Source organism: Streptomyces sp. NPDC033165 (genome assembly GCF_055577965.1).
In genome coordinates this window covers 652770-882969 of sequence record NZ_JBVIPK010000001.1, presented here as the reverse complement: position 1 = coordinate 882969, position 230200 = coordinate 652770, and the positions used below count along the sequence as shown (strand labels likewise).

Here is a 230200-nt window from a genome sequence, read left to right as displayed (position 1 = left end):
CTGGTGCCCCAAGTGCAAGGCGCAGGCCGCCGAGACCGCGAAGGTCGCCGCCGACTACGCGGGCAGGGCCAACGTCGTGGGCGTGGCGGGCCTGGACAAGAACGCGGCCATGAAGGGCTTCGTCGCCGACACCGGCACCTCGGCCTTCCCCCACCTCTCCGACGAGAAGGGCGAGGTCTGGAAGCGGTTCGAGGTCACCGAGCAGAGCCGCTACGTCATCCTCGACAAGGACGGCAAGACGGTTTATGAGGGCGTCCTGCCCGGAGGCGAGGGACTTGGGGAGAAGGTTGCCGGACTCACCGGCTGAACCCCATGTCCGACCTGCCCCTCGCCCTCGCCCTCACCGCTGGCATGCTCGCGGCCGTCAACCCGTGCGGCTTCGCCCTGCTCCCGGCCTACCTCTCCCTCCTCGTCCTCGGCGACGACACTCCCACCCGGACCGTCGCCATCGGCAGGGCCCTGACCGCCACCGCCGCCATGACCGTCGGCTTCGCCGCCCTCTTCGGCATATTCGGCCTCGCGATCCAGCCCGTCGCCGGACAGGTCCAGGAGCACCTGCCCTGGTTCACCATCGCCTTCGGACTGCTCATGGCCGCCGCCGGCGCCTGGATGCTGGCCGGACGCCAACTGCCTGCCCTGATGCCGAAAGTTCGCCGGGCCCCGGCCGTCACCCGCTCGGTCCCGTCGATGGCACTGTTCGGGATGGCCTACGCCACGGCCTCCCTGGGCTGCACCATCGCCCCGTTCCTCGCCATCGTCGTCTCCGCCTTCCGCAGCGGGTCCACGGCCGAAGGCACCCTCCTCTTCGCCGCGTACGCCGGCGGCATGGGCCTGATCGTCGGCGCCGCCTCACTGACCGTCGCCCTCACTCGCACCACCGCCGTCACACACCTTCGCCGGGCCGGTGCCATCGCCCCCCGCCTCGGCGGGGGACTCCTCCTCCTCGTCGGTGCGTATGTCGCGTACTACGGCTGGTACGAAATCCGCGTGCAGCGCGACCCCGCCACCGTGGACCCCGTCATCGAGGCGGCGGCCACTGTCCAGCGAGCGATCGCCGACAGCGTGGACGGCATCGGTCCGGCAGCGCTGGCCGCCCTGTTCGCGGCCCTGCTGATCGCGGCGCTGGCGTTCCGGCGACGCAGGGCCACACGCAAGCCCGCCGCTACGGACCTCGATTCATCTCGCGCCCCCGAAGACCCGGCCTGACCCGGCCGTGGGTGGCACAACCGGTCTCGGCGACGGTCTGCGGGCCGTCATGCGGAGCAGGCTCTGATCGTCACGTGGCGTTCTTGCGCAGGAAGGTCTCAAGCCGTTCGGTGAAGCCCGGTGCCGCGGCGACGAAGTGACCGGCGCCCGGAAGCACGCCGCGCTCCCCGCCGAGCGCAGCCGCGAGGGCATCGCAGATCCGCTCAAGCGCGGCCGCGTGGTCTCCGGACGCGACGAGCACCGGGACGCCGGCATCACGGATCACGTCGAGCCGCGGGCGCGCCTCGCTGGGCGGTCGGCCACCATGCGCCCGTCGAACACCGGCGACCACGCCTTCGGGGAGCGGGCCGTCGACCATGGGAGCACCCGTGAGCTGGAGGAACTCCCGCAGCTGGGCCGGGGCCGTATCCATGCCGCGGGCGAGGACCGTATCGCCGAGGTGTTCGAGCCGTGCCACCTCGGGGTCATCAGGGACGAGGTAGTTGAGCGGTGGCTCGATCAGGGTGAGCGAGCGCACGCTGCCCGGCGCGGCAGCGGCCGCGGCCAACGCCCCGAGGGCGCCGTAGGAGTGGGCCACCACGTGGGGCCGACCGACGAGCAGCGGGGCCAGGTCCAGGGCGTCCACCGCGAAGTCCTGACGTCTCCGCGGTGGTGGGCTCGGCGGATAGCCGCGGCGATGAACGTACGCCAGTGTCCACCGGTCGGCCAGTGGAGCGACAGGGCCCCACGTCGTCCGCGGGCTCGCACCGCCATGCACCAGCAGGATCTCCGGCCCGGAGCCATCCCGTACCACCACGATCTCGCTCATGGGGCGAGCGTAGCGGCGTGCCGTGAACACCCCTGTCCCCGGGCGGTGTTGTGTGTGGTGTCCGGTGGGCGGGGTCTGGCTACGGGGTGGGCGGGGGGCGGGTGCCGGTGTTCCGCCTGGGTGGGTAATCGATCGGTTCGGCTTCCCAGTGCCAGTCTTCCCCTCGGTGGACGGCCCGGCCGGGAACGGGGTTGGGTCCGCCGTCGCGGCCGGCGTGCCAGTGGATGAGGGCGATCACCGCGCTGAGGAAGAGGACCATGCCGAGGGCGGCCCACGCGGCCGGGTCGCCTTCGGCGAGCCGTGGCCCGCCTGTGGTCCAGAGGTGGCGTCCGAGCCGCCAGGCCGCCATCACCAGCACGTACCCGAGCCCGAGGGCGAAGGGCAGGAGGACCAGCCCGACGCCCAGACAGCCTTTGTCCACGCTCCCGCGTCTCATCGCAGCCCCCTTGTCGCCCCGCCCGCCGCTGGGCGTGGCCAGGGCGGGGCATACCCGGTCCGGGCGGGCCCGACACCGGGCACCGGCACGGCTTGCACCGACGCTGACCCGGGGCGTGCATGACTGCCCCGGGGCTCGGTCGATCCGCAGGAGCTGCGAACGCCCGTCGGGGCCCGTGCGGTCGGTGGGAGGATGCGGGGAGGGCCGGAGAGGGGCGGGAGAGCGTGGGGCGTGGCGAGCGGGACACAGTCGCCAGGGGAGCGCGACTGTACGAGGCGGCGCAGGCGGTGGCCGGTGACCACGGACGGGCAGTGGAGGCGGTACGCGCGGCACTGAAGCCGATCCACGACGCGGCGGTGAAGCGGGAACTCGACGCCATTCCCGTCGCCCGGCTTCAGGACGTCACCGAAGGGCGGCTGCGGCTGGGGAGCGTCGAGAAGAGCGGACTGCGCACCCTGGGCAGTGTCCTCGAAGCGGGCCCCTACCGGCTGCGGCAGATTCCCGGTGTCGGGCAGCGCACCGTCGACCAGCTGCTCGCCGCCGCCCGACGGCTTTCCGAGGCTGTGCACGAGACCGTGGCCGTCCACATCGACGTGGACCGGCCGGAACCGCGTACCACCGCGCTCGTCGTGGCCCTGCACGTCCTGGTGGAGGCGGGTCCGGACGCCCGGCGTGCGGTCGACAAGGCCACCGACCTGGCGGAACGGCTCGGTCCGTTGCTGGCCGGCGCGAGGCCCGCCGCCAGCAGGGTCCGGATGCTTCTGGCCGGCCGGGAGAAGAAGGCCCGGGCGTCGGCGGCGGTCGCCGAGACCCGGTCGCTCGTGGACGAGGCGGAGCGGGCCGGTCTGCCCGAGCTGCTCGCCCAGGCGTCGGTGGATCTGCTTCGGGGGCTCTCGTCCGACGTCGCGGCCTGGGTGGACTTCGAACTCCGCTCCGCCGAGTACTACAGCCTGCTCGCCGAGATCTCCGGGCGGCGGCCGGACGCGGCTGCCGCAGAGGGCTTCCTGCCGGACGAGATCGCGGAGCGGGTACGGACCCAGCACCTCGACGACACCCACCGGCGGGTCTCCCTGCGCGGTTACCAGGCGTTCGGCGCACGGTTCGCTCTTGCGCAGCGCAAGGTGATACTCGGCGACGAGATGGGCCTCGGGAAGACCATCCAGGCGATCGCCGTCCTCGCCCACCTGGCCGGCGAGGGAAAGAGTCACTTCATGGTCGTCTGCCCGGCGAGCGTCCTCGTGAACTGGACGCGGGAGATCGAGGCCCGCAGCGCCCTGCGCGTCATGGTGCTCCACGGCCCCGACCGGCACTACGCGTTCGCCGACTGGAAGGGGCGGGGCGGCGTCGGGGTGACCACGTTCGACGCGCTGCGCGGCTTTCCCGCACCGGGCGGCGGGGAGGTCGGCCTGCTGGTGGTCGACGAGGCGCACTCCGTGAAGAACCCGAAGACCAAGCGGTCCCAAGCGGTCGGCCTGTGGGCGGAGCGCTGCGAGCGCACCCTTTTCATGACCGGGACCCCGATGGAGAACAGGGTCGTGGAGTTCCGCAACTTGGTCCGGATGCTCGACGGCGACGTCGCGGACTCCCTCGGCGAACGGGACGCGCTGGCCGGATCGGTGGCCTTCCGCAAGGCCGTGGCCCCGGTCTACCTGCGGCGCAACCAGGAGGACGTGCTGACGGAACTCCCGAGCCTCCAGCAGACCGATGAGTGGGAGGAACTGAGCCCATCGGACGAGGAGGCGTACCGCGAAGCCGTGCGCGCGGGCAACTTCATGGCCATGCGCAGGGCCGCGTACATGCGCCCCGAGAAGTCGGCCAAACTGGACCGGCTCCGGGAGATCGTTCGGGAAGCCGCCGAGAACGGGCAGAAGACGGTGGTCTTCTCCAATTTCAAGGACGTACTCGGCGTTGTGCAGGAGGCCCTCGCGGCCGCAACCACCGGGGCCACTCCCGTGCTCGGTCCGCTGACGGGAAGCGTCCCGGCCGGGCGTCGCCAGGAGATCGTCGACGAGTTCGCCGGGGTCCGGGGCCCCGCGGTGCTCCTGGGGCAGATCCAGGCAGCGGGCGTCGGCCTCAACATGCAGGCCGCCTCCGTGGTCGTCATCTGCGAACCCCAGATCAAGCCGACCGTCGAGCATCAGGCGGTGGCCCGGGCCCACCGTATGGGCCAGGTCAGGCCCGTTCGCGTGCACCGTCTCCTCGCCACGGGGGGCGTGGACGAACGCATGGTGGAGATGCTGGAGGCCAAGACGCGCCTGTTCGACGCCTACGCCCGCCGCAGCGCCGTGGCCGAAGCCACCCCGGACGCGGTCGACGTGTCGGACACCGAGCTGGCGCGCCGGATCGTCGAGGAGGAACAGGCTCGTCTCGGTATGACGGACGAGAGGCTCATGCCGACCGAGTGAACCGGGCGCAGTCGGGCAGTGGGGACGCCCACCCGCCGGAACCGGGAGCAGAGGATCACCCGGGGCACCGCCGGTTTCGCACGGATGTACGCATGAGCGGTTCCGGCCGGTGTCCGGAGGGTAGATTGGTGTATAGGTCCCCTTGGGGAGGCTGATTCGATGCCGTGGCTTGCTTGGCTGCTCGCCGCCGCGGCGCTCGGCGCCGCGGAGTTCTTCACCCTGACGCTGGTCTTCGGGTTGCTGGCCGGAGCCGCGCTGGTCGCGGCTGTCGTGGCCGGTGTGGGCATCGGCCTTCTCGGCCAGCTGGTGGCGCTCGGGCTGGCAGCGGCAGCAGGCCTCCTCGTCGTCCGTCCCATCGCCCTGCGGGCCATGGCGCAGTCACCCCTCACCCACGAGGGCAGCGACGCGCTGATCGGCAAGCGGGCCGAGGTCGTGCAGGAGGTCACCGCGACCCACGGGCTGATCAAGGTCTCCGGTGAGGAATGGTCCGCCCGTGCTCTCGACGAAACCCATGTGATCCCGGTGGGAGCACTGGTGGACGTCATGGAGATCGAGGGCGCCACCGCCATCGTGTACCCCCGCGAGCTCCTTCCGTGAACGGCGGGACACGAGCGAAGGAGGAAGCATGGATCCGGTTGTCATCCCGATTCTCGTGGCCGTGATCGTCGTCGTCTTTCTTGTCGCCGCCACCGTGCGGATCGTTCCGCAGGCGCGCCGCTACAACATCGAGCGGTTCGGCCGGTACCGCCGGACGCTCCAGCCCGGTCTGAACTTCGTCATGCCGGTCGCGGACCGGGTCAACACCAAGCTCGACGTGCGTGAGCAGGTGTACTCGTCCGACCCCAAGCCGGTGATCACCGAGGACAACCTCGTGGTGAACATCGACACCGTGCTCTACTACCAGATCACTGATCCGCGGGCGGCTGCCTATGAGGTCGCCGACTATTTGCAGGCGATCGACCAGCTCACGGTGACCACCCTGCGTAACGTCATCGGCAGCATGGACCTGGAGGCGACCCTCACCTCCCGCGAGGAGATCAACGCCCGGCTCCGTGCCGTCCTCGACGACGCGACCGGCAAGTGGGGCATCCGGGTCAACCGCGTCGAGATCAAGGCCATCGATCCGCCGAACACCATCAAAGAGGCGATGGAGAAGCAGATGCGTGCCGAGCGTGACAAGCGCGCGGCCATCCTCCACGCCGAAGGGGAGCGGCAGGCCAAGATCCTCACCGCGGAGGGTACGAAGCAGAAGGACATCCTGGAGGCACAGGGCACGCAGCAGGCCATGATCCTGCGGGCGGACGGTGAGGCGAAGGCGGTGGAGCTCGTCTTCAAGTCCGTCCACCGCAACAACGCCGACGCGAAGGTTCTCGCCTACAAGTACCTGGAGACGCTCCCGCACCTCGCGAAGAGCGAGAACAACACGTTCTGGGTGATCCCCGGCGAGCTGACCGAGGCGGTCCGCGCCGTGACCAGCGCCTTCGGCGACCAGTCGAACACGGGTCTTCCTCCGTCCGCCGAGGATGACGAGGCGGCCGCCTCGGGCGAGGGCGCCGCGCCGGAGCTGGAGGCCGCCTCGTCCCTGTCGCTGGACGCCGCCGAGGCCGCCAACGAGGTCGCCATGCAGGCCGCCGCCGCCGTGAGCGACGCGAAGGCCGAGGCCGAGGCCGTGGGGGAGGCCCGCCTGCCCCAGAAGAAGAATTCCAAGGGGCGGACCTCCGGCGACGGCGACGGTGAGTGAGGGAGGGGCCACTCGGGCCTCTTACCGGTACGGGTTCGGGCACGGCTGAGCGTCCCTCCCGCCGGGCGGTGCGCCCAGACCCGCTGCCGGGTGAGCGCACCGCCTCCCTCTGTCACGGAGATCACGGAGGTCACGGAGCGATCAAGTGCCCCAGGTCCTTCGCGTACTTCTCGATGAATGCCGGGGAGAGCTGCGGGATAGCGCCCGTCGGGCCCAGACCCGCCTCCTTCACCGCGGCCTGGAAGCGGGCGGACGGAATGGCCGATCCGCTGATGACGGGCTCCGGAGTCCGGTGTGCGTCGAGCAGCGGAAGGATCGAGTGCTTCCGCTGCGACTCCGGAGCCGCGCGCAGCGCCGTTTCGAACCTCGCGAGCCAGTCGTCGTAGTCCTCGACCCGGTCGATGCGGTGACCGGCCTCGTTCAGCCAGTCGACGAAGGTGTCCAGCGAGATGCCGTCGTCGTGCGGGTTCACCAGGCTGTAGGTCCGGTACCCCGCCCGTGCCTCGCCTCCCAGCGTCACCACGGCCTCGGCGGTGAAGTCGACCGGGAGGCCGTCGTAGTGGGCGCGTGGGCGGCGGTCCGTGCCGTCGGTCTCGTAGAAGGAGCGCGGGGCGATGCCCGTGACGACGAGGCTCAGCAGCAGCCGCGTGAACATGTCGGTGACGTTCAGCTGCCCCGCGTAACCGGTGTGCGCCAGGATCATGTTCGAGCGGAACGTCGTGACCGGGAGGCCGTACAGGTCGTGCGCCTCCCGCAGCAGCACCTCACCGGCCCACTTGCTGGTCGCGTAGCCACTGGCGTAGCCGTCGTCGACCGGCTGGTCGGGGAGGGCGACGCGGACGTCGGAGTCCTCGTCCAGGGCCCCGCCGGGCAGCGATGCCGCGACCGCCACGCTCGATATGTACGTGAACGGCTTCAGCCGGCCCGTGAGTCCCAGGCGGATCAGCTCGGCGGTCCCGACCACATTGGCGTCGAAGAGGTGGTTGTAGGGCAGCACGTGGTTCACCAGAGCGCCGGCGTGGACGATCCGGTCCACCTCGCCGGACAGCCGCTGCCACACCTGCTCGTCCAGGCCGAGCCGGGGCTCCGCCATGTCGCCCGCCAGCACCTCCAGGTGGTCGCGGGCCAGGTCCTGGAACGTCCGGGCGGGCTCGCCGTCCCCGGCCCCGTCCTGGTCGCCGAAGGCCTCCACCAGCCGCGCCAGGGCCGCGGCGTCGTCCGTCCCGCGCACCACGCAGATCAGCTTGCCGCCCACCGGGGCCAGCCGCCGCAGCCACTCCAGGCAGAGGAACCGGCCCAGATAGCCGCTCGCCCCCGTGAGCAGCACGGTGCGCGGTTGCCCCACGGTCCGCAGCAGGGCCGGGGCGGCGGCCCGCGTCTCCTCGTCGATGAACTTGTCGAGGGTCAGGTCCACAGCCCGGACCCGTGTGCTGCCCTCCGTGTGGACCGACGCGAAACTCACCCGCCCGGGACCTGCCGCGAGCTTCTCCTCCACATAGCCCGCGATCCGCCGCAGGTCGGTGCCGCGACTGATGATCACGTCCACGGGGACGCGGACGCCGAAGATGTCGTAGAGGAGATCGGAGAAGGTCACCGCGGACATGGAGTCCCCGCCGATCTCCCGGAAGCGCGTACCGGGGCCGATCCCGGACGTCGCGGTGGACAGCAGCGCCTGGGCCGCCCGCTGCACCGTCTCCAGCACCGGCCGGTCCTTGCCGCCGCGGCGTACGTCGCGCAGCTCGTCCTTCTCCCTGGAAGCGATGGCGGAGTAGGTCTCCTCCAGAGCCGGGCGGTACTTCTCCAGGAGCTGGGGGCGCAGGAGCTTGCGGTGGTCGGAGAGCAGGCCGTTGCCCTGGCTGAACGGCTCGGTCTCGATCAGGAAGTCGCGCGGTATCTCGTAGGAGTTCAGCCCGACCTCCTTCGCGATCTCCTGGAACGACTCCCCGAGGAGCTTCTTGAGCGTCGTCTCGTCGTCGCCGGACTGCTCCAGGGCGTCCGCGGTCGGGACGACCACCGAGAGCAGGTAGGACCGCTCGCTGTTCCCGTACACGAATATCTGCCGGACCAGCGGGCTGACCGCGAAGACCGCCTCCAGGCGGGAGGTGGCGACGAACTCGCCCTGGGACAGCTTGAGCACGTTCTTGCGCCGGTCCAGGACGACATGACGTCCCGGCTCGATCTCCGCGACGATGTCGCCCGTACGGTAATAGCCCTCCTCATCGAATATCTCGGCGTTGAGCTCCGGCCGCTTGTAATAGCCGGGCACCATCGCCTCGGTCTTGAGGAGGAGTTCACCCCGGGGGTGCGGTGAATCGGTCCGGTAGTAGCCGAGTTCCGGTACGTCGACGAGTTTGTGGTCGATGACCGGGGGCTTCAGGAGCTTTCCGTCGACCGAGACGGCGGCGGCCTCGGTGGAACCGTAGATGATGTGCACCTCGATCCCCAGCAGGGATTCGGTGAATTCCTTCAGCTCGGCGGAGAGCGGGGCCGATCCGCAACTGGCCCATCCCACACGGCCGCCCAGGACATTCTCGCGAATGTCCTTCCTGACCTCGGCCTCGATCCGCTCCAGGTCTCCGTCGCCGCCCTTGGCCGACCGGCGGTCGAGCTCGCTCTGGTACTTCTGGAAGAGCATTTCGCACACGCGCGGAACCAGCGACATTTCCGTGGGCCTCGCCAGCGCCATGTCCTCCAGGAAGGAGGACAGATCGCTGTTCGCCGTGAAGTACGTGGTGCCGCCGCGGGCCAGGGTGTTCTTCAGCGAGGAATGGCCGGCGACATGACTCATCGGCATGTAGTGGAGGTTCGCCGCGTGCTCGTCCGAGAACAGCTGCGACCAGGCCCCGCCCCACATGGCCCGGGCCAGCCGCTCGGTGTACATGGCGCCCTTGGGGGTTCCCGTGCTGCCCGAGGTGTAGATGAGCATGGCGAGCGGGTCCTCGTCGCCCTCGATGTCGAACAGCGGCGCCTCGGGGAGCTCGGCCCCTCGTGCGCGTACGTCCCCCAGGAGGTCGATGACCGGCCCGCGCCCGTGCTCCGCCAGGCGATCCCGGGCCGCGGTGAACCGGTCGGACTGATCGTCTACCTCCGGTACGTAGTCGAACAGCACCAGGCGCCGCACCGACGGGTTCGCCAGGGCCAGTTCGACCGCCGTTTCCAGGCGCTCGATGCTCGTCGCGACGACGACCGGCTCGGTCTCCTCGACGATGGCGTTCAGCTGTGACACCGCGGAGCTGGTCTGGAGAGGAACGCTGACCGCGCCGAGATGGGCGCAGGCGAGATCGACCGTCGTGTAATCGATGCTGGCGAAACCGAGAATCGCCACCCGGTCCCCGGCCCGCACCGCGTAGGGGCTGCCGTCGTGGTGCCAGGCGCTCGCCACCGAACGGACCCGCTGCCAGAGTTCACCGTAGGTGGTCGTCTCGTACCGGGGCAGCAGGCCGATACGGGTACGGCCCGTACCGGCTTCCTCGACGAGTTCCTTCGCGCGTTCCCCGAGGGCGGGGCGTTCGGCGAACTGCTCCATTATGTCGGCCATCACTCGCGCAAGTCGCATGATGAATCTCCGTATCGCATCACTGGATTACGCCGACTCTTGACGTCGGACGCTTGAGGCCGGACGAACAGGGAATCGCCCCGCGGGGCGCGGCCGGCGAAATCCCCTCCCCATCGCCCAGGGCGCGCCGTGATGCTAGGCGGGGCCGAACCGAACATTCGAGCCCATGAGTTGGAGTCCGTCAGGTCCGCCCTGGGCGATCCGCCGAACGGCAGGAGCCGGGGCGGGGGGCGCCGTCCACCTGACGGACTATGTTCCGCCGGGTTGTCCGTCGGCCGCCGTGGCTCAAGAGTGATACCCGTCCGAGAGATGGTCCCGGTCGGCCGGCGGTGCGAGAAGCGCCGGATTTCCACGTCTGAGCTGAGCAATGGATACGCGGCTCAACATCCCGGGATCTCCATGGGCTTTCATGCCGGAAAAGAACTCTCCGGCCGAAAGCCGCCGAAGGGCGCGCGACATCGCCATCCGCATCTGCATCCGCATGTGCTTCCGCGTCCGATTCTGCGCCTGCTTTTCCGTGCTCCTTGGCGCACCACCAGGTCTGTCGACAGCCGGACCGCCCGTGTCCGGCCCACGCGAGGGAACCCAATGATCGACATAGTCTCTTATCTCCGTTCCATGCCCGCACTCCAGCAGCCCGACTGGGAAGGCCACCCCGAGCTCGAAGCGGTCCGCACGGACCTGAGCCGGATGCCCGCCCTCGTGGACGCCGAGGCGGCGCAGCGGCTGCGCACCCTGCTCATGGAGGCAGCGGCGGGCCGCCTCCAGATCGTCCAGGCAGGTGACTGTGCGGAGGACCCCGCGGAGGCGACTCCGACGGACGTCCGGCGCAAGGGCGCGCTGCTTGACGTCCTCGCCGGGACGATGCGCCTGGCCTCAGGGCTGCCGGTGCTGCGGGTCGGCCGGATCGCCGGGCAGTACGCCAAGCCCCGCTCGGCGGCCGTCGAGAAGGTGGACGGGCAGGAACTCCCCGTCTACCGCGGCCACATGGTCAACCGCCCGGAGCCCGACGCCGAGCTGCGCCGCCCCGACCCCCGGAACCTGCTGTCCGGGTACCGCTCCGCCAGCGACATCATCCACTTCCTGGGCTGGCGTGGCACCGAGAGCAGGACGGACCTCGACGTACCCGTCTGGACGAGCCACGAGACGCTGCTGCTCGACTACGAACTCCCGCTGCTGCGCCGCGAGTCGGACGGCTCGCTGCTCCTCACCTCCACCCACTGGCCCTGGGTGGGGGAGCGCACCCGGCAGCTCGACGGCCCGCACATCGCGCTGCTCGCCGCCGTCTCCAACCCCGTCGCGGTCAAGGTGGGGCCCACGATGACGCCGGACGAGCTGCTGGCCCTGTGCGACCGGCTCGACGCCCAGCGCCAGCCCGGTCGGCTCACGCTCATCTCGCGGATGGGCGCGGACCACGCGGCCCGCACCCTTCCCGCGCTGGTCAAGGCGGTTCACGACGCGGGGCACCCCGTGCTGTGGCTGTCGGACCCCATGCACGGCAACACGGTCAGCGGCCCGGACGGGACCAAGACCCGCCTCGTGAAGACCGTGGTCCAGGAGGTCGTGAACTTCCAGGAGGCCGTCACGCAGAACGGCGGGGTGGCCGCCGGGCTGCACTTGGAGACCACTCCGGAGGCCGTGGTCGAGTGCGTGCGCGACGAGGCCGAGCTCGGGCGGCTGGGTGAGAAGTACCTGAGCTTCTGCGACCCGCGGCTCAACCCCCAGCAGGCGGTCGAGGTCGTCTCCGCCTGGCGCGGATAGCCCTCCCCGTACCCCCCTCACACATCCCGTCACCACTCGCCACTCACCACTCACCACGGAAAGGACGCGACTTCCCGTGCCTCAGATACCGCCCGTCGAGCCCTACCCCATGCCGGCGGAAGGGGACCTCCCCGACAACACCGTGAGCTGGGTGCCCGACCCGGACCGGGCCGTGCTGCTCCTCCACGACATGCAGGAGTTCTTCCTCAGGCCCTTTCCCCGCACCGGCGAACCCGGCGGCGCCCTCGTCTCCAACGCCGCCCTCCTCAGGGACCGCTGCGCCGAGCTGGGCATCCCCGTCGCCTACACCGCCCAGCCCGGCGGCATGACCACGCAGCAGCGCGGTCTGCTCCGCGACTTCTGGGGGCCGGGGATGAACCCCACCCCGGAGGACCGCAGGATCGTCCCCGGGCTCGAATCCCGGCCGGGCGACTGGGAGTTCACCAAGTGGCGGTACAGCGCCTTCCACCGGTCCGACCTGCTGGAGCGCATGCGCTTCCACCGGCGCGACCAGCTGATCGTCTGCGGTGTCTACGCGCACATCGGCGTCCTGATGACCGCGGTGGACGCGTACACCCACGACATCCAGCCCTTCCTGGTGGCCGACGCCGTGGCCGACTTCTCGGCCGACGACCACCGCCTCGCCCTGGACTACGTCGCGCGGCGGGCCGGCCGGGTGCTCACGACCAAGACCGCGCTCGGTGAGCTCGGCGAACCCGGCGAGTCAGGAGCCGGCCGGTGAACGCGCAGTCCGTACCACCTCACCCCACGGGGAAGACCATGGCTTCAGTACACGAAACCCCCGACCTCCTGGCGCGGATTCTCGACGGCGGCGCCGACGACTTCGCCCTGCTCCACAGGCCGGAGCAGGCCGGGGCCGACACCCTGGAGATCCTCCTCGGCGAGGTGACCGAGGTCGCCGCGCTCAGGGACCTGCCGCTCGCCGAGGACCCGCCGCCCGGTGCGGGACACGACCTGCTGGTCATGATCCCGTACGGGCAGATCACCGAGCGGGGGTACCAGGCCCGCGCCGACGGCGAGTCCCTGCTCTCCATGGCCGTACGGGAGCAGGCCGCGGTGCCGCTCGGCGCGACGCTGTCCCGGCTCCCGGGCGGGCCGGTCAAGTTCGTCGACGGACGGTTCGACGTGCCCGACGAGGAGTACGCGGACATCGTGCGCCGCGTGATCGACACCGAGATCGGTACCGGAGAGGGGGCCAACTTCGTCATCAAGCGCTCCTTCGTCGCCCAACTGCCCGGCTTCTCGCGGCAGGTGGCCCTGGCCGTCTTCCGGCGGCTCCTGGAGCGCGAGTCCGGTGCGTACTGGACGTTCCTCGTGCACACGGGCGGGCGTACGTTCGTCGGCGCCACGCCCGAGCGGCACATCAGCGTGCACGGCGGAGTGGCGGTCATGAACCCCATCAGCGGCACCTACCGCTATCCCGCCGACGGCCCCTCCCTGGACGGCGTCCTGGAGTTCCTCGACGACCGGAAGGAGACCGACGAGCTCTACATGGTCGTCGACGAGGAGCTGAAGATGATGGGGCGCGTCTGCCCCTCGGGCGCCCGGCTGGTCGGCCCCTACCTCAAGGAGATGGCACGCCTGGCCCACACCGAGTACTTCATCGAGGGCACGACCGACCGGGACGTCCGCGACATCCTCCGCGAGACGCTGTTCGCCCCGACGGTGACCGGCTCCCCGCTGGAGAGCGCGGCCAAGGTGATCCGCCGCTACGAGCCCGTCGGGCGCGGCTACTACAGCGGGGTCGCCGCCCTCATCGGGCGCGACGCCGCGGGGGGCCGCACGCTCGACTCCTCGATCCTCATCCGTACCGCCGACATCGACGCCTCGGGGCGGATGAGCATCGGGACGGGCGCGACCCTGGTGCGCCACTCGGACGCCCAGTCCGAGGTGCGCGAGACCCGGGCCAAGGCGGCGGGGCTGCTCGCGGCGCTCGGTGAACCCGAGCCCCTCCGCTTCGGCGCCCACCCCGCCGTCCGCACGGCGCTCGACCGGCGGAACGAGGGGATCGCCGACTTCTGGCTGCGCGATCCGGGCGGCCACTCCGGGCAGGAACAGCCCCTGGCGGGGCTGCGGGTCCTGGTGGTGGACGCGGAGGACACCTTCACCGAGATGATCGCCCACCAGGTGCGCTCCCTCGGGTGCGAGGTCACGGTGCGCCGCTTCGACGAGCCCTACGACGTGACCGCGCACGACCTGGTGATCCTGGGGCCCGGGCCGGGCGATCCGCGCGAGACGGACCACCCCAAGATCGCCCATCTGCGGGACGCCGTCACCGGGCTGCTGGCGGAGCGCCGGCCCTTCCTGGCCGTCTGTCTGAGCCACCAGGTGCTCAGCACGGTCCTGGGCCTGTCCCTGCACCGCAGGCCGGTCCCCAACCAGGGCGTCCAGCACGAGATCGACTGGTTCGGCGGGCGTGCGCGGGTGGGCTTCTACAACACCTTCGCCGCGCACGCCGAGGAGGACGGGTTCGACCACCCCGAGCACGGGCCGGTGCGGATCAGCCGCGATCCGGAGACCGGTGAGGTCCACGGTCTGCACGCCCGCGGCTTCGCTTCCATGCAGTTCCACGCCGAGTCCGTGCTGACCCAGAACGGCCCCGGGGTCATCGCCGCACTCCTGGAGAGCCTGGCCGCCGCACGCGTCGGCTGACCGGCCGCTCCCGGGCCCGGCGCAACGGCCGGGCCCGGGAGCCGCCGCAGTTCACGCGGCCTGCCCAGCGGGCCGCCGCACTCCGCACGGATACACGGACAGACGGATACTTGGAGCCCACGCATGTCCTTTCACGACCAGACTCTCGCCTCGGCGACCTCCGACGCGGCACCGGCCGCGGTGGTGGCCGAGCTCATATCGCTGCTCGCCGACGTGCTGAAGGTGCGGCCCGAGCAGCTCGATCCGGGGCTGACGTTCCGCTCGATGGGCATCGGGTCCGTAGCGACCCTCCAGTTCGTCTCCGTGGTCAACGCCCATTACGGAACCGGCCTCAAGCCCACGGCCCTGTTCGCCCACCCCACGCTGCTGGCGTTCGCCGGGCAGGTGGCACGTGAGGCCGGTGTCGTGGAGGAAGGTGAGCAGGCGCCCCCGGAGTCCGCCACTTCCGGCACGCCCGACGCCACGCAGGACATCCTCGGCTTCCTGCGCGAGCGTCTGGCGGGGATCCTGGGCTGCGAGCCGGCGGCCCTGGACCCCTCGGCCCCCTTCAACCTGCTGGGTGTCGACTCCATCCGCGGCGCGAAGTTCGTCGCCGCCATCAACGACGCCTACGGCATGAACGAGCCCGCCGTCACCCTGCTCGACCGCCCCGGGCTCGCCGCGATGGCCGCTCATATCGCGCGCGTCGCCAAGGCGGAGGGGCCGCCCGCCGCCGACGGCCCGGCGGCCGACGAAGAACTGGGCGCGCTCCTCGACGCGGTGCGCGCGGACCGGCTTTCGGTGGACGAGGCGCTCACGCGGCTGCCTCACCAGGCGTGAACGGGCGGCAACGATGGACGAACGCGAAATACTCACCCGGTTCAAGGCCGGACTCCTGGAGCGCGAGCAGGCCGTGTGGCTCCTCGCGGAACGGCGAAGGGCACCCGGACGCGGAACGGACGGCGGCTTCCCGGCCCCGGCGCCCGCCTCCCCGGCCCCGGTATCTGCCTCCCCGGCCCCGGCGTCCGGTGCGGCGGCGGCCCCGGTGTCCGGTGCGGCGGCCCCGGTGTTCCTGCCGCTGCCCGGCGGGGCCCATGAGCCCATCAAGCTCTGGTACTGCTCCAACGACGAGCTCGACTCCGCACTCGCCGTCACCCTGGCCCGGCACTGGCTCGACGAGGAGGAGCAGGAGACCGCGAGCCGCTTTCTGTTCGAACACGACCGGCGGCAGTATCTGGTCGCCCACGCCCTCGTTCGGCGCGTACTCGCGCTGGAGAGCGGCCTGCCCGAGGCGGAAGCCGTGATCTGGCGGTCCGCACGGGGGCGGCCGTTCCTGGAGCGGCCCCCCGTCGGACTGCCGCGCGGCGGACAGGAGCTGGACTTCAACCTGTCCCATGCCGAGGGCCACAACCTGCTCGGCGTGGTGCGCAGCCACCGGATCGGGGTGGACGTGGAGCGCGTCGACCGCGGTGAGCAGGGGCTCGACGCGATCATCGAGACCTTCGCGCAGGACGAACGGGACTGGGTGGCGCGGGCTGCGCCGGGCCGTACCCGGGACTGCCGGACCCTGCGGCTGTGGACGCTGAAGGAGGCGTACTCCAAGGCGCGCGGGCTGGGCCTCGGGCTCCCCTTCGACAGCTTCTCCTTCACCCTGCACGAGGAGCGCGGGGTCCTGGCGTTCAGGCCGCCCGAGTCCGAAGCCGCCCTGCCGTGGCGGTTCCTGGAGCTCGAACCCGAGCCCGGTGTGCTGGCGGCCGTGGCACTCCTCGCCGACGCCGCCGTACCCTCCGTCCTCCAGCTGCACCGCGGCTTCCCCTGGAGCCGGAAGGCGCCGGAGCTGCTGGGGCTGCCGGAGCCGGTCGCCGGCCGCTGACGCGGCACGGGCGGTGGCGGGCCGCACGGGGAACGGCCGTGCGGCTCAGGACTTGTCGCCGCGCCGCGGGCTGAGATCGATACGGGGCAGGGTCCCGGGCGTGGCGATCCCCGGGAGCAGCAGCCGCCACATCTCGACCGTGCGCTCCGGCAGGTCCTTCCGGCCGTTCACCAGCTGTGCGTACAGCTGGACGCCGGTGCACGCGCTGACGACGAACTCGGCCACCCACCTCGGGTCGACCCCCGGCAGCAGCTCCCCGCTGTCCCGGGCATCGCACAGGCACTGCTCCATGACGTCCCGCCACTGGAGGTAGGGGGAGATGTCGTGGACGCCGAAGCTGCCCTGCTCCACCGAGAGCCGTACACCGGCGCGCAGCAGCGGGTCCTTCAGGAGCTGGTGCGACCACACCCGGGTGATGTCCACGATGCGCTGCAGGCCCTGGGTGTCGAGGTGCGGCTCGATGCTCTCGGGCTGCGCCATCATGACCGCCCTCGCGATGCCTTCCTTCGACTCGAAGTGGAAGTACAGCGCCCCCACCGTCAGCCCTGCCCGCTTCGCGATCTTGTTGAGCCCCGTCCCCGCGTAGCCGGCCGCGTCGAACTCCTCCGCCGCCGCGCGCAACAGCAACTCACGTGTGCGCAGCGCACGGTCCTGCATCTGACGTTCCATGTTCGGGCTCCGTTCGCCGGTAAAGTCTGGACAAAAAAAAGAATCATCCTTATTTTATCTCTCGGGGTCCCGGTCGTCCAGGCAGGTGCGCCCCGTACCATCCGTGCGCTTTGTGCCCATACCTCTCATGCCTCTCTACCCGGGGGAGTATCCGTATGCCAAGCACCGCCACCGCCACCGTCACCCTTGCCCCGCCCGTCGAGTTCGTCGCGGGGGAGCTCGTTCACAAGGCCCGCCCCGGATCGGTGCTGCTCACCGGTCTGCGGCCCGACGGAAGTGACGGGTACGTGGTCTCGGCCCACTGGCCCGAGGTGCACGAGTACTACGCGACCGGGGGGACCGCGCTCGACCTGCTCCTTCTCACCGAGACGGTGCGTCAGTCCTTCCCTCTGCTGTGCCACAGCGCCTACGGCGTCCCCCTCGGGCATCACCTGCTCTGGGACACCTTCGGTTACGAGCTGACCCCGGCAGCCCTGGCCCCGGGCGAGGGGAGCGGGCCCGTCGAACTCCACGTCACCTGCCTGGAGTCGACCCGTCGCGGCAGCCGGGCGGCGGCGCTGACCCTGCTCATATCCGTGGTCCGGGGCGGGCGGCTGCTCGCCGAGTGCACCACGCGCCTGACCGTGCAGTCCCCGGCCGTCTACCGGCGACTGCGGGCGGGCCGCGGCACCCCCGAAGCCGTCACCGCCCTGCCCGCCGCCCCCATCGCGCCGATCGCGCCGTCCGTCCTGGGGCGCATCCGGCTGCGCGATGTCGTCCTCAGCCCCGCGGTGGGCCAAGGCCGGTGGCGGCTGCGGGTGGACACCACGCACCCCCTCTTCTTCGACCACCCCCTCGACCACGCCCCGGGTCTGCTCCTCCTGGAGGCCGCCCGCCAGGCCGCCCTGATGCTCCCTTCCGACCACCCCCAGTCCGTGACGGGCATGGAGACCTCCTTCACCCGCTACGTCGAGCTCGACGCTCCGTGCCGGATCGAGGCGCGCCCGCTGGACCCGGACCCGGAGGGCCACCGCCGTACGGTCGTCTCGCTGTGGCAGGACGAGGTCGAGTGCTTCACCGCCACGGTGCGGCTCGCCCGGAAGGCGGGCCCCGGGCCCGGGGCCCTCGTGCGGGCGGGCGGGGCCGTCATTCCGTTCCCCCGGTAGGGGGCCGTTCCTCCCGGTGGGGGTTCGCGGGAACGTCCACCGGGGGGGGCACCCTCATCCCGTCCTTTTGATACGGCAGCGGGGGGGGGGGGGGGGGGGGGGGGGGGGGGGGGGGGGGGGGGGGGGGGGGGGGGGGGGGGGGGGGGGGGGGGGGGGGGGGGGGGGGGGGGGACGTCTACTCCCCCCCCCCCCCCCCCCCCCCCCCCCCCCCCCCCCCCCCTCCCCCCCCCCCCCCCCCCCCCCCCCCCCCCCCCCCCCCCCCCCCCGCTGCCGTGGTGTGAACCGCCGGGCGTCAGGCGGCGGTCCAGCCTCCGTCCACCGGCATCGCGACGCCCGTGACGAACGAGGCCTGATCGCTGCAGAGCCAGGCGGCGTTGCGCGCGATCTCCTCCGGTTCGGCCATCCGTTTCTGGATGGAGCGCCCGACGAAGTCCTCCTCCAGCGAGGGTGTGTCCTTCAGTACCTGGTCCATCATCTCGGTGCGCGTGCTGCCCACCACCAGGGCGTTCACGCGGACCCCGCGCCGGCCGTACTCGGCCGCCGCCGCCCGGGTCAGCCCCAGGACCGCGTGTTTGGCCGCCACATAGGCGGAGGACGCGCCCGTGGCCTGCACGCCCGCCACGCTGGAGGTGTTGACGATCGACGCCGGGCGGCCGGAGCCGAGCATGGCGGGGATCTGGTGGCGCATGCAGTTCCACACGCCCCTGACGTTCACGGCCATGATCTGTTCGAAGACCGAGCCGTCCGTCTCGTGCAGCAAGCTGCCGGACGTCGCGTATCCGGCGTTGTTGAAGGCGCCGTCCAGCCGGCCGAAGCGTGCCACCGCCTCGGTGACGACCCGTTCCACCTCGCCCTCCCGGGTCACGTCCCCCACGGCGACCATCGCGCGCCCCCCGCCCGCGGCTATCCGGTCGGCGAGCTCGCGCAGCCGGTCCTCGCGCCGCGCCATGAGCACCACGGTCGCGCCCTCGTCGGCGAACACGCGCCCCGCCGCCGCCCCGATCCCGCTGGATGCCCCCGTGATCATCATGACTCTGTCCCGCAGCAAGCCTGTGTCCCTAGTCATGCCGAGATCCCCACTCCCCATGGACTGCTTCTGACCCCCCAAGGGCAGCCCTCACGGGCGGCCCCCTGGACAGGAAAAGAATAATGGTTCTTATGTATTTTTACTAGCGGGGTCCGGCTCGGGCGGGCGGATGGCTGAGATGCCGTACAGGAGCAGGTCGCAGAACTGGGTGAAGCGCACCCTGGCGGCCTCGGCCTCCTCGGGTCCCGCGCCGTCGCCCCGGGCGTGCACCTCTGTCCCGGCGGCCAGCCGCAGGGCCATCTCCGCCACCGTCTCCGGGGTGACGCCGGCCCTCAACTGGCCTTCCTCGCCCGCGCTGCGGAACATCTCCCGTACCGGCCGGAGCCAGGAGTCCGACCAGTCGCCGGCCCCCGGGATCTCGCTGGAGAGCCGTACGGCTGCCCGTGCCACGACATCGCGGTGGAGCAGTTCGAGCAGGGCCAGGAGCAGTAGGTGGGCCCTGCGCAGGGGGGTCACCGGGAGCTCGGTCACCTCGCTCACCCGCTCCTCGATGCGGGCGAGGCCGAGCTCCCCGAGCTCGGCGAGGAGCTGCCCTTTCGTGGGGAAGTGGAAGGTCAGCGCACCCGTCGTGACGCCGGCCTCGCGGGCGATGCGGTGCATGACCATGCTGCCGTAGCCGTGCCGGTCGATCTCCCGTGCGGTGGCGTCCAGCAGAGCGCCGCGCGTCAGCAGGGACCTCTCCTGCTGTTTCGCCGGCCTCCTTCCCGTTCCGTCCGGTGCCACCGTGACCTCCCACTCCTGGTTCGCTGATCAACTCCCTACGCTCCCCGCGTCATCCGCCGTTCACAACGCCGAGTTGACGAACTTGCACCCGGAAGGCATCCTCGCTCTTCAAAAGAATAAGAATGATGGTTATGTTTTGGATGTCGCCGGCAGCCACCGCCGGCCAGGAGCCTTCAAGGAGCCAGTCATGTCTGCACAGGCCGCGGCGGTCCTCGACGCGCCGGAGAGCGCGCGGCGCGCAGGGCCGGAGGGCCTGACCGCCTATGCGGAGCGGGTCTTCGGGTATCTGCCCCGCAGCGACCAGCGCCGCTGGGCGGACGCCTATCTCAGAGGACTGCTGACCACGCCCGGGCGCAAGACCGTGCGGCGCATGGCCCGGACGCTGGACCTGCCCGAGAGCGCGCCGCAGGCGCTGCAGCAGTTCATCAGTGCCAGCCCCTGGGAGTGGGCGCCCGCGCGGGTGGAGCTGGCCCGGATCGCGGCCGGACTGCTGCCCGACGCCGTCTGGGCGGCCAGGCCCGTGCTGCTGCGCAAGCGGGGGAGCCATTCGGTGGGGCTGCGCGCGGGCATCCTCCCGGGTTCCGGCCGACGGGTGAACTGCCAGGTCGGCATCGGCCTGTTCCTCTCCGGTGGCGGCCGCAGCGTCCCGGTCGGCTGGCGCCTCCTCCTCGACGACACCTGGTGCGAGGACCCCGAGCGGCGCCGCCGCGCGCGGATTCCGGACGCGGTGACGCCCCGGCCCGCCTGGGCCCTTGTGCTGGAGATGGTGGAGCAGTTCGCCGCCGCGGGGGTGGCCGAGTCCGCGCCCGTGGTGCTCGGCCGCGACTTCGCCCCCGGCGTCCACCAGGTGGCCTCCCAACTCGCCTGGCAGAACCGGGACTTCGTCCTGGAGGTGCCGCCCGGGCAGCCACTCTCACCGGTGTCCCCCCGAGGGGCGGCCCCGTCCCCGGTCACCGCTTCCCCGGGCGACGCGGCGGCTCTCGTGGCGGCGCACTGCCGGCGGACCGCCTCCGCGCTGCCCGGGCGGGCGCAGCTGTTCTCCACCGCCGTACGTCTCCTCCCGTCACGCCCCCCGGCAACCGCCGTGCACCAGTCGCACCGGCTCGTCGCGGAGGTCGCCACCGCGCCGAAACGGCCCTCCCGGTTCTGGATCACCTCGCTCCACGACGCACCGCCGACCACCGTGCGCGGGCTCGCGCACCGCACCGTCCTGACCGATGTGGCGGTCCGGGACGTGCAGACCGAGCTCGGGCTCCTGGACTTCGAGGGCCGTTCCTTCCCGGGCTGGCATCACCACATGACGCTGGCCTCCGCCGCCTACCTCTACCGCCAACTGCGTGGCGCGAGCACGCCGCAGGGGTGGCCCGTCGGTCCCTGACCGCACCCGGGGCCTGCCGTGGGGCCTGCCGTGGCCGAGGTGTCGCTCAGCCGGACACCGCGCCGTCCTGCCGTCGATCCCTCCGGGGGCTCCGCCCTCGGGCAACAGTGAGGAAGCCCATGATTGACCACTGCCCGCCCGCTGTCCGTACCGGTCACGCCCTGCCGGTTCCGCCTCCCTCCCCTTCCCGCGACCTGGTCCTCGCCGAGCTGGCCTCCAGGGTCTTCGCCTCGCTGCCCCGCAGCGACCAGCGCCGCAAGGGCCTCCAGTATCTGGACGGACTACTGACCGTCCAGGGGCGCAAGTCGATCCGCAACATCGCCAAGCTGCTCGGAACCCAGGCCTCCGAGCAGAACCTGCACCACTTCATCAGCGACTCCACCTGGGACTGGGTGCCCATCCGCCGGGCGCTGGCCGAAGCCGTGGACGCGGCCCTGCCGACCCGGGCCTGGGTAGTAAGACCCATGACCATCCCCAAGGCCGGACAGAACTCCGTGGGGGTGGGCCGGCACTTCTCCCCGGCGCTCGGGCAGACCCTGAACGCGCAGCGCGCCATCGGCGTCTGGGCGACGTCGGAATCCGCGGGCGTACCGGTCAACTGGCGGCTACAGCTGCCTTCCTCGTGGCACACCGACGACGCCCGCCGCAGTCAGGCGGCGGTCCCTGAGGGTACGAGCGCGGAGAGCCTGCACGGCTGCGCGGTCGAGGCGTCCCGGGAGACCCAGCTCGGCTGGGGGCTGCCGGTGCGGCCCGTCGTCTTCGACCTGGACGAGGCGTCCGAGCCGCTCCTGAAGACGCTGGCCACCACGCACGTTCCGCTCATGGCGAGGGTGGGCGGGGACACCCTGCTCACCGTGACCGACCGGGTCATGTCGGGGCGGGAGCAGAGCACGCTCCCCGCACACCGGATCATGGCCATGGCCGGGAACATGCGGCGACCGGTGCCGGGCAGGCGCCCCCTGTCGGGAGTGGTGAAGGGCATGCCCCTCGCCGCCGCCGTACGCGTCGAACTCCCCTCGTATCCCCGAGGTTCCGAACACCGGCAGCTGGTGCTCCTGGGCGTGGGCGACTACGGCAGCCGCTGGCCGGCCGAGCTGTGGCTGTCCAACCTCACCACGGTCCCCATGGAGTACCTGGCCAGGCTGCGGCAGCTCACGGACCGGGCGGCCCATGACGCCGAGGTGGTGGCCGACCGCGTGGGCATCCGGGACTTCACCGGGCGCTCCTTCAACGGCTGGCACCGGCACGTCACGCTCGCCTCGGCCGCCCACGCCGTCACCATCCTGGGGGACCGCACCTCGCATCTGCCGTACATCGCGGGCTAGTTATCGAAGTCCGGCTTGGGCCCCCACCCACGGGCCCATAAGTTGGAGCGGCAGCCGAGGAACGGCCCGGCCCCCCACCGGCACCCCGCCGCCGGGCCCGTCCGGCGCACACGGTCCGCCGCGGCGTTCTCCGCAGCGGGGACCGGCCCGAGGCAGGGGAAGAACCCCCGCACCCGCACCCCCCACTTCCTCCCTTGCTCCCCTTGCTCACTCACGCACGTCTCGACCTCGCTGCCGCGAGCAGCGCTTCATGACCAGCCCCCGCGGTTCTCCCGGACCGCCGAACTCCGTAGGGACGACCCCATGCAGTCACCACCGCAGACCGCACAGGATCAGCCGACGCAGCACCCCGAGGACTGGAGCGCACAGGACCGGAGCGCACAGGACTGGAGCGCGCTCGACCAGCGGGCCGTCGACACCGCCCGCGCCCTGGCCATGGACGCCGTGCAGCACGCCGGGCACGGACACCCGGGAACGGCGATGAGCCTCGCCCCGGCCGCGTACGTCCTCTTCCAGAAGGTCATGTCCCACGACCCCGCCGACCCCGGCTGGGAGGGGCGGGACCGGTTCGTCCTCTCCGCCGGTCACGCCAGCCTGCTGCTGTACGTCCAGCTGATGCTGGCGGGCTACCCGCTGACCCTGGACGACCTCAAGGCCTTCCGCCGCCACGGCAGCCTCACCCCCGGACACCCCGAGCACGGGCACACCCCCGGGGTGGAGACCACCACCGGGCCGCTGGGGCAGGGCATCGCCAACGCGGTGGGCATGGCCATGGCCGCCCGCTACGAGCGGGGGCTCTACGACCCCGAGGCCGCCACCGGCACCTCCCCCTTCGACCACACGGTCTGGGTCATCGCGGGCGACGGCGACCTCCAGGAAGGCGTGTGCGCCGAGGCCTCGTCGCTCGCCGGACACCAGAAGCTGGGCAACCTCGTCGTGCTCTACGACGACAACCACATCTCGATCGAGGGGGACACCAGCACCGCGTTCTCCGAGGACGTCCTCCAGCGGTACGCCTCCTACGGCTGGCACGTGCAGCGGGTGGAGCCGAAGCCCGACGGCGACCTGGACCCCCGTGCCCTGCGCGAGGCGTTCCTCGCCGCCAAGGAGGTACGCGACCGGCCCACCCTGATCGCCGCGCGCTCGGTCATCGCCTGGCCCGCCCCCCGGGCCAAGGGCACCGCCGCCGCGCACGGGGCCGCCCTCGGCGCGGAGGAGGTCGCGGCCACCAAGGAGGTCCTCGGCCTCGACCCGGCCCGCTCCTTCCACGTACCGGACGAGGTCCTCGCGCACACCCGGACCGCCCTGGTCCGCGGCCGTGCCGCACACACCGCCTGGGCCGGGAAGCTGGCGCAGTGGCGCGACGCCCACCCCCGCCGGGCCGCGGAGTACGACCGGATCACCCAGGGGCAGCCGCCGGCCGGGTGGGAGAACAAGCTCCCCGTCTTCGAGCCCGGCACCTCCGTCGCCACCCGCAAGGCGTCGGGCACCGTGCTCGCCGCGCTGGGGCCGCTGCTGCCCGAGCTGTGGGGCGGCTCCGCCGACCTGGCCGGGTCCAACAACACCACGATCGACAGCAGTTCGTCCTTCCTCCCGCTGGGCAACGACCTGCCGCAGGCCGACCCGTACGGCCGCACCGTGCACTTCGGCATCAGGGAACACGCCATGGCGTCCGTGATGAACGGGGTGGCGCTGCACGGCGCGACCCGCATCTACGGGGGCACCTTCCTGGTCTTCTCCGACTACATGCGCCCCGCCGTGCGGCTCGCCGCGCTGATGCGGCTCCCGGTCACCTATGTGTGGACCCACGACTCGATCGGGCTCGGCGAGGACGGCCCCACCCACCAGCCGGTCGAGCAGCTCGCCACCCTGCGGGCCATCCCCGGGCTGAACGTCGTCCGCCCCGCCGACGCCAACGAGACGGCGGCCGCCTGGGCGGAGATCCTGCGCCGGCACAGCGTCGCCCCGGCCCCGCACGGGATCGTGCTGTCCCGGCAGAACCTGCCCGTCTACCCGCCCAACGAGCTTGTCGCGCGCGGCGGTTACATCTTCCGTGAGGCCGACGGCGGGGTTCCGCAGGCGCTGCTCGTGGCCACCGGTTCCGAGGTGTCCCTCGCGGTCGCCGCCCAGGAGCTGCTGGCGAAGCGCGGTATCGCGGCCCGGGTGGTGTCGATGCCCTGCCTGGAATGGTTCATGGAGCAGGACCGCTCCTACCGGGACCAGGTGCTGCCCCCCGACGTACGCGTACGGGTGACGGTCGAGGCCGGAGTGGGTCTCGGCTGGGACCGCATCGCGGGCGAGGCGGGGCACGTGATGTCCCTGGAGCGGTTCGGCGCCTCGGCCGACGGCGCGCTGCTCTTCCGCGAGTTCGGCTTCACCCCCGAGGCGGTCGCCGCCGAGGTGGAGACCGCCCTGGAGAAGGCGGCCCGCCGATGACACCGCAGATTTCCCGGCTGCGCCCGCTGTCGGCGCGCATCCCCGGCTCCAAGAGCATCACCACCAGGGCCCTGCTCCTGGCGGCGGCGGCGAAGGGCACCAGCACGCTGTGGGCCCCTCTGGTCAGCCACGACACCCTCGCCTTCAGGGCGGCCCTCGGCAGCCTCGGTGTGGCGGTCGAGACCAGCCCCAGCGACCAGTTCTGGGATGTGACCGGCAACGGCCGCGGCCCCGTCGGCACGGGCGAGGTGTGGTGCGCCGACGCCGGTACGGCGGCCCGCTTCCTGCCCCCGTTCAGTGCGGCGGGCGAGGGGACCTTCACCTTCGACGGCTCCGAACAGCTCCGGGCCCGGCCGCTGAGCCCGCTGATGAAGGCCATGACCGCGCTCGGCGCCGAGCTGGAGACCCCGGTCCCGGGGCGCTTCCCGCTGACCGTGCGGGCCGGCGGTCTGGAGGGCGGCGAGCTGCGGGTGGACTCCTCCATGAGCAGCCAGTTCCTCAGCGGCCTGCTGATGACCGCCCCCCTGATGCGGCGTCCGGTCCGGGCCGACCTGAGCGGCTCCGTCAGCCGCCCCTACCTGGACATGACGCTGGCCCTGATGCGGCGCTTCGGCGCGGACGTGCGGGAGTCCGGGGACGGGGTGGTCGAGGTGCGGCCGGGCGGCTACCGGCCCGCCGCCGTCGTCATCGAACCCGACGCCTCCACCGCCTCGTACGTCTTCGCGGCCGCCGCCGCGACCGGCCACCGGGTGACCGTGCCCGGCCTCTGCGGCCGCAGCCTCCAGGGCGACCTGCGGTTCGTGGACACCCTGCGGCAGCTGGGCGCCCAGGTGGAGGTGTCCGACCGGGACGTCACCGTGACCGGCACCGGACGGCTGCGCGGCGGTCTCACCCTCGACATGGGCGACATCTCCGACACCTTCATGACCCTGGCGGCGATCGCTCCGCTCGCCGACGCGCCCCTGACCGTCGGCGGGGTGCGCCACGCCCGGTTCAAGGAGTCGGACCGCATAGCGGCGGTGGCGCAGAACCTGCGCGCCTGCGGCATCCGGGTGGACGAGACGGAGGACTCGGTCACCGTCCACCCCGGCCCGCTGCGGCCCGCCCGCATCGCCTGCCACCGCGACCACCGGATCGCCATGGCGTTCTCGGTCCTGGGGCTGGCCGCGCAGGTTCCGCTGACGCTCGACGACCCGTCCTGCGTCACGAAGACCTTCCCCGGCTTCCACCAGGAGATGGCGCGGCTCTTCCCGTACTACGAAGTGCCGGAGTACCGCTGATGACCACGTACGCGCGCCGGAGGAAGGCGCAGCCCGAAGCCCACAGGAAAGCAGGGAAAGGATGAGCAGGTTGCGCTGGCTGACCGCGGGGGAGTCGCACGGCCCCGCACTCGTCGCGACGTTGGAGGGGCTTCCCGCCGGGGTCCCGGTCACCACGGAGCTGGTGGCGCGGGCCCTGGCCCGGCGGCGGCTCGGCTACGGCCGGGGCGCGCGGATGAAGTTCGAGCAGGACGAGGTGACCTTCCTCGGTGGCGTACGCCACGGCCTCACCCTGGGCTCCCCGGTCGCCGTCATGGTCGGCAACACCGAGTGGCCCAAGTGGGAGCAGGTCATGTCGGCCGACCCGGTCGACCCCGCCGAACTCGCGGGCCTCGCCCGCAACGCCCCCCTGACCCGCCCGCGTCCGGGCCACGCCGATCTGGCGGGGATGCAGAAGTACGGCTTCGAGGAGGCGCGCCCCGTGCTGGAGCGCGCCAGCGCCCGGGAGACCGCGGCGCGGGTGGCACTCGGGGCGGTGGCCCGCTCGTATCTGAAGGAGACGGCCGGGATCGAGATCGTCAGCCATGTCGTGGAGCTGGGCGCCGCGCAGGCCCCGTACGGGGACGTGCCCGGACCCGGCGACGTGGAGCGGCTCGACGCGGACCCGGTGCGCTGCCTGGACGCCGACGCGTCCAAGGCGATGGTCGCCGAGATCGACCAGGCCCACCGGGACGGCGACACTCTGGGCGGCGTCGTCGAGGTCGTCGCCCACGGGGTGCCCGTCGGGCTCGGCTCGCACGTGCACTGGGACCGGCGGCTGGACGCCCGGCTCGCCGCCGCGCTCATGGGCATCCAGGCGATCAAGGGGGTCGAGGTCGGCGACGGCTTCGGTCTGGCGCGCGTGCCCGGCTCGCGGGCCCACGACGAGATCGTGCCCACCGCCGACGGCGTCCGGCGCTCCTCCGGCCGCTCCGGCGGCACCGAGGGCGGCCTGACCACCGGTGAACTCCTGCGCGTACGGGCCGCGATGAAGCCCATCGCGACGGTTCCGCACGCCCTGGCCACCGTGGACGTCAGCACCGGCGAAGCGGCCGTCGCGCACCACCAGCGCTCGGACGTCTGCGCGGTGCCCGCCGCCGGGATCGTGGCGGAGGCGATGGTGGCCCTGGTCCTCGCGGACGCGGTGGCGGAGAAGTTCGGCGGCGACAGCGTGGCCGAGACCCGTCGTAACGTCTCCGGTTTCCTCGCCCACCTGGAGATCTCATGACCTCCCCCCTGGCCGTGCTCGTCGGCCCGCCCGGCGTGGGCAAGTCCTCCGTCGCACGCATCCTCGCGGCACGTACGGGCACGGCGGTACGCGACACCGACCAGGACATCGAGCGGCTGACCGGCCGGACCGTCAGCCAGATCTTCGCCGAACGGGGCGAGCGGCACTTCCGCGCCATCGAGCACGAGGCGGTCCGCGCCGCGCTGCACGAGCACTCCGGGGTGCTCGCCCTGGGCGGCGGGGCCGTCGTGCGGGCGGGGACGCGCGAGGCGCTGCGCGGGCTGCCGGTCGTCTTCCTGGACGCCACTCTCGCCGATGTCCGGGAACGCCTGGGGGACGACGACTCCCGGCCGCTGCTGCGGGACGACTTCGCGAACCGGTGGCTCGGCCTGATGGCCACGCGGCGCCCGCTGTACCTGTCGGTGGCCCGGGCCGTGGTGTCCACGCACGGGCGCACCCCGGGGCAGGTCGCCTCGGCGGTGCAGTCCGAGCTGATCGGCGCGTCCGTGGGGGCCCTGCCATGACCGTCGTCCGCATCCCCGTCGCGGGGAGCGCCGGGAGCGACCCGTACGACGTCCTCGTCGGGCGTCGGCTCATGGGCGCCGTCGGTGAGCTGGCCGGGCAGGCCCACCGCGTCGCGGTGATCCATCCGGCGGCGCTGGCCCCGCTGGGCGAGACCGTGCGCGCGGACCTCGCCGCCCAGGGCTTCGAGGCGATCGCCGTCGAGGTGCCGGACGCGGAGGAGGCCAAGACCGCCGAGGCCGCCGCCCGCTGCTGGTCGGCCCTCGGGCGGGCCGGGTTCACCCGCAGCGATGTGATCGTCGGCGTCGGCGGCGGTGCCACCACCGACCTGGCCGGTTTCGTCGCGGCCAGCTGGCTGCGCGGGGTGCGGTGGGTCGCGGTGCCCACCACCGTCCTCGGCATGGTCGACGCGGCCGTCGGCGGCAAGACCGGGATCAACACCGCGGAGGGCAAGAACCTCGTCGGCGCCTTCCACCCCCCGGCCGGCGTGCTCTGCGACCTCGCCGCGCTCGACTCACTGCCGGTCCACGACTACGTCTCCGGCCTCGCCGAGATCATCAAGGCGGGCTTCATCGCCGACCCGGTCATCCTCGGCCTGATCGAGGCCGACCCGGAGGCCGCCCGCAGCCCCGAGGGGAAGCACACCGCCGAGCTGATCGAGCGGGCGATCCGGGTCAAGGCGGACGTCGTGTCGGAGGACCTCAAGGAGTCCGGCCGGCGCGAGATCCTCAACTACGGGCACACCCTGGCCCACGCCATCGAACGGAACGAGGGCTACCGCCTCCGGCACGGCGAGGCCGTCTCCGTCGGCCTGGTCTTCGCCGCGGAACTCGGCCGCGCGACAGGCCGCCTGGACGATGCCACCGCCGACCGGCACCGCACGGTCCTGCGCTCGGTGGGCCTTCCGGTGGCCTACCGGGGTGACCAGTGGACCCGGCTCCTGGCCACCATGCGGCTCGACAAGAAGGCGCGCGGCGATCTGCTGCGGTTCATCGTCCTGGACGGCCTGGCCAGGCCCGCCGTACTGGAGGGCCCCGACCCGGCGCTCCTGCGCACCGTCTACGCCGGGGGCTGCGCCTCGACGGGGGCCGTCCCGGCCTCGCGCACCGGCTCCTTTCCGGCCTCCTCCACCGGCTCCGCCGCGCGGAAGGCCGAGCGGTGACGGCGCGCCCACGCCCGGAACGTACCGGGCTCCCGGCCGGTCGCCTCCCGGACCCCGTGGTCCACGGCGCTCTTGGCTCCCCGGGCCTGCCGGTCCGCGCTTTCGAGGAGTGCCGCCGCGAGGGCGTCGGGGTAGCGGGAGCGCCACATGGCCAGGGCCTCCGCCCCGGTCAGCTCCTCGTGGCGCACCGGACGGCCGAGGACCTCGCCGAGCTGCGCGGCCTGCTGCCGGGCCGACAGGGCGGCCGGACCCGTCAGCGCGTACGCGCGTCCCGCGCACTCCGGGGAGGTCAGGGCACGGGCGGCGGCCTCCGCCACGTCCCGGGGGTCGACGCAGGAGTTCGCGGAAGCGCCGTGCAGCGTGCGCACGACGCCCTCGTCGCGCACGGACCGTGTCCAGTCCAGGCAGTTGGACATGAAGGCGCGGGGGCGCAGCAGCGTCCAGGACATCCCGGACGCCCGTACGCGCTCCTCGCACGCCCGCTGCCAGCGGGTGATCGCGTCCTGCGCCTGCGGGTCGGTCACCGCGAGGGCCGAGACCTTCACGACGTGCCGGACCCCGGCCCGGCGCGCGGCGGTGAGGAGGTGCTCGTCGTGGGTGTCCCGCAGGGGGTCGAACGTGACCGCGAGGAGCGCGTCCGCCCCGGCCAGCGCCCGCGTCAGCGAGGAGGTGTCGTCCAGGTCCGCCTCGACGGCCGCGCCGGGCACCGGTAGGCGGGCCGCCGCCCGCTCCGGGGAGCGGGTCAGGCAGCGCAGGTCGTACTGCGGGGCGAGGAGGCGGGCCACCCGGCTCCCCACCGTCCCCGTCGCGCCCGTCAGTGCAATACGCAAGGCCTCTCTCCTCTCTCCGGCTCCATGACTATCACCACGGCTGGCCCGGGGGCGATCACTATGCAAAGATAATAATGAGCACTATGTTTTTTGTCGGGCGGCCGTTCCCCCCGCCGCTCCGCGGCCCGGCCGCACTCACCCTGGAGGAAGTACGTTGACCACGAACAGCACAACACCCCGCCGGGCCTGGCTCGGCTTCACCCTGGTCCTCAGCCTGGTCGGGCTGGTGGCGATGGACAACTCCGTGCTCTACCTCGCGATGCCGAGCATCAACGAGGCGATCTCCCCCAGCGCGGGCCAGTCCCTGTGGATCGTCGACATCTACGGCTTCGTGGTGGCCTCGCTGCTCATCGCGTTCGGCAACTTCGGCGACCGGCACGGCCGGCTGAAGTTCCTGCTCGGCGGCGCGATGCTCTTCGGCATCGGATCGGCGGGCGCCACCTTCGCCACCAGCCCGGAACTCCTCATCACCTCACGCGGGCTGATGGGTCTCGGTGGCGCGACGCTGCTGCCCTCGGGCCTGGCGATCGTCAGCAACCTCTTCCCCGACGCGAAGCAGCGGGCCCGGGCGATCGGGATCTTCGCGGCCACCTTCGCGGCGGGCTTCGCGGTCGGCCCGGTCGCGGGCGGTCTGCTCCTCGACCGCTTCTGGTGGGGCTCGGTGTTCCTGATCAACCTCCCCGTCGTGGTGGTCTTCCTGGCCTTCGCCCCGAAGCTCCTCAAGGAGGTCCGGGAGGCCCGGCCCGGCCGGGTGGACGCGCTGAGCGTGGCGCAGTCGGCGGTCGGCATCCTGCTCGCCGTCTACTCCGTCAAGGCCGCCGCGGCCGAGGGGTTCTCGCTGGAGCAGCTCGCCATCGGCGTGCTGGGTGTGGCCATCCTGGTCTGGTTCGTGCGCCGGCAGTTCACGCTGGAGGAGCCGCTGCTCGACCTCGGCCTCTTCCGTGACCGGGTCTTCACGGTCGCCGTACTGACCGGGCTCCTCTCCCTGGTGGCCTGGGCCGCGGCCGGGTACCTCAGCGGTGTCTACCTCCAGTCGGTGCTCGGCTTCACCGTGCTCACCGCGGCGTTCCTCGCCCTGCCCGGCGCGGCCGTGCTCACCGTGGCCTGCATCGGCACGGCCGGTGTGGTCGACCGGATCGGCAAGCGGGCCTCGCTGATCGCCTCGCACTTCTTCATCGGCACCGGGCTCCTGCTGCTGGTGTTCACCGGCACCTCCGCCGGTGCGGCGCTGTACGTCGCCTCCACCGTCATCGCGGGCGTCGGCTACGGGCTCTCCTTCAGCCTGGTCGCGGAGACCGCCGTCGCGGCGGTGCCCGCCGAGCGGGCCGGTTCGGCCGGGGCGATCGCGGAGATGAGCAACGAGTTGGGCGGCGCGCTCGGCATCTCCCTGCTCGGCTCGCTCGCCGCGTTCTTCTTCCGCCTCCTCGGCCCCGGTACGGCGGGCACGCTCGACACGACGCTGTCCACGCCGGGGCTGTCCGACGAGACGGCCGCCCAGGCCAAGGACGCCTTCGTCACCGGACTGCACGCGGCGATCGGCGTCGCGGCCGCGCTCACGCTCGCGCTCGGCGTCCTCGCGGTGCGCTGGCTGCCGCGCGAGGACCGGGACGCGACGGCCGAGGCCCCGGACCGGCAGGAGCAGACCGTGTCCTGAGGACGTGGGACCCGCGACAGGACGTGGGACCCGCGACCCGCCCCCGGCGTACGTGTTCCGAGTACGCCAGGGGGCGGGCGCGGGCCGTTCAGCGCCGCTCGGCCCGTACGGTCACCGACTCGGGCTCGTCGCCCCCGCTCTGCTGGTTCAGCACGCGCAACGCGTCCGCGGAGGTCGCGTCGTTGGGGGTGTAGATCTCGACGCGGTGGTCGGGGCTGTCGGGCTGGAGCCACACCTGGTAGTCCACGCTCACCGCGCCGACGGTGGGATGCTGCAGATGCATGGCCCCCGTCGTGCAGTCGGAGACGTCACCCGTCGCCCACATCGCGCCGAAGTCCGGGCTGTTCATGGTGAGTTCCCCGATGAGTCCGGCGAGCCGGGAGTCCGTGGGATAGCGGCCGGCGGTGAGACGCAGATAGGCGACGTGGACCTTGGCGAGATCCGGCCAGTTGCGGTACATGTCGCGGGTGTGCGGGTCGAGGAAGAACATCCGCGGGATCGAGGGACGCTCCGCCGGATTCCGCGGCGCCTCGTAGGGGATGTGCTCGGCGACCAGCGCGTGCCCGGTGCGGTTCCACGCGAGGACGTCGCCCCGCCTGCCGAGCACCACCGCGGGCGTGGCCTCGCCCAGGGACTCCAGGAGGGTCAGAACCCGCGCGTGGGGCTCCTCGCGGGGCGGCTCGCCCAGACCGGGCTTCACCGACTGCCGGGCGAGGTTGTGCAGATGGACGGTCTCCACCTGATCGAGCCGGAGCACCCGGGCGAGCGCGTCGAGCACCTGCTCGGAAGCGGTCTCCGCCTGCCCCTGCTCCAGCCGCGTGTAGTACCCCGCACTCACCCCCGCGAGCTGAGCCAGCTCCTCCCGTCTGAGACCGGGGACCCGGCGGGAGGTGCCGTAGGTCAGCAGACCGATCTCAGCCGGAGTGACCCGGTCACGGCGGCTCTTCAGGAACGTTCCGAGGCTCTCCATGCATCCGAGCGTAGAGCGCCCGCCCGCCCCGTGGGTGTACCTGTCGGGTGTACCCACACCACAGGGATGGCTGTCGGCCGCGCCGTGGCCGAGCCTCGGCACCATGACTCAACAGCATGCGCACAACGCACCCGGACTGCGGGCCTGGCTCGGGCTCGCGGTGGTCCTCGGCCCGGTCCTCCTCGTCTCCATGGACGGATCGATCCTGTTCCTGGCGATGCCCCGGATCAGCCAGGCCCTCTCGCCCACCGCCGACCAGGCGCTGTGGATCCTGGACATCTACGGCTTCGCCGTCGGCTCGCTGCTGGTCGCCTTCGGCAGCATCGGCGACCGCTACGGGCGGCTGAAGCTCCTGATGATCGGCGCGACCGTGTTCGGGCTCGGCTCCGCCGGGGCCGCGTTCGCGCCGACCCCCGAACTCCTCATCGCCTGCCGGGCGCTGATGGGCGTGGCCGGCGCGACCCTGCTGCCCTCGGCGCTGGCCGTGCTGAGCGAACTCTTCCCGGACCCCCGGCGCCGGGCTCAGGCCATCGGCATCTTCGCCGCAGCCTTCGCGGCCGGTTTCGCCATCGGCCCGGTCGTCGGCGGCGCCCTCCTCGGGTCGTTCTGGTGGGGCTCGGTCTTCCTCGTCAACCTCCCCGTCATCGTGGTGTTCCTGGTGTTCGCGCCGGTCCTCCTCGGCGAGGTCAGGGCGGGCGGAACCGGCCGCGTCGACCCGCTCAGCGTGGTGACCTCCGCCGGAGGCCTGCTGCTCACGATCTACGGCATCAAGCACCTGGCCGCCGACGGCATCTCGGCCCTGCCGATCACCACGATGATCCTCGGCATCGCCGTACTGACCTTCTTCGGCCTGCGCCAACGGCACCTCGAAACCCCGCTGATCGACTTCTCCCTCTTCCGCGACCGCGTCTTCAGCATCGCCATCATCACGGGCCTGCTGCCCCTGGCCGCGTGGTCGGCGGCGGCCTATCTGTCCGGCATCTACCTCCAGTCCGTACTGGGCCTGAGCGTCCTGAACGCGGCGCTCCTGGCGCTCCCGGGCGCGGTGGCCCTCACCCTCTCGTGCATCATCACGCCCGCCGTCGTCGAACGCATCGGCAAGCGGGCCGCGCTCCTCGTCTGCCACTTCTCGATCGCGGGCGGCCTGTTGCTGCTGCTCCCCACCACGGTCACCGCCGGGATCGGCTGGTACATCGCCTCGACCGTGATCGCCGGACTGGGATACGGCATCTCCTTCGCCGTCGTCGCGGACACCGCGGTCGGCGCGGTCCCCGCGGAGCGGGCGGGCTCGGCCGGCGCGATCGCCGAGACCAGCAACGAGATCGGCAACGCCCTCGGTATCGCGATCCTCGGCTCGCTCGCCGCGCTGCTCTTCCGTCTCCAGGGCCCGGACCTCGCCCCCACGCTCGACGAGACCCTCCAGCTGCCCTCCCTGCTCCCGTCCGCGATCCAGGACGCGAAGAGCGCGTTCGTCACGGGCCTGCACGTGGTCGTGGTGGTGGCAGGCCTGCTGCATGCCGCACTCGGAACGGCAGCGCTGCGCTGGCTCCCCAAGCAGGGGGCGGACGGTCCGGACTCCGGCAGCCACGAGAAGGCGGCGGAGGAACCGGTGGTGACCAGGTCATAGTGCCGGTCGCGAGCACGTCATAGCTGCTCCGGTCGCGGCCAGGCGGTATCTCGCACGGCCGCGACCAGGCCGTATGCCACCTGGCCGGCGACCAGGCGGTATCTCACACGGCCAGCGGCACCGCGTGGATCTCGTCCGCCGTGTGGCCCGCGCGTTCGTGGATGCGCTGGACGGCTTCCGCGGAGGGGGCGGTGGACAGGCAGTAGACCGTGCCCGACTCCGGGTCCGCCCAGGCCCGTTCGAAGTGAACGCCCTCTTCCTTCTCGATCGCGGTGTCCGCCGCGTGGGCCTCCTTCAACTGCTCGGATGTGATGCCCTTCATACCGCGGTGGACATCCATATACGTTCCCATGGCCTGCGCACCTCCGATGGTGGGGTGGTGGCCCCCCTTCCATGCTGCACCTGATGCCGTGCGGCGGCGCGGGCAGAGACGGGGACGCGGCGGTAGAGCCTGTCGGCCCCGGACCCCGGGGCTACCAGGCGCCCCGGTCGAGGATGCCGAGGACGAGGACGGCCACCGCGGTGATCAGGAACGAGATGCCGCCCACGATGTCGCGGGAGCCGACCCGCAGGTGGGCGATGATGGCGCCGATGAAGTAGAGGATGAGCCCGATGGCGGCGAGCGTCCCCAGCAGCGGCACGGCGAGCCCGGCCAGCAGCCCCAGGGCGCCCGCTGCCAGCAACAGGCCCAGAACCGGGACGTACTTCCGGGGAATCCCCTTCATGTCCGCCTGGGTCTTGGGGTATTCGTGGCCGATCAGATACGTGACGGCGGCAGCACCGTTGAAGAGCACGCCGAGGACCGTGACCGTGATGAAGGCGATGTGCACGTTCTCTCCAGCCTGGGGCCCGTGGTGCGATGTGACGGTGCTGTCGGGGCAGGGTGTGCTCTTGGTGCGCTGATGATCGTACATGGCGTCAGCTGCGCGTAACTGACCTTCTGTGAAAGATAGTTCGGCTGAAATTGCGCGAAGCCCCTGACCGGAAACCGACGTGCGGGTTCTGGCCAGGGGGCTTTGATCCCCGCGCTGTTCGCTCTCCCCTACCGCCCCGTCTCCACCCGCAGCTCCGCCATCCCCGCGGGCTTCTCCGGGGCCTCGGACCGCACCGTCACCCGCACCTTGCGGGCCGTGGCGCCGGGCAGGTACGGGCGCCAGAAGCGGCCGTCGAGCGAGGTCTCCAGAGTGTGGGAGGCGGGCGGTACGTCGCTCCAGCGCGGGGTCACCGACGCGATCCGGAGCGGGCGGGCGCCCAGGTCCACCGTCAGGCTCCCCGTCGCACCGCCCGGAGACCAGGACGTCGCCGGACTGCCGTCCACCGCCGCCTCCGCGTACAGGCCCGGGGCCTCCGAGTCCGCTGTCACCGGGCGGCAGCGCGCCACGTCGGCCGTCGGGGCCAGGTCGGGGCGGCGCGTGGGCAGGGTGAGGGCCGAGGAGAGCAGGCGCGGGCCCTCGGCCGTACGCACGGTGAACGGGGTGCCCGAGGTCAGGCGGACCGTGGTGGTGCGGGCGCCGATCTCGACCTCGTACGTCGCGTCCCGGTGGCGCAGGCCCTTCAGCGTGACGCCCTCGCCCAGCTGCGGCGGCAGCATCGGGTCCAGGCGCACCCCGTCCTCGCGGAGGCGCAGGCCCGTCAGGCCGTGGGTGAACACCTGGAGGAAGCCGCCCTTCCCGGTCAGGAAGTCGTCGGCCGGGAAACCGGACAGCGGGTCCTCGGCACCGGACTTCTCCCCCCGCGCCTCGGAGAACAGGTCGTACGGGCCCCGCAGATACGGCCGTACCGCGCGCTGGAGATACGTGTACGTCGAGCAGCCCGGCTCCCCGGCCCCGGCCGCGGCGATCGCGTGCACCGAGTCCGTCATGGCCGGGCCGTCCGGGTCGGTGCGGGCCGCGTAGTAGTCGAGGGTGGCGGCTGCGGCGCCGGGCTCCATCGGCCACTCCAGCGGGTACATGAGCAGCACGGTGTCCGCCTGCTTGATCGTGGAGCCGTTGTACCCCGCGTACTGGAGGAAGACCTTCCGCTCCGCGTCGTACGGGATGCGCAGCCCGTCCGCGACCCTGTTCCAGCCAGCGGGCGGGCGGTGGCCGAGGAGTCCGGCGGCGCGGGTCGCGTTGCGCAGGGCGGTGGCGGCGACGGCGTTGGTGAAGACGCCGTCGTCGACGCCGTTGCTGTACTCGTCGGGCCCCGCCACGTTCAGGATCGAGTAGCTGCCGTCCGTGTTCGCCGTGGCGCGGGACCGCCAGAAGTCGGCGATGCCCTTCAGCAGCGGCCAGCCCCGTGCCGCCAGCCAGTCGCGGTCGCCGGTGGCCAGGTAGTACTGCCAGACGGCGAGGGAGACATCGCCCTGGAGGTGGTTCTGGGTCAGGCAGTGCGGCGGGTCCCAGCTGTGGCACTCGGAGTCGAGCCGGCCCCGGCTCGCGCTGGTCCAGGGGTAGAACAGGCCCTCGTAGCCCAGCTTCTCGGCGTTCGCGCGGGCCGCGCCCCGGGTGCGGTAGCGGTACTCGACGACCGAGCGGGCCAGCTCCGGCCGGGTGGCGAGCAGCCCGGGGAACATCCATGTCTCGGCGTCCCAGAACACCAGGCCCGCGTAGTTGTCGCTGGTCAGACCGGCCGGGGCGAGGCCGTCGGCGGAGCCGCGCCGGGTGCTGGCGAGCAGCCCGTACTGGGCGGAGCGCAGCCAGCCCTGGAGCTCGCGGCTGCCGGGCACCAGGACGTCGGCGGACCAGGCCTCGCGCCAGGCGGCCTCGTTCGCCGCGAAGACCCGGACCCAGCCGCGCCGGGCCGCGCGGTGGGCGGCCTCACGGGCGTCAGCGGCCGGGGCGGCGGAGGTGAGGGCGGTGTCGACGCCGACGTACTTCTCGAAGGTGTACGTCCGGCCCGCGCGCACCGGGGTTCGCTTCGGGGACGTACGGGCGTCCGGCCGCAGCGTCTCGACCACCCCCGAGCCTCGCCGCATCGTCTGGACGACGGCCCCCTCGATCCCGGTGCCGTGTGTCCTGAACGTGCCGTCCTCGCGGAGCGTGATCCGGCGCGCGCCCCGGTCGTCGAGCCGCCCGACGACCGTCACCTCGCCGCTCCAGTGCGGGGTGATCCGCAGCCGTACGGCCCCGGTGTGCACGTCCGCGCGGTTGGCCAGCACCTCGTGGACGACGTCGGTGGCCCGGCCGTCGGCGGTCGTCCAGCGCAGGGAGGTGCGGACGAGCCCGCAGCCGAGGAAGAGCGTCTGCCGGTAGTGCGATACCCGCCCCGCGGTGGTGCCGTCCCCGAGGGTCTCCCGGCCGACGCGGACGTCGATGTTCGTCCAGCTCGGCAGCGCGGCGACCACCTCGCGTCCCTCGGTGACGGCCCTGTCCGCGGCGTACAGCCCGGAGACGAACGCCCCGTCGTAGCGAGGGGTGTAGAGCGGCCAGCCGGTCTTCCCGCCGGTGGCCGCGTATCCGGCCCCGGTGGCGGGCACCCGGTGGCCGAGATAGCCGTTCCCGATGTACGGGGCGTATCCGTCGGCCTCACCGAAGCGGGTGGACGTCCGCGTCCAGGCGCCTCCGTTCGCGCCCTGGCCGCAGGCGGGGACGGACGCGGGCGGCGGGGCCGGGGCGGGACCGGGGGAGGGGGACCCGTGGGCGAGGGGCGGCAGCGGGGCGATCAGGGCGGCCGCGAGCAGGGGCGCGAGGACGACGGAGGTACGCGAGAGGCTCACGGTACGAAGGTAGGGAGGCGCTCGCACGCTCGGCGATCACGGCACGCACGGCCCCGGCCATGGCGTGAACACGCCCACCGGATGGAGCAGATCCGCGCCGCCGTACGTGCCGGGGCACGGCGAGGGCCCTGCCCGGCGAAGGCGCGTCGAGGCCCCGAGGCTCCGAGGCCCCGAGGCTCCGAGGCCTCCACCCCCTCTCACCCGCCCCCCGCACCCGTCCCCATCCCCGTCTTCAGCCCCGCCCCGCACAGCGGCACGACCACACCACCGCGTACGAGGTCGGCGCCCCCCTGCCGTACCGCCGCCCAGCAGGCCACCCCCGTCGTCTCGACGTAGAACCCGCGTGCCGCCAGGTCGCGCTGGGCCTCGCGGATGTGGTCCTCCGGAACCGTCAGGAACGTGCCGCCCGAGGCGCGCACCGCGGCCAGGATCTGGCGGGCGCGCGGTGGGCGGGGGATCGCGATGCCCTCCGCGAGGGTGGGCGCGGCCTCGGCCGGGGTGCCGGGCGGCAGGTCCTCCGCGCCCGCGTGGAAGGCGGCGGCCAGCGGGGCGACCGCCTCGGCCTGGACGGCGATCAGCCGGGGGCGGGCCGTGATCAGGCCCAGCGCGTGCAGCTCCGCGGTGGCGAGGGCCGCGCCCAGCAGCAGGGTGCCGTTGCCGACGGGTACGGCCAACGCGTCCGGCAGCCGGCCGCCGAGGTCCTCCCAGATTTCGTATACATACGTCTTCGTGCCGTGCAGGAAATACGGGTTGAAGACGTGCGACGCGTAGAACGTGCCCGGCTCGTCCGCCGCCGCGCGGGCCGCCAGGGCCGTCGCCTCCCGCCCGCCGGGGACGGTCACCAGGCGTGCGCCGTGTGCCCGGATCTGCTCGGTCTTCTTGGGCGAGGTGCCCTCGGGGACGTACACCGTGCAGGGGAGTCCGGCCCGCGCGCAGTACGCGGCGACGGAGGTGCCCGCGTTGCCGGTGCTGTCCGCCACGACCCGGTCCGGGCCCAGCCGCCGGGCCAGTTCCGCGAGCATCACCGCGCCCCGGTCCTTGAAGGAGAGCGTCGGCATCAGATAGTCGAGCTTCGCCGAGACGGTGTCCGTGAGAGGGACGAGCGGGGTCCGGCCCTCACCGAGGGAGGCCGCGGGGGCGGCGAGCGGCAGCATCTCCTCGTAGCGCCACAATGAATTCACCCGCGTGGAAAGCGCGTTCGAGCCGAAGCCCGGCGCGGGGGTGAAGTCGAGGTCCCAGGGGCCCCGGCAGACCGGACAGCACCAGGTCAGGGCGGTGGTACTGGACCGGGTCCCGTCCACGGGGCAGTGGTAGGTCGTCATGTCCGCCAGCATGTCAGGCGTATGGCAGATGAATGGCGGGCGTATGGCAAACCCTCACGCACCCTTGTGGGTTTGCCATGGATCGGTCAATCTTTCGCTGGCAGCAGGGCATGCCGGTCACGGACGGCGCAGAAAACGGGGCGCCGGACGGCTGATTTGTCATGCCCCTGTCGGGAGCTGAGTCCTGGCTCCGGTACCACCCCCCACCAAAGCACCGCCTATGAGGAGGACCCCTCACATGTCAGTGATGCGTCACACCCCCCATGCACGGCGAAGACTCGCCACGGCGACTGTCATAGCCACCGCTGCCGCCGTCGCCCTCGGTGCCGCCGCCGCACTCCCGGCGACCGCGGCCGAGCGGGCACCCGAGGGCGTGATCCAGAACGCGGACGCTCCCGGCACCATCAGTGACAGCTACATCGTCACCCTGAAGGACTCCGCCGCGAGGGCCGACTCCGCGAAGGGCAAGGCCCTCGCGAAGAAGTACGGCGCGAGCGTCGAGCGGACCTACCGCTCGGCCCTCAACGGGTACGCGGTCGAGGCCACCGCCGAGGAGGCGAAGAGGTTCGCCGCCGACCCGGCCGTGGCGTCCGTCTCGCAGAACCGCACCTTCACGGTCTCCGGCACCCAGAACAACCCGCCCTCGTGGGGTCTGGACCGGATCGACCAGAGGAACCTCCCGCTGGACCAGAGCTACACCTACCCGGACAAGGCGGGCGAGGGCGTCACCGCCTACGTCATCGACACCGGGGTGCGGATCAGCCACAACGACTTCGGCGGCCGGGCCTTCAACGGCTACGACGCCGTCGACGACGACAACGTCTCGCAGGACGGCCACGGCCACGGCACCCACGTGGCGGGCACCGTCGCGGGCTCCGCCTACGGCGTCGCCAAGAAGGCGAAGATCGTCGGCGTCCGTGTGCTGAACAACCAGGGTTCGGGTACGACCGCGCAGGTCGTCGCGGGCATCGACTGGGTGACGGCCAACGCGGTCAAGCCCGCTGTCGCCAACATGAGCCTCGGCGGTGGCGCGGACTCGGTGCTCGACGCCGCCGTGAGCCGGTCCATCGCCTCCGGCATCACCTACGCCGTCGCGGCGGGCAACGAGTCGACCAACGCCAGCACGAAGTCCCCGGCGCGCGTCGCGGAGGCCATCACGGTCGGCTCGACGACCAGCTCCGATTCCCGTTCCAGCTTCTCCAACTACGGTTCGGTCGTCGACCTGTTCGCGCCCGGTTCCTCGATCACCTCGGCGTGGAACTCCAGCGACAGCTCCACCAACACCATCTCCGGTACGTCGATGGCCAGCCCGCACGTGGCCGGCGCGGCCGCCATCTACCTCGCCGACAACCCGGGCTCGACCCCCGCGCAGGTCTCCGCGGGCCTCGTCGACGCCGCCACCACCGGCGTCGTCGGCAACCCGGGCAGCGGCTCGCCCAACCGGCTGCTGTACGTCGGTACGGGCAGCACCAACCCGCCGGACCCGGACCCCAAGAAGTTCGAGAACACCACCGGGTACCCGATCAACGACAACTCGACCGTCGAGTCCCCGATCGCCGTCACCGGGATCGACGGCAACGCGCCGGCCACGCTCAAGGTTCCGGTCAACATCTCCCACACGTACATCGGTGACCTGAAGATCGACCTGGTCGCACCGAACGGCACGGTCTTCAACCTGAAGGCCTTCGGCTCCGGCGGCAGCAGCGACGACGTGGTCACCACGTACACGGTCAACGCCTCCTCCGTCGTCGCCAACGGCACCTGGAAGCTCCGCGTCACCGACAACTGGACGTGGGACACCGGGCGGATCAACAGCTGGGGTCTGCACTTCTGATCCCTCGGTCGCTGCTTGAACGCTGACTGAAGCACGGGAACAGGGTGGGGGCGGTCGCTTCGCGCGACCGCCCCCACGCGCGTGCCCTGGGTATGCCTGGGTATATCGGGGTATGCGTCGCCGACCATGACTTCATTACATTGAGTGAAACCATGGCCTACGCTTGCGGCGTACAACCCACGGTTGTCAGGCTGTCGCAGACTGTCAACCTGTTGGGAGTGGCCTGTGGCTTTCGGTGAGCAGCCCGCCTATCTGCGCGTGGCGAGCGATCTGCGGGAGAAGATCGTCAACGGCGCGCTGCCGCCCCATACGCGCCTGCCGTCGCAGGCTCGCATCCGGGAGGAGTACGGGGTCTCGGACACCGTCGCCCTGGAGGCGCGGAAGGTCCTGATGGCGGAGGGGCTGGTCGAAGGGCGTTCCGGCTCCGGTACGTATGTGCGCGAGCGCCCCGTCCCCCGCATGATCGCCCGCTCCGGCTACCGGCCGGACAAGGGGGCCAGCCCCTTCCGGCAGGAGCAGGCGGCCGAGGGGGCGCGCGGGACCTGGGAGTCCCGCAGCGAGCAGGAGGGGGCGAGTCCCGAGATCGCCGAGCGGCTGGGCATCGAGCCGGGCGACCGGGTCATGCGCACGCACTACGTCTTCCGGGAAGCGGGTGAGCCGATCATGCTGTCCACCTCCTGGGAGCCGCTCGCCGTCACCGGGCGGACCCCGGTGATGCTCCCGGAGGAGGGCCCGCTGGGCGGCTGCGGGGTGGTCGACCGGATGGCCGCGATCGACGTCGTCGTGGACAACGTCGCCGAGGAGGTGGGCGCGCGCCCGGGTCTCGCGGAGGAGCTCCTGGCGCTCGGCGGGGTGCCCGGCCATGTGGTCATCGTCATCGGGCGTACGTACTACGCCTCCGGCCGCGCCGTGGAGACGGCCGACGTCGTGGTGCCGGCGGACCGCTATCGCGTCGCGTACCACCTGCCGGTGCGGTGAGTTGACGCCCCGTCGGGCTTCGGGAGGGCCCGACGGGCGGGGCCGCTGAGGCGGGAGGGGCGTGAGGGGAGCATGACGAGGGGCGCATTCCATGGATGCGCCCCTTCGTGCTGGCCGGATGCGTATCTCTTTGTGCAAAGACGCCTGCGCTGAGTGAAGGTCAGGCGTACGCTCAGGCATATGCGTATTGCGGTTTCCTGGGGATCCTTAGAGACGTGCACGCCGGCGGGGAGAGGGGCGACATGCGGGGGAGCGACACGATGAGCGACAGCGGTGCCGTTCTCCCCTGGCAGGTGATACGGCAGGACGACACCGGCAATCGCTACCGCGTCGGCAGGTATGCCACCCAGGCCGAGGCCCAGGAGGTCGCCGACGGCCTCGACGACCGCCACCACCAGGTCTACCGGGTGGAGCGCGTGGGTCAGGGCCCCCGCCCGTAAGGCGGCGCCCCCGGCCGGAGGGAGGGTAAGGTCCCGCCCGGCCGGGGGTGCGGAGCCGCCGGGGCGCGAAACGAGGGCGGAGTCATGGCGGTGCTGATCGACACGGTGGCGTGGGTGCGGATCGAAGGGGGCAGAATCCTCTGCGCGCGGCCCCGGGGCAAGGATGTCTTCTACATCCCGGGCGGCAAGCGCGAGGGGGCGGAGAGCGACCTCCAGACCCTCCTGCGGGAGATCGAGGAGGAACTGACGGTCGGCCTGATTCGCGAGACCGTCGTCCACGCCGGGACGTACGAGGCCCCCGTCGATGCGGGGTCCGGCGCTGCCGTGGTGCGGATGAGCTGCTACTACGGCGACTACCGCGGCACGCTCGCCGCGAGCAGCGAGATCGAGGAGGTCGCGTGGTTCTCCTTCGCCGACCGGGCCCTCGTGCCGCCCGTGGACCAGCTGCTCTTCGACGACCTCAAGGCGGCCGGTGAGCTGATCTGACCCGCGCCCGCGGGCCGCGTGCGGCCGTTTGCACCAAACGCCGGATTGCACGGTAGTAAGCAATCAATGGTGGGTATGGGCTGTTTAGTCCCCTTTTGTCTGTGGGGTGCGCCCGTGGTCGTCCCTGGGAAGTGATCGGCGTGATCGATACCGAAGGCGACTGCGCCGAGTGGACTTTTCCGGCCGAACCAGGTTCCGTGCGCAGCGCCCGGCACGCCGTCCGGGACGCCTTGGGCTGCTGGGGGCTGGATGCGGCGGTCGGCGACACGACCGTACTGCTCGTCAGTGAGCTGGTGACCAATTCCCTGCGGTACGCCTCCGGCCCCATCGGCGTACGCCTCCTCCGGGTCCAGCCGGACGCCTCGGGCAACGGGTCCGGGGAGCTGACCGGGGACTTCTCCACCGATCTCCGGCTCGACAGCCGCCCGGTCCGCCCGGCCGCCGCCCCGCCGCTCTCCCCGGGGCTGCTGGTCGAAGTCTCCGACCCGCTCCCGGATCCACCCACCGAACGCAGTGCGGGACCCGACGACGAAGGAGGCCGGGGACTGCAGCTCGTGGCCTGTTCCGCACGCCGCTGGGGGACCCGTCGGGGAAAGAGCGGCAAGACGGTGTGGTTCGAGCTGCCTCTCCCTGGTTAGGAGTGGGGAGGGACGCACAGCGATCACCAGAGGTCGGGCAGAACCTGGCTGAAAGGGACTGAGACCTTGCTGTGATCGTGAACGCCGTGCCGGTCGGGGCCGTAGTGCTGAATACTGCGGGCAGGACCGGTCCGGTGTTTGAGCTGGAGGGGACGGTCGCGTGAGCGAAATACCTGGGACGACGGGCGATGCCGTCGGGACGACGGGCGACGTCGTGTGGCAGAACAGCCCGCCCGGCTCGATCTACGACTACATCAGGGTCGCCTCCTTCTCGATCGGCCCCGACGGGCTGATCGAGCAGTGGAGCAGCCGGGCCGCCGGTCTGTTCGGCATGGCCTCGAACGAGGCGATCGGCCGTGACCCGGTGGAGGCCTTCATGCCCGCCGAGCTGCGCTCGGAGGGCCACCGGCGGGTCGGCGAGATCCTCGACGGCAAGGAGTGGACGGGCCTCGTCCCGTTCCGGATGCCGGGCGAGGGCGGGGCGCACGGCCTCGCCGAGGTCTATGTGATGCCGAGTCTGACGGGCGACGGGGAACGGGCCGCGCTCTGTATCGTCGTGGATGTCAGAGCCCTGCGCCGCATCGAAACCGACCTCGCAGCCTCGCAAGCCATATTCGGCCAATCTCCGTTCGGCTTTGTGCTGTTCGGCACCGACTTCACCGTCGTACGGGCCAACCAGCGCTTCGCGACCGTCTTCGGCGGCGCGGCCGAGGACCACCGCGGCCGCACGGTGGAGGACTATCTGCCCCGGGGCGAGGCCGACCGGCTGTCCGCCACCCTCAAACGCGTCCTGGAGACCGGCGAGTCCGTCACCGACCTCCAGCTCGTCGGCACCGCCCCCGGCACCACCGACCGCCGCCACTGGTCCATGAACCTCTACCGGGTGCACAGCGGGGCCGGCCGCCCCGTCGGCATCGCGGGCCTGGCCACCGACGTCACCCGCCGCCACATCGCCGCCCGCGAGGCGGCCAGCGCCCGCCGCAACCTCGCCCTCCTCAACGAGGCCAGCGCCCGCATCGGCAACTCCCTCGACCTGGAGACCACCGCCCGCGAGCTCCTGGACGTCGCCGTCCCCGGCTTCTGCGACCTGGCCGCCGTCGACCTCTACCAGGGCCTGCTCACCGGCGAGGAGGCCGCGCCCGGCAGTTGGGCCCCCGCGCACCGCGAGTCCGCCGGAGGCTCCGCCGAGCTGCGCCGGGTCGCCCACGCCAGCGCCGTGGCCGACGCGCTGCCCACCGCCGTGGCGGGCGGCGGCGCCCCCGGCCCGGACGACGTGCCGCCCGCGCTCGGCTCCGTCCACCGCTTCCCGTTCGGCTCGCCCCGCGCCGTCGCCCTGCGCTCGGGCCAGGTCGAGGACGTCCCCGGCGACGAGATGGGCTTCGTGCAGTCGACGCTCGCCGTGCCGATGGTCGCCCACGACACCGTCGTCGGGCTCGTCCAGTTCTCCCGTACGAAGGGCAGCGAGCCGTTCGGGGAGCGGGACCGGGCCCTGGCCACCGAACTGGCGGCCCGCGCCGCCGTCTGCATCGACAACGCCCGCCTCTACCGCCGCGAGCACGAACGCGCCCTGATCCTCCAGCGCAGCCTGCTGCCCCCCGGCGACCCCGAGGCCGCCGGGCTCGACATCGCCTGCCGCTACCTCCCCGGCAACACCGCCACCGAGGTCGGCGGCGACTGGTTCGACGTCATCGAGCTGCCCGGCCACCGCACCGCCCTCGTCGTCGGCGACGTCATGGGCCGCGGCCTGCGCGCCGCCGTCGCCATGGGCGAACTGCGCACCGCCGTCAGGACCCTGGCCCTGCTCGACCTGGAGCCGGCCGAAGTGCTCTCCGCCCTCGACGAGGTGGCCCGCGGCCTCGGCTCCCCGGGCTGCGGCGAGCGCAGCGAGGGGCTCGGCGGCAGCGGGGGAGCCCAGTGGCCCTCCCGCGCCGCGCAGAAGTCCCGCGAGGCGGACCTCTCCGAGGTGTATCTCGCCACCTGCGTGTACGCGGTCTACGACCCGGTCACCCGGCGCTGTACGTTCGCCAACGCCGGGCACCTCCCCCCGGCGGTCGTCGAGCCCGGCCGGCCCGCCCGGCTCATCGACGTACCCCCGGGCATGCCGCTCGGCGTCGGCGGCGAGCCGTTCGAGGAGGTCGAGGTCGAGCTCGCCGAGAACGCCCTGCTCACCCTCTACACCGACGGCCTGGTCGAGTCCCGGGACCAGCCGCTGGACGAGGGCCTGGCGGCCCTGCGCACCGTGCTCACCGGCCCGCAGATGCCCCTGGAGGACGCCTGCGACCACGTCCTGACCACCCTTGACACCCGGCACGGCGAGGACGACATCGCCCTGCTGATGGCGCGCATCCAGGGCCTGCCGGGGGAGGCGGTCGGGGACTGGACGCTGCCGCGCGAACCGCGCTCGGTGGGCCGCGCCCGCGAGCTGGCCCGCGCCCAGCTGCGCTCCTGGGATCTCGACGACCTGGTCGACACCACCGAACTCCTCGTCAGCGAGCTGGTCACCAACGCCCTGCGCTACGGCGAGGGCGAGATCCGGCTCCGGCTGCTGCGCGACCGCACCCTCGTCTGCGAGGTGTGGGACGCCGGACTCGTCCAGCCGCGCCGCCGCCGCGCCCGCGACACCGACGAGGGCGGGCGCGGACTCCAGCTGGTGGGCCTGCTCAGCGCCGCCTGGGGATCGCGCCGTACCCCGCGCGGCAAGACCGTCTGGTTCGAACTGGCCCTGCCGGACGGGGCCCCGGCGGCCGAGCTCTCGGTGGAGCAGCTGCTGAGCATGTACTGAGCCCGTTACGCCGACCCGGCCTTCAGAGCTGCCAGCCGCGCCTCCACCTCCGCGCCGGCGCCCAGGCTGTCCAGCTGCTCGAACTGGGCGTCCAGCGAGGAGGCGGCCAGCTCCTGCTTGCCCAGCGCCTTCGCCTCCTCGCGCCGCACCTTGTCCTCGAAGCGGCTCAGCTCGCTCGTCGGGTCGAGGATGTCGATGCTCTTCACCGCGTCCATCATCCGGTTCTGCGCCTGAGCGGACTCGGCACGCGCCACCAGCTCATCGCGCTTGGCCTTCAGCTCGGACAGCTTGGCCTTCATCCGGTCCAGCCCCGTCTTGAGCCTGTCCACCACCTCGGACTGCGAGGCGATCGTCGGCTCCGCCGTCCTCGCCTCCTGCTCCGACTGGAGCTGGCGGCCCAGCGCGACCTTGGCCAGGTTGTCGAACTTGTCCGCTTCCGCCGCCGACCCCGCCCCGCGCAGCTCGTCGGCCTTCCGGCTCGCGGCCAGAGCCTTGCCGCCCCACTCGGCGGCCGCCTCGACGTCCTCCTGGTGGTCCTGCTCCATCAGCCGGAGGTTGCCGATGGTCGACGCGACCGCCTGCTCGGCCTCCGCGATGTTGTTCGTGTAGTCCCGGATCAGCTGGTCCAGCATCTTCTGCGGGTCCTCGGCCTGGTCGAGGAGGGCGTTGATGTTGGCCTTCGCCAGCTGGGTGACGCGGCCGAGGACGGTCTGCTTGGTCATGGGAACGGCTCCTTGCGTGTGTCGAGATCTCTGGTGCGGGTGACAGGACGAGGCCCGGCCGGGCCGGCAGCGGCCGCCGCCGCACAGGCCCCCGGGCGGGTCAGAAGCGGCCGCCGCCGCCCCGGCGGCCGCGCGTCCCGCCCCCGCCGAAACTGCCCGGCCCGCCGCCGAAGCCGCCGCCCCCGCCGAAACCGCCCCCGAAGCCACCCCCGTAGCCCCCGCCCATACCGCCGCCCCGGCCGCCCCCGCCGAACAGCCCGCCGAGGATGATGCCGCCCAGTACCGCCCCGCCCATACCGCCGCCCCCGCCCTGCACGGCTCCCGGCCCCAGCCGCCCGCCGAAGCCGCGGACGTCCTGCTCGGCCAGGCTCAGCGCCTGCCCGGCCAGCGCGTCCGCCTGCTGCGCCTCGGTCAGTGCCGACCTGACGTCCGTGCCCGCCAGCTCCCGGGCCCGCGCCCACCGCCGCTGCGCCTCGGCGAGCCGGGTACGGGCCTGGCTGCCGACCGCGCCCCGGTTGGTGGTGACGTAGTCGGCCGCCGCCCCGATCGCGGACCGGGCGGTGAGCATCGCCTGATCGAGGAGGGTGCGGGCCTTCGCCTCGCCCCGCTCCTGCTCCCGCGCGCCGGCCAGCGCCTCGTCCAGGGCCGCGTCCGCCTCCTCCACCCGGCGCAGCGCGTCGACCGGGTCGTACGGGCCCGCCGCCATCGCGCCCCGGACGTCGGCGAGCACCGCCTCGGCGCGGGCGATCCGGCCGCGCAGACCGGCGGTCGACGCGCCCTCGGCGGTGCCTTCCAGCAACCCGCCCGCGTCCGCGAGGTCGGTGTCCGTCTCGGTGAGCGCGGCGGGCAGCCTCCCGGCCGCCTCGCCCAGCTCCGCCGCCCGCCGGTCCACCGAGTCCAGCAGCGTGCCCGCCTGCCCCACCGCACCCTCGGCGGCCCGGATGTAGACCGCGGCCCGGGAGTTCGCGCCCGCGTCGACCGCCGTACGGGCCTGGTCCACGGCCGAGGTGGCGAAGACGAGCCGGTCCTCGGCTTGTTCGACGTCGCCCGCGGCGGCTGCGGCGGCGCCTTCCCCGTACCGCTCGCGCAGTCCGCCGACGCCCGCCTCCGCCGCCGACACCCGCCCGGCGAGCTCGCGGTAGGTGGCGTCCACGGCGGCCAGGGCCTGCGGAGCGGTACGTTCCAGGGCGCGCAGCCGGTCGAAGTCCGCGGACACGGTGTCGAGCCCCTCGTTCGCGGCCGCGCACCGGGTGAGGATCTCCTCCAGCATCCGGCGGCGGGTCGCGTCGTCCTCGGGGAAGGCGTCGTCGAGCTGCTGGCGCAACCGGAACGACTGCGTCAGCTCGTCCTTCGCCCGCGCGACGGCCTCGGTGAAGGGCTTCGCCGCCTCCTCGCCGAACTGGGCGGTCGCGAAGCCCAGTTCCTCCTCGCTGGTGCGCACCGCGTCGTCGGTGTCCACCAGCACCTCCTTGGCCCGGTCGTCCAGCTCCGGCAGCGGCGTCGGCGGCTCCGGAGCGCCGCCCGCCTCCCCGCCCCGCCCCCAGCCGGTCGCGGCCGGGGTGGTGCGGGTCGTCGTACGCCGTTTGCGCCGGGTGTACGCGTACAGGGCGACCGCGCCCGCGCCTCCGACGACCGCCACCGGCAGGATGAAGTCGCTCGCGCTCGTGCCGGAGCCGCCGGTTCCGGGGTCGGCGGGGCCCGGGGTGACCGTGGGCGCTGTCACGGGACGTCCGCCCAGTACGGCCGCGTAACCGTCCGCCGCCCCGATCGCGGCACCCGCCCAGTCGTTCTCCCGCAGCGCGGGCTCGACGGCGGTGCCCGCCACCTCCCGCAGCTGACCGTCGGTGAGCCGGGAGTCCGCGTCGACGGAGTAGGCGTACTGCCGGTCGTGGGTGGCGACGGACAGCAGCACGTCGTCCTGGCCCAGGCCGTTGCGGTCGGCCGTCTCGTTGCTCCAGGCCTGCGCGGACCGGCCGGAGAAATCGCGTACGTACACCACGAAGAGCTGGACGCGCTGTTCCGCGTAGAGCTGGTCGAGGGCGGCCTCCACCTGTGCCGTCCGGTCGCGCAGGGCCCCGACCCGGTCGGTGATCTGCCCGTCCCGGGACAGCTCGACGGGGTCGTCGGCGCGGGCGTCCGAGGCGGGCAGCGCGAGCCAGCAGACGGCGGCCAGCGTGGCGAGGAGGCCGGTGAGCAGGGCCCTGCCGGGTGCGGCGGGCCGGGGCCGCGACCGTACGGAAGACATCACGTTTGCGAGGCTATGTTCCGTTGTGCACCCTCGCGACCCGGCATCAGGCACCTCCCGCCTCCCCGCCCGCCCACCGACCGCGTCGGCTGTTCGCATGAACGGGCGCGGTAAAGGAGCGGCCCGTGCGCGTGTGAGAGGCGGCGGGCACCACCCGTCGTCGTCAGATGGGGCGGACGCGGCGCAGGGACCGGAGTCCGGAGGTGACGGTGGCAGGCCTTCAGCTGTCGGTCGTCGTGCCCTGCTTCAACGAGGCCGAGGTCATCGAGTCCTTCCACGCCGCGCTGCTCACCGTCCTGGACCCGCTCGGCAGCACCTTCGAGGTCTGCTACGTGGACGACGGCAGCAGCGACCGGACCCGTCCGCTGCTGAGCGCCATCGCCGCCCGGGACCCCCGTGTCCACTACACCGCCTTCAGCCGCAACTTCGGCAAGGAGGCCGCCATGCTCGCCGGTCTCCGTATGTCGCAGGGGGCGGCCGTGGTGATCATGGATGCCGACCTCCAGCACCCGCCCGAGCTGATCCCCCGCATGCTGGAGCTGCACCGGCACGGCTACGACCAGGTCATCCCGCGCCGCGACCGCACGGGCGACGGCATGCTCCGCAGCACGCTCAGCCACACCTACTACGCACTCGTCCGGCGCTGCATGGACGTCGAACTCATCGACGGGACGGGGGACTTCCGGCTGCTGTCCCGGCGGGCGGTGGAGAGCGTCCTGTCCCTGCCCGAGAGCAACCGCTTCTCCAAGGGGATCTTCTCCTGGATCGGCTTCGACACGGTCAGCTTCCGCTACCGCAACAGCACGCGTGCCGCCGGAGAGTCGAAATGGGGCGGCAAACGCCTGCTGAACTACGGCATCGACGGACTCCTCTCCTTCAACAACCGGCCGCTGCGGCTCGCGATCTACGCCGGCTTCTGGGTCTTCGTCTCGGCCCTGGCCTACGCACTGTGGACGGTCGTGCGGGTCGTTGTGCACGGCGTGGACACCCCCGGCTACGCCACCCTGCTCACCGCCGTCGTCGCGCTCAGCGGCATCCAGCTGGTGACGCTCGGCGTCATCGGGGAGTACGTGGGCCGCATCTACCACGAGGCGAAACACCGCCCGCCGTATGTGGTGCGGGAGACGGACGCGACGTGCCGGGCCCTCCCGGCGAGCCCGGGGCCGCTCCGGCTGACGGTCGGGCAGCTCGGTATCCCCACGCGGGCCGAACCGGTCGGCCCGCCCTACCCGGGTGGCGGAACGCCGGGCCGGGCCCGAACGACTCGTCAGTTCGCCTGCTTCGTCCTCATTGGCTGCGTCAACACCGCCCTCTACCTCGGCGTCTACGTCGCGCTGAACCGCTGGATCCCCTATCTGACCGCCCACGCCATCGGCTACGCGGTCAGCATCGTGTGCTCGTTCCTGCTCAACTCCTACGTCACCTGCCGGACGCAGCCCACCTGGCAGGCCTTCCTGCGCTTTCCGCTCTCCAGCCTGGTCAACCTGGTGGCGTCCGGGGCACTGCTCTACGGCGCGGTCAGCGGCCTCGGGATGGACAAGAACCTCGCCGCGCTGGCGGCCGGGGTCATCGTCACACCGATCTCGTTCCTGCTGGCCCGCTGGGCGATCACCTCGGGCCAGGCCAAGGCCGCCGCCTCCGTACCGGACCACGCGGACCACGCGGTGCGCCCGGTCCGTACATCGCTGCCCACCCGCCCGACCGAGGACCGGTGACCTCCGATGCCCGAGCACGTTCCCGGAACGGCCGCCCCCGAGCGGCCTGAGGGCCAGGACGAGCGGCAGCGGAGGGGGAAGGGCAGGGGAAGGGGAAGGGGAAAGGGAAAGGGCGAGACCAGGGGCGACGGGAGTGGCAACGAGGGTGTGCAGGGCCGCCCGTGGACCGTTCTCTGGGTGACCGCCCTGGCACTCCCGCCGCTGGCCCTGCTCGCCGCGGCGTCCTGGTTCGGCCGGTGGGTGAGGCCCAGCGCCGACGACTGGTGCTTCCTGCCCGTCGTACGGGACGACGGCATCGCGGGAATCGTCGGGAAGTTCTACTTCGACGACAACGGCCGCGTCGCCAACGCCCTCATGGTCGGCGCGTACGCGAAGTTCCAGGTGGTGGGCCACCAGTGGTTCCCCCTGGTCAGCGGGGCCCTGGTGCTCGCGGTCCTGTGGGCCGTGGCCGTCGTGGCACTGCGCCGGGCCCGGCTGAGCACCCCGCGCGGCCTGCCGCTCCTGCTCGCGGCCATGGTCACGGCGCTGTTCCTGTTCGTCACCCCGAACACGTACAAGACGTTCTACTGGCCCGCCGCCTCGGTCTCGCACACCCTGCCACCGGTCCTGGCCTGCGCGGCCCTGATCCCGCTGCTGCTGGCCCGCACCCGGCGGGGCAGGGCGGCCGCGGTGGCCGTGGCGCTCCTCATGTCCGCCTTCCTCGCCACGCTGTCCGAGGAGACGGCGATCGTGGTGGTCATGGTGCTGGTGGCCGCCCTGCTCGTGAGCGGCCGCGTCGTTCCCGCCCCTGAGCGGGCCTTCGTCCGCCTGTGGTGCGCGGTGGGCATCGCCGGAACCGTGGTCGGGGCCCTCGTCCTCATCACCTCCCCCGGCTCGACCAACCGCCGGAACCGGTTCGGGGCGGAGACCACGTCCCTGCTGGCCCCCGAGGCGCTCGCCGCCTCGCTGCGCGGCTTCGCCGAGATCGCCGTCACCGTCGCCACGACCTGGCAGTACGTGGGCGCGGTCGCGGCAGGCGTACTGCTCGGCCTGCTGTGCGCCCGCTCGGACGGCGGAACACCCCGCCCGCCGGCGCACTGGCCCCTGCTGACGGCCGCCGGACTCCCCACGCTCCTGGCCTCCGGCTACCTCTGCACGGTCATCGCCTACCCGGTCTTCCAGGACCGGGTGAGCGCCCCGAGCGCCAACCGGCTGTGGAACGACTACCTCTTGCTGTACGTGATCCTGCTCGTCGGCGTCGGCACCCTCCTGGGCCTCGCGGTCCGCCGCCGCGCATGGCGCACCGCCCCGGTGAAGGCAGGAGCCGCCGCGCTGTGCGTGCTGGTCTGCTTCGGTCCGGCGGTCGCGCTGCTCAACCTGGACACGAACATGCGCGCGCGGGCCGAGAAGTGGGACGCCCAGGACCGCCGCCTGCGGGCGGGAGCGGCGGCGGGCGAACGAGTCCTCCCCTACGAGCGCCTGGTCATCAGCGGCACCCTGGAGCCCTTCAGCAAGGGGGGCCGCAGCTACTGGCCGGGCGGATGCGTCGCCGACTTCTACGGGCTGGACCGCGTCACGGACGGGGCCAGGAACCCCTGAGGCCGGCAAGACGCGGCGACCGGCCCCGTGGTGCAGGGGGAACCGGGCGACCGGCTGCCGGTTGGCCACGGCGTCGAGAACGCGCAGCCGTCCGGCCGGCAGGTGCCCGGCAGCGCCATTACGTACCCCGAGGTGCACGAGGCTGCCGACCTGGAGTTCGTCGCGGGGAGCGGATCGCTCACGGACACGGTGATCCTGCGGAGCCGGGAAGCGCCGACGCAATCCCCGATCGGAATCTTGGTGTGCCAGGAGCTACCGGCGCAGCTCGCCGTCCTGGTGCTGTGGCCGGGATGGTTCACCGTGGCCGGGAGACGGCTCACGGGACGAGCACGGTCCGCGAGGCGACTGGTATTACTGGTGCATGCAGGAAGAGCAGGAAGAGACCGCGCGGTCCGCGATCGACACGTTCATCTCCGCGTTCAACGCCTCGGACGACAGCTATGTGACTGCGCTGCTCTCCCAGGCCCTCACCTCGGACGTGGTCTTCTGGGGGCCGTTGGGCCGCAGTGAGGGGATCGAGGCGGTCGAGCGGTTCGTGCTGGACATCCGGCGCCACCCTGCGGGGACCGGCACGATGGTGCGCTGTTCGGCGGTGGACATGCCGGACGAGTGGGCCCGGTACCAGTGGGTCTTCACGACGCCTGACGGAGGCCCCCGCCTGGCGGGAACAGACGTCGTCCATCTGCGGCGGAGCCTCATCGACCAGGTCATCGTCTTCGCGGGGGAAATCGAGCCGTCCGCCTCCTGAGTCGTTCCCCTCTGGCGCCGTCCTTCTCCTGAAGCGGCCCCGTTCGGGGCTCCGGGGCTGCTCAGCCGAGTTCACCTTCACAACGCTTCGGTCGTCCGCGCTCGGCGACGAGCGGACCGATGACGCGCTGTGGATGGGTTGGTTCGCCGTTGGTCAGGCTGTGGTGTCGAGGGGGCGTCCGCCCCAACGGATGCCCTTCTCGCTTCGGACGTGGGCGCGTTGCTTGCGTTCGGCGGCCAGGATGCCGCGGTGGCGGGCGTTGGCGTCGCGTCGGCGTAGATAGGCGTGCGGGGTTCGTGTCTGCACGGTGGGGTGGGGCCTCGATGGGTTGGCCCAAGAGGTGTAGGTCGGGGTGAAGCACAGCTCGACCTTGTGCTTTGCAGCCCAGCCGCGACAGGACTCGTTGCCCTCGATGTCCCGCATCACGATGCAGGACCCGTTCTGCTCGTCGGCCTGCATGACCCGCCCACACACCGCTACGAGCGCGACGAGCGGGTCGCGCTCGGCCTTGAGCGTGGCGAGGTGCTCGTCCCCTCCGAGCCCGGTGCTCGCCCGCACGCGGAGGCGCCCCGGTTCTTGGCGGCCTTGCCCTCGGGAACGCGCTGGAGTACGTCTCCCAACACGTCGGCGAACGTGCAAACCGCCGCATCGCCGGCACCTCCGATCGTGAAGCGCACGTGCTCCTCGCCCTGGCCGACGGTCTTACGGTCCAGGTCCTGGCGGGCCACCACTCACCGGCCACCGCGCTGGCCATCCTGCAACGGAACATCGACTACCTGCTGGAAGTCGCGTCCAGCCGCAGCTGACTCCTTCACTCCGGATGACGGGCATGCACCAGTTCCAGTGGCAGCCTGCTCAGGGTGGACTCGGAGTTACGGCATATCGCCTTAAGGGGCCGTACGACCAGAGGCGTACGCCCAAATGTCCCATAGTCTGATGTTTTCAGATCATTCACGGCTGAAAGTGGAGGTGAGCAAAAGGGATTTGTTCGCAGTCGAACAGGAGAGAACATGCGTGGCGTTCTGATAGGCGTCGTGGGCGCCGTGGTGGTGCTCGGAGTCGCGGCCGCGGTGGCCGTACCCGAGGCCAAGGAGTGGTACGAAGGGCGTCACGAGCAGACCTCGGCCTACGCCACGGGCAAGGAGGCGAAGGAGGAGCGCGAGTCCGTTCCCCGCTGGCTGCCGGACGACGCGGCCTCTGTCGAGTACGCCATGAGGACCACGGGCGGCGAGCGCATCCTGAAGGCCACGCTCAGCGACGGCGGCCTCCCCGCGCAGTGCGAACCGCTCGACGGCAGGAGCGGCCCGGCCCCGGCTCCCGAGATCAGCGCGTCCTGGTTCCCCTCGGGGGTCGCGAGCAGCGCGAAGGGCCGCTGCGGCTCCTACTACGTCTCGCTGGAGAACCACACGCTGTACGCCTGGCAGACGAACGACGACTGGGTCGAGGAGAACCGCCGCTCGGCACAGTAGGCCGCCGACCCGCGGATCCGCGGGCCTGGGGACCTGCGGACTCACCGCCCCGCTGCCCCGCTGCCCCGCTGCCCCCGCCCCGACGGTGCCGCGCACCACGCGGCTGACCGACCCGACGCACCCGAGGTCCCAGTGATCGCCTTCGTACCGACAGCCGTCTTTCTCCTCTGGTTCTGCTGGGGCGTACGGCAGGACCGTCGACAGTTCCGTAACGCGGTCCTGCTCGGCCTGACCGTGCTGAGCCTGTCGTTCGCCCTGCTGACGCAGGTGGACCGGCTGCCGGGGAACCTGGCCGTCCTGGTGTACTCGCTGGTCTTCCTGGTCCCCGTCCTCGCGGTCATGGTCCTCGGCGGCTTCCTCCTCGTCAACGGCCTCACCATGGTCCGCAAGGAAGGCCGCAGACCGGCCAACCTCCTGTCCGGGGTGGCCGGGGTGGGTATCTTCGTCGTCCTGACGCTCGTGGCCACGGCCGACTACTTCGGCGGCTCACCCGCGTACCGGTCGTTCATCCTGGCCGTAGTGCTGATCACCGGCTATATCGCCTTCCTGTTCCTCTGCTTCCTCGCCTACGCCTTTCTGTACGGGCGCATCCGCGTGCGCGGCGACGTGGACTTCGTGGTGATGCTGGGCTCGGGACTCATCGCCGGTGAACGCGTGCCTCCGCTGCTCGCCTCGCGCTTGCGGGCCGGACTCCGCATCCAGGAGCAGCAGGTGGCACGGGGCGCGGCGGCCCCCGTACTGCTGGTCTCCGGCGGCCAGGGCGCGGACGAGAAACTGCCGGAGGCCGAGGCGATGGGCCGCTGGCTGGCAGCCGAGGGTGCCGACCCGGAACTCGTCCTGGAGGAGTCCCGCTCCCGTACGACGACGGAGAACCTGCGCTTCAGCCGACGGCTGATGGAGGCGGCCGACGAGCGTTACGTATGCGTCGTGGTGACCAACAACTTCCACGCGTTCCGCGCGGCGATGACCGCCCGCAGGGAGGGCGTGCGCGGCCAGGTGATCGGCTCTCCCACAGCCGCGTACTTCTGGCCGAGCGCCACGATCCGGGAGTTCGTCGCGGTCTTCTGGGAACACCGGATCGTCAACGCTGCTCTGTGCGTGCTGCTGGCGGCGCTGGCTGTGGTGGTCGGCATGGGCTGGTGAGAGGTAGGGCGGCCCCCGAGAACTCGTGACACGATCATGAAGTGACCTTTGCCAGGCGCCGTGGAGTTCACGCCGACGTTCGTTTCCAGCAGCGCCCACGAGTCGTCGTCCACGATCCGCTGCCGAGCCGTCACACGTCACGAACGGCCCGATCATCGCACCCTTCACGCGCTCGACGCGTGGCGCCGCGAGGTGCCATCCCTGGTCATGCGCCCGCGGCAGCCCAGAGCCCTGTGGGTGCCTACGACTCGGGCGTGCGCGACCCGAAAGAGGGACCGAACACCACGAGCAACGCCAAGTCCTCGGTCACGTCAGTGAACCGGTGCTCCTCACCGGCCGGTACAAAGATCACCGCCCCGGGGCCCACCTCGGCCGTCCGGTCAGGTGTCATGATCTTGGCACGCCCGGCCGTGACGACGTAGATCTCATCCTCGGTGTGAGGGCTCTGGGTGTCACGTCCTCCGACGGGGATGCAGTACGTCCCCAGCGACAGATCTGGCGTCCGAAGCTGCTCAACCCAGTCGTTGCCCGCTTCGCCGGGATGCGCCCACACCCCGGCACCCTTGATGATCTCCATGGCATGAGCCTAGTGATACACGCGACCCCCCGCACCCAAGACCCTTACGAGCGCCTAGGATCGATGTCCGCCGCACCCGATCCTGACCACGTCGGGCCGCGCGGCTCAAGAAAGACCAATGGGCGAAACGGGTACGGGGGAATCGAAGTGCACGCAGACGAAGGTGTGGGAGTCCCGTCGAAGAACGACGAGGTGAGAAACCTTCCCTACTGGCTGACGATCGCCGTTTCGGTCGGCGTGGTGTTCGTTGGCGGGCAGTTCTTCGGCTTTCCGTGGTGGCTGCGCCTGATAACGGTCGTGGCCGTCACCCTCCTCCTGGAAGGCGCCAACCAAGCAGTGGGCCGCGCCCGGGCGAAGAAGGGGCGCCGCTAGGAGCCCGGGGAGCGGCTCGGGGTGGTGTGGCCCGTGCCGCTGCCCCGTGGTGGGTGGCGCGTCAGGCGCGGGTCCCGATGCTGCGGGCGAGTGCGGCCAGGTGTTCCGCTTGCTCGGGGCGGAGCGCTTTCACGTGGGCGATCTGCCGTCGGGGGGTGCAGCCCCGGGAGAGCTTCACCCGGTCCGAGCCGGTGGAGTAGTGGATCTGCTCCAGCCCCTCCGCGAGGGCGATGCGCAGCAGCTCGTAGTAGACCAGGCCGAAGTAGACCGGCAGCTTGCCCTGGGCCTCGTAGTCGAATCCGGCCTGGCGTGCGTACATCTGCCCGCCGTGGGTGAACGTGAGGACGAAGCCCGTGAGCCGGCCGTCGAGGTGGGCGGTGACGGCCCGGGCCGACTGCCCCGCGTGGCGGGCGATGCTGTGCAGCACCGCGGTGAACGCGTCCGCGTTCGCCGCCGTGCTGTGCTTCGCGTAGAGCGCCAGCTCCAGGGGGGCCAGCTGCTCGATCAGCTCCGCGGTGAGCGGTTGGGTGCGGTAGGAGACGCCCGCTTCCGCCAGGGCGCGGATCTCCCGCTTCAGCTTCACCCGGCGCCGCTGTTCGAACCGGGCCAGGTACGTGTCGAAGGAGCCGTCCTCCGGAACCTCCAGCGAGTAGGCGGTCTGGCCGGGCAGGGCGACGTACGCCCGGTCCGCCAGGACCCGGCGCAGCAGGGCGTCGTCCTCGTCGACGTACAGGAAGGACACCGCGCGCAGGTCCGCCTCCCCGGCCGCCCGCTCGGCGGCCCCGGCCAGGGCGTCGAGTGTGCGGTACTGCCGCTCCTCGGTGAGCCCGGCGCGCACGCCCGTCTTGGTGTGCGAGGGGTTGCGGCCGCCACAGGCCAGCGCGGGCATCAGTCCGGCCGCCCAGGAGGCCGCTTCGCCGGTGGTCTCCCGGTGGATGCCGTCGATCACCCGGCCGGGGCTGCAGAAGACGTACGGAGTGGTCTCCTCCAGCGGGTAGGCGGGCAGCACTCCGGCCGGGCCGTCCTCGTCGGTCACGGTGAAGTAGTACGGGGCCGTGGCGGCGGTCGCCTCGCAGTGCCGCAGCCACGGGGTCGCGGAGTAGAAGCCGCGCGGGCCGAGCAACCCGTCCCACTCGGCCGGGGCGATCGCGTCGGTTGCGCCGGTCGTGACGCCGGACAGGCTCCGGGCGGTGTTGACGCGTGCCGCCGTTGACCGGTTCGCCCCGGGCCGGCCCGCTCCGGGCGCCGCGCTCACCTCCGGCCCTCCTTCGCGTGGTCCGCGGCCGCGTCCGCCCCGGGCTCCGCCGTCCAGGTCTCCGGGGCGATCTCCGGCGTGAGCTGGCCCAGGGCTGCCTCCGCCCGGCGGACCGCGTCGCCCGTGGTGTCGCCCGCCGCGACGACGTATCCGAGCAAGTCCAGGTTGCTCTCCGCAGGGCGCACCCGGTCGCCCGGGTGCGCTTCGAGGTCGACTTCGACCACGCCGGGTACGCGCCGGGCCAGTTCGGTCCCGCCGATCGCGGTCAGCGTGCCGGACGTACGGGCGGCCAGATAGCGGGAGGCTGCGGCCCGGTCGCGGGTGACCGTGAGGTCGCAGGGCAGCCCGGCGTGCAGGCGGACCACCTCACGCTGGAGGTAGACGCCGGTCGCCTCGCGGACCAGCGCGGTGATCTCCGCGCCGGGCATCCGGCCGTTGACCTCCACGACGCGCGGGCCGTCCGCGGTGACCTTCACCTCGACATGCGCGGCCCCGAAGTCGTGGCCCACCGCCTCCAGCGCCCGGCGGGCCAGGTCCGTGCACTCCTCGCGCACCGCCGCCGAGAGCATCGAGGGGAAGGTGTCGCCCATCTCCACGAAGTACGGGTGGGGGCCCAGCGCCTTGTCGGTGACGCCGAGAAAGCGGCGTTCGCCGTCCACGAGGACGGACTCGACGCTCACCTCGAACCCGAGCAGATACTCCTCCACGAGCGCGCCGGGCCGCCGCGGCTGGCCCCGGAAGTCGGTGGGGGAGGAGGCGATCTCGCGGTAGGCGGCCAGGACCTCGTCCGGGGTGCGGCACAGGGTCACCCCGATGCTGGCCGACTCGGTCATCGGCTTCACCACGCACGGGTAGCCGAGACGGCCGGCGGCGGCGAGCGCGTCCTTCTCGTCGACGGCCTGGTGGTATCCGGCCGCTGCCACGCCCGCCGCCTCGCAGGCCTGCCGCATCAGCAGCTTGTCCCGGCAGGCCCGGGCCGCCTTCGGGGACAGTCCCGGCAGCCCGAAGCGGGCGGCGACCTCCGCCACGATGGGCAGGTTGTAGTCGGTGACGGTCATGACGCCCCGCAGCCGCCCCTGGTCCCGGAACGGCTTGAGGGCCGCGGCGACCGCGTCCGCGTCGTTGGTGTCGGCCACGACGATCTCGTCGATGTGCCGGGCGAAGACCTCATCGGCGATCCCCACTACGCGGTAGCGGTCCGGGTCGTTGCTCACCAGGACGGTGCGGAAGCCCAGTTCGTGCGCCGCGCGCAGCGGGGTCAGGCCGAAGTTCGACAACTGGCTCTCGACGACGGCGAGTACGCCGGGTTCTGTGCTCATCGGTGGGATTCTCCCTGAGTGGACGTCGGCTGCGGGGTGTCCTCCAGCCGACGGGTTGCGGTGATGCTTCGTGCGATCGGTCGGCGGGCCGCCGCGCTGACCAGCAGAGCGGCGAAGGTGAAGGCGGCGGGCAGCGCCAGGGCCGCGGCGGGCCCCAGCCGGTCGGCGGTCACCCCGGCCGTGGCGGAGCCGACCGCACCGCCGACCGCGATGAAGCTGCCGACGCCCGCGAAGGCCTGGGTCGCCCGGCTCCGTACGGTCATCTCCCCGATGAGCTGGAACTCCTCCGCCCCCGCCGGGGCGATGGGCAGTCCGCTGACCACCAGCAGGCACGCCAGCAGCGCCAGCGCCCAGGCGGCGGACAGCCCGGCGCCATGGGCCGCCGGGACCAGGGGCAGCGTCGCCAGCGCCACGGCCAACACGACCAGCAGCCGCATATAGCGGCGGTAGACCGTGCCCCCGAAGGTGCGTGCCCCGTAGACCAGACCGCCGACGACGCTGCCCGCGGACTGGAGGGCGACCAGCGACCCGGCGAGTTCCGGCGCTGACCCCTGCCGCTGAAGGGTCGCGGTGACCGCCACCACGAGGGCGCTGGACAGGGCGGCCGTCAGAGCGATGGCCACCAGGACCGCGAGCGACGCGAACCTGGTGGGCCCGGGGCGCGCCCGCCCGGTGAGCTCCGCCTCCGACCGTCCCGTCTCCGGGTGCTTCACGCGGGCGTCGTACCGGGACGGCCGACGAGTCCGTACGGCCTTGGCGCGCCCGTACCCGAGCCCTCCGGCGCCCAGCAGCACGGCCGTGCACAGCAGGGCACCGGTGGCGCCGGTCACCGCGCCGACCACGGTGACGGCCGACGGACCGATGATGAACAGCAGTTCGCTGAGGGTTGCCTCGAAGGAGTACGCCCGCTGCCGCAGCGCCGCGTCCTCGGTGAGGGTGGTCCACAGCGCCCGCATCGACGCCCCGACAGGGGCGGTGACCAGACCGGCCGCGCAGGCGGCGGCGAGCAGCGCCCCCGTCGGCGCGGACCCGGCCGACAGCGCGACCGCCGCCAGGAGCAGCCCGGCGGCCGGGCCGGTGACCAGCAGGACGGGACCGGGCCCGGCCCGGTCCATCAGCCGGCCGAGGGGCGGTCCGCCGACAGCGACCCCGACGGCGTACGCCGCTCCCGCGGTGCCGCCGACGGCCAGGGAGTGTCCGGCCCCGACCAGCGTCAGCAGCAGCGCCAGCGGGACCATGGTCCCGGCCAGGCGCGCGAGCGCGGCGGGCACCGCCGCCGCGCCCGCGCCCGGCACCCGCAGGAGCTCCGCGTACGCCTTGATCATCACGGCACCCGGGGGGCGGGGGCCGGGCCGGTGGGGCCGGGGCTCGCGGCGGTCCCGGCCGCCTGTTCCGGGTCGGCCAGGCGGAAGACGTCCGCACCCGTCTCGGCCCGCCACACCAGCGTCTCGCGCTCGCCGTCGACGGCGACCACGGCGGCCCGGGTCCGGATGAAGTTGTTGCTGCGCCCCAGGGAGTACGCCCCCGTGTCGTGCAGGCACAGCAGGTCTCCGGGCCCGATGTCGTGCGGCAGTTCCAGGGCGGTGGCGTGGACGTCGTTCTCGTAGCAGAGCGGGCCCGCCACGGACCAGGTGCTCGGCCGGCCGGAGAACTCCCGGCCGATCGGGACCAGCCGGTGGACCTCCCCGCTGCCCGCCCACGGTGCGACGTTGTTGCCGCCGTCCAGGATCAGCCAGCGCGCCTCGGGCAGTTCCTTGCGCGTCATCACCCGAGTGACCAGGGACATCGAGTCGGAGACCAGCCAGCGGCCCGGCTCGCAGGCCAACGCCACGCCCGACAGGCCGCGTTCCTCCATCGCCTTGTCCAACTCCGTCACGAGCAGGGCGACATCGAGGAACGGCTCCGGTTCGTCCGGCACCGGAGTGCCGCCGACCTGCTGGTTCCACAGGGCCGTCAGCGGTCCGGTACGAGGCCGGCGGATGCCCGGAACCCCGAAGCCGCCGCCGATGTTGACCTCGCGCAGCCCGAACCGCCGGTGCAGGGCCGCCGCCTCGTCGAGGACGCGCTCCAGCGCCCGGACCATCAGGTCCTGGTGGACGATCTGGCTGCTCAGGTGGGCGTGGACAGCGGTCAGCGCCAGGTGCGGGGACTCGGCGACGCTGTCGACGAGCCGGGCGAGCTGGGGCGATCCGGCGGGCCAGCCGAACCGGTTGCGGGCGGCCGCCCGCTCGGCCTGGGCCCGGTAGGAGGGGTCCGAGGACGTGGAGACCGGCACCCCGGGGGAGATCCGCAGTCCCACCTCCACGGTCCGGCCCGCCGAGGCCGCGATCCGTTCCAGGGCGGCGATCTCCTGTTCGCCGTCGATGTTGACCCGGACGCCGTGCCGCACGGCGGCGGCGAGCTCGTCCTCGGTCTTCACCGGGCCGTTGAACACGCACCGCTCCGGGTCGAACCCCGCGGCCAGCGCGGCGTCCATCTCGTATCCGGAGACCACGTCGGCACCCATGCCGTGTTCCGCCAGCCGCCGCAGCAGATAGGGCAGGTAGTTGGTCTTCACGGAGTAGTACGTGCGCGTGGGCCGTCCGACCCGGTCCAGTACGTCCAGCAGATACCCGGCCGCGCGGTCCAGCCGGGCGGTGTCCAGGACATGGACCGGGGAGCCGTGGCGCCGGGCGATGCCGGCGAGCCGCTCGTAGTCCCAGGGGAGGGCGTCGTTGCTCATACGGCCACCTCTTCCGCCGCGGTGGACGGGGCCTGGGCTGCGTACGGGGAGACCCCGGTGAGCAGGCGGAAGCCCGCGTCGATCCGGTCGCGCCCGAGCAGATCGGCGTGGCGCCGGTGCCACGCGCCGGAGGCGAGGTCGCCCCGCAGCCGCTCGACACCCCGCTCCACGGCCTGCTCGTCCGTCAGAGCGAAGGCGGAGCACGCCCGGCGGGTCGAGGCGTCGAGATAGGCCTCGGGCCGCTTCCAGAAGGCGGTCATGAACCCGTCCGTGAAGTCGTGCCAGACCGGGAGTTCGGTGACCTCGCACGGCCCGAGCAGCGTGGTGAGGCGGTCCAGCGACGGCACCCGGGAGCGCTCGGCGCGGGCGATCTCGGGGATGTAGTCACGGGTCAACCAGAAGTCGGCCTGGACATCCATGTCGTAGGTGACGACGGCGAAACGCGAGGCGACCCGCTGGAGCTCCGCCAGCCCCGCCTCCAGGTCCGACCAGTGATGGACCGTCAGTACGGCCATGACGGCGTCGAAGCTCTGGTCGTCGAACGGGAGGCGCTCCGCGCTGCCGATCACGCACGGCGCGAAGCCCGGCCTGCGCTGGGCCCGCATCTTTTGCGACGGCTCCACCGCGACGACGGGCACATCGGCCGGCTCGTACGCTCCGGAGCCCGCACCGACGTTGAGGACCGTACGGGGGTCTCCCAGCGCTTCCCGGATCAGCCGGGCCCACCGGGGATCGGGGCGGCGTACGGAGGAGTACCCGACGCCGATCCGGTCATAGACGGGGGCGGCGGAGGCGGCGGATGAGGCGGCGGCGGTGGAGGTCGCCGGGTCGGCCGGGGAGGTGAGGGTCGGTTTCGGCACGGGGATCACCGCTCGTTGCTCGCGCGGACCTCGGCCTCGTACTCCTCCCCGTACCGGCGCTCCTCCCAGGTGTTCACCGCCACGAGCCAGACGTCCCGGTGGCCGCCCTCGTCGGTGAGGTGCTCGATGTCGGTGACGTGGTGGAACATTGCGCGGTCGTCGAAGGCGATCGCCTGGCCGTCCTCCAGGGTTGTCCGGAAGAAGGGTTCGCCGCCGCCCAGCGGCATGAGCTGGGTCTCGCCGCCGGATATGTTGTGGCGGCGGGTGACGGCGACGATGCCGTAGCGGTGCCCGTCCCGGTGCGGGCCCTCGGGCGCGGCGACGCCCTCGATATCGGGGGTGGAGACGACCCGGCACTGATGGATGTTGAGCTGCCAGTCGGTCCCCTTGTCCAGCTCCAACGCCTCGGCTCCAGCTGCGATGAGCGAGGTGGGGTCGACTGTCAGCGGTTCCAGGGTGCGCAGTTGGCCGCCGACGAGGTCGTTGTACTGGCGCGGCTGCGCGAAGTGACGGTGCGGCAGCAGCTCCAGCCGCCACTGCCCGTCGTGGACGAGGCGGAACTGCGAGAACCTGCGGTACCTCTGGGTGGAGCCCGTGTACGGATCGAGCGGCAGCTTCTCGAACTCGGCCAGGGCCTGTTCGTCCAGCTGCGGTGTGTCGATGACGGTGAAGCCCTGGTTGTTCAAAGCCATACGAACTCCCTTTTCCTCTAGCCCTGTTGTGCTTGGAGGCACTGGGCCCGTGAAAACGATCTTCAAGAGCCTAGGCAGGGCTTTTCGACCGCTTCAAGGGCGCTGCCGTCGAGTTGCGGGAGCGGACTTTCGACGTCCTGTCCCCTTGACAGCCCGCGCGTTCGTCGCGGTGTTCTGGGTACCGGATCGCCAACTCCACCCTGTGCGTGCCGCCGGCCGCCGGCCGCCGTGGCGTGGACGGGCTGGCAGGAGGGCTGCGGCCGCCCGAGTGGTTGGGGCGAGGGCGCACGGCCGCCGGACGGGCCGGCCCCCGGCCTGTGGCGGGAATGGCCGCTCCGCCGGCTGCTCGCCCGGAAGCGGACGATGGCCCGGATGCCGGTGCGGACGACGGCCACACGTTCCTCCGAGCGGGTGAGGTTCGGGCCCGTGTCCGTCGTGTCGTCGTCCCCTCGCGCAGGAGGGCGCTTTCAGTGGGTGGAAGGAATCGGTGTGATCAACTGCAAATGCCACCACACACGCACTATCCGGTCCATTCCGGTACGGGGTGGTCCGGGCCGGCCCCGGAGGTACCAGCCATGTCCCACGTCGGCGTCCCGCGCGGGACGGTCCGAAAGCGCCGATCGCTTCGCCATCGTCGATCGCTCGCGCTCCTCACGACGGGGGTGCTCACGATCCCGGTACTGGCGGGATGCAGCTCCGGCACCGAGGAGACCTCCCGGGCGGTGCCCCAGGACATCGCGCCCGCCGCCCGCGACGCGGTCGCCGACGGCTCCACGGTGAACTGGGCGGTCGACGCGCTGCCCGCCACCTTCAACGCCTTCCAGGCGGACGCCGACAGTGCCACCACCCGGATCACCGGCGCCCTGCTCCCCACCCTCTTCCCGATGGACCCCTCCGGGCAGCCGAAGCTCAACCCGGACTATCTGGAGTCCGCGAAGATCATCGAGCGCGAGCCGAAGCAGGTGGTCCTCTACAAGCTCAACCAGCAGGCGGTGTGGAGCGACGGACGGGAGATCGGGGCTCCCGACTTCGTCGCCCAGTGGCGGGCGCTCAGCGGCAAGGACTCCGCGTTCTGGACCGCCCGCAACGCCGGGTACGAGCGGGTCGAGAAGATCGAGCGCGGCGCGGACGACCTCCAGGTGCGGGTGACCTTCTCCAAGCCGTACGCCGACTGGCGCTCGCTGTTCTCCCCGCTCTATCCGAAGGAGATCACCGGCTCGCCGGACGCCTTCAACGACGGGGCGCGCACGACGCTGAAGAACACCGCCGGGCCCTTCGTCCTGCGCAGTGTCAGCAAGTCCAAGGGCACCGTCACCCTGGCCCGCAACCCGCGCTGGTGGGGCGACAGGGCCAAGCTGGACACCCTTGTCTTCCACGCCGTCGCCACCAAGGACCGTACGAAGGCCCTCGCCGACGGCACGGTGCACGTCGCCGACATCGACGCGGCCACCGCCGACCGCATCACCCTCGCCCTCCGCGACCGGGGGAACAACGGGCAGCCGCTCACCCACGGCCCCGGCTCCGAGATCACACCCGCCGCGGCTCTGCGCTCCTGGGCCCTGGCGTACGGCTCCGACGAGGAGCAGGCGGAGATCGCCCAGGCGGCCCGGGAGAAGAACCGCAAGGCCGTCGCCGTGTACGGGGCCCAGCAGAAGGCCCTGCGCGACTTCGCCGTCCGCAAGTCCCTGGAGCCCGCCTACACCCAGCTCGCGCTGAACGGCGAGTCCGGGCCGCTCGCCGACGACCGGGTCCGGCGCGCGGTGGCCCGCGCCCTGGACCGCGAGGAGCTCGCCCGGACGGTGCTGGGGCCCCTGGGCCTTCCGGCGAAGCCGCTCGGCAGCCACCTCGCCCTCGCCGGGCAGCCCGGCTACAAGGACGGCAGCGGTGCGCTGGGCGACCAGGACACCAAGGAGGCCCAGGCTCTGCTGGCGGACGCCGGCTGGACCCGGGGCGGCGCGCTCGACAAGCCCAAGGACACCAAGGCGGGCAGCGAGGCGGAGAAGAAGGACGACGACGCGGCGAAGGAGAAGGACAAGAAGGAGAAGGAGGAGGACAAGAAGGAGACGGGCGCCGACGCCGAGGGTTCCGAGGCGGCCGAGAAGAAGAAGGCCGACGAGAAGAAGGCTGAGAAGGAAGAGGAGGCCGAGGAGAAGGCGGCCGCGAAGAAGAAGGCCGACCAGGACTCCGAGGACACCGCCGCCTCCCGCGACGAGGGCCTCTACATCGTCGGCGACGACAGCAAGCCCGGCGCCCAGGCCCCCGCGCAGCCCCCGGCCTCCGCCACCGGCGCCTCCGCCGTCCACGTCCTCGCCCCCGCCCGGACGGCCGCCGTCCAGAGCACCGCCCTGCTCCGCCAGGCCGGAGCCCTCGGTTCGGACGGTGCCGTCGCCGCCCAGGACAAGCAGCCCGGCGTCGCCGGAGCGTATGCCCCCGTGGGTACCGCGGCCCCGGCCGCCCCCGCCGCTGCCAAGGGGCAGCTCGGCAAGGACGGCAAGACGCTGACCCTGCGCTTCGTGCTCCCCTCCGGGCCCGGCTCCCAGTCGCTGCGCAGCGTCGGCGACAAGATCGCGGCGATGCTGCAGAAGATCGGGATCGGCACGGAGATCACCAAGGTCTCCGACGAGAGCTACTTCAAGGACCACATCGCCTCCGGCGACTTCGACCTGGCGCTCTACTCCTGGCCCGCCACCGCCTACCCGGCCACCGACGGACGCCCGATCTACGCGAAGCCGGAGCCCGCCACCGACGGATCGCTCCTCGTCGAGCAGAACTACACGCGCGTCGGCACCGACCACATCGACCAGCTCTTCGACCAGGCCGTCGCCGAGCTGGACGAGAAGGCAGCGCGGGAGCTGATGAAGCAGGCGGACGCCCGGATCTGGGCCGCGGCCGGATCGATTCCGCTCTTCCAGCGCCCGCAGCTCGTCGCGGTCGACAAAAAGCTCGCGAACGTCGGCGCCTTCGGGTTCGCCGCCCCCCGGTACCAGGACATCGGGTTCAAGAACCGGCAAGCGGCAGGTTCCCCCGCAGACCGCAAGAAGTAGCGGGGAAGCACCCCGCCCCTCCGCCGCCAAGCTCAGATGCACCTCAAAACCCTTGCCCGCCGGTTTGCCCGGCGGGCAAGGTGGTTCCTGCCCTGACCCGGGCCGCTCATCGCATCACCACTCCTCACCCCCAACGCTCCGCCAGAGCTCCACCACAGCTCCCCCCCCACCGGCCCTCCCACGGGCCCGGCAGCACCTTGACATCGGCTGACCGCAGCACCCAAGGGCCCTCCTCCGCCCTTGACACCGGCTGAATATCGCCTGAATCACACGGGAAGACCGCCTCTGCGGATCGGCCCGGGAAGCCCGGTGGGCGCAAGGCCCGTACCATGGGACGAGCCGTGGCGTGCCGCCCGGCGGGCGTACGAGGACTCGAAGACCGACTGAGACGCCTGATCCCACGATCCGAGAGAAGCGCAAGCCACCCATGCCCACGCGCCACGACATCCGTAACGTAGCCATCGTCGCCCACGTCGACCACGGCAAGACCACGCTGGTCGACGCCATGCTCAAGCAGGCCGGCTCCTTCGCCGCGCACGCTGCCGAGTCGCTCGACGACCGCATGATGGACTCGAACGACCTGGAGCGTGAGAAGGGCATCACGATCCTCGCCAAGAACACGGCGGTGAAGTACCACCCCAAGGACGGCGGGGACCCGATCACGATCAACATCATCGACACCCCCGGCCACGCCGACTTCGGCGGCGAGGTCGAGCGCGGTCTGTCGATGGTGGACGCGGTCGTGCTGCTCGTCGACGCCTCCGAGGGCCCGCTGCCCCAGACCCGCTTCGTGCTGCGCAAGGCGCTGGCCGCGAGGATGCCGGTCATCCTGTGCATCAACAAGACGGACCGCCCCGACTCCCGGATCGCCGAGGTCGTCGACGAGACGTACGACCTGTTCCTGGACCTGGACGCGGACGAGGACCAGATCGAGTTCCCGATCGTCTACGCCTGCGCCCGTGACGGCGTCGCCTCGCTGACCAAGCCCGAGGACGGCACCGTCCCGCAGGACAGCGAGAACCTGGAGCCCTTCTTCTCCACGATCCTGTCGCACGTCCCGGCCCCGGAGTACGACGAGGAAGCGCCGCTCCAGGCCCACGTCACCAACCTGGACGCGGACAACTTCCTCGGCCGTATCGCGCTGTGCCGCGTCGAGCAGGGCGAGCTGCGCAAGGGCCAGACCGTCACCTGGATCAAGCGCGACGGGACCATGTCCAGTGTCCGCATCACCGAGCTGATGATGACGGAGGCGCTCACCCGCAAGCCGGCCGAGGTGGCGGGCCCGGGTGACATCTGCGCCATCGCGGGTATCCCGGACATCATGATCGGCGAGACCCTGGCCGACCCCGAGAACCCGATCGCGCTGCCGCTGATCACGGTCGACGAGCCCGCCATCTCGATGACCATCGGCACCAACACCTCGCCGCTCGTCGGCAAGGGCGGCAAGGGCCACAAGGTCACCGCCCGCCAGGTGAAGGACCGCCTGGACCGCGAGCTGATCGGCAACGTCTCGCTCCGCGTCCTGGACACCGAGCGCCCCGACGCCTGGGAGGTCCAGGGCCGCGGGGAGCTCGCGCTCGCCATCCTGGTCGAGCAGATGCGCCGCGAGGGCTTCGAGCTGACCGTCGGCAAGCCCGAGGTCGTCACCAAGCAGATCGACGGCAAGACCTACGAGCCGATCGAGCGCATGACGATCGACTCCCCCGAGGAGCACCTCGGCGCCATCACCCAGCTCATGGCGACCCGCAAGGGCCGTATGGAGACCATGACGAACCACGGTTCGGGCTGGGTCCGCATGGAGTGGATCGTGCCCTCCCGCGGCCTCATCGGCTTCCGTACGGAGTTCCTGACCCAGACCCGCGGCACCGGCATCGCGCACTCGATCTTCGAGGGCCACGAGCCGTGGTTCGGTGACCTGCGCACGCGTCACAACGGCTCGCTGGTGGCCGACCGAGCGGGCTCCGTCACGCCGTTCGCGATGGTCAACCTCCAGGAGCGCGGTGTCATCTTCACCGAGGCCGGCACCGAGGTCTACGAGGGCATGATCATCGGCGAGAACTCCCGCGCCGACGACATGGACGTGAACATCACCAAGGAGAAGAAGCTCACCAACATGCGTGCGGCCTCCGCGGACACCACGGAGAACGTGGTCCCGGCCCGCAAGCTGTCGCTGGAGCAGTCCCTGGAGTTCTGCCGCGAGGACGAGTGCATCGAGGTGACCCCGGAGACCGTGCGTATCCGCAAGGTCGTCCTGGACCAGAGGGAGCGCAGCCGCGCCGCCTCGCGTGCCAAGAACGGCTGAGCCCGCGCCGAGCGCTGCCGAGCCGTCGCCAGGTACGGCTGAGTCCGCGCCGAGCACGGCTGAGCGGGCGCCTGCTTCCTGAGCCCCTCCAGGGGCTCGGGACGGCCGGAGGCACACGCTCCGTATGCGAAGGCCCGTCCGGTCGCGATTCATCCGGTCGGACGGACCGTCAGCACAGGCATTGACAGAAGGCCCGGCCCCCCACAGACACTGTGGGGGGCCGGGCCTTCGTCAATAGTTTTTCCTGACCGTGGTGTCCGGATATCGGGGGTCGCTCTCCGGAACATGTGTTAACAGTCCGTTTCGGGCGTGTCTGTCTGGGATCGCTTTGTCCGGATTTCGGGCACACGGGGGGGTCTGATGTTGTCAAACCGAGACCCTTTAAGTGTGGTTTACAGCCCGGTCGTACTCAATAGTTGGCTCCATTGAGCTCGGGTCAATGGGTCACGCACTGTGGGGAGTGCCGACTCACGAGCACACTCGGGGCACTGAACGATCACCGTCAGGGGTGTCGGTGAATCTCTCCAGTGCCCTTCTTGTAGTCAAAAAGTGGACTCATGAGGAGGAAACCCATGCGCGGTGCCAAGAGCGCCAAGTGGGTCGCGGGAGCGGCAATCATCGCCCTGGCCGCGACGGCCTGTGGCGGCGGTAGTGGTGACGGTGACAAGAAGAACACGTCGGGTCAGCCCGCCGGTTACGTCTCGATCGACGTCGGTGAGCCCCAGAAGCTGCTGATGCCGGCCGACACCAACGAGAGCAACGGCTCCTACGTCATCCAGTCGCTGTTCACCCAGCTGCTGGACTTCGACTCCAAGGGCGAGATCGTTCTCACGAACGCCGAGTCCGTGGAGACCGAGGACTCCAAGACGTGGACCGTCAAGCTCAAGAAGGGCTGGAAGTTCCACAACGGCGAGGACGTCACCGCGCAGTCCTACATCGACGCGTGGAACTGGTACGCCAACGTCAAGAACAAGCAGCAGAACGCGTTCTGGTTCTCCGACATCAAGGGCTACGCGGACGTCCACCCGGAGAAGGGTGAGCCGAAGTCCGACAAGATGTCGGGTCTGACGGCCGTGGACGACACCACCTTCACCATCGAGCTGACGGAGAAGGTCCCGTACTTCAACTACAAGCTCGGCTACTCGACGTTCGCGCCGCTGCCGAAGGTGTTCTACGACGACCCGAAGGCGTTCGGCCTCAAGCCGATCGGTAACGGTCCCTACACCTTCGAGAAGTGGGACCGCAAGAAGCTGATCCAGGTCAAGGCCTGGGACCAGTACCAGGGCCCGAACAAGGCTGCCAACAAGGGCATCCAGTTCAAGAACTACACGACCGTCGAGGCCGCTTACGCGGACGTCGTCTCGGGCAACCTGGACATCATCCGCCAGGTCGGTCCGCGTGACCTGCCCAAGTACAAGTCGGACCTCGGCGACGGCGCCATCGAGCAGCCGTACGCCGCGATCCAGACGCTGGTCCCGGCGTTCTACACGGACACCTTCAAGGACATCGACCCCAAGGTCCTCCAGGGTCTGTCCATGGCGATCGACCGTGACACGATCACCAAGACCGTCCTGAACAGCACCCGTACGCCCGCGACGAGCTTCACGCCGCCGCAGGTCAAGGGCAACCAGCAGCTGGAGTCGGACTTCCTGAAGTTCGACCCGGTCAAGGCCAAGGCCCTCATCAAGGAGGGTGGCGGTGTCCCGGGGAACAAGTTCTCCATCCAGTACAACGCCGACGGCGGGCACAAGGAGTGGGTGACCGCGGTCTGCGAGTCCATCCGCAACTCCACCGGGGTCGACTGCGTCGGCGACGCCAAGCCGGACTTCCCGACCGACCTTGAGGCTCGTGACAACGACCAGGTCAAGGGCATGTACCGCGGTGGCTGGGTCGCCGACTACCCGGTCAACGTGAACTTCATCAAGGAGCTCTACCACTCCAAGGCGGAGTCCAACAACGGTCGCTTCTCCGACAAGGAGATCGACGAGCTGATGGCCAAGGGCGACAAGGCCGACTCGCTGGAAGAGTCCGTCGCCGCCTACCAGGAGGTCGAGAAGGCGCTCGTCGAGAAGATGCCGGCGATCCCGCTCTGGTACTACCGCATCAACGGCGGCCACGGAAAGAACGTCGACAACGTCAAGGTCGACTTCCACGGTGACCTCGAACTGACCGGCGTCACCACCAAGTAACACGCCTGCGGGTCATTTCCCCACCTGGCCGTCATCCGGTCGCGTCGGTCATCGGCGTGACTGGAGGCGGGGGGGCCGCCTCTGCCAAGAGGCGGCCCCCCCGCCGCAGTTATCCCCACACGGAGGCACCCATGGGGCGCTATGTCGCACGACGACTGCTCCAGATGATCCCGGTCTTCATCGGGTCGACCCTGCTGGTCTTCCTGATGATGTACGCACTGCCCGGCGACCCCGTCAGAGCACTTGCCGGTGAACAGCACGTAGACCCCGCCCAGATCGCGCAGATCAAGGCGGACCTCGGTCTCGACCAGCCGATCTGGCTGCAGTATCTGAACTACCTGGGCAACCTGTTCCAGGGGGACTTCGGCACACAGATCGGGACGCAGCGCCCGGTGGCCGAAGTCATCGCCGACGCCTACCCGATCACCGTCAGACTCGCGATCTTCGCGTTCGTCTTCACGGTCGTCGCCGGGATCTCGCTCGGCATCATCGCGGGTCTGAAGGCCGAGTCCCTCCGGGACCGCGGTCTGCTCGGCCTGACGCTGGTGCTGATCTCCATGCCCTCCTTCGTCCTGGGCTTCCTCGTTCAGCACCTCTTCGCGTTCCAGCTCGGTATCGCCAAGCCCAACGTGAGCATCGAACCGACCAACGGCGAGCTGATCATGCCGGCCGTCGTGCTGGCGTCGCTGTCGCTCGCCTACGTGGCCCGCCTCACGCGTACCTCGGTCGCCGAGAACCTGCGCGCGGACTACATGCGCACGGCCGTCGCCAAGGGCCTGCCGCGCCGCCGCGTCATCGGCGTCCACCTGATGCGCAACTCGCTGATCCCGGTCGTCACCTTCCTCGGCACCGACATCGGCGCCCTGATGGGCGGCGCGATCGTCACCGAGGGCATCTTCAACATCAAGGGTGTCGGAAATCTCGTGTTCGAGGCCCTGGGGAAGCGCGAGGGCGCCACGGTGGTCGGCATCGTGACGCTGCTCGTCATCGTCTACCTCGTTTGCAGCCTGCTCGTCGACCTGCTCTACGCGGTCCTGGACCCGAGGATCCGGTATGCCTGACACCACCGCACTCAAGAAGAGCACCGACGTCCCGGCCGCCGCCGGTCAGACGCCCGCCGCGACGGATGCCGGGCCCGCGCCCGGCAAGCCCCGCAGCCTCTGGTCCGACGCCTGGCACGACCTTCGCCGGAACCCGCTGTTCCTCGTCTCGATGGTGCTGATCGTGCTGCTCGCCGTGATGGCGGCCTTCCCGAGCCTGTTCACCAGCGCCTCGCCGCGCGACGCGGACCTGGCCAAGCACTATCTCCAGCACCCGAACTGGGGCAACTTCTTCGCCCCGGACTGGCTCGGCTACGACGGCCAGGGGCGCTCGATCTACGCGCGTGTCGTGTACGGGGCCCGTGCCTCCATCACCGTCGGCGTCGTCGTGACCCTCGCGGTCACCATCACCGGCCTCATCATCGGCATGATCGCCGGTTACTTCGGCGGCTGGATCGACACGATCCTCTCGCGCGTCACCGACGTCTTCTTCGGTGTCCCCTTCATCGTCGGCGCCATGGTCATCCTGACCACCTTCGAGGAGCGCTCGGTCTGGGTCGTGATCCTGTCGATGGCCTTCCTCGGCTGGACCTCGATCGCCCGTGTCGCCCGCGGCTCGGTCATCACGATCAAGCAGGCCGACTACGTCGTCGCCGCCAAGGCGCTCGGCGCCTCCACCACCCGGATTCTGACGCGGCACATCCTGCCGAACGCCATCGCTCCGGTGATCGTGGTCGCCACCATCGCGCTCGGCGGTTACATCGCCGCCGAGGCCACCCTGTCGTTCCTCGGTATCGGCCTCGCCGAGCCGACGGTCTCGTGGGGCATCGATGTGTCCGCTGCGAAGGACCAGCTCCGCAACGCTCCGTACGTTCTCGTCATCCCCTCGGTGATGGTCTCGATCACGGTGCTGTCCTTCCTGATGTTCGGCGATGCGGTCCGCAACGCCCTCGACCCCAAGATGCGCTGAGGGAGGCGTTCGTGACCACCATCGACAAGACGGCTCACGTCCCCGCACCGCGGGAGTCCGTGAGTGGCGACGGTCCACTGCTCGACGTCCGTGACCTGCATGTGGAGTTCCACACCCGTGACGGTGTGGCCAAGGCGGTCAACGGTGTGAACTACACCGTCAGCGCCGGCGAGACCCTCGCGGTGCTGGGTGAGTCCGGCTCCGGCAAGTCCGTGACCGCGCAGACCATCATGGGCATCCTCGACATGCCGCCCGGGAAGATCACGCAGGGCGAGATCCTCTTCCGCGGCCAGGACATGCTGAAGATGTCCAACGAGGAGCGCCGGAAGATCCGCGGCCGCAAGATCGCGATGATCTTCCAGGACGCGCTGTCCTCGCTGAACCCGGTCCTCAGCGTCGGCTACCAGCTGGGCGAGATGTTCCGGGTGCACCAGGGCCTGTCCCGCAAGGAGGCCAAGGCCAGGTCCATCGAGCTGATGGACCAGGTCAAGATCCCGGCGGCGGCGGCCCGTATCTCGGACTACCCGCACCAGTTCTCCGGCGGTATGCGCCAGCGCATCATGATCGCCATGGCGCTGGCCCTGGAGCCGGACCTGATCATCGCGGACGAGCCGACCACCGCGCTCGACGTGACGGTGCAGGCCCAGGTCATGGACCTGCTGGCCGAGCTCCAGCGCGAGTACAACATGGGCCTGATCCTGATCACCCACGACCTCGGCGTGGTCGCCGACGTCGCGGACAAGATCGCCGTGATGTACGCGGGCCGGATCGTGGAGACGGCCCCGGTGGGCGAGCTGTACAGCCGCCCGGCGCACCCGTACACCCGTGGTCTGCTGGACTCGATCCCGCGCCTGGACCAGAAGGGCCAGGAGCTCTACGCCATCAAGGGTCTGCCGCCCAACCTCACGCGCATCCCCGCCGGTTGTGCCTTCAGTCCGCGTTGCCCCAAGGCGCAGGACATCTGCCGTACGGACGTCCCGCCGCTCGCTCCGGTGACCGAGCAGGACGGCCTTGAGCTGGTCGGCCGCGGCAGCGCGTGCCACTTCTGGAAGGAGACGATCCATGGCTGAGCTCAAGAAGGAGCCCGTGGACGCCACCCCGAACGTCTCCGACGTGGAGACCGCGGACGCCGCGACCGAGGCGGAGGCCGTAGCCGCCATCGACGCGCCCGTAGGCCAGGGCGAGCCGATTCTCCAGGTGCGCAACCTGGTCAAGCACTTCCCGCTGACCCAGGGCATTCTCTTCAAGAAGCAGATCGGCGCGGTCAAGGCCGTCGACGGGATCTCCTTCGACCTGTACGCCGGTGAGACCCTGGGCATCGTCGGGGAGTCCGGCTGTGGCAAGTCCACGGTCGCCAAGCTCCTGATGACGCTGGAGCGGGCCACCGCCGGTGAGGTCTTCTACAAGGGCCAGGACATCACCAAGCTGTCCGGCCGGGCGCTGAAGGCCGTGCGCCGCAACATCCAGATGGTGTTCCAGGACCCGTACACCTCGCTGAACCCGCGGATGACGGTCGGCGACATCATCGGGGAGACCTTCGAGATCCACCCCGAGGTGGCCCCGAAGGGCGACCGGCGCCGCCGCGTCCAGGAGCTCCTGGACGTCGTGGGTCTGAACCCGGAGTACATCAACCGGTACCCGCACCAGTTCTCCGGCGGTCAGCGCCAGCGCATCGGCATCGCCCGGGGCCTCGCGCTCAACCCGGAGATCATCATCTGCGACGAGCCGGTCTCCGCGCTCGACGTGTCGGTGCAGGCGCAGGTCATCAACCTGATGGGGAAGCTCCAGGACGAGTTCAACCTGTCCTACGTCTTCATCGCGCACGACCTCTCCATCGTCCGGCACATCTCCGACCGCGTCGGCGTGATGTACCTGGGCAAGATGGCCGAGATCGGTACGGACACCCAGATCTACGACCACCCGACGCACCCCTACACCCAGGCGCTGCTGTCGGCGGTCCCGGTGCCGGACCCGGCGGCCCGCGAGGGACGCGAGCGGATCATCCTGACCGGTGACGTTCCGTCCCCGGCGAACCCGCCGTCCGGCTGCCGCTTCCGTACCCGGTGCTGGAAGGCCGAGGAGCGCTGCGCGACGGAGGAGCCGCTGCTGGCGATCCCCGAGCGCTTCGTGTCGGGGTCCACCCCGGCGGCGCACGAGTCGGCGTGCCACTTCGCCGAGGAGAAGGACGTCGTGCACGCGGCGTAACCTCTTGCGGTAGCTCGACGAACGATGCCCGGTCCCCGGTGGGGGCCGGGCATCGTCCTGTCCGCGCGCCCCCGTGCCCGTACGGGGTAAGCCCACATGCGATGAGTGGCGTTATGAGGTGATATGAGGCATTGAGCTACTCGATGACTCTAGGAGGCACTCCATGCGCGGAGCCACACACGTCAGGTGGGCCGCATGTGCGGTGGCCGTCGCCCTGGCCGCGACAGCCTGTGGTGGCGGTGACGACAACGGCGGCGGCAGCGGCGCCGACGGGATCGTCAGCTCCTCCTGGGGCGACCCGCAGAACCCGCTGGAACCGGCCAACACCAACGAGGTGCAGGGCGGCAAGGTCCTCGACATGGTCTTCCGCGGGCTGATCCGCTACGACCCGAGGACCGGCGAGGCCCAGAACATGATCGCCGAGTCCATCGACACGACGGACTCCCAGACCTTCACGATCAAGCTGAAGGACGGCTGGACGTTCTCCAACGGCGAGAAGGTCACCGCCAACTCCTTCGTCGACGCCTGGAACTACGGCGCCGCGCTGAAGAACAACCAGAAGAACGCCTACTTCTTCCAGTACATCGAGGGCTACGACGCGGTCCACCCGGAGTCCGGCACCGCCTCCGCCGAGACCATGTCCGGACTGAAGGTCGTCGACGACCTGACCTTCACCGCCAAGCTCACCCAGAAGTTCTCCCTGTGGCCCGACACCCTCGGCTACTCCGCCTTCGTCCCGCTGCCCAAGGCGTTCTACGACGACCACGACGCCTGGCTCTCCAAGCCCATCGGCAACGGCCCGTACACCATCGAGTCCTACGCCAAGGGCTCCTCGATGAACCTGCGCCGCTGGGACGACTACCCGGGCGACGACAAGGCGAAGAACGGCGGCGTCGACCTCAAGGTCTTCACCGACAACAACACCGCCTACACCTCGCTGACCTCCGGCAACCTCGACCTCGTCGACGACGTGCCCGCCTCCCAGCTCCGGAACGTCGAGCAGGACCTGGGCGACCGGTACATCAACACCCCCGCCGGCATCATCCAGACCCTGTCCTTCCCGTTCTACGACGACGAATGGAACACCGACGACGCCCGCAAGGTCCGCCAGGGCCTCTCGATGGCGATCAACCGGCAGCAGATCACCGACCAGATCTTCCAGAAGACCCGCACCCCGGCCTCCGACTGGACCTCCCCGGTCCTCGGCGAGGAGGGCGGCTACAAGGAAGGCCTCTGCGGCAAGGAGTGCACGTACGACAAGGACGAGGCCAAGAGGCTGATCGACGAGGGCGGCGGCATCCCCGGCGGCCAGCTGAAGATCTCGTACAACGCGGACACCGGCTCCCACAAGGAGTGGGTCGACGCCGTCTGCAACAGCATCAACAACGTCATGGGCAACAACCAGGCCTGCGTCGGCGGCCCGGTCGGCACCTTCGCCGACTTCCGCAACCAGGTCTCCACCCAGAAGATGACCGGGCCCTGGCGCGCGGGCTGGCAGATGGACTACCCGCTCATCCAGAACTTCCTCCAGCCGCTCTACTACACCAACGCCCCCTCCAACGACGGCAAGTGGACCAACGAGGAGTTCGACGACCTGGTCGACCAGGCCAACGCCGAGAGCGACAAGGCGGCGGCCGTCACCACCTTCCAGGAGGCGGAGCAGGTGCTCGTCGAGCAGATGCCCTCCATCCCGCTCTGGTACCAGAACGGCAGCGCCGGCTACTCGGACCGGATCGACAACGTCGCGCTGAACCCCTTCAGCGTCCCGGTCTACGAAGAGATCACCGTCAAGTGACCTGCTGAGACCGGACGGCCGGGACGCCCGACGCGCGTCCCGGCCGTCCGCGCACCCCTCCGCCGAGCCCGCCCCGACCCCCGGAGCCCCTCATGGGACGTTATGTGATCCGGCGGCTGCTGCAGATGATCCCCGTCTTCTTCGGCACCACGCTGCTGATCTTCCTCATGGTGAACGTGATGGGTGACCCCATCGCGGGTCTCTGCGGCGACCGCCAGTGCGATCCGGCCACCGCCGCCCAGCTGCGTGCCGAGTTCGGCCTCGACAAGCCGGTCTGGCAGCAATACCTGACGTACATGGGCAACGTCTTCACCGGAGACTTCGGCACCGCGTTCAACGGGCAGGAGGTCACCGAGCTGATGGCCACGGCCTTCCCCATCACGATCCGGCTCACCATCGTCGCGATCGCCTTCGAGATCGTCATCGGCATCAGCCTCGGCGTCGTCACCGGCCTGCGGCGCGGCCGTCCCGTCGACACCACCGTCCTCATCCTCACGCTGGTCGTCATCGCCGTCCCGACCTTCGTCACCGGCCTGCTGCTCCAGCTCCTCCTCGGCGTCAAGTGGGGCATCATCAAGCCCTCGGTCTCCCCGGACCCCACCATCGACGAACTGCTCGTCCCCGGCCTCGTCCTCGCCTCGGTCTCGCTCGCCTACGTCACCCGGCTCACCCGGACCTCGATCGCCGAGAACGCCCGCGCCGACTACGTACGCACCGCCGTCGCCAAGGGGCTGCCCCGCCGCCGGGTCGTCGTGCGGCACCTGCTGCGCAACTCGCTGATCCCCGTCGTCACCTTCATCGGTACGGACGTGGGAGCCCTGATGGGCGGGGCCATCGTCACCGAGCGGATCTTCAACATCCACGGGGTCGGTTACCAGCTCTACCAGGGGATCCTGCGCCAGAACTCCCAGACCGTCGTCGGGTTCGTCACGATCCTCGTCCTCGTCTTCCTGGCCGCCAACCTGATCGTCGACCTCCTGTACGCCGTACTCGACCCGAGGATCCGCTATGCCTGAGCCGCAGTCATCGGACGGAGCGATCTCCCCGGCGGGAGCCGGCGGCGCGATGGACCTCGCCCTGGAGGAGGGCGCCAGCCTGGAGAAGACCCCGGGCGGACCCGAGGGCACGGGCCCGGCCGGAAAGCCCCGCAGCCTGTGGTCCGACGCCTGGCGCGACCTGCGGCGCAACCCGGTCTTCATCATCTCCGCGCTGGTCATCCTCTTCCTGGTGATCATCTCGATCTGGCCCTCGCTCATCGCGAGCGGCGACCCCCTCCAGGCCGATCTGGACGACGCCCAGAAGGGCTCGGAGCCCGGCCACCCCTTCGGCTTCGACCCGCAGGGCCGCGACGTCTACACCCGCGTCGTCTACGGCACCCGGACCTCGGTCACCGTCGGCGTCTGCGCCACCCTCGGCGTCGCGATCCTCGGCAGCGTGCTGGGCGGGCTCGCGGGCTTCTTCGGCGGCTGGTGGGACTCGGTCCTCTCCCGCCTCACCGACGTCTTCTTCGGCATCCCCGTCGTCCTCGGCGGCCTGGTCTTCCTCTCCGTCGTCACCAGCTCCACCGTCTGGCCCGTCGTCGGCTTCATCGTCCTGCTCGGCTGGCCCCAGATCGCCCGCATCGCCCGCGGCTCGGTGATCACCGCCAAGCAGAACGACTACGTCCAGGCGGCCCGCGCGCTCGGCGCCTCCAACTCCCGGATGCTGCTGCGCCACATCACCCCGAACGCCATCGCCCCCGTCATCGTCGTGGCGACCATCGCGCTCGGCACCTACATCTCCCTGGAGGCGACCCTGTCCTTCCTCGGCGTCGGCCTGAAGGACCCGGCGGTCTCGTGGGGCATCGACATCTCCGCAGCCGCCAACTACGTCCGCAACGCCCCGCACATGCTGCTCTGGCCCGCCGGAGCACTCGCGGTGACCGTGCTCGCGTTCATCATGCTCGGCGACGCGGTGCGCGACGCCCTCGACCCCAAGCTGCGCTGAGGAGCCGGTTGCCATGTTGCTCGAAGTGCGCGATCTGCACGTGGAGTTCCACACCCGCGACGGGATCGCCAAGGCCGTCAACGGGGTCAACTACTCGGTGGCCGAGGGCGAGACACTCGCCGTCCTCGGCGAGTCCGGCTCCGGCAAGTCCGTCACCGCGCAGGCGATCATGGGCATCCTCGACATGCCCCCCGGGAAGATCGCGGGCGGCGAGATCCTCTTCAAGGACCAGGACCTGCTGAAGCTCAAGCCGGAGGAGCGGCGCAAGATCCGGGGCCGGGAGATGGCCATGATCTTCCAGGACGCCCTGTCGTCCCTCAACCCGGTCCTCACCGTCGGCCAGCAGCTCGGCGAGATGTTCGTCGTCCACCGCGGGATGTCCCGCAAGGACGCGAAGGCCAAGTCGGTCGAGCTGATGGACCGGGTCCGCATCCCGGCCGCCAAGGAACGGGTCGGCAACTACCCGCACCAGTTCTCCGGCGGGATGCGCCAGCGCATCATGATCGCCATGGCGATGGCCCTCGAACCGTCCCTGATCATCGCGGACGAGCCCACCACCGCCCTCGACGTCACCGTCCAGGCCCAGGTCATGGACCTGCTCGCCGAGCTCCAGCGCGAGCTGAACATGGGCCTCATCCTCATCACCCACGACCTCGGTGTGGTCGCCGACGTCGCCGACAAGATCGCGGTGATGTACGCGGGCCGGATCGTGGAGACCGCCCCCGTCCACGAGATCTACAAGGCGCCCGCCCACCCGTACACCAAGGGCCTCCTGCGGTCGATCCCGCGCCTGGACCAGAAGGGCCAGGAGCTCTACGCGATCAAGGGCCTGCCGCCGAACCTGCTCCGCATCCCGCCGGGCTGCGCGTTCAACCCCCGCTGCCCGATGGCCCAGGACGTGTGCCGCACCGATGTGCCACCCCTCTACGAGGTGGACGAACAGCGCAGGAGCGCCTGCCACTTCTGGAAGGAGACGCTCGATGCACGCTGACGGCGACCGGAACGAGGGGAGCGGGGGCGGTGCGGCGGGCTCCACCCTGCTGTCCGAGGCGGGGGAGGGCGGCAAGCCGTACGCCGACGGCGACCCGATCCTCGAAGTGCGCGGCCTGGCCAAGCACTACCCGCTCACCCAGGGCATCCTCTTCAAGCGGCAGATCGGCGCGGTCCGGGCCGTCGACGGCGTCGACTTCGACCTCCACGCGGGCGAGACGCTGGGCATCGTGGGGGAGTCCGGCTGCGGCAAGTCGACCGTCGCCAAGATGCTCGTCCATCTGGAACGCCCCACCGCGGGCGCGATCCGCTACAAGGGCGAGGACGTCTCACGGCTCTCCGGCCGGGCGCTGAAGGCCGTGCGCCGCAACATCCAGATGGTGTTCCAGGACCCGTACACCTCGCTGAACCCGCGCATGACGGTCGGCGACATCATCGGGGAGCCGTACGAGATCCACCCCGAGGTCGCCCCCAAGGGCAGCCGCCGCCAGAAGGTCCAGGACCTGCTGGACGTCGTCGGGCTCAACCCGGAGTACATCAACCGCTATCCGCACCAGTTCTCCGGCGGCCAGCGCCAGCGCATCGGCATCGCCCGGGGACTCGCCCTCAACCCGGAGATCATCGTCGCCGACGAACCGGTCTCCGCGCTCGACGTCTCCGTACAGGCCCAGGTCGTCAACCTGCTGGACCGGCTCCAGGCCGAATTCAGCCTGAGCTTCATCTTCATCGCGCACGACCTCTCCATCGTCCGGCACATCTCCGACCGGGTCGGCGTGATGTACCTCGGCCGGATCGTGGAGATCGGCACGGACGCGGAGATCTACGACCACCCCACCCACCCGTACACGCAGGCGCTGCTCTCCGCCGTGCCCGTACCGGACCCGGAGGCCCGCGCCCACCGGGAGCGGATCATCCTGCACGGCGATGTCCCCTCGCCCGCCAACATCCCCTCCGGCTGCCGCTTCCGCACCCGGTGCTGGAAGGCGCGGGAGCGGTGCGAACTGGAGGTGCCGCTGCTGGCGGTCCCGGCGGAGTTCCGGTTCTCCGACACCCCTGCCCGGCACGACTCGGCCTGCCACTTCGCGGAGGAGAAGCATGTGGTGCCGCAGGAGGGGGAGTTGGAGATCCCGGGGCGGCGACCGGTCGAGGACGTGCCCGAGCCGGGGGACGACGGGTCCCAGCCGGGGCCCACGAAGGACGAAGCACCGTAAAACGGCATCAGATTCGTTAACAAGCAGGCAACTCGCCCGTCGCCACACCGATATACGAACACTCCATTCTGTACAGCGTACGGCCGTGCGGGTGCCGTGAACCGGCCGGAGCGTCGTCCTGTCGCCCCGGCCGGTTTCCCGTCGCCCCCGTCGCTTTGTTGATTCATCGTCACCTTGTTCATTCGTTCGGGGCGGTGGAGTATCGCCGGGTGACACTTACACGGGGAGCAAGAACCACCGGCGCCGTTCTGTGCGCGGTGCTGGCACTGATGGCCCTGGCCTGGATCGTGCGGGACGTGCGGGCCGCCGACGGGCCCGTGGCCGTGTGGGAGTACTGGTCGGGCACCGCCGACCTGCGGACAGGCCTGCGGCCCGCCACCACGTCGACCACCTTCGTCCTGCTGGTGGCCTACATCGCGGCCGCCGTGGCGGCGCTGCGTTCCACCGCCGGCGCTTCGGTCCTGGTCGTCACGGGCATCGTCACCTTCGCGCTGCGGCTGCCCGGTGTCTGGACGGTCGGCGAGGCCCCGGCCCCGGAGGACCTGCGCGACCGGGCCCTGCTCACCACGTACGCGGCGCTCGCCGCCTCGATCGGCCTGATCGTCGCCGGGGCCGCCGGCCGCCGCCCCGCACCCGAGGGCGGAGTGCGTCCCCCGGGTCCCGGTCGCCGGGCGGGGGTGGCCGCTTTCCTGCTCCTCGGTTTCCAGGCCGTGGTCTTCGCCGGCTGGGAGATCCGGCAGCCGTTCGTCTATCCGTCCAACCTCTACCCCGCGTGGTTCATCGGCGGGAGGCCCCTGCACACTCCGCTGACCGAGGGGCCGCCCGGGTGGGTCAACGCGGTGCTCATCCTGATGTTCCTGGTGGCGGCCGTCGGCGCGGTCGCGGGAGCGGTCAACGCGCGACCGCTCGGCCTGATCGCGGGCGGGTTCGTGCTCTGCTCCGGCGTGCTGGGCGTGGCGCGCGCGATCCACTTCGACATGTTCGACGGGTTCGCCGACATGGAGATCGAGGGGCAGCTGAACCTGCTGAGCTTCGTCACCTCGCTCCTCGCCGGCGTCGCCGTGATCATCGTCCTCGCCCGCAAGGGTGTCGAGCGGTCTCCCGGCGGAGCCACGGGCCCGTGGGGCGGCCCGAACTCCTGGGGCGGCGGCTGGGGCCCGCCGGGGCCCCGGGGCGCTCAGGCCCCCGGCGGGCCGGGCGCGCAGGGCTATCCGCCCGCCCCCGGGCACCCGCCCGTCTCCGGACCCCCGCAGGGCGGTGGCTTCGGGCCCCCGCCCTCCTCGCCGCCCCGCTGGTGAGCCGGTGAGGGAGAGGCGGGCGGGGTACGGAGCCCTCAGCTCCGGGTCAGCCCCAGCGAGCGCTTGAGGAAGTCCACCTGAAGCAGGAGCAGGTTCTCCGCGACCTGCTCCTGCGGCGTCATGTGCGTCACCCCGCTCAGCGGCAGCACCTCGTGCGGCCGTCCGGCCGACAGCAGCGCCGAGGACAGCCGCAGGGCGTGCGCGACGACCACGTTGTCGTCGGCGAGCCCGTGGACGATCATCATCGGGCGGAGCTGCTCGGCGGGCTCGGACAGCCCCTCGTCGGTGACCAGCGCATTGGACGCGTACACCTCGGGCTGCTTCGCCGGGTCCCCGAGATAGCGCTCGGTGTAGTGGGTGTCGTACAGCCGCCAGTCCGTCACCGGAGCGCCCACCACGGCCGCGTGGAAGACGTCGGGGCGGCGCAGCACCGCGAGGCCGGAGAGGTAACCCCCGTACGACCAGCCCCGGATGGCGACCCGGGACAGATCGAGCGGGAACCGCTCGGCGAGCGCCCGGAGCGCCTCGATCTGATCGTCCAGGGTGAGGGTGAAGTCGTCCCGCACCGCTTTCTCCCAGGCGGGCGAGCGGCCCGGCGCGCCCCGCCCGTCCGCGACGACCACCGCGAAGCCCTGGTCCGCGAACCACTGCGAGGTCAGGTGCGCGTTGTGGGCGGCGACCACCCGGCGGCCGTGGGGACCGCCGTACGGATCCATCAGGACCGGAAGCGGACCATCCGATTCCCGGTAGCCCGTGGGAAGGAGCACGGCGCACGGAATCCGCCGTGCGCCCCCCTCGGTGAGCGTCACGACGGCGGAGAGGACCGGCCTCTGGGCGAAGCTCGCGATCCGGGCCAGCCGCTTGCCGTCCCGCAGCACCCACGCGGCGGCTCCGGGCTCCTCGGGGACGGCCGAGACCACCACGGTCAGGCCGCCCGAGCGGACGGCGGAGTGCACACCCACCCCTTCGGAAATCCGCTCGATTCCCAGCTCGTTGACCCGGTACACATGGATCTGCCCGACCTCCGGCTCGACCGCGTCCTCACCGGCCACCGCCGAGACCAGGATGTCGGACTCCCCGATGTCCAGCACCGACTGGACATGCAGCTGGGAGCCGGTCAGCAGCCGGTCGCCGACCGCGAGCACCCGGGCGCCGCCCTCGTCCGCGATCCGGACCAGCCGCCCGTCCGGTGCCCACGCGGGCACCCCGGGGAAAAGATCCAGCCACACCGGGTCCTCGTCCACATGCACGATCCGGGTCGCGCCGGTCTCCGGGTCCACCGCCAGATACCGCTGAGCGCGCTGGTCGCGGGTCTGCACCAGCAGCAGCGGAGCACCCGCGGAGGACCAGTGCGCCTGGGCCAGATACGGGAACGCGGCCCGGTCCCAGACCACTTCACGGCGGGCCCCCTCCAGGTCCATGACGAAGAGCCGCACCTCGGCATTGGGCGTCCCCGCCGCCGGGTAGGCGACCTCGGCGGGCTTGCGCTCCGGGTGCGCCGGATCGGCGATCCACCACCGCTGTACGGGGCTGTCGTCGGCCCGCGCCACCAGCAGCCGGTCCGACTCCGGAGACCACCAGAAGCCCCGGTAGCGGTGCATCTCCTCGGCCGCGACGAACTCCGCCAGGCCGTAGGTGACGTGGGAGTCCTCCGGCTCGGCCAGGGCCCGGTCGCCTTCGCCCTGCGCCCCGACGACCCGCAGCGCGCCCTTCGCCACGTACGCGATGTGCCGCCCGTCGGGCGAGGGGCGCGGGTCGATCACCGGGCCCGGCACCGGCAGCGCCCGCGCGGTCCCGGCCCGCAGCTCGGCCACGTACACCTTTCCGGACAGGGCGAAGGCCGCCAGCTCCGCAGCCCGGTCCACCGCGTAGGACACGATGCCCGCCGAACCCTCCCGGGTCCGCTCGCGCCGGGCCCGTTCCTGCGGCGACAGCTTCTCCGCCGAACCGCCCAGCAGGAGTTCGGGATCGGCGGCGATCCGCTCCTCACCGGTCGCCGGGTCGAGCACCCACAGGCGGGTGGTCCGGTCGGTGCCGGAGGCGGACCTGAGGAAGATCACGCGTGTCTCGTCCGGTGAGACGGTGAAGGCGCGAGGTGCGCCGAGAGTGAACCGCTGGGTCCGTGCGTGCTGGCGGGGAAAGGACAGCTTCTGCGAGGTCATGGCTCCGAACCTAGCTCCGAACTCGGCCGCGTGGCGCGGTTCGTGCGCCCCTCGTGCTGCAATGCCCCGATCAATGCGTTGGCACGGATAGTTATGATCCGTAGCGCTCGGTGGGTATGAACCTGCTGGCTCCGCGTGTGCCGCCCGTCCCGACCGTACTGATGGAGGTGAACCGCCGTGGCGCTCTCGATTTCGGCGGTAGTGCTGCTGGCGATCATCGTCTTCCTGCTGATCCGGAAATCCGGACTGAAGGGGGGGCACGCGGTGGTCTGCATGCTGCTCGGGTTCTACATCGCGAGCTCGTCCATCGCGCCGACCATCTCCGACCTGACGACCAACGTGGCGGGGATGATCAGCAGCATCAAGTTCTGACCCGGGCCGGGCACGGGGTACGGGCCGCGAGGCACAGGGGCGCGGGGGCACGGGGGCACGGGGGGTCTCCGGGCTCGTAGGGTGGTCCCCATGAAGGACCTTCCCGCCCGCCGTCTGCTGCTGGTGCACGCGCACCCGGACGACGAGTCGATCAACAACGGCGCCACCATGGCCAGGTATGCGGCCGAGGGCGTCCACGTCACCCTGGTCACGTGCACGCTCGGCGAGGAGGGCGAGGTCATCCCGCCCGCCCTCGCCCGCCTCGCCGCCGACCGGGACGACGTCCTCGGCCCCCACCGGGTCGGCGAGCTGGCCGCGGCGATGAAGGGGCTCGGCGTCACCGACCACCGCTTCCTCGGCGGCGCGGGCCGCTACCGGGACTCCGGAATGATGGGCGCCGAGCAGAACGGCCGCCCCGGCTCCTTCTGGTCCACCCCTGTGGACGAGGCGGCCGCCCACCTCGTCGAGGTGATCCGCGAGGTCCGCCCCCAGGTCCTGGTCACCTACGACCCCGAGGGCGGCTACGGCCACCCCGACCACATCCAGGCCCACCGGGTCGCGATGCGCGCCGCCGACCTGGCCGCCGACCCGGCGCACGGCACCGGCGTCCCGCACACCGTCGCGAAGATCTACTGGAACCGGGTGGAGCGCCCCGTGGCCGAGGCCGCCTTCGACCGGCTGCGCACCACGGCGCCGGACGCCTTCCCGGGCATCGCGGCCGTGGACGACGTCCCGGGAGTGGTCGCGGGCGACGAGATCACCGCGGAGATCGACGGATCGGCGTACGCCGGGGCGAAGTCGGCGGCGATGCGCGCCCATGCCACCCAGATCGTGGTGGACGGCCCCTTCTTCGCCCTCTCCAACGACCTGGGCCAGCCCCTGCTGACGACCGAGTGGTACCAGCTGGTGCGGGGAGTCCCGGGGGCGCCCCCGGGAGCCCGCGAGAGCGACCTGTTCGCGGGCCTGCCGGACACCACGGGGGGCGCGGCATGAGCGGCAGCCCGGGCAAGGGCGGCGGCGCGAGCGGGAGCAAGGGCGCGAACCCCGGCAAGGGTGGCGGAACAGGCGGCAACCCGGGCAAGGGCCGCGATCGCGCAGGCGCCTCCCGTGCCCCGCGGACCGACGCCCCGCCGAGGGCCCCCGAGCCTTCCGCGTTCACCGCCCGGCCGAACCCGGCCCGGATCGCGGGCTACTTCGGCCTGGCCGTGCTCGGCGTCCTCGTCGCGCTCGCCGGAACGCTCGTCCAAGCCGCCTGGTTCCCGGGCGGGTTGATCATCGCGCTGGCGGGCTCCGGGGGCCTCTTCTACGGAGGCCGCATCCTGACCGGCACCCAGATCGGCGCGCTCGCGCCCGCGGTCGGCTGGTTCATCACCGTGTTCCTTCTGCTGAGCGGGCGGCCGGAGGGCGACTACGTCTTCGGCGACGAACTCGGCCTGGTGCTCTTCATGCTCGGCGGCACCGCCGTCGCTGTGATGTGCGCCACCACGTCAAAAGTGCCGCAATCAGCCACCCGCAACGCCCGGTCCGGCATCTGAAGTGCCAAGTCCGGGACCGGAACAACCCCCACAGGTGTGATGCACGGGTGGAGGTTTCCCCCGGTCGCGGAGTGTCCGACGGCGGCGGCCAGTATGGTGGTGCGCGCGCCGAGCCGTCCCCTGGCCTGCGGCATGGGGGAAGTACGGGCGGCGGAGCCAATCGGGAGAACCTGCTTTGAGTCGTGAAACTGACAGTTCGTCGTCCGGGCCCCAGGGGCGCGGTGGGGCCGCGTACCCATCGGGTACGCCGCCGTACGGATCCCGCCAGTATCCGTCGCTGCACCCGTCGCAGGACGGCTCGGACGGCACCCCGGAATCCGTGGATCCGCCCCGGCCCGAGGAACCGAAGACCGAGACGACGCTGACGACGCGGATCCGGATCAACATCCCCGGGTCGCGCCCCATCCCACCGGTCGTGATGCGTACGCCGATGGCCGAGAGCGACATCGCCACGGGCGGCCCCGACGCGGAGCGCACCGGCAGCACACCGCGCCCCGGCACGCCGTCGGCCGCACCGGCGGGCCGCGCGGGCGGTGCGGACCGTGCGTCCGGCCCGTCCGGCCCGGCCGCTCCGGACAGCAGCGCGACGGCCGACCGGTCCCGGGACGGCGGCGCGCCCGCCGACCAGGTGCCCGCGGAGAAGCCGGCCCGGGAGAAGAGCGGCAGCGACTGGTTCGCCCCGCGCAAGGCCCCGACCCCGCCCCAGGGCGTGGCCACGCAGGGCCCCGGCGCTGCCGGTGGCGGCTCTTCCGCCATGGGGGGCGCTCCGGGCGGTCCGGTCGGTTCCGGCCCGGGTGGCCTCGGCTCCGGTCCGGGTGCGGGCGGTCCGGGCGGGCCCGGCCCGTCCGGTCCCGGCGCTCCCGGCGGCGGCCCGGGTCCCTCGCGCCCCGACCTGCCGTATTTCTCGGACGCCCCGCAGCCCGGCGGTGGTCCGGGTGACCCCGGCGCACCCCGCCGCAGCGCGCTCGACGGGTACGGCGCGGAGCCCTCCGGCGGCGGTCCGCTGTCCACCCCCGACCTCGGTGTGCGGACGCCCGGCCCGTCCGGCCCCACCACGGGCCCGGCCACCGGCACCTCATCGCTGACCCCGAACCTCAGCGGCATCCCGGGCCTCGGCGGCCCAGGCCCGATGGTCCCGGGCGTCCCCGGCGGCGTACCGCCCCGGATGTCCGACGACACTGCGATCCTCACGCCGCAGGCACCGGTGCCCGAGCCCGGCCCCGGCGGCCATGTCTCGGGCGACACGCTGACCAGTGGCATCCCGGTCGTACCCAGCGGGCCCCGCTCGCCGTTCCCGGACCGGCCGGACGGCCTCGGCGACCCGGCGGCGGGCGGCCCCGGCGGGCCGGGGGAATCCGGTGTTCCCGCACCCGGGCCCGCCGCACCCCGTCCGGCGGCGCAGTCCGCCCCCGCTCCCGCCTCTGCTCCCGCCCCCGCGAAGAAGGGCCGCTCGAAGCTGGTCCTCCTCGGTGTGGCCGCGGTCGTGCTGCTCGGGATCGCCTACGGGGCGGGCCTCCTGCTGAACCACTCCGAGGTCCCCAAGGGCACCACGGTGCTCGGAGTCGACATCGGCGGCGGCACCAAGGAGGAGGCGGTCACCAAGCTCGAAGCCGCACTCGGCGAGCGGGCCCGGACGCCGCTCCAGCTGTCAGTGGACGGCAAGGAGGAGAAGCTCGACCCCGCAAAGGCCGGTCTCACCCTGGACAGCCAGGAGACCGTGCGCGGCGCGGCGGGCAGCGACTACAACCCCGTCTCGGTGATCGGTTCGCTGTTCGGCAGGGAGCGCCCCGCCAACCCGGTGATCCCGGTCGACGAGGAGAAGCTCGGCGTGGCCCTGTCCGACCTGGCGGGCGACTCCGGGTCCGCCGCCGACGCCACGATCCGCTTCGAGCCGAACAAGGCCGTGGCGGTGCCGGGCAAGCCGGGCAAGACGCTGGACGTCGGCCAGTCGCTGATCTCGGTCCGTGATGCCTTCCGCGCCCAGGTGCAGACCGGGCAGGCCAAACTGGTCGAACTGCCCGTCACCACCAGCGAACCCACCATCACCGAAGCCGAACTGAACCGGGCGATGAAGGAGTTCGCGGAGCCCGCGATGTCCGGCCTGATCACGATCAAGGCCGGACCCAAGCAGATCCAGTTCGGCCCGGCCAGGAGCCTGCCGCAGATCCTCTCGATGAAGCCCGTCGAGGGGCGGCTGGTCGACGTCTACGACAAGAAGGCGATCGACACCCTCCTGGAGGGCGTCTTCGACGGCATCACGGCGGTCAAGGCCGACGGCAAGGCGCGCCAGGTCGGCGCGGACGACGTGGCCCAGGCCATGAAGACGGCCCTGACCGGGAAGACCCCGGCCGAGCGCACGGTCACCATCGACCTGACGGGCCAGGGCTGACGTCCTACGGGCGCGCCGCCGAGGGCGCCATCCGCCGCCCCCGCCCGGACCGCTCCGGGCGGGGGCGGCGTGCGCTTGCCCAGGTCGGCCGTACACATCAAGAGGTGTGATCGAGGAGCCCCATGAGGCGCTGATTAATCCAACAACTGGTGTCGCGTGCCGGGGAATTGACGATTCCGGCTCGGCCGGCCCGCCCCCGGACAGGCGAGGGCGGGGCGTACGGGGGACGATGGGGCCATGAGTGCCCCTGCCGGACCGGAACGCCCGCCCCGTGAAACCGACCAGATCAAGATCTGGTTCCGCTTCGTGCCTCGCGAGGGCTGGTTGCCGTACGACACGGAGGGGTTGTGGGCGACACGGATGGGTCCGGACACCGCACGGGTGGACAATGTGCCCTTCCTTCAGGACGGGGTCGCCGAGGGCGAGACCGTACGGTTCCGGACGGACGAGCACGGCGTGCACTGGGCCATGGGCCGGGTGGCGGACTCGGGCAACTGCACCGTACGGGTGCTCCCCGTGCCGGAGGGTCCGCTCGGGCCGGACGCACGCGCTGTGCACGAGCGGCTCGCGGGGTTCGGGCTGCGGGGTGAGGTGTTCAGCGCCGAGTTCCCGCTGGTCGCGCTGACCGTGCCGGGCGGGGCGGACCTGCGGGGGGTCAAGGCGCTGCTCGCCCGGGGCCGGGACGAGGGCTGGTGGCACTTCGAGGTCTCGTGCGTCACGGATGCGTGGCGGGCGGCGTGACACCTCCGGCCGCTTGATCCTTTCGTAGGGGCGGCGGGGACGGGACGTGCCCGTACGGTGATCCTTCTTCCCCGGGCAGTCCGCCCCCGTCCTCACCCGCCGCGGTGCGCAGCCCCGGCGCCAGCGCCAGGGTCACCGCCACCGAGAGCGCCGCGACCGCCGCCATACCCGTCGCGGGGGAGGTCAGCTGGGCGATGGCCCCCGCCACGGCGGCGCCCACCCCCTGCATCGCGAGCATCCCCGAGGAGGCCAGCCCGAGGGCCTGACCGCTCAGTTCCGGCGGCGTAAGGGCCACCAGCCGTTCCTGGAGCAGCAGGCTCGCGGCGAAGCCGACGCTCGCCAGGGCCACCGCCGCCAGCGCGATCGGCAGCCCCGGGCGCAGGACGAAGAGGAGGTAGGGCGCGGCCAGCAGCAGCCGGAGCGGGCTGCCGAGCCGCGCCCGCCACCGCACCGTGACGAACCGCCCGACCAGCGCGTCCCCGGCCAGCATCCCCAGGGCCCCGCCGGCGAAGAGCAGCCCGGCGTGTCCGGGGGCGTAGGCGACGTACAGGGACTCGCAGCCCACGACGAGCCCGTTGGGCACCCACAGCGCGAGGAACACGTACCGGCGCGGCACGGACGACCAGAGCCGCGCGTTCGTCCGCCGGGTCTCGCCGACCGAGGCCCGGCCGGTGGCCCGTGGCGTCCGGGCGCTGAGCCCGAACCGGGCCACGGCCGCCGCGACGACGTACAGGGCCGCCCCGACCAGCAGCGTGCCGCGCGCGGAGAACACGGCCACCAGCATCCCGCCCACCGCGAACCCGCAGATCTGCATCGCGCCGCCCGTCATGGTCAGCACGGAGCGGCCGAGCAGGAACCCCTCGCGCGGAACGATCTCGTTGAGCAGCCCGTACCGTACGCCGCCGCCCGGCGACGCGGCCGCCCCCAACGCCAGCAGCACGGCGAACGCGGCCCACAGCGGCAGCCCCGGAACCGCCTGGACGCACGCGCCGAGCGCGGACAGCAGGGCCAGGGCGGTCAGCGCGGCGCGCGGCGGCACCCGGTCCGCCGCCGAGAGCAGGGTGAGCGCCCCGCCGCGCTGGACCGGGACGACCTGGCCCCCCGCAGTGCCGACGTCCTGGAGTGGGTGTGGACACACGCGGTGGAGCCGGAGTGGCCCGCCCGGCGCCGGGTTCTGGAGGCCGACGTGATCGCCAGGTCCGCCCGGTTGAGCCGAGGAGGCTGGGCGGAGGCGATCGACGGGATGCGGCCCGGGATGCGCTGGCTGGGGAAGAGCCGGCTCCAGATCAACGCGTACGACAACCCGCCGCGCGAACTGGACGGGGCGCAACTGGTGTTCACGCCCGTCACCGCCGACGTGGGCTGGGTCTGCTGGGACATCCCGCACCGCTACGGCGTCGTCTACCCGTGCGCGGGCGCCCTCGCCGACCCCGGGCGAACCCCCGTACCGCAGGCGCTCGGAGCGCTGATCGGCCCCGCCCGGGCGGGAGTTCTCGTCCTGCTGGCCTCGCCGCTGTCCACGACCCAGCTGACCGCGCTGACCGGGCAGGGGCTGGGGTCCGTCGGGCGCCACCTGCGGGTCCTGCTGGACGCCGGGCTGGTGCGCCGCCGCCGGGCCGGACGGTCCGTGCTCTATTTCCGTACGTCGGCGGGGGACGGGCTGGTGCGCGTGGCGGGCTGAACGCGCCCCCCGCGCGCCCCCGTCCGCAGCTGGGAAGTCACCGGAAGGCGATGCGGTCCGCATGGGTCGTGCGCATGTATGAGTCGTGACATCGGTGACTATTGGCGATGCTCATCGTTGTGACAATTTCTCTCTCGTCAGCAACGACCGAGCGAGGGGAATGTCGTGAATCCGGAGTACGCCGCGTACTGCCAGGCGGACCGCCGCTTCTACGACGCCCCCCACCGCTCCCCCGAATCCCTCGGAGAGGGGGACGAGGACCGCTCGTTCTTCGCTCCGGTCCGGGGCGCGGCACCCCAGGGGTGGACCCGCTCCCGGCGCGGCGACTGGCTCTCCTTCAGCCCGGACGGGCTCCGGCTGCCGGCCCAGGGCTGGAAGATCCACATATCGGCCGCCGCCGACAACGCCGCATCCGTGCTGGAGCGGGTCGCCGGACACTGTCTGGCCCACCGGCTGCCCTTCAAGTGCGTACCGTCGCCGGGCCTGTTGAACCTGCGGAACGCCAAGTACGCGGACCGGGCGGGGAGCGGCAAGTTCATCACCGTCTACCCGCACTCCGAGGACACGTTCCCCGAGGTGTGCGCCGCGCTGATGAAGCTGCTGGAGGGCGAGCACGGCCCGTACATCCTCAGCGATCTGCGGTGCGGGAACGGTCCGGTGCACACCCGGTACGGGTCGTTCGCCGCCCGCTTCTGTACGGGCCCCGACGGGCGGCCCGTGCCCGCCGTCGCCGACCCGCAGGGCCGCCTGGTCCCCGACGACCGGGGCCCCGCCTTCCGGATACCCGCCTGGGTGACGCCGCCCGACTTCCTGCGCCCGCACCTCGAAGCCCGCGCCGCCGTCGGCCTCGGCGATGTGCCGTACACCGTCGAGAAGGCGCTCCATTTCTCCAACGGCGGCGGCGTCTACCTCGGCCGCGACACCCGCACCGGCGAGCAGGTCGTCCTCAAGGAGGCCCGCCCCTACGCCGGGCTCGCCGCCGACGGGGCGGACGCCGTCGCCCGGCTGGAGCGGGAGCGGGCCGCGCTGGAGCAACTGGCCGGACTGGACTGCGCACCGGCCGTGCACGACGCGTTCGAGGCCGGTGACCACCACTTCCTCGTCCTCCAGTACCTGCCGGGCACCACCCTCAACACCGTCTTCGCCCGCCGCTTCCCGCTCGCCCGGCAGAACCCGGGCCCGGAGCAGCTCGCCGAACACGCGGCGTGGGCCGAGGAGGTGTACGGGAAGGTCGAGCGCGCCGTCGAGGCCGTGCACGCCCGGGGCATCGTCATCAGCGACCTGCACATGAGCAACGTCATGGTCGACGAGGAGACCTCCCGGATCTTCCTCCTGGACTTCGAGGCCGCCTCCCCGGCCGGTGACCGGCGCCGCCAGATCGTCGCCAACCCGGCCTTCGTGGCCCCGCCCGACCGGCGTGGCACCGAGATCGACCGGTACGCGCTGGCCTGTCTGCGGCTCGCCCTGTATCTGCCGCTCACCACGCTCTTCGGCGTCGACCGCACGAAGGCCGCCGGTCTCGCCCGCGAGATCGCAGGTGTGTTCCCGGTGGCGGAGGAGAGCCTGCGGCCGGCGGTGGAGGAGATCCTGCGGGGTACGCAACCGGCTGCCGCGCTGCCGCCGGCCCCCGGTGACTGGCCGGAGAGCCGCGCCGCGATGGCCCGGGCCATCGCGGCCTCCTGTACGCCCGACCGCGAGGACCGGTGCTTCCCGGGCGACATCGCCCAGTTCGCCACGGCGACCGGCGGCCAGTCCTTCGCGTACGGGGCGGCCGGAGTGCTCTACGCCCTGCACGAGACCGGCGCCCCGCGCGTCGAGCCGGCCGAGGAATGGCTGCTGCGGCAGGCCAAGGACCCGGCCTCCGGCTCCCCCCTCGGCTTCTACGACGGTCTCACCGGCATCGCCTGGACCCTGGACCGGATCGGCCGCCCCGCCGAGGCGTCCGACCTCATCCGGATCGTCCTGGGGCAGCCCCTGGAAGGCCTGACGCCGGGCCTGCACAGCGGGTACGCCGGTATCGGCCTCGCCCTCGACGACCTGGCCCGCACCGCCTCCGCCGTCGAAGGCCCGGCGCTCGCCGCCGCTGCCGACCGCTGCACCGACCTCGCCGTACGCGCCCTGGTCGACGGTCCGCCCTCACCCCGGACCGGGCTCCTGCACGGCGCGAGCGGGGTCGCCCTGCTGCTGGTCCGCCGGTACGGGACCACCGGGGACACCGCCCTCCTCGACCTGGCGGCCGCCGCGCTGCGGCGCGACCTGGACCGGTGCCGGGCGGGCGACGACGGCGAACTCCTCGTCGTCGAGGGCAAGCGGCTGATGCCCTACCTCGGAGCGGGCAGCGCCGGCATCGCGGCCGTCATCGACGCCTACCTGGCCCACCGCCCCGACCCGGAGCTGGAGGCCGCGGGCCGCGCCCTGGTCCCGGCCGCCCTCTCCGCCTTCTACGTCCAGCCCGGACTGCTGCGCGGCTCGGCCGGACTCCTCCTGCACCTGGCGGCCACGCCCCTGTGCGACGAGGAGACCCGGCAGCGGGCGATCCGCCTCCACACCCGCCTCCTGGCCGGTCAGGCGCTCGCGTACGAGGGCGGACTCGCCTTCGCCGGCGAACAGTTGATGCGGATGTCGATGGACCTGGCCACCGGGACCGCCGGCTGCCTGCTCGCCCTGGGCAGTGCGCTGGACACCGCACCGGGCCCGCCCGCCACGCTTCCCTTCCTCGCCGCCGCTCCACAGGCGGCCCACCCCGGCCGCGCGAGCGGCCCCACGGACCGGCTCCTTCAGGGGTCGTAGCAACACCACCGCTCAACACCCAGCCGGAGCAACGGATTCCGGTTGCCGTCCCAGAAAGGAAACACCATCATGGCGCTTCTCGACCTTCAGGCGATGGAGACCCCGGCCGAGGACTCCTTCGGTGAGCTCGCGACGGGCAGCCAGGTCTCGCTCCTGGTCTGCGAGTACAGCTCGCTGAGCGTGACCCTCTGCACCCCGTGACGCCTCGCCGCCCGCTCCGCCGGTGAACGTAGCGGCGGACCGGGCGGCCCGTCCGCCGGTCCCGTGCGGTTCGTCCGCCCGGGACCGGCGGCGTCCTCACGTCCGTACGCGATCGACGCGGGTCCGGAAAGGGAGACCACGTGCCGACCGACCGCCGCGAGCCGGAAGGCAGGAATACGTGCGGCTGATACCCCGCCCCGCGACCGCATCCGGCCCCCGCGGGCTCGCCCGCCGCCACCCCGCCGCCCTGCTGGCCCTGTTCCTCTGCTCCACCGGCGGCGCGCTCGCCGCCCTCGCCCTGCCCGCCGCCCTCGGCCACACGGTCGACGGGCTCATCGACGGCGGTCCCGTGCCCTGGTCCGGGCTGCTGCTCTGCGCCGTACTGACCCTCGCCGAGACCGGATTCGACGCGGGCGCGGCCGTGCTCGGCACCAGCACCACCGCCCGGCTCACCGCCCACCTGCGCACCCGCACCGCCGCCCGGGTCCTGGCCGCCGAACCGCGCGCCGCCCTCGCCGTACCGACCGGCGACCTCACCGCCCGGCTCACCGCCCGCACCGCCGACGCGGCGGCCGCACCCGTCACCGCCGCCGGAGCCGTCGCAGGCGTCCTGCTGCCCCTTGGCGCGGTCGCCGGCCTCTTCCTCATCGACCCCTGGACGGCGGCCGCCTTCCTCCTCGGCGCACCCCTCCTCGTCGCCCTCCTGCACACCTTCACCCGCCGCACCGCCGACGCCGGGGCCGACTACCAGCGTGCTCAGTCCGTCATCGCCCACCGCCTCACCGAGGCCCTCGACGGCGCCGACACCATCCGCGCCGCCCGCACCGGAGCCCGCGAGTACCGCCGCATCCTCGAACCGCTCGGCGCCCTGGCCGACCACGGCCGCCGCACCTGGACCGTGTACGGGCGGGCCGCCGGCCAGAGCGCCCTCCTGCTGCCCCTCCTCATGCTGCTGGTCCTCGCGGTCGGCGGACTCCGCCTCGGCGCGGGCGCGATCGGCGTCGGCGACCTGGTCGCCGCCTCCCGGTACGCGGCTCTCGCCGTCGGCATCGGCGCCCTCACCGGAGCCCTCGGCGCTCTCGCCCGCAGCCGGGCCGCCGCCCGCACCCTGGACCCGCTCCTCACCCTGGACCCGCTGCCGCACGAGGGGCTGGGCCCGCTCCCCGGCGGCCCGGGCCACCTCGAACTCCGGGACGTCGGTGTCGTCCAGGACGGGCAGCCGCTGCTCACCGGCGTACACCTGAGCGTCCCCGGCGGTACGTCGCTGGCCGTCGTCGGGCGCTCGGGCTCGGGCAAGTCGGTGTTCGCGGCGGTCGCCGGACGACTCCTGGACCCGGACACCGGGACCGTGCTCCTCGACGGCGTCCCGCTCACCGCCATGGACCCCGCCCTCCTGCGCCCCGAGGTCGCCTACGCCTTCGCGCGCCCCGCCCTGCCCGGCACCACGGTCGAGGACACGATCGCCCTCGGGCCGTGGACCGCGGCCCCCGAGGCGGTACGGGCCGCCGCCCGGGCCGCCCGCGCCGACGGGTTCGTCGGGCTCCTCCCGTACGGCTACGCCACCCCGCTCACCGACGCCCCGCTCTCCGGCGGCGAACGCCAACGGCTCGGCCTGGCCCGCGCGTTCGCCCACCCCGGCCGGCTGCTGATCCTGGACGACGCCCTCTCCGGCCTCGACACCGTCACCGAGCACCACGTCCGCCGCGCCCTCGACGAGCGGGCCGGGCGCTGCACCCGCGTGATCGTGGCCCACCGGCTCTCCTCGGCCGCCCGCGCGGACCGGGTCCTCTGGCTGGAGGACGGCCGCGTCCGGGCGACGGGCCCGCACGAGGAGCTGTGGGCCGATCCGGAGTACCGGGCGGTCTTCCGTACGGAGCCGGCGGAGGTGCCGCCGAGCCCGCCGCGCTCCGAAGCGACGCAGGCAGCGGAGACCCGGTGAAGGCACCTCGGCCACCCCGACGACCCCGACCGGCCCAGGGCGACGCTCGCCGCGACGGCGCCCTCACCCGCGTCACGCACGACGCCCGCCCCTTCCTCCGCGCCCGCACGGGAGTCGCCTGGCGACTGGCCGGCTGGTCCCTGCTGGAGTTCGTCCAGACCTTCCTCGGCGGATACGGCGTCGCCAGGGCCCTCGACCACGGCTTCCTCGCCGGACGCCCGCTCACCGGCCTCCTCTGGCTGGCCGTCGCCGCCGCGGCCGTGCTCCCCGCCCAGCTGGCCACCCGCGGGGTCTTCGCACGCCTGGCGGACCTGGTGGAGCCGCTGCGCGACGGACTCGTGCGGCGCGCGGTGTCCCGGGCGCTCTCCGGTGCGCTCGCGCACCCCGCGGGCACCACCGCCCGCTCCCTCTCCCAGGTCACCCACCAGAGTGAGATCGCCCGGGACGGCTGGGCCGGACTCGTCCTGACGCTGCGGTCGTTCGTGTTCACGGTGGCCGGGGCCGTGGCGGGGCTGCTGGCCCTGGAGCCGAGGCTCCTGCTGATCGTGGCGCCCCCGCTGATCCTGGGCGCCGCCCTCTTCCTGGCCACCCTGCTGCCGATGGCCGCCCGCCAGCGCGACTACCTCACCGCCGACGAGGCGTACGCGGCCCACGCGGGCCGGGCCGCCGGCGACCTGCGGGACATCGCCGCCGCCGGGGCCGCCGACCGCACGGTGGCGGAGGCCCGGGACCTGGCCGAGGACCAGGTCCGCGCGGCCCGTTCACTGGCCCGCTGGTCCGGTGTACGGGTGGTGGCGCTCGCGGTCTGCGGCCGCTTCCCGCCCCTCCTGCTGCTTGTCGGCGCTCCTTGGCTGCTCCGCAACGGCCTTACGTCCGGCGCACTGGTGGGCGCACTGACCTACCTCACCCAGGCGCTGGCTCCGGCGGTCCAGGCGCTGATGACCATGCTCTCCACGGTCGGCGGCCGCCTGCTGGTGGTCCTGGACCGCTTCACGGACGCGCCGCCGCCCCCGGCCGAGGACGAGGCGGACCACCCCCGACCGCTTCCGGAGGGCCACGCCCCCGTGGCCGAACTCCGCGCCGCCACCTTCGCGTACGGGCCCGCCGCGCACCCCGTGCTGGACCGGCTCTCCCTCTGCGTCGCCCCCGGCGAGCACCTGGCCGTCGTCGGGCCGAGCGGCAGCGGCAAGTCGACGCTCGCCGCAGTCCTGGCCGGCGTGGAGGCGCCGACCGGAGGCGCCGTGCTGTGGCACGGGCGGCCGGCGCGAGGGGCCGACGCCACCTCCGTACGCGTCCTGCTGCCCCAGCACGCCTACGTGTTCACCGGCTCGCTGCGCGACAACCTCCGCTACCTCCGCCCGGACGCGGATGACCGGTCCATCGCCGCCATGATCGACGCGCTCGGCCTGGACTGCCTGCTCTCCCGGCTCGGATCACTCGACGCGGACCTGGAACCGGACCGGCTCTCCCAGGGGGAGCGCCAGCTGGTAGCCCTCGGACGGGCGTATCTGGCGGCCCCGCCCATGATCGTGCTCGACGAGGCGACCAGCCGCCTCGACCCGGCCGCCGAGACCCGCGCCGAGCTCGCCTTCGCCGCGCTGCCGGGCGCCCTTGTGGTCGTCGCCCACCGCCTCAGCTCGGCCCGCCGCGCCGACCGGATCCTCGTGATGGACGGCCCCCGCACCCGCTGCGGGACCTCCGCGGAACTGCTGCGGACCTCGGCCCTCTACCGGGACCTGGCCGGGCTCTGGGAACCGGACGAGGAGCCCCGCCGCAACAACGGCGAACCGGACAGCCGGCCCACGGGAACGGGTTCATATCCACCCCGCCTCCTTCGCCCGTCTGATGGCGTCGACCCGATTGCGCGCCCCGGACTTCCGAATGGCGGCGGCGAGGTAGTTGCGCACCGTGCCAGGGGTCAGATGCAGCCGCTGCGCGATACCGGAGACGGTCTCCCCGCCCTCGGCAAGGGAGAGCACACTCAATTCCCTGGGCGATAAGGGCATGTCGGCCACCTGCAACAGGCTGAACGCGAGTGACTCGTCGATATGCCGTCCGCCGTCGGCCAGTTTGTGCATGACTTCGGAGAGGTCGTCCACCGGCCGGTACTTGTCGATATAGCCGCGGGCGCCCGCCTCGTAGGCCCGGCGCAACCCCCGCGGCCGGTCGCTGCGGGTGAGGACCGCCAGCGGACAGCCCCTGCCGTGCGGTTCGGCCAGCGACCTCACCTCCTCCAGGACGACCAGCGCGTTCGGACAGTCGAGGTCGGTGAGCAGCACATCCGGTCCTGGTTCCGGCCCGGTGCCGGCGAGTGCCGAACGTATCGCGCCCCGGTCAGCCGTCGTCACGTCTATTCCCTGCCCCGCGCCGAGCAGGGAGGCCAGCGAAGCACGCCACAGCGGCACGGTGTGGACCAGCAGAACGGTTGTCATCAAGCTGCCCTCGGCATTTCTCTCCTGGCGCGCACTACAGGCGCATCGCGGAATGCGATGGCGTGTGCGCGTCGAGTGACGGGTCTCCAGTGGAGCGCATGAGCATTCGGGTACGCCGACGAATTGGCGGATTCCCGTGCCTGATGGGCGCGGACAGGGGCGTTCGGATGTACAGCGGGAGCGCACGGCGCGGTGAAACGGCTGGATCCGGCTCAGTTCAGCAGGGCCCGAGCCGCTCGGGCCTTCTGCCGGACCGCCTCGGCCGTGGTCGGCTCGATGGCGTCGAGCACCTCCGCGTACGCCTCCATCTCCGCCGCCCCGCGCTGGAACTCCCCGCGCTGGACCAGGAGCTGGGCCCGCTCGTAGCGCAGCCGCGCCGGGTGCGAGGGCAGCAGCAGCGAGAGCTCCACCGCCCAGAGGGCCACATCCGTGCGCTCGGGGCGGGCGGCGGCCCAGGCCCTGATGTTGTTCAGGATCCGCAGGACGATCTCCAGCGGCCGGGCGGGCGTCAGCATGGACGGCTCCAGCGGGGCCCCCGTCGCCGCGGTGACCAGGAGGTCCGCGTCCTGTCCGGTCAGCGGCGCGCCCCCGGTGAACGGATCGACGAGCACCGGCTGTGCCGGGTCCCCGAAGCCGACCACGAAGTGGCCGGGCAGAGCCACCCCGAACACCGGGGCACCGGCCCGCCGGGCGACCTCGATCCAGACGACCGAGAGCAGGATCGGCAGCCCCCGGCGGCGGCGCAGCACCTGCTGGAGGAGCGAGGACTCCAGCCGCTGGTAGTCCGCCGGCGACCCGCCGAACTCATGCCGCTCGCCGAGCAGTTCGGCCAGCGCCGAGGCCCAGGCGACGGGGGAGCGGGCGCCGTGGGGCAACAGCCCGGCCAGCCGGTCCAGTTCGATCTGCGCCGCGTCGATCCCGTGCGGGTCCAAGGAGGTCTCCCCCGGGTCGACCGGGCGCGGTTCCTCGGGGCCGACCGGGCCCGCCTCCGCCCCCACCAGCAGACAGAGCAGCGCCAGATCCGGCCGCTCGGACCGGGCCTCATCGGCGAACTGCCGCCGGCGGTCGGCCGTACCGGAATCCTGCGCGCTCATATGCGACCCATGCCCCTGCTCGTCCCTGCTGCTGGCTCCCCCGCCCGGCCAGGGGGTCCGGTCTCCGCTACGCGGGCCGGAAGTGGTGATAGCGGTGGTGCGCCGCGAAGCCCATGCCGTCGTACAGCGCCCGTGCCCCTTCATTGTCCTCCTCCACCTGGAGCCAGGCCGCCGAGGCGCCCTCGTCCAGGGCCCGGCGCGCGAGCGCGGTCATCACCGTGGTGGCCAGCCCCCGCCGCCGCTGCTCCGGGGCGACCTCGACGGCCATGAAGCCCGCCCACCGCCCGTCCACGACGCACCGGCCGATCGCGTCCGGTGCGCCGGCCTCGCCCGGGACCGTGGCGAACCAGACCGAGGGGCCGCTGCCCAGGACCCGCAGCACATGCGGGCCGGGGGTCGAGAAGCGCTGGTAGCGGGCGAGCCAGGCCGCGTCCGGCTCACGCGTCAGCCGCACCGCCGAGACGTCCGCGTCCAGGTCGCCGACCGGTGCCAGCGCGGCGATCCGCACCTCGGCCGAGACCTCGCGCCGCCAGCCGTGCCGCTCCAGCTCCGCGCACAGCGTCTCCTGTGTGCCCTCGGCCCCGGTCGCCGTCTGGATGTACGCGGGCAGGCCGCGCTCCTCGTACCAGCTTCCGACCCGTCCGAACGCCTCGCCGAGCGGCAGACCCGGATCGCCGAGCGGCAGCGCGGAGTTGGCGCGCCGGGTGAAGCCCCCGGCGGCGCGCATCCGCCAGTCGCCCAGGGCCTCGCTCTCCACCGGCTGCCAGGCGCGCGCGGTGACGTCCGCCAGCTCCTCGAAGGAGGCGGCGGGACCCCGTCGGCGGGCCGGCGCTGCGGGCACCGCCTTGCCCGCGACCAGGGACGATTCCGCGATGCGGACGGAGTCTCCGCTCTTTCGTGTGATCGACAGCACACCGTCGTTCCACGATGTGAGAACCCCGATCGTGTCGGTGAACTCCAGGTCCTTGCCGGCACTGTCCGTGCGGCGCCGCACGGACACGCGTTTGCCCACGTCAGCCGGTGTGATGCGGACTTCCAGCCGTCCGCCGATGGTGAATTCCACAGCTCTGTCCGCCCCTCCTGTTCGGATCGTGCCCGAGAACGGAGATACTAGGGGCGGGCATCGACGACGCCGCGCTCCCGCGCGAGAGCCAACGCCCTACCGAGGAGGAACGACAGCGTGACCTACGTCATCGCGCAGCCTTGTGTCGACGTGAAGGACAAGGCCTGCATCGAAGAGTGCCCCGTCGACTGCATTTACGAGGGCCAGCGGTCCTTGTACATCCACCCGGACGAATGCGTCGACTGCGGAGCCTGTGAGCCGGTGTGCCCGGTCGAGGCCATCTTCTACGAGGACGACACTCCGGAGGAGTGGAAGGACTACTACAAGGCGAACGTCGAGTTCTTCGACGACCTCGGCTCGCCGGGCGGTGCTTCCAAGCTCGGTCTCATCGAGCGCGACCACGCGTTCGTCGCCGGACTGCCGCCGCAGAACCAGTAGAACGGCGGCACCACGTGCGCAGCCCGGTCCCGTACGGCCCGTCACCGTGCGGGACCGAGGCGTATCCCCGTACGGCCGCCGCCGTCGCCGCGCACGCAGCCGCCGGTACATGAACAGCCCGAGAAAGCAGAGCCCTGTGTCCGCAGTCTCCTCCCGCCTCCCGGTATTCCCCTGGGACAAGCTCGCGCCGTACAAGTCGACGGCTCAGGCCCACCCCGACGGTCTGGTGGACCTGTCCGTCGGCACCCCGGTGGACCCGGTGCCCGAGCTGATCCGGCAGGCGCTCGTCGCCGCGTCGGACAGCCCCGGCTATCCGACGGTCTGGGGCACCGAGGCCCTGCGTGACGCGCTCACCGGCTGGGTGGAGCGCCGCCTCGGGGCGGTCGGGGTGACCCATGCGAACGTGCTGCCGGTCGTCGGCTCCAAGGAGCTGGTGGCCTGGCTGCCGACGCAGCTCGGCCTCGGCGCGGGCGACCGGGTCGCCTACCCGAGGCTCGCCTACCCGACGTACGAGGTCGGCGCCCGGCTCTGCGGTGCCGAGCCCGTCGTCTACGACGACCCGACCGAGCTGGACCCGGCGGGGCTGAAGCTGCTCTGGCTCAACTCGCCCTCCAATCCGACCGGGCGGGTGCTGGCCAAGGACGAGCTGATCCGGATCGTCGCCTGGGCGCGCGAGCACGGCGTCCTGGTCTTCAGCGACGAGTGCTACCTGGAGCTGGGCTGGGACGCCGAGCCGGTCTCGGTGCTCCACCCGGACGTCTGCGGCGGCGACTACGCGGGACTGGTCGCCGTCCACTCCCTCTCCAAGCGCTCCAACCTCGCCGGATACCGGGCCGCGTTCATCGCGGGCGACGCGGCCGTCCTCGGAGAGCTGCTGCTGATCCGCAAGCACGGCGGGATGATGGCTCCCGCCCCCGTCCAGGCCGCCACCGTCGCCGCCCTCGGCGACGACGTGCACGTGGCCGAGCAGCGCGCCCGCTACGCGGACCGCCGCCTCGCCCTGCGGGCCGCCCTGGAGGCGCACGGCTTCCGGATCGAGCACAGCGAGGCGAGCCTCTACCTGTGGGCCACCCGCGACGAGCCGTGCTGGCAGACCGTGGCGTACCTCGCGGAGCTGGGCATCCTGGTGGCGCCCGGGGACTTCTACGGGCCGGCGGGCGAGAACTTCGTCCGGGTGGCCTTCACGGCGACCGACGAGCGGGTGGCGGCGGCGGTCAAGCGGCTGTCCTGACGCGCCTGGACGCACCTGCGTATACGCGGGAGGGCCTGAGGGGTGCGCACCCCTCAGGCCCTCCCGCGCGTTCACGGAGTGGTGGGTCAGCCGACCGGCAGACCGCCCGTCAGGCCGTCGGTGGGCAGACCGCCGCCGAGGGCGTCAGTGGGCAGGCCGCCGCCCAGAGCGTCGGTGGGCAGGCCGCCCCCGGCGGCGTCGGTCACACCGCCGACGGCCTCGCCCGCGTTGCCCGCAGCCTGGCCCGCGGTCTCCTGGGCCGCGGGGGCGGCGACCCTGGCGGTCTTGCCCGCGGTCTGGCCCGCGGCCGGCAGGGCGGTGCCGACGAGACGGCCGCCGGTCTCACCGGCGGCCTGGGTGCCCTGCTGGGCGGCGCTGTCCACGGTGTTGCCGAGGCCGGCGCCGTCCAGTGCGGTCAGGCCGCCCAGGTTCGGGGTCTGCGGGAGCTCTGCGGCGCCTGCGGCACCGGCCGCACCGACCACGGGGGCTGCACCTGCGGCGATCAGCAGCGCGGTACGAGCGATCCGACGGGCCAGGGGGAGAGACATGATGCTCCTTCGACGGGGTGTGCACGAATGTGTCTGTCCGTTGATCGGACGCACTGACAACCGTCGTGGGGGAGGGGAAAGTTGCGGTGGCCGAAGGTAAAGACTGAGTAATGCGTCCGATTATCCGCAGCGGAGGAATCCGGGCAAACAATGCATTCCGCAGCGGTCCGGCGAACCGTCACTTCCCTTGCGGCGCAAGGGGATCACGGCAGGGTGAGCACATCGTCGAAAGGTGTGCGGGAAAGGTCCGGGGCGAAGTTCCCCAAGGTCCGAACGGGTGACAGGTCGTACTACTGGGCGACCCGGATCGCGACCGCCGCGGTGCCCGGTTCCTCACCCTTCGTACGCTCTGTCTGCCAGCCCGACGAGGCGTCCCAGACCCGGTCCGCGTAGCTCACCCGCTCGATCCGCAGCGCCTCGGAGTGGGCCACGGCCCAGTGCGCCAGCTCCCACCCGCGGCGCGGCGCGGCCTTGCTCCCGGCCCGGTCCGTCGTCGCCGGGACGGGCACCGAAACGGTCGCCGAGGCGGACGCGCCCGCCGCCTTCGCGGTGGGCAGCACCTTCTTCCCGAAGGCGCGCACCAGTTCGGCCCGTACCTGCGCGGCGTCGCCCGGACCGTCCACGGTGGCCGTCGAGGGGGTGCAGTTCAGCACGGCGGGCTTGCGCCCGGTCAGCGCGGCGGCCAGCAGTGCGGCGTCCGGCTCGTGCTTCGCGTACGCCTGCGGGAAACCGCTGCGCTGCACGCGCTGCGCGGCCACGGTCAGCGGGAGGCGCGAATAGCCCGGGACCTCGGCGAGATGCTCGTAGAACTTCCCGGCCGAGTAGACCGGGTCCATGATCTGCTCCACGGTGCCCCAGCCCTGCGAGGGCCGCTGCTGGAACAGCCCCACCGAGTCCCGGTCGCCGTAGTCGATGTTGCGGAGCGTGGACTCCTGGAGCGCGGTGGCCAGCGCGATCGTGACCGCCCGCTCCGGCATCCCCCGGGTGGTGCCGACCGCCGAGATCGTCGCCGCGTTCGCGGCCTGGGCGAGGCTCATCTCGTACCTGTGCGGGGTGCCCCCGTCCTCGTCCGTCGCCTCCACGACGCAACGGGGCTGGTTCTTCGAGCCGGAGGAGTCGTACTGCACGGCCAGATATCCGCCCAGCGCCGCGAGCACGGCGAAGGCGGCCGCGTATCGGAGGGGGCGGCTGCGACGGCGAGGGCTGGCTGTCCTGGGCACGGGCCCACCGTACTGGAGGCCCCGGCCGGGGCCTCCACCCAAGTCCCTTAGGGTCGGGGCCATGGCCGACAGCACGCTTGACCTCACTCTGGACGGACCCGCGCTCACCGCCCGGCTCGTCGATCTCCCCTCGGTCAGCGGGGAGGAGAAGGCCCTCGCCGACGCGATCGAATCGGCTCTGCGCGACCTGCCCCACCTGACCGTCGACCGGCACGGCAACAACGTCGTCGCCCGGACGAACCTGGGGCGCGCCGAGCGCGTCGTCCTCGCCGGGCACATCGACACCGTGCCGATCGCCGACAACGTCCCCTCGCGTCTCGACGCGGACGGCATCCTCTGGGGCTGCGGCACCTCCGACATGAAGTCCGGCGTCGCCGTCCAGCTGCGGATCGCCGCGACGGTCCCCGAGCCCAACCGCGATCTGACCTTCATCTTCTACGACAACGAAGAGGTCGCCGCCCACCTCAACGGCCTCGGCCACATCGCCGAAGCCCACCCCGACTGGCTCGCCGGAGACTTCGCGGTCCTCCTGGAGCCCTCCGACGGCGAGGTCGAGGGCGGCTGCCAGGGCACGCTCCGGGTCCACCTGCGTACGACGGGGGAGCGGGCGCACTCCGCGCGCAGCTGGATGGGGTCCAACGCCGTCCACGCCGCCGCCCCGATCCTGGCGGCCCTGGCCGCGTACGAGCCCCGCCGCCCGGTCATCGACGGCCTCGAATACCACGAGGGCCTCAACGCCGTCGGCATCGAGGGCGGCGTAGCCACCAACGTCATCCCGGACGCCTGCACGGTCGTCGTCAACTACCGCTACGCCCCCGACCGCAGCGAGGAGGAGGCGATCGCCCACGTCCGCCAGGTCTTCGCGGACTGCGGCGTGGCCGAGTTCGTCGTCGACGACCACTCCGGCGCGGCCATGCCCGGGCTCTCCCACCCCGCCGCCCAGGCGTTCATGACCGCTGTCGGCGGCACCGCACGGCCCAAGTTCGGCTGGACCGACGTCTCCCGCTTCGGCGCCCTCGGCGTCCCCGCGGTGAACTACGGCCCCGGCGACCCGATGTACGCCCACAAGCGCGACGAGCACGTGGCGGTCGAGAAGATCACCCACTGCGAGGACCGCCTCCGCTCCTGGCTGACCGGCTGACCGCCCGACGCACGGCATTCCCCCGCGCGTAACCTCCGTGGATCTACGCTGGCCGGACGCAGCACGACACGTACGACCCAGCGCGACGCAGGTCGGTGGAGGGAGCGGAACATGGGCAACGCCGAGGACGCACGGATTCCCGAAGGTGCGGAGGTCCCCGAGGGCGCGGTGGCCCCCGGGGAACAGTGGCTGGGTCCGGTACTGCGCCGCAGGGAGCAGGTCCAGCCCGGCACGACCGATCAGCGGCTGCTGGACTCCGAGGGCGATTCCGAGTGGGTGCACACCGACCCCTGGCGGGTGATGCGCATCCAGTCGGAGTTCGTCGAGGGCTTCGGCGCGCTCGCCGAACTGCCGAGCGCGATCAGCGTCTTCGGCTCGGCCCGCACGCCCGCCGGATCGGCGGAGTACGAGGCCGGGGTGGCGATCGGCAAGGCCCTGGTCGACGCGGGCTTCGCGGTGATCACCGGCGGCGGCCCGGGCGCGATGGAGGCCGCCAACAAGGGCGCCCGGGAGGCCAGGGGCGTCTCGGTCGGCCTCGGCATCGAGCTGCCCTTCGAGTCGGGGCTGAACCCCCACGTCGACATCGGCGTCAACTTCCGCTACTTCTTCGTCCGCAAGACGATGTTCGTGAAGTACGCCCAGGGCTTCGTTGTCCTCCCCGGCGGCCTCGGCACTCTGGACGAGCTCTTCGAGGCGCTGACCCTCGTCCAGACCGGCAAGGTCACCCGCTTCCCGATCGTCCTCTTCGGCACCGAGTACTGGGGCGGCCTGATCGACTGGCTCCGCGACACGGTGGTCGCCCAGGGCAAGGCATCGGACAAGGACCTGATGCTCTTCCACGTGACGGACGACGTGGAGGAGGCGGTCATGCTGGTGACGAAGGAGGTCGGGCGGTGAACGGCTGAGCCCGCCCGGCAGAACCGGTGCCCGCCCGGTAGAACCAAGCGCGTTCGGCAGAACCGTGCTGGTGCCGGCAGAACCGAGCCCCTCCGGCGAAACCAAGCCCGTCCGGCGCTTGAGGAGCGGGGTCCAGGGGCAGCGCCCCGGGCCCCGCCCGCCGGGCAGGCACCAGGCCCTACGCCAGCCCCCTCCGTGCCACGGCCGGAGGCCGGTGCCCGGCAATCGACGCCACCATGTCCAGCACCTGCCGCGTCTCCGCCACCTCATGCACCCGGTACACCTGCGCCCCCAGCCACGCCGAGACCGCCGTCGTCGCCAGCGTGCCGACGACCCGCTCCTTCACCGGCCGGTCCAGCGTCTCGCCGACGAAGTCCTTGTTGGACAGGGACACCAGCACCGGCCACCCCGTCTCCGCCATCTCCCCGAGCCGCCGCGTCGCCTCCAGCGAGTGCCGGGTGTTCTTCCCGAAGTCGTGACCCGGGTCGATCATGATCCCGTCCGGCCGCACCCCGAGCTCCACCGCCCGCTCGGCAAGCCCCACGGTCACCCGCAGGATGTCCGCCATCACATCGTCGTACGCGATCCGGTGCGGCCGGGTCCGCGGTTCCGCGCCGCCCGCGTGCGTGCACACCAGCCCCGCCCCGTACCGCGCCGCGACCTCCGCGAGCTTCGGGTCCACCCCGCCCCACGCGTCGTTCAGCACGTCCGCCCCGGCCTCGCAGACCGCCTCGCCCACCTCGTGCCGCCAGGTGTCGACGCTGATCACCACGTCCGGGTGGCGGCGGCGGACCTCGGCGACGAACCCCACCGTGCGGCGCGCCTCCTCCTCCGCGCTCACCTCCTCGCCGGGGCCCGCCTTCACCCCGCCGATGTCGATGATCGCGGCGCCCTCGGCCACCGCCTGCTCCACCCGGGCGAGCGCGGGCTCGTCCTGGAACGTGGCGCCCTGGTCGTAGAAGGAGTCCGGGGTCCGGTTCACGATCGCCATGATCACCGGCTCGTGCGGACCGAATTCCCGCCGCCCCAGCCTGAGTGCACCGCTTCGCATCCCCTGTCTCCTCCTCAGTAGCCCGCCTGCGACCCTAACGGTCGGCCCGATCGGTCAGTGCCGCATGCTGTCAGTGCCTCGTGGCACGATCGGTGCCGGACGAGGTTTCCGCCCCCGGGGAGATACGCGTGTTCTGGTTCTTGCTGCTCACGATGGTCGTGGTAGTCACGGCGGTCACCCTCGCGGTGGTCGGCGGCGGCGGGAGCCCGGTGCTCCAGGACGTGGAGCCCGAGCGGTTCACCGATCCGCTGCCCACGACCCGCCCGGTCGGCCGGGCCGACATCGAGGGGCTGCGCCTCCCGATGGCCGCGCGCGGCTATCGCATGGCGGACGTCGACGAGGCGCTGTCCCGGCTCGGCGCCGAGCTGGCCGAGCGGGACTCCCGGATCGCGGAGCTGGAATCCGCCCTGGCCGGTGTGCAGGCGGCCGCGGTGTCGACGGGCACCGACCTGTTCAAGCAGCCGGGGGACCGGCCCGCCGAGCCGCGCGGCCGGGAGAACGGCGGCGCGGACCCGGCCGAGGGGGACGAGCGATGAGCGGCGGAGCCGTGGCGGCCCCCGACGGAGGCCTGCGCTGCCCGTGGGGCCTGTCCGCCGAGGACTACCTCGACTACCACGACACCGAGTGGGGCCGCCCGGTCCACGGCGACGACGCCCTGTTCGAGCGGCTCTGCCTGGAGGCCTTCCAGTCCGGGCTGTCCTGGATCACGATCCTGCGCCGCCGCGAGACCTTCCGTACCGCCTTCGAGGGATTCCGGATCGGGGCGGTCGCGAAGTTCACCGACGCCGACCGGGAGCGGCTCCTCGCCGACCCGGGGATCATCCGCAACCGGGCCAAGGTCGACGCGACCCTCGCCAATGCGAAGGTGCTCGCCGACTGGCCGGCCGGGGAGCTGGACGAGCTGATCTGGTCCTACGCTCCCGACCCGGCCGGCCGGCCCGCCCCGCGCACGCTGTCGGACGTGCCGGCCGTCACCCCCGAGTCCACCGCGCTGGCCAAGGCGCTGAAGAAGCGCTCGATCCGCTTCGTCGGCCCCACCACTGCCTACGCCCTGATGCAGGCCTGCGGGCTGGTCGACGACCACCTCGCGGACTGCGTGGCGCGCGGCGGCGGCAGCACGGCTCGCTGAAGGGTCACTGACCCCGGGGCGGAAAGGGCTACTTCCCGAGGTAGACCGGCTTCTCCTTGGCGAGGAACGCCTCGACCGCGATGGTGTGGTCCGCCGACGCGCCCGCCCGGGTCTGGAGTACGTCCTCCTTCTCCAGCGACTCGGCGAGCGTGTGCCCCGCGCCGTAGGCCATCGACTCCTTCAGCGCCGCGTACGCCACCGTGGGCCCTTCGGCCAGGGTTCGGGCCACCGAGGCGGCCTGCTCGGCCAGCTCGGCTGCCGGGACGACGCGGTTGACGATGCCCAGCTCGTACGCGTCCTGGGCGGAGATCGAACGCGGGAAGAACAGCAGATCGGCGGCGCGGCTCTGCCCGATCAGCCGGGGCAGCGTCCAGGACACGCCGGAGTCGGCGGTCAGCGCGACGCCCGCGAACGAGGTGTTGAAGGAGGCGGTGTCGGCGACCACCCGGTAGTCGGCCGCCAGGGCGAAACCGAACCCGGCCCCGGCCGCGACGCCGTTCACCCCGGCGACGACCGGCTTCGGCATCTCGGTGATCGCCCGCACGATCGGGTTGTAGTGCTCCCGTACCGTGCTCAGCGCGTTCCCGCTGCCCGACTCACGGGTCGCCGCGAGCGAGGCGACGTGCTCCTTGAGGTCCTGGCCGACGCAGAAGGCGCGTCCGGTGGCCGTGAGCAGAACGGCCCGGACGTCCGCGTCCGCCGAGGCCTCCACCAGCGCGTCCCGGAGCGCGACCTTCGCCGCGGTGTTCATCGCGTTCATCGCGTCGGGTCGGTTGATCGTGATCGTCGCGAGCCCCTCGCTCACGTCGTACAGAACGGTGTTCGCCTGCTCGTCGGCCATTCCGGTATCCCCTCGCTGCTCGGGCATCGTTGCCACTGGAGGCAAGCATGGCCGACGCCGACCGGGGCAGAGATGTGACCTGCGTCTAACAATTGGCTCTCACCTGGGGGGCCGGGGCGGCGCAGTATCGCAGCCGGATCGCCGAATTGGGGGGTTTTGCGTGAGCGCGTTGCGCAAGCGATGCAGACCGATGTTGGTCATCGGGGTCCCTGATGCGGGATAATGGCGAAGAAGCAATGTGTTCGATGCCGGTGAGGCAGCGCCTGTCATGGGGCCGCCGGTTGCGATGAGCTGGTTTCAGGAAGGGGAACGAGCATGGCGGCCATGAAGCCGCGGACGGGCGACGGCCCGCTCGAGGTGACAAAGGAGGGGCGGGGCATCGTCATGCGCGTTCCGCTCGAAGGCGGCGGTCGGCTCGTTGTCGAGCTGACTCCGGACGAGGCCGATGCCCTCGGCGACGCGCTGAAGAAGGTCGTCGGCTGACGCGGAACGCCCATCACCTTCACTGCTGCCCCGGTACGGCATCCGCGGATGCCGTACCGGGGCAGCAGTGCGTTCCGGGGCCGTACGGGAACGTCGGGGACCGACAGGGAACACCCGGGCGTACGGGGTCAGCCGCGCCGGACCGCGCAGAGCAGGCCGTCGCCGACCGGCAGCAGGGTCGACATCAGCTCCTGGCTCTCCCGCACCGCCCGCAGCAGGTCCCGCAGCCGCAGCACCTCGGCGGGCTGGGCGGCGGAGTCGACCGTGCGGCCGTCCGCGAAGACGCCCTCGAAGCAGACCAGGCCGCCGGGCCGCAGCAGGCGCAACGATTCAGCGAGCACATCGAGGCTCTCCAACCGGTCGCCGTCGCAGAAGACGAGGTCGTAACCGCCGTCCGCGAGCCGGGGCAGGACGTCCAGGGCGCGGCCGGGGATGAACCGCGACCGGTTGGTGGCGAAGCCCGCCTCGCGGAACGCCTCCCGGGCGAACTGCTGGCGCTCGGGCTCGGGGTCCACGGTGGTCAGGACGCCGTCCGGCCGCATGCCGTGCAGCAGATAGATGCCGGACACACCCGTGCCCGTGCCGATCTCCGCCACCGCCTTCGCGTCCGCGGCGGCGGCCAGCAGGCGCAGCGCGGCGCCGGTGCCCGGTGACACCGAGCGGAGCCCCAGCTCGCGGGCCCGTTCCCGGGCCCGGTGCAGGGCTTCGTCCTCGGCGACAAAGGCGTCGGCGAACGCCCAGCTCGTCTGCCGGTTGGCGGTAATGACCCTCTCCTGTCCCCGTAGTTGGCGCAACGGTGACTGTATCCGCTGGACCCGGGAACCCGCAGATGGGACCGGGCGTTGTGCAAGGAGTGGGGAGAGCGCAGTGACCCGGGCCGCGGATCGGACCGGTGGGCTGCGGGGAAGTTCCGGGCCGTGCCCGGCCCCAGCAGGGAAAAGGCTTATCCGGAGCTAACGGGCGAGGTGGCTATGGTAGGGGCTCCACTGGACACCACCAGAGCCGATAGGGGAGGTGCGGCTGCGCCTGTGGATCGGGGAGGGGTGCTGAGGCGCCTTCTCAGGTCGGCCGGTGAGCCGAAATCCGTGACCAACATTGCTGACCGTTCTTCCGAAGACTCCGCACCGACCGCGACCTTCGCCTCTGATGCGGATTCTCAGGCGTGGACCCCGCCCTCATGGGAAGAGATCGTCAGCACGCACAGCGGTCGCGTGTACCGCCTCGCCTACCGGCTGACAGGAAACCAGCACGACGCCGAGGACCTCACCCAGGAGGTCTTCGTCCGGGTGTTCCGCTCGCTGTCGACGTACACCCCGGGCACCTTCGAGGGCTGGCTGCACCGCATCACGACCAATCTCTTCCTCGACATGGTCCGCCGCAAGCAGCGCATCCGGTTCGACTCGCTGGGCGACGACGCGGCCGAGCGGCTGCCGAGCCGTGAGCCGTCCCCGCAGCAGGTCTTCAACGACACCCACTTCGACGCCGATGTGCAGCAGGCGCTGGACACCCTCGCGCCCGAATTCCGTGCGGCCGTGGTCCTCTGCGACATCGAGGGCCTCAGCTACGAGGAGATCGCCGCGACCCTCGGGGTGAAGCTCGGCACCGTCCGCAGCCGCATCCACCGGGGCCGCTCGCATCTGCGCAAGGCGCTCAAGCACCGTTCGCCCGAGGCCCGCGCCGAGCAGCGCTCCCTGGCGGACGCGGTCCTGGCGGGGGAGGGCGGAACGGCGTGAGTGGTACAGGTCCGACCCCTGCCGAAGCGCACCTGGGGGACCGGCTCGCCGCGCTGGTCGACGGCGAGCTGAATCATGACGCCCGTGAGCGGGTCCTGGCCCACCTGGCGACCTGCGCCAAGTGCAAGGCCGAGGCCGACGCCCAGCGCCGCCTCAAGAGCGCCTTCGCCATGTCCGCCTCACCTTCGCCCTCCGAGGGGTTCCTGGCCCGCTTGCAGGGCCTTCCCGGGGGGCCCGGCGGCGACGACACCGGCTCCGGTTCACCCTTCGGCGGCCGGGGGCCCTTCGCCGACGAGTTCTACCCCGGGCTGCGGCCTTCCACCGGCGGCGCCCGCACCGACGCCGCCCGCTCCCCCCTGGACGGCTTCGGCTACCTCCCCGCCGCGCACGGCTCCACCGCCGTGCTGCCCGGCGCCTCCGGTTCCGGTTCGGTCTTCCGCATACACGAGGTGTCCCGCGACGCGGACCGTTCGCCGTGGCGCGGGCGGCGTTTCGCGTTCGCCGCGGCCAGTGCCGTCTCCCTCGCAGCCATCGCGCTCGGCGGCACCCTCCCGCTGGAGTCCGGCGCCGAATCCCCGCTTCGCGCCGAGGGCAGCGGGAACAACGTGACCCCCCTCGACGCCGAGACCCGCGCCGAGAACGGCACCGACGCGGCCGGCCGCCGGGGCGGCGGCGCCCTCGCGGTGACCGGCGACGACGCGGCGGCGGGACAGCCCGCGAGCGGCACGACGGCCTCCGGGACGAACGGGGTGCCCCCGTCGCTCACGGGCACGGCGACTCCGGCGGATCCGGCCGCGACCCCGCCGGCGAACCGGCAGGCGGCGACGGCCGCACCGCTGCTTTTCGGCCTTTCCGCGCCGACCGGACACCCCTTCGCGCTTCCCGCGCTGAACGTGTCCGTGCCGCCGCTGATACGCCCGACCGCCTCCGGTACCCCGCTGCTCGCGGCGGCCCTCGGCGGCGGTGCGCTGCCGAAGCCGCCCCCGGCGGCAGTCCCCTCGGGACCGTCCCCGTCCGCGCCCGCCGACGATCTGGCGAGCCCCCTTTCCCCGCGCCGTTGACCGGACCCTGCGCGGGGATTCGCGAACCTGGTTGAATTCCGGTGAGGGACGCCTCTGTGGGGCGTGCAGAGGCCAGTTGCGGGGAGAGCATGGACGACGGGAAGCCCACCGGGCCGCAGGCGAAGTGGTGGAGTCGCCCCACGGGGCCGAAGAGCGAGTCGGAGGCCGCTACGGCGTCCCCGGCCGTCACCGAGGACGCCTCGGCCGGCACGCAGGGAGCCCCGGAGGCGGCCGCCCCGGCCGTACCCGGCACCCCCGACCCGGTGGACACCCGCCGTACCCCGGATGCCGCGGCTCCGGGCGCCCCGGCTCAGGACGGCCCGGCACCGGATGCCCCGGTGCCCGGAGCGGCCGGCGGACTCGATGCTTCCGGCTCCTCGTCGGACGCGTACGGCCACCCGGGTCCGCCCTCCCGCCCCGCAGGTCAGCCGCTGCACCAGACCGACGAGTACAGCACCCCGCCCTACGGCGGCCCCGGCCCCTGGGCGCCCGCGCCCCCGGTGCAGCGGCCGACGCCGCCGCACGGCACCGCCGTACCGCCGCAGGCCGGCGGCCCGTCCCCGCAGTACGCCGCGACGAACGGGGCGGGCATCCCGGCCCCCGCCCCCGGCCCGGCACCGCGGTCCGCGCCCGAGGACAGCTTCGCAGCCCCGCCCCCGCAGCCGAGCGACGGCTTCGCACCCCTGCAAGCCCAGCACCCGCAACCTCCGGCGAACCCCGGCCCCCCGGCGAACCCCGCGCACGCGACGCACCCCGGGCCCGACGCACACGCACCGCAGCAGCACACGCAGTGGCTCCAGTACGACCCCTGGGGCGCCCCGGGGCAGCCGCTGACCCGGGGCGGGCCGCCCGAAGGCGCCGAGCCGGGGCGGAAGAAGCGCCGCCGGGGCGGGGCGTTCGCGGGCGTGCTCCTGCTGACCCTGGTCGCGAGCGGCATCGGCGGCGGAGTCGGCGCGTACATCGAGCGCAACGGCGGGCTGACCACCGTGGAACTGCCGCAGGCGGGCCGGGACAGCGGCGACCGGGCGCCCGAGAGTGTCGCGGGCATCGCCGCCAGCGCCCTGCCCAGCGTGGTCACCCTGCACGTCAGCGGTACCGCTGAGTCCGGCACCGGTACCGGCTTCGTCCTCGACGGCCAGGGCCACATCCTCACCAACAACCACGTCGTCGCCCCGGCCGGATCCAGTGGGGACATCACCGTGACGTTCAGCAGCGGTGAGACGGCCTCCGCCGAGCTGGTCGGCAAGGACAGCGGCTACGACCTCGCGGTCGTCAAGGTCCGCGGGGTCTCCGGACTCAAGCCCCTGCCCCTCGGCAACTCCGACAATGTGCGGGTCGGCGACCCGGTGGTGGCCATCGGCGCCCCCTTCGACCTGTCCAACACGGTGACCTCGGGCATCATCAGCGCCAAGCAGCGGCCGATCACCGCGGGCGGCGAGAAGGGCGACGGCAGCGACATCAGCTACGTCGACGCCCTCCAGACCGACGCCCCCATCAACCCGGGCAATTCCGGTGGCCCCCTGGTCGACACCAAGGCCCACGTCATCGGTATCAACAGCGCGATCCGTGCGGCCGACAGCGGCAAGGGCCCCGAGTCCGGCGGCCAGTCGGGTTCCATCGGCCTCGGCTTCGCGATACCCATCAACCAGGGCAAGCGCGTCGCCGAGGAGCTGATCAACACCGGTCGGGCGACCCACCCGGTCATCGGCGTGACGCTCGACATGAAGTTCACCGGCGACGGGGCCAAGGTCGGCACGGAGGGCGCCGACGGCGGACCGGCCGTCGCGAAGGACGGTCCGGCGGACAAGGCGGGCATCCGGTCCGGCGATGTCATCACCGAGGTCGAGGGCCAGCGGGTGCACAGCGGGGAGGAGCTGATCGTGAAGATCCGGGCCCACCGTCCGGGTGACGATCTGGACCTCGTCCTGACCCGGGGCGGCGAGGAGCAGACCGTGACGCTGACCCTCGGTTCGGCGAGCGGCACGTGACGGCCATCGCAAGGTACCGCCCGGACACGTTCGACAGGTACCGTTGAGCGGTCCGGAGACCGGAGAGGCCCGGTCGGGATCGCACGGAGAACACGCGGAGAACACGAGGAGCAGCTAGGTGTTCAATGACATAGGCGCACTGGAGCTGTTGACGCTCGGAGTGCTGGCCGTGCTGGTCTTCGGCCCCGACAAGCTGCCCAAGCTGATCCAGGACGTCACGCGCACCATCCGCAAGATCCGTGAGTTCTCGGACAGCGCGAAGGAAGACATCCGCTCGGAGCTGGGTCCGCAGTTCAAGGACTTCGAGTTCGAGGACCTCAACCCCAAGACGTTCGTCCGCAAGCAGCTGATGGACGGCAACGACGACCTGGGGCTGAAGGAGATCCGCGAGAGCTTCGACCTGCGCAAGGAGATGGCGGACGTCACCGACGCGGTCAACGGCCGCTCGACCGCCCCGGACGCCGCGGCCGATTCCGCCAGGAGTGCGGCGAACGGCTCTGCTGGTGCGAACGGGGCAGGCACCTCGACCAGCCTCACCAAGACCGATGCCACCACACCTGACCTGCTGAAGAAGGTCCCCGCCGCCGACCGGCCCGAGCGTCCGCCGTTCGACGCAGACGCCACCTGACCCCGGTCAATCCCGACTCGTCCGGACGGTATGGCTATTCTCCATCTGTCCGGTTGCGAGGACGCCCACGCCCGCGGGGGGCGGGCCGCTCCGGATCTTGACTGATCGAGGAGGCGGCCGCTCAGATGGAGACGACGAGTCGGGTGGATACGGACGGTGCCCCGGGCACGGTCACGGCGGAGGGCGTGCCGGCGGCCCGGCGGACCGTCGACGGCTACCTGGAAGCGCCCTTCCCCTGGTACGGGCTGGACGAGGCGTTCACCGGCCCGCGCTGGCTGATGCAGGTCGGTACGGCGGCGGACGGCACGGTCCAGCATGGGTCGGTCGGGCACGGCGACGAGCCGTCGGTGAAGACCGACGGGGCCGCCGCCGAGAAGGAGCGGTTCGCGGTGGTCATCACCGTGGCCGCGAGCCCGGTGCGGCGCAGTGGTGACGGTACGGGCGTGCTGGACGCCACCACGGTGTCCTCGGCGGCCTGGCTCGCGGGCTCCGGACTGCTGGCGTACACCTGGCCGCCGCTGATGGACCACTCGCTGCGCGACGACTGGCTGGACCAGCAGACCGAGACGGCGTTCACCCTCGCCGACGACCTCGGCAGCGCGCCCTGGTCGACCCTGTCACTGCCGGTGGACGGCGTACCCGTGGAGTTCCACTACCGCGAGTCCGAGTTCGGCTGGGTGCTCGCCGGGTCGGCGCACACGGGCGTGCACATCGGTGCGTACGGGCGGGGGATGAGCGCGTACGGGCTGGGCTTCTCGGTCGTCAAGGACATCGGGACATACGCGTAGCAGCGTCACCGGGCGGGCCGGCTGACCACCGGCCCGCCCGGTCACCTCACGCGTGGCGGGGCCGGTGCCCCGACCCGTTCACGGCACACGGGCCGGGGCACCGGCCCCGCCCGTGTGCCGTGAACGGGTGTCAGAACTTGTTGCGCGGCGTGATGCCCAGCGACATGCCCGACAGGCCGCGCTGACGGCCGCCCAGCTTCCCGGCGATCGAGCGCAGCGCGCTCCCGGCGGGGGAGTCCGGGTCGGACAGGACGACCGGCTTGCCCTCGTCGCCGCCCTCGCGCAGCCGTACGTCGATCGGGATCGAGCCGAGCACCGGCACCTCGGCGCCGACCGTCTTCGTCAGGCCCTCCGCGACCCGGGCGCCGCCGCCCGAGCCGAACACGTCGACCATCTCGTCGCAGTGCGGGCACGGCATGCCCGACATGTTCTCCACGACGCCGACGATCTTCTGGTGGGTCTGCACGGCGATCGAACCGGCGCGCTCGGCCACCTCGGCCGCCGCCTGCTGCGGGGTCGTGACGACCAAGATCTCCGCGTTCGGTACGAGCTGCGCCACCGAGATCGCGATGTCACCGGTGCCCGGCGGCAGGTCGAGCAGCAGGACGTCCAGATCGCCCCAGTACACATCGGCGAGGAACTGCTGGAGCGCCCGGTGCAGCATCGGACCGCGCCACACCACGGGCGCGTTGCCCGGGGTGAACATGCCGATGGAGATGACCTTCACCCCGTGCGAGGACGGCGGCATGATCATGTTCTCGACCTGGGTGGGCTTGCCGTCAGCGCCGAGCATCCGGGGCACGCTGTGCCCGTAGATGTCCGCGTCCACGACACCGACCTTCAGCCCGTCGGCCGCCATCGCCGCCGCCAGGTTCACCGTCACCGAGGACTTGCCGACGCCCCCCTTGCCGGAGGCGACCGCGTACACCCGGGTCAGCGAGCCGGGCTTGGCGAACGGCACCTCGCGCTCGGCGTTGTTGCCGCGCAGCGCGCTCGCCAGCTCCTTGCGCTGTTCGTCGCTCATGACGTCGAGGGTGACCTCGACCCGCGAGACGCCTTCGACCCGGGCGACCGCCTCGGTCACGTTGCGGGTGATCGTCTCGCGCATCGGGCAGCCGGAGACCGTGAGATACACCGTGACAGCGACTACACCGTCAGGATCGATCTCGACCGATTTCACCATGCCCAGCTCGGTGATCGGGCGGTGGATCTCCGGGTCGTTCACTGTCGACAGTGCCTCAAGCACCGCGTCTTCCGTAGCCATACCGACGATGTTACGGCGCTGAGCCCTACGCGCGGGTAGCCCCTCAGCGGTCGCCTTCGTCACTCTCGGCCGGGATCAGCATCCGCCGGTCCTCCATGTCCCTCACCATGTCCTGGAGCTCCGAGCGGATCCAGTCCCGGGTGGCGACCTCGCCGAGGCCCATCCGCAGCGCCGCGATCTCCCGTGTCAGGTACTCCGTGTCCGCGATGGAGCGCTCGTTCTGCTTGCGGTCCTGCTCGTGCGTGACCCGGTCTCGGTCGTCCTGCCGGTTCTGCGCGAGGAGGATCAGCGGCGCCGCGTAGGAGGCCTGGAGGGACAGGGCCAGGGTCAGGAAGATGAACGGGTACTCGTCGAAGCGCAGGTTCTCCGGCGCGAAGATGTTCCACACCACCCAGACGATGATGGTGAGCGTCATCCAGACGATGAACCGCCCCGTCCCCAGGAAGCGGGCGATCCGCTCCGAGAACCGGCCGAACGCCTCCGGGTCGTACTCCGGCAGCAGCCGCCGCCGGGGGGCCCTCGGCTGGTCGATCCGGGCCCGGGGGGGCCGCACCAGGCCCGAGGCGCCGGTCGACGCCGCCTTCGCCCGCTCATCGCCCGCCATGACCGATCCCCTCCTCCCCGTGCAGATCCGTCTCGCGCCAGTCGTCGGGGAGCAGGTGGTCCAGGACGTCGTCCACGGTCACCGCGCCCAGCAGCGAACCGCTCTCGTCCACGACGGGCGCCGAGACCATGTTGTACGCGGCCAGATAGGCGGTCACCGTCGGCAGCGGGGTGTCCGGGGACAGCGGCACCAGATCGCTGTCCACCAGCGAGCTGACCAGGGTGAACGGCGGGTCGCGCAGCAGCCGCTGGAAGTGCACCGTGCCCAGGTACTTCCCGGTCGGCGTCTCGTCGGGCGAGCGGCACACGTAGACCTGCGCGGCCAGCGCCGGCGACAGGTCCGCCTGCCGGACCCGGGCGAGCGCGTCGGCCACCGTCGCGTCCGGCCGCAGCACGATCGGCTCGGTCGTCATCAGACCGCCCGCCGTCCGCTCCTCGTACGACAGCAGACGGCGCACGTCGGCCGCGTCGTCCGGCCGCATCAGCGCCAGCAGCCGCTCCTTGTCCTCCTCGGGCAGCTCGGAGAGCAGGTCGGCCGCGTCGTCCGGGTCCATCGCCTCCAGGACGTCGGCGGCCCGCTCCTCGGCGAGCTTGCCGATGATCTCCACCTGGTCGTCCTCGGGCAGCTCCTCCAGGACATCGGCGAGCCGGTCGTCGTCCAGGGCAGCGGCGACCTCCACCCGGCGCTTGGGGGAGAGGTGGTGCAGGGCGTTGGCGACATCGGTGGGCCGCAGCCGTTCGAACGTGGCGACCAGGCTCTCCGCCCCCTGGCCGTGCTCCTCCAGCGAGAAACCGCTGACCGCCGACCACTCCACCGTCAACGTCTCGCCCTTGCGGCGCAGCGCCCCGCCGCGCCCCTTGCGGACGAAGTACTTGTCGATCTCCCAGTCGCGGCGCGCGGGCAGCTGCTGGATGGCCACGTCCAGGACGGTGACCTCCTCGTCGCTCTCCACCAGCCGCACCCGCCGGTCCAGGAACTCGCCGAGGACGAGGCGCTCGGTGGGCCGCTGCTCGAAGCGCCGCATGTTGACCACACCGGGGGTGATGACCTGGCCCGACTCGATCCCGGTGACCCGGGTCATCGGCAGGAAGATCCGCCGGCGGCTGATCACCTCGACCACCAGGCCCAGGATGCGTGGCGGCCGACCGCCGACCCGCAGCATCGCCACCAGATCACGGACCCGGCCGACCTGGTCCCCGTTGGGGTCGAACACCGGCACTCCGGACAGGTGGGAGACGAAGACCCGGGGGGCGCCTGCCGCCATGCCTCCGCCTCCTTCCGTGTCCGTGACCGTCCGGTTCCGTGACTGTCCGGACCGGCGTCCGCCACCGGTGGCCGTCGTAAACCGTCGTACGTCCGGTCTGCCGGCCCGGCCACCCCGACCAGCGGATTTCGGCGGTACGCGGGATCAGGCTAGCCCGTGCCGCCGTGCCGTGCCCTGGCGGACCCGTCCGTACGGCTGGTCGGCCGGGGGTGCGTGACTCCCGGGTACGCTGCCGTCTGCCACCCCCGATCGCCGTTGAGAGGCAGTTCGCCCGTGACCTCTTTCGCCCCGGCCGTGCGGAACCATCGCCGGACCGCCCTAGCTCTGGTGCTGTGCGGGGGGCTCGCTGTGGCTCTCACCGCCTGCGGCACGGACGAGGACCCGGACAAGGGGACCAACGGCATCGCGAAACTCACCGCGTCCGAGATCGACACGAAGGCCAGAGCGGCGGCCGACGCCGCGACCTCGGTACGCCTGTCGGGGACGCTCGTCAGCAAGGGCGGCACCTACCGGCTCGACATGAAGCTCAGCGCCAAGGGCGGCATGGGCTCGGTGAGCTCGAAGAAGCAGAGCTTCGCCCTGCTGCGGATCGAGGACGAGCTGTTCCTCAAGGCACCGGCCGCGTTCTGGACCCACGAGGACGGCAAGGGCGAGAGCGGGGCCGCCGACGCGGCGGCCGCCGACGCGGCGGCCGCCGACAAGCTGGGCGGCAAGTACGTGAAGGTCCCCGAGGGCGATCCCAGCTACCGGCAGCTGCGCGGCTTCACCGACAAGAAAGTCCTGCTCGACGGGCTGCTCGCGCTGCACGGAGAGCTCAACAAGGGCGGCCGGGACACGGTCGCCGGGCACCGCACCGTCCAGATCCTGGGCGGCAAGGGCGAGGGCGGGGCGTTCGACGTCTCGCTGGAGGACAAGCCGTACCCGGTACGGGTGGCCCGGGGCGGCGGCGGGGGCACGGTCTCGCTGGCCGACTGGGGGCGGTCCTTCCCCCTGGAGGCGCCGGACGAGGACGACACCGTCGACTACGGCGGCCAGCTCCCCAAGTCCTCCGGCTGAGCCCTCCCCGAACTCCGCGTCAGCGCTTGCGGCGGCGTTTGAGCAGCAGCCGGGGGAGCGCTGCCGGGACCGGCTGCCGTGTGGTGGCGGAGGTCGGCAGCGGGGCGGCCGCCAGCGAGCCGTCCGGCAGCTCGGTGCCGACGGTGTCGGGCGTCAGCCGCACCACCGTGCACTCCTTCGCCCAGCGTTCCGTCATCACCTCGGCGTCCGGTGCGTTCAGCCGCTTGCCCTTCAGCTCGGCGACCGCCGCTTCCCACTCCTCGGAGCGCGGGGAGAGCACACGTACGGTCGCGGTCCAGGCGACGATCCGGCCGCCCTTGTCCTTGCTGCGTACGGTCACCTCGGCGCGGCCGCCGTCGGCCAGGCCCTCGGGCAGCGGCTGCTCGCCGGGCCCGCCGCCGACCAGATGCGCCGCGCCCTCGTGCCAGACGTGCCAGACGGCCCGGGCCGGCCCGGTGCCCCGGACCCAGACGAGAGAGGACTTCTTCGTGGCCTCCTCGACGAGGGTCCTCTCCAGCAGGTCGGCGGCGGCATCGGGCGCGGCGGCGTCAGTCATGGCGCGAGCTTAGACCCACCCACCGGCACGGTTCAGAGCCAGCCGTTGCGCTTGAGGATGCGGTGGATGGAGAAACACACCACCCCGATGACGCCCAGCACCATCGGATAGCCGTACTTCCACCCCACCTCGGGCATGTAGTCGAAGTTCATGCCGTAGACACCGCAGATCATCGTCGGCACGGCGATGATCGCCGCCCAGGACGTGATCTTGCGCATGTCCTCGTTCTGCGTGACGGTCGCCTGCGCCAGATTCGCCTGGAGGATCGAGTTCAGCAGTTCGTCAAAGCCCAGGACCTCTTCCTGGACGCGGGCGAGGTGGTCGGCGACGTCGCGGAAGTACTTCTGGATGTCGGGGTCGATCAGCCGCATCGGACGCTCGCTCAGCAGCTGCATCGGGCGCAGCAGCGGGGACACGGCCCGCTTGAACTCCAGTACCTCGCGCTTGAGCTGGTAGATCCGGCCCGCGTCCGAACCGCGCGGGGAGCCCTTGGCCGGGGTGGAGAAGACGTCGATCTCCACCTCGTCGATGTCGTCCTGCACCGCTTCGGCCACCGCGATGTACCCGTCGACGACGTGGTCGGCGATGGCGTGCAGTACGGCGGACGGGCCCTTGGCCAGCAGTTCGGGGTCGTCCTGGAGCCGGTGGCGCAGGGCGCGCAGGGAGCCCTGGCCGCCGTGCCGGACGGTGATGACGAAGTCCCGGCCGGTGAAGCACATCACCTCGCCGGTCTCCACGACCTCGCTGGTCGCGGTCAGTTCGGCGTGCTCCACGTAGTGGATGGTCTTGAAGACGGTGAACAGCGTGTCGTCGTACCGCTCCAGCTTGGGCCGCTGGTGGGCGTGGACGGCGTCCTCGACGGCCAGCGGGTGCAGGCCGAACTCCCGGGCGATGCCCGCGAATTCGGCCTCCGTCGGCTCGTGCAGGCCGATCCACGCGAAGCCGCCCTCCTCCCGCACCTGAAGCATCGCCTCGTGCGGCGTCGGGATCGCGGGCGTCTCCAGACGGCGCCCGTCGCGGTAGACCGCGCAGTCGACGACGGCGCTGGAGGCGGACGGGTCGCGGGTGGTGTCGTACCCGCTGTAAGGGGCGCTGTTCTTACGGAGGGACGGGCGCAGGGACGGGCGCACGGCGGCGCGCAGGTCACGGATCATCGACATGGCTGGCTCCTTCACGGAGGGCCGTCGGCGAGGGCGTGGAACAGCCCGGAATGGGGACGTGGGCTCACGTCCGCAAAGCGGGCGGCACCGCGCGGGCGCGATGACGGCGTTCGCTACAGACAGGCAAAAACGAAGGGCTCTTCCGTCACGCGAACCACTGACGGGGTCGTGCGAACCACTGACGGGGCGCCATCCGGGCACGGCGGCGATGGCGGACCGGACAGGCTGACGAGGTGTCGGATCAGTGAGAGAGGCGAGGCGCGGAAGAGCGGTTGGTACTGCACGGTCGACTTGGATCCATGGCAGTCCCCACCTCCTCCGGCCGGTCCCCCGTGGGGGACGACGTGTCGTCGGGACAAAGAGAACAACGCTTCTGCGTGCTGTCCCGACCGGCGCCCAGGCTATCAGCCGTCCAAGGGGCAATCCCGTACTTTGCCCGTTCCGTACGCGATCTATGCTCGCGGCATGGCAGAAATTCTCGCTCTGGTCGAGGCCCGGCTCCGTTCCGCCCTCGGGGAACCGGACGCCCGTGCCGATGTGACGTTCCTCGGCACGGACCGCATCGAGGTGCTGCGCTTCCTCGACGGCGATGTGGTGCGCTACGCGACGCTCGGCATGTCCGGGCAGCCGATGGCCGACCCCACATCACCGCTCGCCGACCCGGTCAAGGGCCCCCGCGCCGAGCTGATCCTGTCGGTACGCGGCGGACTGGCCGACACCGACCAGGTGCTGCGCCCGCTCGCCGTGCTGGCCGCCTCCCCGCAGGTCGAGGGGCTGATCGTGGCCGCGGGCGCCTCACTGGACCTGGGCGAGCCGCTGTGGCCCGGGGCGCCGTTCACCTCGGTGCTCGTGGCGGAGTCCGGCGGGCTGGTGGAGGACCTGGAGCTGGACGAGCCGATGGACCCGGTGCGCTTCCTGCCGCTGCTGCCGATGACGCACAACGAGGCCGCCTGGAAGCGGGTGCGCGGTGCGCAGGAGCTCCAGGAGCGGTGGCTCGCGCACGGGACGGACCTGCGGGACCCGCTGCGTACGTCGGTGGCCCTGGACTAGGGCCTGTCGCTCGGACCACGCCGGGCTCGCGGGGTGATCCGAACGACAGGCCCCGGTCCGCTTGCCTCCGGGGTGAGGGCTGCGTGGTTCTCGCTCCTCACCTGCGATCGGGTGATCGTCCTTGACGCGAGGACCGGCGGAGAGGACCGTGGGTCCCTATGAGGGGCGAACCCAGTTGCCCGAAGTGCGGTGGCCGGGTCAGGGCGCCCGGCCTCTTCGCCGACGCCTGGCAGTGCTCCGTGCACGGCCAGGTCCATCCGATGCAGCCGGTCATCCCGCCGAGCGTCGAGGCGCTCGGCGTCGTGGTGCACCGGGCGCAGGTTCCCGTCTGGATGCCCTGGCCGCTTCCCGTGGGCTGGCTCTTCACCGGTGTGGCCAGCGCGGGCGACGACCGCAGCGGCGGCCGCGCGAGCGCCGTGGCCTGCTCGGGGCCGGGGCCGCTCGGCGGGATGGGTGAGCTGCTGCTCGTCGCCGAGGAGCTGGGCGTCGGGCTCGGCGCGCGGTACGCGGGCATCGACGGACCGGACCCCGGCCTCCATCTGAACGTCGACTCCGCCCCCGACGCCAAGGTGCACGCCGCGGGCCGCCCCACCCCGCTCTGGCACGTCAGGAACGCCCCGGAGGACCGTGCCGTCTTCGCGGGCGAGGCGCGGGGGCTGTGGCTGTGGGCGATCCTGTGGCCCGAGCAGTCGGGGCTGCTGATGTACGACGAGCTGGTGCTGACCGATCTGCGGGACGCCGGGGGAGAGGTGGACCTCCTCCCGTGCGGAGCGCTCACCCCCCGACTGCTCAGTGCGCCCGAGGCCCCGCCCCGGCAGGCGGGCGAGCGGTAGGGGGCGGGACCCGGCGCGGCGCTCCGGCGGCCCCGCCCGGCCCAGGCGCGTTCCGCGCGGCCGGAGGGGAGGCGGTCGGCGGTTATCCTTGAGCGGTCCCCCGTCCGCCCACGAGCTCTGGAGCCAGCCGTCGTGCGTATCGACCTGCACACCCACTCCACCGCGTCGGACGGCACGGACACCCCCGCCGAGCTGGTCGCGAACGCGGCCGCCGCGGGCCTGGACGTCGTCGCGCTCACCGACCACGACACCGTGGGCGGTCACAAGCAGGCCATCGACGCGCTGCCCGAGGGCCTCACCCTCGTCACCGGTGCCGAGCTCTCCTGCCGCGTCGACGGCGTGGGCGTGCACATGCTGGCGTACCTCTTCGACCCCGCCGAACCCGAGCTGGAGCGCGAGCGCGAGCTCGTCCGCGACGACCGGGTGCCGCGCGCCCAGGAGATGGTCCGCAAGCTCCGCGCCCTCGACGTCCCGGTCACCTGGGAGCAGGTCGCCCGTATCGCCGGGGACGGCTCGGTCGGCCGCCCGCACGTCGCCGCGGCCCTCGTCGAACTGGGCGTCGTGGATACCGTCTCCGACGCCTTCACGCCCGACTGGCTGGGCAATGGCGGACGGGCCTACGCCGAGAAGCACGAGCTCGACCCGTTCGAGGCCGTCCGTCTGGTGAAGGCGGCGGGCGGGGTCACCGTCTTCGCCCACCCCGCCGCCGTGAAACGGGGCGAGGTGGTCCCCGAGGCCACGATCGCCGCGCTCGCCGCCGCGGGCCTCGACGGCATAGAGGTCGACCACATGGACCACGACGAGCCCACCCGGGCCCGGCTGCGCGGCCTCGCCCGCGAACTGGGGCTGCTGACGACCGGCTCCAGCGACTACCACGGCAGCCGCAAGTCCGTACGGCTCGGCGAATACACCACCGACCCCGAGATCTACGGCGAGATCACCCGGCGCGCCACGGGAGCCTTCCCGGTGCCGGGCGCCGGCGGACCCGGCCGTATCTAGGGCCTGTTGTCGGACCGCCGCCTGCCGGGCGGCGCCCTTCGGGCAACGACGGCAGTCTGACGACCGGCCCCAGGACCCACCTGCTTCCACCGCACCACGCACCACGTCCCACCTCGCGCGCCCTTTCCCCTGCCGTCGTGCGCCGACGGCAGGCCGCCCGGGCCCGTGCCCCCCGTAACTCCCGCTCATCTCTCGCAAGGCTCACTGTGTTCGACGTCGCTGTCTTCGGATCCCTTTTTCTCACCCTTTTTGTGATTATGGACCCGCCCGGAATCACGCCGATCTTCCTCGCGCTCACCGCGGGCCGCCCCGCCAAGGTGCAGCGGAAGATGGCGCTCCAGGCGGTCACGGTCGCCTTCGGTGTGATCGCCGTCTTCGGTCTGCTCGGTCAGCAGATCCTCGACTATCTGCATGTCTCCGTGCCCGCCCTGATGATCGCGGGCGGTCTCCTCCTGCTGCTCATCGCGCTCGACCTGCTCACCGGCAAGACGGACGAGCCGACGCAGACCAAGGACGTCAACGTCGCCCTCGTGCCGCTGGGCATGCCGCTGCTGGCCGGCCCCGGCGCCATCGTCTCGGTCATCCTGGCGGTGCAGCACGCCGACGGCCTGGGCGGGCAGCTCTCGGTGTGGTCCGCGATCGTCGCCATGCACGTCGTGCTCTGGCTGACGATGCGCTACTCGCTGGTGATCATCCGCGTGATCAAGGACGGGGGTGTGGTGCTGGTGACCCGGCTCGCGGGCATGATGCTCTCCGCCATCGCGGTCCAGCAGATCATCAACGGCGTCACCCAGGTCATCCAGAACTCCTGAGACCCGCCCGCACGTCACAGCGCCCCCGCACGGTCCTTCCGTGCGGGGGCGCCTCGTCGTCGGCCAGGCGTTACGAAGCCGCGCCGTCGGCCGGCCGGATGTAGATGCGCCGGCCCACGGCTGCGGCCTGCTGCACGATCCGGTCGACGGAGGCGGCGTCCACGACGGTGCTGTCGACGGCGGTACCGTCGACGTCGTCGAGTCGCATGATCTCGAAGCGCACAGGGGCTTCCCTTCGTCTCGTCGGTTCCTTGCATGTGACAACGGCTTGCCTGGTACAAACATTCCCTACGCTAAGGAAATTTTTTGGATGTCTAAGTACCCGGCTGATATCGCCGACCGTCTGGACCGCACCAACGACCTGCTCCAGCGCATGCTCATCGAGGTCTCCAAGACTCCGTCGACGCACGCCATCTTCGTGGACGCGGGCTATGTGTACGCCGCGGCCGGCCTCCTCGTCACCGGCACCGAGGACCGGCGCTCCTTCGACCTCGACGCCGAGGGGCTGATCGAGGCCTTCATCGACAAGGCCCGCACGATCTTCGCGGACAGCAGGCTGCTGCGCGTCTACTGGTACGACGGGGCCAGACGCCGTATCCACACCACCGAGCAGCAGGCCATCGCCGAACTCCCCGACGTCAAGGTCAGGCTGGGCAACCTCAACGCCAACAACCAGCAGAAGGGCGTCGACTCCCTCATCCGCACCGACCTCGAATCCCTCGCCCGGCACCGGGCCATCAGTGACGCGGCGCTCGTCGGCGGCGACGAGGATCTGGTCTCGGCGGTCGAGGCGGCCCAGGGCTACGGAGCCCGGGTGCACCTGTGGGGCATCGAGGCCGCTGAGGGGCGCAACCAGGCGGAACCGCTGCTGTGGGAGGTGGACAGCCAGCGCACCTTCGACCTGGACTTCTGCCGCCCGTATGTCACCCGGCGCCCGGTCACGACGTACGAGGACGACACCCCGGCCCCCTCCCGGGAGGACGTCCGTTTCGTCGGCGCCCAGATTGCCGCCGCCTGGCTCGCCGCCCGGGGCCGCGAGTCCCTCGCCGACCTGCTGCCCGGCCACCCGTATCTGCCGGGCTCCGTCGACCAGGATCTCCTGGTGGAGGCCGAACGCCTGCTCCAGCACTCGCTGCGCGGCCACGCCCACCTGCGGCGGGCGCTGCGCGACGGCTTCTGGCAACACCTCCAGTCGCAGTACTGACCGGCGGTCGCCGTCACGGGGCCGCGGGCGGTGCGTCAGGTGGCCGGAAAGGTGTCCCAGAACATGGCGAGCGCCTTCGCGGTCTCCTGCGGCCGGGCGGTGTTGGGGGAGTGCTCGGCCCCGGCGATCGTGGTGCGGCGGGCGTCCAGACGCCGCGCCATGGAGTCGAACAGCTCCACCGGCCACACGTCGTCGCGCTCGCCGGACAGGACGTGGACGGGCAGCCCGACGGCGGCCAGCTCGTCCACCCGGTCCGGTTCGACGCCCAGCTGTGCTCCGGTGGCGATCAGCTGGGCCGGGTCGTGTCGCATCCAGCGTCGGCGCATGTCCTCGCCGTCGCCGGTGTCCGCGTCCTGCGGCGGGTCCAGCGCCTGCATCGCCTGCCACACCTCGTCCATGGACAGCACGGACAGCGCGTCGCTCAGCATCTTCACCTTCTCCCGCTGGGCCGCGACCACTTCGGCGGGGCCCGAGGACATCAGCGTCAGCGAGCGGAACGGGGTGGCGTCCAGCAGGACGGCGGCACGGGCGATCTGCCCGCCGAGCGAGTGCCCGAGCAGATGCAGCCCCCCCTCGCCGATGCCCTCGCCCCGGCCGCCTCCGTCGCTGTCGCTGTCGCTGTCGGTCAGGGCGGCCGCCTGGGCCAGTACGTCCCGGGCCAACTCGCCCTGGGCGTACTGCTCCTGACGGTCCGCTCCCGCGGACTCGTACTGCCCCCGGCCGTCCACGGCGACCACCCGGTAGCCCGCCGCCGACAGCGGTTCGAGCAGCGCGATGAAGTCCTCCTTGCTGCCGGTGTACCCGGGCAGCAGCAGAGCGGTGGCCCGTGCGGGCGTGGTCGGTACGGCGTCCAGTACGGCGAAGTCCCCGCGCTCGGTGTGCAAGACCCGGGCGGTGGTGCAGGCGGGAGGCGTGAAGGTGGGCGGGCGGCTCATACGGCGAGGCTATCCCCGCCACCCGGGTCCTGGCTCCACGGGGCGGCCGAAACGGCCCCGGCCCCCGCGGGTGCGGGGGCCGGGGCCGTCGGTCGAGCGGTACTGCGGCGGGGCGTCAGCTCTCGGTCGTCGCCGTTGCCTGGCCCGCCGGGCGGGTGGCACGGCGGCGGCGCGGCTTCGGCTCGGCGGCGGCCTCGCTCACCACGGCCTCGGCCTCGGAGACCACTGCGGCCTCCTGGGCCGCGGTCGAGGTGACGCTCCGCGTGGCGCGGCGGCGACGGGGCTTGGCCTCCGCCTCGGCGGCCGGAGCCTGCTCGGCGGGCGCCTCGGCGACGGCCGCCTTCGCGGTGGCCCTGGCCTTGGACTTCGCCGGAGTCTTCGCCTTCGCGGGGGCCTCCGCCTCGGCCGGAGCCTCGGCCTTCGCCGGGGCGTCGGCCTTCTTCCGGGACCTCGTCGCCCGGGTCCTGGGCTCCTTGGTCTCGGCGGCCTCCGGGGTCTCGGCGCTCTTCGCCGCCTTGGCCCTGGTCCTGGTGGACTTGGTCCCGGCGACGGGCTCCGACTCGCTCGCGGCCTCCGCCTTCGCCTTCGCCGTCTCGGGCTTCGACTCGGTCTTCGGCTTCGTGGTGCGGGCCGGGCGGCGGCGCGTCCTCGGCTCCGGCTCCGGCTCGGCGGGCGGGGCGATCTGGAAGTCGACCTCGTCGGCCGGCTTCACGATCCGGGCGCGGCGGCGCGGCCTGACGGCCTTCGGCTCGGCGACCGGCTCCGCGATGCCCGCGGCGACCGCCACGGTCTGGAACTCGGCCGGGGCCGGGGCGGCCGGAGCCTGGGCGGCGGGCCGGTCCGTCTCCTCGGCCACCGTCTCCTCGGCCACCGGCTTCGCGGCGCGGCTGCGACGGCGGCGCGGCTTGGACTCCGTCACCGCTTCCGCCGCGGGCTCCGCGACCGGCTCGGCCACGGGTGCGGCTTCGGCCACCGGGGCGGGCTCCGCCACGGGTGCGGCCTCGGCCACCGGGGCGGGCACCGCGGGGGCCTCGGCGACCGCCACAGCCGCCTCGGTGACGGCTTCGGCGGCGCTGACCCGCGTACGGCGACGGCGGCGCGGAGTGCGCGGGGCGTCGGGAGCCTCGTCACCGGCCGGGGCGGCCGGGGCGGCCTCCTTGGCCGGTGCGGGCACCGTCGCCGTCCCCTCCGCGACGGAGGACCCGCCACGGGTGCGGCGGCGCTGACGCGGCGTACGCGTACGGGGCTCGCGCTCCTCGCGGGCCGGAGCGGGGGCGGCGGACTTGCGGCCGCGGCCGCCGGTCTCGCCGAGGTCCTCGACCTCCTCCGCGCGCAGCCCGGCACGGGTCCGCTCGCCACGCGGCAGGACACCCTTGGTGCCCGCCGGGATACCGAGCTCCTCGAAGAGGTGCGGAGAGGTGGAGTACGTCTCCGGCGGGTCCGGGAACTTCAGGTCCAGCGCCTTGTTGATCAGCTGCCAGCGCGGGATGTCGTCCCAGTCGACCAGCGTGATCGCGATGCCCTTGGCACCCGCGCGGCCCGTGCGGCCGATGCGGTGGAGGTAGGTCTTCTCGTCCTCCGGCGACTGGTAGTTGATGACGTGGGTCACACCCTCGACATCGATACCGCGCGCGGCGACGTCGGTGCAGACCAGGACGTCGACCTTGCCGTTGCGGAAGGCGCGCAGCGCCTGCTCGCGGGCGCCCTGGCCGAGGTCGCCGTGGACCGCGCCGGAGGCGAAGCCGCGCTTCTCCAGCTGCTCGGCGATGTCGGCGGCCGTGCGCTTGGTCCGGCAGAAGATCATCGCGAGTCCGCGGCCGTCGGCCTGGAGGATCCGCGAGACCATCTCGGGCTTGTCCATCGAGTGCGCGCGGTAGACGTGCTGCTGGGTGTTCTTGACGGTCGTGCCCTCGTCGTCGGGCGACGTGGCGTTGATGTGCGTCGGCTGCGACATGTAGCGGCGGGCGAGGCTGATGACGGCACCGGGCATGGTGGCCGAGAACAGCATCGTCTGGCGCTTGGCCGGCAGCATCGTGATGATGCGCTCGACGTCGGGCAGGAAGCCCAGGTCCAGCATCTCGTCGGCCTCGTCGAGGACGAGCCCGCGGATGTGGGACAGATCGAGCTTGCGCTGGCCCGCCAGGTCCAGCAGGCGGCCCGGGGTGCCGACGATCACGTCGACGCCCTTCTTGAGGGCCTCGACCTGGGGCTCGTAGGCCCGGCCGCCGTAGATCGCGAGAACGCGGACGTTACGGACCTTGCCCGCGGTGAGCAGGTCGTTGGTGACCTGGGTGCACAGCTCGCGGGTGGGGACGACGACGAGCGCCTGCGGCGCGTCGGTCAGCTGCTCGGGCTTGGCGCGCCCGGCCTCGACGTCGGCGGGGACGGTCACGCGCTCCAGGAGCGGGAGACCGAAGCCGAGCGTCTTGCCGGTGCCGGTCTTGGCCTGGCCGATGACGTCGGAGCCGGAGAGGGCTACGGGGAGCGTCAGCTCCTGGATGGGGAAGGGGGACGTGATGCCGACTGCCTCAAGGGCTTCGGCCGTCTCGGGAAGAATACCGAGGTCGCGGAACGTAGTCAGGGTGCTGCCTCTTCTGTGAGACGCGGTCCGAGGCGAACGCTGGGGGTCGTACCGTGCCGGGGTTGGTCATCCGGCCGTGGATGGGCCGGGTGGCGCGGGACCACTGCCGTCGCTCGAGCGCTCGTGCCGCTGAGGGGGCCCCTCATCTGCAGGTCGTACGTGTCGTACACACCGCGCGGAGGGCTGTCGGGTCGGAGCCGATCGGGCCACCGACCGGGCATCCTCATTCAAAGGGCGCGCCTCTGGCACAGCAGTGCTCAGTAGGCGCAATACCACTGTACCCCGGATTCGCGCATCTGTGTTGGGCGAATTCATCGGAACGGTATGACGTCGTCCTCTGACCAGGCCCTTCCGCCCGCCGTCGAGCGGGCTATCGTTCGGTTCATGGAGACGCCTGACCACGCCACTGACACCCCCGCCGAAGGCCCCGAAGCCACCGGAATCGCCGCCCAGGACTGGGCCACCGCGTCCGCCGAGCCGCAGTACCGCGCCGCGGTCGTGGACCTGCTCGGCGCCCTCGCCTACGGAGAGCTGGCGGCGTTTGAACGCCTGGCCGAGGACGCGAAACTCGCGCCGACACTCGGGGACAAGGCGGAGCTGGCGAAGATGGCCGCCGCCGAGTTCCACCACTTCGAGCGGCTGACCGAGCGGCTCGCGGCGGTGGACGAGGACCCGACCGCCGCGATGGAGCCGTTCGCCAAGGCGCTCGACGACTTCCACCGCCAGACGGCACCGTCCGACTGGCTGGAGGGCCTGGTCAAGGCGTATGTGGGCGACTCGATCGCGAGCGACTTCTACCGGGAGGTCGCGGCCCGGCTGGACAGCGACACCCGCTCCCTGGTGCTGTCCGTGCTCGACGACACGGGTCACGGGAACTTCGCCGTGGAGAAGGTGCGCGCCGCCATCGAGGCCGACCCCCGGGTCGGTGGGCGGCTCGCGCTGTGGGCCCGTCGGCTGATGGGCGAGGCGCTGTCGCAGGCCCAGCGGGTGGTCGCCGACCGCGACGCGCTCTCGACGATGCTGGTGGGCGGTGTCGCGGACGGCTTCGACCTGGCGGAGGTGGGCCGGATGTTCTCCCGGATCACGGAGGCCCACACCAAGCGGATGGCCGCCCTGGGGCTGGCCGCGTAACACGCCTCCGTGCTCCCGGCCCCGCTACTGGGCCGCCGCCGACCGGGTGAGGCGGCGGCCGCGTGGACGGATCAGGAGCGACAGCGTCACCGCCCCGACGGACGCGGCTCCGGCCAGCGTCACCGCCAGATGGCCGGGGCCAAGCGCCGCATGCGTCAGATACGCGCCGAAGAGGGCGCCCAGCGCGCCGGTGGGGTACACCGCACGGCCGGACGGGAGCCGGTCGGCCAGTGATCGGAGCGCCACCCAGGACAGGGCCAGTCCGAGCACGGCGGAGCCGAAGGATTCCCAGAGCACAGAGGATCACCTCGCGGGGGTGTGCGGGGCGGGCAAATCGGTCGTAGCCGGTACTACCCCTCGCCCACGGAGGGCAACCCTCCAGTGACCCCTTCCGACCCGCGCGGGTAGGTGCGCCCACACAGAAGCGGGGGGGGGGGGGGGTCCCCCCGCTTCGCCTTGCCCCGCGGAAGTGGTCCGGGCGCCCGTGAGCGATCGGCGCTCCGGGGGCCGGGATGCCCGGAAATGATCGGCGGGTACGAGGACCGGCGTGCACGGATGTGACCGGCGGTACGGGAGAGTCGTCAGAAGCGAGCACGGAATACCGCCCGGAGAATGTGGCGCAGAGCACATTGCTTCGTTTAATGCGCAAAGAAATTCGGGTGACGGGCGACCCTCCGAGGGCGGGGGGGCCGGATGGACCGGGGTGCGGTCCATGGATCCCCACCCATGGACCGCACCCGGCTTACCCCCGTCGGGTACGGAGCCGCACCGTCGCCCACCGCCGCCGAACACACAAAGCCCCCCACGGCCTTCACGTGCTCATCCGGTGGGCACCGGATGCGTACCCGACGTCGTACAGCTTTTCGGGTGAAGCGGAACGGGGCGAGACGTTTCACTTCTGGCCGAAACCCCGTGGTGACCTCCTGTGACGGCCCGCATACCCTTCGGTGGGGGCAATTGCGGATGCAACAGGTGGGGGAGTAGTGCTGCGTATCCATGTGTCCAGGCTGGACCTTTCGCGGGTGCGGATGGCCACGAGGCCGGACGCGCTGTGGGAAACGATTCTCAGCTTTCACCGGCTGAGGGACCGGCGTGCTTCGACCATCTTCGGGAAATGGCGTACGGAAACCCGGACCCGGTTGAATGGCGAAGTACACCTGCTGGCGGCGGTCGTCCCGCCCCGCGGTTATTTCCCGGATTTTCTGACGCCCTCCCAGGAGGGGGCCGAGCCCTTCGGCCTCGACACCGGTATGGAGGCCCTGCGCGACACCCCGGCCGACCGCGTCCGCGAGGAGCTGGAGCTGCTGGCCGCCGGGCGGCAGCGGCAGCGGGCGGGCCGCCCGGCCGGGCAGCGGCCCCCGGGGAGAGCGAGCGCGGCGCTGCCCGCCGCACTCCTGGAGGGCCGGGCCGAGCCGCTCGGCCGGCTGATCGGGGCCCTCCGCAGCTACCACCACGCCGCCGTCGAGCCGTACTGGCCGCACATCAGGGCCAGCATCGAGGCGGACCGGGCCGTCCGGGGCCGGGCACTGCTGGACGGCGGCGCGGACGGGCTCCTGGCCACCCTGCCGCCGATGATCCGCTGGCGCTCACCCGTGCTGGAGGCCGACTACCCGGTCGACCGCGACCTGCATCTGGACGGCCGAGGGCTGCTGCTCCAGCCCTCGTTCTTCTGCCGGGGCACACCCGTCGTCTACCGGGACCCGTCCCTCCCGCCGGTGCTCGTCTACCCGGTGACGCACCCCGGCGCCCCCGAGTTCGCGGAGCCGGGCCCCTGGCTCGGCCGCCTCGTCGGCCACACCCGCTCGGCCGTCCTCCAGTCCATCGGCAACGGCTGCACCACGAGCGAACTGGCCCGCCGGGCCGGGGTGTCCCTGGCCTCCGCGAGCCAGCACGCCTCCGTGCTGCGCGAGGCGGGCCTGGTCCTGACCCTGCGCCACGGCAGCTCGGTGCTGCACACCCTGACCCCGCTGGGCGGCTCCCTCCTCCGCGGCGGCGCGCCGCTGGCCCTGCCCTGAGCGAAGGGCCCCAGGGGGCGGTGCGGACGTGGGCGAGGAGGCGAGCGGAATCTGCTTCCCCGAACACCGATGAGTTCCGCGCGGCACCGTCGTCTAACCATCGAAAGCGCCGGACGGACCGACCGGGGCGCGACGGGACAGAGGGAAGAGGAACCGACCATGGCTCAGATGATCTTCGTGAACCTGCCGGTGAAGAACCTGGAGACCACGAAGGGCTTCTTCGAGAAGCTCGGCTTCACGACCAACCCGCAGTTCACCGACGACAAGACGGCGTGTGTGGTGATCAGCGACACGATCTTCGCCATGCTGCTGACGGAGCCGCGCTTCAAGGAGTTCACCAAGAAGGACATCGCCGACGCCTCGAAGACGACCGAGGCCATCCTCGCCCTGAGCGCCGACAGCCGCGAGGAGGTGGACCGGATCGCCGAGGCGGCCCTGGCCTCCGGCGGCTCCCCGGCGGGCGAGACGCAGGACATGGGCTTCATGTACGGCCGCTCGTTCCAGGACCCCGACCACCACATCTGGGAGGTCGTGTGGATGGACCCGTCGGCCGTCGAGGGCGGCGCCTGACACCCCGGGCCGCCCAGGGGGTCCGACCCCTCCGGGTCCCGGAGGGGTCGGGGTGGTGCGGTCAGCCCCGGAACGGGCCCGTCACCTCGTAGGTGATGCCGCCCGACGAGCTTCCGCTCGTGCCGCGCTGCGAGGAGAAGTAGAGCCGGCTGCCGTCCGGCGAGAACGCGGGCCCGGTGATCTCCGAACCGGACTGGCCGGTGATCCGCAGGAACGGTGCCACCGTGTCGTCCGGAGTGATCAGGCAGATCTCCATGTTGCCGCCGTCCTCCGCCACGTAGAGGTCGCCGGAGTCGGACCGGGTGACGTTGTCGACCCCGGTCAGCGGGGCCGAGCCGCCCGTCACCAGCGAGTCGTCGTAGACGAGCGAGATCGACGGGTTGTCCGCGTCGTACGCCCACACCCGGTTGTCGCCCTTGGTGGTGAACCAGCAGGTGCCCGCCGCGTAGAAGCAGCCCTCCCCGCCCTTGAAGACCTTCGCCCCCGGCACCTGGTGCCGGGTCTGGGTGGAGGAGGCGGCCGGGTCCGGCACGTTCGCCCAGGTCACCGGAGTCGAGGTGCCCGAGCCCGCCACCAGCACCTGAAGGGTCCCGCTCGACAGGTCGCCCCAGGTCGTGGGCCGGAAGCGGTAGAAGCGGCCGTCCGACTCGTCCTCGGTGAGATAGACGTAACCGTGGTCCGGGTCCGATGCGGCCGCCTCGTGCTTGAAACGGCCCAGCGCGGGCCGCCGCACCGCCGCGTTCACTCCCCACGGGTCGGTCTCGTAGACGTATCCGCGGGTGACCTCCTCGCAGGACAGCCAGGTGTTCCACGGGGTCGCGCCGCCCGCGCAGTTGTTGTTCGTCCCGGACAGGATGCGGTACGCGGAGGTCACGGTCCCCGAGGAGTCGAAACGCACCGCGCTCGCCCCGCCGCCTCTCCACGACGACACCTCGGCGTTGGAGACGTAGATCCAGCCCGAGCCGTCGGCGTACACCGCCCCGCCGTCGGGCGCGCTGTGCCAGCGGTAGGAGGTGCCGGGCACGGTCTGCCCGGAACGGGCCACGATGCGGCTGGTGAAGCCGCTCGGCAGCCGGATGCCGTTGCTGTCGGCCGGCTGGAGCGCGCCGTACGGGCCGGGGGCCGGCTGGGCGGGGTCGGCGAAGGCGGCCCCTCGCCACAGCGTGCCGCCGAAGGCCGCCGCCGAGCTGCCGATCACCGCGGTGCGTAAGAAGGTCCGACGTTCCACGATCACTCCACGCATGACTGAGGGCCCCCCGCTCCGGACGGACCGGCGGGTCGCGCATCGCGACTGTAGGAGTACGGAGTTGACTGTCCGTCAATAGCAGGTGAACGTCCGGGGGAGGGGCGGGTGCGGGCCGGTACGCACCCGCCCCGCGCCCTCAGTCCGTCCGCACCGCGAACACCGGCACCGCCGCCGCCTCGTCGTCCAGACAGGCCCCCGTGGCCAGGTCGAAGCGCTGCTTGAGCAGGGGTGAGGCCACGAACGGCCGCCCGTCGGCCGAGCCGAGCAGCCCGCGCGAGAGGACGTACGCCCCGGTGAACGGGTCCCGGTTGCCGATCGCGTACACCTGCCCGGAGCGGTCCATGAACAGGGCCGCCTGGTCTCCGTCCGGCAGCAGCACCGCGACGCCGCGCCCGGGGGTGAGCAGCGACCGGTCGCAGACCGGCAGCCACGCGTCCGCGCAGCACAGCCGGACCGTCTCCGAGGCCGCCGTCTCCGAGACCGTGGCTTCCGAGGCCGCCGTCTCCGAGGCCGCCGTCTTCGTGGTGATCGTCTCCGTGGTCATCAGGATGCGGTCCCTTCGAGGGTGCGGACGGCGAGCACCGGACCGGCCAGCAGCTCCAGATCCGGCTTGATCTGATCGCGTTCCGGAACGAACTTCACCGAGGGGTCGGGGGCCTCGGGCGCGTTGACGAAGGTGACGAAGCGGCGCAGCCGCTCCGGGTCGCTGATGGTCTCGGCCCACTCGTCGCGGTAGCCCGCCACATGCCCGGCCATCAGCCGCTCCAGCTCCTCGCAGATCCCCAGCGAGTCGTGGACGACCACGTCCCGGACGTGCTCCAGACCGCCGTCGATCCGCTCCAGCCAGGCCGAGGTGCGCTCCAGCCGGTCCGCCGTACGGATGTAGAACATCAGGAACCGGTCGATCAGCCGCACCAGTTCGGCGTCCGAGAGGTCCTGGGCCAGCAGGTCGGCGTGGCGCGGGGTGGCCCCGCCGTTGCCGCCGACGTACAGGTTCCAGCCCTGGGCGGTGGCGATGATCCCGAAGTCCTTGCCCCGGGCCTCCGCGCACTCGCGGGCGCAGCCGGAGACCGCCGACTTCAGCTTGTGCGGGGAGCGCAGGCCCCGGTAGCGCAGCTCCAGGTCGATCGCCATCTTCACCGAGTCCTGTACGCCGTAGCGGCACCAGGTCTGCCCCACACAGGACTTGACCGTGCGCAGAGACTTCCCGTACGCGTGGCCCGACTCGAAGCCCGCGTCCACCAGCCGGGTCCAGATCAGCGGGAGCTGGTCGACCCGGGCGCCGAAGAGGTCGATGCGCTGGCCCCCGGTGATCTTCGTGTAGAGGCCGAAGTCACGGGCCACCTCGCCGATCACGATGAGCTTCTCCGGGGTGATCTCACCGCCCGGGATGCGCGGCACGATCGAGTACGACCCGTTGCGCTGGAGGTTGGCCAGGAAGTGGTCGTTGGTGTCCTGGAGCGCGGCCTGCTCGCCGTCCAGCACATAGCCGCTCGCGCCGACCGCCGGGGCCAGCGAGGCGATGACCGAGCCGACCGTCGGCTTGCAGACCTCGCAGCCGTCCCCGCCCCGCGCCTCCTGGCGGCCGTGCGAGTCGAGCAGCTCGGCGAAGGAGGTGACCCGCAGGGTGCGGACGATCTCGTACAGCTCGCTGCGGCTGTACGGGAAGCAGCCGCACAGCCCCGCGTCCTCGGGCGGCGGCAGCAGCTGGCCGATCACCTTGAGGCAGCCGCCGCAGCCCGTACCGGCCTTGGTGCACTTCTTCACCTCGGGCAGCGTGGTGTGTTCGCAGACCGCGCCCTTGGTGACGTTGTGGCAGGAGCAGATCACCGCCTCGTCCGGCAGCGCGGACGGGCCGAGCATCACCGGACCGCCCGCCCCGGCGGGCAGCACCAGCTGCTCGGGGGCGACCGGCAGCACCGTGCCCGTCATCGGCCGCAGGGTGCCGTACTGGTCCGCGTCCCCGACCAGCACCCCGCCCAGCAGGGTGCCGTCCGGCGCGATCACCAGCTTCTTGTACACCCCCGAGCGGGCGTCGGAGTACACCACGTCCAGCGAGCCGTCGGCCGCCCCGTGCGCGTCCCCGAACGAGGCCACGTCCACACCGAGCAGCTTCAGCTTCGTCGACAGGTCCGCCCCGGTGAACGCGGACCGCCCGCCCACCAGCGCCTCGGCCGCCGTCTCGGCCATCTCGTAGCCGGGCGCCACCAGCCCGTACACCCGGCCGTCGGCGGCGAGCGCGCACTCACCGATCGCGAACACCGCCGGGTCCGACGTCCGGCACTGCTCGTCCACGACGATCCCGCCGCGCTCGCCGACCGCCAGACCGCAGTCGCGGGCCAGCTGGTCCCGGGGCCGTACGCCCGCCGAGAAGACCACCAGATCGGTGGCGAGCGAGGACCCGTCCGACAGCGCCATCCCGCTCACCGCCCCGCCCGCGTCCGCGAGGACCTCCTGCGTACCGACCCCCGTGTGGACGGTCAGCCCCATCTCCTCGATCGTCCGCAGCAGCGCCGCGCCCCCGCCCTCGTCCACCTGGACCGGCATCAGCCGGGGCGCGAACTCCACCACGTGGGTGCGCAGCCCGAGCCCCTTCAGCGCCCCCGCCGCCTCCAGGCCGAGCAGTCCGCCGCCGACCACCGCACCGGTGGCCGCCCCCTTCGCGTACTCCTCGATCGCGAGGAGGTCCTCGATGGTCCGGTACACGAAACAGCCCCGGGCGTCCTTCCCCGGCACCGGCGGCACGAACGGGTACGAGCCCGTCGCCAGCACCAGCGTGTCGTACGGGAACACCGCCCCGGACCGCGCGGTCACCGTCCGCCCCGCCCGGTCGACGCTCTCCGCCGGGTCGCCCACGTACAGCTCGAAGCCGTGCCGCTCCATGAACCCCGGCTCCACCAGGGAGAGGTCCTCGGGGCTGCGCCCAGTGAAGTACGAGGTCAGCTGCACCCGGTCGTAGGCGGGCCGGGGCTCCTCGCAGAGCACGACGACCCGGGCCCCGCCGGCCGCCGGGGTCAGTCCGCGCCCGGCCAGGGCCTCCAGGAACCGCTGGCCGACCATGCCGTGCCCGACGACCACGATCGTCGGTACGGCGGTGTGCGCCGGGGAGTTCGGGGTGGTGGGCTCCGGCATCAGTGGCCTCCGTCGGTTGTCCTCATGCCATGAGCCTGGGCGGGAGGTGTTACCCGGCCGCATCCCTCCGGTTTCCCGGGCGGAACCTTGCGCTCAGCGTCGCCGCCGGGGGTGTGTGAGGGGCCTTCGGAGGGCCGGCCGGGGGCGTGGGGGCCTTCGGAGGGCCAGCGGGGGGTGCGGGGCCTTTTCGAAGACGGTCCGGGACACCCCTTAGTGTCGGGCCGTGCCCGAGATATCGCTGACCGTCCTCGTTCTCCTCTGCCTGGCCGCGGCCGCCGCGGGCTGGGTCGACGCCGTGGTGGGCGGGGGCGGACTGCTGCTCCTGCCCGCGCTCCTGCTCGGCCTGCCGAACGTACCGGCGGCCCACATCCTCGGGACCAACAAGGCCGTCGCGATCGTGGGGACCACGGGCGCGGCCGTGACGTTCGTCCGCAAGGCCCCGGTACGGGTCGGGCTCGCGGTACGGGTCGGGTTGATGGCGCTCGCCGGGTCGATGACCGGGGCGTTCTTCGCCGCCGGGATCAGCAGCGAGGTGCTCCGCCCGGTGATCATGGTGGTGCTGCTCGGGGTCGCGGCATTCGTCATGCTGCGCCCCTCGTTCGGCACGGCCGCGGCGGGCGACGGCACCGGACGGCCGGTCGGCCGAGCCCGGATCGTCACCGCGATCGTGCTGGTCGGCGGCGGGATCGGCTTCTACGACGGACTGTTCGGGCCGGGCACCGGCACCTTCCTGGTGCTGGCGCTGACCGCCGTGCTCCACCTGGACCTGGTGACCGCGTCGGCCACCGCGAAGATCGTCAACGTGTGCACCAACGGCGGGGCGCTGGCGATGTTCGCGTACCAGGGCACGGTGCTGTGGCAGCTGGCGGCCGTGATGGCCGTCTTCAACCTCGCGGGCGGGATGGTCGGGGCCCGGATGGCGTTGAGCCGGGGGAGCGGCTTCGTTCGCGCGGTGCTGCTGACCGTGGTGTTCTCGCTGGTCGCCAAGCTCGGCTTCGACCAGTGGAACGCGTAGGGGGGGCGGGTTGCGTTCAGCGGACGTCGGTCAGGTGCGCGTACGCCACCACGTTGCCCTGGTAGCCGGTCTCCTTGGAGAAGCCGCCGCCGCAGGTGATCAGCCGCAGCGCGGCGTGCGGCGAGTCGCCGTAGACGCGCCGGTCGGGGAAGTCGTCGTTGTCGTAGACCTCGATGGCGTCGATCGAGAAGACGGCGACGCGCCCGTCCCTGCGGACCACCTCGACCCGGGCCCCCTTGGTCAGGGCGCCCAGGGCGTAGAAGACGGACGGCCCTTCGGCGTTGTCCACGTGCCCGGCCACGATCGCGGTGCCCTGCGCGCCGGGCGGCACCCCGCCCCCGTACCAGCCCGCGAGGTTGCGGTCCTCGTCCGGCGGCACGTCGAGGCTGCCGTCGGCGGCCAGCCCCAGCCGTGTCATCGGCGCGTCCACCTCGATGCTCGGGATGCGGATGCGGACCGGCTCGGAGGAGGGCAGCGGTGCGGCGACGGGGGAGCCGGGCTGGAGCTCGGGCCCGGCGGCGAAGGCCTGGGCGCTGGAGGGCTGCGGCGGGATCAGCTGGGCGCCGGAGCCGTTCTGGACGAGCCAGATGCCGCACAGCACGGCGATGCCCACCAGCCAGCCCTTGGCCTTCTGCGCACTCTGGGACACGTCGTCGTCCTTCGTCTGCCTGGGTAGTCCTTCGTCTTCTTCGTCTTCTTCGTCGTTCTTCGTGACGAGGGCGGCGCGAGGAGGGCGGGCGGAGCGCGCTCGGGGACGCGCCCCGCCCGGTCGGTGGGGAAGCGGTGGTTCAGCTTCCTTCGGTGCCCTCGGAGCGGCGACGCAGCAGCCACAGGCCTCCGACGGCCGCCAGGCCGATCACGCCGACGCCGAGCGCGACCTGTGTGGAGTCCGGCTCGACGCTGCCGCCCACCCCGGTCCGCACATGGCCGGACGGCTTCTCGTGCCTGCCGCCGCCGATCACCTTGAGGCTGCCTGCCGCGTCCTTGCCGTTGTGGCAGAAGACGAAGACCTCGTAGGTGCCGGGCCTGGTGTCGTGCGGCACGGTGAACCGGCCGACGGAGTCCTCCTTGTGGGTGCCGGGACGCACCTTGAAGTCCTCGGCGTTCAGGTCGCTGGCGTCGCCGTCACCCCCCTTCGGGCCGCAGAGGGTGGTGTTCACGGTGACGGTGGCCCCCGGGGTCGCGGTCGACGGGGTGATCTCCAGTCGGCCGACGTCGCCTGCGTACGCGGACGGGGCGGCGGTGGTGAGACCGAGCGCGATGACGGTGAACGCGGCACCGACGGTGCCGGTCACAAGGCGGGCAGGACTGCGCATGGGGATCCTCCGGGCAGACGGCGCGAGCAGGTGTGTCCTGTCCCCGAGACAACGGGGGCAGGGCCGCCCGCGCCTTCTGACGCTGAATCAGCTTTCACTCGTACGGACCGGCGCGGCACCCTTGCCGGAATGGATCACCGCAGGTCGTGGCGGTGCGGCTGGGCCGTTCGGTCCGTGCCGGCCGCCCGGGTGCCGATCGGGTGACCGGGCGGCCGGCTGGGCGGGCGAGATGTGACGTAGCTCACACGTATGGCCTCGCGGGGGCCGGGCACACGCAAGTAACCGTCCCCCACGGGACTCATCCCCGCCCCCCACGGCACCCGCACCCACCGGACCCTCTGCCCCCGGGGTCCGGTGGGGGGCGGTGCCGGATCGGCCTCCGGCCGCTACCGGATCGGCCTCCGGCCGACCACCGGCGCGGTCACGTCCCGTCCGTGGCGCTCCAGGTGATCTGCGGCGGGCGCACCCGGGCGCACAGCGGCTGCCCCTTGGCGTCGGTGAGTCCGAGTCGCCCGGTCAGATGCCCGGTGCGCGCGGCGGCTTCGAGGACGTCCGGGCCGATGTCGCCGAACATCAGCTTGGCGCGCCGGAACATGGTGAAGACCCCGGCGTCGTCCACCGTGCCCCAGGACAGATAGACGAACCGCCCGCCCAGCCGGTTCTGCACGTACGGTCCCGACACCTCGATCCCGTCCGCCGTCGGGGTGGCCGTGCAGTCGAGCGTCCACGCGGCCGACGGGGCGTCCCCCGGGTGCAGGCCGAGCAGCTCGCCGGGCCGGTCCTTGCGCTGGACGCCGACGTGGATGTTCGCGAACCCGGGGAAGTCGCTCTCCGGGCCGCAGGCACGGCCGGGAAGGTCCGACGCCTCGATATGGATCTGCATCTGCATGCCCCCATGGTCCGGCACCGCTCAGGACCCCAGCTCCGCCCCCCGGGAGCACGGGCGTCACAGGGCGTCCGGCGGGGTGCTCCCGTACGCCCGGTCCAGCTGCCTCAGCAGCTCCTCGTCGACCGGGAACCGCCGGTCGTCGATCCGCCCCACCGGCGCGATGCCCCGAGCGTTGCAGACGAAGGCCGCCCGGTAGCGGCCCACGCCGTCCGGGCCCTCCAGTGTCACCGGGCGCCGCACCGACGGCCGTCCGGCCCGCTCCAGCCCCTGGTCCAGCAGCGTCATCGTGGTGCCGGTGAGTGCCGGGGCGTCGGGCCACACCACCGAGGCCCCGTCCCAGAAGCCGATGCTGGTGGTCGCGCCCTCGGCCACCACCCCGCCGGGCAGCGTCAGCAGCGCCTCGTCGAAGCCCGCCCGCCCGGCCAGCAGCCGGTGGTACGCCTGCCCGAAGTCGCCGGGCCGCTTGATGTGCGGGGCGGTGCGCGCGTACGGCACCGACCTCAGGCTCCGTGCCCCGGTCGACGGCCGCGCGGGCTCGTCAACGGTCACCATCACCCGCGTACGGCCGCCCCCGGGCGGCAGGTAGCCGTTCACCCGCACCGAGGCGTCCCGCACCCCCGTCCCGGCCCCCGCTCCGTCCAGGGCGTGCCGGATCAGCTCCCGCACCCGGCCGCCGTCCAGGGGCCGGCCGAACAGCTCCCGGTTCGCGGCGTCCAGCCGGGCGAGATGCAGCCCGAGCCCCCGCACGCCGCCGTCCCGCACCTGTAGGGCGGTGAAGTGGCCGAAACCCTGGAGGGCGGGAATCAGCAGATCGTCCTCGGTGGCCGGGTGCCCGTCGAACTCGACATGGACGGCGAATCGTTGCGTCCTCATCCGGCCACGGTAAAACGTTTCGGCCAGGGTTCGACCGACGGGCTTGACCTGAACCATGGTTGAGGCTGAAAGCTCGACCCCATGAACACCACACCGGTATCTCCCGTATCCGCCCCGGCCCCCCTCAAGGTGGCCGTCATCCTCGGCAGCAACCGCACGGGCCGCTTCGGTCCCGTGATCGCCGACTGGTTCCTGGGCCGCGCGGCCCGCCACCCAAGCATCGAGACCGACCTCGTGGACGTCGCGGAGGCCGACCTCCCCACCGCCCTCTCCTTCAGCCCCGGCCCCGAGGAAGCCTCCCGGCTCGACGCGGTCTCCACCCGGTTGGCGGCGGCCGACGCCTTCGTCGTGATCACCCCCGAGTACAACCACTCCTTCCCCGCCCCGCTGAAGAACCTGATCGACTGGCACCGCGAGGAGTGGCAGGCCAAGCCCGTCGCCTTCGTTTCGTACGGAGGCGTCTCGGGGGGCCTGCGGGCCGTCGAGCAGCTCCGCCAGGTCTTCGCCGAACAGCACACCGTCACCGTCCGCGACACCGTCTCCTTCCACAACGCGGGCGCCCTCTTCGACGACGAGGGACGCCACCGGGACCCGGCCGACGCCGACGCGGCGGCCAAGACGATGCTGGACCAGCTGGTGTGGTGGGGAACCGCGCTGCGGGACGCCCGGAATCTCCGTCCGTACGGCGGCTGAACCGCGGGGGACCGACAATCGGGTCAGGGCCCCGGGGCAGGGGCCCGCCGTACTCCGAGGAGACCGACGATGACAGCGCCGCCGGCATGGCTGACCGTACTGACCACGACCGACAGCGAGGACAAGGCCCGTCAGCTGGCCCGGTCCGCGGTGGAGGCCCGGCTGGCGGCCTGCGCGCAGATCTCCGCCCCCGTCACCTCGGTCTACCGGTGGCAGAACGCCATCGAGTCGACCGAGGAGTGGCAGGTGTTCCTCAAGACGACCGCCGAGCGCTACGACGAACTGGAAGCGCTCATCGAACGGGAGCACGACTACGACACGCCGGAGATCATCGCCCTGCCGGTGATCCGAGGCAGCGCCCGCTACCTCGGCTGGGTGACGGCGGAGACGGCCCCCGAAGCCGCTCTGTGACGGCGGCCGTGAGCGCTACCGCCCCCGGCTCCCCGCCCGCCGTCGAACGGCCCTTCTTCGTGTACGGGACGCTGCTCCCCGGCGAACCCAACCACGACCTGTTCCTCCGCGGCCGTACGACGGGGGAGCGCCCGGCCGTGCTGCCCCGGGCGCTGCTCTACGACGGGCCCGGCTACCCGTACGCGATCGACGGCCACGGCCGGGTCCACGGCACGCTGCTCGTCGCCGCGCCCGGGGTGTACGGGGAGCTGCTCGGGCTCCTGGACCACCTGGAGGAGTTCCTCGGCCCGGGCCACCCGCGCAACCTGTACGAGCGGGTCGTCCGTGAGGTCGAGCCGGCGCCCGACCCGGCGGCGGGCGGTGCGGGCGGCCCGCCCGGCGGGGCCGGGGAGCCCGTGCAGGCCTGGGTCTACCTCGCCGCGGCCGCCGTCACCCGCTCGCTGCGGACCGGCGGCGTCCTCATCCCCGAGGGGCGGTGGATCACCGGACGAGCCCCGGGCGGCCCGGACACCCGCTGACGGCGCACGACACCCGGGCGGCGGAACGGGGCGCACCGCCGCCCGCCGTCAGGGGGTCCCGGCTTCCGCCGTCAACGGCCCCCGGCCCCCGTCGTCATCGCGCCCCCGCTTCCGCCGTCAGCGGGTCCCGGTCCCCCCGCCCCCGGCGGCCAGCGCCTCCGCCACGCCCGGTTCCTCGGGCCCCAGGAAGCGCGGGTCGGGCCGGAACAGGGCGTCCAGGGCCGCCTTGCCGGAAGCGGCCAGCTCCCGGGCCCCGCCGTAATACCAGGTCGCGTCCCGTGGCTCGTCGACCGCGACCCCGTACGCGTCGATCCCGGCGAAACGGCACAGCGTGACCGCCCGGTGGATGTGGAAGCCCTGGGTCACCAGCACCGCCCGGTCCACCCCGAAGATCTTCCGGGCCCGGACACAGGAGTCCCAGCTGTCGAACCCGGCGTAGTCGCTCACGATCCGCCCGTCGGGCACCCCGCGCTCGGTGAGATACGTGCGCATGGCGTCCGGCTCGTCGTACTCCACTCGGCTGTTGTCCCCGGTGACCAGGACGACCTTCACCTTCCCCGTCCGGTACAGCTCGGCCGCGGCGTCCAGGCGGTGGGCGAGGTACGGGGTCGGGCGGCCCTTCCACAGCCCGGCGCCGAACACCACGGCGACCTCCCGCTCCGGGGCCTCGGCCGTCGTCCCCACCCGGTCACCGGCGCCGAGGCGCATCCAGGTGGCGGGCACGAGGGCGAGCACGCAAGCGGCCATCAGCCCCTGTACGAGCCGCCGCCGGCCCCGTCGGCCGAGCCTCTTCCGTCCCTGCGCGCGCACAAGCGTCCCCCTGATCATTCGTCCGTCCGTTCGTCGTGTCCCCACCTGACCTGACGACCGGAGGGCCGCAACGGTTCGCCCGGAACCCCATCTGTGGCGTCCGGCACCGCACACCGTTCCCGCCGCATCCGTGAGGCGGCGGAAAACCCCTGTGACCCTCGCGCAACGGCCCGGCAACCTCCGCCGGGCACCATCGGTCCATGACGGAGCCGGCCAAGCAACCGCCTCGCCAGTCCTCCCCGCCCCCCGGGCCTGTCCTCGACAGCACGGCGCAACTCCTCACCCGTATCACCGCCCAGCTCGGCACCCAGCTCAGCCTCGTCTCCCGGAACGGAACCCGCAGGCCCATGCACCGCACCCGGCAGCCCCACCGCCCCGCCCCGGGCGAGCACGGCGGTTCGCCCGCCCCCGCCCTGGTCGCCGTCGCGCACGGCAGCCGCGACCCGGCGGCCCTGGGCACCGTGCTCGCCCTCCTGGACCGGGTCCGCGAGCTGCGCCCCGGCCTCGACGTCCGGCTCGGCCACATCGAGCTCAACGCGCCCCTGCTCCCGGACACCCTGAACGGCCTGCGCGGGGCCGACGCCGTCCTCGTACCGCTGCTCCTGGGGCGCGGCCACCACGTCAAGCACGACCTGCCCGCGGCGGCGGCCGCCGCCCCCGCCGTACGCACCCGGGTCGCCGCCCCCCTCGGGCCGCACCCGCTGCTGGTGGAGGCGCTGTACGGGCGGCTCGTCGAGGCGGGCTGGGACCCCGCGGACCGGGGCGGCCGGGGTGCCGCCGTGGTCCTCGCCGCCGCCGGGTCCCGTGACCCCGACTCAGCCCAGGACACCCGGCGCACCGCCCGGATGCTCGCCGAACGCCTCGGGGTCCCGGTCGTCCCGGCGTACGCCTCCGCCGCCGCCCCCACCGTTCCCGCAGCGCTGCGCGCGCTGGCCGACCGGGGCCGCCACCGGACCGCCGTCGCCTCGTACTTCACCGCCCCCGGCCGCTTCGCGAGCGCCGCCGCCACGGACGCCGCACCCCGCATCGCCGCCGCTCCCCTCGGCGCCCACCCCGCGATGGCCCGCCTGCTGCTGCACCGCTACGACCAGGCGGTGTCGGCGACCGCCCCCGCCGACGCGGTGAGGTTGCTCGCTTCCGCCTGACTTGCGGGCCCGCTCCCCCGCCGTTGTCGGTCGCGGTCGCTACTGTCGGGACCATGGACGGCACACAGGGCGCGCACGGGGCAGATCAGACACACGGAACGCACCGGGCATCCGGGGGGCGCGGGGCGCAGGGCGGCGGCTCGGCGAGCCCCTACGGCCCCGCCGACACCGAGCGCTTCGACACCGAGCCGGACAAGCGCCCCGGCCGCACCGCCTTCCAGCGCGACCGGGCCCGGGTCCTGCACTCCGCCGCGCTGCGCAGGCTCGCCGGGAAGACCCAGGTGGTCACGCCCGGCACCCGCTCCCTCGCCTGGGACGCCAGCCCCCGCACCCGCCTCACCCACTCACTGGAGTGCGCCCAGGTCGGCCGCGAGCTGGGGGCCGTCCTCGGCTGCGACCCCGACCTCGTCGAGACGGCCTGCCTCGCCCACGACATGGGCCACCCCCCGTTCGGCCACAACGGCGAACAGGCCCTGAACGACTTCGCGTCCGACTGCGGCGGCTTCGAGGGAAACGCCCAGTCGCTGCGCCTGCTGACCCGCCTGGAGCCCAAGCGCTTCGTCCGCGACCCGCGCACCGGCGAGCTGGTCAGCGTCGGCCTCAACCTGACCCGGGCCGCCCTGGACGCCGCCACCAAGTACCCCTGGCCGCGCGGCGCGCACCCCACCGCCCCGCACTCGGCGAAGTTCGGGGTCTACGAGGACGACCTCCCGGTCTTCGCCTGGGCCCGCGAGGGCGCCCCCGAGGACCGCACCTGCTTCGAGGCCCAGGTGATGGACTGGTCCGACGACGTGGCGTATTCGGTGCACGACTTCGAGGACGGCCTGCACGCCGGGCACATCGACCCCAACTGCCTCGAAGCGGAGCCGGAGCGCGAGGAGATCTGGGGCGTCGCCATCGGCAGGTACGTCCCCGCCGACACCGACCCGCAGGAGCTGGCCGAGGCCCTGGACCGGCTGATCGACCAGGAGTGGTGGCCGCACGGCTACGACGGCTCCGCCGTGGCCCAGGCCCGCCTGAAGGACGCCACCAGCCAGCTCATCGGCCGCTTCTGCACCGAGGCCGAGACCGCTACCCGCGCAGTGTACGGCCCCGGCCGCCTCGGCCGGTACGGCGCGCAGTTGGTCGTCCCGCGCACCGTCCGCCACGAGTGCGCGGTGCTCAAGGCGGTCGCCGACCGGTACGTCATGCAGCGCGCCGAACAGGAAGCCATCCGCGCCGACCAGCGCATCGTCATCGCCGAGCTGGCCGCCGCCCTCACCGCCCGCGCCCCGGAGGGCCTGGAGCCGCACTTCCGCGCCCTGTTCGACCAGGCGCCCGACGACCACGCCCGCAAGCGGGTCCTCGTCGACCAGATCGCCGCGCTCACCGACGCCTCCGCACGATCCCTGCACGCCGCGCTCACCACACGCCACCGCTGACCGGCAGACTGGAAGGGGCCGGACATCTGACCACTGGGTGTGACCTGTCCGGGGCACACCCTCTTTCGCCATCACGCTGCGTGCGGGACGCTCGCAGCCGGGGGCGCAGCGCAGCACAGTACTGAGGAGGCATCAAGTGGTCGACGCACATCGGACGTTCGTCATCGTCGGAGCAGGACTCGCAGGGGCGAAGGCGGCCGAAACACTGCGTGCCGAAGGATTCACCGGCCGGGTGATCCTCATCGGTGACGAGCGCGACCACCCCTACGAACGCCCGCCGCTCTCCAAGGGATACCTGGAGGGCAAGTCCGAACGCGACAGCGTCTTCACCCACGAGCGCCCCTGGTACGCGGGCGCCGACATCGAGCTGCACCTCGGCCAGCCGGTCACCGCGCTCGACCGCTACGCGAAGACGGTGCAGCTGGGCGACAACACCGTCATCCACTACGACAAGCTCCTGCTGGCCACCGGCTCCGAACCGCGCCGCCTCGACATCCCCGGCACCGACCTGGCGGGCGTCCACCATCTGCGCCGCCTCGCCCACGCCGACCGGCTGCGCAACGTGCTGGCCGCCCTCGGCCGCGACAACGGTCACCTCGTCATCGCCGGAGCGGGCTGGATCGGCCTGGAAGTCGCCGCCGCCGCCCGGGGGTACGGGGCCGAGGTCACCGTCATCGAGGCGGAAGCCACCCCGCTGCACCAGGTCGTCGGCCCCGAAGTGGGCCAGATCTTCACCGAACTGCACAGCGCGCACGGCGTCCGCTTCCACTTCGGCGTCCGCCTCACCGAGATCACCGGCCAGGACGGCATGGTCCTCGCGGCCCGCACCGACGACGGCGAGGAGCACCCCGCCCACGACGTGCTCGCCGCGATCGGCGCCGCCCCGCGCTCCGCCCTCGCCGAGGCCGCCGGGCTGGAGATGGCCGAGCGCGCCCACGGCGGCGGCATCGCGGTGGACGCCTCGCTGCGCACCTCCGACCCGCACATCTACGCCGCCGGTGACGTCGCCGCGGCCGCCCACCCGCTGCTGGGCACCCGGCTGCGCGTCGAGCACTGGGCGAACGCCCTGAACGGCGGACCGGCCGCCGCCCGCGCCATGCTCGGCCAGGACGTGACGTACGACCGCGTGCCGTACTTCTTCTCCGACCAGTACGACGTGGGCCTGGAGTACTCCGGCTGGGCCCCGCCCGGCTCCTACGACGAGGTGATCATCCGGGGCGACGCCGGGAAGCGGGAGTTCATCGCGTTCTGGCTGAAGGACCGCCGCGTCCTCGCCGGGATGAACGTCAACGTGTGGGATGTCACGGAGACGATCCAGGAGCTGGTCCGGGCCCGTCAGCAGCACGACCCGGAGGCCCTCGCCGACCCGTCGGTCCCGCTGGGCTCCCTGCTCTGAGGACGGCGCCCGGGGTGCGGGCCCGAGCCCGCACCCCGGGCGGCCCGCCCGGGGTGCGTCCGGCTGTCCGAGCCCACCCGTAGACTTCACGCGTGGCTGGCAGGATCAATGACGACGACGTGAAGGCGGTACGGGACGCGGTCCCGATCGACTCCGTCGTGTCCGAATACCTCCAGCTGCGCAACGCGGGCGGCGGAAACCTCAAAGGCCTCTGCCCCTTCCACGACGAGAAGTCCCCCTCCTTCCAGGTCAGCCCCGGCAAGGGCCTGTTCCACTGCTTCGGCTGCCAGGAGGGCGGCGACACGATCGCCTTCGTGATGAAGATCGACCATCTCTCCTTCTCGGAGACGGTCGAGCGCCTCGCCGCCAAGGCGGGCATCACCCTGCGCTACGAGGAGGGCGGCTACAACCCCTCCCACCAGCGCGGCGAACGCATCAGGCTGATCGAGGCCCACAAGGCGGCCGCCGAGTTCTACGTCGCCCAGCTGGACGGCCCCGAGGCCGAGATCGGCCGGAAGTTCCTCGCCGAGCGCGGCTTCGACCAGGCCGCCGCCGCCCACTTCGGCGTCGGCTACAGCCCGGCCGGCTGGGACCACCTCACCCGCTATCTGCGCGGCAAGGGCTTCAGCGACAAGGAGCTGATCACCTCCGGGCTCTCCCAGGACGGCCGCCGCGGCCCCATCGACCGCTTCCGCGGCCGGCTGATGTGGCCGATCAGCGACACCGCGGGGGAGATCGTCGGCTTCGGCGCCCGCAAGCTGCGCGACGACGACAACGGCCCGAAGTACCTGAACACCCCCGAGACCCCGATCTACAAGAAGTCCCAGGTGCTGTACGGCATCGACCTGGCCAAGAAGGACATCGCCAAGGCCAGCCGGGCCGTCGTCGTCGAGGGCTACACCGACGTCATGGCCTGCCATCTGGCCGGGGTCACCACCGCCATCGCCACCTGCGGCACCGCCTTCGGCAACGACCACATCAAGATCCTGCGCCGCCTCCTCATGGACAACGGCAGCGCCCGGGTGATCTTCACCTTCGACGGTGACTCGGCGGGCCAGAAGGCCGCCCTGCGCGCCTTCGAGGACGACCAGAAGTTCGCCGCCGAGACCTACATCGCCATCGCCCCGGACGGCATGGACCCCTGCGACCTGCGGCTCGCCAAGGGCGACGACGCCGTGCGCGACCTGGTCGAGCCGCGCACCCCGCTCTTCGAGTTCGCCCTGCGCCAGATCGTCGGCCGCTACGACCTGGAGACCCCGGCGGGCCGCGCGGCCGCGCTCGACGAGGCCGCCGCCGTCGTCGCCAAGATCAAGACCAGCAGCGTGCAGCGCGAGGTGGCCGTCCAGCTCGCCGGGTTCGTCGGCATCCTCGACCAGGAGTTCGTCGTCCACCGCGTCGCCCAGCTCGCCCGCTGGGCCCGCGACCGGGGCGGCGACCACGGGGACCGAGGCGGCCGCGGCGGCCCCCAGGGCGTACGCGGCGGGCCCCAGGGCCAACGCGGCGGGGCACCGCAGCACACCGCTCCGGCCGCCCCCGCCGGCTTCTCCGGCCCCGCCCTCAACCTCCGCAGCCCCGCCCACCGCACCGAGCGCGAGCTGCTCAAGCTCGCCCTCCAGAAGCCCGCCCTGGTCTCCCCGGCCTTCGACGCGTACGGCGTGGACGAGTTCACCGCCCCGCCCTACGCGGCCGTGCGCCGGTGCATCGAGGAGGCGGGCGGCGCCGAGCAGGGCCTCGTCGACGACCGGGCCTACCTGGGGGCCGTCCTGGACGCCGCCCCCGACGACACCGTCCGCAACCTCGTCACCGAGCTGGCCGTCGAGATCTTCCACGGCCGGACCATCGACGAGACCTACGCGGGCGTCCAGCTCGTCCACGTCCGGCTGCGCGCCGTGGACCGCCGCATCAACGACGTGCAGGGCAGCCTCGCCCGCCTCGGCAGCCACGTGGCCCCCCCGGAGCTGGCCGCCGCGCAGAACGAGGTCTGGGTGCTCCAGCAGTACGCCCAGTCCCTGCGCACCCACGGCGCCGCCGCGCTCTGACCCGGTGCACCGCCCGCCCGGCCGGGTCATCACCCGGTAACCGACCGGACTCAAAAAGTCACCGCACGCCCCTCGTGGCGGTCGTGTGTCGTACCCCACACTGGAGGGTGCCCGACACCCGGCGGTGTCCGAGCCACCCGGAGCACGCGGTCCGCGGGGGGAGACCCCGAGGCCCGGACCGGTCGGCCCCCACCCCGTCATCCGGCAGCGATCACCTGGAGGTCGCCCCCGTGCAGACCCGGACCGTGACGACCACGACCGAGCCCATCGCGGCCATCCCGGCGCAGCACAGGGCCCTGCACCATCCGGAGACGGCGGCCCGCCCGCCCGGAGACGCACCCGAGGCAGTCATGGTGGAATCGGCGCACCTCCCCGACCCCCCGGAGCCCCGTGGCCGGGCGGACTCCGGCGGCCCCACCTCCGACCTCTTCCGGCAGTACCTGCGCGAGATCGGCCGCATTCCGCTGCTCACCGCCGCCGAGGAGGTCGAGCTGGCCCGCCGCGTCGAGGCCGGGCTCTTCGCCGAGGAACGCCTCGCCACCACCCCGGACCTGGACTCGCGGCTCGCCGTGGACCTGGACCGCCTCGTGGTCATGGGCCGCACGGCCAAACGCCGCCTCATCGAGGCCAACCTGCGCCTCGTCGTCTCCGTCGCCAAACGCTACGTCGGCCGCGGGCTGACCATGCTCGACCTGGTCCAGGAGGGGAACCTCGGCCTGATCCGGGCGGTGGAGAAGTTCGACTACGCCCGGGGCTACAAGTTCTCCACGTACGCGACCTGGTGGATCCGCCAGGCGATGTCCCGCGCGCTGGCCGACCAGGCCCGCACCATACGCGTCCCGGTCCACGTCGTGGAGCTGATCAACCGCGTCGTCCGGGTGCAGCGCCGGATACTCCAGGAACGCGGCTTCGAGCCGACCGCCGAGGACGTCGCCGCCCAGCTCGACCTGACCCCGGAGCGGGTCACCGAAGTCCTGCGACTGGCCCAGGAACCGGTCTCGCTGCACGCCCCCGTCGGCGAGGAGGACGACGTCTCCTTCGGCGACCTCATCGAGGACGGCGACGCCGCCTCCCCCGTCGAGTCCGCCGCCTTCCTGCTGCTGCGCCAGCACCTGGAAGCGGTCCTCTCCACCCTCGGCGAACGCGAACGCAAGGTCGTCCAACTCCGCTACGGCCTGGACGACGGGCGGCCCCGCACCCTGGAGGAGATCGGCCGGATCTTCGGCGTGACGCGCGAACGCATCCGCCAGATCGAGTCCAAGACCCTCAGCAGGCTGCGGGACCACGCCTTCGCCGACCAACTCCGCGGCTACCTCGACTGACCGGCCTCCGCGGCCACCTCAGTCCACCTCCGCCAGGGCATCCGCGAACTGGGCGGCGTACAGCCGGGCATAGGCGCCCCCGGCCGCCAACAGCTCTTCATGCGTGCCCTGTTCGACGATGGACCCGCTCTCCATCACCAGGATCACGTCCGCGTCCCGGATCGTGGACAGCCGGTGCGCGATCACGAACGACGTACGCCCGTGGGCCAGGCGCGCCATCGCCTTCTGGATCAGCACCTCGGTCCGGGTGTCCACCGAGCTGGTCGCCTCGTCCAGGACGAGGATCACCGGCTCGGCCAGGAACGCCCGCGCGATGGTGATCAGCTGCTTCTCGCCCGCGCTGACCCCGGTGCCCTCGTCGTCGATCACCGAGTCGTACCCGTCGGGCAGCGTCCGGATGAAGCGGTCGGCATGGGCCGCCCGGGCCGCCTCCTCGATCTCCTCCCGGCTGACCTCGCGCGCAGCGCCGTACGCGATGTTCTCCGCGATCGTCCCCCCGAACAGCCAGGTGTCCTGGAGCACCATGCCGATCGAGGAGCGCAGGTCGTCCCGGGACATCCTCGCCACGTCGACGCCGTCGAGCGCGATCCGCCCGCCGGTCACCTCGTAGAACCGCATCAGCAGATTGACCAGCGTCGTCTTGCCCGCACCCGTCGGGCCCACGATCGCGACCGTCTGCCCCGGCTCCACAGTCAGCGACAGGTCCTCGATCAGCGGCTTGTCCGGCTCGTAGCGGAAGGACACCTTCTCCAGCGAGACCCGCCCCGACATCACCTCGGGCCGTTCCGCCTCCACCGGGTCCGGGCCCTGCTCCTCCGCGTCCAGCAGCTCGAAGACCCGCTCGGCCGAAGCGACGCCGGACTGCACGAGGTTGGCCATCGAGGCGACCTGCGTCAGCGGCATCGAGAACTGCCGGGAGTACTGGATGAACGCCTGCACATCACCGATCGACAGGGTGCCCGAGGCGACCCGCAGACCGCCGACGACGGCCACCAGCACGTAGTTGATGTTCGAGATGAAGAACATCAGCGGCTGCATGAGCCCGCTGGCGAACTGGGCCTTGAACCCGGCCTCGTACAGCGCGTCGTTCTGCTCGGCGAAGTCCCGCGCGGACTCCTCCTGCCGGCCGAAGACCTTCACGAGGTTGTGCCCGGTGTACATCTCCTCGATGTGGGCGTTGAGCTTCCCCGTCACCCGCCACTGCTGCACGAACTGCGGCTGCGACCGCTTGCCGACCTGCGTGGCCACGACCACCGACAGCGGCACGGTCACCAGGGCGACCAGAGCCAGCAGCGGCGAGATCCAGAACATCATGATCAGTACGCCGACGATGGTCAGCAGGGAGTTGATGAGCTGGCCCATCGTCTGCTGGAGCGTCTGCGAGATGTTGTCGATGTCGTTCGTCGCCCGGCTGAGCACCTCACCGCGCTTGGCCCGGTCGAAGTACGACAGCGGCAGCCGCGCCAGCTTCGTCTGGAGGTCCTCGCGCAGCTGGAACACGATCCGGTTGATCACGCGGATCGACAGCCGCGTCGAGACCAGCATCAGCAGCCCGGCCCCGACGTAGACCGCCAGCGCCAGCAGCAGGACATCCGCCACCGCGCCGAAGTCGATGCCCTCGCCCGGTGTGAAGTCCACCCCCGAGAGCATGTCGGCCATCGAGCCGTTGCCCTCCTCGCGCAGCCCTTCGATCGCCTGTTCCTTACCGGTGCCCTCCGGCATCCCGCGCCCGACGACCCCCGCGAAGACCAGGTCGGTCGCTTTTCCGAGGATCTTCGGGCCCACCACCGAGAGCGCCACGCTGAACGTCACCGCGCCCAGCATCAGCCACAGCGAGGCCTTCTCCCGGCCGAAGCGTCTCAGCAGCCGCTTGGTCGACCCCTTGAAGTCCATCGACCGCTCGGTGGGCGCGCCCCCGGCCATCATCCGTCCGCCAGGACCGGCCATCACGCGGCCTCCGCTTCCGTCAGCTGGGAGAGCACGATCTCCCGGTACGTCTCATTGCCGTCCATCAGCTCGTGATGGGTACCGCTGCCCACGACCCGCCCCTCGTCCAGCACCAGGATGCGGTCCGCCTCGCGGATGGTGGAGACCCGCTGGGCCACGATCACCACGGTCGCCCCGGCGGTCTCCCGCGCGAGTGCGGCGCGCAGGGCGGCGTCGGTCGCGTAGTCCAGCGCCGAGAACGAGTCGTCGAACAGATAGATCTCCGGCCGCTGCACCAGCGTCCGCGCGATGGCGAGCCGCTGCCGCTGACCGCCGGACACATTGGTGCCGCCCTGCGCGATCGGAGCGTCGAGCCCGTGCTCCAGCCCCTCCACGAACCCCTTGGCCTGCGCCACCTCCAGCGCGTGCCACAGCTCCTCGTCGGTGGCGTCCGGATTCCCGTACCGCAGGTTCGTCGCCACCGTCCCCGAGAACAGATAGGGCTTCTGCGGCACCAGGCTCACGGTCTTCGCCAGCAGCACCGGATCGATCCCGCGCACATCCTCGCCGTCGACCAGCACCTCGCCGCCCGTCACATCGAACAGCCGGGGTACGAGACCGAGCAGCGTGGACTTCCCGCTGCCGGTCGACCCGATGATCGCGGTGGTCTCCCCGGGCCGGGCCACCAGATCCACCGCCCGCAGCACCGGCTCCTCCGCCCCCGGATAGCGGAACTCGGCGCCGCGCACCTCCAGATGCCCGTGGCGCCGCAGCTCCGTGACGGGGGAGAGCGGCGGCACCACACTCGAATCGGTGCCGAGCACCTCCTCGATGCGCTCGGCGCACACCTCGGCGCGCGGCACCATCATGAACATGAAGGTGGCCATCATCACAGCCATCACGATCTGCATCAGATAGGCGAGGAACGCGGTCAGCGCACCTATCTGCATCCCGCCGCTGTCGATGCGGTGCGCGCCGAACCACACCACCGCGACGGACGACACGTTGACCACCGTCATCACCGTCGGGAACATCAGTGCCATCAGCCGCCCGGTCGCCACCGACACATCGGTCAGTTCGGTGTTGGCCCCCCGGAACCGCCTCTCCTCGTACCCGTCACGGACGAACGCGCGGATCACCCGGTTGCCCGTGATCTGCTCACGCAGCACCCGGTTCACCCCGTCGAGCCGCTCCTGCATCGTGCGGAACAGCGGCCGCATCTTCTTCACGATGAGGCTCACCGAGACGCCGAGCACCGGCACGACCGCCAGGAGGACGGCCGACAGCGGAACGTCCTGCCCGAGCGCCATGACGATGCCGCCGACGCACATGATCGGCGCGGACACCATCAGGGTGAACGCCATCAGGACCAGCATCTGGACCTGCTGGACGTCGTTGGTGGTCCGGGTGATCAGCGAGGGCGCCCCGAAGCGCCCCAGCTCACGCGCCGAGAAGGACTGCACCCGGTCGAAGACGGCGGCCCGCACATCGCGCCCGAGGGCGGAGGCGGTCCGGGCCCCGTAGTACACGGCCCCCACGTTGCCGAGGACCTGAAGAACGCTGACGGCGATCATGAGACCGCCGAATTCCAGGATGTATCCGGTATCGCCCTTGACGACACCGTTGTCAATGATGTCCGCGTTGAGGCTGGGCAGATACAGGGTGGCGCAGGTCTGGAGCAGCTGGAGGAGCACCAGCAGCACGATGGGTTTCTTGTACGGCCCCAGATGGGCCCGCAGGAGTTTTATGAGCACGCGGGTCTCTCGGAATCGGCGGAGGGCAGAGGCCGCCCCAGTTTCGCGTACGCCGTACTCCGATAGCGAGCCGTTTTCCTCAAACCCGGGTCAAACCCGGGGCGGGCGGCCGCGTGCCCACGTCGGCCTCACTCCGGGTGCGCGCCCCCGAAGGCCCCGGGGTGGATCTGATCCCGGGTGGCCCGGTACTGCTGGCGCACGGCCCCGCCGACCGCCAGCTCATCGCCCGGCTCCAGCACCTGGGCGGCCGCGCCCTGCCAGGCCGGAGGCGTACGCGGGTCGAGGGCGCCCTGCGAGACACCGAGCGCCCAGGCGGCCTGCCGGGCCGCGCCGATCGCCGCGTACTGGGCGGGCTGCGGCACGACGACCTGCGTGCCGAACACGGCGGGAGCCAGCGCCTGTACGGCGGGCAGCTCGGCGGCGGCCCCCAGCAGGAACACGCGCCGCACCTCCACGCCCCGCCCGCGCAGGACGTCCATGGCGTCGGCCAGCGAGCAGAGCATCCCCTCGAACGCGGCCCGTGCCAGATGCTCGGGCTTCATCGACTCGCGCCGCAGCCCGCTGAGGGTGCCCGCGGTGTGGGGGAGCTGCGGGGTGCGCTCGCCTTCCAGATAGGGCAGCAACACCAGCCCGGAGGCCCCGGGCGTGGACTTCAGCGCCAGCGCGGACAGCTCGTCCAGCCCCTCCACCCCCAGCATCTCGGCGGTCCCGCGCAGCGCACGTACGGCGTTGGACGTGTGGACGACGGGCAGATGCAGCCCTGTGGCGTCGGCGAACGAGGTGATCATCCCGCTGGAATCGGCGAGCGCCTCGTGGTGCACGGCCATCACGGACCCGGAGGCCCCCAGCGACACGACCGCGTCGCCCACCGCGACCCCGAGCCCGAACGCCGCGGCCATGATCTCGCCGGTGCCCGCGGAGATCAGCAGCCCTTCGGGCGTCATCCCGGCGGAGTCGGCGGGCCCGAGCACCTCGGGCAGCGCGGCGGGATGCCCGAGGGCGAGCTCCACCAGATCGGGCCGGTAGGACGCGGACCCGGCCGACCAGTACCCCGTACCCGAGGCGGCGCCCCGGTCGGTGGTCCGGCGGGCGGGCCGCCCGAGCAGCTGCCACACGAGCCAGTCGTGGGGCTGGAGCACGGCGGCCACCCGCTGGGCGTTCTCCGGCTCGGTCCGCGCCAGCCACCGCAGCTTCGCCACGGGCTGCGCGGCCTGCGGTACGGCCCCGACGGCCTCGGCCCAGGCCTGCCGCCCGCCCAGCGAGTCGACCAGATCGGCCGCGGCGACCTGCGCCCGCCGGTCGTTGCCGAGCAGCGCGGGACGTACGAGGTTGCCCTGCTGGTCCAGCGGTACGAGCCCGTGCTGCTGGGCGGCGACCCCGATGGCCTGCACCCCTTCGAGCAGACCGCCGGAGGCCGCCTCGCCGAGCGAGAGCAGCCAGGCCTGCGGATCGACCTCGGCGGCCTTGGCCTCGACCGGATGCGCGGCATACCCCTGCCGCAGCACGGCGCCCGTGTCCGTGTCGCAGACGACGATGTGAGTGAAGGCGGAAGAACTGTCCAGCCCCGCGACTATGCCCATGGGGAGATTCTGCCGCACGCCGCGAGTTTCCCGTAACGACCGCCGCGGGCGCCGGGCCCCTGGTCCCGGGCCTAGGTGTTGGTGGTCCCCCAGTCGTCCTCACCGTTCTGGCTGCTGCGGTCCCGCAGCGACCGGACCCGGTCGGCGACGGATGCGGGCACCTTGTCCCCGACCTTGTCGCTGACCGAGTGGTACGCCTTGCCCGCGATGTCCCGGCCGCTGTGCGCGGCACTCTCGGCGGCGTTGCGCACGGCGGGGTTCTCCGCGAACTGCCGGACCGACTTCTTCAACTGCTCGTAACGCTCGCGCCCGGCTCGCGTGCCGAGCACGTATCCGAGCGCCACTCCGGCGATGAACGTGAGCCGGTACCGCATGGCTGCCACCCTTCCTGCGCTTGGTGCGACGTGTGCAGCCCGCCTACCCGTGAGCACCCGAGATCATCCCGGGCGGTACCGATTGGCGGAGCACCCCCCTGCTTGCGCTAATGTATGTGTCGCAGCGAACGCGCGCCGCCCGGCAGCCGCCAGGCAGGTACGATTCGAGGCACCGCAGCAATCCCCTGTAGCTCAATTGGCAGAGCAGCCGGCTGTTAACCGGCAGGTTACTGGTTCGAGTCCAGTCGGGGGAGCGCGATCCCCTGTAGCTCAATTGGCAGAGCATTCGGCTGTTAACCGGAGGGTTACTGGTTCGAGTCCAGTCGGGGGAGCGATGCGGAAGAGGACCCTTCGGGGTCCTTTTTCGCGTACCCACTCGCCGCCTGTCGACGACCCCCGAGCCACGCGGAATGACACTTTCGGGTCACCTCGCCCTCACCCGGAACCGGGCAGCACGCAGCGCCGTCCTCAAGATCAGGCGAAGTCGGCCATCCGAAGCAAGAGATCGTATGACCGGCTATGCTGCGGCAGACGGGGCGCACACTTGTACGCGCCACGCCGAAACGGGGCGGTAGCTCAGCCGGTTAGAGCAGCGGACTCATAATCCGTCGGCCGTGGGTTCGAGTCCCACCCGCCCCACACAAGCGGTCGCTGGCAGGAACGTTCCCACCAGCATCGGAGCGCCCCAACTGGTTCGGACCAGGGTGGGGCGCTTCCGCGTTTCAGGGGCCCTGCCCCCCCACCGAACGGGGCGGGCACGGGGAACGCCGACCCCGCCCCCGTACACATCGGTCCAGTCCTCCGGGTCGTGTACGGACGAGGCGTCGGCCGCCAGCGCCGCCAGCCGCTCGCCCAGCGTGCCGTCCGCGCCCATCCGCGCCGGCCCGTACCGTCCGTGCGGCCAGAGCTCTCGGCGCCGGGGCGCTGCCCGTGCAGCCCTGAGCGACAGGGGCGGACGGACCGAGGACCCGCAATGTCACCCCGCACCCACTCTGACCGAAAACCGGGTGCCCGTCCGGGATCAGGGCGTGAACGGGTCTATGCACCGCTGCGGCTCGGTCGGACAGTGGGATGTCATGACCCCATTCGAACGGTCCGGAGCAGGACGGTCATCGGCTGGGCACGAGGGTGCGGCTGCGTCGCCCGGTCCGCCGGGCGAGCTCGTCCCGTTTCTGAGAGCGGCCGGGCTGGCGGTGCGCCCGATCGAGCGCGCGGATGCGGCTGACGCGGGCGCCCTGAGACGGAGGGTCGCCGCGCGTTCCGGCCCGCTGGTCTGTTCCGGCCTCCTGGAGGAATGGCCTGCGCGAACCCACTGGAAACCAGCAGACCTGGCGGAGCGCCACGGCGAGCGCCGGGTGACGGCCCTGCTAGACCTCCCGTCGACCGGCGTGCTCTTCCCGCAGGAACAGCGGTACTACGAGCGGGAGCTGCCCTTCGGCGAGTTCCTGGGCAGGATGACCGCCGCCGGTCCCGTCGCCCCCTGCTACCTCGCCTACCAGCGCGCCCACGAGATCTTCGATCCGGACGACTACGACTTCACATCCCTGCTCCCGGCCGACGGCCACAGCACCGACACCCGGGTGTGGATCGGTTCCGCCGGGACACGTTCCATGCTGCACTCCGACCTCAAGGACAACTTCTTCTGCCAGGTCTGGGGCGAGAAGAGCGCCATCCTGATGGACTGGCGGGACAGCAGGGCGGCGTACCCGTTTCCGGAAAACCTGGTGAACAGCCAGATCGACCTGGCCGAACCGGACCTGCGGCGGTTCCCGCGACTGCGGCAGGCCGTCCTGCACCACGTGCGGCTGAGACCTGGCGACCTGCTGTACATCCCCCGCGGCTGGTGGCACGACATCCGGGCGCATACCCCGTCCGTCTCCGTGAACCACTGGTTCGGTGAGCCGCTGGGGCTGGGGGACTACCTGCGGCTGCTCGGCGTTCTCGGGCCCGCTTACTGGCGGGCCACCGTCCGGGACTTCGTCACCCGCGGGCTGCTGCGCCGACAGGAGTCGACGCGCTTCTTCTTCAGCCCCGCATCCACCGGAAAACGGCTCTACGACGCGGTACGCACCGGCGACTTCTCCCGCGGCAACGATCCGAGCGCAGACGCCTGACCACCCAGATGCCCATCAGAAGGGGATCGCATGCTGAACAAGCTGACCGGGCCGACCGGACCAGGCCTGCGGCGACCGCGCCGCGTCCTGGTCACCGGCGGCGCCTCGGGGATCGGTGCGGCCATCGCGCGACGTTTCCTGGCGGACGGTGACCGGGTGGCCGTCCTGGACCGCGACCGTGACGCGCTCGCCCGATTCGGGGACGAGGGGCCCGCGGCCGAGCTGCTGCTGGCGGCCGACGTCGGGACGGAGGACGAAGTGTACGAGGCGTTCGCCGAGGCGGATGTGGCCTGGGGCGGACTGGACGTGGTCTGCAACAACGCCGGGATCAGCATGCGGAGACCGTTCCTGGAGACCTCCCTCGCGGACTGGGAGCGGACACTGCGGGTGAACATCACCGGAGCCTTCCTGGTGGCCCGGGAAGTGGCCCGCCGTATGACGGCGGGCGAGGGCGGGGTGATCGTGAACACCGCCTCGGTCAGCGGGATGGTGGGCATGCCCGACTACGCGGCCTACAACGTGAGCAAGGCGGGCCTGATCGAGCTGACCCGGACCATGGCGCTGGAGCTGGCCCCGCACATCCGGGTCAACGCCGTCTGCCCCGGCTATGTGCTCACCCCGATGCAGCGGTCGGAGTACACAGAGGGACAACTTGCCGATCAGGAGCAGTTGCTGCCGTTGAGGCGGCTCGGTTCTCCGGAGGAGATCGCCGCCCTGGTGGCGTACTTGGCCTCGCCGGAGGCGGCGTTCGTGACCGGGCAGGCGTTCGTGATCGACGGAGGCGAGACGGCGGGCGGGCTGGCCAGTGCTCCGCGCCGGACGGAAGACGGCGAAGGGTACGCGCCGGGGGCGTCGGCTCCCGGCCGAGTCGAGGGCGGGAGAGCATGACGGGCGAGGCCGCACAGCCGGCGGAGAACGGGGCGCGTGCGACGGCAGGGCGGGCGGTCAACTCGTACACCGAGTGGGATCCCCTGCGCGAGGTCGTGGTGGGGAGCCTGGCGGGCGCGGTGTTCCCCACGTGGCACGAGTCGATGAGGCACACCATGCCCGAGTCCGCCTGGCCGGTCTTCCAGGAGTTCGGCGGGACACCGTTGTTGGAGCGTCACCTCAAGGCCGCCGAGGACGAACTCGACGCGTTGGCAGAGGTATTGGCATCCGAGGGCATCCGGGTTCGGCGGCCGGAGGCGGCGCCCCACCACCGTTCCTTCCGCACTCCGAACTGGGAGTCGGACGGCGGCCTGTACGCCGCGATGCCCAGGGACTCACTGATGGTGGTGGGTGACGCCCTGATCGAGGCGCCGATGTCCTGGCGCTGCCGCTACCACGAGGCCGACGCCTTCCGCCCGCTGATCAAGTCGTACTTCCGGCGTGGTGCCCGTTGGCTGGCGGGGCCGCGTCCGCAGCTGACCGACGAGCTGTACCGGAGTCCGCACGCGCCCGGGCAGTGGGCGGTCACCGAGTTCGAGCCGGTCTTCGACGCCGCCGACTTCCTGCGCTTCGGTCAGGATCTGATCGTCCAGCGCAGCCATGTCACCAATGAGTTCGGCATCCAATGGATGCGCAGCGCACTCGGTCGGGAGTTCACCGTCTCCGTCGTGGAGATGGACGACCCCCATGCCATGCACATCGACGCCACCATCTCCGCGCTCGCCCCGGGCAGAATGCTGGTCAACCCGGAGCGCTACGTGCACAGCGAGCTGTTCGAGGGCTGGGAGATCCTGCCCGCTCCGGCACCGGCCCTGCCCGCGCACTGGCCGATGTACTTCTGCAGCCCGTGGGTGAGCATGAACGTGCTCTCCCTGGACCCCGAGACGGTGGTGGTGGAACGCCAGGAGAAGCCGCTGATCGAAGCGCTGACCGGGTGGGGGTTTCGCTGCGTCCCGGTCGACTTCCGCCACGTCTACAGCTTCGGCGGGTCCTTCCACTGCGTCACGCTGGACACCGTGCGCGAGGGAGGGCCGGACCGGTACCTGTCGGTGCGGTAGCGCTGAGCGGGTGCGGGGTGGCCGTCCGCCCCGCACCCCGGCTCAGGAGGGGAACAGCACCCGCGTGTAGTCCGGCCGCAGTACGACGTTGTTGTCGTACAGGCAGTAGCGCACGGCCAGCAGGGGCGCCGCGGGGTCGCCGAGCCCCGCCGTCCCGCGGGCGGCGGCGAGGACCTCGTCAGTGGTGGCGAACCGGGCCGCCAGTGCGGCACACACCTCGTAGGCCGTCCGCACGGTCCGGTCGTCCCAGTAGCCTGGCAGGCCGATCTGTGCCAGAACCCGGCGTACGTCGGGGAGTTCGGATGCCACGATCAGCTCGACCAGGGTCCGGGCGAGCGTGTCGAGGTCCTCGGGCTCCGGTACCGCGGTGGTGTCCAGCAGGCGCTTGGCGAGGCCCGCGGCGCCGTCGGCGCGGAGCAGCGAGTGGACGGAGCGCTCGTCCCCGCTCGCGCTGTCACCCGTGCGGTCCCCCGTGCTGACGAGGCGCGCACACCAGGCGGTCAGTTCCGCCTGGTCGGTGTGGCGCGCCAGGAAGGCCCGCCAGTCGAGGCGCGCCCGGTAGGCGCGGGACAGGTACGTCGCTTCGACGTGGGCGAAGAACTCGTCCACCGCCCGGGTGTCCCCGAGCGCCGCCACCAGCGCGGGCGGGTAGCTGAACGTCGGGTACAGCAGGTCGACGGTGTCCAACTGCCCCTCTGGTCCGACGGAGAACGCCGTGTCGCCCGGCTCCCCGGTGAGTCCCTCGCCCAGGTCGAAGACCCGGGTGGCGCGGGTGATCAGGGAGTCGTCGAAGCGCTCGGCCAGCCGCAGGTCGCTGACCGTGCGCAGGGTGTTCGCGACGGTCTCGGGGGTGGCGTAGGAGTTGCCGAGGAACATGTCCAGCCGCCGCGGCGGGATGGGCAGACCCTGCTCCCGGCGGTACGCCTGTTCCTCCTCCAGCCAGGAGACCTGCGCCTGTACCGCGTGCCGGGCCCGGTACGGTACGCGGGTGCGCTTGAGGTTCGCGTCGTCGTACGAGCCGAACTGGTTCCAGCTCGGTTCGAAGTGCGACTCCAGCAGCAGCCGGATGTCGGCGCGCTCCAGCGCCGGGTTGGGCAGCAGGTAGCACGTCCAGTGCACCGGTCGGGCCCGGCCGCGGTTGAGCCGGCGCATCCTCTCCGCCAGCTCGAACAGCAGCTCGTTGCGGCCGATGTTGATCTCGGAGCAGACCAGCCAGATCCGGGTGACGCCGCGATCGGCCAGGAACCGGATGTCGGCCATGACGACGTCCGGGTCCCGCACCTGGTGCCGGCGGCCCTTGACCATCGGCTCGGTGCAGAAGTAGCAGCGGTACGGGCAGCCGCGCTGCACCTCCACCGGGACGTGGACCTCGGGTTCCGGGCCGAGGACGTGCTCGGCTCCGTAGAACTCCAGCAGGTCGTGCAGAACCTCCTCGGTGTACTCGGGGTGGTCGGCGGGCGGCAGGAAAACCCGTTCGTTGACCGTGAAGCCGTCGCTGCGGCGGTGGGCCAGGTTGGCGATCCCGTCCAGACCGCGCCCCGCCAGGACGTCGTCCAGGCGGCCCAGCACCTCGTCCGGCTCGCCGACCACCCCGAAGTCCGGCCGCAGCCGATCCAGCAGGGCGTGCGGTCGGGTGGTGAAGCCGAAGCCGCCCACCATGATCGGACGATTCGTCAACTCCCTAACGAGTTCGATGAGTTGTTCGGAGTCGTGCATCGGCCAATAACTGTTGCGGCCGACCGGCGTGGTGCCCGGCAGATCGGAATCGGCGTAGTTCCAGATGAAGATGGAGTCGAGTTGCCGCAGATGGATGCCGATGAGACGGGGGTCGGTGCGCTCCAGGGCCGCGCCCAGCACCGAACCCCACTCGGCCTTGGGCGTGCGTAGCAGGTCCAGACGCGCGGTCGTCAGGCCGTGGCGCGCTGCCACCGCCGAAACCTGGACGAAGGCGTAGGGGTAAATGGGCAGTGCCGGGTAGTTCGAGGCGCTGAGCAGCAGCAGGTCCACGCCCTGCCGACCGGGTGTCGCCGAGTTCGGGTCCGACATGCTCGGGATGCTGGCACAGGTCGGTCCGCTCCACCACCATGCGTATTCATGCGCGGTGGCCGGATTGTCCCGCTCGGCGGCGCGACCCCTTGACCTGGGCACGCGCGGGACAACAACAATGTGGAGCGTGCTGCCGCCACCTCGCCAACCCCCTTGGTGGCCCCGCGAGTTCCGCGTCCCGCTGCCCCGCCGCCGCCCCGCGCAGCACGCTGTCCACGCAAGCCGTCGTGACCGCTTCCCCGTGAGGAGTGCACTCGTGACCGCTCCCGTACTCTCGGCCGACTCGCATGTCGTCGAACCCGTGCGACTGTGGAACGAAGGGCTGGAACGCAGGTACCGCGACCGTGCGCCCCGTGTCACCTGGGACGCCGAACGGCGCGGCTGGTATTTCACCTGCGACGACCTGCGCCCCGCCCTGGTCAACGGCCTCTACGCCACCGACGCCACCCCCGAGGGCTTCGTGACCGATGCGGGAACGGTCCTGGAGGCGGCCCGGGCGGGCGGCAGCGACCCGGCGGCGCGACTGAAGGACATGGCTCTGGACGGCGTCGCCGCCGAGGTGCTCTACCCCAGCCTGGGCCTGCACCTGTTCTGGCTCTCGGACGGGGACTTCCAGCGCTCCTGCTTCCGCGCCTACAACGACTGGCTCGCCGACTACGTACGCCACGCCCCGGAGCGTCTGGCCGGCCTCGGCCTGATCTCCCTGTGGGACGCCGAGGAGGCCGTACGAGAACTGCGGCGCTGCCGGGAGCTGGGTCTGCGGGGCGCCGCGGTCTGGGCCTCCGCCCCCACCGAGCGGGACTTCGGCGGCCGGGCCAACGACCCGTTCTGGCGGGAGGCCCAGGAGCTGGCCATGCCGGTGGCGATGCACTGCCTCACCGGCTACCGGGACAGTCCGAGGCTCTTCGACTACGACAGCCCGCTGGGTCGCATCCAGCGCAACATGGGCTACCCGGAGGAACTCCAGCACACGCTCACCGACCTGATCTTCTCCGGAGTCCTCCAGCGCTTCCCCGACCTGCGGATCGTCCTGGCGGAGAACGACATCGGCTGGGTTGCCTACCACCTGCTGCACGCCGACCGGATCTACGACAAGCTCGGCCCGGCCCTGCGCACCGACCTCACCATGGCCCCCAGCGCCTACTTCCGCCGTCAGGTGCACGCCACGTTCACCGAGGACGAGGTCGGCGTGCTCACCATGCGCCTGATCGGCTCCGGCAACTTCCTCTGGGGTAGCGACTACCCGCACTACGAAGGGAGCTGGCCGCACTCCCGGGAGGTCCTGGACCGCTGCTTCCAGGACACCGGACCGGAGGCGCGGCAGCACGTGACCGCCGAGAACTGCGCCCGGCTGTACGGGTTCGACCTCGCCACCCTGGCTGCCGCAACCGCCGAGTGACCCGACCGCCCACCCGCGAAGGAGCCCGCATGGCGGAGCAGACCAGCGCCTGGTACCGCTTCATCGACGACGACATCGAACGCAGGACCCGGACAAGCGTCGGCTTCACCAACCTGATCGCCGACCGCCCCTACCCGATGGACGACGACACCTTCCGGGGCTTCGCCGACCGCAACGCCCTGATCCGCGAGTACCTGCGGATCACCCGTGACGTCTTCCTGGCCAGCGTGCGCGGCGAGGCCGACCCGGCCATCGCGGACACCCTCCTGGCCGGGCAGCCCCCCGAGCGCGACCACGCTTACCACAAGAACCTGACGGAACGGCAGCTCGCTCTGCCCAGGTACTTCCGTACGGACGAGCCGGCCCCCGGACAGATCGCCGAAGTGCAGTGCCCGGCCTCCGGCTGGGAGATCGTCGACCAGGTGCACGCGCTCTACCAGGCCTTCCCGGGACACTTCGGCCCTCCCGTCCGGCACCTCGGCGCGCCGATTGACAGCCTCGCCACGTCTCTGCGCACCCGCTTCGGCGACGACCTGGCCGTGCACCACCTCACCGGCAACGCCTCCCGGCCGCACGGTGTCCAGTACACGGTGCAGCGGCTGCGCGAACAGGGCATCCGGCACTTCGGCTTCGACCAGGTGCACTGGAAGGACTGCGGGCTGGTCCGCGCCCACGAGTTCTACGACCTGCGCTACAACGGCTTCTTCGACCAGTGGATGGATGCCTGCGAGCGTGGCGAGCTGTTCTTCGACCACCCGCCGACCCCGCTCTACGACGCCAAGGTGACCATGGCATGGCCGTTCTGGGAGAAGACCCGTCAGTACTACCCGGACGCGATCCGCGGCATCTTCCCGCGCACGGAGATCATCACGCCCAAGGGATTCCACCTGCCGGACGGCCGCTGGATCGGCCTGGAGGAGTACTGCCAACTGGGCGCCCGGAAACGTCGCCACTACATCAAGTTCGGCCACCACCACCCGACCCTGAACTGGGGCAGCCGGGCGGTCTACTACTCAGGCAGCTTCTCCATGACGGCGCTGCGCGCGCTTTTCGACCGGGTGCTGGTCGACACCGCCGCAGGCCATCTCTGGGTGGCGCAGGAGGCTCGGATGCTGCCGGAGCCGGCCTCGGGTGCGACCCGGGACGGAGACCCGGTGTCCTTCGACGCGTACACCAAGCTCAGCGGCTTCTACACCCCCGAGGGTCTCGTCGCTGTCCTGGCCATGCAGGAGCACGCCCGCAAGGTGCACGGCTCACCGCACACCGTGGTGAGCATTGCGTACTGACCACCCCGACCGCGGGAGGACCGCAGCCATGACCGCACCGGACCCCGCCGTTCCCCTGCGGGAGTCGCACCAGGACACCGGGTACTTCCGTTTCCCGGAGAGCGAAGGCGTGGACTGGGACGCCTGGTGGGACGTGATGTGCGGCCGCATCGCCGGCGCCATCTTCCGGGGGGCTCTGACGCCGGAGGTCTGCGAACGTACCTGTCGCAACTTCTGGAGCAGCCCCCTGCTGGCCAGCCCGAACGCCACTCGCAGTACCGAGCGTGCGGTCGGGCCCCTCCTGCTGGCCTCCGACTCCCTCGACGCCTATCTGACCGAGTCCGAGCGCACGCGCACCGGCCTCGCCGCCATCTGCGGCGGGCCCGGCCGTACCCTTCCCGCTCTTCTCGAAGAGTGGCAGGCCCATCTGGCGGAGCGCGGCATCCCGTTCCGGCTCGCCGAGCGCGACGGCCGGCGGGCAGGGGCCTACAAGATCCGCTCCCGCGCGGACAGTGAGTCCTTCAGCCTGCTGCCGCACGACGACGCCATGCACAGCTGGATGCTGCCGCACCTGGCCGGCTTCGAGATCGAAGGAGTGAAGCGCGTCTGCAACGCGCTCGTCTGCCTGGAGAACGGCCCCGGTGGCGAACTCATGTACTGGAACGCCTCGTTCGGCCCGGAGGGCCGCCAGGCACTGGGAATGCGGCCCGACAGCTACGGCTACCCGCTGGAGGCGCTGGCCGGGGTGGAACAGATCACGCTGCCGATCCACGCCGGAGACATGTACATCTTCGACGGTGGCAACGTGCATGCCGTCGCACCCAGCGGGACCGAGGGCGCGCGCCGGACCGTGGCCCTGTGGATCACCGGCCCGCTCGCCGACGGCACCGTTCTGCAGTGGGCCTGACCGGGCACTCCGAGCAAACGGAGGGGAAGAACCGTATGGCGGAAGCACCGGCCGCCGGAATCGACGTCCGGCAGCTCGCGGGCCACATCGGCGCCGTGATCGACCTCGCAGCGCCCTGGAACTGCTGGACGAGATCGAGCGCGAGTTCCGGCTCAGGCCCACCCCGGTGAACTGGCCGGTCGGCACCGCCGGATACCTGCGCGGTCTGGTCGACGTACGCGAGCCGGAGCGGATGCTGCGCTACACCCGCACCCCCGGCGGCGCGCACGAAGCCTCCGAAGAGGTGGTTCCCGCCGAGCGGGCGGCGTTCGAGGAGGGCGCCGACTGGGAACAGGCCGTGGAGGAACTCCAGTTGCTGGAGGCGGACGGCGCCCAGTTCGACCGGGCCTCGTTCCTGGCGGGCGGCTCCACGCCGGTGTTCTTCGGTGCCGCGGTCTCCAACATCGGCGTACGGCTGCTCCTGGACGCCGTCGTCGACCTCGCCCCGCCACCGGGATCGCGAGAACTCGAAGGCGGTGGGAGCAGGCCCGTCGACGCTCCGTTCTCCGGGCTGGTGTTCAAAGTGCAGGCGAACATGGACCCGGCCCACCGGGACCGGATCGCCTTCCTGCGCGTGTGTTCGGGCGTCTTCGCGAGAGGCGCGACCGTCACCCGCGCCGCGTCCGGGAAGCCGTTCGCGACCAAGTACGCCCACAGCGTCTTCGGCCAGGACCGCTCGATGGTCGACACCGCCTACCCGGGCGACGTCGTCGGACTGGTCAACGCAGCGGCCCTGCGCGTCGGCGACACCCTCTACGAGGGTCCGCCGGCCTTGTTCCCGCCCATGCCGACCTTCGCCCCCGAACACTTCGCGGTCGCCCGCCCGGTCGACATCAGCCGCTCCAAGCAGTTCCGCCGTGGCATCGCCCAGTTCGACGAGGAAGGCGTCGTGCAGGTCCTCGTCAGCGACGTACGCGGGGACCAGGCACCGGTCCTGGCGGCGGTGGGGCCGATGCAGTTCGACGTTGTCTCCGCCCGCATGGCCGGGGAGTTCTCCGCCCCCGTACGCCTGGAAGTGCTGCCCTACCACCTGGCGCGGGCCACCGACGCGGCCGGAGCGGACGCACTCAACCGCTCCCAGCTCGTCAAGGGCGAGGCGCTGACCAGGAGCCGCGACAAGGCACAGCTCGCACTGTTCCCCGACCGCTGGCAGGCGAACTCCTTCCAGCGGCAGTTCCCCGGCGCCAGCCTGGAAACCCTCCTCGCCGCCCACGAGTAACACCCCCTCCGGATACCGCAGGGCGGGGACGCTCTGCGGCTGCCTGCTGCACGGGTTCGCGGTCAAGGGGCCCGTCTACGCCGGAGCCTTCGGCGCCTACACCTGTACACCTGGCTCAGCGACGAACCCGCCGGGAAGGTCGCCGTCTCACTGGCAGCCGCGATCGCCGTCATCCTGATGTGCGCCGCGCCGGTCCGGCGCGCCCCGGCCGGTCGTGGAGGCGGGGACCCCGACAGCCGCGTGGACACTCTGGGTGTCCAGGACCGCCAGGGTCGGGTCCTCTGATCGGCGGGCTCGTTCACGGACCTGGCAGCGCAGGAGCTCGTGGCTGACCGACCGGTGCCGGTCTTTCCACGCAGTGATCACCGGCTGGATCAGAGCTCACTGCTCGTCCGACAAGTCGCCCGGGTACGGCTTGCGTTCACTCACCCCGTCACACCGGCAGACCATCTGTCGCGGACCGGCGGAATCCGCCCGATCCCACACCATCAGGCGAGGTCAGAATAGACACAGAGGAACATGAATCACGGCCTCAGTAGGCGAAATCAGGTGCCTGATAGGGAGCCCACCAGCTCGTCAGACCCCAGATCCCCAGGGCGATCGCGGTGACCGAGACCAGGGCGGCGAGCCACGGGCGATGGAACCGGCGCAAGGTGAGCGACCAGAAGGCGAGCGTCACCAGGGCACCCCCCGCGGCGACGAGCGGCAGGTCCACGTAGAGCACGCTGAGGTCCTGGTGACGCCCATCGAATCCGCCCTCCACATTGACCCTCGCCAGCGGTGCCCAGGCCAGCAGCGCCGCTGAGGCACCCAGACCGGCGACAAGGAAACCAGCAAGACCTTTGATTTCTTCCTTCATGGCAGGTCGGACGCCACAGCCCACCTCGCAGTTCCCGAGTCTGCCGACTCCACCGCGCGCAGAGGAATCGGCCGCCACCGACCCCTGATGGACTGGCCGTCAGAAACGGACATCAGCTGATGAACGGACCTCTTGGGTCATCGCAGGCGTGGTGGAATGCGCTGCGTGAGAACGAACTCGGAGGGGTGTTCTCGCACAAGGGCCGACCGTACGCTGCGAGGCATGACAGCAACCTCTGGGCGATATGACCGTACGTGTCGGCCCCCGGACGGCCGACGAGGAGATCCCGGATGGGGTGCGGCGGCGGGCTGACGACATCGGCGTGCAGGGCGGGCTCCGCCGCAGCGCTCCGACGGCCACGCCGGACGTGCGCCGGAGGTGCGCGCCGGAGGTGCCGGGGCGCGGCGCCCCGGGACCGGCCCTGCTGGGCGTCTTCGACGTGGCGTCCGCGAAGGGGCGATCTCCTGCTCCGTGGAGGTGGAGCCGTCGATGCGGCCGGTGCGGTGGCCGGGCCCCCGTACAGGCAGCGGGCCGAGCCCGGCAGTTGAGACGACGACGCCGGTCCTTCGTTCTGGCTCCGGCCGGGACGACGATCGCCGTGCCGCCGCCGGGCCGGCTCCCTGGCGCCCCGCGTTCAGATGCTGTCGTTCTCGACGGCCACCACGGTGTGGCGTGGCCCAGGCGCCGCTCGAACACGGCGACCAGGTCCCCGAGCGGGCTCGTGGAACCCCAAGGCGCGACGACGAACAGCAAGCAGATCGTGCGCAAGCCGGACAAGCCCTGGAGGAGCAGCATGCGTAAGCCGTCCGCCGATCGTGTGCTGACGGCACTGTTGGGTCTCGTCACCCTGTTCGTCGGCGCGTCTCTCGCCCTGGTGGCCTACGTCCTCGTCGGCAAGATCGGTGAGGACCACCGCGCGACCCTGGACGGAAGGGTCACCGCGGTGGTCTTCGGCAAACGCGTGGTGAACGAGGGCGGCGGACCGAACGGCGGCACCCGGACGGACACCCTGGTCAGGTACGAGCTCGGCGACAAGCGCTACACCTCCACGCTCAGACGCGGCAGTTCGGGCGGCGAGGGGGGGGACACCGTGGAGGTGGCCTACGACTCCGAACGGCCCGATCGCCCGTACACCGTCGCCTACGCCGAGTCCGAACCGCCGAGCGACGCATCACGCATCACGGGTGTCGTCCTCTTCTCGCTCTTCGCCCTCGCCATGCTCGGCGGAGGGGCTTTCCTCCTCCTGACCGGAGGAGACCTCTGACCGGCGGGGGCTGGGGCCGCCCCCGCCGCACGCGGCTCCTGGAAGCCGGCAGCCCCTGTCTCCCTACCGGCGAGGAGGCAGGGGCTGCTCCGTCGGCCTGCTCAACCGCAGGTCCCCGGCCCTGGTCTTCCGGTTGCACGTCGCGTTCTACGGGACGGGGAGCCGGGGCAGGGGGAAGAGGGCGGTCCGGCCCGGCGCGGTGTGCGCCGCTCCGCAGGTCCATGCGGGGCGGTCAGGCATTCGGTTACGGGGTGCTGCCCTTGACGGCCACGTAGACGGTGTTGGTCGAGGTGCCGCCTTGCAGCGGGTTGGGGAACTCCACCACGTGGGCGGCGGTGTTCTGGAAGACGTCGGTGAGGAGGGAGGTGAAGTCGTCGTCGGGCGGGTCGTTGGACCACAGGGCGAAGACGCCTCCGGGGTGGAGGAAACGGGAGAGGGCGCTCAGGCCCTCCGGCCGGTAGAGAGCGGCGTGGCTCGGGTGCAGGACATGGCGGGGGGAGTGGTCGACGTCCAGCAGGATGGCGTGGAGGAGTCGTCCCTCCGCTTGCGGGTCCAGACCGTGGCCCTCCAACACCTTGGCGAAGAAGTCGCCGTGCACCAGTCGGCAGCGGTCGTCCGAGCCGAGCGCGCGGCCGAGCGGCACCAGACCGCGTCGGTGCCAGTCGATGACCTCGCCGAGGGTGTCGACGACGATCAGCGAGCGGACGCCCGGCTCCTCCAGTGCGGCGTGTGCCGTGTACCCGAGACCGAGGCCGCCGACGGCGACATCGAGGCCGGAGCGGTGCGCGAGCGGGGCGAGGCCCAGCCTGGCGAGGGCGATCTCGCCCTCGGTGAAGAGGCTGGACATCAGGAACTCGTCCCCGAGCTTCACCTCGTACACGTCGTCTCCCGACGAGGGGTCGCGTCGGCGCCGCAGGCTGATGTCGCCGATCGGTGTCGGCTTCCAGTCGAGTTCCTCGAAGCGGGTGGTCATGGCGGGGGTCTCCTCCGGTCGGCGACGCGGTGTCAGGCGTCGATGACGACGGGGATGATCAGGGGCTTGCGGCGGTGGCTGCGGAAGGCCCACGAGGCGACGGCGCGAGCGATGCGCTGTTCGAGCTGGTGGTGGTCGCCGATGCCCTCTTGCGCCGCCGCGGCCAGGGTCTTCTCGATGAGCGGGATCACGGGCTCGAAGGTGGTGTCGTCGTGCTCGAATCCGCGGGCGAGGAAGTCGGGCGCCTCGGCGAGCCGCCCGGTGTCGGCGTCGACGATCGCCACGATCGTGACCACGCCCTCCTCCGCCAGGACGCGGCGGTCCTTCAGGGACGCCTCGGTCGCGCCGCCGACCGTCATGCCGTCGACGTACACATAGCCGGCCGGGACCTTTCCGGTGATCGAGGCGCGCCCGTCGACGAGGTCGACGACGACGCCGTCCTCGGCGATGACCACGCGGTCCGGTGCGACGCCCGTGCGGATGGCGAGGTCGGCGTTGGCCCGCATGTGCTTCCACTCGCCGTGGACGGGCATGACATGGCGGGGCTTGACGATGTTGTAGCAGTAGACCAGTTCACCCGCGCTGGCGTGGCCGGAGACGTGCACCTTGGCATTGCCCTTGTGTACGACGTTGGCGCCCCAGCGGGTCAGCCCGTTGATCACCCGGTAGATGGCGTTCTCGTTGCCCGGGATGAGGGAGCTGGCGAGCAGGACGGTGTCGCCCTGCCCGATGCGGATCGAGTGGTCGCGGTTGGCCATGCGGGAGAGGGCGGCCATCGGCTCGCCCTGCGAGCCCGTGCAGACCAGGGTGATCTTGTGGTCGGGCAGCTTCTCCAGCTCCCTTGCCTCGACCACGAGGCCCGGCGGCGTCCTCAGATAGCCCAGTTCGCGGGCGATGCCCATGTTGCGGACCATGGACCGGCCCACGAAGGCGACCTTCCGCCCGTGCTGATGGGCGGCGTCGAGGACCTGCTGGATACGGTGGACGTGGCTGGCGAAGCTGGAGACGATGACCCGGCGCGGGGCGGTCCGCATGACGTGCTCGATCGCGGGGTTCAGCTCACGCTCGGACGTGGTGAAACCCGGCACCTCGGCATTGGTGGAGTCGGTGAGGAACAGGTCGACACCCTCCTCACCGAGCCGGGCGAACGCGCGCAGGTCGGTGATGCGGTCGTCCAGCGGGAACTGGTCCATCTTGAAGTCACCGGTATGCAGGACCATGCCCGCACCGGTGCGGATCGCGACCGCGAGACCGTCGGGGATGGAGTGGTTGACCGCCACGAACTCACAGCCGAAGGGCCCGAAGTCGCGTCGCTCCCCTTCCTTCACCCGCACCGTCGTGGGCTTGATGTGGTGCTCCTTGAGCTTGGCCTCAAGGAAGGCGAGCGTCAGCTTCGAGCCGATGACGGGGATGTCCCGGCGCTCTCGCAGCAGGTAGGGCACGCCCCCGATGTGGTCCTCGTGTCCGTGGGTGAGGACCACGCCGACGATGTCGTCCAGACGGTCCCGGATCGAGGTGAAGTCGGGCAGGATCACGTCGACGCCGGGCTGGGTCTCCTCGGGGAACAGCACACCGCAGTCGACGATCAGCAGCTTGCCGGCGTACTCGAAGACGGTCATGTTGCGGCCGATCTCTCCCAGACCGCCCAGGGCGACGACCCTCAGCCCTCCTGAGACCAGAGGAGGGGCGGGTTTCAGATCAGGATGTGGATGGCTCATACGCTGACGCTACCGGAGAGTTACGGCGATGATCCATTATGGCCGGGACTCCGGCCTCCTTACGGCCCACGCGAGGGGAAGAGGGGCTCGGGGCCGTCCTCGTCGAAGCCGATGGTGATGAGGTGCTGGGGGCGTGCTCGGCCGAGGTATCACGACAGACCTCAGCCCTCGGGCCCGGGCGCGTGACCCTCGGCGTCCAGGTCGACGTCGATCGCGCCACCGCCCGCTGTCAGCTCCGCGCGACGGCACCTCGCAACGTGTCGACCGGAGCCTGGCCACGGACGTAGCGGGGCTTGAGCCGATAGCGGGCTTTCTCCACCTCAACAGCACGTATCCGTATCCCCTGGGCGCGTACCACGGGAACCGTGCTCGGGAGTGTGCGAGCACGGTGCTGACCATGGTGATGCCTCGGCTGTTCAGCAGAGACGAACGCAGGCCGGCGATCGCTACCCGGCCGACTGCTGTCCATGCGCGCCGTCCACGCCGGACGTGAATCTACTCTTACGAGAGGGTAGAGTATGGTCATGTGCGCAGGTCCGTTCCAGGAGCTCGCGGGACGGGCCCTTGAATTGAACGGGTCGTCATTGATGCCGGTCGCATGCCCGTAGCGGGGCGAACGGCAGGAAGCAGCGCGGGGAGCTGCATCGCGCCCCGAGGGGCGTACCGTCAGGAGCTCTGTGCATCGAGCCTGCGGCGCAGTGTGGCGGCGAAGTCCTCTGCGGCCATGAGCTGGGCGCGCAGCGTCTCGCAGCGCGCGTCGGCCACCTTGCGGTACGAGTCCAGCCGCTCGTGCAGGCGCTCCCGCTCCTCGGTCGTAGGCGCGTCGTCCGCTGCGATGCGGTCGACGATCTCCAGGAGGTCCCGCATCTCCTCCAGTGAGAAGTCCAGCGGCTTCATGCGGCGGATCACCATCAGGCGGTCGACGTCCGTCTCGGTGTACAGACGGAAACCTCCCTTGCTGCGGGCGGAGGGGATGACCAGACCGACTTCCTCGTAGTGCCGGATCGTGCGGAGCGACAAGCCGGTCCGCTCAGCCGCCTCGCCGATCTGCATCTGCCGCTCCGCCATCTCCGCGCCTGCCTCCTCTATGAACCGACTGCTCTTCGAACGTTCGAAGAGCAGTCAGCATACGTGTCCGGAATCACATGATCCTCGGACGTATTTACCTGCATTTCACAAGCCGCAACTCGCACTCTGCCCTCACGTCAGGGTACGATTTGCAGAGAGCTGAGACCGCTGGGCAGACCTCGCTGTCGCTTGAGCCCCGGCCAGGGCCTCACAGGCTTATCGGGCAATGATGCCCGACTGTCAGCCAGGAAGGCTGCCACCCGATCCGGCAGAGCCCCATCGATGCTGGGCTGCCGGGATTCCGCCCTCTGCGCGGAGTCGAGAACGATGCGTGCGTGTCCAGACTGGTGGATGTGTGCGCCCGAACAGAAACGGTTGCATGTCTACACCGCTGTCCGCGGCTCCCAAGCTGCGTATGTCCAAGCCGGACTGGCTCGCCTCCCCGAAGGTCTTCCGCACCGAGGTGCTGGCGGGCCTCGTGGTGGCTCTGGCGCTGATCCCCGAGGCGATCTCCTTCTCGATCATCGCGGGTGTCGACCCGGCGGTCGGCCTCTTCGCCTCGTTCACGATGGCCGTGGTCATCTCGATCGTGGGCGGCCGCAAGGCCATGATCTCCGCCGCCACCGGCGCCATAGCCTTGGTCATCGCACCCTTGAACCACCAGTACGGCCTCGGTTACCTGGTCGCCGCCGTCATCCTCGGCGGCCTGATGCAGGTGGCTCTGGGCGCGCTCGGGGTCGCCAAGCTGATGCGGTTCGTGCCGCGCAGCGTGATGGTCGGCTTCGTCAACGCCCTCGCCATCCTGATCTTCATGGCGCAGGTCCCGGAGATGCGTAACGTTCCGTGGGCCGTCTACCCGCTGATCATCGGCGGCCTGGCCCTCATGGTGTTCTTCCCGAAGATCACCACGGTGATTCCCGCACCTCTGGTCGCCATCGTCACACTGACCGTGATCACCGTCGCCGCCGGCATCGCCGTCCCCAACGTCGGCGACAAGGGCGATCTCCCGTCCTCGCTGCCGGTCCCCGGTCTGCCCGACGTGCCGTTCACCATGGACACCCTGACCACCATCGCCCCCTACGCCTTCGCGTTCGCGCTGGTGGGGCTGATGGAGTCGCTGATGACCGCGAAGCTCGTCGACGACATCACCGACACCCACTCGAACAAGACCCGTGAGTCCATCGGCCAGGGCATCGCCAACGTCGTGACCGGGTTCTTCGGCGGGATGGGCGGCTGCGCCATGATCGGCCAGACCATGATCAACGTGAAGACCTCCGGAGCGCGGACCCGCCTGTCCACCTTCCTCGCCGGTGCCTTCCTGATGGTCCTGTGCATCGTGTTCGGCCCGGTCGTCTCGGACATCCCGATGGCCGCTCTCGTCGCGGTGATGATCCTGGTCTCCTTCGCCACCTTCGACTGGCACTCCATCCAGCCCAGGACGCTCCAGCGCATGCCGGTCGGCGAGACCACCGTGATGGTCGTCACCGTCGCCGCGGTGGTCGCCACCCACAACCTCGCCATCGGCGTCGTTCTCGGCTGCATCACCGCGATGGTGATCTTCGCGAAGCGGGTCGCCCATATCGCCGAGGTCTCCGGGGTCGTCGACCCGGACGGCAACCAGGTCGTCTACGCGGTCACCGGCGAGCTGTTCTTCGCCTCCTCCAACGACCTCGTCTACCAGTTCAACTACAAGGACGACCCCGACGACGTGATCATCGACCTCACCGATGCCCACATCTGGGACGCCTCCTCCGTCGCAGCCCTCGACGCCATCGAGACCAAATACGCCCAGCGCGGCAAGAAGGTCACGATCATCGGCCTGAACAAGGCCAGCGCCGAGATGCACGGCAAGCTCGCCGGCCAGCTCACCGCCGGCCACTGAGAAGAGCGACAAGCCGCCCCTGACCGCCCCGGCAACGGACCGCGGGCAGGGGCGGCTTTGCCATGCGCGGACCTGCCCCAGGCGCGCCGGCCGATGCCGCCCCGGGCCTCCAGCACCCCGCCGTCCCCGGGACCGCGGCCGCCGCACCGCAGCGGTGGTGTCACGCGCTGGTCGTTAGCCCGCCCGGGGTGCCTGGGGCACGAGCTCGGCGCTGCGGCGGTGCGCCCCGTGGACCGACGGCCCCCGTACGGCCATGTTGCTGACACCGAGTCGATCCGCGCGGCACCGGCTGGAGGTGAAGGAGACCCGCGATGGGTGGGTGGGCTGTGCATCCGCGGTGAGTGGCCATCGGCGGCGTGAGGTGGCAGGCCCCTGCGGTGACGCCGCCGTTGAGGCGGCCTCCGAGGGTGACCGTGCTGTGTGCGGCGCCTGGCGGGCCTTGCCGAGGAGGAGCGGGCGGGCGCGCCCGGTGCCGCGTCCGTCTCCCGTTCCGCGTGTGCGCGTTCCTGCTGAGCGACCAGGAGGAGGCGCTCCGCACCGAGTCAGCCGGGGGAGTGCCGGGCCCTGGTCGTGGGTCCCGCCGTCGCCCGGGCGTACGCGCCGCCACCCCTCGGACCCGGCGTGACCATGCGGCTGGTCGCCGTGGGACCGCCGCCCTGATCGAAGAGTGACCCGGCCTCCGGCGCACCGGAGGCCGCACCGTTACCGTCCTGGCAGGAAAGGAGCCGACCATGTCGGCCGTAGGAGGCAAGGGCCCTGTGCCCGACACGGACGATCCGCAGGTTGAGCCCGGTACGGAAGGGGCGGGCTCGCTCAAGCCGATGGTCTTCTTCGGATCCGCGACGCTCATCCTGGCCATCTCGATCTGGGCGATTGTCACCCCCTCCGGAGCCGAGAAGGTCATCGGCGTGGTGGTCGACAAGATCTCCGGCTGGTTCGGCTGGTACTACTTCCTCGCCGCGACCCTGTACCTCGTGTTCGTCGTCTTCATCGGGGTGTCGAAGTACGGCACGATCAAGCTCGGCCCCAAGCACTACAAGCCCGACTACGGGCTTTTCGCCTGGGCGGCGATGCTGTTCGCCGCGGGCATCGGCATCGACCTGATGTTCTTCTCCGTCGCCGGACCGGTGAGCCACTACCTGGTGCCGCCGGAAGGGGACCCCGAGTCACTGGAGGCGGCCCGGCAGGCCGTGGTGTGGACGCTGTTCCACTACGGCATCACCGGCTGGGCCATGTACGCGCTGATGGGCATGGCGCTCGCCTACTTCGCCTTCCGTTACAAGCTGCCGCTGGCCATCCGGTCCGCGATCTACCCGATCATCGGCCGTCGGATCCACGGGAGGATCGGTGACGCCGTCGACCTGGCGGCCATCATCGGTACCGTCTTCGGAATCTCCGTGTCCCTCGGTATCGGCGTGGTGCAGCTGAACTACGGGCTCAAGGTCCTCTTCGGCGTGCCGGAGGGGCTGCCCGCGCAGATCGGGCTCATCGCCCTCGCCGTGGTGATGGCCACCGTTTCAGCGGCCGCCGGGGTCGACAAGGGCATCCGCCGGCTGTCGCAGCTCAACGTGCTCCTCGCCGTACTGCTGATGTTCTACATCCTGGTGGTCGGCGAACCGTTCCGGCTGCTCAATGCCCTGGTTCAGAACGTCGGCGACTACCTCAGCGGATTTCCGTCGATGACGCTGAACACCTTCGCCTACGACCAGCCGACCGAGTGGCTGGACGCCTGGACGCTGTTCTTCTGGGCCTGGTGGATCGCCTGGGCGCCGTTCGTCGGGCTGTTCCTCGCTCGGATCTCGCGAGGCCGCACGCTGCGCCAGTTCGTCGCCGCGACCCTGATCATCCCGTTTCTCTTCACCGGCCTCTTCCTGGCCGTCTTCGGCAACAGCGCACTGTTCGTGGTGAGCGACGGCAACTCCGCTTTCGGGGAGACCGCACTCAACTCCCCCGAGCAGGCCTTCTACGGACTGCTGGACCAGTATCCCGGGGCGATGTTCAGCGCGGGACTCGCGACCTTCGTAGGGCTGCTTCTCTACGTCACCTCCGCCGACTCCGGAGCCCTCGTCATGGGCAACCTCAGCTCTCACCTCCCCACCCCGGTGACCGACGCGCGGACCTGGCTCCGCGTCTTCTGGGCGGTGACGACAGGCCTGCTCACCCTCGCCATGCTCCTGGTGGGCGGAGTGCAGGCTCTCACCGACGCCACGATCATCATGGGGTTGCCCTTCTCGTTCGTGATGTTCCTGATCATGGCGGGGCTCTACCTCGCGCTACGTTCCGACCGGATGCGCGAGGAGGCGCTGACCACCACCCTGCCGGGGTCCCTCTCCGGCCGGACAACGCAACAGGGGCCTTCCGGGGCCCGGAACTGGCGGCAGCGGCTGTCGCGGGCGATGTCGTTCCCGGGCAGGCGGGCAGCCACCAGATTCGTGGAGGACGTCTGCCGGCCGGCGTTCGAGGAAGTCGCCCAGGAGCTGCGGGAGCAGGGTGTGGAGGCGGAAATCCTCTCCGGCACCGACGGGGAGAACGGCCTCCCGCACGTCGGCCTCGCCGTACCGATCGGCCCTAAGGACGAGTTCGTCTATCGGGTCTGGCCCGTCGAACGGCCGACACCGGGCTTCGCCACCCGGTCCGTCAGCACTCACGACAACTACGTGCGCTTCGAGGTCCAGCTGGCCGAGGGCAATCAGGGGTACGACGTCATGGGCTACACCAGAGAGCAGCTCATCGGCGACACCCTCGACCAGTACGAGCGGCATCTGGAGTTCCTGCGGCTGCACCACGAGGCGACGTCGGGGTCGGCTCTCCCCGATCACCGCCCTGACGCCCCGGACGCCGACCAGTCGGTGTAGCGGTCGTGCGGCAGTCGGACCTCGGCCCAGTGGCCGGGGACGGGGTCCGGGCCGGTCTCGGTGGATGGACGACCGTCTCTACGAGGTGAACCACCGCCGAGGCCCGGCCGGTCCCCTGTCCCAGGGCTCATCCTGTCCCGCTGGACCGAAGAGCAGTGTGCTGTGCCTGTCATCTGCCGGGCCCTGTCACGGCGATTTCGGAAGCACTTCACGCTAACGTGCCATCAGTTTCGTTCTTAGCGCCAAGAGAAGACCCGAGGAATTGCATATGGCAGAGCAGCCACGTGAGCAATGGGGCACACGCGCTGGTTTCCTGCTGGCCGCCATTGGTTCGGCCGTCGGGCTCGGCAATATCTGGCGGTTCCCCGCCATCGCCTACGAGAACGGTGGTGGCGCCTTTCTGCTGCCGTACCTCATCGCGCTCCTTTCGGCGGGCATCCCCCTGCTGATCATGGAGTACGCCATCGGGCGCAAGTACCGCATGTCACCCCCCGCCGCTCTGCGCAGGATGGCCCGGCCGGCCGAGGTCATCGGGTGGTGGCAGGTCGTCATCTCCTTCGTGATCGCCACCTACTACGCCGTCATCATCGCCTGGGCCGTGCGCTATGTGGGATTCTCCGCCGGTCAGCAATGGGGTGACGACCCGGAGGCATTCCTCTTCGGCGACTTCCTGCGGGCACCGGATTCACCCGGATACCTGGATGGTTATGTACCGGGCGTGTTCTGGCCGCTGATCATCGTTTGGGTGGTGGTGCTGGTCATCCTCGCGTTCGGTGTCCGACGAGGTATCGAACGCGCCAACAAGATCTTCATCCCGTTGCTGTTCGTCCTGTTCGCCGCGCTGGTGATCCGGGCGCTCACGCTGGACGGTGCGGCCACCGGGCTCGACGCGCTCTTCTCGCCGAACTGGTCGGAACTCGGCAGCGGCACCGTCTGGGTCGCCGCGTACGGGCAGATCTTCTTCTCGCTGTCCATCGGCTTCGGCATCATGGTCACGTACGCGTCGTACCTGGGCCGTCGGGCCGACCTGACGGGCTCCGCGATGGTGGCGGGCTTCGCCAACAGCTCGTTCGAGATCCTTGCGGGCATCGGCGTCTTCGCGACCTTGGGCTATCTGGCGACCGCCTCGGGGGTCGGCGTCGACGAAGTAGCCGGCGCGGGCATCGGTCTGGCGTTCGTCGCCTTCCCCGCGGTGATCTCGGAGATGCCGCTCGGCGGCCTCTTCGGTGTGCTGTTCTTCAGCTCCCTGGTGATCGCGGGACTCTCCTCGCTGATCTCCATCGTGCAGGTGGTCGTCTCGGCCGTGCAGGACCGGACCGGCATGCGGCGCATGCCCGCGGTCCTGGGCATCGGCGGTCTGGTCGCGCTGGTGTCGATCCTGCTGTTCCCGACCGAGTCCGGCATCTATCTGCTCGACGCGTCCGACCACTTCATCAACCAGTACGGCATCGCGCTGGCAGCTCTGGTCGGGCTGATCGTGATCGTCTGGGTGCTGCGGCAGCTGCCCAGCCTGCAGCAGGACGCCGACGCCACCTCCGCCATCCGGCTCGGTCACTGGTGGCGCATCTGCCTCGGTGTCATCACGCCGCTCGTGCTCGGCTGGATGATGGTCGACAGCCTGCGGACCGAGTTCGACGAGAACTACGAGGGCTATTCGACCGGGTTCCTGCTCACCGCGGGCTGGAGCGTCGCCATCGGAGCACTGCTGGTCGGGGTGATCCTCTCTCTGATTCCGTGGCCGGCCGGTGGCGAGGACATCGACCTGGACATGGAGTCGCCCGCCGACCGGAAGGACCGCTGATGTCTGCCAGCGCGATCGTCATGATGGTCATCGCCATGCTCATCGTCTGGGGTGGACTGATCACCGCCATCCTCCGGCTGAGGAGCCACCCGGAGCCCCCGGAACAGATGCCGCCCGGTACTCGCCCGGCCGAGTGAGCGAGCCTGCACCGGCCCGACGGGGTGGAAAGGCTCCTCCGGCCGGGGTGCCCGGGTCAGTTCGAAGAGAAGTGGCGGATGGGCCGGAGGCAGCCCCGGCGAGCGGACCGGCGGCTCATTGAAGGGCGACGGCATCGCCCCGCAGCGCCGCCCGTTCCCGCCTGATCCCGCAGGGGACCGGCTGTGACCCGTCGCCGCCCCGGAGACCGGTCCGTTCGCCAGTCCCTCCTGACCCCGGTGGGCAGGAGGGACTGGGCGCCCTTGCGCTCCGGTGGAGGCGGACGCGGGCAGCGGGGGTCGCGGTGGGCGACAGGGCCGCGTGTCGTCGTCGCGGTGGGCGTGAATCCCGAACGGAGGCTCCCGGCGGTGCCGCTGCACGCGGCCCGCCGCCGAACCCGCAGGCAGCGATATCAGCCCCCCCGGGCCGTGTCCTTGCCGTACCCATAGGGGCGGGTCCGGATACTGGGCCCATGCCCAGCCAACTCCGCGACAGGGTCCTGCCGACCCGGCAGCTCCGCAGCCTGGAAGACCTCCAGCAGGACCTGGATCCGTCGTCGGGAGACGTCCAGTCGAAACGTTCGGCCTTCTGGACCATGCTCACGCTGTCGTCCGTCATCGCCGCGGGCGGGATTCTGACGGACTCCACGGCCACCGTCATCGGTGCGATGATCATCGCACCGCTGTCCACGCCGATCATGGGGATCGCCCTCGGCGCCGTGCAGCGCCGTCGTACCACCGCCGTCACCTTCACCACGCTCGGGTGTCTGCTGGTGATCCTGACAGGCGCGGTGGCCTCGCTCGTCGTACCCCAATCGTACGACCTCCTGACGAACAGCCAGATCTCCGGCCGGACTTCTCCAGGGCTCCTGGACCTGATCGCCGCGGTGGCAACCGGCTTCGCCGGCGCCGTGGCGCTGTCCCGCAAGGACGTCGCCGCCGTCCTGCCGGGAGTGGCCATCGCCATCTCCCTCGTTCCGCCCCTCGTGGTCACCGGCGTCTGCGCAGGCCAGGCGCAGTGGTGGCTCTCTCTGGGCGCACTGGTGCTCTTCCTGTCCAACCTTCTCGCCCTCGTCTTCGCCGGCATGATCGTCTTCGCTTCCCTCGGATACGCCCGGGCGGCCGGGCAGCGCGCGGAGCGGGCGCCGCGCCGCGCCTACCTCATGCTCGGGCTGCTCTTCCTGGCCGTCCTGCTCCCCCTGGGAGCCAACACCGTGACCACGGTGCTGCTCAGCACCTGGACGGCCCGGACCAAGGAATCCGCGGAGCGGTGGCTGTCGAAGAGCCCGGGTGCGATGGTCACCAGCGTCGATGCCCAGTCCAGAACTCTGTACGTCCATGTACGGGGCCCCAGCGATCTGCCTCCGATCGAGAATCTGCTCAGCGACCTCGAAGGGAGGGTCCCCGATGGCATCGCCATCGTGGTCGACACCACACGAGGCCGACAGATCACCGCGGGGAAAGTCGGGGGCTGAGGCCCCTGAAGCCGCGTGGCCCTGGATACGACGAGGGCCCTGAGGTCGCGGTGGCCCGGCTGCCGTGGTGACTGCGGTACGGACGTCTCGCGGCTGACGGTTCGCGGGGGGCGGGGCGGGGAGGCCGGTCGGGGCGTCAGGGGAGGGGCGCGGCTACCATCCCCTGTGACCGAAACAACCGAACCGCCTGTACGCCGCACCCGGATACTCGCCGACCTCACCCCGCTGCGGGTCTCGCCGGACTACCGGCGGCTCTGGTTCGGGAACACCGTCTCCTGGGTCGGGCAGGGCATGACGGCGCTGGCGGTCTCCCTCCAGGTCTACGACATCACCGGGTCCGCGTTCTCCGTCGGGCTCATCGGGTTCTGCTCGCTGGTGCCGCTCATCGTGTTCGGGCTGTACGGCGGGGCCGTCGCCGACACCGTGGACCGGCGCAAGCTGGGTCTTCTCAGTGCCGCCGGGTCGTTCGTCCTGGCCCTCGTGCTGGTGGGTGCCACGGCCGCCGGGGTCGAGAACGTCGGCCTGCTGTACGCGGTGGTCGCCCTCCAGGCCGTGTGCTTCGCGCTCAACGCGCCCGCCCGCTCCTCGATGATCGCCCGGCTGCTCCCGGCCGAACAGCTGCCCGCCGCCAACGCGCTGAACTCCATGACCAGCACGACGGGCGCGCTCGTCGGGCCGATGCTGGGCGGGCTCATCGTCGGCTGGTGGGGGTACCACGCCGCGTACACCGTGGAAGCCGTCTGCTTCACCGCCTCCCTGTACGCCATGTGGAGGCTGCCCTCGATGCTGCCCGACCGGCAGGAGGGCGGGACGGGCAGGCGGGCCTCCGTACTGGACGGGCTGCGGTTCCTCGGGACCCGGCCGAACCTGCGGATGACCTTCTTCACCGACCTGTGCGCCATGGTCCTCGCCCACCCCCGCGCCCTCTTCCCGGTCATCGCCGTTCTCTGGTACGGGGGTGACGCGCGGACCACCGGAATGCTCGTCGCTGCCCCGGCCCTCGGTGCGCTCCTCGCCGGGGTGTTCTCCGGCTGGCTCGGCCGCATCCGGCGGCACGGGCTCGCGGTCCTGCTGGCCGTCGCCTCCTGGGGCACCGCCATCGCCGTCTTCGGCCTCACCCGGAACCTCTGGCTCGGGTTGCTCTTCCTGGCGCTCGCCGGGTGCGCCGACACCGTCTCCATGGTCTTCCGCAACACCATGCTCCAGGCGGCCGTCCCCGACGAGATGCGCGGCCGCCTCCAGGGCGTGTTCATCGTGGTCGTCGCGGGCGGGCCCCGGCTCGGGGACTTCCTGGCCGGTTCGGTCGCCGACCTCGCCTCGCCCGCCGTCGCCGTCACCGGCGGCGGCATCGCGTGCGTGGTCGCCGTGGCCCTGCTCGCGTCGAAGTGGCGCGCCTTCGCCCGTTACGACGCCCGCGACCCGAAGCCGTGACCGAGGTTCTCCCTCAGCCGACGACCGAGCGGGCCACCCCCAGCTCCAGCAGGTCCTGCGGGCGCAGCCACAGCTGGTCGGCCGTGGCGCCCGTCTCCGACGGCGGCCGCTTGAGGATCGCCGCCGCCAGCTCCGGGGCGATGACGGAGAAGTAACTGTCCGCCGTGACATGGGTGTTGTCCGGCGCCGCGAGCGCCAGCGCCCCGCCCGAGCCGCCCTCGCCGATCACCAGCGTCGTCACCGGGACCCCGGCCGCCGCGATCGCCGCGAAGGTCTCCGCGATGGCCGCGCCCGCACCCGCCCGTTCCGCCTCCGCGTCGTTGGCGGCGCCCGGGGTGTCGACCAGCGTGAGGACGGGGACGCCGAGCCGGTCCGCCAGCCGGATCGTCCGGGCCGCCGTACGGTATCCGGCCGGGCGGGTCGGGGTTCCGCACTGGGCGACGTACGCGACCGGCTGCCCGTCCGCGCGCAGCCCGAAGCCGCACAGCAGCCCCGGGTCGCTGCCGCCGCACCGGTCCCCGTGCAGGGGGAGCCGTACGGTGAAGTAGTCCGCCAAGTACGCCTCCGCTCGCGGGCGTTGTGGGGCGCGGGCCCGCTCCACCGCCTCCCGGCCGGTCTCCGGAAGGGAGGTCGCCGACAGCGCGCGGGGCACCGGAGCGACGGGCAGCGCCCCGTGCGGGCCGGTACCGGACGGCGGGGGTGCGCTGGACGGCCGGGGTGTGCCGGGTGCGCCGGAGGTGCCGGGCGGCCGGGGCGTGCCGGGTGATGGAAGCGGACCGGGCGTCCCGTGCGGGCCCAGCGCGGTCAGCCATTGTGCCACCGTGCGCGCCAGCTCCCCGGCAGGGACCACCGCGTCCACCTGGCCCGCCGCGAACTGCCCCTCGGCGCTGTACGCGTACGGCTCCGCGTCCGGCGGCCGTACCCGGGAGCCCGCGAAGCCGACCTGCGCGCCGGGCAGTGCCAGGATCACGTCCGAGCCCGCTCCCACGGTGGCCCAGCCGCCGCCGGTCGTCGGGTCGCGGACCACCGCGATCTGCGGGAGGCCGGACGCGCGCAGCCGGGTGGCGGCGGCGGCCACCCGCTGGAGCTGGGTGAGCGCGATCATGCCCTCCTGCATCCGGCTGCCCCCGGTGGCGACGAGTGAGACCAGCGGGAGGCGCCGGGTCAGGGCCAGGTCGTACGCGGCCTCCAGGCGGTCTCCCGTCAGCCGGCCCAACGAGCCGCCCAGGAAGCCGAACTCGAAGGAGAGGAGCACGCACGGCCGGTCTCCGACGGCCCCGGTCCCGTACACCACGGACTCGCTCTCGCCGGTCCGCTCCGCCGCCCGCTCCCGTGCCGCGTCGTACCCCGCCCAGCCGAGCGGTCCGTCGGCGGGCAGGGTACGCGGCGCCGGGTGGTGCTCGGTGAAGCCCGTGGCGCCGGTGAGCAGGGCGATTGTCTCCCGGGCCGTCATGCGGACGGGGGAGGGGGTGGTGCCGGCGGAGTCACTGGACATGGAGCGACCTCTTCATGATCTTCCCCAGGTCGTTGCGGGGCAGGGCGTCCAGGTAGCGCACGGTTCGCGGGCGCTTGTGCGGGGCCAGCTGGGCGGCCACGTGGTCCGCCAACTCCTCTGCGGTGGGCGGGGATTCGGGGCTCGTCGTCACGACCCACGCCACGACCCGCTCGCCGAGGTCCGGGTCCGCCTCGCCGGTGACGGCGGCCTCGCGGACCCCGGGGTGGGCGAGGAGCGCGTTCTCGATCTCGCCCGCGCCGATCTTGTAGCCGCCGCTCTTGATCAGGTCGGTGGCCCTGCGCCCGACGATGCGCACGTACCCGTCCTCGTCCACCGTGCCGACGTCACCCGTGCGGAACCAGCCGTCCGCCGTGTGCGCGGCGGCGGTGGCGTCGGGCCGGTTCAGATAGCCGGTGAACAGGTTCGGGCCCCGGACCTGGATCTCGCCGATCGCCTCCGGCCTCTCCAGCACCGTGCCGTCGTCCTCCACCAGGCGCAGCTCCACCCCGGCGAGCGGCGGGCCGACCGTGCCGGGGCGCGGGGCGCCGTCCGCCCGGATTCCCGTGTTCATCAGGGTCTCCGTCATGCCGTACCGCTCGATCACCCGCCGCCCGGTCGCCGCCGCGATGCGTTCGTGGTCGTGCACGGGCAGCGCCGCCGAACCGGAGACCAGCAGTCGCGCCCCCGACAGGGCTTCGGCCAGCGCGTCCCGCTCGCCGCTGCCCGTCGGGGCCTCCAGCGTCTCCGCGAGCCGGTGGTACATCGTCGGTACGCCGAAGAGCATCGTGCCCCCGGACCCCAGCTCACGGGCCACGCCGCCGGGTGAGAACTTCCCCAGGTGGCGCACGGAGCCGCCGCGCCGCAGCGGGCCCAGAACGCCCAGGACCAGCCCGTGGACGTGGAACAGCGGCAGCGCGTGGACCAGGACGTCGTCGTCGGTCCAGCCCCAGGCGTCCTCCAGCGCGTCGAGTGACGCGGCGATCGCCCGCCGGGGGAGGACGGCACCCTTGGGCGGGCCGGTGGTCCCGGAGGTGTACACGATCAGGGCCGGGGCCTCGGGCGCGCCCTCACCCGGCGCGTAACCGTCCGCGCCCTCGTCCGCGCTCTCGTCCGTGCCCTCGGACGCCCGCTCGGACGCCCGCGCGTCGACCGTCACCCGTCGCGGCTTCTCCAGCGCGGGCGGCAGCTCGTCGTCCGGTCCCGCCAGCACCGCCGTGGGCTCGCTGTCGGCCAGGATGTGCGCCAACTCGCGCTCGCCCGTACGGGGGTTGAGCGGAACGGCCGGTACCCCGGCCCGCAGCGCCGCCACCACCGCGATCACCGTCTCCGGCGTCGGCGTGGCCCAGACGGCGACCCGGCCCGCGTCCGCGATCCGGGCGGCGAGGGCGGTGGAGGCCTCGGCCAGTCGGCCGTACGTCAGGGAGAGGTCACCGAAGCGGACGGCCTCCCGGGAGGCCGCCGGGCCGGTGGGGGACTGGAGTGCAGGAAGAAGGGGGGTCACGCCGGGAAGCCTAGGGCTTCGGGGCGGGGCCCGCCGGGTGATGCTCGCCTCATTGCCGCACGGGGCGCCGAAGTCGCGGTGGCGGCACGGCCTGGACCATTGGTTCTGCGTCGTCGGCGCGCAAAAGGCCTGCTTCGCAAGGGAGTTGAGTCGCCCCCTGGAGGGGGAGCTGCCCGCGCCTGCGCACCCGTGAGCCCGTGCGTCGGCGCAGTCGTCGCGTGCCCGCACGCCCGTACACACGCCCGTACACCTGCACATCCGCTGTCTGCGGACGAAGATCGGCTTCGTCCCGTACGCGTCCGCCAGCGAGCCCGCCGGGGTCCGGCCGAGCGACTTGACCGGCACCGGCACCGGCACTGGTGTCGGCACCGGTATTCCACCGGGGTCCACCAGGCTCCCTCGGCCGATATCGCCGCAAGCTGGGACAATCGCGGTATGGATCGGCTGGACAGGGAAATCCTCGGCATTCTCCAGGAGGACGCGCGGATCTCGTACCGGGATCTGGGCGTACGGGTGGGGCTCAGCGCCAACGCGGCGGGCGACCGGGTCCGCCGGATGCGCCGCGACGGGGTGATCCGCGGCTTCACCGTCATCGTCGACCCGGCCGCCGACACCCGATCGGGCCTGGTGGTCTTCATCGATGTGACGCTGCGCCTCGACACGACGAACGAGGAGTTCGAACGCTCGGTGCTGATGCTGCCCGGGATCACCGAAGTGGTGCATGTGACGGGCGGCCACGACTACCTCGTACGGGCCACCGCCGCCGACCCCGGAGCGCTGGACACCCTGCTGCGCCGGCTGAAGCGGGAGGCGGGCGTCGCCCACTCCACCACCCGGATCGCGCTGCGGGCAGCCCCGAAGCACTGACCGCCGGGCTCCTCGTCTCAGAGCGGCGCCTGCCAGGTCACCGTCGTCGACCGGCCGCCGTCCTCGCCGCGCCCGTCGTCCGCGACCACCAGCCGTACCCCGCTCCGCCCGTCCGGCAGCCGGACCGTGGCGTCCACCTCCACCTCGATGGCCGAGACGCCGGGCCTGCGGTGCGCGGCGGCCAGCGCCCCGCGCAGCGCCGCCAGCAGCTCCCGCCCCGTCTCCTCGCCCACCAGCGCGTCCACCGCCCCGCTGAACTGCACCGACGGCGGAAAGCCCAGCAGCGCCGCCGCACCTGCGGTCTCCCGCAGTACCCGGCCCCGGAAGGTGCTCGGGGCCTCGGCGGGCGGCTGCTGGAGGGCGAAGATCGCGGTGCGGACCTCCTGGATGGTGGAGTCCAGCTCGTCCACGGCCCGGCCCAGCAGCTCGCCCGTCCTGTCGGCCGCCGGGTCGCCCGTCTCCTCCGGTGTGGTCCGCCGACGGGTCGACTCCAGCATCATCTCGGTGGCGAAGAGCCGCTGGACCACGAGATCGTGCAGGTCACGGGCGATCCGGTCACGGTCCTCGTACACCGCGAGCTGCTCCCGGTCCGACTGCGCGTCCGCCAGCACCAGCGCCAGCGCGGCCTGCGAGGCGAACTGGGTCGCCAGCAGCCGGTCCACGTCCGTGTAGGGGGTGTCACCGCGCCGCCGGGGGAGGGCGAGGGTGCCGATGAGCCGCCCGCCGCTCTGGAGCGGCAGCATCATGCTGGGCCCGAAGCGGGAGCGGACGCCGGTGGTCATCCGGGGATCGGTGGCGGAGTCGTCGATGAAGACCGGTTCGCCGCCGAGCAGCTGGACCAGCACGGGCGAGCCGGGCTCGATCACCGTACCGACGATGCCCGCCGGATCGTCCGGGGTCGAGGCGGTGACGATCTCCATCCCGCCCGCCTCCGTCGGCTGGAGGATCACCCCGGCCGAGGCGCCCGCGAGCACCCGGGCCCGCTCGGCGACCGTCAGCAGCGCGTCGGCGGCGTCGGTGCCGGTCAGCAGGGCTGTGGTGACGGCGGCCGCCCCCTCGATCCAGCGTTCGCGCTGCCGGGCGCTCTCGTAGAGCCGGGCGTTGCCGATGGCGATGCCCGCCTGGGCGGCGAGGACCCGCAGCAGGGCCATGTCCGTGTCGGCGAAGGGCCCCGACCGCGCCCCGGAGAGGTGGAGATGGCCGAACACCTCGGTGTGCACCCGGATCGGGGCCCGGAGGCAACCGCGCACCGGCGGACGGCCCGGCGCGGCCCCGGCCCCGGCGGTGGCGGGCAGGGCGTCGCGGGGCAGCGGGCGCGGGTCCTCGACCAGGACGCCCAGCGCGCCCGGCGTACCGAGCGGGAAGCGGTCGAGGCGCTGCCGCTCCGCCGCCGTCATCCCGGCGGTGTACAGCTCGGCGACCCCGTCCCGCTCCGGCTCCAGCACACTGAGCGCCCCCTGCCGGGCCCCGGTCAGGGCGGTGGCGGTGTCCACGATCTGCTGGAGGGTGGCGCCCAGTTCGAGGTCGCTGCCGATGCTGAGGACGGACTCCAGAAGCATCGGCAGCCGACCGGCCGCGGGCGGGCCGCCCTCTTCGGCTACGGGCCGTTCCGCCTCGTCGGTCATCCGCATCGTCCGTCCCACCGCCCGGCTTCCGCCCAAGGGCTCAGCCTGCCAGCGGATTGAGGACCATCGGCTGGATCTTGCCGTCGAGCATCGCGCCGAGGCCGAGGACCGAGCAGACGTCGGGGCGCTCCGCGATGTGCACCGGCATGCCGGTCGCGTCGCGCAGCATCTGGTCGAGGCCCGGGAGCAGCGCGGTGCCGCCGACCATCATGACCCCGCGCTCCGCCAGGTCGGCGACCAGGTCGGGCGGGCAGTCGCGGAGGACCTTGCCGACCCCGTCGAGCATCGCGGTGAGGGGGGTGTTGATGGCCTGCCGTACGGCGGCGGTGTCGACCTGCACCGTGCGGGCGAGGCCGGTCGCCACATCGCGGCCGTGGATGTCGGCGAGGGCCGGGCCGGTGAGCTGGAGGCCGTTGCCGTGCAGCGCCAGTTGCAGCGGGCGCACGGACTGGCTCGGGAGGATCAGGGCGTGGCGCTGGCGCAGATGCTGGATCACCGCCTCGTCGATCGCGTTGCCGCCCACCGGAATGCGGACGGCGGTCACGATCGAGCCGAGCGAGAGCACCGCGATCTGGGTGGTGGCCGCACCGCACACCATGATCATGGTGGCGGTGGGCTGCTCGACCGGGAGCCCGCAGCCCACGGCCCCCGCGATCAGGGTGTCCACCAGCTCGACCCGGCGGGCGCCGAGCCCGACCAGGGTCTCCACCGTCGCGCGCTGGGCCAGCGGATCGGCGTCGTGCGGGGTGCAGGCGGCGGCGCGCAGCCGGGGCTTGCGGCGCAGCTGGCGGCGGAGCTTGTCGCCGAGCAGATGGCGCAGCATCCGCTGGGCCATCTCGATGTCGATGACGGTCCCGCCGGACACCGGGCGGGCCACCCGGATGTACTCGGGGGTGCGGCCGGTCATCTGCTCGGCGAGCGCGCCGACGGCGATGAGCGAACCGGTACGGGTGTTGACAGCGGCGACGCTCGGCTCATCGACGACGAGCCCGAGGCCCTTGACGTACACACGGGTCCTCGCGGCCCCGAGGTCGACGGCGACATGGCAACGCTGCAACTGCTCAAGGCTGACGGTCACGGCGAGTTCTCCCGAGAGCGCGGACGGGTGCCGGCGGCCGCCGGCTTCTCCCTGCATGGTCCCGCCGTCCGGCCCGTCGCGCGCGCTGGGATGCGCCGTCAGAGGTCCGGGGGCTGACGGCCCGCCAGATTCGGGCGGGCCGGTCGGCTCAGCCCGGAAGCAGCCGCTGGAACAGGCCCCAGGTGAACTCGGCGACGCAACGCTCCCCGCTGCCCGGGTCGGTGACGGCCAGCGCCCACCGGGTCGGCGCGCTGCCCTGCATCGGCCGTGCCGGGGGGAAGGCCCGGGCCACCTCGTCCACGGTGCACGACCAGGGGCGCAGTGCCGTTACGGAGGTGAGTTCCGGGCCCACCGCGCCCGGGGCCCGTACCAGCCACTCGTTCCACACGGCTCCGCCCGGCCCGGCCATGACCTCGAACCGCAGCTCCGGCCAGAGCGGCACCGGCCACAGCAGCGCCTCGCATTCCAGGTCCCCGACCCGGCGCCGCAGCGTCAGTTCCGGCTCCCCGAGCGCCGAGCGGTAGCGCCCCAGCGAGCCCCGCCCCCGCGGTGCGCGCACCATCGCCTGCCAGCGGCGGTTGGCCTCCCGCATCTCGGCGAGCGAGGCGCTCAGCTCCTGCCGGGCGTCCTCGACCAGGCCGGGCTGGTGATCGGCCATCCGGCGGAGCAGGACCAGCTGGAACTGGAGGGGGCCGAAGGGGGTGGGAGCGGTCATGTGGCCCATCCTCCCGCGTGTCAGGCGTATCGGACCGCCCCGCCCCGGAATCCGGTCTTCCTCACAGGATCCTCACCTGCTCGGCTTCCTTCGTTGATCCGCGCACGTCTAACCTGCGGGCGCCATGGATTACTGCCACCCGTGCCGACGGCATCTCAACGGAGCCCTGGCCTGCGCCGGGTGCGGGACTCCCGCCGAGGCACTGGGCCCCTACGCCGTGCCCGGGCCCACCGCGTACGTACCGGACGAAACGGCTGCGCCGACGTCCGCGCCCGCCGGCCGCCGCAGACGCCCCCGTACGCGCGGACGCGAGACCGGGCAGGGACGCGAGTGCGAGTCCGTGCGCGAGACGGCCGCCACCGCGTGGCACCGGACCGACGAGGCCGATCATGCCGGGGCCGCTCACCGCCCTGCCGACCCCGCACGCGGACGGCGCCGCGAGGACCGGCGCGGGCAGCGTCGCGCCGGGTCCGGTCGGGGGAGCCGGGGCAGTGGGGGCCTCCACCGCCGACGCGGCCGGACCGTGCTGCTCGCCGCCCTCGGGCTGCTCCTCGCGGCGGGCGTGCTGAGCCTGGCCGGACTGGCCCGGGGGCCCGGGCACGACAACACCGCCGCCGACTACGTACGCGAGGCGCCGGGCGGTCCCACCGAGCCGGTGCCCGAGCCCCCGGCCACCGAAGAGCCCCGCGATCCCGGCCCGGTCGGCACCCGCACGGGCACGACCGAGGCTCCCGCTGCGGACGCCTCACCGACGGGCGCCCCCGGTGACGCCCCGGCGAAGCCGCCGAGCCCCGAAGCGTCCGGGACGACTCCGCCCGCCGCCTCCCCGGACCCCGAGGAGTCCGGTGCGCCCGAGCCGTCCGACAGCCCGCCCGCCGACTCGCCCGCCCCCGGCGCCCCGGAGGAGCCGACGACGGCCCCCGCGTCCCCGCCGCCTCCGCCGGCTGAGCCGACACCCGCCCCCACGCCGTCCCCGACCTGCACCCGTTTCCTCTGGTGGTGCGTGTAGCGGCGCCAGGCGCCGACAGCCGGTGGCGGGGCCGGGCGGGAGTGATCAGGCGCCGGGGCCCGGCTCCTCGCCCAGCATCCGGCGCAGCAGGTCCCGCAGTACCGTGCGCTCGGTGCCGGAGAGCCCGGCCAGCGGCTCCCGGGCGAAGTCCAGCGCGTCCCGCAGCTCCCGGGCCGTACGCCTGCCCTGATCCGTCGCGGCGGCCAGCTTCACGCGACGGTCGGCCGGATCGGGCCTGCGCTCGACCAGTCCCCGGGTCTCCAGCCGGTCGATGATCCCGGTCACGTTCGACGGTTCGCACTTCAGCTTGAGGGCGATCTTCCGCATCGGCAGGGGCTCCAGCGAGAGCAGCCCGAGCACCCGTGCCTGCGCCCCCGTGAGGGCGTGCTCGGCGGCGGCCCGGTCGTACTCCTCGTGGTAGCGCGCCACGACGGTGCCGATGAGCTCGACGACCTCAAGGGTCACGGTGTCTGTGCGGTTGGTCATGGAGAACAGCCTACCGAGTTACTTGACAACATGAAATATCCAGGAGCATGGTTGTTTCAGGTAATGAACCTTTTCCGGTGGGTGTTCCCCGTACCGGTAGACCTTCCCCGTAGTTTCCCCGTAGGACATTGAGGAGAACCCGAGCCCATGTCTGCTGCACTTCCCACGACCAGCCGCGAATGGCACCTCGTCGCCCGCCCGCACGGCTGGCCCAAGGCCGAGGACTTCGCGCTGCGTGAGGCCGCGGTCGCCGCTCCGGCCGAAGGGCGCATCCTCGTCCGCAACAAGCACTTCTCGGTCGACCCGTACATGCGCGGCCGGATGAACGACGTGAAGTCGTACACCCCGCCCTTCAAGCTCGACCACCCCATGGACGGCGGCGCGGTCGGCGAGGTCATCGCCTCCAGCGCCGAGGGCTTCGCCGTCGGCGACCACGTCCTGCACGGCCTCGGCTGGCGCGAGATCGCCGACCTGCCCGCGAAGCACGCGGTGAAGGTCGACGCCGGCCTCGCCCCGCTCTCCGCCTACCTCGGCGTGCTCGGCATGCCCGGACTCACCGCCTACGCGGGCCTGTTCGAGGTGGCCTCCTTCAAGGAGGGCGACGCGGTCTTCGTCTCGGGCGCCGCCGGGGCCGTCGGCAGCCAGGTCGGCCAGCTCGCGAAGATCAAGGGCGCCTCCCGGGTCATCGGCTCGGCGGGCTCCGACGAGAAGGTCAAGCTCCTCGTCGAGGAGTACGGCTTCGACGCCGCGTTCAACTACAAGAACGGGCCCGTCCGCGACCAGCTCGCGGAAGCCGCCCCCGACGGCATCGACGTCTACTTCGACAACGTCGGCGGCGACCACCTCGAAGCCGCGATCGGCTCGCTCAACGTGCACGGCCGCGCCGCCGTCTGCGGCATGATCGCCCAGTACAACGCCACCGAGCCGACCCCCGGCCCGCGCAACATGGCGCTGATCATCGGCAAGCGGCTGCGCATCCAGGGCCTGCTCGTCAGCGACCACGCCGACCTCCAGGAGCGGTTCGTCCAGGAGGTCGCGGGCTGGCTGGCCTCGGGCGAGCTGAAGTACCGCGAGACGGCGGTCGAGGGCATCGAGAACGGCTACGACGCCTTCGTCGGCCTGCTGCGCGGCGAGAACACCGGCAAGATGATCGTCTCGCTCGCCTGACCCACGTCGGCGCGGTCCGGCCCGATCCACGCCCGGTGCGGTCCGGCCCACGTCCCGTGCGGTCCGATCCACGCCCGGTGCGGTCCGGCCCACGTCCGGCCCGGGGATGTCACCCGTTAGGCTCATCCCCAGGCCGTCGCGATCGTGGGCGCGAGTCGGGGCGCACCAACCGGAGGAATCCTCACATCATGACCATCCAGAAGATCGACGTCGCCTACACCGCCGTCGCCACCGCCGAGAACGGCCGCGACGGCCGCGTCTCCTCGGACGACGGTCAGCTCGACGTCGTCGTCAACCCGCCGAAGGCCCTCGGCGGCAGCGGTGCGGGCACCAACCCGGAGCAGCTCTTCGCGGCCGGTTACAGCGCCTGCTTCCAGGGAGCGCTGGGTGTCGTCGCCCGCCAGGAGAACGCCGACATCTCCGGCTCGACGGTGACCGCCTCGGTCGGCATAGGCAAGAACGAGGCGGGCGGCTTCGGCCTGGAGGTCGCGATCGCCGCCTCCATCCCGAACGTCGACCGGGCCACCGCCCAGGCGCTCGTGGAGAAGGCCCACCAGGTCTGCCCCTACTCGTCCGCCACTCGCGGAAACATCAAGGTCGAGCTCGCGGTCGCCTGACCGGGCAAGAACTTCGCACGAGGACCGCACCCCGTCCCGGGGAGCGGTCCTCGTCCCGTTCCCGCACGCCAGTACGCTGACACCCATGAGTGATCTGGGGGCGGGTTTCGGCTATCTGATGAAGGGGCAGCGCTGGGCTGTTCAGAATGGGCGTTGGCTCGGATTCGGCCTGTTGCCCGGACTCATCACCCTGGTCATCTACGCCGGGGCCCTCATCGGACTCGGTCACGGCGCCGACGACTTCGTCGCCTGGGCCACCCCGTTCGCCGACGCCTGGTCCTCGCCCTGGCAGGGACTGCTGCGCACCGGGCTGACCGCGCTCGTCTTCGTCCTCGGCCTGTTCCTCGCGGTGATCACGTTCACCGCCGTCACGCTCCTGCTCGGCCAGCCCTTCTACGACTCGCTGTCCGAGGAGGTCGACCGCAGCGAGGGCGGCGAGGTCCCCGAGTCCGGGCTGCCGCTCTGGCGCGAGCTGTTGATCTCCGCCCGTGACTCCGTCCGCATCCTGCTGCGCGTCGCCCTGTACGGGATCGCCCTCTTCGCCTGCGGTTTCATCCCGGTCGTCGGGCAGACCGTCGTGCCCGCGATCGGCTTCTGCGTCTCCGGCTACTTCCTGGCCCAGGAGCTGACCGGAGTGGCACTCCAGCGCCGGGGGTTCGCCCTGAAGGAGCGGCTCGGGCTGCTGCGCACCCGCCGGCTGCTGGTCCTCGGCTTCGGGGTCCCGCTCACCCTCTCGTTCCTGGTCCCGTTCGTCGCGGTGTTCCTCATGCCGGGGGCCGTCGCCGGGGCCACCCTCCTCGCCCGCGACCTGGTCGACCCGGTGACGGAGCCGGTTCCCGCCCACTGACACGCCGAGACGCCGCGACGGGTGTGAGCGGGTGTGAGCGGGCGGGACCGGGCCCGCGCTCAGGCGCTGTGGACCTCCAGCGCGGTACGGACCGCCGACTCCAGCGCCCCCTCGATCCAGGCGGGCTTGATCGAGGTGTGGCAGCCCCCGAAGTGCAACGGCCCCTCGACCGTGCGGACATCGCGGAACAGCTCGGTGTGCTGACCGGGCAGGAGAACGGACGCCTCGCCGTACGCGTACGGGTCACGCATCCAGGACTGGGTACGCCCGACACCCGTGTAGAAGACCTCGATGCGCTGCCCGTACACGTCCTGCATCCCGCCCAGAGCCCGCGGGTAGCGCTCGTCGTCGTCCAGGGAGTCCCACTTCAGCGCGTCGTCGGCCCAGCTGTACGAGGCGAGCACGACACCGCCCGTGCTGCCCTCGACCGGGTAGGAGGGCTGGAACATGAAGCGGTTGGCGTTGTCGGTCACCGAACCGCCGCCGATGACCCGGGCGGCCTCCGGCTGGTCCCGGGCCGTCGCCCGGCAGGCCGCGTAGTGCACACGCTGGTCGGCCGGGATGTGCCCGTCCGGGACGGAGGGGTGCGAGCCGAGCAGCGAACCGTCCGCCGGGGCGCGGCCGAGCCGGTAGTCGTCGTAGAGCCCGGGGCGTACGGCGTCGAGCTGCTCCTTCCACTCCTCCTCGGACAACTCCCACCAGCGCAGGCTGAATTCGAGCAGCACCTTGGTCGCCGCGTCGTAGTGGATCTCGGTGACCGCCCGGCGCTTGCCGTACGACATGGCGGGCAGGACCGGGATGTGGCGCAGCCCCGAGAAGGGGACCGTGACGATGGCCCGGTCCCCGGTGAACGTCTCCCGCACCACTGGGGCGCCGCGCCCCTCGGAGACGGTCTCGATGCTGACCCCGTCCGGCCCGTGGCTGATCCGGGTGGCCCGGCGGTCCAGCCGCACCAGGTCCTCGACCCGCTCGTACATCGCGTCCACCAAGGTGGCCGTGCCGTCGGGCAGCTCGAAGAACGCGGTGTCGGGGCTGATCAGCGAGGCCCCGATGAAGCTGTGCACAAAGGCGAGATGGAGCCGTGAGGTCATGTTCTCGACCGTGCCGATGAGGTCGACGGTACGTTCGTCGAGCCCGGCCTCCTCGGTCAGGAAGCGGAACATCGACCAGTGCCCGTAGTCCCGGATCACCTCCGCCCAGCCCTTGACCAGCTCGGAGCCCTCCTTGCCCGTGATCTTCGCGCGCGCGGGGGCGAGGGCCTCCCGGACGATCTGCGAGGCGGGCTTGTCCTCGAACTCCGCCGGTACGCCGAAGGACCGGTTGACCGCCTGCGGCTTCTCCACGTAGTCGGCGCGGCGGACCCGGACGCCGTTGACGTGGATCCAGGTGCGGCCCGCGGGCTTGCCGTCGGCGTCCACATCGACCAGGTGGAAGCGGCGGCGCTTCAGGCCGAAGCTGTCGATCAGCTCCGTGACCAGCGGATGGCTGTCCGGGATGCGCATGGCGCCGGCCTCGGCGTACTGCTTCGGGTCGGCGAAGGCGGCCTCGGCGTTCTCGTGGCCGCCCTTGCGGAAGGTCTTGATCCGGCCGCCGACCCGGTTGCCGTTGGCCTCGATGACGGTGACCGTGTGTCCGGCCCGGCGCAGCAGGTGCGCGGCGGTCAGTCCGGCCGGACCCGCTCCGACGACGAGGACCTTCTTGCGGTCCTTGCCGGTGCGCGGCAGGCCCGAGCCGAGCAGGACATCGCGGTAACCGGGCACCAGCGGCTCGTCGTTGTCGTCGTACACGAGGATGGCGCGGGCAACAGCCAGACAGGCGTCCCAGTCCGAGACGGGTGCGGGCGCGGGGGTCGCCGCGGCCGCACGGGCCGGTGCGGCGCTCACCGCGGCCGCGGTGAGGGAAGCGGCGCCGGCGGCGGTCCCGGCGATCACCGAACGGCGGGACGGCAGGGCAGGGGAGGGTTCGGCAGGGGTGAAGTGCATGGTGATCACCCTGACCCCCAGCGGGCGGTGCCGTCGCATGGAACGCGCCAGGACCCCGATGAATCACTCTCAGGGGGCACTTGATGATCTTGATCTGGCGGTTCTGCGGTACCCTGGTCAGCTCAAGTCGGCATTCTTCCCGGGTGACTTGGGCGACTTGGGTGACTTGGGCGGCTGAGCGCGCAACAGTGCCAGGAAGTCCGCGAACGCCTCCGGCATGTCCACCGCCTCCGGGTCCAGCAGCCACTGGTACTGGAGCCCGTCCATCACGGCCACCAGCAGCACCGCCGCCCGCTCCGGGCTCAGCCCGCCCGGCAGCGTCTCGCCGTACTCCGCGCGCAGTGTCGCCGCCATGGCGGCCCGGACCTGGGTGTAGCGGCGGGTGAAGAAGTCCCGGGCCGGGTGGTCCTCCGTCACGCTCTCGCCCAGCAGTGCCGAGAAGGTCTGCACGATCCCGGGGCGCATCGCGTTGTACTCCACCAGTGAGCCCAGCAGGTCCAGACGCCAGGAACCCTCCTCGCGGGGGCCGCCGCCGGTGTCCCAGCGGTCCCGGTCCGCCAGCACCGCGACCAGCAGCGCCTCCTTGGTCGGGAAGTAGTGCAGCAGCCCCTGCTGGCTCAGGCCCACCCGCTCGGCGACCGCGCTCAGCGTCGCACCCCGGTAGCCGCGCTCGGCGATCACTTCGAGGGTGGCGTTCAGGATGCCGGCCCGCCGCTCCTCGCTCCTGGCCCGTGCCATCGCTGGCCCCTTCCGTGCTGCCAGGCCCCACGCCGGAGCCCGTCAGCAGGACCGTACGTCATCACCGGGCCCCCACACGCGACATCATAACGAAAACATAACAAAACCTACTGGGCTACCGGTTGCCGAGTCACCATGGAGACCACCATCGGACTCGACCAGGAGGTACGGCCGTGGCAGCCGCGTCCAGCACCAGCAACTCCGATGCCCGCCGCCGGGAAGCCGTCGATGCGGCGCTCGCTGCCCTCTCCCTCGACGACAAGGCCCGCCTCCTGGCCGGTCAGGACCTGTGGTCGCTGCCCGCCCTGCCCGCGATCGGCCTGAGCTCGCTGGTGATGTCGGACGGCCCGATCGGGGTCCGGGGTGTGCGCTGGACCGCCGCCGACCCCTCGGTCGCGCTGCCCTCGCCCACCGCGCTCGCCGCCGCCTGGGACCCGGAGCTGGCCCGCCGCGCCGGTCGGCTGCTCGCCCAGGAGGCCCGCCGCAAGGGCGTCCACGTGCTGCTCGCCCCGACCGTCAACCTGCACCGCAGCCCGCTCGGCGGCCGCCACTTCGAGGCGTACAGCGAGGACCCGTACCTCACCGGCGAGATCGGCACCGGTTACGTCCGGGGCGTCCAGGACGGCGGAGTCGGCGCCACCGTCAAGCACTTCGTCGCCAACGACGCCGAGACCGACCGCTTCACCGTCAACAACATCGTCGCCCCGCGCCCCCTGCGCGAGCTCTACCTCGCTCCCTTCGAGCGGATCGTCAGGAACGCCCACCCCTGGGGCGTCATGGCCGCCTACAACCAGGTCAACGGCTCGACCATGACCGAGCACCGCTACCTCCAGAACGCCGTCCTGCGCGGTGAATGGGGCTTCGACGGCTTCATCGTCTCCGACTGGCTCGCCGCCCGTTCCACCGCCGGGGCCATCACCGGCGGGCTGGACGCGGCCATGCCCGGCCCGCGCACGGTCTACGGCGAGGCGCTCGCCACCGCCGTACACGCCGGGGAGGTGGACGAGAAGATCGTCGACCTCGCCGTACGCAACATCCTGCTGCTCGCCGCCCGCGTCGGCGCCCTGGACTCCGCCCCGCCCGCCGTGGCCCCCGCCGAGCTGCCCGCGCCCCTCGACGGCGCGGCGCTGGCCCGCGAGATCGCCCGCCGCTCCTTCGTGCTCGCCCGCAACGAGGCCGGGGCCCTGCCGCTCGCGCCCGGCGGCTCCGTCGCGCTGATCGGGGCGCTGGCCCGGGACGCCCGGGTGCTCGGCGGCGGTTCCGCGCTCGTCTTCCCCGACCACGTCGTCTCCCCGCTCGACGGACTCACCGCCGCCCTCCCCGAGGGTGCCCTGACCTACGCCGTCGGCGCCGACCCCAGCAGCGAACTCTCCATCGCCGGGGCCGGGTTCGACCTCGGAGCCGTCTGCCGCGACGCCTCCGGAGCCGTCCTCGCCACCGTCCCCCTGCCCACCGGGCAGATCCAGTGGATCGGGGCCGACCTGCCCGACGGGGTCACCCACGAGACCCTGCACAGCGTCGAGGTCACCGGCACGTTCACTCCGCGTGAGAGCGGCGAGCACGCCTTCGGCACGCGGGGCTTCGGAGGGTTCACGCTCACCGTCGCGGGCCGCACCCTCCACGACGGCACCCAGGACCGCGCCCCCGGCACCGACCCGCTGGGCGCGTTCTTCAGCGGACCCGTCGAGCGCGGCCGCATCGCCCTGAGCGCCGGCGAGCCCGTCGAGGTCTCCCTGACCCACCACCCGGTCCCGGTCCCCGGCCACGCGTTCAAGGGCGTCTCCTGCTGCCTCGTCCACCTCTCCCCCCAGCGCGACCCCGACGAACTGATCGCCGAGGCCGTCGGGGCGGCCCGCGCCGCCGACACCGCGATCGTGGTCGTCGGCACCACGGAGCACGTCGAGTCCGAGGGCTTCGACCGCACCGACCTGAAGCTCCCCGGTCACCAGGACGCCCTCGTCCACGCGGTCGCCGCCGCCAACCCCCGTACGGTCGTCGTCGTCAACTCCGGTTCCCCGGTGGAGCTGCCCTGGCGGAACGAGGTCGCCGCCGTCCTGCTCAGCTGGTTCCCCGGCCAGGAGGCGGGGCACGCGCTCGCCGACGTGCTGCTCGGCGCGCACGAGCCCGGCGGCCGCCTGCCCACCACCTGGCCCGTCACCCTGGCCGACGCCCCGGTCACCGCCACCACCCCGGTGAACGGCGAACTCCCGTACACCGAGGGTGTCTTCATCGGCTACCGCGCCTGGGAGAAGGCGGGCACGGCCCCCGCGTACGCCTTCGGCCACGGGCTCGGCTACACCACCTGGGAGTACGACGCCGTCTCGGCCACCCCCGAGGCGGTCACCGTCCGCGTCCGCAACACCGGCCCCCGCCCCGGCAGCGACACCGTCCAGATCTACCTGGCCCCCGGAACCGCCGCCGACGCCCCCGAACGCCCCGCCCGCTGGCTGGCCGGGTTCGCCCGGGTCACCGCCGCCCCCGGCGAGAGCGTCGAGGTCACGATCCCCGTCGAGCCCCGCGCGTACGAGACCTGGGAGGAGTCCGAGAACGGCTGGAGGGCCGTCCCGGGGACCTACGAGCTCCAGGCGGCCCGGTCCCTCACCGACGTCCGTGCGACCACCACGGTCGAGATCACGGCGGATCAGTCGAAATAGCACTCCAGCGTCCCGCGCCGCCGCACATCGAGCGTCGCGCAGTGGAAGGAGCCGCCGAACGGCGCGTAGTGCAGCAGGTCGCAGGGGATCGGCTCGAATCCCCACCCTTCGAGCGCCCGCAGCATCCCGGTGTGGTGCCGCTCCGCGATGACCCGCGTCTCGTCGACCATGAGCATGTTCATGCTGAGCCACCGGCCGCACAGGGAGGTCATCCTCAGCAGCCGCTCGTCGATGGGATCGGGCTCGGGAGCCACCAGGATGTCCCAGGAGTCCAGCACGGCGGGCAGCCGGTCGGCGTCGATGTACTCCGGGTTGACCAGCGCCTTGCCGGGCGCGAGCACGAGGAACGTCGTGTCGATGTGCATGGGCGTACGGCAGCGGCTCTCGATCTCGTGGATGCGGTAGCCGGGACCGAGGTGGCGGCGCAGCCACTCGATGCCCATGGCGTTGGTGACATTGCTGCGCGTCACGAACAGATCGCGCCCCGCCCGGACGAAGTCCGCCGCGTCGAAGACCGGCTCGAACTCGGTGAGGATGTAGCGCATGGGTTCGTCGGCCGCAGGGGTCCGGAACTCCTTCTCGAACAGCTCGTCCGTCAGCTCCGGTTTCGGCGCGGCCGTCCAGCGGGCCCCGCGCCGGAAGTAGTCCTTGAGGATCCGGCGATAGGAGTGCGTCTCGAAATAGCGGCACGGCCACGCCATCGGGGTCTCGATGATCTCGTCGCCGACGACCAGCATGCTGTCGCGCGGGCAGGTGTTGCAGAAGCCGCGCGAGGACCAGTCGGGGGTCGCGAAGCGCCGCCGGTGGTCGACCGGGTCGGGGCGGACGACGGTGATGCCGAGTGTCCGAAGGAGTTCGACGAACCCGTCCAGCTCCTCCCGCGCCGGCTCGATCAGCCGGCGCGGATACTTCCGGCCGGCGGCGAGCCCCTGGAGGCGGGCCGCCCAGGGCGGGATGTTGCAGGACACCACGGGATGGCTGGAAGGGATCGTCGCATCGTCGAGGCGCCCGACGATGATCTCCTCCAGAGGGTCCCACTCGTTGTGGGAATTGACCGGTGAGACGGGAGTGGCCGGGCCCGGGGCGGGCGGCGTCCTGCGGATCGGGGCAGGGTCCGCGTCCACCGCCGTATCGCCGGGCCTCCGCTCCACGGCCATGATCAACCACCTTCGGTCGCCGACGGGCACGTCACGCTACCCATAGTGAAGGCGGAGTGCGGGTTCGCGCCACCGGTCGGCGCCGTCTCGCGGTCGTCGGCGCACGCCGAACCCGTACGTCGTGACGGCCGCCCGTCGAAGTGGCCGGCCGTGTGGAGCTGGAGCCCCGGCTCGTCGTCCCGGCCGCCGGGGCGCCCCCGTCGGCACCGAGGCCGCGTCCACCGGCGCACGGGCTACCCGTCCGCGAGAGCGCCGAAGGATTCGGCGGAGGCGGCTGTTCCGGTGCCGGTGGTCAGGGAGACCGGCCCTACGCGGGCGGTTCCGCGGCCGTGATGTTGCGGTAGGCCATCTCCGCCAGCCGGGCCTGACCGTCGCGGCTCGGGTGGAACCAGTCCCACGGGCTGAGCTGCGTACGCGTGAAGCGGAAGCCGAACACCGCCCCGCCGTCGTACCGGCAGTACCGGTCCTTCGCGCAGACCTCCCGCAGCACCTCGTTGTACGCCACGACCCGCTTCCGCACCGCGTTCCGCCGGGCCACCGCCGCGGGCCCCAGGTCGTCCGCGTCGGCCAGCATGGACTGGCAGATCCCGAGGTCCCAGATCTTCCGGCCCATCTCGTTCGTCCGCCCGGTCGACCAGAGCCGCTTCAGATCCGGCACGCTGGAGACGTACACCTGCGCCTTCGGCGCCCCGGCCCGCAGCTGACGCATCGACGCCTCGAACGAGGCCCGGAAGTCCGCCACGGGTGTCATCAGCCGCACCGATTCCCGGCAGGCGTCGTTCGCGCCCATCATCACCGTGACCAGCTCCGGCCGCTCCTTCGCCGCCAGCGCCATCTGCTCGGGCAGCTGCACCATCCGGGCCCCCGACACGGCGTGGTTCCAGCTGCGGTCCGCCGCCTTCGACGCCCCGAGCAGCCGGACCGCGAGACTCCGCACCGAACTGTCGCTCCCGGTCGCCCACGACACCTCGGGGCAGTCCGCCAGCACCGAACAGGCGTCGAACCCCCGGGTGATGGAGTCCCCGACGGCCGCGACCGACCCAGGCCGCGGATTCCAGTCCGGTGTGGTGGGCGTGGGAGAGGGGGACGGCGCGGCACTGCGCGGGGCGGCGGGCGCGTTCCGTGACACACCGTGGTCCTGGCCGCCACCGCCGCACCCGGCCAGCGCGGCCACGCCGACGCACGAGAGCGCCGTCAGCGCGGCGGCGGCCCTGCGCATCCGAGGGCGTGTCGCACGCTCCGCCATTCGCACTTCCCCTCCGGTCACCCCTGGCTTATGCCTCTGGACATGCCCCCGGCACGCTCCGCGTCCCCAGGTCGGAGGCGTGCGCGCCCTGCCGGGTGAAGCTGGGCGAATCAGGGGCCCAGGACCGACGGTACGTCACACGGACGGCCCCGGCGCACGGTAGCTTTTCCCCGTCGAACCAGTGGTGCTCCGCCCGCCCGCGTACACACGGGTGGCTCCGGTACATTACGTCACGTCACATACTGTCCCTTTTCAGGAGATTAACTCCCGATGCTGTTTACTGATGACAACCTCGGGAGCCGGCCGGAAAGAGGCGGTACGGGCGCGAGGCCGCTGGGGAAGGCGTACCTCGTCCCACACGGGAGGTTCCGGTGACGACACGTGGAGTCCTGTACGTTCACTCCGCACCGCGCGCGCTGTGCCCACATGTCGAGTGGGCAGTGGCGGGCGTCCTCGGTGTGCGGGTCCAGCTGGACTGGATCAGACAGCCGGCCGCGCCCGGCACCTGGCGGTCCGAATTCTCCTGGAAGGGCCGGGCAGGCACCGCCTCGCAGCTCGCCTCCGCCCTGCGCGGCTGGGATCTGCTGCGCTTCGAGGTGACCGCGGAGCCCTGCCCCACCGCCGAGGGCGAGCGCTACAGCTCCACCCCCGGCCTCGGCATCTTCCACGCCGTCACCGGCATGCACGGCGACATCCTGATCCCCGAGGACCGGCTGCGCGCCGCCCTGGCCCGCTCGACGCGCGGGGAGAGCGACCTGGAGGTGGAGATCGCCTCCCTCCTGGGCAAGCCGTGGGACGACGAGCTGGAGTCCTTCCGCCACGCGGGCGAGGGAGCCCCGGTCCGCTGGCTGCACCAGGTCGTCTAGTTTCCCGGAGCCCCGAAGAACGACGAAGCCCGCCTCCCGGGACCCCGGGAAGCGGGCTTCACTCTGTCTTCACTGTGCAAGGCTTCAGACGGACCGGAACGCCAGTACCACGTTGTGACCGCCGAACCCGAACGAGTTGTTGATCGCCGCGATCGGCCCCTCGGGCAGCGCCCGCGGCTCCCCGCGCACGATGTCCGCGTCGACCTCCTCGTCCAGCTCGTCGACGTTGATCGTCGGCGGAGCGACCCGGTGGTGCAGCGCGAGTACGGTGGCCACCGTCTCGATGCCGCCCGCGCCGCCGAGCAGATGCCCCGTCATCGACTTCGTCGCGGAGATGGCGACATGGTCGAGATCGTCGCCCAGCACCCTGCGCAGCGCCTTGATCTCCGCGACGTCACCCTGCGGGGTCGACGTGGCGTGGGCATTGAGGTGGACCACCTCGGACGGCTTGAGGTCGCTGGAGTCCAGCAGGTTCTGCATCGCGGCGGCGATGCCCCGCCCGGTGGGCTCGGGCTGCGCGATGTGGTGGGCGTCGGCCGACAGGCCCTGGCCCAGCACCTCGCAGTAGACCCGCGCGCCACGCTTGGCCGCGTGCTCGGCGGACTCCAGGACGACGACGCCCGCGCCCTCGCCGAGGACGAAGCCGTCCCGGCCGGTGTCGTACGGGCGCGAGGCCTTCTCGGGCTCGTCGTTGCTCTTGGACATCGCCATCATGTTGGCGAACGCGGCGATCGGCAGCGGGTGGATGGCCGCTTCGGTACCTCCGGCGACGACCACGTCGGCCCGGCCGGTACGGATCATCTCGACGGCGTAGCCGATGGCCTCGGCGCCCGAGGCGCACGCGGAGACCGGGGTGTGGACACCGGCCTGGGCGTTGACCTCCAGGCCGACGTTGGCCGCCGGGCTGTTGGGCATGAGCATGGGAACGGTGTGCGGGGAGACGCGGCGTACGCCCTTCTCCTTGAGCACGTCGTACTGGTCGAGCAGGGTGGTCACGCCGCCGATGCCGGAGGCGATGACCGAGCCGAGACGCTCGGGGCGGATGGTCTCGTCCTCGTCACCGGCCTTGCCGGTGTAGCCCGCGTCCGCCCATGCCTCGCGGGCCGCGATCAGCGCGAACTGCGCCGAGCGGTCCAGCTTGCGGGCCAGCGGACGGGGAAGTACGTCGCCCGGGTCGACGGCCGCGAGGGCGGCGATCCGGACAGGCAGTTCGGCGAAGCGCTCACCTTCGAGAGGCTTGACGCCGGACCGGCCGGCCATCAGACCTTCCCAGGTCGATGCGGAGTCGCCACCCAGCGGAGTGGTTGCGCCGATACCGGTGACGACCACGGTGCGATTGGTCGAGTTCACTGGAAAATCTTCTCCACGTGTAGAGGGTCGTGAATCAGCGGCGCCACCGCCGGGTGGCGACACAGCCGGGCTGGGATCAGCCCTGGTGCTTCAGGATGTAGGCGGCGGCGTCGCCGACCGTCTTGAGGTTCTTGACGTCCTCGTCGGGGATCTTCACGTCGAAGCGCTCCTCGGCGGCGACGACGACCTCGACCATGGACAGCGAGTCGACGTCCAGGTCGTCGGTGAAGGACTTGTCCAGCTGGACGTCCTCGACCGGGATACCGGCGATCTCGTTGACGATCTCGGCGAGACCGTTGACGATCTCTTCCTGCGTGGCGGCCATCTTGGCGCTCCTTCGGTGGGTTTCTTCAGGGTTCGTGCATACGGACCGATACGGTCCGGTGTGCCTAGGGGAGGGTAACGACCGTCGCGGCGTAGACGAGACCCGCCCCGAAGCCGATGACGAGCGCGGTGTCGCCGCTCTTCGCCTGACCGGTCGCCAGGAGCCGCTCCATCGCGAGCGGGATCGAGGCGGCGGACGTGTTGCCGGTGGACTCGATGTCACGCGCGACCGTGACGTGTTCCGGCAGCTTCAGGGTCTTCACCATCGAGTCGATGATCCGCATGTTGGCCTGGTGCGGAATGAAGACGTCCAGGTCTTCCGGGGCGATCCCGGCCGCGTCCAGCGCCTGCTGGGCGACCTTCGCCATCTCGTAGACGGCCCAGCGGAAGACCGCCTGGCCCTCCTGCGTGATGGCCGGGAACTTGACCTCGCCCTTCGAGTCGAGAGGCAGCTGGGAGACATCGCCGAGGCGGAAGTCGTTCCAGCCCACCGTCTGCTTGATGGTCTCGGACTTGTCGCCCTCGGAGCCCCACACGGTCGGGCCGATGGCCGGTTCCTGCGAGGGGCCGACGACGACCGCGCCCGCGCCGTCACCGAACAGGAAGGCCGTCGCGCGGTCCTCCAGGTCGGTCAGGTCGCTGAGCCGCTCCACGCCGATGACGAGGACGTACTCCGCCGAGCCCTCGACGACCATGCCCTTGGCGAGCGTGAGGCCGTAGCCGAAGCCCGCGCAGCCGGCCGAGATGTCGAAGGCGGCGGGCTTGCCCGCGCCGATCCTGTGGGCGATCTCCGTGGCGACGGCCGGGGTCTGCTTGAAGTGCGAGACGGTCGAGACGACGACCGCGCCGATCTGCTCGGGATCGATGCCCGCGTCGGCGATGGCCTTGCCCGACGCCTCGATGGACATCGCGGCCACGGTCTCCTCCTCGGAAGCCCAGTGGCGGGTGACGATGCCGGAGCGGGAGCGGATCCACTCGTCGGAGGAGTCGATCGTTTCGAGGATCACCTCGTTCGGCACGACCCGGGTCGGGCGGTAGCCGCCGACCCCGAGGATGCGCGCGTACGGGGCGCCCTTGCTGGGCTTGATCTTCGACATGCTCGGGCTCCTTAGGCGCCTGCGTGCTCGGAGATGAGCGCGCGGGCGGCGTCGAGGTCGTCGGGGGTCTTGAGCGCGAGCGTCTTGACACCGGGCAGCGCCCGCTTGGCGAGCCCGGTGAGGGTGCCGCCGGGGCTCAGCTCGACCAGCGCCGTGACGCCGAGCTCCTGGAAGGTCTCCATGCACAGGTCCCAGCGGACCGGGTTGGCGACCTGCCCGACCAGCCGGGCGATGACCTCGGTGCCGGTGGCCACGGTGTGGCCGTCGGCGTTCGAGACGTACGTCACGGTCGGATCGGAGACCGTGAGGTCGCCGACGGCCGCGCGCAGCTTCTCCACGGCCGGGGCCATGTGGTGCGTGTGGAAGGCACCGGCCACCTTCAGCGCGACGACCCGGCGCACGCCCTCGGGCTTGTCGGCCTCCAGGGCGGCGATCTGGGCCGCGGTGCCCGCGGCGACGATCTGGCCGCCGCCGTTGACGTTGGCGGGGGTCAGCCCGAGCTTCTCCAGGTGCGGGACGGTCACGGCGGGGTCGCCGCCGAGGAGGGCCGCCATACCGGTCTCGGTGACCGCGGCGGCCTCGGCCATGCCGAGCCCCCGGGTGCGGACGAAGCGGAGTGCGGCCTCGTCCTCGATGACGCCGGCGATCGAGGCGGCGGTGATCTCACCGACGCTGTGGCCCGCGACGACGGACGGGGAGGCGTCCAGGGCGGCTGCCGAGAGCAGTCCGGCGGCCACGAGGAGCGGCTGGGCCACGGCCGTGTCGCGGATCTCGTCCGCGTCGGCCTGCGTGCCGTAGTGGGCAAGGTCGAGCCCGATGGCATCGGACCAGGCCGCGATGCGGTCGGCGGCACCGGGGAGGTCGAGCCAGGGAGTCAGGAAGCCGGGCGTCTGAGCGCCTTGGCCGGGAGCGACGAGTACGAGCACCCTCACACTCTCTCTTGTGGACGGCTCCGCACGCCCGTGGGGACAGGGACGAAGAACCGTCGGGGGAATTGTTGGAGTACGACAAAAGTCTAGGACTGGGGATCCGCAGCGGCCAAGCGCCCCAGGATCAGGGCGATCCGCAGCGTGAACGCGGAGCGCACATCGGAAGGAGACCATCCGGTGACGTCGGTCACACGTCGCAGCCGGTAGCGCACGGTGTTGGGGTGCACGAACAGCATCCGTGCCGCCCCCTCCAGACTGCTCGCCTGCTCCAGATAGACACTCAGCGTTTCCAGAAGAGCAGAACCGGCCTCCTCCAGCGGTCTGTAGATCTCCTCCACCAACTGGTCCCGTGCGGCCGGATCCCCGGCCATCGCGCGCTCGGGGAGAAGATCGTCCGCCAGCACCGGGCGCGGCGCGTCCTGCCACGCCGAGCACGCCTTCAGCCCGGCGGCCGCGGCCTGCGCGGACCGGGTGGCCGCCAGCAGGTCCGGTACGACGGGCCCCGCGACGACCGGCCCGGCGGCGTACGGGCCGATCAGGCCCTTGGCGACCTGGAGCGGGTTGTCGCTGCCGCCCGCGATGACGACCAGGCGGTTGCCGAGGACCCCGGTGAGGACCTGGAGCTTCGCGTGCCGGGCGGCGCGCCGGATCGCCTCCACGGTCAGCTCGCTGTCCCCGTCGGGCGCGGTGCCGAGGACGACGCAGACGTGCTCGGGCGAATTCCAGCCGAGCGCGGCGGCCCGGGACACGGCCCCCTCGTCGGCCTCGCCGGACAGCACCGCGTTCACCACGAGCGACTCCAGCCGGGCGTCCCACGCACCCCGGGCCTCGGCGGCCTGGGCGTAGACCTGGGCGGTGGCGAAGGCGATCTCCCGCGCGTAGACGAGCAGCGCCTCCCGCAGCACCGACTCGTCGCCGGGGGCGGCCACCTCCTCGATCGCGGCCTCCATGACCTCGATCGTGGTGCGCACCATCTCCACGGTCTGCCGCAGCGTGATCGCCCGGGTCAGCTCGCGCGGGGCGGTGCCGAACACATCGGTCGAGATCGCCTGCGGAGTCTCGGGATGCCGGAACCACTCGGTGAACGCGGCGATACCGGCCTGGGCGACCAGGCCGATCCAGGACCGGTTCTCCGGGGGCATCGCCCGGTACCACGGCAGCGATTCGTCCATACGGGCAATCGCGTTCGCGGCCAGCCGGCCGGAGGACTGCTCCAGCCGTTTCAGGGTCGCGGCATGCAGGTGGGCGTCGTGGGCGGCGGACTGCTCAGGATCGGGTCGGGGCACGAGGACAAGACTGCCTTATCGGGCCGGTGGATCGGTGGGGTGGGGCGAGGGTGCTCCGTACCGGTGGGTAGGGGAACACCTGGCGGGGCATCCCGGGAGGGTGCTCCGGTGCCCGGTGCCCGGTGCCCGGTGCCCGGTGCCTTGTGCCGGTGCCCGGTGCCCGATGCCCGGTGCCCGATGCCCGGTGTCCAGTGCCTTGTGCCCTGTGTCCCGTTTCCGTGCCCCGTGCCCCGTGCCTGGTGCCGGTGCCGGTGCCGGTGCCCTGTGGTCCCGTCCCCGCGCCGTGCCCGGCACCTCCCGCCCCCCCCGCCCCACCCCGCACCGCACAGCCCTTCCGATCCCGCCGCCCGGAGCCGCGCGGGCGCTCCCCGGGCTACCGTGGCCGGGTGATATCCGTGCACCGGTCCGAGGACCGCTACCGGGGCGGCGACGCGGCCGCCGGCATCGACACCCGGCACGCCCTCTCCTTCGGCCCCTTCTACGACCCGGACAACCTCCGCTTCGGCCCGGTTCTGGCCTGCAACGAGGAGCGCCTCGCCCCGGGCGCGGGCTTCGAGGAGCACCCGCACAGTCATACGGAGATCGTCACCTGGGTCGTCGAGGGCGAGCTGACCCACCGCGACTCGGCCGGTCACTCCACGGTCGTCCGCGCCGGGGACGTGGCCCACCTGAGCGCCGCCTCCGGGGTCCGCCACGTCGAACGCAACGACGGCACGGACCCGCTGACCTTCCTCCAGATGTGGCTGGCCCCCCTGGAGCCCGGCGGCGAACCCTCGTACACCGTCGTCCCCGGTATCGCGGACTCCACTCCGTACGCGCTGCCCGCCGCGGGCGCGATGCTCCACATCCGCCGCCTGACCGGGGGCGAGCGCACGGCCGTCCCGGACGCGGTGCGCTGTTACGTACACGTGGTGCGGGGCCGGGTCGCCCTGGGCGGCGAGGAGCTGGGGCCCGGCGACGCGGCCCGGATCACGGACGCGGCGGGCTTGGAAGCGGTCGCCGTGATGGCGGCGGAGCTGGTGGTCTGGGAGTTGGCGGGCTGACCGCGTCACCGGTCCGACGGGGGCCCGCGGGGCGCCGGGGGCGGCTCCGGTTCCGTGTCGGTCGTTGAGCTTCCGCGTCAGTTGTCGCGCGCGCGGACCGCCAGGACGGCGACCAGCAGGGTCGGTACGAGCAGGAGCGAGAAGGTGATCGCGTAGCCGCCGAGCCGACCGGTTCCGGCGGCCAGTCCGGCGTTGAGGGCGGCGGTGGCGAACGCCAGGACGACGACCTGCCCGAGGTTCATGTTGGTCTGCATGGCGCTGGTGGTGTGGCCCAGCCGGTCCGGGGCGCTGTGGGAGAGCGAGAGCACCGTGACGCAGGGGTCGAGCATCCCCATACCGACCGCCGCCAGCGGCATGGCCACCAGGGCGAGCAGCGGGGACAGCCCGGCGAGGCTTCCCGCGACGGCGAAGGCGACGGACGCCGCCATGACCAGGGCGCCGACCGTGACGAGACGGTGCCGGGCGATGTGCTGGAGGAGTTTCCCCTGCGCCCATGACGCACCCGCCCACAGCACCGCCGAGGCGGTGAAGGCCACACCGACCGTCACCGCGGCCACCCGCCGTTCGGTGATCAGCATCAGGGGTACCAGCGCCTCGACGGTGAAGTACGTACCGGAGGTCAGCCCGCGCAGCAGCACCGCGGTGGGCAGGCCGCGGGCGCTGCGCCACGTGCCCCGCGGCAGCAGGCGGGGCGCGAAGACGACCAGGAGCGCGACGCCCGCGACGACGAACAGCAGGTGGCGCGCATCCCACCCGGAGACGCCGTACTGGCCGAGCGCCGCACCGAGGCTGAGCATCGCCGCGACCAGCAGCGGCGGCCGGGAGACGCGTTCCCCGGCGGGTGGGAGGCCATCGGGCAGTGCTGAATGCCTCTTGTCCGCCGGGGCCGACCCCCTGTCGTCCGCCGCAGCCGAACCCCCGTCGTCCGCCGGGGCCCGGCGCAGGACCGCCACCAGGGCGATCGCGGGCAGGGCCGTCAGCATGGCTAGGCCGTAGAAGACCGCACGCCAGGACCACACCTCGGCGACGACTCCGGCGACCGGTGGCCCGACCAGGGACGGGATGATCCAGCTCGCGCTCATCATCGCGAGCATCCTGGGCCGCAGATACTCCGGATACGACTGGCCGACGGCGGTCGTCACCGACACCGCGACCATCCCGGCCGCCAGACCGTCGACGAAGCGGCCGACGATCAGCTGCCAGACCGACCCGCTGGACGCCGACACCAGCAGCGTCACCACGGAGAGGATCATGCCCAGCGCCAGCGGACGCCGGGCCCCGGAACGGTCAGCCCAGTGCCCGCCCAGTACCCCACCGAGCAGGCTGGCGGCCACGAAGCTGCCAGCCACCAGCGGGAACAGGGACACCCCGGCCAGATCCCGGGCGGCCGTGGGCAGGGTGGGCACCACGGCCAGCGCCGCGAAGCCGGTCAGGAACATCACGGCGGCGAAGGTCAGCGTCGCCGCCGTGTACGGCAGGGAGAAGATCCCCGGCCGGGTGTCGCGCGGCGGTCGGAGGGTCTGTTCCTCGGTCATCGGTTCCCGTCGCGGTAGATCGGCAAGCTCGTCGGGGGACCGCGGGCGGGATTGGTCCAGACCGCCTGGGGCCAAGCGGGAAAGTACGTCACGGCCTGATCCCGGACAACTGATTTAGGGGCCGACTCGGCACCGCGAAAGGGGAGTCGAGGCGGGCCGACCCGGCGGGGGAGCCGGCCGCCGGTGGGACCTTTGTAAGGTGCTGGCAACGTCATATTTTCGTATGCCGCTTTCCGTACGCCGCGTATTCGCCTGCGAAGGAGATCCCCATCAATCCCATCGTGCCCAGCCCCGACGCCCTGGCCGCCCACCGAGACCGCGCGCAGCAGGACTATGCCGAGCTGGTGAAGCGGGGTCTCTCCCTCGACCTCACGCGCGGGAAGCCGGCCGCGGACCAGCTCGACCTTTCCGGACCGCTGCTCTCCCTGCCGGGCGACACGTACACCGGCGCCGATTCCGTGGACACCCGCAACTACGGCGGTCTCCACGGCCTGCGCGAACTGCGGGAGATCTTCAGCGGCCCGCTCCAGGTCCCCGTCGAGCAGCTGGTGGCCGCGGGCAACTCCAGCCTGGAGCTGATGCACGACAGCCTGGTGCACGCGATGCTGAGCGTGATGCCGGGGGCCGCCTCCCGCTGGGTGGACGAGGAGCGCATCGCCTTCCTCTGTCCCGTACCCGGGTACGACCGGCACTTCGGCGTGTGCGAACGCCTCGGTATCGAGATGATCCCGGTCCCGATGACCGACCAGGGCCCGGACATGGACACCGTGGAGCGGCTCGTGGCCGAGGACGCCTCGGTCAAGGGCATCTGGTGCGTTCCGAAGTACAGCAACCCGGACGGGATCAGCTACAGCGACGAGGTCGTCGCCCGGCTCGCCGCCATGCCCACCGCCGCTGCGGACTTCAGGATCTTCTGGGACAACGCCTACGCGGTGCACCACCTCACCGACGAGCGCGTCGAGATCGCCGACCTGCTCGCCGCCTGCGCGAGCCAGGGCCACCCCGACCGGGCCTTCGTCTTCGGCTCCACCTCCAAGATCACCTTCGCCGGGAGCGGCGTCGGCTTCTTCGGCGCCTCGCCGGACAACGTCACCTGGCTGCTCGGCAACCTCGCCAAGCGCACCATCGGCCCGGACAAGGTCAACCAGCTGCGGCACGCGCTCTTCCTCAAGGACGAGGCGGGCGTACACGCCCACATGGACCTCCACCGCGCCAAGCTGCGCCCGAAGTTCGACGCCGTCCTGCGCCTCCTCGAAGCCGAACTGGGCGGCACCGGTCTCGCCACCTGGACCGAGCCCAAGGGCGGCTACTTCATCACCCTGAAGGTCCTCGACGGCTGTGCCCGCGAGGTGGTGCGCCGGGCCGCCGAGGCGGGCATCGTCCTCACGCCCGCGGGCGCCACCCACCCCCACGGCCAGGACCCGGACGACGCGGTGATCCGGATCGCGCCCAGCTACCCCACCCCCGAGGAGCTGGAAAAGGCCATCGCGGGCGTCACGGCCTGCGTGCGCCTCGTCGGCTACGAGAAGCTGCTGACGGAAACGGCGAGCTGACCACCGGTCAGGCTGCTGCTCCGCGGGGCAGCAGCCTGACCCGCAGGGCTCCCTGTAACCGGTCTTCGGCACGCAACTACGCGCCAGGGATACGTCGTTTGCCTGACCTGTTCGGTTTGATCACCTGGTGTCCGATCCGGACCAGGTTTCGGCGGGGGCGGGCCGGCATCTCGACGGCATGGGGCTTCACCTGGGGAAAGGGGCAGCGGAGCACTCTTGGTAGGGTGCGCCGATGCCAACGATCAAGCAGATTCAAGTGACTTTCGACTGCGCTGAACCTGCGCGCCTCGCCGCTTTCTGGTGTGAGGTGCTGGGGTACGTCCTACCGGCGGTCCCGGAGGGATTCGCCACGTGGGAGGAGTACCACCGCTCGCTGCCGCCCGAGGAGGAGGTGATCTACTTCGCGTGCACTGATCCCTCCGGTGTGGGTCCGCGCGTTCTCTTCCAGCGAGTTCCCGAAGGCAAGGTCGTCAAGAACCGGCTGCATCTCGATGTGCGGGCCGGTATCGGGCTCGTGGGTGAGGAGCGGCTCGCCACACTTGAGGCCGAGTGCGCACGACTGGTCGCGCTCGGCGCGGTACATGTGCGGACGATGCGTGCCGACGGCGAGAACGAGTCCTGCATTGTGATGCAGGACATTGAGGGCAACGAGTTCTGCCTCGACTGAGTCGCTTCCGGGTCTCTTCCGGGGCCGCGAGGCGGGCGCGAACAGACGGGCGAAACCGACGGGCGGGGTCAGACGGGCGGCATCAGGTCGCTCTCGCTGACGGTGTACGTCAGCAGGGGATAGCTGAAGTCGACTTCCGTGTTCTCGTGGCGCCGCAGTCGGTAGAACTCGTGCCTCTGCTCATCGTCGGCCGCCGTGAGGCGCGCACCCTGCGGGAGGTACGCATGGCCGTCGCGAAACCGGACGAAGGTCTTCGACGTGCGGAACGTGACGCCCAGCCACTGGTTGTCCGCCGTCTGAGCGGGCGCGTCCAGAACGATTCTGTGCTTGAGCCGCCGATTCGATTCGACAGAGAACGCGACGATTCCGTGGTGGGTGAGAGGGATCTCGAACGTCCCGCCATTCGCTTCCTTCGACTCGACGATCAGCTTCCTCGGCGGGCCTGCTTCGGGACGCCGGTAGCAGGAGAAGACGGCGATAAACGACTCGTCGGCCAGATCGAGGGCCTGGTCGGAGTGGCTCCCCATGGTTCTGTAGGCGTTCGTGTAGCTCTCGATGAGAGCGTTGTTGAAGCCGACGGGAAGTGCCGCACGTTCTTGGATCTGCTGCGCCAGCCGTTCATGCACGGCACGAAAACGCTGCGCCGGGTTGCTGTACCGAGTGGTGGTACGCACGAGAGGCACCCCGCCCGCTTCACCGATCCTGGTGAGCGTGGCACCCCTCCTGCCTTTCCCCACGTCTTCCAGGCGAGCCGATGCGGACAGCTCCGCGAAGAGGTTCTCCTGGTCCGGCAGATCGTACGAAAGGATCTCGTCCGAGATCTCAGGCGCGGGGGGCAAGATAGTCTCCCGAGTTCATGCTGAAGAGGAAATCATCGCCGTAGTCGATGAAGGACGACGTCTTGTTCTCCTCCGCGTACAGCCTGCGCAGCTCGTCCATGCCGTCGGGTGTGGGCGGCCCCAACTTCACCAGGCCCCCGGCCGCTTTGAGAAACGTGTCGCCGTTCTTGTGAACGGCTTCGGCGTTCGAGCAGCGCACCACATACCCCAGGCGGGTCGGGAGCAATGCGGCGTCCAGAGACGATGGCCGGATCTCGTGTGTGTACAGGCGGTTGGTGGACAGCGGCATGAAGAACACCGACCCGGGGTGGAGAGTCACGCTGAACCGGGAGGGAAGAGCGGGCCCGCTGCCTTCCCCGGCCGGTTCCTTGAGGCGGAAGTGGAGTCGGGTCAGCCCGCTGACGCCCTTTACGCCGTAGTCGAAGGCGTCGTCGGTCAGGGGCTGTAGCTTGTCGAGCCCCTCATAGAAGGTGCAGAAGGCCATGATGCCGTTGACGGGCATGTCCTTGGTCTTGTCCGCATGGGACGAGATCCTGGCCTTGGACTGCTTGCGCTCAGGCGTGGCAAGGGTGTTGTGGTAGATCTGGGCGAGAACGTGATTGAGCGGTGCCTGGTTCCGGAAGACGGCGGCGGCCTCACGGTTCAGAGCCTCGACGATGCGTGTGTCGGTCGGGCGGAAGGTCTCGGTCGGCCCCGAGAAGTTCGTCGAACACCGGAGCAGGCGGAAATGCAGTTCGTCACCGTCCCGCGTGACGGGCGTCAGATAGATTCCGCTGCGATGAGCTGTTCCCGGCTTGGTGGACTCCGTCAGGGACTGGAACGCATGCTCCGTACGAATCCGTCCGAAGTGATCGGCATCCAGCTCGAAGAAGCGACGGTAGTACACGCCCACGCCGTGTACGCGGAGAGGGACTTGGCCGAGGCCGACGAGGGCCCACGGTTCGGCGATGCCCTCGGGATCGACCTGTGACAGCTCCCGGATGACGTATACCCGGGCAGCCGAACGCAGTTGGCGTTCGCTGATCCCGGATATGTCGCCACACAGGTAGACGGTCTTGTGCGCGAGGTCGGGCGAACCGGAAGCCAGATCCTGCGGCGTGACTATGGACCCGAAGAAGTCCCTGATCGTGTCTTTGACTTGCAGCATCGAAGGCGCGACCAGGACGTTGCCCGCATCCTCGACGCGGGCTTCTTCCGGCTCTGTCATGTGCATCGGACGGTGTCCTGCCCTTCGCAGGTCCTGGGCTCGGAACGCCCTCTCCACGGTCACCCCGACGTTAAGCGTCAGCGCAGCCCCTCCACGAACGCCTGCCAGGCCGAGGCCCCGAGGACGATGGCGGGACCGGTCGGGTTCTTGCTGTCGCGGACGGGGACGGACCCGCAGGGGGAGGCGGCGGCGACCTCGACGCACTCGCCGCCGGTGTTCCCGCTGTACGAGGACTTCTTCCAGGCCGCCCCGTCGATGACGGTGCACTCGACGCACTCGCCGCCGGTGGTTCCGCTGTAGCTGGACTTGCGCCATTCCGCGTTCGTCAGGTCAGGGCCGGTCTCCATAACGCTCCTCCATCACGCGGCTGATCCGCGCCACCGATTCCTCGACGGAGAGTGCGGTGGCCTGGAGGTGAGCGTATCGGAGCGAAGCCTCCCTGACCGTTTCGGGGTTGGCCGTCATATGGCCGGAGATGACGTCTTCGGTGTACACAACTTCTGGGTCGCTATCGAAGCGCATGCCGGTGAACGAGCCCGCCAGGCTCGCGTGTTCGCCGGCCTCGAAGGGCAGCACCTGAATCCGCATCCAGCGGTGCGCCGAGCAGTCCAACAGCTTCTGGAGTTGGGCCCGCATCACCTCATGGCCGCCGATCGGCCGGTAGAGCACCGACTCGTCCAGGACCGCCCAGGCCAGCGGCGGCTTCTCCCGCTCCAGGATGCGCTGGCGCTCCACGCGGGCCGCGACGAGCGCCTCCAGGTCGTTCGGCATGCCGGTGGCCAGCACCGCCCGCGCGTACTCCTCCGTCTGCAACAGCCCGTACACCACCTGCGCCTGGTACGTGGAGATGTACGCGGCCTTGGCCTCCATGTCCGCGTACGGCTGGAACCACGTCGGCAGCTGGCTACGCAGCACCAGGCCCACCAGGCGGGAGAACACTCCGTCCGTTCCCAGCGCCGCGTCCACGCGCTCCGAGAAGTCGCGGGTGGGGATCTTCTTCGTCGTCTCGATCTGGCCGATCAGCGAACCGGTGCAGAAGATGATGGTGCCCAACTGCGGCTGTGTCAGGCCCTGGGCCTCACGCTGGCGGCGCAACTCCCCGCCGTAGTAAGCGAGTGGGGAGGCGTCGGGATCGAGGGTCTGGATGTTGGCCACGGACGGACCTCCGGTGTGCAACGCCTCGCGGCGTTCGTTTCCGTACGTAGCCGAGCGTAGCCACCGCATCGCAGCCTGGTGACATGAATCACGTAATCATCCCCCGGAGGGACCCCGGGGAGCCCGTCTACCGCGCCGACTTCGCCCTGGGCGAGCACTCCGCCCGGCATCTGCGCCGCGTCCTGCGGCTCTACCTCGTCGCCTGGGAGCTGCCGTATCTGGCCGACGCGGCGGAGCTGGCGCTCACCGAGCTGGTCTCCAACGTCGTGCGGCATGTGCCCGACCGGCGCGGCCAGACCTTCATCTACCGGCTGCCGCGCCACGAAGGCGTACGCGTGGAGGTGGTGGACAGCAGTCCGGTCGTGCCCCTCGCCGTCACGGGCGACCCGCTGGACGACGGGGGGCGGGGGCTGATCCTGGTCAACGCCGTGACCGACGACTGGGGTATCGAGAAGCGCTGGGACGGCAGCGGGAAGACCGTCTGGTTCGAGTGCCTGACGCCGCCGGAGGAGGGCGGCAGCCGGTTCCGGACCGTGGGGCCGTGAGGCCGGAACAGGTTGCCGCGAAAGCCCCGCCCCCGCCCGCCCCGCGTCGGGCGTAGCGACGCGGGGCGGGGTGCGGAGTGCGGGGCCAGTGGTCAGCTGATGGACTTGATGCCGTGCCAGCCGCCGCTGCCGACCTGCGTGCTCGGGCCGTCGACCGGGCCGTTGGCCGAGGTGGCGCCCTTGTAGAACTTCAGGGTGCGGTCGCCCGCCGTGGCCCACATGTCGGCGACGCCGTCGCCGTTGGCGTCCGAAGCCCCGGCGATCAGGGGGCGGTTGGTGACGGTGTACGCCTTCCCGTACTGGGTACGGCCGCTGAACGTGCCGTCGGTCCGGCCGCGGTAGAGCCACAGGACGCCGTCGCGGGTGTCCCGGGCGAGCAGGTCCACCAGTCCGTCCCGGTCGGCGTCGCCCGGTGCGGTCACGCTCATGACGTCCCAGCCGCTGGTGCCGATGAGCACGGGCGCTGCGACGGACGGTGTGGGGGCGGACTTGCCCTTGTACAGGTACAGCTTGTTGCTGTGCTGGACGACGAGGTCGGGGTGACCGTCCCGGTTGACGTCCCCGGCACCCACGACCTGGGCGTCGGTGGGCAGGCCGGTGCCGATCCTGATCGGGGAACCGAGCGTGCCGTCACCGCGGTTGGGGTAGACGCGCAGTTCGCTGCCGACGCGGGCGACGACGTCCTCCATGGCGTCCCCGGTCCAGTCGCCGCGGTGCGTCACGGACGCCCCTGTCCAGCCGCCGGTACCGATGAGGGTGTGGTTGTCGATCGCGCCCGTGCCCCGGCCGGCGTACAGGCGCAGCTTGCCGGTGTCGTCGACCGCGACGAGGTCGGGCTTGTTGTCGCCGGTCATGTCGCCCGGGGCGGCGAACGCGGTGCCGGTGATCCACGACCGTACGTCGTCCACGCGGGTCGCGACGGCGCCCGTACGGGTCTCCGTGTCCGGCATGCCGAAGCAGCCGCCCATCCAGGACCTGCTGGCGACGGCGAGCAGCTCCTGCTTCCCGTCGGTCTCGCGCAGGATCGGGCCGCCGGAGTCCCCGTGGCAGATGACGGCGTCGCCGACGGCCGTCAGGGAGACGTTCGCCGAGGTGTCGCCGTTCGCGGTGAACGAGCCGGTGTGCAGCCGGTCGGGCACCCAGGTCGTCTTCGTCCGGCCGAATCCGGCTGCCTTCACGGTCTCGTCGGCCGCCGTGGGGGTGGCCGCCAGGGCCACCGGCTTCACGGTGGCGACGCCGACGTTCAGCTTCACCATGACCAGGTCCCGGTCCGGGTGCGGGACCAGCTCGATCGCGGTACGGACGGCCCCGCCCGTGGTCTGGGACAGATCGGTGCGGCCGACCGTGACGGTGGTCGTGGTCTTGGGCTTGCCGGGCTGGGCGACGCCCGTCGCGTCCGCGAAGCAGCTCGCGGCCGAGAGGACCCACCGCGGGTCCACGAGCGTTCCGGTGCAGGAGCGGTCGGACTCACCGATGACGATCCTCGCGGTGTGGCCGAAGGAGGCGGCGTCGGCCGGGGCCCCCTGCAAGGCCATGGCGGGCGAGGTGACAAGGCCTCCCGCCATGGTCGCGGCGACGGCGACGCCGCCTGTCCAGAATCTACGACTGCGCCAATGTGACACGACGTTTTCCCCCACTGGTATGCGTCGGTAATGAGCCGTACGGAGAGCGCGAGCTTTCCGCCTTCCGAACCCCGCCCCGAGAGGCGAACGTTCACAAGCGTGGGGATTCAAGCACGACTTGATCACAAACGCATCGGTAAGAACGGGCACACCGCGCAAACCGCGCGACGGCTTGCTGTGGTTCATGTCACTGCAACCATGGCGCCTTGACCAGAATCCACCCCGACCAAGCGGAGCGGCGGGCCCGCCAGAGATCGCGGAGCAGGGCGATCTCGGCCATGTGGTGGATGAGTTCCAGATTGGCGTTGGCCAGCACACCGATATACGGGTCGTCGGGGTCGGAGCCCGCCATGATCAGCACGCCGATCGTGACGAGCCGATGCCGGGCCACGTCCTGGTGGACCTTCCCCTGCACCCGCGAGGTAACCGCCCGCAGCACGACGGAGGCGGTGTACGCCACGCCGACCGTCACGGCGGCGACCTGCCGTACGGTGATCAGCGTCAGCGCCACGAGTGCGCCACGAGAGGCCTGGTTAAAACCTTCACTGCAATCCCGTTCGAATCTCAACCACCAATCCGATGGTAGATATGAATGCCATTACCCAGCCGGGGAAGCGAAGTGACCTCGGTGACACCCGATCCACGGGGCCAGGAAGAACAACCAGCAGGAATTCGTGCACCCGATCTGCCGAATGTGCGATATTGGCCCCTATGAGAACGCCTATCGGAAGCATGACTCCGAAAAGCACAAGGCTTGCAACGCTCATCTCGGTCGGGCCGCGGCCGGCCAGTTCGAAAATCTCTGCATAGTTCATCGTGCGCTCACTTGTCAGTCGAATGGGTTGAGCGAGTTCGCAATGTCGCCTATTCGGCCAACCTGGGTGCCGTGGGAGGTTGTGATTCCTGCCTCGCCGCCGATGCCGGCGAGCAAGTCGACGCTGGTTGTTCCTACGGGTTCGCCGTGACTGTTTCGTGCACCAATGGCACGTTCGTGACCAATTGTTGCACCAATGCCGTACGCGCCGCTCACAGTACCGCCCCAACCGTCCCCTCGGAGCTGCTCGAAGTCCGTAGCGTCGCTGCTGATGAACGGCAGTCCAGCATTGACGCCCACGGAGGGGGTCTCGCTCCCCTTGCTCAGGCTGAACCCATAGTCGCTTTTCCCGTCGGGACGTCTAGTGCTGACGAAGCAGACTGAAGCGGTCCCGCCGAATCCGACTCCAGCGGATACGCCCAGGCACATTCCGGTGATGTCGCCACTGAAGCTGTGCGCCAGCGTCTTGCCCTTGTCGGCGAATCAGCCGCCGACTCGCTCGATGAAATTTCCTTCGGATGGCGGGTTCCGCAACGCTTCGAGTTCCGCTTCCCGCTTGCTCAGGTACTGTCGGTGCTTCAGTTCCTTTTCCTGGCGCAGCTTTTCGGCCCGTCGGCACTCGGCGCCAGAGTAACGAGTGGTCCCCTTGCCCTTGGCGTAGGTGTACTTGCGGCCAGTGACCTGCTGTGCGTAGTAGTTCTTGGATATCGTGCCACCCCTGGCGCGGGTCTCCTTCTTGTAGTTCTTGCCGAAGCTGACCTTCTTGACGTCTCCGGTGCTCTTCCCGTACGTGCAGCTGTACTGGCCGCTGACGCATTCCTCGTATGCTTCTCCGGTCGGGTCGGAGAAGGTGACGGGGTTGTTGTTGCCGTAGACATACGGGGTCAGCTGTGTCGGGTCGTCCGGGAGCAGAAGCGGGTCCACCGACAGGAAGCGGCCCAGGGACGGGTCGTATTCGCGGGCGCCGAGGTGGGTGTATCCCGTGGGGTCGGTGGTGCCGCCGACGAAGCCCCGGTCGCCGGGCCAGGAGGTGGGGCCGGTGGTGGAGCGTTGGCCGCCGAAAAGGAACGAGAACCCGCTGCTGGTGCGGACCGCGACAGTTTCGCCGCCGTGTGTGTAGTAGCGGGTGGCGGTCTTCGTGCCGGTCGAGGTGACGTTCAGCTCGTTGCCGCCGGGCAGGTACGCGGTCGTGGAGCCGTCCGCGTTCTTCGCGAGCATGCGGTTGTCCGCCGCGCCACGAAGGCGTACGCGTCGAAGTCGCCGACAGCAGCCCGGCCCTGCCCCTAGCCACCACGGGCGACCCGCTGGACGACGGGGGTCGGGGGCTCGTCCTGGTCATCGCCGTCACCGACGACTGGGGCATCGTCAAGCGGTGGGACGGCAGCGGGAAGACCGTCGGTTTGAGTGCCTGACACCGCCGGCGATGCGCGGCAGCCGGTTCAGGACAGTTCGGCCAGAACCGCGTCCGTGAACGGCGTCCAGGCCTCCGCTGCCCACGGCCCGAACGCGCGGTCCGTCAGCGCGACGCAGGCGGCCCCCGCCACCGGGTCGATCCACAGGAACGTGCCCGACTGGCCGAAGTGGCCGAAGGTCGCCGGGGAGGACGTGTTGCCCGTCCAGTGGGGGGACTTGGAGTCCCGGATCTCGAAGCCGAGGCCCCAGTCGTTCGGGTTCTGGTGGCCGTAGCCAGGCAGGACGCCCTTGAGGCCCGGGTGGACGACGCTCTGGGCCGCCAGGACCGTACGCGGGTCCAGGAGGCGGGGCGCCTGCACCTCGGCGGCGAAGCGGACCAGGTCGTCGACGGTGGAGACGCCGTCGCGGGCGGGCGAGCCGTTCAGCGCGGTCGACGCCATGGCCAGCGGCTCCAGGACCGCCTGGCGCAGGTACTCGGCGAACGGGATGCCGGACGCCTTGGCGATGTGGTCGCCCAGCACCTCGAAGCCCGCGTTGGAGTAGAGGCGGCGCTCGCCGGGAGGGGCCGTCACCCGGTGCTCGTCGAAGGCCAGCCCGCTGGTGTGCGCGAGCAGGTGGCGCACCGTGGAGCCCTCGGGGCCGGCCGGCTCGTCCAGCTCGATCGCCCCTTCCTCGTACGCCACCAGCGCCGCGTAGGCCGCGAGAGGCTTGGTGACCGAGGCGAGGGGGAAGGGGTGGGCGGTCGGTCCGTGCGTACCGAGAACGGTGCCGTCCGCCCGTACGACGGCGGCAGCCGCAGTCGGGACCGGCCAGGTGTCGATGATCCGCAGGCTCTCCATGGACCCGAGCCTAACGTTCACAGGCGGAGCCTCATCGCCGGGTCCGGAGTGCGGGCGAAGCCGAGCGAGGCGTACAGCGGCTCGGCCTCGACCGATGCGCGCAGGTCGACCTGCGGCACCCCGCGCTCGCGGAACCAGCCGAGCAGCGCCTCCGTACAGGCGCGGGCATGGCCCCGGCGGCGCTGGTCGGGGTCGGTGGCCACGCTGAAGACGTAACCGGTGGTGCCGCCGGGGTTGCCGGGGCCGCCGAGCCGGTACTCGATCGTGCCGACGGCGCAGGCCGCCAGGCCCGTACCCGCCGGGCTGTCCACGACGAACGCGGTGAGGTCGCCGACGGGGTCGTCCAGCTTGCCGCGCAGCGTCTCCACGGCGACCGGCCGCCAGGTGGTGTCCGGGTTCACGCCGGGGCGGCTCGGGAGTGAATCGAGCATGACCGCGCGGAGGCGGACCAGCTCCTCGGCGTCCTCGGCGGTGGCGCGGCGTGCGGGGTTCGGGCGTGTGGTGCTCATGAGCGGGGAGATTAGTCGCCCCGCCCGGGAAACTCCTCCCGTTTCCGCTTGCTTCGAGTGCGCTCCAGGGATTTAGCGTGGAGGCCATGACGGTGATCGGCGGAACTCCCGTAAGCAATCCCGCGACCAGCACACAGCCACAGCCACAGCCTCAGCCGGAGTCCTCCGCAGGGGGCAACGCCTGTGCGGCCCCTCCCAAGGCCCACCCCCGCCCCTCGGGGCAGGACAGCTACACGATCAGCGAGGTCGCCGCCTTCACCGGGCTCACCGCGCACACCCTGCGCTGGTACGAACGCATCGGGCTGATGCCGCACGTCGACCGTTCGCACACCGGGCAGCGCCGGTTCAGCAACCGCGACCTCGACTGGCTGGCCCTCGTCGGCAAGCTGCGGCTGACCGGGATGCCCGTCGCCGACATGGTGCGCTACGCGGAGCTGGTGCGCGCAGGTGAGTCCACCTTCGAGGAGCGGCAGGAGCTGCTGGAGGCCACCCGCCGCGATGTGATCGCGCGGATCGCGGAGCTCCACGACACCCTCGCCGTTCTCGACTACAAGATCGATTTCTACGGTGGCGTCCGCCGGGCGCCGGAAAGGCACACCGCCTGATGACTGTTGACAGAATCCCCACGGTGGAGCTGGGCACCGGCGGACCGAGGGTCGGCGTCCAGGGCCTCGGCTGCATGGGTATCAGCGAGTTCTACGGCGACACGGACGAGCTGTCCGCCCGGGACACCCTGGATGCCGCGCTGGAAGCGGGCGTCACGCTCCTCGACACCGCCGACGCCTACGGGCGCGGCGCCAACGAGGAGTTCCTCGCCCCGTTCGTCGGGGCCCACCGGGACGAGATCACCCTCGCCACCAAGTTCGCCATCGAGCGGACGGACGACCCGCACTACCGGGGCGTACGCAACGACCCCGCGTACATCCGCACCGCCGTCGAGGCGAGCCTGCGCAGGCTGAGGACCGACGTGATCGACCTCTACTACATGCACCGCCGCGACCCCGCCGTCCCGCTCGCCGAATCGGTCGGCGCGCTGGCGGAACTGGTCCAGCAGGGCAAGGTCAAGCAGCTGGGGCTGAGCGAGGTCACCGGAGCCGAGCTGCGCGAGGCGCACGCCGTGCACCCCATCGCCGCCCTCCAGTCGGAGTGGTCCCTCTTCAGCCGCGACGTGGAGAGGAGCGCCGTCGGCGCGGCCGCCGAACTGGGCGTGACCCTCGTGCCGTACTCGCCGCTCGGCCGGGGCTTCCTCACCGGCTCCTTCACCGACGCGGGCAAGGACCTGCCCGAGGGCGACTTCCGCAAGCACCAGCCCCGCTTCAGCGGTGACAACGCCCTTACGAACGCGGCCCTGTTGGAGCCCGTCCACAAGATCGCCGCCGCGCACGGGGTGACCGCCGCGCAGGTGGCCCTGGCCTGGGTGCAGCAACGGGCGCAGGTGCACGGGCTGACCGTGGTGCCGATCCCCGGCACCCGCAGGCGCGGCCGCCTGCTGGAGAACGTGGCGGCGACCCGGCTGACCCTGACGGCCGACGAACTGGCCCTGCTGGAGCCGATAGCCGGGCAGGTGGCGGGGGACCGGTACCCGGACATGAGCAGTACGTCGGTGGCGCGGGAGTAGCCGGGAGGCGTTTCGGGGCGATCGCGTGGTTCCTGCGGTCCATGACGACCCCGCGGCATCGCCCCTCACGCCAGCCCCAGCGCGAACACCGCGAACCCCGCCGCGAGCAGCCCCGCCAGCGCGCGGCGGGCGTTCGCCGCGCGGGTGCCCGCCTTCCACGGGGCGTCGAAGCGGCGCGCGTACCGGGCGATCAGCACCAGCAGCCCAGCGAACAGCGGCAGCCAGGCGATCCGGGCCAGAATCCAGCCGACCGTGTCCGGCCCGGTCGTCAGCCCCGCCACCGCCGCCGTACCGCCCCCCAGCAGCGAGGCCGGTACGGCGGCCGCCAGCATCGCGCTCTGGTGCCAGCACAGGATCGTCATCGCCGACAGGTTGATCACCACGACCGGAGCCCACAGCAGCGGCCTGCGCAGCGACCGCCCGATCCGGTCGCGCAGCAGGATCGCCGCCCCGCTCTGCGCCGCCGCCAGCGCCACCACCAGCAGCGACGGCGGATGCGAGTTGGTCCGCGCCTCGCCCGGCACGCCGACCATCGACGGCGGGTAGTGGAAGGCCAGCAGCAGTACGGCGAAGAGGGCCCCGCCTCCGACGAGCAGCAGCCGCGCACCCCGCTTCCCGATCCGCCCCTCGCCCCACGAGACGCCGAGCTGATACGCGAAGAGCCAGCCGGGCAGGACGTTCAGCACGCTCAGCCAGGACGGCACCGCCTCCGCGAAGGGCCCGTAGCGCAGGAAGTCCACCACCGCGACCGAGACCACCAGCGGCAGCGCCGCCCATCCGCCGAGCCGTCGCGCCAGCCGTACGCAGAGCGGGGTCAGGGCCGTGACCACGGTGTACACCCCGACGAACCAGAGCGGCTGGATCACCAGCGTCGACCCCGTACGCAGGGTGTCTCCGGGCACGCCCAGCGCCGACAGCGCCGCGAGCAGCACTGCCCACACGGCCGCCACCCCCAGCACCGGCCTGCCGAGCCGGACCAGCCGGCCGCGCAGCCAGGCGGCCGTGGTCGACGTCCGGCGTCGGTAGGAGAGGACCGAGGCGTACCCGCCGACCAGGAAGAAGATCCCCAGCATCTGGAGCACCCAGCTGAGCGGGGCGAGGGCGCCGAACACCGAGAGCGGGCTCGCGTTGTGCAGGCCATCCGCGTCGAGCCGGAAGCCGCCCAGCATCCAGTGCCCGAGCGGTACGGCGAGCAGCGCCAGGGCCCGCAGGCCGTCGACGGCCCGGTCCCGGTGGGCGGGGGTGGCGGTGTCGATACGGGCGGCGAGCCGGTGCGTCTTCGTGAGCATCGCGTTCATCGGGCCGCACCTTCCGCGGCCGTCCCCCGTGCGATCGCCGCGAAGGCGCGCAGTGAGTCCGTGCCGGGTTCGAAGTAGCCGCTGTGGCCCCGGGCGTCGTCGGCCGGAATCCGGCGGGCCCCGAACGCCGGGTCCGTCGGGTCGGTGCCGTGGCCCAACCCCGCGAACCGCACGCTCGGCACGTCGTCGATCCAGTCGGTCGGGTCCTTCGCCGCCCACACCCGGGCCTTCGTCCGCAGCGCGTCCACGTGGTCCGCCCGCATGCCGGGGGAGCCGAGGACCACCATGTCGGTGGCGGGGAGACGGGGTGCGGCGAGGCCGCAGACGACGGAGCCGTAGCTGTGGCAGAAGACGGCGGGCTCGGGCAGCCCGTCGGCGGTCAGCCCCTCCGCGAACCGGGTCAGCCGCCCGGCGCCCGCCTCGGCGAGCCGCCCGGTCGCGGCGTCGATACCGAAGCCGACGGGGGTGGTGTACCCGGCCCAGGCGATGACGGCGGTCCGGGCGCCGGCCGCCCTCTGCAAGGTCCTGGCCATACCGGGCGGGGCCCCGTGGGCGGCGGCCTTCCGGTCGAAGGTCCCGGCGTCGTTGTCGGAGCCCGGCACCACCACGGAGACCCGGTGCGCCGAGCGCAGGTCCCCGAAGACCTCGGCGACCTGGCCGCGCCCGCGCGGATCGAACGCCAGGATCTGCCGGCCGGGGGCGGCGAGCGAGCGGTAGCGGGGGTCGTCGTCCGCGGAGAGGACGAGGGCGTTGGCGCGGTAACGCAGCTCAAGCGGCGCACCGTCGAGGTTGCCCACGACGGACGGGTGGCGCAGGAGCAGGAGTTGCTGCTCCCTGTCGCTCAACCCGGCGAAGAAGGCCGCCACTTCGGCGGGCGTGGACCGCTCGGGGTCGGGCAGCTCCACCCCCGGCGCCCGGTCCGACCGCCACTGCGCACTGCCCGGGGGCGGCCCGGTCAGCGCCTGCTGCGCGTCCCCCGAAACCCATCCCGCGGTACCCGTCACCGCGCTGGTAGCCAGTGCGAGCGCGACCAGGGTCCTCGCGTATCGGCGCATCGTGCCTGCCCTCCTTGTCCCCTCCGCACCGGTCGGTGCGGAGGGGAGGAAGGTAGGAAGACGACGGGTGACGCGGCGTCACACCGGGGAGCCAACCGCCCAGTGATACCGGGGTAGGGGGTGGGTCAGACCCTTGCCCAGGGGCTACGCCCCCGCGTCCCCCGGCGTCACCAGCCCCGACTCGTACGCGAAGATCACCGCCTGCGCCCGGTCCCGCAGGTCCAGCTTGGCCAGCACCCGGCCGATGTGCGTCTTCACGGTCTGCTCGGCCAGCACCAGCCGCCCCGCGATCTCCTGGTTCGACAGGCCCCGGGCGATCAGCTCCAGCACCTCCGTCTCACGCGGGGTGAGCCCGTTCAGCCGCAGCGCCTGGCCGCCCCGCGTCGCCCCCGTCGGCCGCTGCGCCGCGAAGTCCGCGATCAGCCGCCGGGTCACCGAGGGCGCCAGCAGCGCGTCCCCGGCCGCCACCACCCGTACCGCCGCGATCAGATCGGCGGGCGGGGCGTCCTTCAGCAGGAACCCGGATGCCCCGGCGCGCAGCGCCTCGTAGACGTAGTCGTCCACGTCGAACGTCGTGAGCATCAGGACCTTGGGCCGGTGCACGACCCCCACCGGCGGGTTCAACAGCTCGCGGGCGGCGGCCAGTCCGTCCATCTCCGGCATCCGGACGTCCATCAGGACGACGTCGGGATGCCGGTGGCGGCTGACGTCGACGCCCTGGCGGCCGTCCGCCGCCTCACCCACCACGTCGATGTCGCTCTGCGCCGACAGCAGCGCCGCGAACCCGGCCCGCACCATGGCCTGGTCGTCGACGATGATCACGCGGATGGTCACGGGTCCTCCGGAGTCGGGTGGGCGGCCGGCGCGTCGGCCGGCGGCAGCGGCATCCGGGCGGCCACCCGGAACCCGCCGTCGGGCAGCGGCCCGGTGTCCAGCGTGCCGCCGGTCAACCGTACGCGCTCCCGCATCCCGACCAGCCCGTGCCCGGTCCCCGCCGTCTCCAGCGGCGAACCCGGCTTCGCGGCGGGCCCGTTGACCACCAGCACGTTCAGATGGCTCATCGACGCCCGGACCGATACCTGCGTACGGGCCCCGGGCGCGTGCCGCACCACATTGGCCAGCGCCTCCTGCACGATCCGGTACGCCGACAGATCCACCGCCGGCGGTACCTCGCCCAGGTCCGCGGCGAGCGACAGTTCCACGGGCAGCCCGGCCCGTACCGTCGCCTCCACCAGCTGCTGGAGCCGGTCCAGGCCGGGCTGCGGGGCCCGGTCGCCCTCGGTGCCGTCGCTGCGCAGCACCGACAGCAGCCGCCGCATCTCGCCCAGTGACTCCCGCGCCGCCGCCGCGATCGCCGTGAACTCCTCCTCGGCGGCCTTCGGCAGCCCGCTGATCCGGTACGGCGCGGAGTCGGCCTGCACCGTGATCACCGACATGTGGTGCGCGACCACGTCGTGCAGCTCCCGGGCGATCCGTGTCCGCTCCTCCAGCAGCGTGCGCTGGGCCCGTTCCGTCTCGCTGATGGTCTCCTGCTCGGCCAGCCGCCGGGTCGCCTCGCCGCGCTCCCGTACCGCCCCGCCGATCACCAGGACCACCGCACCGAGGACAGGCAGCAGCAGGGCGCTGCCCGTATTGCGGTCCGCCGGTGCGATCAGGTGCAGCACCAGCCCGGCCGCGCCCGTCGCCACCCACACGGCGACCACCGTCCGCCGGGTCTCGCGCAGACCGAGGGCCAGCAGCAGGAAGAGGTACGCGACCAGCACCGGGGGAATCCACGGCCAGACGTCGTGCCGATCGTCGGGGTACGCCAGCAGCACCAGCGCGCCCACGATGTCGGCCGGGAAGATGATCCACCACGCCTGGAGGGGCCGATGGGCCAGCATCAGCAGGGGGGCCGTCTGGGCCACCCCGAGCGCCCCGGCCAACGCGCCCGGCACGCCGTACTGCGTGGCCAGGACGGTGATGGTGACCGGGATGAAGGTCGCGGCCAGGGCGAGGACCACCGCGTACGGCAGCAACCGCTGCCACCGCTTGGGGGCATCTGCCAGCAGCGGCGTGGACGGATGGGACGCGTGGGACAGCCCGTGGGCGAGGTCACGCAGATTGCGGCGGGCGGCGCTCAGCAGGCCGTCGGCGGGCGGCGGGCCAGGGGGGCCGGCGGGTGAGGGTGAGGGGGAAGGGGAAGGGGAGGGGGAAGGGGAAGTCGACATGGCCCGGTCAGCCTAGGCAGCCGACGGCCGTCCGTGCGTCATACCGGGGTTCCGACCCACCCACGGGCCGCCTCATACTCCGGTACTGGGTGGGTCCTGCGCGGAGTGGGTCCGGTGCCGATTGGCCCGGTACGGAGTGGGTCCTGTGCTGAGTGGGTCCTGTGCGAGTGGGCGGGGCCCGGGCCCGCCTCACAGCTCCGCGAGCAGCTGGGCCTTCTTCGC

200 protein-coding genes, 3 tRNA genes and 3 pseudogenes (2 of these 206 only partly in view) are annotated in these 230200 nt (G+C 71.8%); 116 read left to right on the top strand and 90 right to left on the bottom strand.

Annotated features, from left to right (window positions below; all coding sequences use genetic code 11):
* A protein-coding gene (locus ACZ5WC_RS04175; RefSeq protein ID WP_468539370.1) for a redoxin domain-containing protein crosses the window boundary here: on the top strand, positions 1-307 show its 3' portion. The gene continues 281 nt to the left of window position 1, outside the view; 307 of the gene's 588 nt are visible here — the last part of the coding sequence; its start codon lies off the left edge, out of view; it ends in the stop codon at positions 305-307.
* Between the two features lie 5 nt (positions 308-312).
* Complete coding sequence (locus ACZ5WC_RS04170; protein ID WP_468539369.1) at positions 313-1206, top strand: cytochrome c biogenesis CcdA family protein; 894 nt, start codon at positions 313-315, stop codon at positions 1204-1206.
* Positions 1207-1276: 70 nt separating this feature from the next.
* On the opposite strand, the gene ACZ5WC_RS04165 is transcribed toward ACZ5WC_RS04170, so the two are convergent.
* On the bottom strand, positions 1277-2014 hold the full coding sequence (locus ACZ5WC_RS04165) for an alpha/beta fold hydrolase (RefSeq protein ID WP_468539368.1): 738 nt from the start codon (positions 2012-2014) through the stop codon (positions 1277-1279).
* Positions 2015-2093: 79 nt separating this feature from the next.
* Positions 2094-2450, bottom strand: coding sequence for a hypothetical protein (locus ACZ5WC_RS04160; RefSeq protein WP_468539367.1), 357 nt, complete (start codon positions 2448-2450; stop codon positions 2094-2096).
* A gap of 224 nt (positions 2451-2674) precedes the next feature.
* Here ACZ5WC_RS04160 and ACZ5WC_RS04155 point away from each other — a divergent pair, with 224 nt between their 5' ends.
* The 3 genes from ACZ5WC_RS04155 to ACZ5WC_RS04145 all read left to right on the top strand — a co-directional run bounded on the left by ACZ5WC_RS04155 (position 2675) and on the right by ACZ5WC_RS04145 (position 6596).
* Positions 2675-4855, top strand: coding sequence for a DEAD/DEAH box helicase (locus ACZ5WC_RS04155; RefSeq protein ID WP_468539366.1), 2181 nt, complete (start codon positions 2675-2677; stop codon positions 4853-4855).
* Between the two features lie 159 nt (positions 4856-5014).
* Positions 5015-5452 (top strand): NfeD family protein, encoded by a 438-nt coding sequence (locus ACZ5WC_RS04150; protein ID WP_468539365.1) that lies wholly within the window; start codon positions 5015-5017, stop codon positions 5450-5452.
* A 28-nt stretch (positions 5453-5480) separates the two neighbouring features.
* Positions 5481-6596: an SPFH domain-containing protein gene (locus ACZ5WC_RS04145; RefSeq protein WP_468539364.1), complete on the top strand. Its 1116-nt coding sequence runs from the start codon at positions 5481-5483 to the stop codon at positions 6594-6596.
* A 130-nt stretch (positions 6597-6726) separates the two neighbouring features.
* On the opposite strand, the gene car is transcribed toward ACZ5WC_RS04145, so the two are convergent.
* Complete coding sequence (gene car, locus ACZ5WC_RS04140) at positions 6727-10167, bottom strand: carboxylic acid reductase (protein WP_468539413.1); 3441 nt, start codon at positions 10165-10167, stop codon at positions 6727-6729.
* Between the two features lie 603 nt (positions 10168-10770).
* On the opposite strand from car, the gene ACZ5WC_RS04135 reads away from it, so the two are divergent.
* The 5 genes from ACZ5WC_RS04135 (at position 10771) to ACZ5WC_RS04115 (ending at position 16438) form a co-directional block, all read left to right on the top strand.
* The gene (locus ACZ5WC_RS04135; protein WP_468539363.1) at positions 10771-11913 is read left to right on the top strand and encodes a 3-deoxy-7-phosphoheptulonate synthase; all 1143 of its coding nucleotides are present in this window, start codon (positions 10771-10773) and stop codon (positions 11911-11913) included.
* Positions 11914-11989: 76 nt separating this feature from the next.
* Positions 11990-12655: an isochorismatase family protein gene (locus ACZ5WC_RS04130; RefSeq protein ID WP_468539362.1), complete on the top strand. Its 666-nt coding sequence runs from the start codon at positions 11990-11992 to the stop codon at positions 12653-12655.
* Positions 12656-12693: 38 nt separating this feature from the next.
* Entirely contained in the window at positions 12694-14586 is a 1893-nt protein-coding gene (locus tag ACZ5WC_RS04125; RefSeq protein ID WP_468539361.1) for an anthranilate synthase family protein, read from the top strand.
* A 123-nt stretch (positions 14587-14709) separates the two neighbouring features.
* The gene (locus ACZ5WC_RS04120; RefSeq protein WP_468539360.1) at positions 14710-15405 is read left to right on the top strand and encodes an acyl carrier protein; all 696 of its coding nucleotides are present in this window, start codon (positions 14710-14712) and stop codon (positions 15403-15405) included.
* 13 nt (positions 15406-15418) lie between these two features.
* Positions 15419-16438, top strand: coding sequence for a 4'-phosphopantetheinyl transferase family protein (locus ACZ5WC_RS04115; RefSeq protein ID WP_468539359.1), 1020 nt, complete (start codon positions 15419-15421; stop codon positions 16436-16438).
* Positions 16439-16483: 45 nt separating this feature from the next.
* On the opposite strand, the gene ACZ5WC_RS04110 is transcribed toward ACZ5WC_RS04115, so the two are convergent.
* Entirely contained in the window at positions 16484-17107 is a 624-nt protein-coding gene (locus ACZ5WC_RS04110; protein ID WP_468539358.1) for a ScbR family autoregulator-binding transcription factor, read from the bottom strand.
* 155 nt (positions 17108-17262) lie between these two features.
* Between ACZ5WC_RS04110 and ACZ5WC_RS04105 the strand changes: the two genes are divergently transcribed.
* Positions 17263-18252 (top strand): ScbA/BarX family gamma-butyrolactone biosynthesis protein, encoded by a 990-nt coding sequence (locus ACZ5WC_RS04105; protein WP_468539357.1) that lies wholly within the window; start codon positions 17263-17265, stop codon positions 18250-18252.
* Between the two features lie 292 nt (positions 18253-18544).
* Here the strand turns inward: ACZ5WC_RS04105 and ACZ5WC_RS04100 are convergent, their stop codons facing one another.
* A complete protein-coding gene (locus ACZ5WC_RS04100) occupies positions 18545-19279 on the bottom strand; it encodes an SDR family NAD(P)-dependent oxidoreductase (protein WP_468539412.1) in 735 nt (244 codons plus the stop codon).
* Between the two features lie 129 nt (positions 19280-19408).
* Positions 19409-20062, bottom strand: coding sequence for a TetR family transcriptional regulator (locus ACZ5WC_RS04095; protein ID WP_468539356.1), 654 nt, complete (start codon positions 20060-20062; stop codon positions 19409-19411).
* Between the two features lie 187 nt (positions 20063-20249).
* On the opposite strand from ACZ5WC_RS04095, the gene ACZ5WC_RS04090 reads away from it, so the two are divergent.
* The 7 genes from ACZ5WC_RS04090 (at position 20250) to aroB (ending at position 29411) form a co-directional block, all read left to right on the top strand.
* Positions 20250-21440: an IS701 family transposase gene (locus ACZ5WC_RS04090; RefSeq protein ID WP_468539355.1), complete on the top strand. Its 1191-nt coding sequence runs from the start codon at positions 20250-20252 to the stop codon at positions 21438-21440.
* Positions 21441-21559: 119 nt separating this feature from the next.
* Positions 21560-22765, top strand: a complete 1206-nt coding sequence (locus ACZ5WC_RS04085) for an IS701 family transposase (protein WP_468539354.1) — start codon at positions 21560-21562, stop codon at positions 22763-22765.
* A gap of 303 nt (positions 22766-23068) precedes the next feature.
* Positions 23069-25201 (top strand): transketolase, encoded by a 2133-nt coding sequence (gene tkt / locus ACZ5WC_RS04080; protein WP_468539353.1) that lies wholly within the window; start codon positions 23069-23071, stop codon positions 25199-25201.
* Positions 25198-26481 (top strand): 3-phosphoshikimate 1-carboxyvinyltransferase, encoded by a 1284-nt coding sequence (aroA, locus tag ACZ5WC_RS04075; RefSeq protein ID WP_468539352.1) that lies wholly within the window; start codon positions 25198-25200, stop codon positions 26479-26481. Before tkt ends, aroA begins: the two co-directional genes overlap by 4 nt.
* A gap of 61 nt (positions 26482-26542) precedes the next feature.
* Complete coding sequence (aroC, locus tag ACZ5WC_RS04070; RefSeq protein WP_468539351.1) at positions 26543-27727, top strand: chorismate synthase; 1185 nt, start codon at positions 26543-26545, stop codon at positions 27725-27727.
* On the top strand, positions 27724-28251 hold the full coding sequence (locus tag ACZ5WC_RS04065) for a shikimate kinase (RefSeq protein WP_096627246.1): 528 nt from the start codon (positions 27724-27726) through the stop codon (positions 28249-28251). Before aroC ends, ACZ5WC_RS04065 begins: the two co-directional genes overlap by 4 nt.
* Complete coding sequence (gene aroB, locus ACZ5WC_RS04060; protein ID WP_468539350.1) at positions 28248-29411, top strand: 3-dehydroquinate synthase; 1164 nt, start codon at positions 28248-28250, stop codon at positions 29409-29411. Before ACZ5WC_RS04065 ends, aroB begins: the two co-directional genes overlap by 4 nt.
* Here the strand turns inward: aroB and ACZ5WC_RS04055 are convergent.
* Entirely contained in the window at positions 29309-30241 is a 933-nt protein-coding gene (locus tag ACZ5WC_RS04055; protein ID WP_468539349.1) for an NAD(P)H-binding protein, read from the bottom strand. The two genes, aroB and ACZ5WC_RS04055, sit on opposite strands and share 103 nt — an antisense overlap.
* Positions 30242-30473: 232 nt before the next feature.
* Between ACZ5WC_RS04055 and ACZ5WC_RS04050 the strand changes: the two genes are divergently transcribed.
* Positions 30474-31895, top strand: a complete 1422-nt coding sequence (locus tag ACZ5WC_RS04050; RefSeq protein WP_468539411.1) for an MFS transporter — start codon at positions 30474-30476, stop codon at positions 31893-31895.
* A gap of 88 nt (positions 31896-31983) precedes the next feature.
* Here ACZ5WC_RS04050 and ACZ5WC_RS04045 read toward each other — a convergent pair whose 3' ends face one another.
* Positions 31984-32865 (bottom strand): helix-turn-helix transcriptional regulator, encoded by an 882-nt coding sequence (locus ACZ5WC_RS04045; protein WP_468539348.1) that lies wholly within the window; start codon positions 32863-32865, stop codon positions 31984-31986.
* Between the two features lie 103 nt (positions 32866-32968).
* On the opposite strand from ACZ5WC_RS04045, the gene ACZ5WC_RS04040 reads away from it, so the two are divergent.
* Positions 32969-34492, top strand: a complete 1524-nt coding sequence (locus tag ACZ5WC_RS04040) for an MFS transporter (protein ID WP_468539347.1) — start codon at positions 32969-32971, stop codon at positions 34490-34492.
* Positions 34493-34595: 103 nt separating this feature from the next.
* Here the strand turns inward: ACZ5WC_RS04040 and ACZ5WC_RS04035 are convergent, their stop codons facing one another.
* The 4 genes from ACZ5WC_RS04035 to ACZ5WC_RS04020 form a co-directional block, all read right to left on the bottom strand.
* Entirely contained in the window at positions 34596-34844 is a 249-nt protein-coding gene (locus tag ACZ5WC_RS04035) for an SCO4226 family nickel-binding protein (protein WP_096633059.1), read from the bottom strand.
* 121 nt (positions 34845-34965) lie between these two features.
* A complete protein-coding gene (locus ACZ5WC_RS04030) occupies positions 34966-35322 on the bottom strand; it encodes a DoxX family protein (protein ID WP_468539346.1) in 357 nt (118 codons plus the stop codon).
* A 212-nt stretch (positions 35323-35534) separates the two neighbouring features.
* Entirely contained in the window at positions 35535-38189 is a 2655-nt protein-coding gene (locus ACZ5WC_RS04025; protein ID WP_468539345.1) for a glycosyl hydrolase family 65 domain-containing protein, read from the bottom strand.
* 197 nt (positions 38190-38386) lie between these two features.
* Positions 38387-39511, bottom strand: a complete 1125-nt coding sequence (locus ACZ5WC_RS04020; protein ID WP_468539344.1) for a threonine synthase — start codon at positions 39509-39511, stop codon at positions 38387-38389.
* Positions 39512-39749: 238 nt separating this feature from the next.
* Here ACZ5WC_RS04020 and ACZ5WC_RS04015 point away from each other — a divergent pair, with 238 nt between their 5' ends.
* From ACZ5WC_RS04015 to ACZ5WC_RS03990, 6 genes are all read left to right on the top strand, one after another.
* Positions 39750-41345, top strand: coding sequence for a S8 family peptidase (locus tag ACZ5WC_RS04015; RefSeq protein WP_468539343.1), 1596 nt, complete (start codon positions 39750-39752; stop codon positions 41343-41345).
* Between the two features lie 225 nt (positions 41346-41570).
* The gene (locus tag ACZ5WC_RS04010) at positions 41571-42323 is read left to right on the top strand and encodes a GntR family transcriptional regulator (RefSeq protein ID WP_468539342.1); all 753 of its coding nucleotides are present in this window, start codon (positions 41571-41573) and stop codon (positions 42321-42323) included.
* A 242-nt stretch (positions 42324-42565) separates the two neighbouring features.
* Positions 42566-42763, top strand: a complete 198-nt coding sequence (locus ACZ5WC_RS04005) for an SPOR domain-containing protein (protein WP_468539341.1) — start codon at positions 42566-42568, stop codon at positions 42761-42763.
* 84 nt (positions 42764-42847) lie between these two features.
* The gene (locus tag ACZ5WC_RS04000) at positions 42848-43249 is read left to right on the top strand and encodes an NUDIX hydrolase (RefSeq protein WP_096626931.1); all 402 of its coding nucleotides are present in this window, start codon (positions 42848-42850) and stop codon (positions 43247-43249) included.
* A 131-nt stretch (positions 43250-43380) separates the two neighbouring features.
* Positions 43381-43887 carry an ATP-binding protein gene (locus ACZ5WC_RS03995; RefSeq protein WP_468539340.1) on the top strand — a complete coding sequence of 169 codons (507 nt, stop codon included), beginning with the start codon at positions 43381-43383 and terminating at the stop codon, positions 43885-43887.
* Between the two features lie 214 nt (positions 43888-44101).
* Positions 44102-46669 (top strand): SpoIIE family protein phosphatase, encoded by a 2568-nt coding sequence (locus ACZ5WC_RS03990; protein WP_468539410.1) that lies wholly within the window; start codon positions 44102-44104, stop codon positions 46667-46669.
* A gap of 5 nt (positions 46670-46674) precedes the next feature.
* On the opposite strand, the gene ACZ5WC_RS03985 is transcribed toward ACZ5WC_RS03990, so the two are convergent.
* Together ACZ5WC_RS03985 and ACZ5WC_RS03980 are read right to left on the bottom strand one after the other, a co-directional pair.
* Positions 46675-47391 (bottom strand): PspA/IM30 family protein, encoded by a 717-nt coding sequence (locus tag ACZ5WC_RS03985; RefSeq protein WP_468539339.1) that lies wholly within the window; start codon positions 47389-47391, stop codon positions 46675-46677.
* Between the two features lie 100 nt (positions 47392-47491).
* Positions 47492-49636, bottom strand: a complete 2145-nt coding sequence (locus ACZ5WC_RS03980; protein ID WP_468539409.1) for a TPM domain-containing protein — start codon at positions 49634-49636, stop codon at positions 47492-47494.
* A 209-nt stretch (positions 49637-49845) separates the two neighbouring features.
* Between ACZ5WC_RS03980 and ACZ5WC_RS03975 the strand changes: the two genes are divergently transcribed.
* The 3 genes from ACZ5WC_RS03975 (at position 49846) to ACZ5WC_RS03965 (ending at position 53677) form a co-directional block, all read left to right on the top strand.
* On the top strand, positions 49846-51351 hold the full coding sequence (locus ACZ5WC_RS03975) for a glycosyltransferase (RefSeq protein WP_468539338.1): 1506 nt from the start codon (positions 49846-49848) through the stop codon (positions 51349-51351).
* Positions 51352-51357: 6 nt separating this feature from the next.
* The gene (locus ACZ5WC_RS03970) at positions 51358-52929 is read left to right on the top strand and encodes a DUF6056 family protein (RefSeq protein WP_468539337.1); all 1572 of its coding nucleotides are present in this window, start codon (positions 51358-51360) and stop codon (positions 52927-52929) included.
* A gap of 361 nt (positions 52930-53290) precedes the next feature.
* Positions 53291-53677 carry a nuclear transport factor 2 family protein gene (locus ACZ5WC_RS03965; RefSeq protein ID WP_030552413.1) on the top strand — a complete coding sequence of 129 codons (387 nt, stop codon included), beginning with the start codon at positions 53291-53293 and terminating at the stop codon, positions 53675-53677.
* A 153-nt stretch (positions 53678-53830) separates the two neighbouring features.
* Here the strand turns inward: ACZ5WC_RS03965 and ACZ5WC_RS03960 are convergent, their stop codons facing one another.
* Positions 53831-54235, bottom strand: coding sequence for a hypothetical protein (locus ACZ5WC_RS03960; RefSeq protein ID WP_468539336.1), 405 nt, complete (start codon positions 54233-54235; stop codon positions 53831-53833).
* 119 nt (positions 54236-54354) lie between these two features.
* Between ACZ5WC_RS03960 and ACZ5WC_RS03955 the strand changes: the two genes are divergently transcribed.
* The 3 genes from ACZ5WC_RS03955 to ACZ5WC_RS03945 all read left to right on the top strand — a co-directional run bounded on the left by ACZ5WC_RS03955 (position 54355) and on the right by ACZ5WC_RS03945 (position 56289).
* Positions 54355-54483: a hypothetical protein gene (locus tag ACZ5WC_RS03955; RefSeq protein ID WP_468539335.1), complete on the top strand. Its 129-nt coding sequence runs from the start codon at positions 54355-54357 to the stop codon at positions 54481-54483.
* Positions 54484-54687: 204 nt separating this feature from the next.
* The gene (locus ACZ5WC_RS03950; RefSeq protein WP_468539334.1) at positions 54688-55146 is read left to right on the top strand and encodes a hypothetical protein; all 459 of its coding nucleotides are present in this window, start codon (positions 54688-54690) and stop codon (positions 55144-55146) included.
* A 132-nt stretch (positions 55147-55278) separates the two neighbouring features.
* Positions 55279-56289: a YdcF family protein gene (locus ACZ5WC_RS03945; protein ID WP_468539333.1), complete on the top strand. Its 1011-nt coding sequence runs from the start codon at positions 55279-55281 to the stop codon at positions 56287-56289.
* 241 nt (positions 56290-56530) lie between these two features.
* Here the strand turns inward: ACZ5WC_RS03945 and ACZ5WC_RS03940 are convergent, their stop codons facing one another.
* Complete coding sequence (locus tag ACZ5WC_RS03940) at positions 56531-56866, bottom strand: cupin domain-containing protein (protein ID WP_468539332.1); 336 nt, start codon at positions 56864-56866, stop codon at positions 56531-56533.
* 63 nt (positions 56867-56929) lie between these two features.
* Between ACZ5WC_RS03940 and ACZ5WC_RS03935 the strand changes: the two genes are divergently transcribed.
* On the top strand, positions 56930-57238 hold the full coding sequence (locus ACZ5WC_RS03935) for a hypothetical protein (protein ID WP_468539331.1): 309 nt from the start codon (positions 56930-56932) through the stop codon (positions 57236-57238).
* 61 nt (positions 57239-57299) lie between these two features.
* On the opposite strand, the gene ACZ5WC_RS03930 is transcribed toward ACZ5WC_RS03935, so the two are convergent.
* Genes ACZ5WC_RS03930 through ACZ5WC_RS03905 form a run of 6 tightly spaced genes read right to left on the bottom strand, consistent with a single transcriptional unit; the run spans position 57300 to position 64086 of the window.
* A complete protein-coding gene (locus ACZ5WC_RS03930; protein WP_468539330.1) occupies positions 57300-58493 on the bottom strand; it encodes a GNAT family N-acetyltransferase in 1194 nt (397 codons plus the stop codon).
* Entirely contained in the window at positions 58490-59812 is a 1323-nt protein-coding gene (locus ACZ5WC_RS03925) for an ATP-grasp domain-containing protein (protein ID WP_468539329.1), read from the bottom strand. The genes ACZ5WC_RS03930 and ACZ5WC_RS03925 overlap by 4 nt, the downstream gene beginning before the upstream one ends.
* A complete protein-coding gene (locus ACZ5WC_RS03920; protein WP_468539328.1) occupies positions 59809-61137 on the bottom strand; it encodes an MFS transporter in 1329 nt (442 codons plus the stop codon). The genes ACZ5WC_RS03925 and ACZ5WC_RS03920 overlap by 4 nt, the downstream gene beginning before the upstream one ends.
* Positions 61137-62534, bottom strand: coding sequence for a diaminopimelate decarboxylase family protein (locus tag ACZ5WC_RS03915; protein WP_468539327.1), 1398 nt, complete (start codon positions 62532-62534; stop codon positions 61137-61139). Before ACZ5WC_RS03915 ends, ACZ5WC_RS03920 begins: the two co-directional genes overlap by 1 nt.
* Positions 62531-63394: a class I SAM-dependent methyltransferase gene (locus ACZ5WC_RS03910; protein ID WP_468539326.1), complete on the bottom strand. Its 864-nt coding sequence runs from the start codon at positions 63392-63394 to the stop codon at positions 62531-62533. The genes ACZ5WC_RS03915 and ACZ5WC_RS03910 overlap by 4 nt, the downstream gene beginning before the upstream one ends.
* A 5-nt stretch (positions 63395-63399) precedes the next feature.
* The gene (locus ACZ5WC_RS03905; protein WP_468539325.1) at positions 63400-64086 is read right to left on the bottom strand and encodes a 2OG-Fe dioxygenase family protein; all 687 of its coding nucleotides are present in this window, start codon (positions 64084-64086) and stop codon (positions 63400-63402) included.
* A 575-nt stretch (positions 64087-64661) separates the two neighbouring features.
* Here ACZ5WC_RS03905 and ACZ5WC_RS03900 point away from each other — a divergent pair.
* The 13 genes from ACZ5WC_RS03900 to ACZ5WC_RS03840 all read left to right on the top strand — a co-directional run bounded on the left by ACZ5WC_RS03900 (position 64662) and on the right by ACZ5WC_RS03840 (position 83116).
* Positions 64662-67130: an ABC transporter family substrate-binding protein gene (locus ACZ5WC_RS03900; RefSeq protein WP_468539324.1), complete on the top strand. Its 2469-nt coding sequence runs from the start codon at positions 64662-64664 to the stop codon at positions 67128-67130.
* 427 nt (positions 67131-67557) lie between these two features.
* The gene (typA, locus tag ACZ5WC_RS03895; RefSeq protein ID WP_468539323.1) at positions 67558-69432 is read left to right on the top strand and encodes a translational GTPase TypA; all 1875 of its coding nucleotides are present in this window, start codon (positions 67558-67560) and stop codon (positions 69430-69432) included.
* 572 nt (positions 69433-70004) lie between these two features.
* Positions 70005-71621 carry a peptide ABC transporter substrate-binding protein gene (locus tag ACZ5WC_RS03890; RefSeq protein ID WP_468539322.1) on the top strand — a complete coding sequence of 539 codons (1617 nt, stop codon included), beginning with the start codon at positions 70005-70007 and terminating at the stop codon, positions 71619-71621.
* A 131-nt stretch (positions 71622-71752) separates the two neighbouring features.
* Positions 71753-72682: an ABC transporter permease gene (locus tag ACZ5WC_RS03885; protein WP_468539321.1), complete on the top strand. Its 930-nt coding sequence runs from the start codon at positions 71753-71755 to the stop codon at positions 72680-72682.
* On the top strand, positions 72675-73631 hold the full coding sequence (locus tag ACZ5WC_RS03880; RefSeq protein ID WP_468539320.1) for an ABC transporter permease: 957 nt from the start codon (positions 72675-72677) through the stop codon (positions 73629-73631). The genes ACZ5WC_RS03885 and ACZ5WC_RS03880 overlap by 8 nt, the downstream gene beginning before the upstream one ends.
* An 11-nt stretch (positions 73632-73642) precedes the next feature.
* On the top strand, positions 73643-74701 hold the full coding sequence (locus tag ACZ5WC_RS03875; protein ID WP_468539319.1) for an ABC transporter ATP-binding protein: 1059 nt from the start codon (positions 73643-73645) through the stop codon (positions 74699-74701).
* Positions 74694-75836, top strand: a complete 1143-nt coding sequence (locus ACZ5WC_RS03870) for an ABC transporter ATP-binding protein (protein WP_468539318.1) — start codon at positions 74694-74696, stop codon at positions 75834-75836. The genes ACZ5WC_RS03875 and ACZ5WC_RS03870 overlap by 8 nt, the downstream gene beginning before the upstream one ends.
* Positions 75837-75999: 163 nt before the next feature.
* A complete protein-coding gene (locus ACZ5WC_RS03865; RefSeq protein WP_468539317.1) occupies positions 76000-77631 on the top strand; it encodes a peptide ABC transporter substrate-binding protein in 1632 nt (543 codons plus the stop codon).
* A 92-nt stretch (positions 77632-77723) separates the two neighbouring features.
* Positions 77724-78647, top strand: a complete 924-nt coding sequence (locus tag ACZ5WC_RS03860) for an ABC transporter permease (protein ID WP_468539316.1) — start codon at positions 77724-77726, stop codon at positions 78645-78647.
* Positions 78640-79617, top strand: a complete 978-nt coding sequence (locus ACZ5WC_RS03855; RefSeq protein WP_468539315.1) for an ABC transporter permease — start codon at positions 78640-78642, stop codon at positions 79615-79617. The genes ACZ5WC_RS03860 and ACZ5WC_RS03855 overlap by 8 nt, the downstream gene beginning before the upstream one ends.
* A 13-nt stretch (positions 79618-79630) precedes the next feature.
* Positions 79631-80608, top strand: a complete 978-nt coding sequence (locus ACZ5WC_RS03850) for an ABC transporter ATP-binding protein (protein WP_468539314.1) — start codon at positions 79631-79633, stop codon at positions 80606-80608.
* Positions 80598-81818: an ABC transporter ATP-binding protein gene (locus ACZ5WC_RS03845; protein ID WP_468539313.1), complete on the top strand. Its 1221-nt coding sequence runs from the start codon at positions 80598-80600 to the stop codon at positions 81816-81818. The genes ACZ5WC_RS03850 and ACZ5WC_RS03845 overlap by 11 nt, the downstream gene beginning before the upstream one ends.
* Before the next feature lie 209 nt (positions 81819-82027).
* Positions 82028-83116, top strand: coding sequence for a hypothetical protein (locus ACZ5WC_RS03840; RefSeq protein WP_468539312.1), 1089 nt, complete (start codon positions 82028-82030; stop codon positions 83114-83116).
* Positions 83117-83151: 35 nt separating this feature from the next.
* Here ACZ5WC_RS03840 and ACZ5WC_RS03835 read toward each other — a convergent pair whose 3' ends face one another.
* Positions 83152-85278: a S9 family peptidase gene (locus ACZ5WC_RS03835; protein ID WP_468539311.1), complete on the bottom strand. Its 2127-nt coding sequence runs from the start codon at positions 85276-85278 to the stop codon at positions 83152-83154.
* A gap of 177 nt (positions 85279-85455) precedes the next feature.
* Here ACZ5WC_RS03835 and ACZ5WC_RS03830 point away from each other — a divergent pair, with 177 nt between their 5' ends.
* The 5 genes from ACZ5WC_RS03830 (at position 85456) to ACZ5WC_RS03810 (ending at position 90315) form a co-directional block, all read left to right on the top strand.
* On the top strand, positions 85456-85650 hold the full coding sequence (locus tag ACZ5WC_RS03830) for a hypothetical protein (RefSeq protein ID WP_010063247.1): 195 nt from the start codon (positions 85456-85458) through the stop codon (positions 85648-85650).
* A 90-nt stretch (positions 85651-85740) separates the two neighbouring features.
* Positions 85741-86643 (top strand): N-acetyl-1-D-myo-inositol-2-amino-2-deoxy-alpha-D-glucopyranoside deacetylase, encoded by a 903-nt coding sequence (gene mshB, locus ACZ5WC_RS03825; RefSeq protein WP_468539310.1) that lies wholly within the window; start codon positions 85741-85743, stop codon positions 86641-86643.
* Positions 86640-87185: a DUF6113 family protein gene (locus tag ACZ5WC_RS03820; protein ID WP_468539309.1), complete on the top strand. Its 546-nt coding sequence runs from the start codon at positions 86640-86642 to the stop codon at positions 87183-87185. Before mshB ends, ACZ5WC_RS03820 begins: the two co-directional genes overlap by 4 nt.
* Positions 87186-87360: 175 nt before the next feature.
* Positions 87361-89574, top strand: a complete 2214-nt coding sequence (locus ACZ5WC_RS03815) for a peptidoglycan binding domain-containing protein (protein ID WP_468539308.1) — start codon at positions 87361-87363, stop codon at positions 89572-89574.
* Between the two features lie 237 nt (positions 89575-89811).
* Complete coding sequence (locus tag ACZ5WC_RS03810) at positions 89812-90315, top strand: DUF4265 domain-containing protein (RefSeq protein WP_468539307.1); 504 nt, start codon at positions 89812-89814, stop codon at positions 90313-90315.
* Here ACZ5WC_RS03810 and ACZ5WC_RS03805 read toward each other — a convergent pair.
* Positions 90290-91453 (bottom strand): MFS transporter, encoded by a 1164-nt coding sequence (locus ACZ5WC_RS03805; RefSeq protein ID WP_468539306.1) that lies wholly within the window; start codon positions 91451-91453, stop codon positions 90290-90292. The genes ACZ5WC_RS03810 and ACZ5WC_RS03805 overlap by 26 nt on opposite strands.
* Between ACZ5WC_RS03805 and ACZ5WC_RS03800 the strand changes: the two are divergent.
* From ACZ5WC_RS03800 to ACZ5WC_RS03780, 5 genes and pseudogenes are all read left to right on the top strand, one after another.
* A pseudogene (locus ACZ5WC_RS03800) lies at positions 91373-91996 on the top strand (ArsR/SmtB family transcription factor); the annotation flags it as partial. The gene ACZ5WC_RS03805 and the pseudogene ACZ5WC_RS03800 sit on opposite strands and share 81 nt — an antisense overlap.
* A gap of 165 nt (positions 91997-92161) precedes the next feature.
* A complete protein-coding gene (gene lanKC, locus ACZ5WC_RS03795; protein WP_468539305.1) occupies positions 92162-94786 on the top strand; it encodes a class III lanthionine synthetase LanKC in 2625 nt (874 codons plus the stop codon).
* Between the two features lie 69 nt (positions 94787-94855).
* Positions 94856-94987 (top strand): SapB/AmfS family lanthipeptide, encoded by a 132-nt coding sequence (locus tag ACZ5WC_RS03790; protein ID WP_096626963.1) that lies wholly within the window; start codon positions 94856-94858, stop codon positions 94985-94987.
* 178 nt (positions 94988-95165) lie between these two features.
* Positions 95166-96926, top strand: coding sequence for an ATP-binding cassette domain-containing protein (locus ACZ5WC_RS03785; RefSeq protein ID WP_468539304.1), 1761 nt, complete (start codon positions 95166-95168; stop codon positions 96924-96926).
* A gap of 599 nt (positions 96927-97525) precedes the next feature.
* Positions 97526-98416, top strand: a pseudogene (locus ACZ5WC_RS03780) (ATP-binding cassette domain-containing protein); the annotation flags it as partial.
* A 324-nt stretch (positions 98417-98740) separates the two neighbouring features.
* Here ACZ5WC_RS03780 and ACZ5WC_RS03775 read toward each other — a convergent pair.
* From ACZ5WC_RS03775 to ACZ5WC_RS03765, 3 genes are all read right to left on the bottom strand, one after another.
* Positions 98741-99358 (bottom strand): LuxR C-terminal-related transcriptional regulator, encoded by a 618-nt coding sequence (locus ACZ5WC_RS03775; RefSeq protein ID WP_468539303.1) that lies wholly within the window; start codon positions 99356-99358, stop codon positions 98741-98743.
* 212 nt (positions 99359-99570) lie between these two features.
* The gene (locus tag ACZ5WC_RS03770; RefSeq protein ID WP_468539302.1) at positions 99571-100452 is read right to left on the bottom strand and encodes a transglutaminase family protein; all 882 of its coding nucleotides are present in this window, start codon (positions 100450-100452) and stop codon (positions 99571-99573) included.
* Positions 100453-100519: 67 nt separating this feature from the next.
* On the bottom strand, positions 100520-101515 hold the full coding sequence (locus tag ACZ5WC_RS03765) for a GNAT family N-acetyltransferase (protein WP_468539301.1): 996 nt from the start codon (positions 101513-101515) through the stop codon (positions 100520-100522).
* Between the two features lie 117 nt (positions 101516-101632).
* Between ACZ5WC_RS03765 and fdxA the strand changes: the two genes are divergently transcribed.
* Positions 101633-101953 carry a ferredoxin gene (gene fdxA / locus ACZ5WC_RS03760; RefSeq protein ID WP_003966501.1) on the top strand — a complete coding sequence of 107 codons (321 nt, stop codon included), beginning with the start codon at positions 101633-101635 and terminating at the stop codon, positions 101951-101953.
* A gap of 136 nt (positions 101954-102089) precedes the next feature.
* Positions 102090-103184 carry a succinyldiaminopimelate transaminase gene (dapC, locus tag ACZ5WC_RS03755; RefSeq protein ID WP_468539300.1) on the top strand — a complete coding sequence of 365 codons (1095 nt, stop codon included), beginning with the start codon at positions 102090-102092 and terminating at the stop codon, positions 103182-103184.
* A gap of 86 nt (positions 103185-103270) precedes the next feature.
* Here the strand turns inward: dapC and ACZ5WC_RS03750 are convergent, their stop codons facing one another.
* Positions 103271-103732 (bottom strand): ATP-binding protein, encoded by a 462-nt coding sequence (locus ACZ5WC_RS03750; RefSeq protein WP_468539299.1) that lies wholly within the window; start codon positions 103730-103732, stop codon positions 103271-103273.
* A 290-nt stretch (positions 103733-104022) separates the two neighbouring features.
* Positions 104023-104952: a hypothetical protein gene (locus tag ACZ5WC_RS03745; protein WP_468539298.1), complete on the bottom strand. Its 930-nt coding sequence runs from the start codon at positions 104950-104952 to the stop codon at positions 104023-104025.
* 61 nt (positions 104953-105013) lie between these two features.
* Here ACZ5WC_RS03745 and dapE point away from each other — a divergent pair, with 61 nt between their 5' ends.
* Positions 105014-106093, top strand: a complete 1080-nt coding sequence (gene dapE, locus ACZ5WC_RS03740) for a succinyl-diaminopimelate desuccinylase (protein WP_468539297.1) — start codon at positions 105014-105016, stop codon at positions 106091-106093.
* Between the two features lie 111 nt (positions 106094-106204).
* The gene (locus ACZ5WC_RS03735) at positions 106205-106990 is read left to right on the top strand and encodes an LOG family protein (protein WP_468539296.1); all 786 of its coding nucleotides are present in this window, start codon (positions 106205-106207) and stop codon (positions 106988-106990) included.
* Positions 106991-107168: 178 nt separating this feature from the next.
* On the opposite strand, the gene folP is transcribed toward ACZ5WC_RS03735, so the two are convergent.
* A complete protein-coding gene (gene folP, locus ACZ5WC_RS03730) occupies positions 107169-108041 on the bottom strand; it encodes a dihydropteroate synthase (RefSeq protein ID WP_468539295.1) in 873 nt (290 codons plus the stop codon).
* Positions 108042-108169: 128 nt separating this feature from the next.
* Here folP and ACZ5WC_RS03725 point away from each other — a divergent pair, with 128 nt between their 5' ends.
* Entirely contained in the window at positions 108170-108577 is a 408-nt protein-coding gene (locus ACZ5WC_RS03725) for a cell division protein DivIVA (RefSeq protein ID WP_468539294.1), read from the top strand.
* On the top strand, positions 108574-109170 hold the full coding sequence (locus ACZ5WC_RS03720; RefSeq protein WP_468539293.1) for a DNA-3-methyladenine glycosylase I: 597 nt from the start codon (positions 108574-108576) through the stop codon (positions 109168-109170). Before ACZ5WC_RS03725 ends, ACZ5WC_RS03720 begins: the two co-directional genes overlap by 4 nt.
* Positions 109171-109198: 28 nt before the next feature.
* On the opposite strand, the gene chcB is transcribed toward ACZ5WC_RS03720, so the two are convergent.
* Positions 109199-110011, bottom strand: a complete 813-nt coding sequence (gene chcB, locus ACZ5WC_RS03715; protein ID WP_468539408.1) for a 2-cyclohexenylcarbonyl CoA isomerase — start codon at positions 110009-110011, stop codon at positions 109199-109201.
* 315 nt (positions 110012-110326) lie between these two features.
* On the opposite strand from chcB, the gene ACZ5WC_RS03710 reads away from it, so the two are divergent.
* Positions 110327-110494, top strand: a complete 168-nt coding sequence (locus ACZ5WC_RS03710; RefSeq protein WP_003966491.1) for a DUF3117 domain-containing protein — start codon at positions 110327-110329, stop codon at positions 110492-110494.
* 128 nt (positions 110495-110622) lie between these two features.
* On the opposite strand, the gene ACZ5WC_RS03705 is transcribed toward ACZ5WC_RS03710, so the two are convergent.
* The gene (locus ACZ5WC_RS03705) at positions 110623-111288 is read right to left on the bottom strand and encodes an O-methyltransferase (RefSeq protein WP_468539292.1); all 666 of its coding nucleotides are present in this window, start codon (positions 111286-111288) and stop codon (positions 110623-110625) included.
* Positions 111289-111465: 177 nt separating this feature from the next.
* Here ACZ5WC_RS03705 and sigE point away from each other — a divergent pair, with 177 nt between their 5' ends.
* The 5 genes from sigE to ACZ5WC_RS03680 all read left to right on the top strand — a co-directional run bounded on the left by sigE (position 111466) and on the right by ACZ5WC_RS03680 (position 116692).
* On the top strand, positions 111466-112227 hold the full coding sequence (gene sigE, locus ACZ5WC_RS03700) for an RNA polymerase sigma factor SigE (protein WP_179500089.1): 762 nt from the start codon (positions 111466-111468) through the stop codon (positions 112225-112227).
* Positions 112224-113288: an anti-sigma factor family protein gene (locus tag ACZ5WC_RS03695; RefSeq protein WP_468539291.1), complete on the top strand. Its 1065-nt coding sequence runs from the start codon at positions 112224-112226 to the stop codon at positions 113286-113288. The genes sigE and ACZ5WC_RS03695 overlap by 4 nt, the downstream gene beginning before the upstream one ends.
* A gap of 89 nt (positions 113289-113377) precedes the next feature.
* A complete protein-coding gene (locus ACZ5WC_RS03690) occupies positions 113378-115276 on the top strand; it encodes a S1C family serine protease (RefSeq protein ID WP_468539290.1) in 1899 nt (632 codons plus the stop codon).
* A gap of 118 nt (positions 115277-115394) precedes the next feature.
* Positions 115395-115904 carry a sec-independent translocase gene (locus ACZ5WC_RS03685; protein WP_468539289.1) on the top strand — a complete coding sequence of 170 codons (510 nt, stop codon included), beginning with the start codon at positions 115395-115397 and terminating at the stop codon, positions 115902-115904.
* A 125-nt stretch (positions 115905-116029) separates the two neighbouring features.
* Complete coding sequence (locus ACZ5WC_RS03680) at positions 116030-116692, top strand: hypothetical protein (protein WP_468539288.1); 663 nt, start codon at positions 116030-116032, stop codon at positions 116690-116692.
* A gap of 130 nt (positions 116693-116822) precedes the next feature.
* Here ACZ5WC_RS03680 and ACZ5WC_RS03675 read toward each other — a convergent pair whose 3' ends face one another.
* From ACZ5WC_RS03675 to ACZ5WC_RS03665, 3 genes are read right to left on the bottom strand one after another with little or no spacing between them, the layout of a single operon-like run.
* Positions 116823-117956, bottom strand: a complete 1134-nt coding sequence (locus ACZ5WC_RS03675) for an Mrp/NBP35 family ATP-binding protein (protein WP_468539287.1) — start codon at positions 117954-117956, stop codon at positions 116823-116825.
* Between the two features lie 43 nt (positions 117957-117999).
* Positions 118000-118560: a DUF1003 domain-containing protein gene (locus tag ACZ5WC_RS03670; RefSeq protein ID WP_468539286.1), complete on the bottom strand. Its 561-nt coding sequence runs from the start codon at positions 118558-118560 to the stop codon at positions 118000-118002.
* Positions 118547-119824: a magnesium transporter MgtE N-terminal domain-containing protein gene (locus tag ACZ5WC_RS03665; RefSeq protein ID WP_468539285.1), complete on the bottom strand. Its 1278-nt coding sequence runs from the start codon at positions 119822-119824 to the stop codon at positions 118547-118549. The genes ACZ5WC_RS03670 and ACZ5WC_RS03665 overlap by 14 nt, the downstream gene beginning before the upstream one ends.
* A 273-nt stretch (positions 119825-120097) precedes the next feature.
* Here ACZ5WC_RS03665 and ACZ5WC_RS03660 point away from each other — a divergent pair, with 273 nt between their 5' ends.
* Entirely contained in the window at positions 120098-120880 is a 783-nt protein-coding gene (locus ACZ5WC_RS03660; RefSeq protein WP_468539284.1) for a hypothetical protein, read from the top strand.
* A gap of 19 nt (positions 120881-120899) precedes the next feature.
* Here the strand turns inward: ACZ5WC_RS03660 and ACZ5WC_RS03655 are convergent, their stop codons facing one another.
* Positions 120900-121436 (bottom strand): hypothetical protein, encoded by a 537-nt coding sequence (locus ACZ5WC_RS03655; RefSeq protein ID WP_468539283.1) that lies wholly within the window; start codon positions 121434-121436, stop codon positions 120900-120902.
* Between the two features lie 32 nt (positions 121437-121468).
* Entirely contained in the window at positions 121469-122596 is a 1128-nt protein-coding gene (locus ACZ5WC_RS03650; protein ID WP_096626988.1) for a magnesium and cobalt transport protein CorA, read from the bottom strand.
* 465 nt (positions 122597-123061) lie between these two features.
* On the opposite strand from ACZ5WC_RS03650, the gene ACZ5WC_RS03645 reads away from it, so the two are divergent.
* From ACZ5WC_RS03645 to ACZ5WC_RS03630, 4 genes are all read left to right on the top strand, one after another.
* On the top strand, positions 123062-123646 hold the full coding sequence (locus tag ACZ5WC_RS03645; RefSeq protein WP_468539282.1) for a suppressor of fused domain protein: 585 nt from the start codon (positions 123062-123064) through the stop codon (positions 123644-123646).
* 158 nt (positions 123647-123804) lie between these two features.
* A complete protein-coding gene (locus ACZ5WC_RS03640; RefSeq protein ID WP_468539281.1) occupies positions 123805-124479 on the top strand; it encodes a DUF6758 family protein in 675 nt (224 codons plus the stop codon).
* Between the two features lie 132 nt (positions 124480-124611).
* Positions 124612-125478, top strand: a complete 867-nt coding sequence (locus tag ACZ5WC_RS03635) for a PHP domain-containing protein (RefSeq protein WP_468539280.1) — start codon at positions 124612-124614, stop codon at positions 125476-125478.
* A 206-nt stretch (positions 125479-125684) separates the two neighbouring features.
* Positions 125685-126290 carry a MarC family protein gene (locus ACZ5WC_RS03630; protein WP_311121410.1) on the top strand — a complete coding sequence of 202 codons (606 nt, stop codon included), beginning with the start codon at positions 125685-125687 and terminating at the stop codon, positions 126288-126290.
* Between the two features lie 70 nt (positions 126291-126360).
* Here ACZ5WC_RS03630 and ACZ5WC_RS03625 read toward each other — a convergent pair whose 3' ends face one another.
* Entirely contained in the window at positions 126361-126513 is a 153-nt protein-coding gene (locus ACZ5WC_RS03625) for a hypothetical protein (RefSeq protein ID WP_096632998.1), read from the bottom strand.
* Between the two features lie 87 nt (positions 126514-126600).
* Between ACZ5WC_RS03625 and ACZ5WC_RS03620 the strand changes: the two genes are divergently transcribed.
* Positions 126601-127494, top strand: a complete 894-nt coding sequence (locus tag ACZ5WC_RS03620; protein WP_468539279.1) for an NYN domain-containing protein — start codon at positions 126601-126603, stop codon at positions 127492-127494.
* Positions 127495-127529: 35 nt separating this feature from the next.
* Here ACZ5WC_RS03620 and ACZ5WC_RS03615 read toward each other — a convergent pair whose 3' ends face one another.
* Positions 127530-128429, bottom strand: coding sequence for an alpha/beta fold hydrolase (locus ACZ5WC_RS03615; protein WP_468539278.1), 900 nt, complete (start codon positions 128427-128429; stop codon positions 127530-127532).
* Between the two features lie 115 nt (positions 128430-128544).
* Entirely contained in the window at positions 128545-130920 is a 2376-nt protein-coding gene (locus tag ACZ5WC_RS03610) for a DEAD/DEAH box helicase (protein ID WP_468539407.1), read from the bottom strand.
* 474 nt (positions 130921-131394) lie between these two features.
* Here ACZ5WC_RS03610 and ACZ5WC_RS03605 point away from each other — a divergent pair, with 474 nt between their 5' ends.
* On the top strand, positions 131395-132141 hold the full coding sequence (locus ACZ5WC_RS03605) for a ferritin-like fold-containing protein (protein ID WP_468539277.1): 747 nt from the start codon (positions 131395-131397) through the stop codon (positions 132139-132141).
* 24 nt (positions 132142-132165) lie between these two features.
* Here the strand turns inward: ACZ5WC_RS03605 and ACZ5WC_RS03600 are convergent, their stop codons facing one another.
* The gene (locus tag ACZ5WC_RS03600) at positions 132166-132438 is read right to left on the bottom strand and encodes a hypothetical protein (RefSeq protein ID WP_468539276.1); all 273 of its coding nucleotides are present in this window, start codon (positions 132436-132438) and stop codon (positions 132166-132168) included.
* 686 nt (positions 132439-133124) lie between these two features.
* Between ACZ5WC_RS03600 and ACZ5WC_RS03595 the strand changes: the two genes are divergently transcribed.
* Together ACZ5WC_RS03595 and ACZ5WC_RS03590 are read left to right on the top strand one after the other, a co-directional pair.
* The gene (locus ACZ5WC_RS03595; RefSeq protein ID WP_468539275.1) at positions 133125-134156 is read left to right on the top strand and encodes an ArsR/SmtB family transcription factor; all 1032 of its coding nucleotides are present in this window, start codon (positions 133125-133127) and stop codon (positions 134154-134156) included.
* Positions 134157-134315: 159 nt separating this feature from the next.
* On the top strand, positions 134316-134726 hold the full coding sequence (locus ACZ5WC_RS03590; protein WP_468539274.1) for a VOC family protein: 411 nt from the start codon (positions 134316-134318) through the stop codon (positions 134724-134726).
* Positions 134727-134787: 61 nt separating this feature from the next.
* Here ACZ5WC_RS03590 and ACZ5WC_RS03585 read toward each other — a convergent pair whose 3' ends face one another.
* From ACZ5WC_RS03585 to nirB, 3 genes are all read right to left on the bottom strand, one after another.
* Positions 134788-135954 (bottom strand): alkaline phosphatase PhoX, encoded by a 1167-nt coding sequence (locus ACZ5WC_RS03585; RefSeq protein ID WP_468539273.1) that lies wholly within the window; start codon positions 135952-135954, stop codon positions 134788-134790.
* Between the two features lie 154 nt (positions 135955-136108).
* Positions 136109-136516 (bottom strand): nitrite reductase small subunit NirD, encoded by a 408-nt coding sequence (gene nirD, locus ACZ5WC_RS03580; protein ID WP_468539272.1) that lies wholly within the window; start codon positions 136514-136516, stop codon positions 136109-136111.
* A complete protein-coding gene (gene nirB, locus ACZ5WC_RS03575) occupies positions 136516-139104 on the bottom strand; it encodes a nitrite reductase large subunit NirB (RefSeq protein ID WP_468539271.1) in 2589 nt (862 codons plus the stop codon). The genes nirD and nirB overlap by 1 nt, the downstream gene beginning before the upstream one ends.
* A 223-nt stretch (positions 139105-139327) precedes the next feature.
* Between nirB and ACZ5WC_RS03570 the strand changes: the two genes are divergently transcribed.
* Positions 139328-140119, top strand: coding sequence for a TSUP family transporter (locus tag ACZ5WC_RS03570; RefSeq protein WP_468539270.1), 792 nt, complete (start codon positions 139328-139330; stop codon positions 140117-140119).
* Between the two features lie 16 nt (positions 140120-140135).
* Here the strand turns inward: ACZ5WC_RS03570 and ACZ5WC_RS03565 are convergent, their stop codons facing one another.
* The 4 genes from ACZ5WC_RS03565 to ACZ5WC_RS03550 form a co-directional block, all read right to left on the bottom strand.
* A complete protein-coding gene (locus tag ACZ5WC_RS03565; RefSeq protein ID WP_468539269.1) occupies positions 140136-140768 on the bottom strand; it encodes a class F sortase in 633 nt (210 codons plus the stop codon).
* A 139-nt stretch (positions 140769-140907) separates the two neighbouring features.
* The gene (locus ACZ5WC_RS03560) at positions 140908-141435 is read right to left on the bottom strand and encodes a hypothetical protein (RefSeq protein ID WP_468539268.1); all 528 of its coding nucleotides are present in this window, start codon (positions 141433-141435) and stop codon (positions 140908-140910) included.
* Between the two features lie 421 nt (positions 141436-141856).
* A complete protein-coding gene (locus ACZ5WC_RS03555; protein WP_468539406.1) occupies positions 141857-142318 on the bottom strand; it encodes a DUF5990 family protein in 462 nt (153 codons plus the stop codon).
* A 63-nt stretch (positions 142319-142381) separates the two neighbouring features.
* Entirely contained in the window at positions 142382-143197 is an 816-nt protein-coding gene (locus ACZ5WC_RS03550; protein ID WP_468539267.1) for an aminotransferase class IV, read from the bottom strand.
* 81 nt (positions 143198-143278) lie between these two features.
* On the opposite strand from ACZ5WC_RS03550, the gene ACZ5WC_RS03545 reads away from it, so the two are divergent.
* From ACZ5WC_RS03545 to ACZ5WC_RS03535, 3 genes are all read left to right on the top strand, one after another.
* Positions 143279-143890, top strand: coding sequence for an NADPH-dependent FMN reductase (locus ACZ5WC_RS03545; RefSeq protein WP_468539266.1), 612 nt, complete (start codon positions 143279-143281; stop codon positions 143888-143890).
* A 69-nt stretch (positions 143891-143959) separates the two neighbouring features.
* Entirely contained in the window at positions 143960-144301 is a 342-nt protein-coding gene (cutA, locus tag ACZ5WC_RS03540) for a divalent-cation tolerance protein CutA (protein WP_468539265.1), read from the top strand.
* Complete coding sequence (locus tag ACZ5WC_RS03535; protein WP_468539264.1) at positions 144298-144819, top strand: gamma-glutamylcyclotransferase family protein; 522 nt, start codon at positions 144298-144300, stop codon at positions 144817-144819. Before cutA ends, ACZ5WC_RS03535 begins: the two co-directional genes overlap by 4 nt.
* Positions 144820-144936: 117 nt before the next feature.
* Here the strand turns inward: ACZ5WC_RS03535 and ACZ5WC_RS03530 are convergent, their stop codons facing one another.
* Complete coding sequence (locus tag ACZ5WC_RS03530) at positions 144937-145647, bottom strand: SanA/YdcF family protein (RefSeq protein WP_468539263.1); 711 nt, start codon at positions 145645-145647, stop codon at positions 144937-144939.
* A 182-nt stretch (positions 145648-145829) separates the two neighbouring features.
* Here ACZ5WC_RS03530 and ACZ5WC_RS03525 point away from each other — a divergent pair, with 182 nt between their 5' ends.
* The 5 genes from ACZ5WC_RS03525 to ACZ5WC_RS03505 all read left to right on the top strand — a co-directional run bounded on the left by ACZ5WC_RS03525 (position 145830) and on the right by ACZ5WC_RS03505 (position 152952).
* A complete protein-coding gene (locus tag ACZ5WC_RS03525; protein WP_468539262.1) occupies positions 145830-146774 on the top strand; it encodes a sirohydrochlorin chelatase in 945 nt (314 codons plus the stop codon).
* A gap of 53 nt (positions 146775-146827) precedes the next feature.
* On the top strand, positions 146828-148195 hold the full coding sequence (locus ACZ5WC_RS03520; protein WP_468539261.1) for a deoxyguanosinetriphosphate triphosphohydrolase: 1368 nt from the start codon (positions 146828-146830) through the stop codon (positions 148193-148195).
* Between the two features lie 136 nt (positions 148196-148331).
* A complete protein-coding gene (locus tag ACZ5WC_RS03515; RefSeq protein WP_468539260.1) occupies positions 148332-149591 on the top strand; it encodes an NAD(P)/FAD-dependent oxidoreductase in 1260 nt (419 codons plus the stop codon).
* A gap of 92 nt (positions 149592-149683) precedes the next feature.
* On the top strand, positions 149684-151630 hold the full coding sequence (gene dnaG / locus ACZ5WC_RS03510) for a DNA primase (protein ID WP_468539259.1): 1947 nt from the start codon (positions 149684-149686) through the stop codon (positions 151628-151630).
* A 230-nt stretch (positions 151631-151860) separates the two neighbouring features.
* Complete coding sequence (locus ACZ5WC_RS03505; protein WP_468539258.1) at positions 151861-152952, top strand: RNA polymerase sigma factor; 1092 nt, start codon at positions 151861-151863, stop codon at positions 152950-152952.
* Between the two features lie 18 nt (positions 152953-152970).
* Here ACZ5WC_RS03505 and ACZ5WC_RS03500 read toward each other — a convergent pair whose 3' ends face one another.
* From ACZ5WC_RS03500 to ACZ5WC_RS03485, 4 genes are all read right to left on the bottom strand, one after another.
* Positions 152971-154899: an ABC transporter ATP-binding protein gene (locus ACZ5WC_RS03500; RefSeq protein ID WP_468539405.1), complete on the bottom strand. Its 1929-nt coding sequence runs from the start codon at positions 154897-154899 to the stop codon at positions 152971-152973.
* On the bottom strand, positions 154899-156632 hold the full coding sequence (locus ACZ5WC_RS03495; RefSeq protein WP_468539257.1) for an ABC transporter ATP-binding protein: 1734 nt from the start codon (positions 156630-156632) through the stop codon (positions 154899-154901). Before ACZ5WC_RS03495 ends, ACZ5WC_RS03500 begins: the two co-directional genes overlap by 1 nt.
* 128 nt (positions 156633-156760) lie before the next feature.
* Positions 156761-158212, bottom strand: a complete 1452-nt coding sequence (locus tag ACZ5WC_RS03490; RefSeq protein WP_468539256.1) for an FGGY family carbohydrate kinase — start codon at positions 158210-158212, stop codon at positions 156761-156763.
* A gap of 71 nt (positions 158213-158283) precedes the next feature.
* On the bottom strand, positions 158284-158586 hold the full coding sequence (locus ACZ5WC_RS03485; protein WP_096623215.1) for a hypothetical protein: 303 nt from the start codon (positions 158584-158586) through the stop codon (positions 158284-158286).
* Positions 158587-158767: 181 nt separating this feature from the next.
* Between ACZ5WC_RS03485 and ACZ5WC_RS03480 the strand changes: the two genes are divergently transcribed.
* The 6 genes from ACZ5WC_RS03480 to ACZ5WC_RS03455 all read left to right on the top strand — a co-directional run bounded on the left by ACZ5WC_RS03480 (position 158768) and on the right by ACZ5WC_RS03455 (position 162685).
* Positions 158768-158840 (top strand) — tRNA-Asn (locus ACZ5WC_RS03480).
* A gap of 5 nt (positions 158841-158845) precedes the next feature.
* Positions 158846-158918, top strand: a tRNA-Asn gene (locus tag ACZ5WC_RS03475).
* 233 nt (positions 158919-159151) lie between these two features.
* A tRNA-Ile gene (locus ACZ5WC_RS03470) sits at positions 159152-159225 on the top strand.
* 554 nt (positions 159226-159779) lie between these two features.
* A complete protein-coding gene (locus ACZ5WC_RS03465; protein ID WP_468539404.1) occupies positions 159780-160700 on the top strand; it encodes a cupin-like domain-containing protein in 921 nt (306 codons plus the stop codon).
* A gap of 30 nt (positions 160701-160730) precedes the next feature.
* Positions 160731-161588 carry an SDR family NAD(P)-dependent oxidoreductase gene (locus ACZ5WC_RS03460; protein WP_468539255.1) on the top strand — a complete coding sequence of 286 codons (858 nt, stop codon included), beginning with the start codon at positions 160731-160733 and terminating at the stop codon, positions 161586-161588.
* Complete coding sequence (locus tag ACZ5WC_RS03455) at positions 161585-162685, top strand: amidinotransferase (RefSeq protein ID WP_468539254.1); 1101 nt, start codon at positions 161585-161587, stop codon at positions 162683-162685. The genes ACZ5WC_RS03460 and ACZ5WC_RS03455 overlap by 4 nt, the downstream gene beginning before the upstream one ends.
* A 42-nt stretch (positions 162686-162727) precedes the next feature.
* On the opposite strand, the gene ACZ5WC_RS03450 is transcribed toward ACZ5WC_RS03455, so the two are convergent.
* Positions 162728-164731, bottom strand: a complete 2004-nt coding sequence (locus ACZ5WC_RS03450) for a B12-binding domain-containing radical SAM protein (protein WP_468539253.1) — start codon at positions 164729-164731, stop codon at positions 162728-162730.
* Between the two features lie 256 nt (positions 164732-164987).
* Between ACZ5WC_RS03450 and ACZ5WC_RS03445 the strand changes: the two genes are divergently transcribed.
* From ACZ5WC_RS03445 to ACZ5WC_RS03430, 4 genes are all read left to right on the top strand, one after another.
* Positions 164988-166130, top strand: coding sequence for an amidohydrolase family protein (locus tag ACZ5WC_RS03445; protein WP_468539252.1), 1143 nt, complete (start codon positions 164988-164990; stop codon positions 166128-166130).
* A gap of 29 nt (positions 166131-166159) precedes the next feature.
* Positions 166160-167416 (top strand): hypothetical protein, encoded by a 1257-nt coding sequence (locus ACZ5WC_RS03440; protein WP_468539251.1) that lies wholly within the window; start codon positions 166160-166162, stop codon positions 167414-167416.
* Positions 167417-167444: 28 nt separating this feature from the next.
* Complete coding sequence (locus ACZ5WC_RS03435) at positions 167445-168302, top strand: hypothetical protein (RefSeq protein WP_468539250.1); 858 nt, start codon at positions 167445-167447, stop codon at positions 168300-168302.
* A gap of 166 nt (positions 168303-168468) precedes the next feature.
* Positions 168469-169560 (top strand): peptide chain release factor 3, encoded by a 1092-nt coding sequence (locus ACZ5WC_RS03430; RefSeq protein WP_468539249.1) that lies wholly within the window; start codon positions 168469-168471, stop codon positions 169558-169560.
* 189 nt (positions 169561-169749) lie between these two features.
* Here the strand turns inward: ACZ5WC_RS03430 and ACZ5WC_RS03425 are convergent.
* Together ACZ5WC_RS03425 and ACZ5WC_RS03420 are read right to left on the bottom strand one after the other, a co-directional pair.
* Positions 169750-169938: pseudogene (locus ACZ5WC_RS03425) on the bottom strand (hypothetical protein); the annotation flags it as partial.
* Between the two features lie 154 nt (positions 169939-170092).
* A complete protein-coding gene (locus tag ACZ5WC_RS03420; protein ID WP_468539248.1) occupies positions 170093-170419 on the bottom strand; it encodes a hypothetical protein in 327 nt (108 codons plus the stop codon).
* A 793-nt stretch (positions 170420-171212) separates the two neighbouring features.
* Between ACZ5WC_RS03420 and ACZ5WC_RS03415 the strand changes: the two genes are divergently transcribed.
* Positions 171213-171683, top strand: a complete 471-nt coding sequence (locus ACZ5WC_RS03415) for a hypothetical protein (protein ID WP_468539247.1) — start codon at positions 171213-171215, stop codon at positions 171681-171683.
* 244 nt (positions 171684-171927) lie between these two features.
* On the opposite strand, the gene ACZ5WC_RS03410 is transcribed toward ACZ5WC_RS03415, so the two are convergent.
* The 3 genes from ACZ5WC_RS03410 to ACZ5WC_RS03400 form a co-directional block, all read right to left on the bottom strand.
* A complete protein-coding gene (locus ACZ5WC_RS03410) occupies positions 171928-172656 on the bottom strand; it encodes a polyamine aminopropyltransferase (protein ID WP_468539246.1) in 729 nt (242 codons plus the stop codon).
* Positions 172657-172688: 32 nt separating this feature from the next.
* Positions 172689-174374, bottom strand: coding sequence for a ribonuclease J (locus tag ACZ5WC_RS03405; protein ID WP_468539245.1), 1686 nt, complete (start codon positions 174372-174374; stop codon positions 172689-172691).
* A gap of 666 nt (positions 174375-175040) precedes the next feature.
* Positions 175041-175442 (bottom strand): MerR family transcriptional regulator, encoded by a 402-nt coding sequence (locus tag ACZ5WC_RS03400; RefSeq protein ID WP_468539244.1) that lies wholly within the window; start codon positions 175440-175442, stop codon positions 175041-175043.
* 379 nt (positions 175443-175821) lie between these two features.
* Here ACZ5WC_RS03400 and ACZ5WC_RS03395 point away from each other — a divergent pair, with 379 nt between their 5' ends.
* The 6 genes from ACZ5WC_RS03395 (at position 175822) to ACZ5WC_RS03370 (ending at position 185020) form a co-directional block, all read left to right on the top strand.
* Complete coding sequence (locus ACZ5WC_RS03395) at positions 175822-177324, top strand: SulP family inorganic anion transporter (RefSeq protein ID WP_468539243.1); 1503 nt, start codon at positions 175822-175824, stop codon at positions 177322-177324.
* Between the two features lie 731 nt (positions 177325-178055).
* The gene (gene betT / locus ACZ5WC_RS03390; RefSeq protein ID WP_468539242.1) at positions 178056-180179 is read left to right on the top strand and encodes a choline BCCT transporter BetT; all 2124 of its coding nucleotides are present in this window, start codon (positions 178056-178058) and stop codon (positions 180177-180179) included.
* Between the two features lie 268 nt (positions 180180-180447).
* Positions 180448-181980, top strand: a complete 1533-nt coding sequence (locus tag ACZ5WC_RS03385) for a sodium-dependent transporter (protein WP_468539241.1) — start codon at positions 180448-180450, stop codon at positions 181978-181980.
* The gene (locus ACZ5WC_RS03380) at positions 181980-182117 is read left to right on the top strand and encodes a methionine/alanine import family NSS transporter small subunit (RefSeq protein ID WP_468539240.1); all 138 of its coding nucleotides are present in this window, start codon (positions 181980-181982) and stop codon (positions 182115-182117) included. The genes ACZ5WC_RS03385 and ACZ5WC_RS03380 overlap by 1 nt, the downstream gene beginning before the upstream one ends.
* A 470-nt stretch (positions 182118-182587) precedes the next feature.
* Positions 182588-183589 carry a TIGR00341 family protein gene (locus ACZ5WC_RS03375; protein ID WP_468539239.1) on the top strand — a complete coding sequence of 334 codons (1002 nt, stop codon included), beginning with the start codon at positions 182588-182590 and terminating at the stop codon, positions 183587-183589.
* A gap of 165 nt (positions 183590-183754) precedes the next feature.
* Positions 183755-185020: an MFS transporter gene (locus tag ACZ5WC_RS03370; RefSeq protein ID WP_468539238.1), complete on the top strand. Its 1266-nt coding sequence runs from the start codon at positions 183755-183757 to the stop codon at positions 185018-185020.
* 13 nt (positions 185021-185033) lie between these two features.
* On the opposite strand, the gene ACZ5WC_RS03365 is transcribed toward ACZ5WC_RS03370, so the two are convergent.
* Both ACZ5WC_RS03365 and ACZ5WC_RS03360 read right to left on the bottom strand, forming a co-directional pair.
* Positions 185034-186515: a carboxyl transferase domain-containing protein gene (locus tag ACZ5WC_RS03365; protein WP_468539237.1), complete on the bottom strand. Its 1482-nt coding sequence runs from the start codon at positions 186513-186515 to the stop codon at positions 185034-185036.
* Complete coding sequence (locus ACZ5WC_RS03360) at positions 186505-188016, bottom strand: acyl-CoA synthetase (protein WP_468539236.1); 1512 nt, start codon at positions 188014-188016, stop codon at positions 186505-186507. Before ACZ5WC_RS03360 ends, ACZ5WC_RS03365 begins: the two co-directional genes overlap by 11 nt.
* Before the next feature lie 435 nt (positions 188017-188451).
* Between ACZ5WC_RS03360 and ACZ5WC_RS03355 the strand changes: the two genes are divergently transcribed.
* Entirely contained in the window at positions 188452-188883 is a 432-nt protein-coding gene (locus ACZ5WC_RS03355; RefSeq protein ID WP_363205040.1) for an Lrp/AsnC family transcriptional regulator, read from the top strand.
* 17 nt (positions 188884-188900) lie between these two features.
* Here ACZ5WC_RS03355 and ACZ5WC_RS03350 read toward each other — a convergent pair whose 3' ends face one another.
* The 3 genes from ACZ5WC_RS03350 to ACZ5WC_RS03340 all read right to left on the bottom strand — a co-directional run bounded on the left by ACZ5WC_RS03350 (position 188901) and on the right by ACZ5WC_RS03340 (position 192301).
* The gene (locus ACZ5WC_RS03350) at positions 188901-190508 is read right to left on the bottom strand and encodes a GAF domain-containing protein (RefSeq protein ID WP_468539235.1); all 1608 of its coding nucleotides are present in this window, start codon (positions 190506-190508) and stop codon (positions 188901-188903) included.
* A gap of 40 nt (positions 190509-190548) precedes the next feature.
* A complete protein-coding gene (locus ACZ5WC_RS03345; protein ID WP_468539234.1) occupies positions 190549-191586 on the bottom strand; it encodes a rod shape-determining protein in 1038 nt (345 codons plus the stop codon).
* A gap of 148 nt (positions 191587-191734) precedes the next feature.
* On the bottom strand, positions 191735-192301 hold the full coding sequence (locus tag ACZ5WC_RS03340) for a hypothetical protein (RefSeq protein WP_468539233.1): 567 nt from the start codon (positions 192299-192301) through the stop codon (positions 191735-191737).
* 124 nt (positions 192302-192425) lie between these two features.
* On the opposite strand from ACZ5WC_RS03340, the gene ACZ5WC_RS03335 reads away from it, so the two are divergent.
* A complete protein-coding gene (locus ACZ5WC_RS03335) occupies positions 192426-193310 on the top strand; it encodes an SCO2400 family protein (RefSeq protein WP_468539232.1) in 885 nt (294 codons plus the stop codon).
* Between the two features lie 45 nt (positions 193311-193355).
* Here the strand turns inward: ACZ5WC_RS03335 and ACZ5WC_RS03330 are convergent, their stop codons facing one another.
* On the bottom strand, positions 193356-193796 hold the full coding sequence (locus tag ACZ5WC_RS03330; protein WP_096623179.1) for a MarR family winged helix-turn-helix transcriptional regulator: 441 nt from the start codon (positions 193794-193796) through the stop codon (positions 193356-193358).
* Between the two features lie 147 nt (positions 193797-193943).
* Between ACZ5WC_RS03330 and ACZ5WC_RS03325 the strand changes: the two genes are divergently transcribed.
* The 3 genes from ACZ5WC_RS03325 (at position 193944) to ACZ5WC_RS03315 (ending at position 196427) form a co-directional block, all read left to right on the top strand.
* Positions 193944-194963 carry an NADP-dependent oxidoreductase gene (locus tag ACZ5WC_RS03325; RefSeq protein ID WP_468539231.1) on the top strand — a complete coding sequence of 340 codons (1020 nt, stop codon included), beginning with the start codon at positions 193944-193946 and terminating at the stop codon, positions 194961-194963.
* A 188-nt stretch (positions 194964-195151) separates the two neighbouring features.
* The gene (locus tag ACZ5WC_RS03320) at positions 195152-195580 is read left to right on the top strand and encodes an organic hydroperoxide resistance protein (protein ID WP_468539230.1); all 429 of its coding nucleotides are present in this window, start codon (positions 195152-195154) and stop codon (positions 195578-195580) included.
* A gap of 85 nt (positions 195581-195665) precedes the next feature.
* Positions 195666-196427, top strand: a complete 762-nt coding sequence (locus tag ACZ5WC_RS03315) for an EI24 domain-containing protein (RefSeq protein ID WP_468539229.1) — start codon at positions 195666-195668, stop codon at positions 196425-196427.
* Between the two features lie 59 nt (positions 196428-196486).
* On the opposite strand, the gene ACZ5WC_RS03310 is transcribed toward ACZ5WC_RS03315, so the two are convergent.
* A complete protein-coding gene (locus ACZ5WC_RS03310) occupies positions 196487-198409 on the bottom strand; it encodes a flavin monoamine oxidase family protein (RefSeq protein WP_468539228.1) in 1923 nt (640 codons plus the stop codon).
* A 117-nt stretch (positions 198410-198526) separates the two neighbouring features.
* The gene (locus ACZ5WC_RS03305) at positions 198527-199147 is read right to left on the bottom strand and encodes a TetR/AcrR family transcriptional regulator (RefSeq protein WP_468539227.1); all 621 of its coding nucleotides are present in this window, start codon (positions 199145-199147) and stop codon (positions 198527-198529) included.
* A 173-nt stretch (positions 199148-199320) separates the two neighbouring features.
* On the opposite strand from ACZ5WC_RS03305, the gene ACZ5WC_RS03300 reads away from it, so the two are divergent.
* Positions 199321-201801, top strand: coding sequence for a glycoside hydrolase family 3 protein (locus ACZ5WC_RS03300; RefSeq protein ID WP_468539226.1), 2481 nt, complete (start codon positions 199321-199323; stop codon positions 201799-201801).
* Here ACZ5WC_RS03300 and ACZ5WC_RS03295 read toward each other — a convergent pair.
* Positions 201789-202958, bottom strand: a complete 1170-nt coding sequence (locus ACZ5WC_RS03295; RefSeq protein ID WP_468539225.1) for an amidinotransferase — start codon at positions 202956-202958, stop codon at positions 201789-201791. The two genes, ACZ5WC_RS03300 and ACZ5WC_RS03295, sit on opposite strands and share 13 nt — an antisense overlap.
* A gap of 307 nt (positions 202959-203265) precedes the next feature.
* On the bottom strand, positions 203266-204177 hold the full coding sequence (locus ACZ5WC_RS03290) for an SGNH/GDSL hydrolase family protein (protein ID WP_468539224.1): 912 nt from the start codon (positions 204175-204177) through the stop codon (positions 203266-203268).
* 398 nt (positions 204178-204575) lie between these two features.
* On the opposite strand from ACZ5WC_RS03290, the gene ACZ5WC_RS03285 reads away from it, so the two are divergent.
* On the top strand, positions 204576-205070 hold the full coding sequence (locus ACZ5WC_RS03285; protein WP_015608304.1) for a DUF3145 domain-containing protein: 495 nt from the start codon (positions 204576-204578) through the stop codon (positions 205068-205070).
* Positions 205071-205154: 84 nt separating this feature from the next.
* On the opposite strand, the gene fabF is transcribed toward ACZ5WC_RS03285, so the two are convergent.
* The 5 genes from fabF to ACZ5WC_RS03260 all read right to left on the bottom strand — a co-directional run bounded on the left by fabF (position 205155) and on the right by ACZ5WC_RS03260 (position 210056).
* Positions 205155-206420, bottom strand: a complete 1266-nt coding sequence (gene fabF / locus ACZ5WC_RS03280) for a beta-ketoacyl-ACP synthase II (RefSeq protein WP_096623161.1) — start codon at positions 206418-206420, stop codon at positions 205155-205157.
* A 76-nt stretch (positions 206421-206496) separates the two neighbouring features.
* Positions 206497-206745, bottom strand: a complete 249-nt coding sequence (locus tag ACZ5WC_RS03275) for an acyl carrier protein (protein ID WP_096623159.1) — start codon at positions 206743-206745, stop codon at positions 206497-206499.
* A 64-nt stretch (positions 206746-206809) separates the two neighbouring features.
* Positions 206810-207841 carry a ketoacyl-ACP synthase III gene (locus ACZ5WC_RS03270; protein WP_311119409.1) on the bottom strand — a complete coding sequence of 344 codons (1032 nt, stop codon included), beginning with the start codon at positions 207839-207841 and terminating at the stop codon, positions 206810-206812.
* A gap of 11 nt (positions 207842-207852) precedes the next feature.
* Positions 207853-208767: an ACP S-malonyltransferase gene (locus ACZ5WC_RS03265; protein ID WP_468539223.1), complete on the bottom strand. Its 915-nt coding sequence runs from the start codon at positions 208765-208767 to the stop codon at positions 207853-207855.
* A gap of 89 nt (positions 208768-208856) precedes the next feature.
* Positions 208857-210056, bottom strand: coding sequence for a PucR family transcriptional regulator (locus tag ACZ5WC_RS03260; protein ID WP_096623153.1), 1200 nt, complete (start codon positions 210054-210056; stop codon positions 208857-208859).
* Positions 210057-210442: 386 nt separating this feature from the next.
* On the opposite strand from ACZ5WC_RS03260, the gene ACZ5WC_RS03255 reads away from it, so the two are divergent.
* Entirely contained in the window at positions 210443-211099 is a 657-nt protein-coding gene (locus tag ACZ5WC_RS03255) for a pirin family protein (RefSeq protein ID WP_468539222.1), read from the top strand.
* A gap of 77 nt (positions 211100-211176) precedes the next feature.
* Here ACZ5WC_RS03255 and ACZ5WC_RS03250 read toward each other — a convergent pair whose 3' ends face one another.
* Positions 211177-212634: an MFS transporter gene (locus tag ACZ5WC_RS03250; RefSeq protein ID WP_468539221.1), complete on the bottom strand. Its 1458-nt coding sequence runs from the start codon at positions 212632-212634 to the stop codon at positions 211177-211179.
* A gap of 281 nt (positions 212635-212915) precedes the next feature.
* Between ACZ5WC_RS03250 and ACZ5WC_RS03245 the strand changes: the two genes are divergently transcribed.
* Positions 212916-214187: an aspartate aminotransferase type Ic gene (locus ACZ5WC_RS03245; protein ID WP_468539220.1), complete on the top strand. Its 1272-nt coding sequence runs from the start codon at positions 212916-212918 to the stop codon at positions 214185-214187.
* A gap of 232 nt (positions 214188-214419) precedes the next feature.
* On the top strand, positions 214420-214854 hold the full coding sequence (locus tag ACZ5WC_RS03240) for a VOC family protein (RefSeq protein WP_468539219.1): 435 nt from the start codon (positions 214420-214422) through the stop codon (positions 214852-214854).
* Positions 214855-214922: 68 nt separating this feature from the next.
* Here ACZ5WC_RS03240 and ACZ5WC_RS03235 read toward each other — a convergent pair whose 3' ends face one another.
* From ACZ5WC_RS03235 to ACZ5WC_RS03220, 4 genes are all read right to left on the bottom strand, one after another.
* On the bottom strand, positions 214923-215693 hold the full coding sequence (locus ACZ5WC_RS03235) for a hypothetical protein (protein WP_468539218.1): 771 nt from the start codon (positions 215691-215693) through the stop codon (positions 214923-214925).
* A complete protein-coding gene (locus tag ACZ5WC_RS03230) occupies positions 215677-216906 on the bottom strand; it encodes a hypothetical protein (protein WP_468539217.1) in 1230 nt (409 codons plus the stop codon). The genes ACZ5WC_RS03235 and ACZ5WC_RS03230 overlap by 17 nt, the downstream gene beginning before the upstream one ends.
* Positions 216907-216977: 71 nt before the next feature.
* The gene (locus ACZ5WC_RS03225) at positions 216978-217247 is read right to left on the bottom strand and encodes a DUF397 domain-containing protein (protein ID WP_468539216.1); all 270 of its coding nucleotides are present in this window, start codon (positions 217245-217247) and stop codon (positions 216978-216980) included.
* Positions 217231-218055, bottom strand: a complete 825-nt coding sequence (locus ACZ5WC_RS03220) for a helix-turn-helix domain-containing protein (protein ID WP_468539215.1) — start codon at positions 218053-218055, stop codon at positions 217231-217233. Before ACZ5WC_RS03220 ends, ACZ5WC_RS03225 begins: the two co-directional genes overlap by 17 nt.
* An 83-nt stretch (positions 218056-218138) precedes the next feature.
* Here ACZ5WC_RS03220 and ACZ5WC_RS03215 point away from each other — a divergent pair, with 83 nt between their 5' ends.
* Positions 218139-218600: an ATP-binding protein gene (locus ACZ5WC_RS03215; protein ID WP_468539214.1), complete on the top strand. Its 462-nt coding sequence runs from the start codon at positions 218139-218141 to the stop codon at positions 218598-218600.
* Positions 218601-218692: 92 nt separating this feature from the next.
* On the opposite strand, the gene ACZ5WC_RS03210 is transcribed toward ACZ5WC_RS03215, so the two are convergent.
* The 6 genes from ACZ5WC_RS03210 to ACZ5WC_RS03185 form a co-directional block, all read right to left on the bottom strand.
* The gene (locus ACZ5WC_RS03210) at positions 218693-220135 is read right to left on the bottom strand and encodes an FG-GAP-like repeat-containing protein (protein WP_468539213.1); all 1443 of its coding nucleotides are present in this window, start codon (positions 220133-220135) and stop codon (positions 218693-218695) included.
* Between the two features lie 274 nt (positions 220136-220409).
* Positions 220410-220733 (bottom strand): hypothetical protein, encoded by a 324-nt coding sequence (locus ACZ5WC_RS03205; RefSeq protein ID WP_468539415.1) that lies wholly within the window; start codon positions 220731-220733, stop codon positions 220410-220412.
* A gap of 318 nt (positions 220734-221051) precedes the next feature.
* The gene (locus ACZ5WC_RS03200) at positions 221052-221336 is read right to left on the bottom strand and encodes a hypothetical protein (protein ID WP_468539212.1); all 285 of its coding nucleotides are present in this window, start codon (positions 221334-221336) and stop codon (positions 221052-221054) included.
* Positions 221337-221519: 183 nt separating this feature from the next.
* Positions 221520-222254: an RHS repeat-associated core domain-containing protein gene (locus tag ACZ5WC_RS03195; RefSeq protein ID WP_468539211.1), complete on the bottom strand. Its 735-nt coding sequence runs from the start codon at positions 222252-222254 to the stop codon at positions 221520-221522.
* A gap of 221 nt (positions 222255-222475) precedes the next feature.
* The gene (locus tag ACZ5WC_RS03190; RefSeq protein ID WP_468539210.1) at positions 222476-223288 is read right to left on the bottom strand and encodes a serine hydrolase domain-containing protein; all 813 of its coding nucleotides are present in this window, start codon (positions 223286-223288) and stop codon (positions 222476-222478) included.
* 17 nt (positions 223289-223305) lie between these two features.
* The gene (locus ACZ5WC_RS03185) at positions 223306-223797 is read right to left on the bottom strand and encodes a GNAT family N-acetyltransferase (protein ID WP_468539209.1); all 492 of its coding nucleotides are present in this window, start codon (positions 223795-223797) and stop codon (positions 223306-223308) included.
* Positions 223798-223883: 86 nt separating this feature from the next.
* Between ACZ5WC_RS03185 and ACZ5WC_RS03180 the strand changes: the two genes are divergently transcribed.
* The gene (locus ACZ5WC_RS03180) at positions 223884-224402 is read left to right on the top strand and encodes a MerR family transcriptional regulator (RefSeq protein WP_468539208.1); all 519 of its coding nucleotides are present in this window, start codon (positions 223884-223886) and stop codon (positions 224400-224402) included.
* Entirely contained in the window at positions 224402-225415 is a 1014-nt protein-coding gene (locus tag ACZ5WC_RS03175; RefSeq protein WP_468539207.1) for an aldo/keto reductase, read from the top strand. Before ACZ5WC_RS03180 ends, ACZ5WC_RS03175 begins: the two co-directional genes overlap by 1 nt.
* 65 nt (positions 225416-225480) lie before the next feature.
* Here ACZ5WC_RS03175 and ACZ5WC_RS03170 read toward each other — a convergent pair whose 3' ends face one another.
* The 5 genes from ACZ5WC_RS03170 to ACZ5WC_RS03150 form a co-directional block, all read right to left on the bottom strand.
* Positions 225481-226713 carry an acyltransferase family protein gene (locus ACZ5WC_RS03170; protein ID WP_468539206.1) on the bottom strand — a complete coding sequence of 411 codons (1233 nt, stop codon included), beginning with the start codon at positions 226711-226713 and terminating at the stop codon, positions 225481-225483.
* Positions 226710-227768, bottom strand: coding sequence for an alpha/beta hydrolase (locus tag ACZ5WC_RS03165; RefSeq protein ID WP_468539205.1), 1059 nt, complete (start codon positions 227766-227768; stop codon positions 226710-226712). Before ACZ5WC_RS03165 ends, ACZ5WC_RS03170 begins: the two co-directional genes overlap by 4 nt.
* Before the next feature lie 144 nt (positions 227769-227912).
* On the bottom strand, positions 227913-228602 hold the full coding sequence (locus tag ACZ5WC_RS03160; protein ID WP_468539204.1) for a response regulator: 690 nt from the start codon (positions 228600-228602) through the stop codon (positions 227913-227915).
* Positions 228599-229978: a sensor histidine kinase gene (locus ACZ5WC_RS03155; protein WP_468539203.1), complete on the bottom strand. Its 1380-nt coding sequence runs from the start codon at positions 229976-229978 to the stop codon at positions 228599-228601. Before ACZ5WC_RS03155 ends, ACZ5WC_RS03160 begins: the two co-directional genes overlap by 4 nt.
* A 189-nt stretch (positions 229979-230167) precedes the next feature.
* Positions 230168-230200 carry the 3' end of a DUF4429 domain-containing protein gene (locus ACZ5WC_RS03150; protein ID WP_468539202.1) on the bottom strand. The gene runs 831 nt beyond the window's last position, so only the last 33 of its 864 coding nucleotides appear in the window; its start codon lies beyond the right edge, outside the window — the gene reads right to left on this strand; its stop codon occupies positions 230168-230170.

Coding starts and splice junctions, on each gene's coding strand:
- ACZ5WC_RS04170 (WP_468539369.1), top strand. CDS start 313: ATGTCCGACCTGCCCCTCGCCCTCGCCCTCACCGCTGGCATGCTCGCG.
- ACZ5WC_RS04165 (WP_468539368.1), bottom strand. CDS start 2,014: ATGAGCGAGATCGTGGTGGTACGGGATGGCTCCGGGCCGGAGATCCTG.
- ACZ5WC_RS04160 (WP_468539367.1), bottom strand. CDS start 2,450: ATGAGACGCGGGAGCGTGGACAAAGGCTGTCTGGGCGTCGGGCTGGTC.
- ACZ5WC_RS04150 (WP_468539365.1), top strand. CDS start 5,015: ATGCCGTGGCTTGCTTGGCTGCTCGCCGCCGCGGCGCTCGGCGCCGCG.
- ACZ5WC_RS04145 (WP_468539364.1), top strand. CDS start 5,481: ATGGATCCGGTTGTCATCCCGATTCTCGTGGCCGTGATCGTCGTCGTC.
- ACZ5WC_RS04135 (WP_468539363.1), top strand. CDS start 10,771: ATGCCCGCACTCCAGCAGCCCGACTGGGAAGGCCACCCCGAGCTCGAA.
- ACZ5WC_RS04125 (WP_468539361.1), top strand. CDS start 12,694: ATGGCTTCAGTACACGAAACCCCCGACCTCCTGGCGCGGATTCTCGAC.
- ACZ5WC_RS04120 (WP_468539360.1), top strand. CDS start 14,710: ATGTCCTTTCACGACCAGACTCTCGCCTCGGCGACCTCCGACGCGGCA.
- ACZ5WC_RS04115 (WP_468539359.1), top strand. CDS start 15,419: ATGGACGAACGCGAAATACTCACCCGGTTCAAGGCCGGACTCCTGGAG.
- ACZ5WC_RS04110 (WP_468539358.1), bottom strand. CDS start 17,107: ATGGAACGTCAGATGCAGGACCGTGCGCTGCGCACACGTGAGTTGCTG.
- ACZ5WC_RS04105 (WP_468539357.1), top strand. CDS start 17,263: ATGCCAAGCACCGCCACCGCCACCGTCACCCTTGCCCCGCCCGTCGAG.
- ACZ5WC_RS04100 (WP_468539412.1), bottom strand. CDS start 19,279: ATGATCACGGGGGCATCCAGCGGGATCGGGGCGGCGGCGGGGCGCGTG.
- ACZ5WC_RS04090 (WP_468539355.1), top strand. CDS start 20,250: ATGTCTGCACAGGCCGCGGCGGTCCTCGACGCGCCGGAGAGCGCGCGG.
- ACZ5WC_RS04085 (WP_468539354.1), top strand. CDS start 21,560: ATGATTGACCACTGCCCGCCCGCTGTCCGTACCGGTCACGCCCTGCCG.
- tkt (WP_468539353.1), top strand. CDS start 23,069: ATGCAGTCACCACCGCAGACCGCACAGGATCAGCCGACGCAGCACCCC.
- aroA (WP_468539352.1), top strand. CDS start 25,198: ATGACACCGCAGATTTCCCGGCTGCGCCCGCTGTCGGCGCGCATCCCC.
- aroC (WP_468539351.1), top strand. CDS start 26,543: ATGAGCAGGTTGCGCTGGCTGACCGCGGGGGAGTCGCACGGCCCCGCA.
- ACZ5WC_RS04065 (WP_096627246.1), top strand. CDS start 27,724: ATGACCTCCCCCCTGGCCGTGCTCGTCGGCCCGCCCGGCGTGGGCAAG.
- aroB (WP_468539350.1), top strand. CDS start 28,248: ATGACCGTCGTCCGCATCCCCGTCGCGGGGAGCGCCGGGAGCGACCCG.
- ACZ5WC_RS04050 (WP_468539411.1), top strand. CDS start 30,474: ATGGACAACTCCGTGCTCTACCTCGCGATGCCGAGCATCAACGAGGCG.
- ACZ5WC_RS04045 (WP_468539348.1), bottom strand. CDS start 32,865: ATGGAGAGCCTCGGAACGTTCCTGAAGAGCCGCCGTGACCGGGTCACT.
- ACZ5WC_RS04040 (WP_468539347.1), top strand. CDS start 32,969: ATGACTCAACAGCATGCGCACAACGCACCCGGACTGCGGGCCTGGCTC.
- ACZ5WC_RS04035 (WP_096633059.1), bottom strand. CDS start 34,844: ATGGGAACGTATATGGATGTCCACCGCGGTATGAAGGGCATCACATCC.
- ACZ5WC_RS04020 (WP_468539344.1), bottom strand. CDS start 39,511: ATGACGACCTACCACTGCCCCGTGGACGGGACCCGGTCCAGTACCACC.
- ACZ5WC_RS04015 (WP_468539343.1), top strand. CDS start 39,750: ATGTCAGTGATGCGTCACACCCCCCATGCACGGCGAAGACTCGCCACG.
- ACZ5WC_RS04005 (WP_468539341.1), top strand. CDS start 42,566: ATGCGGGGGAGCGACACGATGAGCGACAGCGGTGCCGTTCTCCCCTGG.
- ACZ5WC_RS04000 (WP_096626931.1), top strand. CDS start 42,848: ATGGCGGTGCTGATCGACACGGTGGCGTGGGTGCGGATCGAAGGGGGC.
- ACZ5WC_RS03985 (WP_468539339.1), bottom strand. CDS start 47,391: ATGACCAAGCAGACCGTCCTCGGCCGCGTCACCCAGCTGGCGAAGGCC.
- ACZ5WC_RS03980 (WP_468539409.1), bottom strand. CDS start 49,636: ATGTCTTCCGTACGGTCGCGGCCCCGGCCCGCCGCACCCGGCAGGGCC.
- ACZ5WC_RS03970 (WP_468539337.1), top strand. CDS start 51,358: ATGCCCGAGCACGTTCCCGGAACGGCCGCCCCCGAGCGGCCTGAGGGC.
- ACZ5WC_RS03965 (WP_030552413.1), top strand. CDS start 53,291: ATGCAGGAAGAGCAGGAAGAGACCGCGCGGTCCGCGATCGACACGTTC.
- ACZ5WC_RS03950 (WP_468539334.1), top strand. CDS start 54,688: ATGCGTGGCGTTCTGATAGGCGTCGTGGGCGCCGTGGTGGTGCTCGGA.
- ACZ5WC_RS03940 (WP_468539332.1), bottom strand. CDS start 56,866: ATGGAGATCATCAAGGGTGCCGGGGTGTGGGCGCATCCCGGCGAAGCG.
- ACZ5WC_RS03935 (WP_468539331.1), top strand. CDS start 56,930: ATGTCCGCCGCACCCGATCCTGACCACGTCGGGCCGCGCGGCTCAAGA.
- ACZ5WC_RS03925 (WP_468539329.1), bottom strand. CDS start 59,812: ATGAGCACAGAACCCGGCGTACTCGCCGTCGTCGAGAGCCAGTTGTCG.
- ACZ5WC_RS03920 (WP_468539328.1), bottom strand. CDS start 61,137: ATGATCAAGGCGTACGCGGAGCTCCTGCGGGTGCCGGGCGCGGGCGCG.
- ACZ5WC_RS03915 (WP_468539327.1), bottom strand. CDS start 62,534: ATGAGCAACGACGCCCTCCCCTGGGACTACGAGCGGCTCGCCGGCATC.
- ACZ5WC_RS03905 (WP_468539325.1), bottom strand. CDS start 64,086: ATGGCTTTGAACAACCAGGGCTTCACCGTCATCGACACACCGCAGCTG.
- ACZ5WC_RS03900 (WP_468539324.1), top strand. CDS start 64,662: ATGTCCCACGTCGGCGTCCCGCGCGGGACGGTCCGAAAGCGCCGATCG.
- typA (WP_468539323.1), top strand. CDS start 67,558: ATGCCCACGCGCCACGACATCCGTAACGTAGCCATCGTCGCCCACGTC.
- ACZ5WC_RS03890 (WP_468539322.1), top strand. CDS start 70,005: ATGCGCGGTGCCAAGAGCGCCAAGTGGGTCGCGGGAGCGGCAATCATC.
- ACZ5WC_RS03885 (WP_468539321.1), top strand. CDS start 71,753: ATGGGGCGCTATGTCGCACGACGACTGCTCCAGATGATCCCGGTCTTC.
- ACZ5WC_RS03880 (WP_468539320.1), top strand. CDS start 72,675: ATGCCTGACACCACCGCACTCAAGAAGAGCACCGACGTCCCGGCCGCC.
- ACZ5WC_RS03870 (WP_468539318.1), top strand. CDS start 74,694: ATGGCTGAGCTCAAGAAGGAGCCCGTGGACGCCACCCCGAACGTCTCC.
- ACZ5WC_RS03865 (WP_468539317.1), top strand. CDS start 76,000: ATGCGCGGAGCCACACACGTCAGGTGGGCCGCATGTGCGGTGGCCGTC.
- ACZ5WC_RS03860 (WP_468539316.1), top strand. CDS start 77,724: ATGGGACGTTATGTGATCCGGCGGCTGCTGCAGATGATCCCCGTCTTC.
- ACZ5WC_RS03855 (WP_468539315.1), top strand. CDS start 78,640: ATGCCTGAGCCGCAGTCATCGGACGGAGCGATCTCCCCGGCGGGAGCC.
- ACZ5WC_RS03850 (WP_468539314.1), top strand. CDS start 79,631: ATGTTGCTCGAAGTGCGCGATCTGCACGTGGAGTTCCACACCCGCGAC.
- ACZ5WC_RS03845 (WP_468539313.1), top strand. CDS start 80,598: ATGCACGCTGACGGCGACCGGAACGAGGGGAGCGGGGGCGGTGCGGCG.
- ACZ5WC_RS03835 (WP_468539311.1), bottom strand. CDS start 85,278: ATGACCTCGCAGAAGCTGTCCTTTCCCCGCCAGCACGCACGGACCCAG.
- mshB (WP_468539310.1), top strand. CDS start 85,741: ATGAAGGACCTTCCCGCCCGCCGTCTGCTGCTGGTGCACGCGCACCCG.
- ACZ5WC_RS03820 (WP_468539309.1), top strand. CDS start 86,640: ATGAGCGGCAGCCCGGGCAAGGGCGGCGGCGCGAGCGGGAGCAAGGGC.
- ACZ5WC_RS03810 (WP_468539307.1), top strand. CDS start 89,812: ATGAGTGCCCCTGCCGGACCGGAACGCCCGCCCCGTGAAACCGACCAG.
- ACZ5WC_RS03790 (WP_096626963.1), top strand. CDS start 94,856: ATGGCGCTTCTCGACCTTCAGGCGATGGAGACCCCGGCCGAGGACTCC.
- ACZ5WC_RS03775 (WP_468539303.1), bottom strand. CDS start 99,358: ATGACAACCGTTCTGCTGGTCCACACCGTGCCGCTGTGGCGTGCTTCG.
- ACZ5WC_RS03770 (WP_468539302.1), bottom strand. CDS start 100,452: ATGAGCGCGCAGGATTCCGGTACGGCCGACCGCCGGCGGCAGTTCGCC.
- ACZ5WC_RS03750 (WP_468539299.1), bottom strand. CDS start 103,732: ATGTCTCTCCCCCTGGCCCGTCGGATCGCTCGTACCGCGCTGCTGATC.
- dapE (WP_468539297.1), top strand. CDS start 105,014: ATGGCCGACAGCACGCTTGACCTCACTCTGGACGGACCCGCGCTCACC.
- ACZ5WC_RS03735 (WP_468539296.1), top strand. CDS start 106,205: ATGGGCAACGCCGAGGACGCACGGATTCCCGAAGGTGCGGAGGTCCCC.
- folP (WP_468539295.1), bottom strand. CDS start 108,041: ATGCGAAGCGGTGCACTCAGGCTGGGGCGGCGGGAATTCGGTCCGCAC.
- ACZ5WC_RS03720 (WP_468539293.1), top strand. CDS start 108,574: ATGAGCGGCGGAGCCGTGGCGGCCCCCGACGGAGGCCTGCGCTGCCCG.
- chcB (WP_468539408.1), bottom strand. CDS start 110,011: ATGGCCGACGAGCAGGCGAACACCGTTCTGTACGACGTGAGCGAGGGG.
- ACZ5WC_RS03710 (WP_003966491.1), top strand. CDS start 110,327: ATGGCGGCCATGAAGCCGCGGACGGGCGACGGCCCGCTCGAGGTGACA.
- sigE (WP_179500089.1), top strand. CDS start 111,466: ATGGTAGGGGCTCCACTGGACACCACCAGAGCCGATAGGGGAGGTGCG.
- ACZ5WC_RS03690 (WP_468539290.1), top strand. CDS start 113,378: ATGGACGACGGGAAGCCCACCGGGCCGCAGGCGAAGTGGTGGAGTCGC.
- ACZ5WC_RS03680 (WP_468539288.1), top strand. CDS start 116,030: ATGGAGACGACGAGTCGGGTGGATACGGACGGTGCCCCGGGCACGGTC.
- ACZ5WC_RS03675 (WP_468539287.1), bottom strand. CDS start 117,956: ATGGCTACGGAAGACGCGGTGCTTGAGGCACTGTCGACAGTGAACGAC.
- ACZ5WC_RS03670 (WP_468539286.1), bottom strand. CDS start 118,560: ATGGCGGGCGATGAGCGGGCGAAGGCGGCGTCGACCGGCGCCTCGGGC.
- ACZ5WC_RS03665 (WP_468539285.1), bottom strand. CDS start 119,824: ATGGCGGCAGGCGCCCCCCGGGTCTTCGTCTCCCACCTGTCCGGAGTG.
- ACZ5WC_RS03655 (WP_468539283.1), bottom strand. CDS start 121,436: ATGACTGACGCCGCCGCGCCCGATGCCGCCGCCGACCTGCTGGAGAGG.
- ACZ5WC_RS03650 (WP_096626988.1), bottom strand. CDS start 122,596: ATGTCGATGATCCGTGACCTGCGCGCCGCCGTGCGCCCGTCCCTGCGC.
- ACZ5WC_RS03645 (WP_468539282.1), top strand. CDS start 123,062: ATGGCAGAAATTCTCGCTCTGGTCGAGGCCCGGCTCCGTTCCGCCCTC.
- ACZ5WC_RS03640 (WP_468539281.1), top strand. CDS start 123,805: ATGAGGGGCGAACCCAGTTGCCCGAAGTGCGGTGGCCGGGTCAGGGCG.
- ACZ5WC_RS03620 (WP_468539279.1), top strand. CDS start 126,601: ATGTCTAAGTACCCGGCTGATATCGCCGACCGTCTGGACCGCACCAAC.
- ACZ5WC_RS03615 (WP_468539278.1), bottom strand. CDS start 128,429: ATGAGCCGCCCGCCCACCTTCACGCCTCCCGCCTGCACCACCGCCCGG.
- ACZ5WC_RS03605 (WP_468539277.1), top strand. CDS start 131,395: ATGGAGACGCCTGACCACGCCACTGACACCCCCGCCGAAGGCCCCGAA.
- ACZ5WC_RS03590 (WP_468539274.1), top strand. CDS start 134,316: ATGGCTCAGATGATCTTCGTGAACCTGCCGGTGAAGAACCTGGAGACC.
- nirD (WP_468539272.1), bottom strand. CDS start 136,516: ATGACCACGGAGACGATCACCACGAAGACGGCGGCCTCGGAGACGGCG.
- nirB (WP_468539271.1), bottom strand. CDS start 139,104: ATGCCGGAGCCCACCACCCCGAACTCCCCGGCGCACACCGCCGTACCG.
- ACZ5WC_RS03560 (WP_468539268.1), bottom strand. CDS start 141,435: ATGCGCAGTCCTGCCCGCCTTGTGACCGGCACCGTCGGTGCCGCGTTC.
- ACZ5WC_RS03555 (WP_468539406.1), bottom strand. CDS start 142,318: ATGCAGATCCATATCGAGGCGTCGGACCTTCCCGGCCGTGCCTGCGGC.
- ACZ5WC_RS03550 (WP_468539267.1), bottom strand. CDS start 143,197: ATGAGGACGCAACGATTCGCCGTCCATGTCGAGTTCGACGGGCACCCG.
- ACZ5WC_RS03545 (WP_468539266.1), top strand. CDS start 143,279: ATGAACACCACACCGGTATCTCCCGTATCCGCCCCGGCCCCCCTCAAG.
- cutA (WP_468539265.1), top strand. CDS start 143,960: ATGACAGCGCCGCCGGCATGGCTGACCGTACTGACCACGACCGACAGC.
- ACZ5WC_RS03530 (WP_468539263.1), bottom strand. CDS start 145,647: ATGATCAGGGGGACGCTTGTGCGCGCGCAGGGACGGAAGAGGCTCGGC.
- ACZ5WC_RS03525 (WP_468539262.1), top strand. CDS start 145,830: ATGACGGAGCCGGCCAAGCAACCGCCTCGCCAGTCCTCCCCGCCCCCC.
- ACZ5WC_RS03520 (WP_468539261.1), top strand. CDS start 146,828: ATGGACGGCACACAGGGCGCGCACGGGGCAGATCAGACACACGGAACG.
- ACZ5WC_RS03500 (WP_468539405.1), bottom strand. CDS start 154,899: ATGGCCGGTCCTGGCGGACGGATGATGGCCGGGGGCGCGCCCACCGAG.
- ACZ5WC_RS03490 (WP_468539256.1), bottom strand. CDS start 158,212: ATGGGCATAGTCGCGGGGCTGGACAGTTCTTCCGCCTTCACTCACATC.
- ACZ5WC_RS03485 (WP_096623215.1), bottom strand. CDS start 158,586: ATGCGGTACCGGCTCACGTTCATCGCCGGAGTGGCGCTCGGATACGTG.
- ACZ5WC_RS03460 (WP_468539255.1), top strand. CDS start 160,731: ATGCTGAACAAGCTGACCGGGCCGACCGGACCAGGCCTGCGGCGACCG.
- ACZ5WC_RS03455 (WP_468539254.1), top strand. CDS start 161,585: ATGACGGGCGAGGCCGCACAGCCGGCGGAGAACGGGGCGCGTGCGACG.
- ACZ5WC_RS03450 (WP_468539253.1), bottom strand. CDS start 164,731: ATGTCGGACCCGAACTCGGCGACACCCGGTCGGCAGGGCGTGGACCTG.
- ACZ5WC_RS03440 (WP_468539251.1), top strand. CDS start 166,160: ATGGCGGAGCAGACCAGCGCCTGGTACCGCTTCATCGACGACGACATC.
- ACZ5WC_RS03435 (WP_468539250.1), top strand. CDS start 167,445: ATGACCGCACCGGACCCCGCCGTTCCCCTGCGGGAGTCGCACCAGGAC.
- ACZ5WC_RS03420 (WP_468539248.1), bottom strand. CDS start 170,419: ATGAAGGAAGAAATCAAAGGTCTTGCTGGTTTCCTTGTCGCCGGTCTG.
- ACZ5WC_RS03415 (WP_468539247.1), top strand. CDS start 171,213: ATGCGTAAGCCGTCCGCCGATCGTGTGCTGACGGCACTGTTGGGTCTC.
- ACZ5WC_RS03410 (WP_468539246.1), bottom strand. CDS start 172,656: ATGACCACCCGCTTCGAGGAACTCGACTGGAAGCCGACACCGATCGGC.
- ACZ5WC_RS03405 (WP_468539245.1), bottom strand. CDS start 174,374: ATGAGCCATCCACATCCTGATCTGAAACCCGCCCCTCCTCTGGTCTCA.
- ACZ5WC_RS03400 (WP_468539244.1), bottom strand. CDS start 175,442: ATGGCGGAGCGGCAGATGCAGATCGGCGAGGCGGCTGAGCGGACCGGC.
- ACZ5WC_RS03395 (WP_468539243.1), top strand. CDS start 175,822: ATGTCTACACCGCTGTCCGCGGCTCCCAAGCTGCGTATGTCCAAGCCG.
- betT (WP_468539242.1), top strand. CDS start 178,056: ATGTCGGCCGTAGGAGGCAAGGGCCCTGTGCCCGACACGGACGATCCG.
- ACZ5WC_RS03385 (WP_468539241.1), top strand. CDS start 180,448: ATGGCAGAGCAGCCACGTGAGCAATGGGGCACACGCGCTGGTTTCCTG.
- ACZ5WC_RS03380 (WP_468539240.1), top strand. CDS start 181,980: ATGTCTGCCAGCGCGATCGTCATGATGGTCATCGCCATGCTCATCGTC.
- ACZ5WC_RS03375 (WP_468539239.1), top strand. CDS start 182,588: ATGCCCAGCCAACTCCGCGACAGGGTCCTGCCGACCCGGCAGCTCCGC.
- ACZ5WC_RS03365 (WP_468539237.1), bottom strand. CDS start 186,515: ATGTCCAGTGACTCCGCCGGCACCACCCCCTCCCCCGTCCGCATGACG.
- ACZ5WC_RS03355 (WP_363205040.1), top strand. CDS start 188,452: ATGGATCGGCTGGACAGGGAAATCCTCGGCATTCTCCAGGAGGACGCG.
- ACZ5WC_RS03350 (WP_468539235.1), bottom strand. CDS start 190,508: ATGACCGACGAGGCGGAACGGCCCGTAGCCGAAGAGGGCGGCCCGCCC.
- ACZ5WC_RS03340 (WP_468539233.1), bottom strand. CDS start 192,301: ATGACCGCTCCCACCCCCTTCGGCCCCCTCCAGTTCCAGCTGGTCCTG.
- ACZ5WC_RS03335 (WP_468539232.1), top strand. CDS start 192,426: ATGGATTACTGCCACCCGTGCCGACGGCATCTCAACGGAGCCCTGGCC.
- ACZ5WC_RS03330 (WP_096623179.1), bottom strand. CDS start 193,796: ATGACCAACCGCACAGACACCGTGACCCTTGAGGTCGTCGAGCTCATC.
- ACZ5WC_RS03325 (WP_468539231.1), top strand. CDS start 193,944: ATGTCTGCTGCACTTCCCACGACCAGCCGCGAATGGCACCTCGTCGCC.
- ACZ5WC_RS03320 (WP_468539230.1), top strand. CDS start 195,152: ATGACCATCCAGAAGATCGACGTCGCCTACACCGCCGTCGCCACCGCC.
- ACZ5WC_RS03315 (WP_468539229.1), top strand. CDS start 195,666: ATGAGTGATCTGGGGGCGGGTTTCGGCTATCTGATGAAGGGGCAGCGC.
- ACZ5WC_RS03310 (WP_468539228.1), bottom strand. CDS start 198,409: ATGCACTTCACCCCTGCCGAACCCTCCCCTGCCCTGCCGTCCCGCCGT.
- ACZ5WC_RS03305 (WP_468539227.1), bottom strand. CDS start 199,147: ATGGCACGGGCCAGGAGCGAGGAGCGGCGGGCCGGCATCCTGAACGCC.
- ACZ5WC_RS03295 (WP_468539225.1), bottom strand. CDS start 202,958: ATGGCCGTGGAGCGGAGGCCCGGCGATACGGCGGTGGACGCGGACCCT.
- ACZ5WC_RS03290 (WP_468539224.1), bottom strand. CDS start 204,177: ATGCGCAGGGCCGCCGCCGCGCTGACGGCGCTCTCGTGCGTCGGCGTG.
- ACZ5WC_RS03275 (WP_096623159.1), bottom strand. CDS start 206,745: ATGGCCGCCACGCAGGAAGAGATCGTCAACGGTCTCGCCGAGATCGTC.
- ACZ5WC_RS03270 (WP_311119409.1), bottom strand. CDS start 207,841: ATGTCGAAGATCAAGCCCAGCAAGGGCGCCCCGTACGCGCGCATCCTC.
- ACZ5WC_RS03250 (WP_468539221.1), bottom strand. CDS start 212,634: ATGACCGAGGAACAGACCCTCCGACCGCCGCGCGACACCCGGCCGGGG.
- ACZ5WC_RS03240 (WP_468539219.1), top strand. CDS start 214,420: ATGCCAACGATCAAGCAGATTCAAGTGACTTTCGACTGCGCTGAACCT.
- ACZ5WC_RS03230 (WP_468539217.1), bottom strand. CDS start 216,906: ATGCACATGACAGAGCCGGAAGAAGCCCGCGTCGAGGATGCGGGCAAC.
- ACZ5WC_RS03225 (WP_468539216.1), bottom strand. CDS start 217,247: ATGGAGACCGGCCCTGACCTGACGAACGCGGAATGGCGCAAGTCCAGC.
- ACZ5WC_RS03215 (WP_468539214.1), top strand. CDS start 218,139: ATGAATCACGTAATCATCCCCCGGAGGGACCCCGGGGAGCCCGTCTAC.
- ACZ5WC_RS03210 (WP_468539213.1), bottom strand. CDS start 220,135: ATGGCCTTGCAGGGGGCCCCGGCCGACGCCGCCTCCTTCGGCCACACC.
- ACZ5WC_RS03195 (WP_468539211.1), bottom strand. CDS start 222,254: ATGCTCGCGAAGAACGCGGACGGCTCCACGACCGCGTACCTGCCCGGC.
- ACZ5WC_RS03190 (WP_468539210.1), bottom strand. CDS start 223,288: ATGGAGAGCCTGCGGATCATCGACACCTGGCCGGTCCCGACTGCGGCT.
- ACZ5WC_RS03185 (WP_468539209.1), bottom strand. CDS start 223,797: ATGAGCACCACACGCCCGAACCCCGCACGCCGCGCCACCGCCGAGGAC.
- ACZ5WC_RS03180 (WP_468539208.1), top strand. CDS start 223,884: ATGACGGTGATCGGCGGAACTCCCGTAAGCAATCCCGCGACCAGCACA.
- ACZ5WC_RS03175 (WP_468539207.1), top strand. CDS start 224,402: ATGACTGTTGACAGAATCCCCACGGTGGAGCTGGGCACCGGCGGACCG.
- ACZ5WC_RS03170 (WP_468539206.1), bottom strand. CDS start 226,713: ATGAACGCGATGCTCACGAAGACGCACCGGCTCGCCGCCCGTATCGAC.
- ACZ5WC_RS03165 (WP_468539205.1), bottom strand. CDS start 227,768: ATGCGCCGATACGCGAGGACCCTGGTCGCGCTCGCACTGGCTACCAGC.
- ACZ5WC_RS03155 (WP_468539203.1), bottom strand. CDS start 229,978: ATGTCGACTTCCCCTTCCCCCTCCCCTTCCCCTTCCCCCTCACCCTCA.